Annotated in this window: 206 protein-coding genes, 1 other RNA gene and 2 pseudogenes (1 of these 209 only partly in view); 93 read left to right on the plus strand and 116 right to left on the minus strand. The window is 68.2% G+C overall.

Going from position 1 to position 227,520, the window contains the following annotated elements:
• Positions 1–123: 123 nt before the first annotated feature.
• The 5 genes from R1Z03_RS17035 to R1Z03_RS17055 form a co-directional block, all read right to left on the minus strand.
• Positions 124–1,566 carry an ATP-binding protein gene (locus R1Z03_RS17035; RefSeq protein ID WP_317353149.1) on the minus strand — a complete coding sequence of 481 codons (1,443 nt, stop codon included), beginning with the start codon at positions 1,564–1,566 and terminating at the stop codon, positions 124–126.
• Between the two features lie 59 nt (positions 1,567–1,625).
• Positions 1,626–2,333, minus strand: coding sequence for a response regulator transcription factor (locus R1Z03_RS17040; RefSeq protein WP_317353151.1), 708 nt, complete (start codon positions 2,331–2,333; stop codon positions 1,626–1,628).
• A gap of 85 nt (positions 2,334–2,418) precedes the next feature.
• Entirely contained in the window at positions 2,419–3,312 is an 894-nt protein-coding gene (gene argB / locus R1Z03_RS17045; protein WP_092745378.1) for an acetylglutamate kinase, read from the minus strand.
• Positions 3,313–3,462: 150 nt separating this feature from the next.
• Positions 3,463–4,566 (minus strand): glycosyltransferase family 4 protein, encoded by a 1,104-nt coding sequence (locus tag R1Z03_RS17050; protein ID WP_284404934.1) that lies wholly within the window; start codon positions 4,564–4,566, stop codon positions 3,463–3,465.
• Positions 4,563–5,348: a glycosyltransferase gene (locus R1Z03_RS17055; RefSeq protein ID WP_284429726.1), complete on the minus strand. Its 786-nt coding sequence runs from the start codon at positions 5,346–5,348 to the stop codon at positions 4,563–4,565. Before R1Z03_RS17055 ends, R1Z03_RS17050 begins: the two co-directional genes overlap by 4 nt.
• Before the next feature lie 76 nt (positions 5,349–5,424).
• On the opposite strand from R1Z03_RS17055, the gene R1Z03_RS17060 reads away from it, so the two are divergent.
• Complete coding sequence (locus tag R1Z03_RS17060; RefSeq protein ID WP_317353157.1) at positions 5,425–9,318, plus strand: methyltransferase domain-containing protein; 3,894 nt, start codon at positions 5,425–5,427, stop codon at positions 9,316–9,318.
• A gap of 124 nt (positions 9,319–9,442) precedes the next feature.
• On the opposite strand, the gene R1Z03_RS17065 is transcribed toward R1Z03_RS17060, so the two are convergent.
• The 18 genes from R1Z03_RS17065 to R1Z03_RS17150 all read right to left on the minus strand — a co-directional run bounded on the left by R1Z03_RS17065 (position 9,443) and on the right by R1Z03_RS17150 (position 27,881).
• Positions 9,443–10,300, minus strand: coding sequence for a class I SAM-dependent methyltransferase (locus tag R1Z03_RS17065; RefSeq protein WP_284404928.1), 858 nt, complete (start codon positions 10,298–10,300; stop codon positions 9,443–9,445).
• 86 nt (positions 10,301–10,386) lie between these two features.
• Entirely contained in the window at positions 10,387–11,277 is an 891-nt protein-coding gene (locus R1Z03_RS17070; RefSeq protein WP_284429723.1) for a bifunctional 2-polyprenyl-6-hydroxyphenol methylase/3-demethylubiquinol 3-O-methyltransferase UbiG, read from the minus strand.
• A 182-nt stretch (positions 11,278–11,459) separates the two neighbouring features.
• A complete protein-coding gene (locus tag R1Z03_RS17075) occupies positions 11,460–12,794 on the minus strand; it encodes an ABC transporter ATP-binding protein (protein ID WP_317353161.1) in 1,335 nt (444 codons plus the stop codon).
• On the minus strand, positions 12,791–13,591 hold the full coding sequence (locus tag R1Z03_RS17080; RefSeq protein WP_284398121.1) for an ABC transporter permease: 801 nt from the start codon (positions 13,589–13,591) through the stop codon (positions 12,791–12,793). The genes R1Z03_RS17075 and R1Z03_RS17080 overlap by 4 nt, the downstream gene beginning before the upstream one ends.
• 93 nt (positions 13,592–13,684) lie before the next feature.
• Positions 13,685–14,590: a peptidylprolyl isomerase gene (locus R1Z03_RS17085; protein ID WP_317353165.1), complete on the minus strand. Its 906-nt coding sequence runs from the start codon at positions 14,588–14,590 to the stop codon at positions 13,685–13,687.
• 98 nt (positions 14,591–14,688) lie between these two features.
• Positions 14,689–16,314 carry a cell surface protein gene (locus tag R1Z03_RS17090; RefSeq protein WP_317353168.1) on the minus strand — a complete coding sequence of 542 codons (1,626 nt, stop codon included), beginning with the start codon at positions 16,312–16,314 and terminating at the stop codon, positions 14,689–14,691.
• Positions 16,315–16,511: 197 nt separating this feature from the next.
• Complete coding sequence (locus tag R1Z03_RS17095) at positions 16,512–16,934, minus strand: hypothetical protein (RefSeq protein WP_317353170.1); 423 nt, start codon at positions 16,932–16,934, stop codon at positions 16,512–16,514.
• A 49-nt stretch (positions 16,935–16,983) separates the two neighbouring features.
• Positions 16,984–19,413, minus strand: a complete 2,430-nt coding sequence (gene gspD, locus R1Z03_RS17100; protein WP_317353172.1) for a type II secretion system secretin GspD — start codon at positions 19,411–19,413, stop codon at positions 16,984–16,986.
• A gap of 50 nt (positions 19,414–19,463) precedes the next feature.
• Entirely contained in the window at positions 19,464–20,072 is a 609-nt protein-coding gene (locus R1Z03_RS17105) for a hypothetical protein (RefSeq protein WP_272565169.1), read from the minus strand.
• Positions 20,069–20,629 carry a type II secretion system protein GspM gene (gspM, locus tag R1Z03_RS17110; protein ID WP_284404909.1) on the minus strand — a complete coding sequence of 187 codons (561 nt, stop codon included), beginning with the start codon at positions 20,627–20,629 and terminating at the stop codon, positions 20,069–20,071. The genes R1Z03_RS17105 and gspM overlap by 4 nt, the downstream gene beginning before the upstream one ends.
• Positions 20,626–21,960, minus strand: a complete 1,335-nt coding sequence (locus R1Z03_RS17115) for a PilN domain-containing protein (protein ID WP_317353176.1) — start codon at positions 21,958–21,960, stop codon at positions 20,626–20,628. The genes gspM and R1Z03_RS17115 overlap by 4 nt, the downstream gene beginning before the upstream one ends.
• A 7-nt stretch (positions 21,961–21,967) precedes the next feature.
• Positions 21,968–22,834: a general secretion pathway protein GspK gene (locus tag R1Z03_RS17120; RefSeq protein WP_284429715.1), complete on the minus strand. Its 867-nt coding sequence runs from the start codon at positions 22,832–22,834 to the stop codon at positions 21,968–21,970.
• Entirely contained in the window at positions 22,831–23,514 is a 684-nt protein-coding gene (locus R1Z03_RS17125) for a prepilin-type N-terminal cleavage/methylation domain-containing protein (protein WP_317353180.1), read from the minus strand. Before R1Z03_RS17125 ends, R1Z03_RS17120 begins: the two co-directional genes overlap by 4 nt.
• Positions 23,511–23,918, minus strand: coding sequence for a prepilin-type N-terminal cleavage/methylation domain-containing protein (locus R1Z03_RS17130; RefSeq protein WP_317353181.1), 408 nt, complete (start codon positions 23,916–23,918; stop codon positions 23,511–23,513). Before R1Z03_RS17130 ends, R1Z03_RS17125 begins: the two co-directional genes overlap by 4 nt.
• Positions 23,915–24,361 (minus strand): GspH/FimT family pseudopilin, encoded by a 447-nt coding sequence (locus R1Z03_RS17135; RefSeq protein WP_284413849.1) that lies wholly within the window; start codon positions 24,359–24,361, stop codon positions 23,915–23,917. Before R1Z03_RS17135 ends, R1Z03_RS17130 begins: the two co-directional genes overlap by 4 nt.
• A 26-nt stretch (positions 24,362–24,387) precedes the next feature.
• The gene (gene gspG, locus R1Z03_RS17140) at positions 24,388–24,843 is read right to left on the minus strand and encodes a type II secretion system major pseudopilin GspG (protein ID WP_092745333.1); all 456 of its coding nucleotides are present in this window, start codon (positions 24,841–24,843) and stop codon (positions 24,388–24,390) included.
• A 28-nt stretch (positions 24,844–24,871) separates the two neighbouring features.
• Positions 24,872–26,146, minus strand: coding sequence for a type II secretion system F family protein (locus tag R1Z03_RS17145; RefSeq protein WP_317353184.1), 1,275 nt, complete (start codon positions 26,144–26,146; stop codon positions 24,872–24,874).
• Positions 26,139–27,881: a GspE/PulE family protein gene (locus R1Z03_RS17150; protein WP_284413851.1), complete on the minus strand. Its 1,743-nt coding sequence runs from the start codon at positions 27,879–27,881 to the stop codon at positions 26,139–26,141. The genes R1Z03_RS17145 and R1Z03_RS17150 overlap by 8 nt, the downstream gene beginning before the upstream one ends.
• A 232-nt stretch (positions 27,882–28,113) precedes the next feature.
• Here R1Z03_RS17150 and R1Z03_RS17155 point away from each other — a divergent pair, with 232 nt between their 5' ends.
• Positions 28,114–29,958 (plus strand): hypothetical protein, encoded by a 1,845-nt coding sequence (locus R1Z03_RS17155; protein WP_317353189.1) that lies wholly within the window; start codon positions 28,114–28,116, stop codon positions 29,956–29,958.
• Positions 29,959–30,006: 48 nt separating this feature from the next.
• On the opposite strand, the gene rfbC is transcribed toward R1Z03_RS17155, so the two are convergent.
• The 4 genes from rfbC to rfbB all read right to left on the minus strand — a co-directional run bounded on the left by rfbC (position 30,007) and on the right by rfbB (position 33,565).
• Positions 30,007–30,552: a dTDP-4-dehydrorhamnose 3,5-epimerase gene (gene rfbC / locus R1Z03_RS17160; RefSeq protein WP_284425344.1), complete on the minus strand. Its 546-nt coding sequence runs from the start codon at positions 30,550–30,552 to the stop codon at positions 30,007–30,009.
• A 110-nt stretch (positions 30,553–30,662) separates the two neighbouring features.
• On the minus strand, positions 30,663–31,547 hold the full coding sequence (gene rfbA / locus R1Z03_RS17165; RefSeq protein WP_272565182.1) for a glucose-1-phosphate thymidylyltransferase RfbA: 885 nt from the start codon (positions 31,545–31,547) through the stop codon (positions 30,663–30,665).
• 24 nt (positions 31,548–31,571) lie between these two features.
• Complete coding sequence (gene rfbD, locus R1Z03_RS17170) at positions 31,572–32,462, minus strand: dTDP-4-dehydrorhamnose reductase (RefSeq protein ID WP_317353196.1); 891 nt, start codon at positions 32,460–32,462, stop codon at positions 31,572–31,574.
• Positions 32,459–33,565 carry a dTDP-glucose 4,6-dehydratase gene (gene rfbB, locus R1Z03_RS17175; protein ID WP_317353199.1) on the minus strand — a complete coding sequence of 369 codons (1,107 nt, stop codon included), beginning with the start codon at positions 33,563–33,565 and terminating at the stop codon, positions 32,459–32,461. The genes rfbD and rfbB overlap by 4 nt, the downstream gene beginning before the upstream one ends.
• A 219-nt stretch (positions 33,566–33,784) precedes the next feature.
• Here rfbB and R1Z03_RS17180 point away from each other — a divergent pair, with 219 nt between their 5' ends.
• From R1Z03_RS17180 to R1Z03_RS17190, 3 genes are all read left to right on the plus strand, one after another.
• Complete coding sequence (locus R1Z03_RS17180) at positions 33,785–34,336, plus strand: phasin family protein (protein WP_317353202.1); 552 nt, start codon at positions 33,785–33,787, stop codon at positions 34,334–34,336.
• 150 nt (positions 34,337–34,486) lie between these two features.
• On the plus strand, positions 34,487–35,155 hold the full coding sequence (locus tag R1Z03_RS17185; protein ID WP_284429708.1) for a TetR/AcrR family transcriptional regulator: 669 nt from the start codon (positions 34,487–34,489) through the stop codon (positions 35,153–35,155).
• Positions 35,156–35,186: 31 nt separating this feature from the next.
• Positions 35,187–35,963, plus strand: coding sequence for a hypothetical protein (locus tag R1Z03_RS17190; protein WP_284398069.1), 777 nt, complete (start codon positions 35,187–35,189; stop codon positions 35,961–35,963).
• Positions 35,964–35,973: 10 nt separating this feature from the next.
• Here the strand turns inward: R1Z03_RS17190 and R1Z03_RS17195 are convergent, their stop codons facing one another.
• Complete coding sequence (locus R1Z03_RS17195; protein ID WP_284429707.1) at positions 35,974–36,777, minus strand: type III pantothenate kinase; 804 nt, start codon at positions 36,775–36,777, stop codon at positions 35,974–35,976.
• A gap of 214 nt (positions 36,778–36,991) precedes the next feature.
• Here R1Z03_RS17195 and lysM point away from each other — a divergent pair, with 214 nt between their 5' ends.
• The gene (gene lysM, locus R1Z03_RS17200) at positions 36,992–37,474 is read left to right on the plus strand and encodes a peptidoglycan-binding protein LysM (RefSeq protein ID WP_272565189.1); all 483 of its coding nucleotides are present in this window, start codon (positions 36,992–36,994) and stop codon (positions 37,472–37,474) included.
• 112 nt (positions 37,475–37,586) lie between these two features.
• On the opposite strand, the gene R1Z03_RS17205 is transcribed toward lysM, so the two are convergent.
• From R1Z03_RS17205 to R1Z03_RS17245, 9 genes are all read right to left on the minus strand, one after another.
• Positions 37,587–38,054, minus strand: coding sequence for a rhodanese-like domain-containing protein (locus R1Z03_RS17205; protein WP_317353208.1), 468 nt, complete (start codon positions 38,052–38,054; stop codon positions 37,587–37,589).
• A gap of 76 nt (positions 38,055–38,130) precedes the next feature.
• On the minus strand, positions 38,131–39,135 hold the full coding sequence (locus tag R1Z03_RS17210; RefSeq protein WP_317353211.1) for a SprT family zinc-dependent metalloprotease: 1,005 nt from the start codon (positions 39,133–39,135) through the stop codon (positions 38,131–38,133).
• Positions 39,135–39,881: a 1-acyl-sn-glycerol-3-phosphate acyltransferase gene (locus tag R1Z03_RS17215; RefSeq protein WP_284429704.1), complete on the minus strand. Its 747-nt coding sequence runs from the start codon at positions 39,879–39,881 to the stop codon at positions 39,135–39,137. The genes R1Z03_RS17210 and R1Z03_RS17215 overlap by 1 nt, the downstream gene beginning before the upstream one ends.
• 79 nt (positions 39,882–39,960) lie before the next feature.
• Positions 39,961–40,557 (minus strand): D-glycero-beta-D-manno-heptose 1,7-bisphosphate 7-phosphatase, encoded by a 597-nt coding sequence (gene gmhB, locus R1Z03_RS17220; RefSeq protein ID WP_284429703.1) that lies wholly within the window; start codon positions 40,555–40,557, stop codon positions 39,961–39,963.
• Between the two features lie 58 nt (positions 40,558–40,615).
• Positions 40,616–42,802, minus strand: a complete 2,187-nt coding sequence (glyS, locus tag R1Z03_RS17225) for a glycine--tRNA ligase subunit beta (RefSeq protein WP_317353216.1) — start codon at positions 42,800–42,802, stop codon at positions 40,616–40,618.
• Positions 42,803–42,838: 36 nt separating this feature from the next.
• Positions 42,839–43,783, minus strand: a complete 945-nt coding sequence (gene glyQ / locus R1Z03_RS17230; protein ID WP_284398394.1) for a glycine--tRNA ligase subunit alpha — start codon at positions 43,781–43,783, stop codon at positions 42,839–42,841.
• Positions 43,784–44,004: 221 nt separating this feature from the next.
• Positions 44,005–45,231: a beta-ketoacyl-ACP synthase I gene (gene fabB, locus R1Z03_RS17235; RefSeq protein ID WP_317353219.1), complete on the minus strand. Its 1,227-nt coding sequence runs from the start codon at positions 45,229–45,231 to the stop codon at positions 44,005–44,007.
• Positions 45,228–45,767 (minus strand): 3-hydroxyacyl-[acyl-carrier-protein] dehydratase FabA, encoded by a 540-nt coding sequence (fabA, locus tag R1Z03_RS17240; RefSeq protein WP_272565196.1) that lies wholly within the window; start codon positions 45,765–45,767, stop codon positions 45,228–45,230. The genes fabB and fabA overlap by 4 nt, the downstream gene beginning before the upstream one ends.
• 214 nt (positions 45,768–45,981) lie before the next feature.
• Entirely contained in the window at positions 45,982–47,055 is a 1,074-nt protein-coding gene (locus tag R1Z03_RS17245) for an asparaginase (protein WP_272565197.1), read from the minus strand.
• 144 nt (positions 47,056–47,199) lie between these two features.
• Here R1Z03_RS17245 and R1Z03_RS17250 point away from each other — a divergent pair, with 144 nt between their 5' ends.
• A complete protein-coding gene (locus R1Z03_RS17250; RefSeq protein WP_284398041.1) occupies positions 47,200–48,126 on the plus strand; it encodes a LysR family transcriptional regulator in 927 nt (308 codons plus the stop codon).
• A 36-nt stretch (positions 48,127–48,162) separates the two neighbouring features.
• Here R1Z03_RS17250 and lnt read toward each other — a convergent pair whose 3' ends face one another.
• From lnt to R1Z03_RS17270, 4 genes are all read right to left on the minus strand, one after another.
• Positions 48,163–49,779 carry an apolipoprotein N-acyltransferase gene (gene lnt / locus R1Z03_RS17255; RefSeq protein WP_317353223.1) on the minus strand — a complete coding sequence of 539 codons (1,617 nt, stop codon included), beginning with the start codon at positions 49,777–49,779 and terminating at the stop codon, positions 48,163–48,165.
• Entirely contained in the window at positions 49,779–50,660 is an 882-nt protein-coding gene (locus R1Z03_RS17260) for an HlyC/CorC family transporter (protein WP_272565200.1), read from the minus strand. The genes lnt and R1Z03_RS17260 overlap by 1 nt, the downstream gene beginning before the upstream one ends.
• Before the next feature lie 90 nt (positions 50,661–50,750).
• Positions 50,751–51,476 carry a GNAT family N-acetyltransferase gene (locus R1Z03_RS17265; RefSeq protein ID WP_284413882.1) on the minus strand — a complete coding sequence of 242 codons (726 nt, stop codon included), beginning with the start codon at positions 51,474–51,476 and terminating at the stop codon, positions 50,751–50,753.
• A 146-nt stretch (positions 51,477–51,622) separates the two neighbouring features.
• Positions 51,623–52,105 carry an Lrp/AsnC family transcriptional regulator gene (locus tag R1Z03_RS17270; protein ID WP_092745358.1) on the minus strand — a complete coding sequence of 161 codons (483 nt, stop codon included), beginning with the start codon at positions 52,103–52,105 and terminating at the stop codon, positions 51,623–51,625.
• A 169-nt stretch (positions 52,106–52,274) separates the two neighbouring features.
• Between R1Z03_RS17270 and R1Z03_RS17275 the strand changes: the two genes are divergently transcribed.
• The 6 genes from R1Z03_RS17275 to R1Z03_RS17300 all read left to right on the plus strand — a co-directional run bounded on the left by R1Z03_RS17275 (position 52,275) and on the right by R1Z03_RS17300 (position 59,177).
• A complete protein-coding gene (locus R1Z03_RS17275) occupies positions 52,275–53,216 on the plus strand; it encodes a triacylglycerol lipase (protein ID WP_317353226.1) in 942 nt (313 codons plus the stop codon).
• An 11-nt stretch (positions 53,217–53,227) separates the two neighbouring features.
• Complete coding sequence (locus R1Z03_RS17280; protein ID WP_317353228.1) at positions 53,228–54,205, plus strand: lipase secretion chaperone; 978 nt, start codon at positions 53,228–53,230, stop codon at positions 54,203–54,205.
• A 147-nt stretch (positions 54,206–54,352) separates the two neighbouring features.
• Positions 54,353–55,489, plus strand: coding sequence for a 4-hydroxyphenylpyruvate dioxygenase (gene hppD / locus R1Z03_RS17285; protein ID WP_284429697.1), 1,137 nt, complete (start codon positions 54,353–54,355; stop codon positions 55,487–55,489).
• 125 nt (positions 55,490–55,614) lie between these two features.
• Positions 55,615–56,544, plus strand: a complete 930-nt coding sequence (locus R1Z03_RS17290) for a tripartite tricarboxylate transporter substrate binding protein (protein WP_317360406.1) — start codon at positions 55,615–55,617, stop codon at positions 56,542–56,544.
• A 63-nt stretch (positions 56,545–56,607) separates the two neighbouring features.
• A complete protein-coding gene (gene phhA / locus R1Z03_RS17295; RefSeq protein ID WP_317353231.1) occupies positions 56,608–57,447 on the plus strand; it encodes a phenylalanine 4-monooxygenase in 840 nt (279 codons plus the stop codon).
• 170 nt (positions 57,448–57,617) lie between these two features.
• Positions 57,618–59,177, plus strand: coding sequence for a hypothetical protein (locus R1Z03_RS17300; RefSeq protein ID WP_317353234.1), 1,560 nt, complete (start codon positions 57,618–57,620; stop codon positions 59,175–59,177).
• A gap of 24 nt (positions 59,178–59,201) precedes the next feature.
• On the opposite strand, the gene R1Z03_RS17305 is transcribed toward R1Z03_RS17300, so the two are convergent.
• Complete coding sequence (locus tag R1Z03_RS17305) at positions 59,202–60,125, minus strand: alpha/beta fold hydrolase (RefSeq protein ID WP_317353237.1); 924 nt, start codon at positions 60,123–60,125, stop codon at positions 59,202–59,204.
• Between the two features lie 135 nt (positions 60,126–60,260).
• On the opposite strand from R1Z03_RS17305, the gene R1Z03_RS17310 reads away from it, so the two are divergent.
• The 13 genes from R1Z03_RS17310 (at position 60,261) to R1Z03_RS17370 (ending at position 74,759) form a co-directional block, all read left to right on the plus strand.
• Positions 60,261–61,940 (plus strand): AMP-binding protein, encoded by a 1,680-nt coding sequence (locus R1Z03_RS17310; protein ID WP_317353240.1) that lies wholly within the window; start codon positions 60,261–60,263, stop codon positions 61,938–61,940.
• A gap of 421 nt (positions 61,941–62,361) precedes the next feature.
• On the plus strand, positions 62,362–63,315 hold the full coding sequence (locus tag R1Z03_RS17315; RefSeq protein ID WP_317353243.1) for a sugar ABC transporter substrate-binding protein: 954 nt from the start codon (positions 62,362–62,364) through the stop codon (positions 63,313–63,315).
• A gap of 111 nt (positions 63,316–63,426) precedes the next feature.
• Positions 63,427–65,028, plus strand: coding sequence for a sugar ABC transporter ATP-binding protein (locus tag R1Z03_RS17320; RefSeq protein ID WP_317360408.1), 1,602 nt, complete (start codon positions 63,427–63,429; stop codon positions 65,026–65,028).
• Positions 65,025–66,029 carry an ABC transporter permease gene (locus R1Z03_RS17325; RefSeq protein WP_272565210.1) on the plus strand — a complete coding sequence of 335 codons (1,005 nt, stop codon included), beginning with the start codon at positions 65,025–65,027 and terminating at the stop codon, positions 66,027–66,029. Before R1Z03_RS17320 ends, R1Z03_RS17325 begins: the two co-directional genes overlap by 4 nt.
• A gap of 35 nt (positions 66,030–66,064) precedes the next feature.
• Positions 66,065–67,075: a LacI family DNA-binding transcriptional regulator gene (locus tag R1Z03_RS17330; RefSeq protein ID WP_317353248.1), complete on the plus strand. Its 1,011-nt coding sequence runs from the start codon at positions 66,065–66,067 to the stop codon at positions 67,073–67,075.
• A gap of 44 nt (positions 67,076–67,119) precedes the next feature.
• Positions 67,120–68,070, plus strand: a complete 951-nt coding sequence (gene rbsK / locus R1Z03_RS17335; RefSeq protein ID WP_284404831.1) for a ribokinase — start codon at positions 67,120–67,122, stop codon at positions 68,068–68,070.
• Positions 68,067–68,456, plus strand: coding sequence for a D-ribose pyranase (gene rbsD / locus R1Z03_RS17340; RefSeq protein WP_284404829.1), 390 nt, complete (start codon positions 68,067–68,069; stop codon positions 68,454–68,456). The genes rbsK and rbsD overlap by 4 nt, the downstream gene beginning before the upstream one ends.
• Positions 68,457–68,491: 35 nt before the next feature.
• Positions 68,492–69,433 carry an MBL fold metallo-hydrolase gene (locus tag R1Z03_RS17345; protein ID WP_317353255.1) on the plus strand — a complete coding sequence of 314 codons (942 nt, stop codon included), beginning with the start codon at positions 68,492–68,494 and terminating at the stop codon, positions 69,431–69,433.
• 212 nt (positions 69,434–69,645) lie between these two features.
• The gene (locus R1Z03_RS17350) at positions 69,646–71,967 is read left to right on the plus strand and encodes a TonB-dependent receptor domain-containing protein (RefSeq protein ID WP_317353262.1); all 2,322 of its coding nucleotides are present in this window, start codon (positions 69,646–69,648) and stop codon (positions 71,965–71,967) included.
• 71 nt (positions 71,968–72,038) lie between these two features.
• Positions 72,039–73,199 carry an alpha-hydroxy acid oxidase gene (locus tag R1Z03_RS17355; protein WP_317353265.1) on the plus strand — a complete coding sequence of 387 codons (1,161 nt, stop codon included), beginning with the start codon at positions 72,039–72,041 and terminating at the stop codon, positions 73,197–73,199.
• Entirely contained in the window at positions 73,193–73,876 is a 684-nt protein-coding gene (locus R1Z03_RS17360; RefSeq protein WP_317353268.1) for a Fe2+-dependent dioxygenase, read from the plus strand. Before R1Z03_RS17355 ends, R1Z03_RS17360 begins: the two co-directional genes overlap by 7 nt.
• A 60-nt stretch (positions 73,877–73,936) precedes the next feature.
• Positions 73,937–74,215 (plus strand): PepSY domain-containing protein, encoded by a 279-nt coding sequence (locus tag R1Z03_RS17365; RefSeq protein ID WP_317353271.1) that lies wholly within the window; start codon positions 73,937–73,939, stop codon positions 74,213–74,215.
• Positions 74,202–74,759, plus strand: coding sequence for a cytochrome b/b6 domain-containing protein (locus tag R1Z03_RS17370; RefSeq protein WP_272565220.1), 558 nt, complete (start codon positions 74,202–74,204; stop codon positions 74,757–74,759). Before R1Z03_RS17365 ends, R1Z03_RS17370 begins: the two co-directional genes overlap by 14 nt.
• Positions 74,760–74,793: 34 nt before the next feature.
• Here the strand turns inward: R1Z03_RS17370 and R1Z03_RS17375 are convergent, their stop codons facing one another.
• Together R1Z03_RS17375 and R1Z03_RS17380 are read right to left on the minus strand one after the other, a co-directional pair.
• The gene (locus R1Z03_RS17375) at positions 74,794–75,351 is read right to left on the minus strand and encodes a DUF4124 domain-containing protein (RefSeq protein WP_317353279.1); all 558 of its coding nucleotides are present in this window, start codon (positions 75,349–75,351) and stop codon (positions 74,794–74,796) included.
• Between the two features lie 85 nt (positions 75,352–75,436).
• Complete coding sequence (locus R1Z03_RS17380) at positions 75,437–77,419, minus strand: transglycosylase SLT domain-containing protein (protein WP_317353283.1); 1,983 nt, start codon at positions 77,417–77,419, stop codon at positions 75,437–75,439.
• 15 nt (positions 77,420–77,434) lie between these two features.
• Here R1Z03_RS17380 and R1Z03_RS17385 point away from each other — a divergent pair, with 15 nt between their 5' ends.
• The 4 genes from R1Z03_RS17385 (at position 77,435) to R1Z03_RS17400 (ending at position 80,804) form a co-directional block, all read left to right on the plus strand.
• Positions 77,435–78,007 (plus strand): 5-formyltetrahydrofolate cyclo-ligase, encoded by a 573-nt coding sequence (locus tag R1Z03_RS17385; RefSeq protein ID WP_272565224.1) that lies wholly within the window; start codon positions 77,435–77,437, stop codon positions 78,005–78,007.
• A gap of 120 nt (positions 78,008–78,127) precedes the next feature.
• Positions 78,128–78,820: a glutathione S-transferase family protein gene (locus R1Z03_RS17390; protein WP_317353288.1), complete on the plus strand. Its 693-nt coding sequence runs from the start codon at positions 78,128–78,130 to the stop codon at positions 78,818–78,820.
• A gap of 119 nt (positions 78,821–78,939) precedes the next feature.
• Complete coding sequence (locus tag R1Z03_RS17395; RefSeq protein ID WP_317353291.1) at positions 78,940–79,299, plus strand: hypothetical protein; 360 nt, start codon at positions 78,940–78,942, stop codon at positions 79,297–79,299.
• Positions 79,300–79,493: 194 nt separating this feature from the next.
• Positions 79,494–80,804, plus strand: a complete 1,311-nt coding sequence (locus R1Z03_RS17400) for a multifunctional CCA addition/repair protein (RefSeq protein ID WP_317353294.1) — start codon at positions 79,494–79,496, stop codon at positions 80,802–80,804.
• A 21-nt stretch (positions 80,805–80,825) separates the two neighbouring features.
• On the opposite strand, the gene trxC is transcribed toward R1Z03_RS17400, so the two are convergent.
• The gene (gene trxC / locus R1Z03_RS17405; protein ID WP_317353297.1) at positions 80,826–81,269 is read right to left on the minus strand and encodes a thioredoxin TrxC; all 444 of its coding nucleotides are present in this window, start codon (positions 81,267–81,269) and stop codon (positions 80,826–80,828) included.
• 160 nt (positions 81,270–81,429) lie between these two features.
• Here trxC and otsB point away from each other — a divergent pair, with 160 nt between their 5' ends.
• Genes otsB through otsA form a run of 3 tightly spaced genes read left to right on the plus strand, consistent with a single transcriptional unit; the run spans position 81,430 to position 85,403 of the window.
• Entirely contained in the window at positions 81,430–82,167 is a 738-nt protein-coding gene (gene otsB, locus R1Z03_RS17410) for a trehalose-phosphatase (protein ID WP_284429681.1), read from the plus strand.
• Positions 82,164–83,975 (plus strand): glycoside hydrolase family 15 protein, encoded by a 1,812-nt coding sequence (locus R1Z03_RS17415; RefSeq protein WP_317353303.1) that lies wholly within the window; start codon positions 82,164–82,166, stop codon positions 83,973–83,975. The genes otsB and R1Z03_RS17415 overlap by 4 nt, the downstream gene beginning before the upstream one ends.
• Before the next feature lie 60 nt (positions 83,976–84,035).
• Positions 84,036–85,403 (plus strand): alpha,alpha-trehalose-phosphate synthase (UDP-forming), encoded by a 1,368-nt coding sequence (gene otsA, locus R1Z03_RS17420; protein ID WP_272565231.1) that lies wholly within the window; start codon positions 84,036–84,038, stop codon positions 85,401–85,403.
• A gap of 92 nt (positions 85,404–85,495) precedes the next feature.
• Here the strand turns inward: otsA and R1Z03_RS17425 are convergent, their stop codons facing one another.
• A complete protein-coding gene (locus tag R1Z03_RS17425) occupies positions 85,496–86,386 on the minus strand; it encodes a LysR substrate-binding domain-containing protein (RefSeq protein ID WP_317353313.1) in 891 nt (296 codons plus the stop codon).
• 115 nt (positions 86,387–86,501) lie between these two features.
• Here R1Z03_RS17425 and R1Z03_RS17430 point away from each other — a divergent pair.
• Together R1Z03_RS17430 and dkgB are read left to right on the plus strand one after the other, a co-directional pair.
• Positions 86,502–86,635, plus strand: a pseudogene (locus tag R1Z03_RS17430) (MFS sugar transporter); the annotation flags it as partial.
• 146 nt (positions 86,636–86,781) lie between these two features.
• On the plus strand, positions 86,782–87,606 hold the full coding sequence (gene dkgB / locus R1Z03_RS17435) for a 2,5-didehydrogluconate reductase DkgB (RefSeq protein ID WP_317353314.1): 825 nt from the start codon (positions 86,782–86,784) through the stop codon (positions 87,604–87,606).
• 27 nt (positions 87,607–87,633) lie between these two features.
• On the opposite strand, the gene R1Z03_RS17440 is transcribed toward dkgB, so the two are convergent.
• Both R1Z03_RS17440 and R1Z03_RS17445 read right to left on the minus strand, forming a co-directional pair.
• Positions 87,634–88,617, minus strand: coding sequence for a Bug family tripartite tricarboxylate transporter substrate binding protein (locus tag R1Z03_RS17440; RefSeq protein WP_284425388.1), 984 nt, complete (start codon positions 88,615–88,617; stop codon positions 87,634–87,636).
• A gap of 97 nt (positions 88,618–88,714) precedes the next feature.
• Positions 88,715–89,281 (minus strand): MarR family winged helix-turn-helix transcriptional regulator, encoded by a 567-nt coding sequence (locus R1Z03_RS17445; RefSeq protein ID WP_284429677.1) that lies wholly within the window; start codon positions 89,279–89,281, stop codon positions 88,715–88,717.
• A gap of 59 nt (positions 89,282–89,340) precedes the next feature.
• Between R1Z03_RS17445 and R1Z03_RS17450 the strand changes: the two genes are divergently transcribed.
• From R1Z03_RS17450 to R1Z03_RS17470, 5 genes are all read left to right on the plus strand, one after another.
• Complete coding sequence (locus R1Z03_RS17450) at positions 89,341–90,615, plus strand: flavin-dependent oxidoreductase (protein WP_317353320.1); 1,275 nt, start codon at positions 89,341–89,343, stop codon at positions 90,613–90,615.
• A gap of 104 nt (positions 90,616–90,719) precedes the next feature.
• Positions 90,720–92,414 (plus strand): MBL fold metallo-hydrolase, encoded by a 1,695-nt coding sequence (locus tag R1Z03_RS17455; RefSeq protein WP_317353323.1) that lies wholly within the window; start codon positions 90,720–90,722, stop codon positions 92,412–92,414.
• Positions 92,407–93,228, plus strand: coding sequence for an RNA pseudouridine synthase (locus R1Z03_RS17460; protein ID WP_317353326.1), 822 nt, complete (start codon positions 92,407–92,409; stop codon positions 93,226–93,228). Before R1Z03_RS17455 ends, R1Z03_RS17460 begins: the two co-directional genes overlap by 8 nt.
• Positions 93,229–93,387: 159 nt before the next feature.
• Complete coding sequence (locus R1Z03_RS17465) at positions 93,388–94,620, plus strand: YjgN family protein (RefSeq protein ID WP_372588280.1); 1,233 nt, start codon at positions 93,388–93,390, stop codon at positions 94,618–94,620.
• A gap of 28 nt (positions 94,621–94,648) precedes the next feature.
• Positions 94,649–95,872, plus strand: coding sequence for a M48 family metallopeptidase (locus tag R1Z03_RS17470; protein WP_317353330.1), 1,224 nt, complete (start codon positions 94,649–94,651; stop codon positions 95,870–95,872).
• A gap of 24 nt (positions 95,873–95,896) precedes the next feature.
• Here R1Z03_RS17470 and R1Z03_RS17475 read toward each other — a convergent pair whose 3' ends face one another.
• From R1Z03_RS17475 to rtcR, 11 genes are all read right to left on the minus strand, one after another.
• A complete protein-coding gene (locus R1Z03_RS17475) occupies positions 95,897–98,455 on the minus strand; it encodes a hypothetical protein (protein WP_317353332.1) in 2,559 nt (852 codons plus the stop codon).
• 4 nt (positions 98,456–98,459) lie between these two features.
• Positions 98,460–100,352 carry a hypothetical protein gene (locus tag R1Z03_RS17480; RefSeq protein ID WP_317353335.1) on the minus strand — a complete coding sequence of 631 codons (1,893 nt, stop codon included), beginning with the start codon at positions 100,350–100,352 and terminating at the stop codon, positions 98,460–98,462.
• A 32-nt stretch (positions 100,353–100,384) separates the two neighbouring features.
• Complete coding sequence (locus R1Z03_RS17485; RefSeq protein ID WP_284429670.1) at positions 100,385–101,407, minus strand: polyprenyl synthetase family protein; 1,023 nt, start codon at positions 101,405–101,407, stop codon at positions 100,385–100,387.
• On the minus strand, positions 101,404–102,804 hold the full coding sequence (locus tag R1Z03_RS17490; RefSeq protein WP_284404771.1) for a hypothetical protein: 1,401 nt from the start codon (positions 102,802–102,804) through the stop codon (positions 101,404–101,406). The genes R1Z03_RS17485 and R1Z03_RS17490 overlap by 4 nt, the downstream gene beginning before the upstream one ends.
• Before the next feature lie 63 nt (positions 102,805–102,867).
• Positions 102,868–103,266, minus strand: coding sequence for a hypothetical protein (locus tag R1Z03_RS17495; RefSeq protein WP_272565253.1), 399 nt, complete (start codon positions 103,264–103,266; stop codon positions 102,868–102,870).
• Between the two features lie 13 nt (positions 103,267–103,279).
• Positions 103,280–104,203, minus strand: a complete 924-nt coding sequence (locus R1Z03_RS17500; protein WP_317353342.1) for a hypothetical protein — start codon at positions 104,201–104,203, stop codon at positions 103,280–103,282.
• Positions 104,196–104,825 (minus strand): C39 family peptidase, encoded by a 630-nt coding sequence (locus tag R1Z03_RS17505; protein ID WP_317353345.1) that lies wholly within the window; start codon positions 104,823–104,825, stop codon positions 104,196–104,198. Before R1Z03_RS17505 ends, R1Z03_RS17500 begins: the two co-directional genes overlap by 8 nt.
• Positions 104,822–105,460 carry a hypothetical protein gene (locus tag R1Z03_RS17510; RefSeq protein ID WP_317353348.1) on the minus strand — a complete coding sequence of 213 codons (639 nt, stop codon included), beginning with the start codon at positions 105,458–105,460 and terminating at the stop codon, positions 104,822–104,824. The genes R1Z03_RS17505 and R1Z03_RS17510 overlap by 4 nt, the downstream gene beginning before the upstream one ends.
• Entirely contained in the window at positions 105,450–105,860 is a 411-nt protein-coding gene (locus R1Z03_RS17515; RefSeq protein ID WP_317353351.1) for a hypothetical protein, read from the minus strand. Before R1Z03_RS17515 ends, R1Z03_RS17510 begins: the two co-directional genes overlap by 11 nt.
• 181 nt (positions 105,861–106,041) lie before the next feature.
• Positions 106,042–106,483: RNase P RNA component class A (gene rnpB, locus R1Z03_RS17520), an RNA gene on the minus strand.
• A gap of 10 nt (positions 106,484–106,493) precedes the next feature.
• Complete coding sequence (rtcR, locus tag R1Z03_RS17525) at positions 106,494–108,113, minus strand: RNA repair transcriptional activator RtcR (protein ID WP_317353354.1); 1,620 nt, start codon at positions 108,111–108,113, stop codon at positions 106,494–106,496.
• Between the two features lie 218 nt (positions 108,114–108,331).
• Here rtcR and R1Z03_RS17530 point away from each other — a divergent pair, with 218 nt between their 5' ends.
• The 11 genes from R1Z03_RS17530 to R1Z03_RS17580 all read left to right on the plus strand — a co-directional run bounded on the left by R1Z03_RS17530 (position 108,332) and on the right by R1Z03_RS17580 (position 122,138).
• Positions 108,332–109,885 (plus strand): RNA-binding protein, encoded by a 1,554-nt coding sequence (locus tag R1Z03_RS17530; RefSeq protein WP_317353357.1) that lies wholly within the window; start codon positions 108,332–108,334, stop codon positions 109,883–109,885.
• A gap of 569 nt (positions 109,886–110,454) precedes the next feature.
• Positions 110,455–111,264 carry a hypothetical protein gene (locus R1Z03_RS17535; RefSeq protein ID WP_317353362.1) on the plus strand — a complete coding sequence of 270 codons (810 nt, stop codon included), beginning with the start codon at positions 110,455–110,457 and terminating at the stop codon, positions 111,262–111,264.
• A gap of 48 nt (positions 111,265–111,312) precedes the next feature.
• Positions 111,313–112,530, plus strand: coding sequence for an RtcB family protein (locus tag R1Z03_RS17540; protein ID WP_317353365.1), 1,218 nt, complete (start codon positions 111,313–111,315; stop codon positions 112,528–112,530).
• A 67-nt stretch (positions 112,531–112,597) separates the two neighbouring features.
• Entirely contained in the window at positions 112,598–113,461 is an 864-nt protein-coding gene (locus tag R1Z03_RS17545; protein WP_317353368.1) for a nucleotidyltransferase domain-containing protein, read from the plus strand.
• On the plus strand, positions 113,455–114,510 hold the full coding sequence (rtcA, locus tag R1Z03_RS17550; RefSeq protein ID WP_317353371.1) for an RNA 3'-terminal phosphate cyclase: 1,056 nt from the start codon (positions 113,455–113,457) through the stop codon (positions 114,508–114,510). Before R1Z03_RS17545 ends, rtcA begins: the two co-directional genes overlap by 7 nt.
• Before the next feature lie 77 nt (positions 114,511–114,587).
• Positions 114,588–115,505: a cysteine synthase A gene (gene cysK, locus R1Z03_RS17555; RefSeq protein WP_272550931.1), complete on the plus strand. Its 918-nt coding sequence runs from the start codon at positions 114,588–114,590 to the stop codon at positions 115,503–115,505.
• A 291-nt stretch (positions 115,506–115,796) separates the two neighbouring features.
• Entirely contained in the window at positions 115,797–116,561 is a 765-nt protein-coding gene (locus R1Z03_RS17560) for an endonuclease/exonuclease/phosphatase family protein (protein ID WP_272565266.1), read from the plus strand.
• Positions 116,561–117,793, plus strand: coding sequence for a cardiolipin synthase ClsB (gene clsB / locus R1Z03_RS17565; RefSeq protein WP_317353377.1), 1,233 nt, complete (start codon positions 116,561–116,563; stop codon positions 117,791–117,793). The genes R1Z03_RS17560 and clsB overlap by 1 nt, the downstream gene beginning before the upstream one ends.
• Positions 117,794–117,796: 3 nt before the next feature.
• Complete coding sequence (locus R1Z03_RS17570; RefSeq protein WP_317353379.1) at positions 117,797–118,927, plus strand: YbhN family protein; 1,131 nt, start codon at positions 117,797–117,799, stop codon at positions 118,925–118,927.
• A 274-nt stretch (positions 118,928–119,201) separates the two neighbouring features.
• Positions 119,202–120,104 carry a hypothetical protein gene (locus R1Z03_RS17575; protein WP_317353381.1) on the plus strand — a complete coding sequence of 301 codons (903 nt, stop codon included), beginning with the start codon at positions 119,202–119,204 and terminating at the stop codon, positions 120,102–120,104.
• A gap of 318 nt (positions 120,105–120,422) precedes the next feature.
• Positions 120,423–122,138 (plus strand): NAD(P)/FAD-dependent oxidoreductase, encoded by a 1,716-nt coding sequence (locus R1Z03_RS17580; RefSeq protein WP_317353383.1) that lies wholly within the window; start codon positions 120,423–120,425, stop codon positions 122,136–122,138.
• Between the two features lie 53 nt (positions 122,139–122,191).
• Here the strand turns inward: R1Z03_RS17580 and R1Z03_RS17585 are convergent, their stop codons facing one another.
• From R1Z03_RS17585 to R1Z03_RS17625, 9 genes are all read right to left on the minus strand, one after another.
• Positions 122,192–122,602 (minus strand): hypothetical protein, encoded by a 411-nt coding sequence (locus R1Z03_RS17585; protein ID WP_372588281.1) that lies wholly within the window; start codon positions 122,600–122,602, stop codon positions 122,192–122,194.
• A gap of 143 nt (positions 122,603–122,745) precedes the next feature.
• A complete protein-coding gene (locus R1Z03_RS17590; RefSeq protein ID WP_317353389.1) occupies positions 122,746–124,320 on the minus strand; it encodes a methyl-accepting chemotaxis protein in 1,575 nt (524 codons plus the stop codon).
• A 201-nt stretch (positions 124,321–124,521) separates the two neighbouring features.
• On the minus strand, positions 124,522–125,394 hold the full coding sequence (gene htpX / locus R1Z03_RS17595) for a protease HtpX (protein WP_272565273.1): 873 nt from the start codon (positions 125,392–125,394) through the stop codon (positions 124,522–124,524).
• A gap of 133 nt (positions 125,395–125,527) precedes the next feature.
• Complete coding sequence (locus R1Z03_RS17600) at positions 125,528–126,271, minus strand: DUF3025 domain-containing protein (RefSeq protein WP_372588164.1); 744 nt, start codon at positions 126,269–126,271, stop codon at positions 125,528–125,530.
• Between the two features lie 4 nt (positions 126,272–126,275).
• Positions 126,276–127,169, minus strand: coding sequence for an NYN domain-containing protein (locus R1Z03_RS17605; RefSeq protein WP_317353392.1), 894 nt, complete (start codon positions 127,167–127,169; stop codon positions 126,276–126,278).
• A gap of 70 nt (positions 127,170–127,239) precedes the next feature.
• Positions 127,240–128,289 (minus strand): dihydroorotase, encoded by a 1,050-nt coding sequence (gene pyrC / locus R1Z03_RS17610; protein ID WP_317353395.1) that lies wholly within the window; start codon positions 128,287–128,289, stop codon positions 127,240–127,242.
• 112 nt (positions 128,290–128,401) lie between these two features.
• Entirely contained in the window at positions 128,402–128,902 is a 501-nt protein-coding gene (locus tag R1Z03_RS17615) for a hypothetical protein (protein WP_284397861.1), read from the minus strand.
• A 184-nt stretch (positions 128,903–129,086) separates the two neighbouring features.
• Positions 129,087–130,256: an ATP-binding protein gene (locus R1Z03_RS17620; protein WP_317353399.1), complete on the minus strand. Its 1,170-nt coding sequence runs from the start codon at positions 130,254–130,256 to the stop codon at positions 129,087–129,089.
• Positions 130,257–130,272: 16 nt separating this feature from the next.
• Positions 130,273–131,004 (minus strand): response regulator, encoded by a 732-nt coding sequence (locus R1Z03_RS17625; protein ID WP_317353401.1) that lies wholly within the window; start codon positions 131,002–131,004, stop codon positions 130,273–130,275.
• A 213-nt stretch (positions 131,005–131,217) separates the two neighbouring features.
• Here R1Z03_RS17625 and R1Z03_RS17630 point away from each other — a divergent pair, with 213 nt between their 5' ends.
• The 9 genes from R1Z03_RS17630 (at position 131,218) to R1Z03_RS17670 (ending at position 139,121) form a co-directional block, all read left to right on the plus strand.
• Positions 131,218–132,678, plus strand: coding sequence for an efflux transporter outer membrane subunit (locus tag R1Z03_RS17630; protein WP_317353404.1), 1,461 nt, complete (start codon positions 131,218–131,220; stop codon positions 132,676–132,678).
• Positions 132,675–133,811, plus strand: coding sequence for an ABC transporter permease (locus R1Z03_RS17635; RefSeq protein ID WP_284397849.1), 1,137 nt, complete (start codon positions 132,675–132,677; stop codon positions 133,809–133,811). The genes R1Z03_RS17630 and R1Z03_RS17635 overlap by 4 nt, the downstream gene beginning before the upstream one ends.
• A complete protein-coding gene (locus tag R1Z03_RS17640; protein ID WP_272565281.1) occupies positions 133,808–134,557 on the plus strand; it encodes an ABC transporter ATP-binding protein in 750 nt (249 codons plus the stop codon). The genes R1Z03_RS17635 and R1Z03_RS17640 overlap by 4 nt, the downstream gene beginning before the upstream one ends.
• Complete coding sequence (locus R1Z03_RS17645; RefSeq protein ID WP_317353407.1) at positions 134,554–135,477, plus strand: efflux RND transporter periplasmic adaptor subunit; 924 nt, start codon at positions 134,554–134,556, stop codon at positions 135,475–135,477. Before R1Z03_RS17640 ends, R1Z03_RS17645 begins: the two co-directional genes overlap by 4 nt.
• Positions 135,478–135,547: 70 nt before the next feature.
• Positions 135,548–136,201: an MtnX-like HAD-IB family phosphatase gene (locus R1Z03_RS17650; protein ID WP_317360411.1), complete on the plus strand. Its 654-nt coding sequence runs from the start codon at positions 135,548–135,550 to the stop codon at positions 136,199–136,201.
• Between the two features lie 11 nt (positions 136,202–136,212).
• Positions 136,213–137,106 (plus strand): alpha/beta fold hydrolase, encoded by an 894-nt coding sequence (locus tag R1Z03_RS17655; protein ID WP_317360413.1) that lies wholly within the window; start codon positions 136,213–136,215, stop codon positions 137,104–137,106.
• Positions 137,103–137,492: an EamA family transporter gene (locus tag R1Z03_RS17660; protein WP_284429647.1), complete on the plus strand. Its 390-nt coding sequence runs from the start codon at positions 137,103–137,105 to the stop codon at positions 137,490–137,492. The genes R1Z03_RS17655 and R1Z03_RS17660 overlap by 4 nt, the downstream gene beginning before the upstream one ends.
• The gene (locus tag R1Z03_RS17665) at positions 137,489–137,905 is read left to right on the plus strand and encodes a DMT family transporter (protein WP_317353411.1); all 417 of its coding nucleotides are present in this window, start codon (positions 137,489–137,491) and stop codon (positions 137,903–137,905) included. The genes R1Z03_RS17660 and R1Z03_RS17665 overlap by 4 nt, the downstream gene beginning before the upstream one ends.
• A complete protein-coding gene (locus R1Z03_RS17670) occupies positions 137,895–139,121 on the plus strand; it encodes a DegT/DnrJ/EryC1/StrS family aminotransferase (RefSeq protein ID WP_317353412.1) in 1,227 nt (408 codons plus the stop codon). The genes R1Z03_RS17665 and R1Z03_RS17670 overlap by 11 nt, the downstream gene beginning before the upstream one ends.
• 13 nt (positions 139,122–139,134) lie before the next feature.
• Here the strand turns inward: R1Z03_RS17670 and R1Z03_RS17675 are convergent, their stop codons facing one another.
• From R1Z03_RS17675 to R1Z03_RS17690, 4 genes are all read right to left on the minus strand, one after another.
• The gene (locus R1Z03_RS17675; RefSeq protein ID WP_317353415.1) at positions 139,135–140,046 is read right to left on the minus strand and encodes an arginase family protein; all 912 of its coding nucleotides are present in this window, start codon (positions 140,044–140,046) and stop codon (positions 139,135–139,137) included.
• Entirely contained in the window at positions 140,043–141,110 is a 1,068-nt protein-coding gene (locus R1Z03_RS17680) for a peptidogalycan biosysnthesis protein (RefSeq protein WP_317353418.1), read from the minus strand. The genes R1Z03_RS17675 and R1Z03_RS17680 overlap by 4 nt, the downstream gene beginning before the upstream one ends.
• On the minus strand, positions 141,110–142,486 hold the full coding sequence (locus tag R1Z03_RS17685; RefSeq protein WP_284429642.1) for an aspartate aminotransferase family protein: 1,377 nt from the start codon (positions 142,484–142,486) through the stop codon (positions 141,110–141,112). Before R1Z03_RS17685 ends, R1Z03_RS17680 begins: the two co-directional genes overlap by 1 nt.
• Positions 142,487–142,597: 111 nt before the next feature.
• The gene (locus R1Z03_RS17690) at positions 142,598–143,566 is read right to left on the minus strand and encodes a LysR family transcriptional regulator (protein ID WP_317353423.1); all 969 of its coding nucleotides are present in this window, start codon (positions 143,564–143,566) and stop codon (positions 142,598–142,600) included.
• A gap of 171 nt (positions 143,567–143,737) precedes the next feature.
• Here R1Z03_RS17690 and R1Z03_RS17695 point away from each other — a divergent pair, with 171 nt between their 5' ends.
• Positions 143,738–144,916 carry an MFS transporter gene (locus R1Z03_RS17695; protein ID WP_317353425.1) on the plus strand — a complete coding sequence of 393 codons (1,179 nt, stop codon included), beginning with the start codon at positions 143,738–143,740 and terminating at the stop codon, positions 144,914–144,916.
• 23 nt (positions 144,917–144,939) lie between these two features.
• Here the strand turns inward: R1Z03_RS17695 and uvrA are convergent, their stop codons facing one another.
• Entirely contained in the window at positions 144,940–150,786 is a 5,847-nt protein-coding gene (gene uvrA / locus R1Z03_RS17700; protein WP_317353427.1) for an excinuclease ABC subunit UvrA, read from the minus strand.
• 237 nt (positions 150,787–151,023) lie between these two features.
• Here uvrA and R1Z03_RS17705 point away from each other — a divergent pair, with 237 nt between their 5' ends.
• The gene (locus R1Z03_RS17705; protein ID WP_272569813.1) at positions 151,024–152,124 is read left to right on the plus strand and encodes an ABC transporter substrate-binding protein; all 1,101 of its coding nucleotides are present in this window, start codon (positions 151,024–151,026) and stop codon (positions 152,122–152,124) included.
• Between the two features lie 190 nt (positions 152,125–152,314).
• On the plus strand, positions 152,315–153,424 hold the full coding sequence (locus R1Z03_RS17710; protein ID WP_317353430.1) for an ABC transporter substrate-binding protein: 1,110 nt from the start codon (positions 152,315–152,317) through the stop codon (positions 153,422–153,424).
• 101 nt (positions 153,425–153,525) lie between these two features.
• Here the strand turns inward: R1Z03_RS17710 and R1Z03_RS17715 are convergent, their stop codons facing one another.
• The 12 genes from R1Z03_RS17715 to R1Z03_RS17770 all read right to left on the minus strand — a co-directional run bounded on the left by R1Z03_RS17715 (position 153,526) and on the right by R1Z03_RS17770 (position 165,302).
• On the minus strand, positions 153,526–153,726 hold the full coding sequence (locus R1Z03_RS17715; protein WP_284404718.1) for a hypothetical protein: 201 nt from the start codon (positions 153,724–153,726) through the stop codon (positions 153,526–153,528).
• A gap of 121 nt (positions 153,727–153,847) precedes the next feature.
• Complete coding sequence (locus R1Z03_RS17720) at positions 153,848–154,810, minus strand: porin (protein ID WP_272565303.1); 963 nt, start codon at positions 154,808–154,810, stop codon at positions 153,848–153,850.
• Positions 154,811–155,051: 241 nt separating this feature from the next.
• Positions 155,052–156,710, minus strand: coding sequence for an MFS transporter (locus tag R1Z03_RS17725; RefSeq protein WP_284404716.1), 1,659 nt, complete (start codon positions 156,708–156,710; stop codon positions 155,052–155,054).
• A gap of 387 nt (positions 156,711–157,097) precedes the next feature.
• Positions 157,098–157,748, minus strand: coding sequence for a 2-hydroxychromene-2-carboxylate isomerase (locus R1Z03_RS17730; protein WP_317353437.1), 651 nt, complete (start codon positions 157,746–157,748; stop codon positions 157,098–157,100).
• Positions 157,745–158,020 (minus strand): DUF1289 domain-containing protein, encoded by a 276-nt coding sequence (locus tag R1Z03_RS17735; protein WP_317353439.1) that lies wholly within the window; start codon positions 158,018–158,020, stop codon positions 157,745–157,747. The genes R1Z03_RS17730 and R1Z03_RS17735 overlap by 4 nt, the downstream gene beginning before the upstream one ends.
• Positions 158,017–158,523 (minus strand): YbaK/EbsC family protein, encoded by a 507-nt coding sequence (locus R1Z03_RS17740; protein ID WP_317353441.1) that lies wholly within the window; start codon positions 158,521–158,523, stop codon positions 158,017–158,019. Before R1Z03_RS17740 ends, R1Z03_RS17735 begins: the two co-directional genes overlap by 4 nt.
• Before the next feature lie 81 nt (positions 158,524–158,604).
• Positions 158,605–160,014 (minus strand): M20 family metallopeptidase, encoded by a 1,410-nt coding sequence (locus R1Z03_RS17745; protein ID WP_317353444.1) that lies wholly within the window; start codon positions 160,012–160,014, stop codon positions 158,605–158,607.
• A gap of 54 nt (positions 160,015–160,068) precedes the next feature.
• Entirely contained in the window at positions 160,069–160,920 is an 852-nt protein-coding gene (locus tag R1Z03_RS17750; protein ID WP_284404706.1) for an ATP-binding cassette domain-containing protein, read from the minus strand.
• A complete protein-coding gene (locus R1Z03_RS17755) occupies positions 160,917–161,903 on the minus strand; it encodes an ABC transporter ATP-binding protein (RefSeq protein WP_317353449.1) in 987 nt (328 codons plus the stop codon). Before R1Z03_RS17755 ends, R1Z03_RS17750 begins: the two co-directional genes overlap by 4 nt.
• A gap of 13 nt (positions 161,904–161,916) precedes the next feature.
• Entirely contained in the window at positions 161,917–162,834 is a 918-nt protein-coding gene (locus R1Z03_RS17760; protein WP_272565313.1) for an ABC transporter permease, read from the minus strand.
• A gap of 22 nt (positions 162,835–162,856) precedes the next feature.
• Entirely contained in the window at positions 162,857–163,774 is a 918-nt protein-coding gene (locus tag R1Z03_RS17765) for an ABC transporter permease (protein ID WP_272550879.1), read from the minus strand.
• Positions 163,775–163,820: 46 nt separating this feature from the next.
• Entirely contained in the window at positions 163,821–165,302 is a 1,482-nt protein-coding gene (locus tag R1Z03_RS17770; protein WP_272569814.1) for an ABC transporter substrate-binding protein, read from the minus strand.
• 248 nt (positions 165,303–165,550) lie between these two features.
• On the opposite strand from R1Z03_RS17770, the gene R1Z03_RS17775 reads away from it, so the two are divergent.
• A complete protein-coding gene (locus tag R1Z03_RS17775) occupies positions 165,551–166,480 on the plus strand; it encodes a LysR family transcriptional regulator (protein ID WP_317360416.1) in 930 nt (309 codons plus the stop codon).
• Between the two features lie 30 nt (positions 166,481–166,510).
• Here R1Z03_RS17775 and R1Z03_RS17780 read toward each other — a convergent pair whose 3' ends face one another.
• From R1Z03_RS17780 to R1Z03_RS17815, 8 genes are all read right to left on the minus strand, one after another.
• Positions 166,511–167,425 carry a hydroxymethylglutaryl-CoA lyase gene (locus tag R1Z03_RS17780; protein WP_284404702.1) on the minus strand — a complete coding sequence of 305 codons (915 nt, stop codon included), beginning with the start codon at positions 167,423–167,425 and terminating at the stop codon, positions 166,511–166,513.
• 42 nt (positions 167,426–167,467) lie between these two features.
• Positions 167,468–168,388 (minus strand): glyoxylate/hydroxypyruvate reductase A, encoded by a 921-nt coding sequence (locus tag R1Z03_RS17785; RefSeq protein ID WP_317353455.1) that lies wholly within the window; start codon positions 168,386–168,388, stop codon positions 167,468–167,470.
• A gap of 37 nt (positions 168,389–168,425) precedes the next feature.
• Positions 168,426–170,447, minus strand: a complete 2,022-nt coding sequence (locus R1Z03_RS17790) for an acetyl/propionyl/methylcrotonyl-CoA carboxylase subunit alpha (RefSeq protein ID WP_317353458.1) — start codon at positions 170,445–170,447, stop codon at positions 168,426–168,428.
• Entirely contained in the window at positions 170,448–171,167 is a 720-nt protein-coding gene (locus tag R1Z03_RS17795; RefSeq protein ID WP_284429629.1) for a DUF4126 domain-containing protein, read from the minus strand.
• A gap of 174 nt (positions 171,168–171,341) precedes the next feature.
• Entirely contained in the window at positions 171,342–172,124 is a 783-nt protein-coding gene (locus R1Z03_RS17800) for an enoyl-CoA hydratase/isomerase family protein (RefSeq protein WP_284429628.1), read from the minus strand.
• Positions 172,125–172,203: 79 nt separating this feature from the next.
• Positions 172,204–173,370 (minus strand): CocE/NonD family hydrolase, encoded by a 1,167-nt coding sequence (locus R1Z03_RS17805; RefSeq protein WP_317353463.1) that lies wholly within the window; start codon positions 173,368–173,370, stop codon positions 172,204–172,206.
• A 37-nt stretch (positions 173,371–173,407) separates the two neighbouring features.
• Positions 173,408–175,012, minus strand: a complete 1,605-nt coding sequence (locus R1Z03_RS17810) for a carboxyl transferase domain-containing protein (RefSeq protein ID WP_272565326.1) — start codon at positions 175,010–175,012, stop codon at positions 173,408–173,410.
• Positions 175,009–176,748 (minus strand): AMP-binding protein, encoded by a 1,740-nt coding sequence (locus R1Z03_RS17815; protein WP_284404689.1) that lies wholly within the window; start codon positions 176,746–176,748, stop codon positions 175,009–175,011. The genes R1Z03_RS17810 and R1Z03_RS17815 overlap by 4 nt, the downstream gene beginning before the upstream one ends.
• 141 nt (positions 176,749–176,889) lie before the next feature.
• Here R1Z03_RS17815 and R1Z03_RS17820 point away from each other — a divergent pair, with 141 nt between their 5' ends.
• Entirely contained in the window at positions 176,890–177,966 is a 1,077-nt protein-coding gene (locus R1Z03_RS17820; RefSeq protein WP_284429625.1) for an AraC family transcriptional regulator, read from the plus strand.
• A 1-nt stretch (position 177,967) separates the two neighbouring features.
• Here the strand turns inward: R1Z03_RS17820 and R1Z03_RS17825 are convergent, their stop codons facing one another.
• The 3 genes from R1Z03_RS17825 to R1Z03_RS17835 form a co-directional block, all read right to left on the minus strand.
• Entirely contained in the window at positions 177,968–179,188 is a 1,221-nt protein-coding gene (locus R1Z03_RS17825) for a hypothetical protein (RefSeq protein WP_317353471.1), read from the minus strand.
• Between the two features lie 203 nt (positions 179,189–179,391).
• On the minus strand, positions 179,392–180,075 hold the full coding sequence (locus tag R1Z03_RS17830) for an HAD family phosphatase (protein ID WP_317353474.1): 684 nt from the start codon (positions 180,073–180,075) through the stop codon (positions 179,392–179,394).
• A 152-nt stretch (positions 180,076–180,227) separates the two neighbouring features.
• Positions 180,228–181,298, minus strand: coding sequence for a hypothetical protein (locus tag R1Z03_RS17835; protein ID WP_317353477.1), 1,071 nt, complete (start codon positions 181,296–181,298; stop codon positions 180,228–180,230).
• A 283-nt stretch (positions 181,299–181,581) separates the two neighbouring features.
• Between R1Z03_RS17835 and R1Z03_RS17840 the strand changes: the two genes are divergently transcribed.
• On the plus strand, positions 181,582–182,283 hold the full coding sequence (locus R1Z03_RS17840) for a response regulator transcription factor (protein ID WP_317353480.1): 702 nt from the start codon (positions 181,582–181,584) through the stop codon (positions 182,281–182,283).
• 25 nt (positions 182,284–182,308) lie between these two features.
• Here the strand turns inward: R1Z03_RS17840 and R1Z03_RS17845 are convergent, their stop codons facing one another.
• Genes R1Z03_RS17845 through R1Z03_RS17855 form a run of 3 tightly spaced genes read right to left on the minus strand, consistent with a single transcriptional unit; the run spans position 182,309 to position 185,365 of the window.
• A complete protein-coding gene (locus R1Z03_RS17845; RefSeq protein WP_317353483.1) occupies positions 182,309–184,183 on the minus strand; it encodes a hybrid sensor histidine kinase/response regulator in 1,875 nt (624 codons plus the stop codon).
• Between the two features lie 10 nt (positions 184,184–184,193).
• The gene (locus tag R1Z03_RS17850; protein ID WP_372588165.1) at positions 184,194–184,661 is read right to left on the minus strand and encodes a YchJ family protein; all 468 of its coding nucleotides are present in this window, start codon (positions 184,659–184,661) and stop codon (positions 184,194–184,196) included.
• Complete coding sequence (locus R1Z03_RS17855) at positions 184,658–185,365, minus strand: DUF4197 domain-containing protein (protein ID WP_284427288.1); 708 nt, start codon at positions 185,363–185,365, stop codon at positions 184,658–184,660. Before R1Z03_RS17855 ends, R1Z03_RS17850 begins: the two co-directional genes overlap by 4 nt.
• A 119-nt stretch (positions 185,366–185,484) precedes the next feature.
• Between R1Z03_RS17855 and R1Z03_RS17860 the strand changes: the two genes are divergently transcribed.
• Together R1Z03_RS17860 and pepE are read left to right on the plus strand one after the other, a co-directional pair.
• Positions 185,485–185,964, plus strand: a complete 480-nt coding sequence (locus R1Z03_RS17860; protein ID WP_272565338.1) for a DUF421 domain-containing protein — start codon at positions 185,485–185,487, stop codon at positions 185,962–185,964.
• Between the two features lie 134 nt (positions 185,965–186,098).
• Positions 186,099–186,821 carry a dipeptidase PepE gene (gene pepE, locus R1Z03_RS17865; protein ID WP_317353492.1) on the plus strand — a complete coding sequence of 241 codons (723 nt, stop codon included), beginning with the start codon at positions 186,099–186,101 and terminating at the stop codon, positions 186,819–186,821.
• A 51-nt stretch (positions 186,822–186,872) separates the two neighbouring features.
• Here pepE and R1Z03_RS17870 read toward each other — a convergent pair whose 3' ends face one another.
• The 14 genes from R1Z03_RS17870 to R1Z03_RS17935 all read right to left on the minus strand — a co-directional run bounded on the left by R1Z03_RS17870 (position 186,873) and on the right by R1Z03_RS17935 (position 205,068).
• Positions 186,873–188,399, minus strand: a complete 1,527-nt coding sequence (locus tag R1Z03_RS17870; RefSeq protein WP_317353496.1) for a hypothetical protein — start codon at positions 188,397–188,399, stop codon at positions 186,873–186,875.
• Between the two features lie 276 nt (positions 188,400–188,675).
• On the minus strand, positions 188,676–189,947 hold the full coding sequence (locus R1Z03_RS17875; protein ID WP_317353498.1) for a hypothetical protein: 1,272 nt from the start codon (positions 189,945–189,947) through the stop codon (positions 188,676–188,678).
• Positions 189,948–190,337: 390 nt separating this feature from the next.
• Positions 190,338–190,970, minus strand: a complete 633-nt coding sequence (locus tag R1Z03_RS17880; protein WP_317353501.1) for a hypothetical protein — start codon at positions 190,968–190,970, stop codon at positions 190,338–190,340.
• 16 nt (positions 190,971–190,986) lie between these two features.
• On the minus strand, positions 190,987–192,681 hold the full coding sequence (locus tag R1Z03_RS17885) for a hypothetical protein (protein WP_317353503.1): 1,695 nt from the start codon (positions 192,679–192,681) through the stop codon (positions 190,987–190,989).
• Positions 192,682–192,816: 135 nt separating this feature from the next.
• A complete protein-coding gene (locus R1Z03_RS17890) occupies positions 192,817–194,271 on the minus strand; it encodes a hypothetical protein (RefSeq protein ID WP_317353507.1) in 1,455 nt (484 codons plus the stop codon).
• Between the two features lie 350 nt (positions 194,272–194,621).
• Positions 194,622–196,217 carry a hypothetical protein gene (locus R1Z03_RS17895; protein ID WP_317353510.1) on the minus strand — a complete coding sequence of 532 codons (1,596 nt, stop codon included), beginning with the start codon at positions 196,215–196,217 and terminating at the stop codon, positions 194,622–194,624.
• A 307-nt stretch (positions 196,218–196,524) separates the two neighbouring features.
• Entirely contained in the window at positions 196,525–197,655 is a 1,131-nt protein-coding gene (locus R1Z03_RS17900) for an acyl-CoA dehydrogenase family protein (RefSeq protein WP_272565347.1), read from the minus strand.
• 100 nt (positions 197,656–197,755) lie between these two features.
• Complete coding sequence (locus R1Z03_RS17905) at positions 197,756–198,907, minus strand: acyltransferase (protein WP_317353515.1); 1,152 nt, start codon at positions 198,905–198,907, stop codon at positions 197,756–197,758.
• Positions 198,904–199,575, minus strand: coding sequence for an SDR family oxidoreductase (locus R1Z03_RS17910; protein WP_317353517.1), 672 nt, complete (start codon positions 199,573–199,575; stop codon positions 198,904–198,906). Before R1Z03_RS17910 ends, R1Z03_RS17905 begins: the two co-directional genes overlap by 4 nt.
• A 91-nt stretch (positions 199,576–199,666) precedes the next feature.
• Positions 199,667–200,851, minus strand: coding sequence for an acetyl-CoA C-acyltransferase (locus R1Z03_RS17915; protein ID WP_317353520.1), 1,185 nt, complete (start codon positions 200,849–200,851; stop codon positions 199,667–199,669).
• A gap of 77 nt (positions 200,852–200,928) precedes the next feature.
• Positions 200,929–202,740 carry a bifunctional isocitrate dehydrogenase kinase/phosphatase gene (gene aceK / locus R1Z03_RS17920; RefSeq protein ID WP_317353523.1) on the minus strand — a complete coding sequence of 604 codons (1,812 nt, stop codon included), beginning with the start codon at positions 202,738–202,740 and terminating at the stop codon, positions 200,929–200,931.
• Between the two features lie 28 nt (positions 202,741–202,768).
• Positions 202,769–203,431, minus strand: a complete 663-nt coding sequence (gene can / locus R1Z03_RS17925) for a carbonate dehydratase (protein ID WP_284429607.1) — start codon at positions 203,429–203,431, stop codon at positions 202,769–202,771.
• A gap of 29 nt (positions 203,432–203,460) precedes the next feature.
• The gene (locus tag R1Z03_RS17930) at positions 203,461–204,648 is read right to left on the minus strand and encodes an isovaleryl-CoA dehydrogenase (RefSeq protein WP_317353526.1); all 1,188 of its coding nucleotides are present in this window, start codon (positions 204,646–204,648) and stop codon (positions 203,461–203,463) included.
• A gap of 36 nt (positions 204,649–204,684) precedes the next feature.
• Entirely contained in the window at positions 204,685–205,068 is a 384-nt protein-coding gene (locus R1Z03_RS17935; RefSeq protein WP_372588166.1) for a PaaI family thioesterase, read from the minus strand.
• Between the two features lie 199 nt (positions 205,069–205,267).
• Here R1Z03_RS17935 and R1Z03_RS17940 point away from each other — a divergent pair.
• The 13 genes and pseudogenes from R1Z03_RS17940 to R1Z03_RS18000 form a co-directional block, all read left to right on the plus strand.
• A pseudogene (locus tag R1Z03_RS17940) lies at positions 205,268–205,345 on the plus strand (elongation factor Tu); the annotation flags it as partial.
• 24 nt (positions 205,346–205,369) lie between these two features.
• A complete protein-coding gene (gene rpsJ, locus R1Z03_RS17945) occupies positions 205,370–205,681 on the plus strand; it encodes a 30S ribosomal protein S10 (RefSeq protein ID WP_005796953.1) in 312 nt (103 codons plus the stop codon).
• A 218-nt stretch (positions 205,682–205,899) separates the two neighbouring features.
• Positions 205,900–206,571 carry a 50S ribosomal protein L3 gene (rplC, locus tag R1Z03_RS17950; RefSeq protein WP_272549647.1) on the plus strand — a complete coding sequence of 224 codons (672 nt, stop codon included), beginning with the start codon at positions 205,900–205,902 and terminating at the stop codon, positions 206,569–206,571.
• Positions 206,571–207,191, plus strand: a complete 621-nt coding sequence (rplD, locus tag R1Z03_RS17955; protein WP_092745107.1) for a 50S ribosomal protein L4 — start codon at positions 206,571–206,573, stop codon at positions 207,189–207,191. The genes rplC and rplD overlap by 1 nt, the downstream gene beginning before the upstream one ends.
• Positions 207,188–207,502, plus strand: coding sequence for a 50S ribosomal protein L23 (rplW, locus tag R1Z03_RS17960; protein WP_272549645.1), 315 nt, complete (start codon positions 207,188–207,190; stop codon positions 207,500–207,502). The genes rplD and rplW overlap by 4 nt, the downstream gene beginning before the upstream one ends.
• 2 nt (positions 207,503–207,504) lie before the next feature.
• Positions 207,505–208,329, plus strand: coding sequence for a 50S ribosomal protein L2 (gene rplB, locus R1Z03_RS17965; protein WP_092745109.1), 825 nt, complete (start codon positions 207,505–207,507; stop codon positions 208,327–208,329).
• A gap of 10 nt (positions 208,330–208,339) precedes the next feature.
• A complete protein-coding gene (gene rpsS / locus R1Z03_RS17970; protein ID WP_272565826.1) occupies positions 208,340–208,618 on the plus strand; it encodes a 30S ribosomal protein S19 in 279 nt (92 codons plus the stop codon).
• 9 nt (positions 208,619–208,627) lie between these two features.
• Positions 208,628–208,960 (plus strand): 50S ribosomal protein L22, encoded by a 333-nt coding sequence (gene rplV / locus R1Z03_RS17975; RefSeq protein ID WP_005796970.1) that lies wholly within the window; start codon positions 208,628–208,630, stop codon positions 208,958–208,960.
• Between the two features lie 16 nt (positions 208,961–208,976).
• Positions 208,977–209,861: a 30S ribosomal protein S3 gene (gene rpsC / locus R1Z03_RS17980; protein ID WP_272565825.1), complete on the plus strand. Its 885-nt coding sequence runs from the start codon at positions 208,977–208,979 to the stop codon at positions 209,859–209,861.
• Between the two features lie 2 nt (positions 209,862–209,863).
• Positions 209,864–210,280 carry a 50S ribosomal protein L16 gene (gene rplP, locus R1Z03_RS17985; protein WP_056662458.1) on the plus strand — a complete coding sequence of 139 codons (417 nt, stop codon included), beginning with the start codon at positions 209,864–209,866 and terminating at the stop codon, positions 210,278–210,280.
• Positions 210,281–210,296: 16 nt separating this feature from the next.
• Positions 210,297–210,494, plus strand: coding sequence for a 50S ribosomal protein L29 (gene rpmC / locus R1Z03_RS17990; protein WP_272549639.1), 198 nt, complete (start codon positions 210,297–210,299; stop codon positions 210,492–210,494).
• Positions 210,495–210,503: 9 nt separating this feature from the next.
• Positions 210,504–210,773: a 30S ribosomal protein S17 gene (rpsQ, locus tag R1Z03_RS17995; RefSeq protein ID WP_092745113.1), complete on the plus strand. Its 270-nt coding sequence runs from the start codon at positions 210,504–210,506 to the stop codon at positions 210,771–210,773.
• A gap of 132 nt (positions 210,774–210,905) precedes the next feature.
• Entirely contained in the window at positions 210,906–211,412 is a 507-nt protein-coding gene (locus tag R1Z03_RS18000; RefSeq protein ID WP_272565822.1) for a peroxiredoxin, read from the plus strand.
• 212 nt (positions 211,413–211,624) lie between these two features.
• Here the strand turns inward: R1Z03_RS18000 and R1Z03_RS18005 are convergent, their stop codons facing one another.
• Both R1Z03_RS18005 and R1Z03_RS18010 read right to left on the minus strand, forming a co-directional pair.
• Positions 211,625–212,116 (minus strand): GNAT family N-acetyltransferase, encoded by a 492-nt coding sequence (locus R1Z03_RS18005; protein ID WP_284394511.1) that lies wholly within the window; start codon positions 212,114–212,116, stop codon positions 211,625–211,627.
• 93 nt (positions 212,117–212,209) lie between these two features.
• Positions 212,210–212,713: a TlpA disulfide reductase family protein gene (locus tag R1Z03_RS18010; protein ID WP_272565820.1), complete on the minus strand. Its 504-nt coding sequence runs from the start codon at positions 212,711–212,713 to the stop codon at positions 212,210–212,212.
• Positions 212,714–212,895: 182 nt separating this feature from the next.
• On the opposite strand from R1Z03_RS18010, the gene R1Z03_RS18015 reads away from it, so the two are divergent.
• The 4 genes from R1Z03_RS18015 to ptsP all read left to right on the plus strand — a co-directional run bounded on the left by R1Z03_RS18015 (position 212,896) and on the right by ptsP (position 216,062).
• The gene (locus R1Z03_RS18015) at positions 212,896–213,441 is read left to right on the plus strand and encodes a hypothetical protein (RefSeq protein ID WP_317360417.1); all 546 of its coding nucleotides are present in this window, start codon (positions 212,896–212,898) and stop codon (positions 213,439–213,441) included.
• A 97-nt stretch (positions 213,442–213,538) separates the two neighbouring features.
• Positions 213,539–213,991 carry a PTS sugar transporter subunit IIA gene (locus R1Z03_RS18020; RefSeq protein ID WP_284430960.1) on the plus strand — a complete coding sequence of 151 codons (453 nt, stop codon included), beginning with the start codon at positions 213,539–213,541 and terminating at the stop codon, positions 213,989–213,991.
• Positions 213,960–214,229, plus strand: coding sequence for an HPr family phosphocarrier protein (locus tag R1Z03_RS18025; RefSeq protein WP_272549631.1), 270 nt, complete (start codon positions 213,960–213,962; stop codon positions 214,227–214,229). Before R1Z03_RS18020 ends, R1Z03_RS18025 begins: the two co-directional genes overlap by 32 nt.
• Before the next feature lie 78 nt (positions 214,230–214,307).
• Entirely contained in the window at positions 214,308–216,062 is a 1,755-nt protein-coding gene (gene ptsP, locus R1Z03_RS18030; protein WP_284394498.1) for a phosphoenolpyruvate--protein phosphotransferase, read from the plus strand.
• Positions 216,063–216,159: 97 nt separating this feature from the next.
• On the opposite strand, the gene R1Z03_RS18035 is transcribed toward ptsP, so the two are convergent.
• The gene (locus R1Z03_RS18035; protein WP_317353582.1) at positions 216,160–216,969 is read right to left on the minus strand and encodes a TorF family putative porin; all 810 of its coding nucleotides are present in this window, start codon (positions 216,967–216,969) and stop codon (positions 216,160–216,162) included.
• 312 nt (positions 216,970–217,281) lie between these two features.
• Here R1Z03_RS18035 and kdpF point away from each other — a divergent pair, with 312 nt between their 5' ends.
• The 8 genes from kdpF to R1Z03_RS18075 all read left to right on the plus strand — a co-directional run.
• Positions 217,282–217,380, plus strand: coding sequence for a K(+)-transporting ATPase subunit F (gene kdpF, locus R1Z03_RS18040; RefSeq protein WP_272565812.1), 99 nt, complete (start codon positions 217,282–217,284; stop codon positions 217,378–217,380).
• Position 217,381: 1 nt separating this feature from the next.
• Positions 217,382–219,196, plus strand: coding sequence for a potassium-transporting ATPase subunit KdpA (kdpA, locus tag R1Z03_RS18045; RefSeq protein ID WP_317353585.1), 1,815 nt, complete (start codon positions 217,382–217,384; stop codon positions 219,194–219,196).
• 1 nt (position 219,197) lies between these two features.
• Positions 219,198–221,294, plus strand: coding sequence for a potassium-transporting ATPase subunit KdpB (kdpB, locus tag R1Z03_RS18050; protein WP_317353588.1), 2,097 nt, complete (start codon positions 219,198–219,200; stop codon positions 221,292–221,294).
• Positions 221,295–221,315: 21 nt separating this feature from the next.
• On the plus strand, positions 221,316–221,888 hold the full coding sequence (gene kdpC, locus R1Z03_RS18055; RefSeq protein WP_272565807.1) for a potassium-transporting ATPase subunit KdpC: 573 nt from the start codon (positions 221,316–221,318) through the stop codon (positions 221,886–221,888).
• Positions 221,889–221,956: 68 nt separating this feature from the next.
• A complete protein-coding gene (locus R1Z03_RS18060) occupies positions 221,957–224,719 on the plus strand; it encodes a DUF4118 domain-containing protein (protein ID WP_317353591.1) in 2,763 nt (920 codons plus the stop codon).
• Positions 224,716–225,426, plus strand: a complete 711-nt coding sequence (kdpE, locus tag R1Z03_RS18065) for a two-component system response regulator KdpE (protein WP_272565805.1) — start codon at positions 224,716–224,718, stop codon at positions 225,424–225,426. The genes R1Z03_RS18060 and kdpE overlap by 4 nt, the downstream gene beginning before the upstream one ends.
• A 633-nt stretch (positions 225,427–226,059) precedes the next feature.
• Positions 226,060–227,025: a hypothetical protein gene (locus tag R1Z03_RS18070; protein WP_317353594.1), complete on the plus strand. Its 966-nt coding sequence runs from the start codon at positions 226,060–226,062 to the stop codon at positions 227,023–227,025.
• Positions 227,026–227,131: 106 nt separating this feature from the next.
• Positions 227,132–227,520: the 5' end (the start) of a radical SAM protein gene (locus R1Z03_RS18075; protein ID WP_317353596.1), read on the plus strand. 1,660 nt of this gene lie beyond the right edge of the window; 389 of the gene's 2,049 nt are visible here — the first part of the coding sequence; the start codon lies at positions 227,132–227,134; the stop codon falls past the right edge of the window.

Below are 227,520 nucleotides of genomic sequence, written 5' to 3' on the forward strand. Positions count from 1 at the left end.
GGGCAACAGATGTATGCAATTGATTCTCGCACACGGTCCCGCCGGACTTCGGTGCAGACGTCCCCGCCTTTCCAGCGCCACGCTGCGCCGCCAGGGCGGCGGAACCATCAGCGGCACAGGCGGCTAGCGAACCTTGCGCGTCGGCGCGAAAAACACCGTCACCACCAGCCCCCGGCCGGCCGGCCCGCGCCCCAGGCCCAGCGCCGCGCCGTGCACGCGCGCGATTTCGTCGGCAATGGCCAGCCCCAGTCCGGTGCCCTCCCCCGCAGCCCCCGGCACCCGGTAAAAGCGCTGCAGCACCCTCGCCTGCTCCGCCTCGGGAATGCCCGGTCCGTCGTCCTCGACCTGCAGGAACGCGCCGCCGTTGGCAGCGCCGCCGCAGCGGATGGTCACGGCGCCACCGGCCGGCGTGTATTTGATGGCGTTGTCCACCAGGTTGGTGAGCAGCTCGCGAAGCAGCCAGCCGTGGCCCACGGCGCGGGCCGGCGCGACCTCCAGCCCCAGGTCCAGCCCCTTGGCGGTGGCTGCGTCGAGGAATGCCTCCAGCAGGCTTTCACACAGGTCCTTCAGATCCACGCTCTGCATGGCCTGTGCGTCCAGGCTGCGGGCATCCGCGCGCGACAGGGCCAGCAACTGGTGCGCCAGCTTGGAGGTGCGGCGGGTGGCCTGCCGCAGCTTCTCGATCTGGTCCGCTCCTAAATATATAGCACCATGCCCTAGTACCATTTGCGCTGGAGCCTGTTTTGATCCATGGCCCTCCCGGCCACTGCCCGCCTGCGCGGACAGCGCCCAGGCTTCCACCTGTGCCTGCAGGCTGGCCAGCGGCGTGCGCAGCTGGTGTGCGGCGTCGGCCACGAAGCGGCGCTGACCCTCGGCCTGCTCGTTCACCAGGGCGAACAGCCGGTTCAGCGAGTACACCAGGGGCCGCACCTCCACGGGCGACGCCGCTTCGTCGATGGGGTTCAAGTCCCGGGGCGAGCGCCGGGCGACGGCCTCGGCCAGGTCCACCAGCGGCTTGAACGCGCGGCGCACGGCCCAGTGGATGGCCAGCGCCGCGGCCGCCACCAGCACCAGGTTGGGCAGCAGCACGCGCAGCAGCATCTGCTTGCCCCACTGCTGGCGCGGATCGGAGCCGTCGGCCAGCGCCACCACCAGCTCGCCCGCCCCCGTGCGGCTGCGCTGGACGGCCACGCGGTAGGTGACGCTGTCGTACTCGACGCTGTGGAACTCGGGGTCGTGCGTGGCCGGCACGGCGCTCTGCACCCAGTCCTCGCCCAGCAGCACGCGGCCGGACAGGTCCTGCACGCTGTAGCCGGAAAAGCCGCTGTTCTGGCGCAGGAACTCCTCCACCGGGGGCGCGAGCAGCAGCAGCGGCGGGCCGCCGTCGCTCACGGGCGGGGCCACCACCGAGTCGGCCAGCGCCGGCAGCAGCCGCAGCAGGCGCTGGTCGTGCCGGCTGGCGGCCTCGTCCGCCGAGCGGTAGTCGAGCCACGCGCCCGCCAGCGCCAGGGCGCACAGCGGCAGGATCAGCAGCAGCAGCAGCCGGATGCGCAGCGCGGAGGTCATGGCGGCGGCCGGGGTGGGCGGGTGCAGGGGTGGGCGGGCGCGGAGACGGCGGGGCGCGCTCAGCCGCGCGGGGGCTGCAGCTCCAGCCGGTAGCCGAAGCCCCGGATGGAGCGCAGCGCCACGCCATTGGGCTCCAGCTTGCTGCGCAGGCGGGACACGTACACCTCCACCGCATTGGGCGTGATTTCCTTGTCCCAGCCGGTCAGGGCCTGCAGCAGCTTTTCCTTGCTGGCCGGCTTGGGCGCGTGGATCAGCAGGTATTCCAGCACCGTCCACTCGCGCGGGCCCAGCTCGATGGGCTGGCGCGCATGGGGATCGCTGACGGTGCGGATGCTCACGGTGCGGCCGGCGGTGTCCAGCTCCAGCGGCCCGAAGCTCAGGATGGCCGTGGTCGCGGCCTGAGAGCGCCGCAGCAGGGCCCGCAGCCGCGCCAGCAACTCGGGCAGCTCGTAGGGCTTGACCATGTAGTCGTCGGCGCCCAGGTCGAGCCCCTGCACGCGGTCGTGCAGGGCGTCGCGCGCCGTGAGGATGAGCACCGGCATGGCCGGATGGGCCATCTCGGGGCGGCGCAGGCAGCGCGTGAGTTCCAGGCCGTCCATGCCCGGCAGGCCGATGTCGATGATCGCGGCGTCGAACGATTCGGTGCGCAGCACCTCTTCGGCCCGCTCGCCGCTGCCCACCCAGTCCACCGCATAGCCGGCGTCGGTCAGGCCCAGCTTGATGCCGCTGGCCAGCATGACGTCGTCCTCGACCAGCAGCAGGCGCATCGCCCTGTCACCCGCTCAGGAACGGACCGGCGCGGCCCCGCCGGGGGCGGCGCGCTGCACGGCGGGCAAGGCGCAGACGGGCATCTCAGTGGCTGCGGATCATGGTGCCGTAGGCCTGCTCGGTCAGGATTTCCAGCAGCATGGCGTGCGGCACGCGGCCGTCGATGATGTGCACCGCGTTCACCCCGGCCTTGGCGGCATCGAGGGCGCCGGCGATCTTGGGCAGCATGCCGCCGGAGATGGTGCCATCGGCGAACAGCGTGTCGATCTCGCGGGCGGTAAGGTCGGTGAGCAGTTCGCCCGCCTTGTTCAGCACGCCCGGGATGTTGGTGAGGAGCACGAGCTTTTCGGCCTGCAGCACGGTGGCGAGCTTGCTGGCCACGACGTCGGCGTTGATGTTGTAGCTCTCGTTGTTCTCGCCGAAGCCGATGGGGCTGATGACGGGGATGAACGCATCGTCCTGCAGCGCCTTGACCACGCTCGGGTCGATGGAGACGATGTCGCCCACCTGGCCGATGTCGTGCTCGATGCTCGGGTCCTTGTTGTCCACCATCTTGAGCTTCTGGGCGCGGATCATGCCGCCGTCGCGCCCGGTGAGGCCCACGGCCTTGCCGCCCGCCTGGTTGATCAGGCCCACGATGTCCTGCTGAACTTCGCCCGCCAGCACCCACTCCACGACTTCCATGGTTTCGGCGTCGGTCACCCGCATGCCCTGGATGAACTGGCCCTTCTTGCCCAGGCGGTTGAGCGCGGTCTCGATCTGCGGGCCGCCGCCGTGCACCACCACCGGGTTCATGCCCACCAGCTTGAGCAGCACCACGTCCTCGGCGAAGTCGGCCTGCAGCGCCGGGTCGGTCATGGCGTTGCCGCCATATTTGATGACCATGGTCTTGCCATGGAACTTGCGGATGTAGGGCAGCGCCTGGGCCAGGATTTCGGCCTTGTCGCGCGGAGCAATCGAAAGAAGGTCGGTCGTCATGAAGAGCTCGCGGCTGAAGGAGCGGTTAAGCGATGGAGATGCGCATTGTGCCTTGCCCCGGCCCCCGGACGGCGCTGGGGCGGGACGGGCGCAGGAACGGGCCCGGACGGCACCGGGCGATGCCAATCAGCATCGGCCCGTGGGCGGTCTTCAGTGCCGCAGCCAGCTGGGCACCTTGAAGCGCACGATGGCCAGGTAGGCGGAGACGTAGGCGATCATGAAGAGGGCGCAGAAGATCGCCAGCACGACCGTGTTGCTCCAGAACAGCACCGCGGGCACCACCGTCAGCAGGGTAAAACCCCACAGGTAGGGCGAGGTGCGGTTGTTGCGCATGAGCACCCGGCGGGACTCGTCGTCGTGGAACACCCCGCGCACGATGCGCCGGTAGATGAGCTGATGAAAGTGCAGCGCGTCCGCCACGCCCGGCGAGACCCCGCGCACCAGCTTGCGATAGATGGAGAAGACGGTCTCCCACACCGGGTAGATCAGCAGCAGCATCGGGAACCAGGGCGACACGTCCTGGTTGCGCTGCACGAGCGAGATGCTGCCCAGCGCGATCACCACGCCCCAGATGTAGGAGCCCCCATCGCCGGCGAAGATCATGCCGCGCGGGTAGTTCCACACCAGGAACCCGGCCGTGGCCGCCGCCGTGCAAACGAACAGCGTCGCGAGCGACCGGTCCCCCACCTGCAGGCTGACGTGCGCCAGCGCCAGGCAGACGATGAACGCCACCATGCCCGCCAGGCCGTTGTAGCCGTCGATGATGTTGAAGGCGTGCGGCAGGCCGGCCACCGCCAGCACCACGATCACCATGCCCAGCCAGGGCGTCTGGGCCAGGAAGCCGTCCAGCCAGGGCAGGCCCATGCGCTGCACGTTCAGCTGCAGCACCATCAGCGCCAGCCCGCCCGACAGCGCCGTGAGCAGCAGGCGATAGCGCACGGTCAAGCGCTGCGTCAGGTCTTCCACGATGCCGCCCACCGCCGACGGCAGGAGCGCCACGATCCACCACACCACCCAGGCGCCGAGCCGCAGCGAGCCCGGATCGCCCATCCACGACGTCTGAACCACCCCCAGCATCCAGCTGCAGACCATGCCGGCCAGCAGCGCCGCCCCGCCCAGCCGGGGAATATCCCCCAGGTGGAACCGCTGCGGCATGGTGTCGCCATACACGGACGCGTGGTCGCGCCCCCAACGGACGATGCCCGCAGCCACCAGCGTGGAAACCAGAAACGCAACCAGAGACAACCAGATCATGGAGCGCCGATGGTATGCGGGCCGCGGGGGCCCTCCGGTAACAAAGATCGTGCCTGCCGATACACCGGCGAGCGCCACAGCCGCCACAGGCTGCGCACGTGCCAGGCGAGGTAGGCCATGCGGCGCTGGCTGTCGCGCTGCCCGACATGGCCCACGCGGGCCGCGCCCTTGTGCAGCCGCAGGCCCCTCAGCCGCATGCGCAAGCTCAAATCCACATCCTCGCAATACATGAAATACCCTTCATCGAATCCCTCCAGCGCGTCCCACACCGCCCGCCGCATCACCAGGAACGCCGCGTTCACCCAGTCCACCCGGTGCTCCCGTTGCCCGAGCACGCGGCGGCGCCACAGCGCAGCGGGCGACGGCAGCTCGCGCTCGGAATCCTGCAACTGGCCGCGGCCGTCCACCTGCTCCGGGTAGGCGCAGCCCACGTCCGCCGGCAGGGCGGCCTCGCACAGCGTGGGAAACGGGTTCGCGCCGAGCAGGCTGACGTCGGGGTTGAGCACGCAGACCATCGGTTCGGCCGCCCCGCGCAATGCGCGGTTGTGGTTGGCGCCGAAGCCCAGGGGCGACGCATTGCGGCGAATCTCCAGCACGAAGGGCCAGCCTCCGGCGGGGGCCTGCGGCTCGGCCTCGGGCAGGTTGAGCGTGAGCACCACGCGCGAAACGCTGGCCCCGCACAGGCGCGCCAGATCCTGCAGCAAAACCTGCACCCAGGGCCCGTGGCCGTGGCTGATCAGCGAGACCACCAGGCCCCGTTCCGCATTGAGAGATGACATCATGAACACGCTATTGTCGTCTGCCTCGCACACCGTCCTGCCAAGCGGGCCGCTGCCATGCGCCCGTCATAATCCGGGGATGACCCAAACAATCGAGGATTTGCACGTCTATCTGCGCACCATCAAGCAAGACGAACGCACCTCCCTTTCCGTGCTGGCGAGCCTTGTCCGCGAGGGATCCACGGTGCTCGACCTGGGCTGCGGCAGCGGCGCACTCGGGCAATATCTGGCAGAGACCCGGGGCTGCACCAGCGATGGCGTGACGCTCAGCGAAGCCGAGGCCGAACACGCCCGCCCCCACTACCGGCGCGTGGAAGTGTCCGATCTGGAAACGTGCGATCTGGTTACCCTTTTTACCGGCCAGCGCTACGACTACATCGTGTGTGCCGACGTGCTCGAACACCTGCGCCGCCCGGAGGGCATCCTGGCGCAATGCCGCGAACTGCTGGCAACCGGTGGTCAACTGCTGATTTCGGTGCCCAACGCCGGCTACTGCGGCCTGGTGGCCGAATTACTGCAGGGTGAATTCCGCTACCGGGAGGAAGGCCTGTTGGACCGCACCCACCTTCGCTTCTTCACCCGGCGATCATTGGGGCGGTTCCTGGGCGAGCAGCGCTGGGCCGTCGACCAGATCGACACCGTGCGCCGCGAGGTGCCCGAATCGGAGTTCAAGGCCGCCTTCGACCTGCTGCCACCGGCCGTGTCGCGCCATTTGCTCGGCGCACCCGATGCCATGGCCTACCAGTTCATCGCTGCGGCGCAGCCTGTCGCCCAGGCCATCGCCGAGGACCAGAGCGGCACGCCGGACCCGCAGGAAGCCCATGCCCTGTTCACCGCCCAGCTCTACCTGGGCCAGAACGGCGAATACGCCGAAGACCGCAAGCTGACCGCCACCGGCATCATTGGTCGCGAACGCCAGACGGTGCGCTTCGCACTGCCCGAGACGCCCACGCCCCTCACGAACGTGAGGCTCGACCCGGCAGACCGCCCCGGCTTCATGCACCTGCACGGCATCACCCTGCGCAATGCCCAGGGCGACGCGGTGTGGACGTGGCAGGCCGACACTGCATCGCGCTCGCTGCTGGCCCGCTCGCCCCACCGCCAGATCGTGTGGGAGCAGCCCATGCCGGCCGCCTCCCCCGCCACCTTGCTGCTGCTCACTGGCGACGACCCCTGGCTGGAGCTGCCGATCCCCCAGGATGTGCTGGCCGCCCAGGCCGGCCGCGGGGCCGCGCTGGACATCGACCTGGGATGGCCCATGTCCGCCGACTACCTGACCCTGTCCGGCGCCGTGTTCCCCTTACAGGACCGCATCGCCAAGCTTGAAAAGGACGCGACCCGGGCCCGGCACGAGGCCGAGCGGCGGCTGAACCAGACCCGCGAGGCGCTCGAATTGGAAAAGCGCGCTTTGGGCGAGCAAAAGGAAGTGCTCGAGGGCGACAAGCGCACCCTGGAGTACACCAACCAGGCCTTGCTGGAGCACAACGCCACGCTCAAGAGCAGCACCCAGACGCTGCTGCGCCAGCGGGCCGACCTGCAGCAGGAGTCCGCCCAGTTCCAGCGCAACGCCACCCGACTGCAGCATGAACTGGGCCGCCTGCAACACGACTACGGCGCCCTCGCCCACCACTTGAAAACAATCGAAAACTCCACCGTGTTCCGCGCGACCCGCCCCCTCGTCCACACCAAGATGCGCGTGGACCGCCTTCTGGGCCGTGCGCCCAAGCATGCCGCCGCAGCAGCGGCGGCGCAGGGGCCCGTGCAGGTCACGCCGCCGCAGCACCCCGTGGATGTGATCGTGCCGGTCTACCGGGGCCTGGCCGACACGCAGATGTGCGTCGATTCCGTGCTGGCCAGCCCGTGCGCCACGCCCTACCGCCTCATCGTCATCAACGACGCCAGCCCCGAGCCCGAAGTCACGGCCTGGCTGCGCGAGCGGGCCAAGCAGGACGAGCGCATCGTGCTGCTGGAAAACGAGGAGAACCTCGGCTTCGTCGGCACCGTCAACCGCGGCATGGCCCTGAGCGGCACCAACGACGTGCTGCTGCTCAACAGCGACACGGAGGTCGCCAACGACTGGCTCGACCGCATCCGCAACGCCGCCTACGGCGATGCCAAGGTGGCCTCGGTGACCCCGTTCTCCAACAACGCCACCATCTGCAGCTACCCGCGCTTTTGCAAGGACAACGACCTGCCGCCCGGCTACGACACGGCCCGCCTGGACGCACTGTGCGCCAGGACCCACCCGGGCGCGGTCGTGGACGTGCCCACGGGCGTCGGCTTTTGCATGTACATCCGGCGCGATTGCCTGGTGCAGTTGGGCTTGTTCGATACCGAGCATTTCGGCAAGGGCTACGGCGAGGAAAACGATTTCTGCCAGCGCGCGCACGCGGCCGGCTGGCGCAACCTGCACCTGCTGGACACCTTCGTGCTGCACACCGGCGGGGTCAGCTTCGGCGACAGCAAGAGCCCGCGCGAACTCGCGGCCATGGAAACCCTGCGCCGCCTGCATCCGCGCTATGAGCGCGACGTGCATGCGTTCGTGCAGGCCGATCCGGCGCAGCCCTACCGGCTGGCGCTCGACGTGGCCCGCATCGCCGAGGCCGGCCTGCCGGCCGTGCTCGCCGTGCTGCACGACCGGGCCGGTGGCACGGTCCGGCATGTCCGCGAACTGGCCGCGCACCTGGCGGACCAGGCCACCTTCCTGACCCTCACGCCCGCGCCTGGGCACAGCGTGCGGCTGCGCATGGCGGGGCAGGACGAGGGCTTCGAACTCACCTTCCGCCTGAACGACCAGTACGACGACCTGCTCGGCGTGCTGCGGCAGCTGGGCGTGCGGCAGGTGCACTTTCACCACCTGCTGGGCCACGGCCAGGAAGTTCGCAACATCCCGCACCTGCTGGATGTGCCCTACGACTTCACCGCGCACGACTACTACAGCTACTGCACGCACATCTCGATGACCGACACGACCAACCGGTACGCCGGCGAGATCGGTCCCGGGCAATGCAAGTGCTGCACGCCGGAGATGCATTCCCCCCTGGGCGGCACCGTCGCCGAATGGCGTGGCGCGAATGCGCGCCTGCTCACCGGCGCACGCCGGGTGCTCGCGCCCAGCCACGACACGGCGCGGCGCATCGCCGGCTTCGCGCCGGCGGCGCACGTGCACGCCGTACCGCACACCGATCTGCCCGACAGCGCGGCGCTGCCGCTGCCCGCGCCGCGCACGCTGCAGCCTGGCCAACGGCTGCGGGTGGTGGTGATCGGCGCCCTGAGCGCCATCAAGGGCGCGGACGTGCTGGAAGCCGTGGCCGCCGAGGCGGCCCGCCGCAACGCCCTCGTGGATTTCCACCTGATCGGCTACGGCTACCGCCACCTTCAGACGCAGCCCCGCGCCCGCCTGACCATCCATGGCGAGTATGAAGAGAAGGACCTGCCCGGCCTGCTGCAATGGCTGGAGCCGGACCTGGTCTGGTTCCCCGCCCAATGGCCCGAGACCTACAGCTACACCCTGAGCGCCGCGCTGCTGGCCGGCCTGCCGGTGGTCGTGCCCGACATCGGCGCCTTCGCCGAGCGGCTGGCGGGCCGGCCCTGGAGCTGGGTGCACCCCTGGGATGCCACGCCCGCCCAATGGCTGGCCTGGTTCACCGAGGTCCGCGACCGGCATTTCGCCCGGGGCGAGGCCCCGGCCCTGGCCGAGGCACAGCCGACTGCCCTCTTGCCGCATGAATCGTCCGCGCCGTTCCGCTACGAGACCGACTACCTGGCGGACTCCAGGCCCGTGGCTGCGCTGACCCCCATGACCCTGGCCGACCTGCAGCCCTACCTGCCCCAGGCCACACCCACCGCCGCCGCCAAATCAGGCGTGCTGTCGGCGGTGGTCTATCTGCGCTCGCTGCCGGTGCTGCGTGGCGTTGCACGGCGCATCCCGGCGCAGTGGCAGCGCCGGGTCAAGAACTGGCTGCAAGCCTGAACCGGCTCCGCGCCGCGCGGCGCCGGAATGAAACAGGGCTGCCCTCTCCGGCAGCCCTTTTTTGTTTTTGGAAGACCCGTCTGCGCCCTCGTGCGATGGATGGCGGCGATGGGCGATCCGGGCCCTATTTGCCCAGCAGCAGAAAGATCTCGTTGTTGAGCAGCAACTCGTCCGGATATTGGCCGTGCAGGGCCGCTGGAATGTCCATCTGCACACTGCGCCGCTCCTGGCGAATGACCCGAAAGCCCACCCGGGTCATCAGGGCCACCAGCTCGTCCGCCGTCAGCCGGTTCAATGCCTTGTACTCGTTGAAGACGAACTTCTTGTACCCCTCGACACCGAAGTCGTCGAAGCCGAAATCGCGCTCGGCGCCATCGATCGGCCCTTCGTGCGCCTGGATGATGGCCCACAGCTCGTCATCGCTCACCAGCAGGTGGTGCCAGGGCACCTCGTCATAGCGCCGCAGGTGCGAGCCGAAGGGAGAAAAATACAGCGGCTCGATCTGCAGGAAGAACACGCCCCCGGGATTGAGCGCCGCGTACAGGTCGCGGGCGATGGGTTCGAGCTGGTCCTGGCTCACATGCTCGAACGTGGACCAGCTGAAAATCCCGTCCACCGGCCGCCGTCCAGCCAGCGGGGTGGCGGGTGCGATGGTCTCGAAGCTCAGGGCCTTCGGCACGCGGCGAAGGCCCAGTTGCTCCTTCGCGATGCGCGGCAGCTTGGCGTACTCCTGCCGGATATCGATGCCATGGATCGACGTCGCCCCGTGGCGCAGGACCAGGGCCAGGTCCGTGATGCCGTCGCCACAACCGAAGTTGAGGAGCCGCGCCGTCTTCACATCCAGCGCCGAACCCAGCCAGTGCTGGACCACATCGGCCGCATAGTGGAAGTGCGCCCGGAACCACTCGTCGGAAATGCGCTCGGCATCCCACTGGGGCGGTCCCCAAAATCGTTGCTGGATGCGATCGAACAGAGTGGTCATGGAGGAAAACGCCTGTCGCAGGATTTCAATCAGTCAAAGGGCTCGGAGCCAGGAAGGGGGTCAGTCAGGCCCACCACACCCTGCGCTCAGGGCTTGGCGAGCACATAGGCATCCTGGTGGTTCCAGAAATGCACCAGCGAACGGTGAACGAGCTTGTCCGCGCCCACTGTCTCCGCGATGCGCGCGAGGACGAAGTCCTCGGACGTGAACGCGGTGCCGTATTCCTGCACATCGATGGCCTGGGATTCGCTGGACGGAGCGAAGAAGAAGCCGTCATCGTCCAGCGCAACGCTGTCGTGCGCCGCCGCTTTCAAGCCATGCGTGGAGAACACCAGAACCCCTCCAGGTGCCACGCCGTCGTACAGGCACTGCAGCCAGCGGGCCCAGGTGCGGCGCGGCAGGTGGCTGAACAGCGACAGCACGAACACCACGTCGTACTGCTGATCCCACACCAGGCTTTCCGGCACGGTGGACGACAGCACGCTCCGCACGCCGAAAGTGCGCTGCGCGAACGCCATGGCGTCCGGCACGACGTCGGACACCGTCACCCGGTCCGCGCCCAGCGCCTTCACCAGATGCCGCGTGAAGCGGCCGTGCCCGCTCGCGAACTCCATGAAACGCGGGGTCTTGAGCAAAGGCCGGTCCACGGTCTCCAGCAGCGTCATCAGCTCGGACAGCGTGCGCCAGCCATCCGCGAGATAGTCGCGCAGAGGGTTGGTACTGGAGGGATGGCCCTCGAAGAAGCGAAAGATGTCGTCGGCGCGCGCGATCTCGCAGTTCAGCCCCATCATCTGGGAGAAGGCGCCCGGCAACGTGTGCTGCTCGATGAGCTGGTGGGCGGTGAGGCGCGTTTCGCGGTCCTGCAAGGCATGGCGCAAGGCCTCTGCGGCCAGGACGCGCTCGTCGCGTTCGAGGTGCTGGATTCCGAGGGCCAGCCAGTCGGAGGCCTTTTGAGGAGGGGCGGTCAGATCGTTCATGGGGTCAAGGGCCGGGGGAAGATCCTGCCGAAAGGCGGAAAACCGTCATTGGCAAAAAATGGCTCCGGCGCATATTCTACTAGGGCATTAAGCTATCAAAAATATAGCATCTCGTTGAAGGGAGATCCCGGCCGTCCACGGCGGCAGAACGCAAGCGCCCTGCAGTGGGCCGGCCGGCATGCTCACCCCCAGTGGTGCGGCAATTTCACCAGCCCCGGCATGAGGGTTGCAGCGACCCAGTTGAAGTTCAGGAACTGGAACCACTCGTCGTACACCACCAGGCCGCTCTCGTCGAAGAGGAATGCACTGATCACGTAGTCCCCGCTGTGCAGCGGCAGGCTGGGAAACGTCAGCACCGAGCGCCACAGGCCATCGCCCAGCGACACGGGCGCCGCGCCCTCTTCGTGGGTGGCCAGCGACGTGATGCCGACCCCTTTGGACTGCTCGATCATGAAGCCGACATTGGGCCGCTCGCCCCCCCGGCCGCGCACCGTGATGTGGGCGATCAGGTCTTTGCCGGACAGCCGGCCGTAGCCGCCGTCCTGCGGTTCGCCCAGGTTCTGGATCTCCACCGACAGAATGCGGGCGGAGCCATCGTCGCGGGCCGGGGCATTGCCATTGCGCTGCCGGCGGCCGGTGGCGGAAGCCGCCTCGGCGCCCGAAACCTTGGAGGCGGCTTCGCCGTCGTCCAGCGGAGCGCCGTTGTCGGGCGCGGGTGCATCGCTGGCGCCCTCCTGCCGCGCCGCCGCGTGGTGCTGGCTCTCTGCATTGCGCAGGCGGGAGTGCACGTCATAGGCGCCCAGCACGGGCTCCGTCAGTCCGAACTGCTTGACGCGCCCCCCGTCCAGCCAAAGCGCCAGATCGCACAGATGGCGGATGTGGTATGGGCTGTGCGAGCAGAACAGGATCGTGCAGCCGGCATTGCGGAACGCCATGATGCGGTCCACGCATTTCTTCTGGAAATGCTGATCGCCCACCGCCAGGGCTTCGTCGATGATCAGCACGTCGGGCTGCACCGCGGTCACCAGCGCGAAGGCCAGCCGGACCGACATGCCCGAAGAGTAGGTTTTGACCGGCCGGTCCAGCGCCTCGCCCAGCTCGCAGAACTCGATGATCTCCGGCTCCAGCCGCTCCATCTCTTCGCGGTCAATGCCGATCAGGCTGCCGCCGAAGTACAAGTTGTCGCGGCCGCTGAAGTCGGGGTGGAAACCCGCGCCCAACTCCAGAATGGCAGTGACCCGGCCCACCCGCTCGATCGAGCCCGTGGAGGGCTGGAGCGTGCCGGCCAGCAGCTTGAGCAGCGAACTCTTGCCAGCCCCGTTGTCGCCGATGACGCCGATGCACTGGCCGCGCTGCAATTCGAAGGAGACGCCTTTCAAGGCCCAATGGCTGCGGTGCGCCGATCGCCCGGTGATCAAGGACTTGAGCCGCTGGCGGGGAGAGGCGTAGAGCTTGTACTCCTTGCCAACGTCCTGCACTTTCAGAACGGTCTCGGAGGTGCGTTCGATCATCGTCATAGCCAGTCCACCAACTGATCACGGCTGCGTTTGACCAACGTGTTCAAAGCCAGCGCCAGGACCACAAGCCAGACCACGCCCGCCACCCAGACACCCATCGGCGGCCAATTGCCCTGCAGCAGCACTTGCTGGTAGCCGATCACCAGGGCCGTCATGGGATTTAGCCAAAGCACCCAGCGCCAGTTGGCCGGGAACATCGTCAGGGGAAAAAGAATGGGCGTGAGATAGATGCCCACGGACAGCAGAAAGCCGACGATCTGAACGGTGTCTCTCAGCGCCGCAGCCAGGATGGCCAGCAGGTAACCCAGCAGCACGCAGAGGACCAACTGCAGGGCCATGAGAGGCACCATGGCCAGCATGGCAGGACGGAACCCATGCAGCGGCGTGTATACCAGCGCCACGAGACACAGGAGCGGTCCAAAAATCACCGCGCTCGCCAGCACCGAACGGGTCGTGAAGAGCACTGGGGGCAGCGGGTTTTTCTGCAGCATGCTTCCCGCCTCGATGAGGCTGTTCATGCCGCGCGACACCGCATCGCAGAAAGCCATCCAGGGCAGCGCACCCACGACCAGGAACGTGCCAACGGCATGCGTCGGCGCGCCTTCTCCCAAACGCATGGAAAAGACCACATCGAAGACAAGATAGTAGGCAGCCACCGTCAACAGGGGCTGGAGATAGGGCCACAGCACGCCGACAGCGGTGCCTGCGTGGCGCGCGGCCACCTCGCGTTGCACCAGAACCCACACCAGAGAGCGCGCGCTCCAGATCGCGCGCCATTCATTCCACAAAGTTTGCATGCAGCTTGTTCAGAGGATGGCAGTCGGCCCACCAGAAATAAAAGAAGCAAGTACCCGAAAGGGCACTTGCTTCACCTCCACCAACGTGGAGCTTCAGGGAGCGATCTTAGTGGGCGGAATTTTTGCCGCATAAGACTGAGAGTAAGAAGCGATGGCGGACGCATCAATCTTTGCTTCTTGCTGCATCTTCTGCGCTTCCGCAACACGCGCCTCCTGGCGAACGTTGTTGCGCACTTCGTTCATCAACTCTTCACGGACTTCGCTGAACGAACGGGTGCGTGCGGGGATGCGCTCTTCGAGCTTGAGAATGTGAAACCCGAACTGGGTCTCGACGATATCGCTGAGCTGACCAGGCTTGGTCAACGCAAAAGCGGCTTCATCGAATTGTGCTGCCATGCGGCCGCGTTCGAAAGCGCCTAAATCTCCACCCTTTTCGGCAGAGCCCTTGTCCGCGGAACGCTCTTGGGCCAGCTTGGCGAAGTCAGCACCGGCTTTGAGTTCCTGCATGATCTTTTCGATCTGCGCGCGCGAGTTGGCGTCGGAACCCTCCACCAGAATGTGCCTCACCCGAACTTGTTCCGCCACCTTGAAGCGCTCAGGCTTGGCCTTGTAGATGTCTCGCGCCATGCCTTCGGCAGCGACATCGTTCGGCGTGCTTTGCTTGTCGATTTTTGCGATGTAAGCATCTGACAGCACCTTGTCCCGCGCAATCTTCAGGGCTGCTGCCACCTCGGGGTCCTTCTCTACCCCTTCAGTTTCGGCCCGTGCGGCCATCACCCGGCGTGCGTAAAGATTAGAGGCAATCTGCGTGACGGTCTGAGGACGTGCCAGAACGGTGTCGCGCATCTCGGCAGGCATGCGAAGAGAGTCCGCTTGAATGTCCAGCGTATCGATCGCGACTTTCGGCCCCTGAATCAACACCGGAGCTTGGGCATGGACCGAAAGAGCGGTTGCAGAAAGTGCTGCCAAAGCAAGCAGGCGATAGGTTGAGCGAATCATGTGCAAATCCAACACTCCATCAAAAAAAGCATTAAAAAAAAAGGCGGGGTTGCCCCCGCCTTTTTTGGTTCACATTGCTGTGAAAAGTGCCGTTCAAATTACTGAGCGACAAACGTCGGGAACGTGAAGCGGTGGGGCCACGTGATACCGTAGGTACCGGACGTGCCAGCCGCAGCGCTGGGGTTCGACAGCTTGATGAACGAAGCGCCCAGGATTGGCAGACCCAGCGAGTTGCCAGCCACCGAGTTAGGCACATCCACGCGGCTCCAGCCGTTGGTGAACGAACCGCTCGACAGATCTTGACGTGCCACCGAAGCGCCCAGCACAGAGGTGCCGCCATCACGGAAGCTCAGCACGCTGGTTTCGCCGCAGAAACGGGTCTGCGTGATGGAACCAGGCGAGAACACTGCGCCGGTCGTGGTCGTGGTTTCTTCGCGGTCGAAGAACGCTTGGCCCGTCGAGCTCACGCAGATGGCACCACCGGTGGTAGCCAGCGACGTGTTGCCTGGGTTGAAACGCTCGTCAGCAACACCGTTGCCGGTGGCGATCAGGTCGGAGAAGTAGCGAACTTGAGCAGCGTTGCCACCGGTTTGCGCAGCAGCGTAGTTAGACGCCACGTTGTAACGACGGGTAGGCATGGAGAACACCCAGTCCGTCTTGGCGGAGATGCTCGTGTCGTTAGCGTACTGGTTAGCGATCGAGGTCACAGCCAGGGCGTTCGTCAGCAAGCGAGCTTGCGTCAGAGGAGCCGTTGCGCTAGGAGCCGTCACGTAAGGCGTCGACATGTCGGGCAGGTCATAGTTCGCGGCAGCGATTGCTGGCACGGTCGTAGGAGCCGTCGTACCCGTGGTGAACACGTTCACCGTACGGAACAGCGGGTCAGCCGTGTACGTGTCAGGCGTAGGTGCTGCGCTGGCCGATTGCGGGAAGTGCACGAAGTTAGCAATGGCTTGAGCGCCGTTGTTTTCAGCACGGATTGCAGTAGCGCCACCCGAGAACGTCGTCGTTTGAGCGACGTTGATGATGTACCAGTCGCCCAGCAGGCCGGTCGAAGGCGTGTCGAAACCAGCTGCAGCCACGGCGGCAGGCGTCGTGAAGTTTTGCAGCGTAGCGTTCAGGGTGGAGGACGTGCAAGGTGCAACGCCGTTCACGTGCTTGATAGCCGTGTACAGGGGGTTGACCGTGGTCGTGCCAGCCAGCAGCTGAGGAATGTCAGCCATGTTGAAGATTTCAACGTAGCCTTCACGCGTGTTGTTGGCCTTGTCGGCTTCCGAGATGCCAGGATTCAGACGGTCGGTCACGAAACGTTGGTTCACACCCCGGGCCAGCGTAGGCAACGTGCAGGTGCCGTCAGCGGTCACAATTTGTGCCACGCCATCGGAACCAGCCGTCACGGCAGCGGTCCACACGTCACCAGGCGACATGAAGACTTGGAAGTCAAGAATGTCGTCGGAGTTCAGGGCGCCGCGGAAACGAACCTTCACGGCCTTGCCGTTGGAGGTGTCGGTGTTCACAACGTGCATCACGGTCATGTTGCCGTTTTGTGCGTTGAAGTAAGGAACCAGCAGTGCATGACCCACGCCGCCTTCCGCGAACGACATCGTCGTAGCGGTCGTCGTCTTCAGCGGAGCCGTACCAACGACCACATCAGCAGATGCGGCGCCAGCAAAGCCCAGGCCACCAATCATGGCAGCAATGCTCAGGGCCAGAACATTTTTTCTCATATCAAGAACTCCAGTTAAAAAGTTGGTAAGCGCAACTACCACGATTGATTACGCTAAGGGATGGTAGCACAGCGCTCTGACGTGTTGTACAACGGAACCGCTGTAACAAAACCTGTTGTTGAGGAAATGCAACACCGTATGCGGTGAGGTGAATCTTGCTTCGCAAGACCGCTTGCAAACGCCTTCGAAGATCCCTATCAAAGATCTTGATAGTGCCACCACTGGCCATCTTCAAGCAGCCATGTCTCGTTCAGGTAGCTGTCGATCGTACCAAGCTTTGAACCGATCACGGCAGGCTGAACTCCCAATTTCACCTGAGTGGTGCACTTCTCGCCCTCACAAGTGACTTTCGTGACCTCCACGCTCTTGACGGCAACACCAGCACCAAATTGCATCTTGAATTGGTCGGCTGTCCTGGTTTTGCGGTAAGAAGGCGTGGACAAGGCATAGGCCTTGTCGTACTGACCGGCCACCCTCGCTTTCCAATACTCCGTTGCCCGCTGCTCGACGATCTGTTCTGGAGTGGCAGGCTTGAAGGCGGCGCATCCTGAGAGTGCCATGACGCCTGCAGCCAAGACAATGGCGCCCATCCGGCGACGGAAAGTGGTGTTTTGAACCATGGTTGTGTTGATCTCCTGTTAACGATCTGGTTGAACGACGCTGTTCGACTCAGTTTGGCTGGACTGGTTGCACCGGTGCCTGAGGCGCTTTGAGGGGGTTACGGCTCCCCTGCTCCTTGAGTTCGATGACTCTCAAACCCTTCATTCGGTCACGCAAGTCTTCACTCACTTCCCGAATGTCGATATCAGTTCGCACCACACGCGGCGTGAGAACAACCAGCAGTTCCGTCCGATTGCTGGTGTTGCTATTGGTGCCAAACAAATTTCCGAGGACCGGAATATCCTGTAGCAAAGGAACGCCGACCTTACCAACTGTACTGTTGTCCTTGATCAGGCCACCCAGCACGATGGTTTCACCCGACCGCACAGCGACTTTGCTGCTGATCTGGCGCTGCAAAAATGCAGGCTGATTGTTGGCGTTGCTTCTGACAGCGCCCAAATCGGTCACCGTCTGATCCACCTGCATGTTCACGATGTTGCCAGCGTTCACGGACGGCGTGACAACGAGGTTGACGCCCGTGTCCTTGTATTGAACCGAGCTGGTGGACGCGTTTGCATTGTCCACAAAACTAACTGTCGTCGTGCTGACCGGCTCCTGGTTGCCGACATTGATGGATGCAGTGTGATTGTCCAGCACCATCAGCGATGGGCTGGAGATCACCTTCAAAAGGGATTTGTCAGCCAGGGCATTGAGCACAGCCTGCACGCCCGTTGAACTGCTGAGCACATAGGAGAAACCTTGAGATGCACCTCCCAGCAGGGTATCCCTGCTGACGGTGGTCGGATTGCGCCCGCTGATCAGCCCCTGCCCGGTGTATCCATTTCGACTGTTGTTGAACGACCATTGCAGGCCGTACTGGAGATCATCGTTCAAGGTCACTTCAATGATGCTGGCTTCGATCAGAACCTGTGTGGGGGGAAGATCCAGTCTCTTCAGCGCCGCTTCAATCTTTGAATACTCAGCGCGCGTCCCCCAGATGAGCACTGAATTGTTCAGTTCATCGGCCATCACCCGGACGCTGCCCAGGTTGGCACTCAGGGTGCCCTGCTGTTGCGTACCCTGTGAGTTGGTGTTGCGGTTGCCGAAAGCCCCGGTCCCGGAGCCGCTGGAGAAAGCACTCCCCGTCAGGCCCGAAGAGCGGACGCCGCTGCCGCCCATGTAACTGGACCCGCTGCTGCTGAAAGTGCTGCCAACGCCGCCGAATCCGCTTTGCGTCTGGCCGAAAGAGTTCCCCGTCGCGCTTCCAAATCCGGGTGCCACCCCGCTGTTGGCCACGTTCGATCCACCGGTCTGGCCCCCGAAAATCCCGCTGAGCACGCTCGCAAGGTGCTTGGCATTGACGTTCTGCACCTGGTAGATGAATAGCTGTGGCTCAGACCCGTTGTCGCTGGGCTGGTCCAACTTCTCGATCCAGCGGCGGGCTTCCTCCAAATAGGAAGCGCGTGGCGTGACCACCAGAATGCTGTTGAGCCGCTCGATGGGCATGATGCGCAGAGCGCCGAAGAGAGGATTGCCTTCCCCCAGCATGGCCTGCGCCGCGCTGGCCGCATTCGCCTGCGCAGCACCCGGTGTGCCTGCAGCGACGGCTCCCCCGACATTCGGGGAAGCCGCTGCAGCGCCACCGCCACTGACCAGACGCAGCGCGGTTTCCACTTCCTTGATCGACGCATGCTTCAAGGGGAACACCCCAACCGACATGCCTTTGAGCAGATCGATGTCAAAGGTGTTCACCAGATCGAGCCACCCTTCGGCCTGGGTGCGTGTGCCACTCAGAATCAGCAGATTGCGCACGTTGTCTACCCGCACGACGGCATCGGGGGGCATCATCGGCCGAAGAATGGATGCCATTTCACTCGCACCGATGTATTGCAGCGGCACGATGATGGCGCCCGAGCCCGGGGGCAACGGACCGTTGCCTACCTGGCGAACGGACCCACCAATGCTCCGCAATGCATCAGGCCGTCCGACGTGGTAGGTGCCGCGGGCATCGCGCAACATGGCGAGTCCGTTGGCCTGCAAAGAACTCTCCAGCAGGAAAACCGCCTGATCCGGTGCAATGGGCGTGCGTGTCGCCAAAGTCACCGTCCCGCTCAACGGCGGGTGAAGCACATAGTCCGTCTTGAGGATATCTCCCAAAATGGTACGCACGACCTCTGCCACCGGCGCCTCTTCGAAATTGAAGGACAACGGAGCGCCTTGTACGGCAGCCACCGGCTTGGCCGGGGCGATCACACGATCGTTTCCGATGATGAAACGCGGCTCCGATGCAGGAGGCTCGCCCTCTGCCAAAGGTTTGTTCGCCTTCTTCGACGCGGCATTGGCGGACGAATCAGACGCGGAGCTTGGCACCACTGCACCGCTCGACTCCGTGACGATGTTGCTGCTCCCGGTTGCGGGGGCGGACTGCTGCGACTGGGCTATGGCCAACTGACAAGTGGCCAGCGCAATAGCGGTGAGTGCGTGTCGGTAAGGGGTCATGACTGCTTGCCTGGAAACGGGGAGAAACGAACAGATAGGAAGAACGCTCATTAAGAACGACCGCCAAATGTTGCGCGAGGGGGGGCGGACCGGGCTGGAGGTTGCACCGCCCCTCGTCCGATCGATGTGGGAGCGCTGACCGGTGCAGCTGGAGCCATGCCGGTATACGAAGTAACAGCCGCACGAGGCAGCTGCAGGACACGGCTTTGGTCACCTTTGATGAAGGTGACATTGCGACCGTTGATGGACTGGAGCGTCCACCCTTCGATGTTGTCATTCAGACGTGCACGGCGGTGCTTGCCGGCCACTTCGATGATGATGCCGCCCGCACCATCGCCGACAAAGACGCCTGACAGGCGAGCGGTGCTGAGGTTGTCGACCTGCACTTCCTCGGCGGCCTTGGGCGGCGGAGGCGGTGGAGGCGGCCTGCGCGTGAAAGCAAACAATGGCCGATCCAGCATCGCAATGAACTGCCCGGTATCTGCGTTGGTCACCCCTGGCAAAGCGGGAAGCATGGCAGCGAAATCCGTTCGGTGAGGCGTTGGTTCTTGCCAATGCACATTGCGAACGCTTCCATCCGGCGCAACCCACATCCATGCCAGAAGGATCAGCAACGCTGCATTGGCCAGCAGCAGCAGATGCAAGGCATACCGCTTCATGTGCGCTCCCGCAATACGCTGAGGCCAAACTGCGCCGACAGCCGGGGAGCGACCTTGGGATCCGAGTTGGCATAGCCGCCTTGGAGCTGAATGTCCAGATCATTGATGACGATGATGGGCATTTGACTGGTCAGAACGGCCAGCGCGCTTTGCAGGGCCAGCATTTCGCCCTCGGTCCGCACCGTCAGCGGAATGCGATCAAAGCCCTTCTCGTCCTTGGCAGGCAGCACCTGGCTACTGATCACCTGCAAGCCCGCCGCACTGAAGATATCCCGGATCCGCTGCTGAGCCGCATTGCCAGTCTGGTTGGCATCCTGGGATGCCGGATAGATGTACTGCGTTCTTGCCGCATTGGCCTGCGCAAGCACGGCTTCAATATCCGTCCGCTGCGACTCCAGGCCCAGAAGCCTCGCATAGCGCGGCTCCATTTGCGCCAGTTGAGACTCGGCACCTTGGTGCTTTTCAGCGATGTACCAGCCCAACATGACCAGGGGGAGGATCGCCAGAGCCAGAGTACAGACGAGGATCAGCCCCTCACGGGATGAAATGCGTTTCATGGCTTGGTACGGTTCGCAGGCGAAGAAGCGGGCAATGCAGGTGCAGTGGTGGTACGGCCGCCGAATGTGGCGACCGATCCGCCAAAGGCAGCTCCACCAGCCGATGGAGAGGCACTGGCCGGCGGCGGTGCGACTGCGCTGGAGGATGAATTGGCGGGCAACGAAGCTGGGGCGACAGGCGCTCCGGCCACGCTAGCGCCCGAAGCAGCAGCGCTGGCAACACCCCCCGGGGCAAGGACCGGCATCGCGGCCCCAGTGGAGGCGACTGCGGCCTTGCCTGCGACTGCACTTCCCACCACCCCGAAAAACTGAGGATCCAGCGTGAATTCAATGGCAAACGTTTCCTTGGGGGAATTCCCCATCCGGGTGGCAGCAGATGGGGCACGGACCTCTCGCAACCCCGGCTCATTGCCCAGCACCTGCATCAGGGCGGCCGCATTTCCGGTCATTCCCACAATGGTCACTTTGGCGCCTTGCATGCGAAAACTCTGCAGATAGGTATCGTCCGGCAGCAGCTGGGTCAGTTTGTCCAGCACACGCAAAGGCTCGATGCGCGTGGCAAGCACTTCCGACAGCATTCCGAGCTTCTCTGCCGATTGCATGAGCGCATCCCGCTTGGCGACGACCGGAGCCGTGCGCTTGGCCGCATCCTGATAGCTCTGCGCCGCCTCGATCGCGCGCTCACGCAATTGGAGCGTAGGGGTCACCGCAATGACCATGGCCAGTACGGCCATCGAGAGCAAAAGCCCATAGCCCGCGCGCCTCCATCTCAGTGCATGCGCATGGCGCAAGCCTTCACCATAGCCACCAAGCACGATGGGGCGCTGTTGATTGCTGCGCACCCAGACTTCCGGGTTTGACACGCCGCCAAGGCGAGCGGCCTGGGAGGCGAGGTATTGGGCGACCTGCCTGCGAGACGCCAAGGCCAGCTCGATTCGGGAAGTGCCCGTGGAGCCTTCGATCAAGCGATAGCCCCACACCAGATCCGCCTCAGGAAAGGGACTGATGGCACGCACTTCCAAAGCACCGGCTTTGGCGATGTCCGATTCAGCCATGGGCGGCAAGGTCAGCGTCCTGCGAAGCACGAATTCTTCAGGCAGTTCAACGGCGGTGAAGCTGGCTTTGACCGGGCCCGCCACCTTGGACTGCTTTTCGTCCCCCAGCCAGAAAGAGAGGCCGTCCTCGGGATGGAGCAGCACGACCGGCGCGGACGGCGTCAGCCAGGAGAACAGCGGCCACGCATGCATGCCCTGCCAGGGGCTGCGGACATCACGCCAGAGCGCGTGCAAGTCGATTCCCAGGAAACGGGCATCGGAGGAAATGGAAGGCATGGGTGGCTCAGGAGTTTTTACGTATCACGGGCTCAACGCTTGAACTGGCACGGAAGGTCTGCCACGGCAAACCGCCCTTCGCACGTGCGTTGAAATCGATGCTGCGCGATACGCGCAACCAAACACCGTCCGGCATGGGAACCCTTGCCTGGATTCGCAGCCGCCGAACCGTCGAGTTATCCAAAAATGCGGCCTCCAGGGCCGTGGTATCGATGCCTTCAGCGCCGGCATCCCGGTCCGCTACGATGCGCATGGCGACTGCAGCGTTTCCTCCGGCAAGGACGGTCAGTACTTCCAAGGGCGCAGCCATCGGATTGACCAAGCCTCGCCCTCGAAGATCTGCAGTGATGAGCGGCGAAAGTCTAGCATAGAGGGTGTAGTCCACCCCGGGCACCTTGAGCAGGTCTTCTTCCGATTCAAAACGCTGCGGCACGCCGCGTGGATCGCGCCGCTCACGCATTTCCACTGTGGCTTGAGCGAGCCCCTGGGCCGCCTCTGCCGGCATTTCGCCGGCAACGGAAAAGAGCTTCGCCAGCAAGGCAACAGGCGCACCATTGATGTCGATCAAGCCGTTCAAAGGCATGGCCTGGACCTGCATCGTGACCCCGCGATAGTCGATCTGTGCCTGCCGGGTGCGGGCCAGGGGGGTGTTGCTGGCCACCAGCGCCTGCAATGCCAGTTGAATCGCCGCGTCGCCCAGCGCTTGGGCCTGGACGTTCTGGCGCGACAAGGACATGACGCGCGCCTCTTCCCTGATGGATCGTGTCAGGCCAGACACGATGATGGTGAGGGCTGCGACCATCCAGAGCACGGCCAACAGCGCCATGCCGCGCTGTTTCTTGTTACGGTGCTTACTTGGCTTGCGCTGATTCACGAGCGGCTCCCACCAAAAGTGGCTCCGTCGCTGGCCGGATCGCTGGATGGCAGAACGCGCATCGGAATGACGATGTCCGGCCAAACGCCTGCGGAGGTCCGGATCGCGATCGAAACCCGTTGAGGCAGCCGATCAACCGCCTTCCAGGGAGCGCCCCAGACAGGAGGCTCCTCGTTGGCGTCTTCGTACCGGAGTGAAAAGCCGGTCATCCCATCCACCAGCACGTAGCTGGCGGCCTGGCTCCAATCCGGCGCCACGCCTCCATCGATCCAAGGCAAGTACCGCAATACCAAAGCAGGCCCCGATGCCTGGTCCAGCACGCCCAATCGAAAATGGTAGCGCCCACCCGCACCGTAACGGGCTGGCATCACCCCCACCCAAGCCATCTCTTCGGGCAGCCCGATGAAAAAGTACGGGCTCTCGTCGATGGAGACGACCGCCGCCCGCTTTTGCAGAGACACCCGGCCCAGCACCGAGCGCAGAAACCCGTTGGCCACCCGCAGTTCATCGGTCCGCAGCATCCGGCGATCCACCCTCTCTTCCGTTTGTGCCGTGGTACGCAACGCGGACCCCAGGGCTAGCATCACGAGCGACAGCAAGGTGATGACCACCAGCAGTTCCACCAGCGTGAAGCCGCGCTGGCGCAGCGCCTTCGAGCCTTCAGGCCACCGCTTCATCATCCACGCCCCGGCTCGGGCGGCTTGCGCTGCGGCCGCAAGGTGCTCAGTTCGAAGTTGCGCAGGCGCACACCGTCCGACCAGGAAATGACGATGTTCACCTCGTGCAAAGGCGGAATGGCGGGCCCTTTTAACTCCGTCGCATAGGGCGCCGTGGTGATGCGCCACTGGTAGCCAGCGGACTCCCCCGACTGGTTCAAGCCCTGCTCGGGGATGGCGTCGCGCAGGGAGAGCAACGACTCGGCCAGCACCACCGCGCGTTGATACCGATCCACGTCCGCAACGCTGCGCGCGCTGCTGCCCATGGCGCGGTAAAGCATGCCAAGCGACAACGCCATGATGGCGAAGGCCACCAGTAACTCCAGCAAGGTCAAGCCCCGCTGTCGGCGATGCAAGCCGCGCGTCATCGGGTGAGGGCCTCTTGCGTCACGCGCCCGGACAGCCAGTCCACCCGCAGGCGAGTGCCGACTCCGGGCGCCCTCAGGATTTCGATGCTGCCGCCCGTGGCGCCGCCACCCGGAAGGAAGCGGATGGCCGCCTGGCTCTGCGCATTCAATTCAGTACCGGCCACGATGGCACGCAACTGCAGCGGCTGCGGCAACGGCTTCAAGGCGGAGTCGTTGCCATACATGCGATTCTTCAAGTCCACGGAGAAGCGGACCTCCCGCCCTTCCGCCATGGCGGTGACACGGGCGGCACGCATCTGGCTGATCATCGTGCGGACCGTGTCACGGTACTGCGCCGAATCCCGCAGCCGATCGAAAGCCAGCGGTGCCAAGCCGATCACGAGCGCCAGGATCGCGAACACGACCAGCAACTCGACCAGCGTAAAGCCGCGCTCGCGCCGCATGGCAGGACGCCTGGAGATGCAGGCGATCAGGGCGTGTTGCGGATGTCGGCCGCTTCGCCTTCACCGCCGGGGGCGCCATCGGAGCCAAGCGACAGGATCTCGATGCCGCCGTTCGGGCCCGGGTTGGCATAGCGGTAAGGATGGCCCCAGGGGTCAGAAGGCACGCCGCCTTTGAGGTAAGGGCCTGTCCAGCCGTTCACGGAGCCGGGGCGCTTCACCAGTGCCTCCAGGCCTTCTTCGGTCGAAGGGTAGCGGCCTACGTCGAGCTTGAACAACTCGAGCGACTTGTCCAGGTCGGCGATCTGCACACCGGCCGTCTTGGCCTTGGCGCCGCCCAGTTGGTTCAGCACACGGGGGCCGACCAAGCCGGCGAGCAGCGTCAGGATGGCCAGCACGACCAGCAATTCGATGAGGGTAAAGCCGCGGGCGGATTTGCGTTGCATAGGGGTGCCACAGGAGCGGCCAGCACGGGAATGCGCCATGGAAGAGGACTCCTTGGACAAACAAAAATTATACGGCGAGGTCATTGATGGACAGGATCCCGAGAAGGATGGAAACAATGATGGCGGCAATCAAAATACCCAGCACCAGAATGAGCACCGGCTCCACCAGCGTGAGAAGGCGTTTGATACCGGTTTCGACTTCGCGGTTCAATATATTGGACAGCTCGAGCATCATCTGACCGATGCGGCCGGTTTCCTCGCCCACCCGGATCAGGTTGATCGCCAGCGGTTCGAAGATGCCCGTCGCGGAAACGGCCTGGACAACCTTGCCCCCTTCTTTCACGATGGGAGCAACACGGGACAGGGCCTGCTGCAAGACCGTGTTGCTGACGGTTTCGGTCGCAATGTGCAGGGCCGTCAGCATGGGCACGCCATTGCCGAGCAAGGTGCCCAGGGAGCGCGAGAACAGCGTGAGCTGGTATTTCAGCGCCAGACGCCCCATGAGCGGTAGCTTCAGCAGCCGCGCCTGCCACCATTGGCGCCCGGCGGGAGAGGTCGCCCAGCGGCGCACCATCAACCCCAGGCCCAGCGCCACGATGCCGATGAACAGGCCGTAGCGCGTGAAGGCATGGCCCAGCGCCATGACGATCTGGGTCGGCATCGGGAGCGCATCGCCCATGTCGGTGAACAGCTTCTCGAACTGCGGCACGACGAAACCCAGCATGGCGATGAGCGACAGCACGGCCACGCCCAAAAGGATCGCGGGGTAGATGGTGGCGGAGATGACGCTGTCGCGCAGTGCACGCTGCCGCTCCATGTGCTCCACGAGCCGCTCCAGCACCGACGACATCTGGCCGCTGGCCTCGCCCGAGCGGATCATGTTGATGTAGAAATCGCCGAACAGCTCGCGGTGCTGCGACAAGGCGCGGCTGAGCGGCGTGCCGCCCTTGACCGCGTCCAGAATGCCTTGCAGCAGCTCGGCCATGCTGGGCTTGTAGCTCATGTCGATGAGCACGCGCAACGCGTTGTCCAGGGCCAGTCCGGCCCGCAGCATGATGGACAGCTCGGAGGTGAGCGCGAGCACATCGGCCGCCTTGACCGGCCCCTTGCCGCTGCGCCCCTTGGGCACGGCAGCGGCCCCGATGGCCTCATTGGCGGAGGCGGTGCCCATGGCACTGCTGGCGCCCGGACCGGCCGAAGCACCGATCGAGTCGCTGATGGTCAATGGCGTGAGGCCCTGCGCCCTCAGCTGCTTGAGCGCCTGGGCTTCGTTGATGGCCGTGAGCCGGCCCTCGGCCACCTTGCCCGAAGCGGCGGCGGCCCGCCAGACGTAATCAGGCATCGGCTTGGTCCTGCGTCACGCGGGCGAGCTCATCGAGCGTGGTCATGCCGGCGGCCACCTTGCGCAGCCCGTCCTCGTACAGGTTGAGCATGCCGCCCTGCGCCGCCAGCGCATTGAGCGCGTTGGCATCGCGGCCTTCGATGATGGCGCGGCGCATGGGCTCGTCCAGCACGAACAGTTCATGGATGCCGGTCCGGCCCCGGTAGCCGGAACCTCGGCAGTGCTCGCACCCCACGGCCCGGTAGATGGCCTGGCCGACGCCGCTGAAGCGCGCCAGGCCCGTGCTCTGGCGCACGTCCTCGCCCGGCTCGAAAGGCTCCTTGCACTGGCCGCACAGCGTGCGCACCAGGCGCTGGGCCAGCACGCCGTTGACGGCGGAGGTGATGAGGTAGCCCTCCACACCCATGTCCTTCATCCGGATCACGGCGCCGGCGGCCGTGTTCGTGTGCAGGGTGGAGAGCACCAGGTGCCCCGTGAGCGCCGATTGCACGGCGATCTGGGCGGTTTCGCCGTCCCGCATTTCGCCGATCATGATGATGTCGGGGTCCTGGCGCAGGATGGAGCGCAGCGCGTTGGCGAAGGTCAGGTTGATCTGCGGATGCACCTGGATCTGGTTGATGCCTTCCAGCTGGTACTCGACCGGGTCCTCCACCGTGATGATCTTGTTGGCCCCCGCATCGATCTTCGACAAGGCCGCATACAGCGTGGTCGTCTTGCCCGAACCCGTCGGGCCGGTGACCAGCAAGATGCCGTGGGGCCGTGCGAGCAGGCTGTTGAACCGCTCCAGGGTGTCCTTCTCGAAACCCATGGTTTCCAGCTGCAGGCGCACGCTCGCCCGGTCCAGCACCCGCATTACCACGCTTTCGCCGTGCACGGTGGGCACGGTGGACACCCGCAGATCGAGCTCGCGGCCCTTGACGCGCGTCTTGATGCGGCCGTCCTGCGGCAGGCGGCGCTCGGCAATGTCCAGGTGGGCCAGCAGCTTGACCCGCGAGTTCACGGCGGCGCTCAGGCGCGGCGGCACCAGTTCGCCCGCATGGATCACGCCGTCCACCCGGTAGCGAACGTGCAGTCCGTCGTCGAACGGCTCCAGGTGGATGTCCGAGGCGCGCAGATCGATCACACGGCCGATGATGGCGTTCACCAGGCGGATGACCGGCGCTTCGCTGGCCAGGTCCTTCAGATGCTCGACGAAGTCGCCGCCATCGGAGCCATCGCCGAAACCGTCGTCGGCCTCGTCGTCTTCGGCACCCTGCTCCACCACGGGCTCGGACAGGGCTTTCTCGATGTCGCTGTCCAGCGCCAGGTGCGGAACGATCACATGGCCCGTGGCCAGATGCAGCGCCTTGACGACGAACGCATCCTGCGGAACGGCCATTGCCACGTGCATGCGGCCTTCGCTGACCTGCAGCGGATACACGCTGTTGGCGTGCAGGAATTCCGGCAGCAGCCCCTCGACCTCGGGCATGAGTTCGGGAAACTCGCCAGCCGGCACGATGGATATCCCCAGCTGGCGCGACAGCGACTGGATCACGTCCAGCTCGGACACCAGCCCCAGCCGCACCAGCACGCGGCCCAGCAGTCCGCCCATTTCCTGCTGCGCGGAGAGGGCGCGCTCCAGGTCGCGGGCGCTCAGCTTGCCCGACTGGACAAGCAGCTCTCCCAGCGGAGGACGCGGCGCGGGCGTCGCGTCTGCCAGCGGTTCGATGCGGTCGGGAAGGGTATTCGTCGTCATGGAGGTGTGGGATGGCGCCGCGAGCGGCGTTGCGCGCCCTCGGGCGCGCGCAATGGGGCCCAAGTGTAGCCGCGACGGCCTGGGGCCCACTCCCGCCAAAGCCATGGCCTTTGCACACCCCGCGGGCCAGCCGGGCCTTCGCTTAAAGTCGCGGGCCTCCCCCGATCAATTGATGCGACTGCCCGCCCCGCCCATGCAAAACCCTCCCAGACGGACTGCCCTGCACGTTTCCATGGCCCTCGCGGCCCTGGGTGTTCTTCTGGCCGGTGCGGGCGGCCTGGCGCTGCTCCAGCCGCATGCGCCTGCGCATCCGCTCCGTGCGGATCGCCTGCTGCTGGCCCCGATGGTCAGCGTCATCGAGCCCTGCGTGCTCTCGCCCGAGACCCTGCCGGCCGCGATGCAGGACCTGGCCGAGCGCTGCCAGGGCCCGCAGGGCTCGGCCGCCGCGCTCATCGAATCCACATTGAAAACGCTGCAGCCCACGGAGCCGCCATCACCCCGTGAAGCCCTGGGCTACACCCTGCCCGTGCCGCTGCTGCGTCTTTTCCACCAGACGGCGGACGGGGACTGGCGCATCGACGACGAGAAAGTGGGGCGCCTGGTGCGCACGTTGCGCGACACGCCCCGGCCGGCGATCCTCTACCTGTTCTCCACGCATTTCTCAGCCCAGGCCCCGATCGAGGCCGCGCTGGCCGCCGACCCTGCCAACATGGGCCACACCCGGGATGGGGCATTGGGCACCGACGACTATTACGACTCCAAAGTCTTCAACTGGACGTTCGCCACCACCCGCAACACCCTGACGCAGCGGCGCGCACAGGCCATGCAGGCCGTGCTGGACGCGGCCTGCCAGCTGCCAGCGCAGGACCGCGCCAAGATCCGGGGCATCACGCTGCTGGGGGAACTGCACCACCTGTTTCCCAATTTCCAGGCGGGCATGGGCTTCGATGGCGCCTACCGGGTGACCGACTACAGCGCGGCCTCGGTCGAAGGGTTTAGGCACCACCTGCAGGCCGAATTCGGCCGCATCGAGGCGCTCAACCGTGCCGTGGGCGGCGACTACGCCGCGTTCTCCGAGGTGGAGCCCCCGTCCCGCGACATCCGCACCGAGCCGCTGCGCCGCTACACCGAGCACATCGATGCGTTCGCGCAGGGCAGCCTGCCCATTTCGGGCTGGGCGCATGTGGAAGGCGCCACCCCGGAGCACCCGGCCTGGATCCACATCTACCGCAACGGCCGCCTGGTGGGCAAGACCGCCGTGCGGCTGGGGCGGCAGGACGTGCTGGCGGCCAAGCCGGAGTTCGGAGACGCCAACACCGGCTGGCGCATGGACCTGGATTTCCGGCGCCTGCCGGCCGGGGTGCACCGGTTGGACATCTTCCTGGAAACGCGGCCGGGCGCCCTCACCCACCTGGGCCGCCGCGACGTGGCCATCATGGACCGGCAGCAGAGCACGCCACAGCCGCAGCCCCAGGCAGCGCTGCCGGCCAGCACGCCTGCCGGGCCCGGCGTGCAGGCGCACATCGACACGCCGCGGGACGCGTCCTCGTACTACTACAACCCGCTCGTGCCGCTGTGGCATGCCTTTCGCGCGAAGCAGGTGGTCGACTATCTGCGGTATTTCGATGGCGAGGTGGCACGCTCGTGCCTGGCGGACGTGCCCCGCTACACCCACCAGATCGTGCCGTTCACGAACCCGGGCTGGGACGAGAACAAGTTCGCGATCCAGGCATCGCTGCGGCCGCTGGGCTCCATCCGGCTGGGCGTGAGCCTGTACGGCGAGCCGACCTACGGGCATTCCTACTTCGACTGGCTGGGCCGCAGCGGCCACACCCGCTACGGCATCACCGAGTTCCATCCCTTGAAGGCGATGGACGCGGCCGCCCTGCAGCGCGTGTTCGATGCCCATGCAGAGCGGGGTGCGGACTTTCTCTCGTTCTTCGCCGAGCCGCGCTGGCATGGCACCCTGGTGCCCCGGGGGCACAACATGTTCTCGTTCGATCCGGACAACCCGAAGTTCGGCTCCGACCACCTGTACCGGGCCACGCAGCAGACGCTGGCGCCCAAGGGCCCGTGAGCCGCTGCGGACCGGGCCCTGCCCCGCACAGCCCGCCGCAGGCGTCAGTCAGTCAAACACCTCGGCCTGGTGGAGCGGCAGGCCCTTCATGTCCTTGGCGGACAGGCTGGGCTCGCCGTCGAAGCGCCAGTCGATCGCCAGGGCGGGATCGTTCCAGGCGATGCAGCGCTCATGCTCGGGGGCGTAGTAGTCGGTGGTCTTGTAGAGGAAATCCGCGCTCTCGCTGAGCACCACGAAGCCATGGCCGAAGCCGGGCGGCACCCACATCTGGCGCTGGTTTTCCTCGCTCAGCTCCTCGCCCGTCCATTGGCCGAACGTGGGCGAACTCTTGCGCAGGTCCACCGCCACGTCGAACACCGTGCCGCGCACCACGCGCACGAGCTTGCCCTGGGGCTGGCGCAACTGGTAATGCAGGCCCCGCAGCACGCCGCGGGCGCTGCGGCTGTGGTTGTCCTGCACGAACGCATGGCGCGTGCCGGTGGCCTCGTCGAAGGCACGCTGGTTGAAGCTCTCGAAGAAAAAGCCCCGGGCATCGCCGAACACCTTGGGTTCGAGGACGACGACATCGGGCAGGCGGGTGGGAATGACGTTCATGGAGGAATTGCCAACAACGAAAGAAAGAAGAAAACCGGCGGAAGAACGGGACACGCGCGACGGACGCCAGCCTGGCGCGGCGGCGCGCCGGGCCTGTTGCGATCCTCGCGCTACTCGCGCGGCTCCCGCAGCAGCCGCTGCAGGTACTGGCCGTAGCCGTTCTTGGCCAGGGGCTGCGCCAGCCGAGCCAGCTGGGCATCGTCGATGAAGCCGTTGCGCCAGGCGATTTCCTCGGGGCAGGCGATCTTCAGGCCCTGCCGGTGCTCCAGCGTCGCGATGAACTGCCCGGCTTCCAGCAGGCTTTCATGCGTGCCGGTGTCGAGCCAGGCATAGCCACGGCCCATGATCTCGACGTGCAGCGCGTCCTGCTCCAGGTAGAGGCGGTTCAGGTCGGTGATTTCGAGTTCGCCCCGGGCGGACGGCTTCAGGCGCTTGGCCAGTTCCACCACCTGCGCGTCGTAGAAGTACAGGCCGGTCACGGCATAGCTGGACTTCGGGGCCTTGGGCTTTTCCTCGATGGACAGCACCTTGCCGCGGGCATCGAACTCGGCCACGCCGTAACGCTCGGGGTCCTGCACGTGGTAGGCGAAGACGCTGGCCCCCTCCTCGCGCTGCAGCGCGCTGCGAAGCAGGTCCTCGAAATCGTGCCCGTGGAAGATGTTGTCGCCCAGCACCAGGGCGCTCGGGCTGCCCGCCAGGAATTCCTCGCCGATGAGAAACGCCTGGGCCAGCCCATCGGGGCTGGGCTGCACGGCGTAGCGCAATTGAATGCCCCACTGGCTGCCGTCGCCGAGCAACTGCTCGAAGCGCGGGGTGTCCTGGGGCGTGCTGATGACCAGGATCTCCCGGATGCCCGCCAGCATCAGCGTGCTGAGCGGGTAATAGATCATGGGTTTGTCGTACACCGGCAGCAATTGCTTGCTGATGGCGAGCGTGGCCGGGTGCAGGCGGGTGCCCGAACCTCCGGCGAGGATGATGCCCTTGCGTGCGGTCATGTGGTGCTCTCTCTGCCCTGGGTGCTAAAGGATTTCGGCCAGCATGCGCGAGACGCCCGCCTGCCAATGCGGCAGAACGAGGCCGAACGTGGATTGCAGCCGGCGGGTGTCGAGCCGCGAATTGTGCGGGCGCACGGCCGGCGTGGGAAACGCGCTCGTCGGCACGGCCGCCACGTCGTTAGCTACTATTTTTATAGCATTACCCCCTAGTACCGATTGCGCCAGGACGTATTTTGCATAGGCATGCCAGTTGGTCTCGCCCCCGGCCACCAGGTGGTAGAGCCCGGCATCCTCGGGGCGCCGCTCCAAGTGGCGCAGGGCATGCGCCGTGACGTCGGCGATCAGGTCGGCGCCGGTGGGGGCGCCCCACTGGTCGTCGATGACCGTCAGGCGCTCGCGCTCCTGGGCCAGGCGCAGCATGGTCTTGGCGAAGTTGCCGCCGCGGGCGGCGTAGACCCAGCTGGTGCGCAGGATGAGGTGGCGGGCCCCGCTCTGCTGGATGAGCCGCTCTCCCTCGAGCTTGGTGCGGCCATAGACGGACAGCGGCGCCGGCGTGTCGGTCTCCACCCAGGGGCGGTCGCCACTGCCGTCGAAGACATAGTCGGTGCTGTAGTGCACCAGCCAGGCCCCGCTGCGTGCGGCCTCCTCGGCCAGGACGCCCGGCGTGGTGGCGTTGAGCGTGCGTGCGAACTCCGGCTCGCTCTCGGCCTTGTCCACGGCCGTATGGGCGGCCGCATTCACGATGACGTCCGGGCGCAGCGCGCGCACAGTGTCCACGATGCCGGCGGGATCGGAGAAGTTGCCGCAATGGTCGGTGCTGTCGTGGTCGAGCGCCGTCACGGTGCCCAGCACCGACAGGCTGCGCTGCAGCTCCCAGCCGACCTGGCCACCCTTGCCGAAAAGCAGGATGTTCATGCGCTGGTCGCCATGGCGTTCGGTGCCGCAGCCGCTGCGCCGGGCACGGCCTGGTACTGCGTCTGCACCCATTCGCGGTAGGCGCCGCTGGTCACGGCCGCCACCCACTCGGGGTTTTCGAGGTACCACTGCACCGTCTTGCGGATGCCCGTCTCGAAGGTTTCGGCGGGCTTCCAGCCCAGTTCGCGCTCGATCTTGCGGGCGTCGATGGCATAGCGCCGGTCGTGGCCCGGGCGGTCCTGCACGTAGTGGATCTGCGCGGCGTAGCTCTGGCCGTCGGCGCGCGGGCGCAGTTCGTCGAGCAGGGCGCACACCGTGCGCACGATCTCGATGTTGGGCTTTTCGTTCCAGCCACCCACGTTGTAGGTTTCGCCCAGAGCGCCGCCTTGCAGCACGCGGCGGATGGCGCTGCAGTGGTCCTTGACGTAGAGCCAGTCGCGGATCTGCATGCCGTCGCCGTACACCGGCAGCGGCTTGCCCGCCAGGGCGTTCACGATCATCAGCGGAATGAGCTTTTCCGGAAAGTGGTACGGCCCGTAGTTGTTGCTGCAGTTGGTGGTGAGCACCGGCAGGCCGTAGGTGTGGTGCCAGGCGCGCACTAGGTGGTCGCTGGCGGCCTTGCTGGCCGAATAGGGGCTGTTGGGCTCGTAGGCATCCGTTTCGGCGAAGGCCGGATCGCTGGCCGACAGCGTGCCGTACACCTCGTCGGTGGAGACGTGCAGGAAGCGGAACGCGGCCTTCTCGCCCTCCGGCAACGCCAGCCAGTGGTGCCGTGCGGCCTCCAGCAGGCGGAAGGTGCCGACCACGTTGGTCTGGATGAAGTCCTCCGGCCCGTGGATGGAGCGGTCCACATGCGACTCGGCGGCGAAGTTGACGATGGCGCGGGGCTTGTGCTCGGCCAGCAACCTGGCCAGCAGGGCCGTGTCGCCGATGTCGCCTTGCACGAAGACATGCCGGGGATCGCCCTGCGCGCTCGCCAGGTTCTGCAGGTTGCCTGCGTAGGTGAGCTTGTCCAGGTTGACCACGGGCTCGTCGCCCGAAGCCAGCCAGTCCAGAACGAAGTTGGCGCCGATGAAGCCTGCGCCGCCGGTGACAAGAATCATGGGATGGGGGGTCGCGCGAAGGCGCCGCTGTGTCAAAGCGGCGGATTATCCCATCGCGTGCCGGGGCCCTGTTACGAGCCGCAGCGGGCCCGCCGCGCCGTTTAGGGGGCGCACACTACCCACGGCGCGCGCAGCGCACGTAAAGTCTCGAGCGATGCCGCCGCAAACCACCCGGTCCGCGCGGCGCCGTTGCACCACTTGCCCCAAGGAAAGCCATCCATGTCCCGATCCACCAAAAACCCCGACGCACCGGACGACGCCGACCCGGCCGGCAGCGGCCCGTTTTACGGCAGCAAGGCGCGCGACTCCGCGCAGCAGATCTGGCAGGCGGGCCTGGGCGCATTCGCCAAGGCGCAGCAGGAAGGCAGCAAGGTGTTCGAGGCGCTGGTCAAGGAAGGCGCGGCCATGCAGCGCAAGGGCCAGTCCACCGCCCAGGAGCGCCTGTCCGAAGCGGCCGAACGCATGACCAGCGCGGCCAGCGAATTCGGCACGCGCGCGGCGGGCCAGTGGGACAAGCTGGAAACCATCTTCGAAGACCGCGTGGCCAAGGCGCTCGCCCGGCTGGGCGTGCCCACCGCGCGCGAGGTGCAGGCGCTGCACGAGCGCATCGATGCGCTCACCCGGGCCCTGGAGGCCGCCACCCAGGCACAGGCCGCCCCCCGCCCCGCCGCCAAGCGCGGCGCGGCCAAGCCGCCCACCGGCCGCGCCACGGCCGCCCGCAAGACCGCCGCCGCGGCGCGCCCCAGGGCCCCCAAACCGCCGGCCGACTGACGATCCGGGCGGTGCGGCCGCCCTGCAGGAAGCGGGCATTCCAAAGGATTGCCTATTCCTTGCATGATGCACTGCAACACCGTGCGGACGGACCACCTCGGTTAGAGTGGGTGAAAGAGACAACCACCCACGCACCGGGAGGCCGCCGATATGGTGAAAAAAGCGCCGCGCCGCACTGCCGAGCGCATTCTGGAATCCACGCTGGAGCTGTTCAACCGCTTTGGCGAGCCCAACGTGTCGACGACCGCGATCTCCGCCGAGCTGGGCATCAGCCCGGGCAATCTCTACTACCACTACCCGGCCAAGGACGAGCTGGTCAACGTGCTGTTCTCGCGCTACGAGGCGGCGCTGAACGAGCTTCTGGATGCGGCCGACAGCGTGCGCGACGTGGAAGACGCCTGGTTCTTCCTGCACACGCTGTTCGAGCTGATCTGGCAGTACCGCTTCCTGTACCGCGACCTGAACGACCTGCTGTCCCGCAACCGCCGCCTGGAGACCCACTTCCAGACCCTGCTCGGGCGCAAGACCCAGGCCCTGCGCACGCTGCTGGGCGGCATGGAGCGCACCGGCGCCCTGCACCTGGGCACCCGCGATGCCGGCTCCATGGCCACCAGCATGGTGGTGGTGCTGACCTACTGGCTCAGCTTCGAATACGTGAGCGATCCGCGGCACGCCCTGGAGCCCGAGAGCGCGCAGAGCGCCCTGCTGCGGGGCGCGCACCATGTGCTGGACCTGCTCATGCCCTACCTGGAAGACAGCCAGCGCGAGCACCTGCAGGCGCTGAGCGGCGCCTACAGCACCCAGGCCCTGGCCGCCTGACCGACCCACCCCCACCCCGAGGAGACGCACCGTGAAGCCCTGGACGCCCTTCCCGTACTCCGACGCCTACCCCTTCACCGCCGCTTCGGTGCGCAGCCAATGGAAGCGCCTGCATGCGGGCGATGCCGAGCCCTGTCCGGACGATGCCGCCGTGCTCGACGCCTGGGTGCTCTTTCACCGCGGCGCCTTCGAGGAGGCGGCCCGCGCCGGGCTGGCGGCCGGCGGTGCCGGCATCACCGTGGCCAACAAGGCCACCATCGTCTATGCAAATTACCTGGAGCCGCACGAGGACCGGCGCCTGGCGCTGCTGACCGAGGCGGCCGAGCGGGCCAGCGAGCAGATGCGGGCAGAGCCCACCAACCCCAACGCCTGGTTCTGGCATGCCTACGCCATCGGCCGCTACAGCCAGGGGATCAGCGTGGCCAAGGCCATGGCGCAAGGCCTGGGCAGCCGCGTGCGCAAGACGCTGGAGCAGGCCATCGTGCTGTCGCCCATCCATGCCGATGCGCGGCTGGCGCTGGCCGTGTTCCATGCCGAGATCATCGACAAGGTCGGCGAGATGGTGGGCAGCATGACCTATGGCGCCCGCAAGGCCAGCAGCCTGCGGCTTTTCGAGGAGGCCTTCGCCATCAACCCGGACTCGGTGATCGGCAAGATCGAATACGCCAACGCGCTGCTCATCCTGGAAGGCGACCAGCGCATGGGCGACGCCACGCGCCTGTACGAGGAAGTCGCCACCACCCAGCCCGCCGACGCGCTGGAGCGGCTGGGCGTGGAACTGGCCCAGACCGAACTGGCCGAAGGCTAGCCCCCGCCTTTCAGCGGCGGTCCCGGCCCTCGTCCCGCTCCGCGGCGGTTTTTGCGAAGCGCTGCTCGGCGATGGCCAGCAGGCCGTCGAAGATCAGGTTCTCGACCAGGTCGAACGGCCGGGTCATGCTGGGCGCCATCTTCCAGCCCGCACCGCCGGTCATCATGCAGGCGGGCGCTTCGCCGCAGTGCTGCGTGATGTGCTGCACCATGCGCTCGACCGCGCCGGCGATGGCGTAGGTGCCGCCGCTCGTGAGCGCATCGCTCGTGTTGGTGGGAAACAGGCTCACCTCGCCCGTGGGCACATGCAGGCCCGCCGTGCCGGATTCGAGCGCCCGCAGCATGATCCCGTGGCCGGGCAGGATCAGCCCGCCCAGGAAGCGGCCCTGCGCGTCGATCGCCTCGACCGTCACGGCCGTGCCGACCATCACCACGATCAGCGGGCGCGCCGGGCCCTGCGACAGCAGGCGATGGCGCGCGCCGATCATGGCCACCCAGCGGTCCGAGCCCAGGCGCGTGGGATGGTCGTAGCCATTGACCAGGCCGGCCTCCTGCGCGGACGACACCACCCACTGCGGCAGCACGTCCCACAGCTCCATCTGCTCCATCACGCGGCGGCGCACGGCGTCGCCCGCCACCACGCAGCCCAGCATGCGCTCGGGCACGGGAAGCCCGGCCCACGAGCTTTCCGCCAGCCGTTCGATGTTGTCCAGGAATTCAGCGCCGTGGGCGAGCACTGCGGCGCCCGGCTGGGGAGCGTCGTACATCGCCCATTTGAGGCGGGTGTTGCCGACGTCGATGGCCAGAAAAGTCATGCGGGATTATCACGAGTTTTACAAATCGCCTTGACGCGCATGTTTACCCGCACGCGACACGCGGACTCTGCGGCGCCGGCTCGCGGATATCGCGGCACGCGGCACCGCTGGCGGGAGCCGCCTGGCCCTTCGGGCGGCTGTCCGACACGGGCCGGACTGGCGATGGCGCTACAGTGGCCGGTCCGATCCACAGACCACACCAAGGAGCCAGCACATGGGACTTTTCAGCTTCATCAAGGAAGCCGGCGAAAAACTGTTCGGCGGCAAGGATGCCCAGGCCGCAACGGCGGCAGCCCCCACGCAGGACGAACTGAACGCCAAGGCGGGCAAGGCCATCGAGACCTACATCGCCTCGCAGAACCTCGGCGTGAGCAACGTCCAGGTGGCGTTCGCAGGCCCCGAGGGCAAGGTCACCGTGAAGGGCGAAGCGCCCACGCAGGCCGCCAAGGAGAAGGTGACCCTGTGCTGCGGCAATGTGGCCAGCGTGACCAGCGTGGACAACCAGATGTCCGTCACGAATCCCGAGCCCGAAGCGCAATACCACGACGTGGTGCGCGGCGACACCCTCTCGGCCATCGCCAAGAAGTTCTACGGCGACGCCAACAAGTACCCCAAGATCTTCGAGGCCAACCAGCCCATGCTGACGCACCCCGACAAGATCTACCCCGGCCAGAAGCTGCGCATTCCCGCGCTCTGACCGTCCTTCAAAGCGCGCTGCGGCGCGCGCCTCCCAAACGGGCCCTCACGGGCCCGTTTTCGTTGCGGCAGGCGCGGCAGCGGGCGATGGCAAGGCAGCGAGCCCTTCGCGCTCAGCCCTGGCGCCACGGCAGGCCGCGAAAGCGCCAGCCGCCCTTCAGATTGCGGTGGCCGTTCTCGTCGGGGTCACCCTCGAAGCCTTCCAGAATGTTGTACGCCTTGAGCCCCAGCTCCGTGGCGCGCCGCGCGGCCGCCACCGAGCGCACGCCGCTGCGGCACAGCAGCACGGCCTGGCGACCCGGAGGCACGGCGGCGAGGATGGCGGCGTCGTACTGGGGGTTGGGCGCCATGCCGGGCCAGTGCTTCCAGGGCACGGCAACGGCGCCGGGCACGAAGCCGACCCAGTCGCGCTCGGCATCGGTGCGCACGTCTACCAGCACGGCCTGGCCCGACTGCACCCATTGCCATGCGAGTTGTGGCGACACATCGCCCGCATAGCCTTCGGCCGGCTGCGGACCGCCGTCCGGAACCGTGGAGGGAGCAGCGGGAGCGGAGGAAGAGGAAGAAGCTTTGGAAGTCATGCGCGGCATTTTGTCAGCACCCGCAACCGGGCCGCGCGGGCTTTCAAGCACTGGCGCCAGGGGCTTGGGCGCGGCGTCAATCCCAGGGCGGCGCGGGCTCGTCGCGCAGACGCCCTCGCAGGTCGGCGTAGTCGGGCACGACGCTGCGCACGGTGTCCCAAAAGCGCGGGCTGTGGTCCATCACCCGCAGGTGCGACAGCTCGTGGGCGACCACGTAGTCGATGACCGCGGGGCGGTAGTGCAGCAGCCGCCAATTGAGGCGGATGGAGCCGTCGCTGCGCGCGCTGCCCCAGCGCGTCTGGGCGCTGGACAGGCGCAGGCTGCTCCAGCGCACGCCCAGCAGCGGCGCGAAGTGGTCCAGCCGCGCGGTGAAGCGCTGGCGCGCATCGCGCATGAGCCACGCCTGCACCGCATCGCGCACCTGCGCGGGCGAGGCGGCGCGGGGCAGGCCGATGTGCAGCTGGCGCTGCCCCTCGGGGCCCTCGACCAGCGCGCCGCCCGTGCCGCGAAAGCCATGCGTCGGGTCCAGCACCACGGTGAGCGGCTCGCCCAGGTACGGCAGCACGGCGCCGTCGCCCCAGGCGATGCGGGCGCCGTCCACGCGCTGCTGGCGGTCCTGCGCCTCGCCCAGCTTGCGCAGGATCCAGGCGGACTTTTCCTGCAGCGCCGCATCCACGGCTGCGAGCGACACCCAGCCCGGCGCGCGCACCGCCAGGCCGTCCGCCCCCACCGTGAACCCGATGGTGCGCCGCCGCGCCCGCTGCAGCGCATAGGCCACGACGGCATCGCCCAGCAGCACCTCGCGGCTCGCGCGGGGGTGGCGGAAGATCGCGGGGCTGAGCAGCGTGCCCAGGGGAACGGGCGGCGCTTTCGCCACTGGTGGAGCGGGCGATGGCGATGGCGTGGGCTTGGCAGGGTCTTTTGCTACCAAATTAATAGCATCATCGGCAATCGAACCGCCGGCATCCGCGGCATTCGGCCTGGAATTCCTGGCACGGGGCGCGGAGGCAGGCGCAGTCGGCGGCTCGGCCGGCGCCGCGCCGCCGAACAGATCAAGCGCCAGCTGCACCAGCCGCTGCATCACCGGCCCGGCGCGTAGGCCTCGGGGTCGAGGCGCTGCATTTCGGATTCGATCCAGGCCTCGACCTCGCGCATCAGCTCGTCAGGCTTGCGGCCTTCGGTCGGGATGGGGCGGCCGATGGACACGTCCACCGTGCCCGGCCGCTTGATGAAGGCCTTGCGCGGCCACACCTTGGCCGAGGTGACGGCGATCGGCACCACGGGCACGCCCGCCTCGATGGCCAGCCGCGTGCCGCCGCTCTTGTACTGGCCCTTGCGCCCGCGCTCCACGCGCGTGCCCTCGGGGAACATGATGACCCAGGTGCCCTTGGCCAGCAGCGCGCGGCCCTGCTGCAGCACCTTCACGAAGGCGCGGGCGCGCTGGCCGCGGTCGATGTGGATCATGTCCAGGCTGCCGATCGACCAGCCGAAGAACGGCACGTACAGCAGCTCCTTCTTGAACACGTAGGCCAGGGGGCGCGGCATGATCGCCGGCATCAGGAAGGTCTCGTAGGTGGACTGGTGCTTGACCAGCAGCACCACGCCCTGCGTGGGGTCGGTGGGCAGGTGCTCCATGCCCGTGATGCGCGTGCGGATGCCCATGATGACGCGCGCCGCATCGGTGCTGAGCTTGAGCCACGCCCGCGCGATGCGGTAGCGCGTGCGGCTGCTGGCGCCGAACAGCCGCACCAGCAGGATGAGCAGCGTATAGGGCACCACGGTGATGCCCATCCAGAGCAGGTGGACGATGGAACGGATCAAGGCCATGGCAATCAGGAAAAAATGGGTGTTTTCGGGCTCATGCCCTAGTAATATATGCCGTTTTAGCTATTAAATTAATAGCGCATCAGACGGCGATGTTCAGGCCCGGCGCCGCCACGGCGGATTGCGCGGCCACGTGGTCGGCAAAGTCGGCCAGGCTGGCATGGAACTGCGTGCCTTCGGGCCACGGACTGGGCAGCAGGGCATCGCCCGAGGCGACCAGGGTCGCTTCGGCGGCCTGGGCCGCACCGACCCGATGCAGCTGCGCACCGATGGCCGCGCCGGCCCGCAGGTGCTCCACGCAGTTGCCGGCCACCAGCACCTCGTCACCCTCCACGCCGTAGCGGTCGCGGATCTGCTCCATCAGGCCCGGCGCCGGCTTGCGGCAGGCGCACAGGTCGTCGGGTGCGTGCGGGCAGTAGAACACGGCGTCGATGCGACCGCCCACCGCCGCGAGCTTGCGGTGCAGCTTGGCGTGGATGGCGTTGAGCGCCATCACGTCGAACAGCCCGCGCCCCAGCCCGGGCTGGTTGGTGGCGACGACGACATGCCAGCCGGCATGGTTGAGCCGCGCCACGGCCTCCAGCGCCCCGGGCAGCGGGGTCCACTCGTCGGGCGAAGCGATGAAGCTCTCGCCCGAGGGGTTGAGCGTGCCGTCGCGGTCGAGGATGGCGATTTTCATGGTGTGGGAGCGCCTGGTGAAAGACTGCGCCAGCCTACCACCAGCGCGGCCCCCGGCCTCAGGCCGCCAGCCGGGACAGGTCGGCCACGCGGTTCATGGCCACGTGCAGGCGCTTGAGCAGGCCCTGGCGGTTCAGGCGCAGGTCCAGTTGCTCGGCGTTGACCATCACGTCGTCGAAGAACGCATCCACCGGCGCGCGCAGCACGGCCAGCGTCTGCAGGCTGGCGGTGTAGTCGCCCGCGTCGAACTGCGCATCGGCCTCGGGCACGAAGCGCTGCAGCGCGGCGTAGAGGTTCTTTTCCGCCTCTTCCTGCAGCAGGTCGGGGTTGACGTGCGGGTCCACGGGCCCGGCCACCTCGGCCTTCTTGAGGATGTTGCCCACGCGCTTGTTGGCCGCGGCCAGGGCCGGGCTCTCGGGCAGTTCGGCAAACGCGCGCACGGCGGCGAGCTGCTTTTGCACCAGCGACAGGCGCTGCGGGCGCAGGGCGATGACGGCATCGACTTCCTGCGCGCTGTAGCCCTGCTCGCGCAGGCTGCCGGCGAGGCGGTCGTACATGAAGTCGGCCAGGGGCACCGAGGCGTCTTCGATCTTGTCGCCGAAGGCGGGCACCGCGCTGCGCAGCAGGGTTTCCAGGTCCAGCGGCAACTCCCGCTCGACCAGCATGCGGATCACGCCGAGCGCGTGGCGGCGCAGCGCGAACGGGTCGCGGTCGCCCGTGGGCAGGTTGCCGATGCCGAACATGCCGACCAGCGTTTCCAGCTTGTCCGCCATGGCCACGATGACGCCCACGTTCTCGCGCGGCAGCTCGTCGCCCGCGAAGCGCGGCTTGTAGTGGTCTTCGATGGCGTGGGCCACTTCGTGCGCCAGGCCGTCGTTGGCGGCGTAGTAGCCGCCCATGATGCCCTGCAGCTCGGGGAATTCGCCCACCATGTCGGTCACCAGATCGGCCTTGGACAGCCGCGCGGCGGTGTCCACGCACGACAGCAGATAGTCGCGGGCGATCTCGCCCTCGGCCGAATCCAGGTCCGCGTGGTGCGTGCCGATGCCGGCGAACAGCTGCTCGGCGATCGCCTTGGCTATTGTCCTGACGCGCTCCACCCGCTCGCCCTGCGTGCCCAGCTTGTTGTGATAGACCACCTTGGAGAGGCTCTCCACGCGCGACAGCAGCGTCTTCTTGCGGTCCTGGTCGAAGAAGAACTTGGCGTCGGCCAGGCGCGGGCGCACCACGCGCTCGTTGCCCTGCACCACCGCGCTCGCATCGGCGGGCGTGATGTTGCTCACCACCAGGAATTGGTGCGACAGCCGGCCATCGGCCTGCAGCAGCGGGAAGTACTTCTGGTTGGCCTTCATCGTGAGGATCAGGCACTCCTGCGGCACATCGAGAAACTCTTTTTCGAACTCGCAGATGAGCACGTTGGGGCGCTCGACCAGCGCCGTCACCTCGTCGAGCAGGGCGTCGTCCTCGATGGGGCGCACGCCGCCACCCACGCGCGCAGCCGCGGCCTGCAGCTGGCGCACGATCTCGGCGCGGCGCTCGGCGAAGCTCGCGATCACCGCGCCCTGCTCGGCCAGTTGCTGGGCGTAGCTGTCGGCACTGGTGACGACGACCGGGTCCACGGCCGCCTCGAAGCGGTGGCCGTGCGTGGTGTTGCCGGCGGTCAGGCCCAGCGCCTTCACCGACAGCAGCACCTCGGTGCCGTGCAGGGCCACCAGGCCATGCGCGGGGCGCACGAAGCTCACGCTGGTCCAGCCGGGCTGCTCGCAGCCGGAGGCGAGCTGGTAGCGCATCACCTTCGGGATGGGCAGCTTGGCGATGGATTCCTGCAGGGCCTTCTGCAGGCCCTCGGACAGCGTGGCGCCGCGCACGGTGCTGTCATGGAACAGCACCTCGGCCTTGCCGTCCGGCACGCGGCGCAGCGCGGCCACGGCGGAGGCGTCGGCGCCCAGGGCGGCCAGCTTCTTGAGCAGCGCGGGCGTGGCGTTGCCGGCGGCATCCAGCCCTACGGCGACGGGCATGAGCTTTTGCGAGACAGCCTTGTCGGCGGCCTGGGGCGCCACTTCGGTGATGTGCGCGGCCAGGCGGCGCGGCGAAGCGAAGGCCGTCAGGCGCGAGCCCGGCGCGGCCAGCCCTTGGGCCTGCAGCTGCTCGAACAGCACGGCGGCAAAGGCGTCGCCCAGCTTTTGCAGGGCCTTCGGGGGCAGTTCTTCGACGAACAGTTCAACGAGAAGATTCGGATGGGTCATGGTGGTCTGTGTTCCTTCCTGATGCGCGTGCGTGCCTCAGGCCGCCTTCTTCTGCTGTTGCTGCTGCTGGTCGGCGCGGGCCAGGTCGGCCAGCACTTCGGCGGCCCATTCCTGGGGCGCCATGGGAAAGCCCAGCCGCGCGCGGCTGTCGAGGTAGCTCTTGGCCACGGCGCGCGCCAGGTTGCGGATGCGGCCGATGTAGGCCGCGCGCTCGGTCACGCTGATGGCGCCGCGCGCATCCAGCAGGTTGAAGCTGTGCGCGGCTTTCAGCACCTGCTCGTAGGCCGGCAGGGCGAGCTGCTGCTCCATCAGGTGCTGGGCTTGGCTTTCGTGCGCGCTGAACGCGGTGAACAGGAAGTCGGCATCGGAGTGCTCGAAGTTGTAGGTGGACTGCTCCACCTCGTTCTGCTTGTACACGTCGCCGTAGGAGAGACCGTCGGTCCAGGTCAGGTTGTAGACGTTGTCCACGCCCTGCAGGTACATCGCCAGGCGCTCCAGACCGTAGGTGATCTCGCCGGTGGCGGGCTTGCAGTCGATGCCGCCGACCTGCTGGAAATAGGTGAACTGCGTCACCTCCATGCCGTTGAGCCACACCTCCCAGCCGAGGCCCCAGGCGCCGAGCGTGGGGTTCTCCCAGTCGTCCTCGACGAAGCGGATGTCGTTCTTCTTGAGATCGAAGCCCAGGGCCTCCAGCGACCCCAGGTACAGCTCCAGGATGTTGGCCGGCGCGGGCTTGAGCACGACCTGGAACTGGTAGTAGTGCTGCAGGCGGTTGGGGTTCTCGCCGTAGCGGCCGTCCTTGGGGCGGCGGCTGGGCTGCACGTAGGCGGCCTTCCAGGGCTCGGGGCCCAGCGCGCGCAGGAAGGTGGCGGTGTGCGAGGTGCCGGCGCCCACTTCCATGTCGTAGGGCTGCAGCAGCGCGCAGCCCTGTTCGGCCCAGTACGACTGCAGCTTCAGGATGATTTGCTGGAAGGTCAACATGCGTGTGTCTGGCATGGCGGGGCCATGCGGTTGGTAGAGAGGGTTTGCACGCAGGCGCGCGCAAAAGCGGTCGATTTTACGAGGCGCGCCCGGCGCATCGGCCACGCCCGGCACGGGGCCGCCACGCCCGCATGCAAAAATAGCCGCCACCGCTTATTCATCAAGCGCTGGCAGCTATCATCTTCATAGCGATACACCGCGGTTGCACCGCGGGCGTCCACTCAATCCTGCCAGCGGCGCAGCACCAGGCTGGCGTTGGTGCCGCCGAAGCCGAAGCTGTTGGACAGCACGGTCGTCAGCGATGCATCGCGCGAGGTGCGCACGATGGGCATGCCCTCGGCGGCCGGGTCCAGGTTCTCGATGTGGGCCGAGCCGGCGATGAAGCCGCCCTGCAGCATGTACAGGCAGTAGATCGCCTCCTGCACGCCCGTCGCGCCCTGCGAGTGGCCGGTGAGCGACTTGGTGGAGGAGAACGGGGGCACCGCGTCGCCGAACACCTCGCGCAGCGCGCGCAGCTCGGGCAGGTCGCCCACGGGGGTGGACGTGCCGTGCGTGTTCACGTAGTCGATCGTGCCGCCGCCCGCTTCGGCGATGGCCTGGCGCATGCAGGCGATGGCGCCGTCGCCCGAGGGCGCGACCATGTCTTCGCCGTCCGACGACAGGCCGAAGCCGACGATCTCGGCCAGGATGGTGGCGCCGCGGGCCTGGGCGTGCTCCAGGCTCTCCAGCACCAGCGCACCGCCACCGCCGGCGATCACGAAGCCGTCGCGGTCCACGTCGTAGGGGCGCGAGGCCGTCTCGGGCGTGGCGTTGAATTTGGCCGACATGGCGCCCATGCCGTCGAACAGCGTGGCCAGGCCCCAGGAGAGCTCTTCGCCGCCGCCGGCGAACATCACGTCCTGCAGGCCGAAGGCGATCTGCTGCGCCGCCATGCCCACGCAGTGCGCGGAGGTGCTGCAGGCCGAGGTGATCGAGAAATTGATGCCCTTGATGGCGAACGCCGTGGACAGGTTGGCCGACACGGTGGAGCCCATGCAGCGCGTGACCTGGTAGGGCCCCACGCGGCGGATGCCCTTGGAGCGCAGCGTGTCCGCCGCCTCGATCTGGTTGGCCGGCGAGCCGCCGCCCGAGCCCATGATGAGGCCGGTGCGGGGGTGGGACACTTGGGCGGTCGACAGGCCGGACTGGGCGATGGCGTCCTTCAGCGACAGGTAGGCGTACGCTGCGGCATCGCCCATGAAGCGGCGCTGCTTGCGGTCGATGAGCGCGTCCAGATCGATCTGCGGCGCGCCCGCCACCTGGCTGCGCAGGCCGAGTTCGGCGAACTCGGGCATGGCGCGGATGCCGGACTTGCCTTCGCGCAGCGACGTGGTCACTGCCTGCTGGTCATTGCCGATGCACGAGACGATGCCCGCACCCGTGATGACGACGCGCTTCTTCATGGTCATGCCGTGGCTCCCGCTGCGGGTGCTCCGTCCTTCCCGTCTTCACGCTTGAAAAGGCCCACGCGCAGGTCGTTGGCCACGTAGATCTCCTGGCCGTCGGCCAGCAGGCGGGCATCGCCGATGGCCATGACCAGCTTGCGCTTGATCACGCGCTTGATGTCGATTTCGTAGGTGACGAGCTTCACGTTGGGGCCGACTTCGCCGGTGAACTTGACTTCGCCCGCGCCCAGGGCGCGGCCCCGGCCTGGCAGCTGCAGCCAGGTGAGGTAGAAACCGATGAGCTGCCACATGGCATCCAGCCCCAGGCAGCCCGGCATGACCGGATCGCCCTGGAAGTGGCAGTCGAAAAACCAGAGGTCGGGGCGCACATCGAGTTCGGCCCGGATTTTCCCCAGCCCATGCGCCCCACCATCGCTGTCGATGTGCGTGATGCGGTCAAACATCAGCATGGGCGGCAGCGGCAGTCGTCCGCTGTCAGGGGTGAACAGCTTGCCCTCGCCGGAGGCGATCAGTTGTTCATAGGAAAAGGAATCAGCCATTGTCAGTCGTGCTCCAGATCGGCGGTGCGCCCGCCGGATTTTGATTGCGCGCCACCGAGGTCTTTTCGGTGGCGGGGCATCCATTATCAAGGCACACGGAGGGCCAACTGTGACACAGGGCCAAGGGTGATTCCCTAATTTCATGAAAGCGGACCGCGCCGGACCGCGTCAGCGCAGGCCGCACGGGCGTGCGGCCGCGCGGATCGGGCCCCGGTCAGTACTGCCAGAAGATGCGCTGCAGGTCCTTGCTGGTCTGGGGCTTGGTCAGCGCCACGGCGGCCAGGATGCGGGCCTTCTGGGGGTTCAGGTCGTGGGCGACCACCCAGTCGTACTTGTCGTCGGGCTGCTCGGCGTTGCGCAGCACGAAGCCGTCGGCGATGCGCGAGGAACGGATGATCTGCACGCCCTGGCCGCGCAGTTCCTGCAGCGCAGGCACCACCCGGTCGGCCACCGAGCCGTTGCCGGTGCCGGCATGGATCAGCGCCTTGACGCCCGAGCGGCCCACGGCGTCCACCGTGGAGCGCGGCACGTTGCCGTAGCCGTAGACGATCTCCACGGGGGCGAGCGTCTCGATCTCGTCGATGTTGAACTCCGATTGCGCGGTGTGGCGCTTGACCGGCGCGCGGAACCAGTAGTTGTTGCCCTCCACCACCATGCCCAGCGGGCCCCACTGGCTGCGGAACGCCTGCGTCTTGATGTTGACGCCCTTGACCACGTCGCGGCCGCTCTGGATCTCGTCGCTCATGGTCACGAGGACGCCCTTGCCCGAGGAATCCTTGCTGGCCGCCACCGAGACGGCGCTCAGCAGGTTCAGCGCGCCGTCGGCCGACAGCGAGGTGCCGGGGCGCATGGAGCCCACGACCACGATGGGCTTGTCGGTGCGCACCACCAGGTTCAGGAAGTACGCGGTTTCCTCCAGCGTGTCGGTGCCGTGGGTGATGACGATGCCGTCCACGTCGGCCTGCTTGGCCAAGGCCGACACGCGCTTGCCCAGCTTGAGCAGCTGCTCGTTGGTGAAGCTCTCCGAAGCGATCTGGAAGACCTGCTCACCCTTGACGTTGGCCACATTCGCCAGCTCGGGCAGGCCCGCGATGAGCTTGTCCACCGGCACCTTGGCCGCGGCGTAGGACGCGCTGTTGGTCGCCGAGGCGCCTGCGCCGGCAATGGTGCCGCCCGTGGCCAGGACCACGACATTGGGCTTGGCGGCGGGCTGGGCCGCGGCCACGACGGCCCAGGCTGCGAAGGCGGCGCCGGCCAGCAGGCGCTTCAGTTTCAGAGGGGAAAGCATGTGAGTCTCCGTAATGAATGACACTTTTTGTGCCCGCGGCATTTCCGCGGGTGCCGTATGGTAGGAAGCCGCATGGCGGGCTGTGGGGAATAATCGCCGGCCGGGTGTGACTTCCGGTCATATTCTCGTTTTCCCTCCCCTGCGATGAATCTCCGCCAACTCGAAGTCTTCCAGGCCGTCATGCAGACCGGCAACATGAGCGCGGCTGCCAGGCTGATCAACATCACGCCGTCGGCGGTGAGCAAGACCATCGCGCACGCGGAACTGCAACTGGGCTACGCGCTGTTCAGCCGGGCCCGCGGGGCCCTGCTGCCCACGCCGGAGGCGCAGGCGCTGTTCACCGCCTCCAGCCAGATCCACAGCCAGCTCGACGCGCTGCGCCGCACCGCGCACAACCTGCGCCAGCCCGAGGGCGGCCTGGTGCGGCTGGCGGCGATTCCGTCCGTCACGCACGAATTCCTGCCCGCGGTGCTGGAGCGCCATGCCCAGCAATCGCCCCGGGTGCGCGTGGAAGTGCGCACCCTGCACCAGGACCAGATGGCGCAGGCGCTGCTCACCCGCTCGGTGGATTTCGCGCTGGGCTTCTACGATCACCCGCACCCGCAGCTGGAGAGCAGCATCCTGGTGAGCGGGCCGCTGTTCATCGCCGTGGCGCGGGACATCTGGCTGCGCGCGGTGCGGCTGAACCGGTCCGACCCGATCACGTTCCTGGCCAACACGCCCATGATCCAGTTGCTGGGCGACGAGCCCATGCGCCAGCCCATGGCCGAACTGGCACAGAGCCTGGGCGTGCACACCGAGCTGGGCATCCAGATGCAGACCTCGCAGCTGGCCTTGGCGCTGGTCAAGCGCGGCATGGGGTGGACGGTGGTCGATTTCCTGACCGCGCGCAACCTCGACCCGGCCGCCATCACCGCGGTGCCGCTGCGCGACCTGCCCCCCATGGCGCTGCATGCCTACCACGCCGCCAACCGCCCGCCGGACCGCCATGCCGCCCGCATGCTGGCCCTGCTGTCGGACGTGCTCATGCAAACGATGGCGCGCGCGCCCTCCGAAGCGGCCGCGCTCTGAGCGGGCCCTTCGATCAGCGCCAGGCGCGCGGGGGGTTCAGGTGGTGGCGGCCCTGCGGGCGCGGCGCCGGCGCACCCAGGCCCAGCCTGCCACCAGCGCGCCCAGCGCCCACAGCGGCCACAGGCCCCAGCGCGAGACCCAAGATGCATAGGGCGTGACCGCCCCGCTGCGCCCCAGCACCTCGCCGGTCAGCACGCCGCGCACGTGCGACGGCAGGCGCTGCGTGACCACGCCCCGGTGGTCGATGATGGCGGTGGCCCCCGTGTTGGTGGCCCGCACCATCGGGCGCTCGAACTCCAGCGCGCGCATGCGGCTGATGGCCAGATGCTGGTCGATGGCCACCGAATCGCCGAACCAGCCGATGTTGCTCAGGTTCACGAAGATCGTCGGCGCCTGGGCGGGGTCGGTGAATCGCGCGCCCAGTTCTTCGCCGAACAGATCCTCATAGCAGATGTTGGGCGCGATGCGCTCGCCCGCCCAGAGGAACGGCGCCTGCCCCACGGCGCCCCGGTTGAAGTCGCCCAGCGGGATGTTCATCATCTCGGTGAACCACCGGAAGAACGGCGGGATGAACTCGCCGAAGGGCACGAGGTGGTGCTTGTCGTACTGGTACGGCGCGGCCTGGCCGGGCGCGAAGCCCATCACCGAGTTGGTGTAGCCCAGCGCCATGTCGCCCAGCGGAATGCCCAGCAGCGCCGCCTGCCGGCCGGCGCCCTGCCCAGCCGCAGGGGGCTGGGTGTAGCGCGCGGTGACCGAATCCAGGTAGCCCGGTACCAGTTGCTGCGGCAGCAGCGGGATGGCCGTCTCGGGCGCCACCACCAGCGCGGCCTGGGCGCTGCGCAGCTGCTCGGCATACCAGCGCAGGGCGGTCGGCACCCCGCTGCCGGCCTGGAATTTCTCGTCCTGGGGGATGTTGCCTTGCAGCAGCGCCAGCGACAGCGGCGCGGGGCGCTGCATCGGCGTGTGGCACAGCTCGACGGCGCAGTGGCGCTGCACCGCCAGCCCGGCCCAGGCCAGCACGGCCAGCCCCACCAGGGCCCACGCCTTCAGGCTGCGCAGGTCGCTGCGCCGCCCCTGGGCCGCCAGCATGGCCAGCACGGCCGCGATGCAGCCGATGCCGTACACCCCGACCGACCGGGCCAGCACGGCCAGCGGGCCTTCGACGTGCGCATAGCCGCCGGCGCCCCATGGAAAGCCCGTCCACCACTGGCCGCGCGCCAACTCGGCCAGCAGCCAGAATGCTCCGAAAACGATAGCACCATGCCAGCGATTTGATTGCCCCAGGGCCTTGAAACACCCCGCAGCCACCGCGTAGTAGCTGCCCAGAAACGCCGCCAGCCCCACCACCGCGAGCGCGGCCAGCGGGGCGGCCAGCCCGCCGTAGGTGTGCATGGAAATGAAGAGCCACCAGAAGGTGCCCGTCAGCCAGGCGGTGGCAAAGAGCCATCCCAGCACCGCGGCCTGCCGGGCGCTGCGGCTGGCCAGCAGCAGCCGCGCGAAGCCGCCCAGGGACAGGAGCTGCAGCCACCACACCGGCTCGCCGCCGAAGGGCCAGGCGATCGAGGCGGCCTGCGCCAGGCCCGCCAGCAGCGCGAGCCCCCCTGCCAGCGCCACCGGCCCGAGCGGGCCGCGGCGCGCGCCAGCGGCGCCCATCAGTGCGCAGCCCGGTCGTCTTCGGCGGGAACCGGCGACACCTTGAACCAGCGCACCGCGCCGCCCTTGGTGTGCAGCACGACGAACCGCAGGCCGCCCAGGTCGAGCGTCTCGCCGCGCTTGGGGGCACGGCCCATCTCGTGCGCGATCAGGCCGCCGATGGTGTCGAAGGGCTCGGTCCGGTCGGAGCCCGCGAGCACCGCGCCGAACGCCTCGGCCACCCGCTCGACCGGCGTGTCGCCGCTCACGCGGTAGGTGCGGTCGGCCAGACCGAAGATGTCGCCCTCGTCCTCGGGGATGTCGAACTCGTCCTCGATCTCGCCCACGATCTGCTCCAGCACGTCCTCGATGGTGACCAATCCGGCCACGCGGCCGAACTCGTCGATCACCACCGCCATGTGGATGCGGTTCACGCGGAACTCGCGCAGCAGGTCGTTCAGGCCCTTGCTCTCCGGCACGAAGGCCGCAGGGCGCAACAGCGCGCGGATGTTCAGCTCCGGCGCGCGCTGCAGCTTGAGCAGGTCCTTGGCCATCAGGATGCCGATGATGTTCTCGCGCTCGCCCTGATAGACGGGAAACCGCGAGTGCGCGGTGTCGATCACCTGGTGCAGCAGGGCATCGAACGGCGCCTCGATGTCGATCAGGTCCATGCGCGGGGCGGCCACCATCACGTCGCTGGCCCGCATCTCGGCCATGCGCAGCACGCGCTCGAGCATCACGCGGGCATCGGCGTTGATGATCTGGTTGTCTTCGGCTTCCGCCAGGGTGGCGATCAGCTCGTCGGTCGAATCCGGGCCGGGGTGGATGAACTCGACGAGCCGCTGCAGGAACGTGCGCTTGTCCTCTCGTTCGGACGGGCGCGCGGAATGGGGGTCGGACACGGTCTTGGAATGCAGGACGTGCGGTGGTTGATCAGGCCCCAAGGATAGCGGAAGCGCCGCGCTGGCGGCCCTGCCGGGCGCCCGGGGCCGTCATTCGGCCGACTGGTGGCGCCCGTCGCGCACGCCGCGCCGCACTTCCTGCAGCCCGGCCAGGAGCCGCCAGAACTGGCGGGCCTGCTTCTTGAAGCGGTAGTCCATCTCGGCGAACTGGTGCACCACCATCTGCGCCATGCGGGTGTCCAGGCCGGCGCGCGGCAGTTGCAGGTAGGCCTCGGACTCCGAGCCGTCGCGGCGCACGGTGGCGCCGGCATTGCGCGCGATTTTCAGCATGGCGGTGTTCTCGCTCAGGGCATGGATGAACACCATGCTCACGCCCTGGTTGCGCGCATGCATCACGGCGCGATCGAACAGCCGCGCGCCGAAGCCGCGCCCCCGCGCCTGGCCCAGCACGGACACGCCGAACTCGGCGCAGCTTTGGTGCTCCGGCGAATCGGCGTAGGCGAGGTGGGCGACGGCGATGAGTTCGAGCCGCCGGTTGTAGATGCCGAAGATCTCGTCGCGCACGAAATCCAGCTGGTCCACATAGCGCTGCACCTGTTCGTCGCTGGCGGCGTAGCCGAAGCGCAGGTAGCGGTCCGCAGGCTCCAGCCGCAGCAGGTGGGCGGCGATGCGCTCGCGGTGCCCGGGGCCGAGCGAGCGGATCGGCACCATGACCGGCGAGCTGCCCCGCCGGTGCGGCGGGCGGGGCGCTTCGCTGCGCAGCACAGTGCCGCCTGCATCGGGGGACGCGCGAAGCCAGTCTTGGGTGGGGATCATGATGGCGCGATTTTAGGGTTTTCCCTTATCCCTGGCCAAACTTTTTGTTGCACTGCGGCACAGCAGGCGAAGCCTCTCCGCCCCCGGACGGCGCCACCGACGGGCCCGAGGGCGCGGGCAGCTATGGATTCAAGAGCGCCTGCGCGCTACACCGGCACGGCGGTGGTGGCCTTCACGCGGTCCAGCACGAAGCTCGTCTTGCAATCCTGCACGCTGGGGTGCTTGAGCAGCGTGTCCATGATGAAGCGGCTGTAGTGCGCCATGTCGGCCACCACGACGCGCAAAAGGTAGTCCATCTCGCCCGTGAGCGCGGCGCACTCCACCACCTCGGGCCAGGTCTGCACGCTGGCGCGAAACAGGTCCATGGGGTTGCGCTTGTGGCTCTCGGTGTGCTTTTCGAGGCGCACGTTCAGGTAGGCCGTGAGGCCCAGGCCCACCGACTCGGGCCGGACCAGCGCCACGTAGCGGTCGATCACGCCACTGTCCTCCAGGCGCTTGGCGCGGCGCAGCACGGCGCTGGGCGACAGTCCCACCCGCTCGCCGATTTCGTCGTAGGTCTCGCGTCCGTTCACCTGTAAACAGCGCAAGATGGCGCGGTCGAGCTTGTCGAGTGCGTGGTCAGCGGTCATGGCGCAGGATTCTACGGATCTCGGGCACGGCTGCGAAGGTGGATTCCATCTCCGCCGAATGCACGTATGTCCCGATGTGGAAGGCCGCGCATCGTCGCAGAATCTCCAAAAAAGAACGGTCGTTCTTTTTTATAAGAGAGTGTTTTCACACCACCACCGGAGACAAACCATGTTCGTTGCATTCAGCCGCCTGCTGCGCGGTTTCGCTTTCGTCCTGGCCGCGTTCGCATTGCAGGGCTTGCAGGGCGCCAGCGCCCAGTCCGGCTACGCGCAGACCCGCTACCCCATCGTTTTGGTGCACGGCCTGTTCGGATTCGATTCCGCGCTGGGCGTGGATTACTTCTACCGAATTCCGCAGGCGCTGCAGCGCGATGGCGCCCGCGTGTTCGTGGCGCAGGTGTCGGCGGCCAACAGCACCGAGGTGCGGGGCGAGCAGTTGCTGGCCCAGGTGAAGAACATCCGGGCGCTCACGGGCGCCGAGAAGGTCCACCTGATCGGCCATTCGCATGGCGGCCCGACGGCGCGGTACGTCGCCGGGGTGGCGCCGCAGTGGGTGGCGTCGGTCACCTCCGTGGGCGGCGTCAACCGCGGCTCGCGCGTGGCGGACGTGGTGCGCGGGGTCGCGCCCAAGGGCAGCGTGAGCGAGGCGGTGGCCAGCCAGGCGGCTTCGGCGCTGGTGGCGCTCATCAATCTGTCGTCGGGCGGCAGCGGCCTGCCGCAGATGCCGACCGCGGCGCTGGATTCGCTCACCACCGAGGGTTCGGCGCGCTTCAACCAGCGCTTCGGCGCGGGCGTGCCCACCAGCGGCTGCGGCGACGGGGCCGATCTGGTCAACGGCGTGCGCTACTACTCGTGGACCGGCGTGCGCACGGTCACCAACGTGCTTGATGCCAGCGACGCCCTGCTCGCCACGACCGGGCTGGTGTTCAACGAGGCCAACGACGGCCTGGTGTCGGCTTGCTCGGCACGCCTGGGCAAACACCTGGGCGACTACCGCCAGAACCATCTGGACGAGGTCAACCAGTTGCTCGGCCTGCGGGACTGGCTGTCGGTGGACCCGGTCACGCTGTACCTGGACCAGGCCAACCGCCTCAAGAAAGCGGGCCTGTGACAACCCGAACCATGACGGACCGGCCAGTGACGCGCATCCCCGGCGCGGCACTGGCGGGGTGCGGCATCGCCGCGGCCGCCGCCCTGCTCTGGTGGGCCACGGGCGGCCCGGCGGCGCAGGCGCCCCGCCCGCTCGGCGCCGAGACCGCCCTGGCCCTGGTGGTGGAAACCCGGGGCCGAGGCCCGGCCACGCCGGCGGTGTGGGACGCACCCGCACCGCCCGTGGCCGCCGCCAGCGACGACCCGCTGCTGGGATCCGGCCTGCGCGACACGCTGGAAGCCCTGCTGCACGCGGCGGGCGAAGCGCCGGAGCCCGGCCTTCTCAAGGCACGGCTGGAGGGCCTGATCGGCCAGTTCTTCCCGCCGCAGGTCGCCACCCGGGCCCTGGCGCTGGCCCACCGCTACGTGGACTACCGCGTGGCGCTGGGGCGGCTGCAGGCGCCCGCCGATCTGCGCGATCCCCAGGCCCTGCGCCAGGCCCTGGCCGCACGCCAGAAGGTGCGCATGGCCGCCTTCGAGCCGGACGAGTACCAGGCCCTGTTCGCCGCGGATGCGCAGATGGACGAATACCTGCTCGCTCGCCTGGAGATCGAGCGCGACCCGTCGCTCACGGCCGACCAGAAAAGCGCGGCCCTGCAGCAGGCCGAAAGCGCCCTCGCCCCCGCGTTGCAGGCGCAGCGCAGCGAAGCGGTGGCGCACGTGGGCCTGGCCCGGCAGACCGCGGACTTCGACGCCCAGGGCATGGACGCCACGGCCCGCTTCAATGTGCGCAGCGCGCAATACGGCAGCGAGGCCGCGCAGCGGCTGGCCCAGGTGGACACGCAGGACCGGCAATGGCAGGGCCGGCTCGACCAGTACCAGGCGGCGATGGGCTCAGGGTCTTCTTCGGCCCGGCTGGCGCAACTGCGGTCGGAGCTGTTCACGCCGCAGGAGCAACTGCGCCTGGAGGGCGCCCTGGCGCTGCGGGCGCTGCCCGCACAGGCTCGCTGACCGCCGGACAACCTTCGGCTGCGGCATTGCGGCCATTCATGCAGGTTTCCTGCAAAACGGGCTCGCCGGGGGCACGATTTCGCCCGAATGCTGAGTCTCTACGGCCTAAAGTGGATGGCAGACATTCATCCACGAACGGAGACGCCAATGAACGCAGCCTTGCCCGAGCAAGCCACGCAACAGACCGCCGCCTGGGAGAACCCCATGGGCACCGACGGTTTCGAATTCATCGAATACGCCGCACCCGATCCGCAGGCCATGGGCAAGGTGTTCGAAGGCATGGGCTTCAAGCCCGTGGCGCGGCACCGCCACAAGAACGTCACCCTGTACCGCCAGGGCGAGATCAACTTCATCATCAATGCCGAGCCCGACAGCTTCGCGCAGCGCTTTGCGCGCATGCACGGCCCCAGCGTCTGCGCCATCGCCTTCCGCGTGCACGATGCCAAGGCCGCCTACGAACGCGCCCTGGGGCTGGGCGCCTGGGGCTATGCCGGCACCGCCGGCCCGGGCGAGCTGAACATTCCCGCCATCAAGGGCATCGGCGACAGCCTGATCTATCTCGTGGACCGCTGGCGCGGCAAGGGCGGCGCGCAGCCCGGCGACATCGGCAACATCGGCTTCTTCGACGTGGACTTCGAACCGCTGCCCGGCGTGTCGGCCGAAGAGGCGCTCAACCCCCACGGCCATGGCCTGACCTACATCGACCACCTGACGCACAACGTGCACCGGGGCCGCATGAACGAATGGGCCGGGTTCTACGAGCGCCTGTTCGGCTTCCGCGAGATCAAGTACTTCGACATCGAAGGCCAGGTCACCGGCGTCAAGAGCAAGGCCATGACCAGCCCCTGCGGCAAGATCCGCATCCCGATCAACGAAGAGGGCAAGGAGAAGGCCGGCCAGATCCAGGAATACCTGGACATGTACAACGGCGAAGGCATCCAGCACATCGCCATGGGCTCGGACGACCTGTACGCCACGGTGGACGCACTGCGCGGCGCCGGCGTGCGCCTGCTGGACACCATCGACACCTACTACGAACTGGTGGACAAGCGGATTCCCGGCCACGGCGAGCCGCTGGCCGAACTGCACAAGCGCAAGATCCTCGTGGACGGAAAGAAGGACGCGCTGCTGCTGCAGATCTTCAGCGAGAACCAGCTCGGCCCCATCTTCTTCGAGTTCATCCAGCGCAAGGGCGACGACGGTTTCGGCAACGGCAACTTCAAGGCGCTGTTCGAGAGCATCGAGCTCGACCAGATGCGCCGGGGCGTGCTGAAGTCGGAATAGCACCGCCTGTAACCGAATGCAGCTTCACGGCGACGCATCTCTATACTGCGGCACGTCTTAGAACCGGAGGAGATACCGTGAAGCTATTGAGTGCCAGTGCCTATCTGGGGGGTGCATTGCTGTGCATGGCAGGACTTGCCGCGCACGCGCAGACCCCTTCCGCGCCGCTGAAGATCATCGTGCCCTACCCTGCGGGCGGGCCGGTCGATGCCTCGGCCCACATCGTTGCCGAAGGCGCCAAGGCGGCGCTGGGCAACGTAGCGGTGGAGAACAAGCCCGGCGCGGGCGGCAACGTCGGCGCCGATCTGGTGGCGAAAGCCCCGGCCGGCGGCAACCTGCTGGTGATGGGCGCAGTGGCCACGCATGCGGTGAACCCCTGGCTGTACAAGAACTTTCCGTACGACCCGATCAAGGACTTCAAGCCGATCGCCCTCGTCGCGCGCACGCCCAACGTGCTGGTGATGAGCGCCGAGCAGGCCAAGAGCCTGAACATCGGCAGCACGACCGACCTGGTGCAGTACCTCAAGAAGCACCCGGACCAGCTCAAGTACGGCTCGGGCGGCAACGGCAGCATCGGCCACATCGCGGCCGAGATGTTCAAGTCGCTGACCAACACGCGCATGGCGCACGTGCCGTTCCAGGGTTCGCCCCCGGCGCTCAAGGCCCTGCAGGCGCAGGACGTGAGCCTGGTGTTCGACAACCTGGCTTCGTCGCTGCCGCTCATCAAGGCGGGCAAGCTGAAGGCGCTGGGCGTGACCTCGCTGGGCCGGGACGACGACCTGCCGGACGTGCGCAGCATCAACGACGAGGTGCAAGGCTTCAACGTGGTGACGTGGTTCGGGCTGTTCGCCCCGGTCGCGCTGCCCGATGCCGACGCCCGCCGCTACGCCATGGCCTTCAGCGCGGGCATGAAGTCGCCGGCCAGCACGGAGCGCTTCAAGAAGATGGGCCTCGACCCCGAGGACCTGACGCTGGAGAGCTTCGGCCAGTTCGTGCGCTCGGAGCACAGCAAGTACGGTTTTCTGATCAAGGCCGCAAAGATCAAGATGGATTAGCCGCGGCCGGGGGCAGGACGCCCGGGGCTGCGGCATGGATACAAAAACCCCAAGGAGCCAAGCATGGGACAGCCCCCCGTCGTCTACGGACAATCCGATCGCCCGCCCCGCGGCGACTACGCCCGCGCCAACGCCGACTACACCTGCGCGCAGGACTACGAGGCCTACACCGCGGCCGACCACGACACCTACCGGCGCCTGTACGAACGCCAGTCGGCCCTGCTGCCGGGCCTGGCGAGCGATGCGTTCATCGAGGCCCTGCCCTCGCTCGGCGCGCGCGACCGCATTCCGCGCTTCGAGGAAGTGAACGAGCGCCTGTACCAGGCCACGCGCTGGGAACTGGTGGGCGTGCCGGGGCTGATCCCCGAGGTGCCGTTCTTCACGCTGCTGGCCAACCGCAAGTTCCCGGTGACCGACTGGATCCGCACGCCGCGGGAGTTCGACTACATCGTCGAGCCCGACATCTTCCATGACCTGTTCGGCCATGTGCCGCTGCTGTTCAACCCGGTCTTCGCCGACTACGTGCAGCGCTACGGCCAGGGCGGCCTCAAGGCCCACGGCCTGGGCGCCTGCGAGCTGCTGTCGCGCCTGTACTGGTACACGATCGAGTTCGGCCTGATCCGCCAGGACGATGGCCTGCGGGCCTATGGTGCGGGCATCCTGAGTTCTTCGGGCGAGCTGGCCCATTCGGTGCGCAGCCCCGAGCCGCAGCGCATTCCCCTGCAGCTGGAGCGCACCATGCGCACGCGCTACAAGATCGACACCTACCAGCAGACCTACTTCATCATCGACAGCTTCCAGCAGCTGTTCGACATGACCGCAGCCGACTTCGCCCCGATCTACGAGCGCCTCAAAGGCCAGCCCGAGTTCGCGGCCGACGAGCGCGAGGCCGTGCCGGCCTGACGGCGCGCACCCGGCCGGCCGCCGCTTCTTCGCACGCGGCGGCATGGCTTCGCGCCGGGGGCGGGGCAGCCCCCAGCGACTGCGGATGATCGACTCCGTCATCCGCCGCAAGGTCCAACGGGCGCCCAGCGCGAGGCACATTGGCGGCGGATTCCCCGAGGAATCCATCCATGTCGCGCATTTCTGGCATTTCGTCCCCGCTGCGTCCCGCACCGGGCATCGTCGTCGATCCCTCGCCGGGGCTGATGACGCCCGTCGCGCCCGTGCGGCGCAGGCGCCAACCGCCCTCCGCCGAACCAACGCTGCCCGAGCTGGCCCGGCGCCTGTCCTCCGCACCGTCGATGCCGCCGCGTGCGCCCCTGCACGTGGTGCGGCATTCGCTGCTGCCGCCGCAGTTCCAGTCGCCCCAGCGGCCCGGCACCGAGCCGCCCGAGACCTACCAGCGCCATTCGAAGCTGCCGCCGCAATACCAGTCGCCGCTGCGCCAGAGCTTTCTGCCGCCCCAGGCATACCAGTCGCACTCGGCGATGAACACGTTCCAGTCGCCCTATGCGCCCGCGCCGCAGGGGGCGTTCGGCAGCTCGGTGCTTCCCCCGGCCCCAGTGCCGCAGGACCCCGCCCGGCCGGAGGCTGCCGCACAGCGCCCCCCGCGGGTGTCGGTGCTGCCGCAGGTGCGCCCCTCCATCCTGCAGGGCGCCAGCCCGCGTCCGCAGGCGCCCCGCCCTTCGGTCCTGCCCCAAAGACCGTCCTTCCAGAGCAGCGGCAGCAGCGCAGCCAGCGGCGCGGCCTCCGCCCAGGCGCCCATGGAAACGCGGTACTCGGTGCTGCCGGCCAGGCTGCAGGCGGCGTCGGCGGCCTTCCAGTCCGTGGCCCACGCCGCCGTGGCCATCGGCCTGGAAAGCGCCAACACCGTGCAGATCACCACCGCCGCGCAGGCCCAGGAGGTGCTGGCCCGGGTGCAGCGCCTGGCCACCCAGGCTGCACCGGCCTTGCATGCGCTGTCCGGCGCGCTCCAGCACATGGTGGAGAACAAGACGCGGCTGTCGCAGGAGATCCGCGAAGAACTGGCCGACATCGGCCAGTCGCTGCTGACCACCGGTCAGTCGCTGCAGAAGTTCCTGAACCACACCCTGGGACGGTTCGCCCCGCAAACCATGCCGCCCGCAGAGCCGCCGGCCGAAACCCCGGCGGACGCGGCCGCCGCCGCCGAGACGGCCGCCGTGGCCGAAACCACTGCCAAGGCCGAAGCCGAGGCCGCCGCCGCTCCGCCGCCGCCCCCGCCTCCACCACCCAAGGCGCACCTCAAGCCCCGCCCGCCAAAGCACCCAGCCGCGAAACCGGCGCTGCACCCGGTCTCCGCCACGCCGGCGCCAGCGGCCAAACCGGTGCCGGTCGATGTGATGGCCATCTCCACCGAAGAAGGCCGGGCGGCGCTGCGCGCGGGCTTTGGCACGCCCGAATCCGCCGATGCGGGCCTGCGGGAAATCGCCCTGGCATTCAAGGCCGCGCAAAACGGCTCGACGGACGACAAGCGGGCCTTCCAGCTGGCCTACCAGGACCGGCTCACGCTGCCCGACGATTTCAGCAGCGGCAACGTGGCCGCCGTGAAGCAGCTCAAGCGGCTGCTGGCCGGGGTCAACGTGGCCTATGTGTCGCCGCAGTACGGCAAGGACATGGGCGTGGGATCGGACGACTTCAACGCGCGGCGCTCCGCGGCGGCCGCGGCGTAGAAGCAGGCGGCAATGCCCTGCGGCCTACGGCGCCGCGATGAGGTCCAGGCACTCCCGCACCACCGGCGGATGGAACGCCATCTGCACGTGCGCCAGGCCCTCGCGAAGGCGGTTGTCCGCGCCGTCCAGCGTGGCCGTGGCGGCCGGGTACACCGCGTTGTCGCAGTTGGAATAAAAGCAGGTGAACAGCGCCGCGCGCCCGGGCGGCTCGTCCTGCGCCAGCTGCCGCAGCCATTCGCCCCCGGGCACCATCTGCCGGCCGTTGGCGGACCGGCTGAACCGCGCCGCCCAGGCGCCCTGGTGGGGCGAGCCCAGCGTGATCACGCGGTGCACGCGCGCATCGGCCTGCCGCGCCCGCAGCCACGCCCGCACGGCCAGACCGCCCATGCTGTGCCCCACCACGACCGGCGGGCGGCCCGTGGCGGCGGTGACCCGGCGCACCGCCTCGTCCAGCGTGTCCACATAGTCATCGATGGCGCCGAACGCGGGCTCCATCGTCACCGCCACGAACGGGTGGCCGCGGCTGCGCAGCACCTTCATCCAGGGCGTCCAGAACCCGCGGTTGCAGATGAAGCCGTGCACCAGCACCACGCCGCGCGCGGGCGGCGGGCCGCCGGCGACGGGGGGTGGCAGCCAGTCGGGCACGGCGGTGGAGCGAAACGGCTGCCACCATCCGAACACCACGCTGGCCCAGCGCGCCTCGGCCGACCAGGCGCGCACCATCTGCGCCAGCGACGGCGCCGGCACCCCGTCGGCCCGGCTGGCCCGCCGGTTCACGCGGGCCATGCACACGAACTGCAGCCCCATGAACAGCCGCAGCAGCAGCATCACCGCGGCCAGGCCCGCCACCGCCCGCAGGGGCGAGGCGGGCCATTGCCACACCAGCCAGCCGGCGGCCAGCAGCAGGTTGCACACCACCATTCCGCGTTGCCATCGTGCATTGGTCAAGACCGGCGCTCCTGAAAAAAAACGAGTCTGCATCATGTCACTTGCGGGACGGGCCTAGGACAAGCCCCCTGGACAGGGCGCGAGCCGCTTCCACAATCGTGCCCACCTCCACCCGCGCACGAAAGGGACGACCGCATGGAACGGATCTGGCTGAAAAACTACCCTCCGGGGGTGCCGCACAGCGTGGAGCCCGAGCAGTACCGCTCGCTGCCGCACCTGTTCGAGGAGTCGTTCTGCAAGCATGCCGACCGCCCCTTCTCGGTCTGCATGGACCGGTGGATGACCTACGGCGAACTCGACCGCCTGTCGGCCCAGCTCGGCGCCTGGCTGCAGGGCCAGGGGCTGGAGCCCGGGGCGCGCGTGGCCATCATGCTGCCCAACGTGCCGCAGTTCGGCGTGACCATGGCGGGCGTGCTGCGCGCCGGCTACACCTGCGTGAACGTGAACCCGCTGTACACCGCACGGGAGCTGGAGCACCAGCTCAAGGATTCCGGCGCCACCGCCATCGTGATTCTGGAGAACTTCGCCCACACCCTGGCCGAGGTGATCGACCGCACCGCCGTGCGGCACGTGTGCGTTGCCAGCATGGGCGACCTGCTGGGCGCGGCCTTCGGGCGCTGGATCACGTTCGCCGTGCGCCACCTGGCCAAGATGGTGCCGGCCTACGAGATTCCACTCACCAACGGCCGCCAGGTGGTGCCGTTCAACAAGGCGCTGGCTCTGGGCGAGCGCCGCACGCTGGCGCCCAGCCAGGCCACGCTGGATTCGACCGCCTTCCTCCAGTACACGGGCGGCACCACGGGGCTGTCGAAGGGCGCGGTGCTCACGCACCGCAACATCGTGGCCGCCACGCTGCAGGCCGAGGCATGGTTCACACCCGCGCTGTCCAAGGTGGGCGACGTGCGCCATGCCAACAGCATCGCGGCGCTGCCGCTGTACCACATCTTCGCGCTCACGCTGTGCCTGCTGGCGATCCGCCAGGGCTCGCACCTCACGCTGATCCCCAACCCGCGCGACATTCCGAAATTCGTCGCGGTGCTGAAGAAGCGGCCCTTTCACATGCTGCCGGCGGTCAACACGCTGTTCAACGCGCTGCTGCACCACCCGCAGTTCGCTGCGCTCGATTTTTCGCACCTGTGCGTGTCGCAGGCCGGCGGCATGGCCGCGTCGGAGGGCACGGCGCGCCAGTGGCAGAAGGTGACGGGCAGCACCATGATCGAGGGCTGGGGCATGAGTGAGACCTGCGCCATCGGCACCAACAACCCGGTGAACAACACGCAGTTCACCGGCACCATCGGCCTGCCCCTGCCGGGCATCGACATCGCCATCAAGGACGATGCCGGCGAGAGCCTGCCCATCGGCCAGTCGGGCGAGATCTGCATCCGCGGCCCCAACGTGATGACCGGCTACTACCAGCAGCCCGAGGAGAACGCCAAGGCCTTCACGGCGGACGGTTTCATGCGCACGGGCGACGTCGGCATCATGGACGAGGCTGGATACACCCGCATCATCGACCGCAAGAAGGACATGATCCTGGTGAGCGGCTTCAACGTGTTCCCCAACGAACTGGAGCAGGTGATCTCGATGTGCCCCGGCGTGCTGGAATGCGCGGCCATCGGCGTGCCGGACGAGAAACAGGGCGAGGCCATCAAGGTGTTCGTGGTGAAAAGCGACCCGGCGCTGTCGGAGGAAGACGTGGAGCGCTACTGCCACGAGCACCTCACTGGCTACAAGCGGCCCCGGCACATCGAGTTCCGCGATGCGCTGCCCAAGACGAACGTGGGCAAGATCTTGCGCCGGGAGCTGCGCAGCTGACTGAATCTGGCCGGCGCATGCCGGGCCGTGGCAGCCCGCGGCGGATGACGCGCCGCCCGGCCGGGGTGGCACGCGGAAGTAACAGCTGCATCCGCTGATGTCAGCCCGCCCGGGTCCCCCTGCCGGTCTCCCCCCCGGCCGGCAACCACCCGTTCGCCCTACGTCAGCCGGCCCGCGCCCCTGTGCGCGCACCCATTTCTTTTCCGGCCGCAGCCACCCGCCGGCCCCCTTCCCAATCACCACCGCCCCCTGGGCTCAGGGATAATCCCCACGCGCAAACGTTTGCGCAAACGTTTGCTTTCGCTACCATGGCGGTCCGCGGCGGTTTTTCCGGATGGAGATCGGGGCTCTTTCGACAGCCCCAATCGGGTCCGCAACCGGCGCATTCCGCACCCCGACAACGCCTTTTCCAGGAGACACCATGCCCTTGACCCGCCGCTCCGTTCAAACTGCCGCCGCCCTCGCCGTGCTGGGGGGCCTGCTCGCTTCGCCCGCGTTCGCGCAGGACAAGCCCAAGATCGCGCTGGTGATGAAATCGCTGGCCAACGAGTTCTTCCGCACCATGGAAGACGGCGCCAAGGCGCACCAGAAGGCGCATGCCAGCGAATACACGCTGGTGGCCAACGGCATCAAGAACGAGACGGACACCGCCGCGCAGATCAAGATGATCGAGCAGGCCGTGGCGCAGAAGGTCAACGCCATCGTGCTGGCACCGGCCGATTCCAAGGCGCTGGTGCCGGCCGTCAAGGCGGCGGTGGACAAGGGCATCCTAGTGGTGAACATCGACAACCGCCTGGACACCGATGCACTCAAGGAAAAGAACCTGACCGTGCCCTTCGTCGGCCCCGACAACCGCGCAGGCGCCAAGCTGGTGGGCGACTACCTGGCCAAATCGATCAAGGCGGGCGACAAGGTCGGCATCATCGAAGGCGTGTCGACCACGTTCAACGCCCAGCAGCGCACGCTGGGCTTCCAGGACGCGATGAAGGCCGCCAACATCAAGGTGGTGGGCGTGCAGTCCGGTCAGTGGGAGATCGAGAAGGGCAACACGGTCGCTGCCGGCATGCTGCGCGAGCACCCCGACCTGGTGGCGCTGCTGGCCGGCAACGACAGCATGGCGCTGGGCGCGGTGGCCGCGGTGAAGGCCGCCGGCAAGGCCGGCAAGGTGCAGGTGGTGGGCTACGACAACATCAACGCGATCAAGCCCATGCTGGCCGATGGCCGCGTGCTCGCCACGGCCGACCAGTACGCCGCCAAGCAGGCCGTGTTCGGCATCGAACTGGTGCAGAAGGCCCTGGCCGCCAAGACGCCGCAGGCCCAGCTGCCGGCCGAGGTCAAGACCGAGGTGGTGCTGGTCACCAAGGACAGCAAGTAAGCGCGCCCGCAGCGCCTGCCGACCTCCTCGCCTGCCGCCTTTGACCTGAGGACCGACCCCGTGCCCCCTTTGCCGCCCGCCGCCGCGCCCGCGTCCGCCCCCCTGCTGGAGATGATCGGCGTGGGCAAGGACTACCACGCCACCACGGTGCTCCACACGGTGACGCTGTCGCTGCATGCGGGCGAGGTGCTGGCCCTCACCGGGGAGAACGGCGCGGGCAAGAGCACGCTGTCCAAGATCCTGTGCGGGCTGGAGCCGGCCTCGCGCGGCAGCATGCGGCTCGCGGGCGACCCCTATGCGCCCGCCTCGCGCCGCGACGCCGAGAGCCAGGGCGTGCGCATGGTCATGCAGGAGCTGGGCCTGATTCCCACGCTCACCGTGGCCGAGAACCTGCTGATGGGCCACCTGCCGCACCGCGCGGGCTGGCTGCGCCGCGGCGCGCTGCATGCAGCCGCCCGCACGCAGCTGGCCAAGATCGGCCTGACCGACATCGACCCGGCCACGCCAGTCGCGCGCCTGGGGCTGGGGCAGCAGCAGATGGTGGAGATCGCCCGCAACCTGCACGACGACACGCGCGTGCTGGTGCTGGACGAGCCCACCGCCATGCTCACGCCGCGGGAGACCAACTATTTGTTCGAGCAGATCGCGCGGCTCACGGCGCGCGGGGTGGCGATCGTCTATGTGTCGCACCGGCTGGAGGAACTGCGCCGCATCGCCGACCGCGTGGCCGTGCTGCGCGACGGCGCGCTGGTGGACGCCCGCCCCATGGCCGGACTGAGCGAAGCCGATCTGGTGCAGCGCATGGTGGGCCGCGCGGTGAGCGATCTGGAACACCGCCCACGCCGCCAGGCCGGCCCGGTGGTGTTGCGCACCGAGGGCCTGGGCCGGGGCACGGCGGTGCAGGACGTGAACCTGGAGCTGCGCGCGGGCGAGGTCTTCGGCATCGCGGGCCTGGTGGGCTCGGGCCGCACCGAGCTGCTGCGCCTGCTGTTCGGCGCCGACCGGGCGGACCGGGGCACGGTGGTGCTGTCCGAAGGACATGATCCAAATCGGCCTCTGGCACAATCGGTACTAGGGCATACCGCTACAAATTCAATAGCAAAAGATTCCCACGAGCCGCGCGAACGCCGCATTCCGCGCGGCTTCGCCTCGCCGATGCAGGCCATCGCGGCGGGCATCGGGCTGGTGGCGGAGGACCGCAAGTCGCAGGGCCTGCTGCTCACGCAGCCGATCCGCGTGAACGCCACGCTGTCCGACCTGTCGGCCGTCTCGCGCCTGGGCTGGCTGCGCCGGGCGCACGAAAGCAGCGTGGTGCAGGGTTTCATCCGCACGCTGGGCGTGCGCTGCCGCGGGCCCGAGCAGCCCGTGGGCCAGCTCTCGGGGGGCAACCAGCAGAAGGTGGTGTTCGCCCGCTGGCTGCACCGCGACGGCCGCGTGCTGCTGCTGGACGAGCCCACACGCGGCGTGGACGTGGGCGCGCGCGCCGACCTGTATGCCGAACTCGACCGCATGGCGGACGCCGGGCGCGCGCTGTGCATGGTGTCTTCCGACCTGCGCGAACTGATGGCCATGGCCGACCGCATCGGCGTGATGAGCGCCGGGCGCCTGGTGGCCGTGTTCGAACGCGGCCAGTGGACCGAACAGTCCCTGCTCGCGGCCGCTTTTTCCGAACCCGGTGGCCGCACGGCCGCCCAAAAACCCCTTTCCGCATGAACACCCCCGCACCGGCGCCCCAGGCCGCCGCCCCTTCTTCTTCCGCCGCCACATCCGCCTCCGTCTGGCGCACGCAACTGGGCACCTTCCTGGGGCTGGCGGCCGTGCTGGTCGGCATGGTCGTGCTGTTTTCGTGGATGTCCGAGTACTTCTGGAGCCGCGAAACCTTCGTCACCATCGCCAACGAGATCCCGGCGCTGGCCGTGATGGCGGTGGGCATGACGTTCGTGCTCATCATCGCGGGCATCGACCTGTCGGTGGGCTCGGTGATGGCGCTGTCGGCCGCCACATCGGCCGCCGCCATCCTGCAGTGGAAATGGAGCGTGCCGGCCGCGGCCGCGCTGGCGCTGGCCACCGGCCTGATCTGCGGCACGGTGACCGGTGCGGTGTCGGTGGCCTGGCGCCTGCCCTCGTTCATCGTTTCGCTGGGCATGCTGGAGGCGGTGCGCGGCGGCGCCTACGTGGTGACCGATTCGCGCACGCAATACGTGGGCGACGCGATCTCCTGGCTGTCGGCGCCCGTGGCGGGCGGCGTCTCGGTGGCGTTCGTGCTGGCCCTCGTGCTGGTGGTGGTGGCGCAGCTGGTGCTGTCGCGCACGGTGTTCGGCCGGTGCCTGGTGGGCATCGGCACCAACGAAGAGGCCATGCGCCTGGCGGGCGTGGACCCGCGCCCCATCCGGATCGCGGTGTTCGCGCTCACCGGCCTGCTGGCCGGGCTGGCGGGGCTGATGCAGTCCGCGCGCCTGGAAGCGGCCGACCCCAATGCCGGCACCGGCATGGAGCTGCAGGTGATCGCCGCCGTGGTGATCGGCGGCACCAGCCTGATGGGCGGGCGCGGCTCGGTCATCACCACCGCGTTCGGCGTGCTCATCATCGCGGTGCTGGAGGCGGGCCTGGCGCAGATCGGCGCGAGCGAGCCGAGCAAACGCATCATCACCGGCTGCGTGATCGTGGCCGCCGTGATCGTCGATACCGTGCGCCAGCGCCGGGCAGCCGTTTAATCCCCGGGCCGCCCCGCACCTGCACCCCTGATCCCATGGCCACCATCAAGGACGTCGCCCGCCGTGCCGAAGTGTCGGTGACCACCGTGTCGCACGTGGTCAACGGCACGCGCCACGTGAGTGCCGAGGGCCGCGCGCGCGTGGAGGCCGCGATCCGCGAGCTGGGCTACGTGCCCAGCGCCATCGCGCGCAGCCTCAAGCGCAACCACACGCGCACCCTGGGCATGCTGATCCCCAACAGCTCCAACCCGTACTTCGCCGAGGTGGTGCACAGCGTGGAAGACCGCTGCTTCGGCGCGGGCTACAACCTCATCCTGTGCAACACCAACGACGAGGCGCAGCGCCAGGCCTCCTACCTGCAGGTGCTGGCCGAGCGGCGCATCGACGGGCTGATTGTGGTCTCGACCGGGCACGACGCCACGCTGGCGCGGCAGCTGGAAGGCCTGTCGATCCCCACCGTGCTCGTGGACCGCGAGATCGAGGTGCCCCAGCCGCCCTGCGACCTGGTGGAGACCGCGCACGCCCAGGGCGGGCGGCTGGCCACCCGCCACCTGCTGGACCTGGGGCACCGCCGCATCGCCTGCATCGGCGGGCCGCAGGGGCTGGCGCCCAGCGAGCAGCGCATCGCGGGCTGGCGCGAGGCGCTGGCCGAGGCCGGCGCGTCCTCCGAGGGCATGCTGTCGCACGGCAACTTCACCAGCCAGGGCGGCTACGAGGCGATGCAGGCGCTGTTCCGTGCTCCTTCCGCACCAAGCGCCGTCTTCGTGTGCAACGACCTCATGGCCATGGGCGCGCTGTGCGCCGCGAACGAGCGGCAGCTGCGCATTCCCGATGCCCTGTCGGTCGTCGGCTTCGACGACATCGAACTGGCCGCCTTCACCAGCCCGCCGCTCACCACCGTCGCCCAGCCCAAGCTGCGCATCGGCACGCTGGCGGTGGACATGCTGCTCGAACGCATCGACGGCAAGCGGCAGGAGCCGCGCCAGATGCTGCTGCAACCCGAACTGCGCGTGCGGGCTTCCACGGCCCGGTACCTTTTTTCCTGACCCTGCCGGGCTTCTTTCCCTTTTTTGTCCCTTCTTTCCCGCGCATGAACGCCGCCTCTCCCTCCCGCCCCCGCATTGCCGTCGTCGGCAGCCTCAACATGGACCTGGTGTTGCGCGTGCCCCAGGCGCCCGGCGCCGGCGAAACCGTCATGGCGCACTCGCTGAACCACATTCCCGGCGGCAAGGGCGGCAACCAGGCCGTGGCGTGCGCCCGCCTGGGCGCGGACGTGCACCTGTTCGGGCGCGTGGGCGCCGACGGCAACGGCCAGGCGCTGCGGGCAGCGCTTGACGCCGACGGCATCGACCACTCGGGTGTGCAGACCGACGACAGCGCCCCGACCGGTCTGGCCGCCATCGTGGTGGACGACGCGGCGCAAAACCGCATCGTCGTGGCCGCTGGGGCCAACCTGCAGTTCGTGCTGGACCCCGCCACCCTGGCACCCGCGGTGCAGGGAGCAGCCTGCCTGGTCGCCCAGTTCGAAGTGCCGCTGCCCCAGGTGCTGGCCGCGGCCGCCCAGGCGCACGCCGCCAGCTGCCGCGTGGTGCTGAACCCCTCGCCCATGCAACCCCTGCCCGATGCGCTGTGGCCGCTGGTGGACACGCTGGTCGTGAACGAGGTCGAGGCCGCCGCCCTGGTGGGTGGTGCTGTCCAGACCCCGGACGAGGCGGCGCACGCCGCCCGGCGGCTGCGCGCGCGCGGCCCGGCGCGCGTCGTGGTCACGCTCGGCGCCGCCGGCGCCGTGGCGGCCGATGCCTATGGCTGCCGCCACCACCCCGGCATGGCCGTGAAGGCCGTGGACACCACCGCCGCCGGAGACACCTTCCTGGGGGCGCTCGCCGTCGCGCTCGGACGGGGCGAGGCGCTCGACCCCGCCGTGCAGGGCGGCATCCGTGCCGCGGCGCTGTGCGTGACCCGGCCCGGCGCCCAGCCCTCCATCCCCACGCGCGACGCCGTCGCCGCCAGCCCCCGCCCACCCGACTGGAGATTGCTATGAAACGCCGCGCTTTGCTGCACGCCGAACTCTCGCATGCCATCGCCTGCATGGGCCACGGCGACATGCTGGTCATCGGGGACGCGGGCCTGCCCATTCCCCCCGGGCCACGCCGCATCGACCTGGCCGTCACGGCCGGCATCCCCGCCGTGGACGAGGTGCTGTGCGCCGTCCTCTCCGAACTGCAGGTGGAGCGCGCCATCGTCGCCACCGAAGCTGTCGAACGCGCCGAAGGCCAGTTGCCGGACTGGTGCCTGCTGCCCGTGGCGCCCGAGACCGTGCCGCACGAGGAATTCAAACGGCTGTGCCAGCAGGCGCGGGTGATGGTGCGCACCGGCGAATGCACGCCCTATGCGAATGTCATACTCATCGCCGGCGTGACGTTCTAGACGGCCCGGGGCGGCGCGCCATGAAAGCCACCGCCATGCCACCCCTCTCAACGCCCTCCGGCCCCGCGCCCCTGCCCCCCGGCATGACCGTGCTGGAGCGCGGCTGGCTGTCGGCCAACAACATCGTGTTCATCGGCGCCGGGCACACGGCGGTGGTGGACACCGGCTACTGCACCCATGCCGCGCAGACCGTCGCGCTGCTGCAGGGCGCACTGCAGGGCCGCGCGCTGGACCGTGTGCTCAACACCCACCTGCACAGCGACCACTGCGGCGGCAACGCCGCGCTGCAGGCGGCCTGGCCCGCCCTCGGCACCTTCATCCCCCCGGGCCAGGCGGCCCATGTGCGCCAGTGGGACGCCAACGCCCTGAGCTACACGCCCACGGGCCAGGACTGCCCGCCGTTTCGCATGGACGGCGTGCTGCAGCCGGGCACTGAAGTGATGCTCGGCGACCGGGCCTGGCAGGTGCATGCGGCCCCCGGTCACGACCCGCATTCGATCGTGCTGTTCGAGCCGGTCGACGCCGTGCTGATCTCGGCCGACGCGCTGTGGGAGAACGGCTTCGGCGTGGTCTTTCCCGAGCTGGAGGGCGACAGCGCCTTCGCCGACGTGGCGGCTACGCTCGACCTGATCGAGTCGCTGGCGCCGCACACCCTCGTTCCCGGGCATGGCCGCGTCTTCACCGGCCTCGCCCCGGCGCTGGACACCGCCCGGCGGCGGCTGGACGGCTTCGCGCAGGCGCCCGAAAAGCACGCGCGCTACGCCGCCAAGGTGCTCGTCAAGTACAAGCTGCTGGAGTGGCAGCAGGCCGAGGCGCAGCGGCTCTGGGCCTGGGCCGCCGCGACGCCGTACTTCGCGCTGCTGCACGCGCGCTACTTCGCCGACCAGCCGCTGCAGGCCTGGATGGAGGGCACGGTGCAGGACCTCGTGCGCTCGGGCGCGGCCGCCCTCCAGGGCACGCAGATCCACAACCGGTAGGGCAGAGGGCGCGGCCCCCGGCCTTGCTGGCGCGGCACGCCCGTGCCGGGGCCGTTTGCACATGCCATTCCTCGCCCGGCGCACCTCCCGTGCGGAATTTGTGGCGGAAATCTTACAGATTGTCAGATTCCACGCCACGCCCCTGTCAGACAACACCTTAACGAGAGTGATTCGTATCAATAATCGCGGCTGTTTTTGGTTCTGACAACAAAATGAAACACTCCAACCCCGTCAAGAAACCCCGCAGCCTCCGCCTGGCCGAGGGCGTTGCCGCCAGCCTCTCCACCGCCGTGCTGCTGCCCTGGGCCGCCATGGCCCAGACCGCACCGCCGCAGGACGCCACCGTCCTGCCGACCGTGACGGTGCAGGACCAGGCCATCGATCCCAACCCCAACGCCGAAGTGGGCGCGCCCTACAAGGCCAAGACCTCGGCCGACGTGCGCCACACGCGGCCCCTGGCGGAAACGCCCCAGACCATCTCGGTGGTGACCAAGGCCGCGATCGACGACTCCGGCTTCACCGACCTCAAGCAGATCCTCGCGGCCCAGCCCGGCATCACCCTGGGCACGGGCGAGAACGGCAACGCCTTCGGCGACCGCTACATCATCCGCGGCCAGGAAGCCCGCAGCGACGTGTTCGTGGACGGCCTGCGCGACCCCGGCATGACGACGCGCGAGAGCTTCGCCATCGAGCAGCTCGAAATCACCAAGGGCCCGAACTCGACCTTTGCCGGCCGCGGCTCGGCCGGTGGCGCGATCAACGCCATCACCAAGCAGGCCACGCTGGACTACGACTTCTCGCGCATCTCCGTGGGCGCGGGCAGCGACGGCTACCGCCGCGCCACGCTGGATGCCAACAAGGGCTTCTCGGACCAGTTCGCGCTGCGCGCCAACGCGCTGTACAGCACCGAAGGCGTGCCGGACCGCGACCCGTCCAAGCGCCGCCGCGAGGGTCTGGCGCTGTCGGGCCTGTGGGAAGCCAATGCCAACCTGTCGGTCACGCTGGACTACTACGGCCTGCGCGCCAGGGACAAGTACCCCGACCTGGGCAGCTACCTGCTCGGCACGGTGCCCAACCGCGTGCCCGCCACCGGCGTGCCCGTGTACGCGCAGAGCCAGGACTTCCTGAACTCCGACGTGGACGCCCTGACGGCGCGCGTCAAGTGGCGCATCGCGCCCGACAAGACCCTCACCAGCCTGACGCGCTACGGCACGTCCGACAACGGCTACGTGGTCACCGGCGCCTCGGGCGGCACGCGCTACAGCAACGGCACGCCGTTCACCAGCGCCTCGCTGAGCACGCACAACGGCTGGCAGGAAGTGAAGTACTTCGCGCACCAGACCAACCTGCGCTGGGACACCGAGATCGCCGGCAAGAAGAACGAACTCATCTTCGGCCTCGAATACACGGACCACCAGGTGACGCGCGGCAACTACGCCGTCACCAACACCGGCGCATTCAACTGCCGCACGCAGGCGGGCACGGGCGCCAACACGGCCTATTGCCTCTCGGGCCCCTCGGGCGCCGTCACGCCGGGCCTGAACTCCATCATGGGCCGGCAGATCGCCCAGACGCCCTGGGCCAACGACTGGCAGGTCAAGAGCTTCGCGCTCAGCGCCATGGACACGGTGGACTTGACCGACCAATGGACGGTGTTCGGCGGCGTGCGCGCCGACTACACCGACTTCAGCCTCGTCACGCGCAACGCCACCACGGCCGCGCAGACGGGCAACTACAGCTACACCGACACCCTGCTCAACGGCCACCTGGGCGTGTCGTACAAGATCAACCCCATGGGCATCGTGTACGCCAGCTACGGCTCGGCCCAGGACATCAACGGCGGCGAATCCGACACCGGCACCAGCAGCGGCTACGGTGGCCTGGTGGTCTACAACGGCAGCGCCGCCGGCGCCAAGCCCGAGACCTCGCGCAATCTGGAAATCGGCACCAAGTGGAACCTGCTGGACAACAAGCTGCTGTTCACGGCCGCGGCGTTCCAGACCACCAAGTCCGACGTGATGGAGGGCGCCAACTACGACTCGCTGGGCACCTTCAACACCGGCAAGAACCGCGTGCGCGGCGTCGAATTCGGCCTGGTGGGCAACGTGACCTCCCAGTTCACGGTGCAGGCCGGCGTGGCGTTCATGAAGTCCAAGGTGCTCAAGTCAGCCACGGCGGCCAACGTGGGCCTGCCGCTGTCGAACTTCGCCGACCGCTCGTTCTCGGTGCAGGGCAAGTACCAGCTGACGCCCGCGCTGTCTGTGGGCGCCACGGCGCGGCACGAAAGCGACCGCTGCGGCGGCCAGCCCGACACCGGCGCGAGCTACACCAACGGCACCTGCGCGCAGCCCGTGCCCTCGTTCACCCTGTACGACCTGTTCGCCTCGTACCGCCTGAACAAGCACGCCGACATCCGCGTCAACGTGCTCAACGCCGGCGACAAGGACTACTACACGGCGGTGTACCGCTCGGGCTCGTTCCTGTACAAGGGCGACGGGCGGGCGGTGCGCGTCACGCTCGACTACGAGTTCTGATCGGCGCGCTGGCAACGGCGCCCCGGGTCTGATCCAATGCCGGGCTCTGCCCGGCATTGCCGCTTTCAACGATGACCCCAGCCCTTCCCTTCACCGCACCGCCTCCGCCGCCGGACCGCATTCCGCCCGGCGTGCACGGCGCGCTCGACTACGCCCTGCTCGCGCCCAAGCACATGGATGCCGCGCACCACGCCTACGTGGCGGGCGGCAGCGGCCTGGGCACGTCGGCACAGGCCAACCGGCGCGCCTTCGACGGCTGGGCCGTGCTGCCCCGGCTGCTGCGCGACGTGCGCCACGGCCATGTGCGGGCGGTGGTGGGCGGCGAGGCCTGGGAGCACCCGCTGGCCCTCGCACCGGTGGCGTTCCAGGCCCTGGCACACCCGCACGGCGAGATCGCCACCGCGCGCGCGGCCGAGGCCACCGGCACCTGCCTGGTCGCCAGCACCCTGTCGTCCCGCACGCTCGAATCGATCGCGCAGGCCAGCGGCCCGGCGCGCTGGTTCCAGCTGTACTTCCAGCCACGGCGGGAGGACACGCTGCAGTTGGTTCGCCGCGCCGAGGCGGCCGGCTACCGCGCGATCGTCGTCACGCTGGACGCGGCCCTGCAGACCGCCGGCCGCCAGGCACTGGCGGCGGGCTTTCGCATGCCGCCGACCTGCGTGGCCGAGAACCTGCGCGGCCAGGCGCCGGTGGAGCCGCCCGCCCCGCAGCCGGGCCAGGGCCGGGTCTTCCATGCCATGCACTTCGCGCCCACCTGGGCCGACCTGGACTGGCTGATGGCGCAAACGCACCTGCCCGTCTGGGTCAAGGGCGTGCTGCACCCCGAAGACGCCACCGCCTTGCAGGCCCGGGGCGTGGCGGGCATCGTCGTCTCCAACCACGGTGGGCGCGGGCTGGACGGCGCCCCCGCCAGCCTGCAGATGCTGCCCGCCGTGCGAGCGGCGGTGGGCCCCGGCTGGCCCGTGCTGTTCGATGGCGGCATCCGGAGCGGCACCGACGTGTTCAAGGCGCTGGCGCTCGGCGCCGATGCCGTGCTGATCGGCCGGCTGCAGGTCTATGCGCTGGCGGTGGCCGGCGCGCTGGGCGTGGCCCACCTGCTGCGCCTGCTGATCGAAGAACTGCAGGCCTGCATGGCGCTGGCCGGCTGCGCCACGCTGGCCGACATCGGCCCGGGCGCGCTCGTGGCCCAGCCGCCGGCCTTTCCCTCCCTGTCCGAAGAAATGCCATGCTGATCACCCTCGAACACGTTCTGGACGCGGACGAAGTCGGCCACTTCCGCCAGCGCCTGGATGGCGCCGACTGGCGCAGCGGCAGCGCCACCGCCGGCACGCTGGCGCGGTCGGTCAAGCGCAACGAACAGCTCGACGACGCCAGCGAGGTGGCGGTGGAACTGGGCCAGCACCTGCTGCGGGTGCTGGGCCGCCACCCCACCTTCATCGCGGCCGCCCTGCCACGCAGGATCCACCCGCCGAAGTTCAACCGCTACGCCGACGGCGGCACCTATGGCGCGCACGTGGACAGCGCCGTCATGCAGTGGCCCGGCACGCAGCAGTCGATGCGCACCGACGTGTCGGCCACGCTGTTCCTCGCCGATCCGCACGAATACGACGGCGGGGAGTTGGAGATCGAAGGCCCGTTCGGCGTGCAGGGCGTCAAGCTCGAAGCCGGCGACCTGGTGCTCTACCCTTCCAGCAGCCTGCACCGCGTGACGCCGGTCACGCGCGGCGCGCGCATCGCCTCGTTCTTCTGGATCGAAAGCCTGGTGCAGGACGAGGGCGACCGCACGCTGCTCTTCGACCTGGACCAGACCATCCAGCGCCTGACCCCCTCGCTGGACGCCGCCGACCCGCGGCTGCTGCAGCTCACGGGCGTGTACCACAATCTCCTGCGCCGCTGGGCGCAGACCTGACACGCTGCGCTGTCCGAAACCGTTCCGTCCTCCCATTCCCTTTCTTTGCAGGAGCCTCCCATGAATTCCACCCCCTTTCACCGTGCCGCCATCGCCCTGGCCCTGACCGTGGCCGCCGGCGGCGCCTGGGCGCACGGCGACGTGCAGTGCCCCGCCCATCCCGCTTCGGAATGGCGCCCCCACACCGAGCTGCAGGAAAAGCTGGTCAAGGAAGGCTGGACCGTGCGCCGCATGGAAAAGACCTCCACCTGCTACGAGGTGTACGGCAAGGACCCGCAGGGCAAGCGCGTGGAAGCGTTCTTCGACCCCAAGACGCTGGAACGCGTTGAAGAAAAGTAACCCGCCCCACCCGCCCGTTCCCGTGTGGGACGCGGCGGTGCGGCTCCTGCACTGGTCGCTGGTGGCCTCTGTCGCCGCGGCCTGGATCACCCGCCACCGGCTGGGGCCCCTGCACGAGAACCTGGGCTACGCCGCCCTGGCCATCGCCTGCGCACGCGTGGCCTGGGGCTTCGCGGGCCGGCACCACGCGCGCTTCGCGCAGTTCGTGCGCGGGCCGGCCGCCACCTGGGCCTACGCGCGGGCCGTGGGCGCGGGACGCGCGCCGCGCCACCTGGGCCACAACCCGCTGGGCGGCTGGATGGTGGTGGCGCTGCTGGGCTGCATCGGTCTGCTGGGGTTCACCGGCTGGCTCTACACCACCGACTTGTTCTGGGGCTACGGCTGGCTCGCCAACCTGCACGAGGGCCTGGGCTGGACCCTGCTGGGCCTGGTCGCCCTGCACGTGGGCGGCGTTCTGTTCACCGGGTACAAGCACCGTGAGAACCTCGTGCGGGCCATGGTCACCGGGCGCAAGGCCCCGCCCACGGGGGACGACGTGCCCTGAGCGCCGGCAGGCCGGCGGATCGGCCGGTGGGGCTTCAGAAGCGGTGCTGCTGCGCGCACCCCATCACGTGGTTGCGGTCGTTGGAAATGCACTGGTAGAAGTCGCGCTTGACGCCCGTGGAAGACTCGCAGTCGCCGACCGTGATGTGGCTGCGCGTGGCGCGGATCTTGCCCGCCGTGGCTTCGTATTGCTCGCGCGACAGGTAGCCGTCGCGTGCGTTCTTGTCGCCGGTCTCCAGCATGGTGTCCAGGCCCGAGGTCGCGTTGCTCACCGCCCTGCCGCAGGACAGCGGCACCTTGCCCGGCTGCGTCTTGGTCAAACCCTGCGCCAGGCCATTCACCTGGTCCTGCACGTCCCGGGGCAGCTTGCGCGGCGCTGCGGCGGAACCGGTCCCACCGCTGCTGCCGAACGGCACCGTGTTGTGCAACTGCGGCTGCTCGGCCGTGGACAGGTCTGGCGGCTGCTGGCCATACTGCGTGCGGCCCTGCGCATCCACCCACTTGTAGACCGGCTGCGCCGAAACGGCCCCGCACAGCAACCCGGCTGCCACGGCGATGGCCGCAGCGGCCCCGATTCTCTTCTTGTTGGACATGGTTTTTTTCGTATGAAACGGCCGCCCTCCGCGGCCGGGTGAAACCGCAGTGCCGGGCGCCCTCGCACCCGGCACCGCGCAGGAATCAGGGCAGGTCCTTGTTCGGCTCCGGCACCGCGGCATCGCGCGGCCCCACGCTGCCCAGCCGCCCCTTGAGCGACTGCGGCTGGCCGCTCAGGATCGCGGCGTACAGCGTCGTGTTGGCCAGCACCTTCTTCACGTAGTCGCGCGTTTCGCTGAAAGGCACGTTCTCCGCCCAGATGGCCGCCTCCAGCAGCGGGCCGTTGCGCCAGTTGCGCGGGCGGCCCGGACCGGCGTTGTAGGCCGCAGCGGCCAGGGGCATGGAGCCGTCGAAATCGTCCAGCGCCAGCTTGAGGTAGGCGGTGCCGATGGTGATGTTGGTCTCGCGGTCGTTGATCTGGTCGGGCGTGAAATTCGCCATGCCGATCTTGCGGGCCGTCCAGCGGGCCGTGGCCGGCATCACCTGCATGAGGCCGGAGGCCCCCACGCCCGAGCGTGCGTCCATGACGAAGCGGCTTTCCTGGCGGATGAGCCCGTACACGTAGGCCGGGTCGAGCCCGATGGCCTGCGACCGCGCCACCACCGTGCTGCGAAACGGCATGGGAAAGCGTTGCGATGCGTCGAACGCCGCCTTGGTGCGCTCGCTGGTGTTGATGCAGCGGTCCCACACCTCGCGCTGGCAGGCGAACTCGGCGGCGGCCAGCAACTCGCGGTCGGCCATGCCGCCCGGGCTGTGCAGGTTGGTGGCGTAGTTCCATTCGCGCACGCCTTCGCCGCGAAGCCCCAGCAAGATGGCGTACAGCCCGCGGTTGAGCGACGGGTTGGCGCGCACGGCGGCCTTTTCCTCGGGCGTCGGCGGCAGGGGCGCGGCCGGCAGCACCACGCGCTGTCCCAGCTCTTCCAGGGCCAGCATTTCATAGAAGCCGTTGGTGCCCGCGATGCGTTCGAGCAGCTCGCGGGCGCGGGCCTTGTCTTCGTCGCCTGGGCGGTTGGACAGCCAGGCGCGGGCACGCCAGTAGGTCCAGGTGCTGTCCTGGCGGGCGGTGGGCGACATGGCGTCGATGGCGCGCGCCACCTGCTTCCACTGCCCGGCCCGCAGAGCGGCGCGCACCTTCCAGCCCAGGGTGTCGTCGGACAGGTCGGCGTCCTTGGACACGTTGCCGAAGTAGCCCATGGCGTCCGGCGACAGCGCGATCGCCGTCTGCTTGCCGATCACGCCCCAGACCCAGTTGCGCTCCTCGGACGACAGCTGCACGCCCCACTTGGCATCCAGCAGCCGCGCCGCGGCGCCAGGGTCGGCCATGGCCATCTTGATGAGCCCGAGCACGACCAGCTCCTGGCGCACGCGCCCGGCGGCCGTGGCGCGGCCAGCCAGGAACTTGACGGGCGAATCGAATACCTCGCGCAGCTGCGGCAGCGCCTCGGGCGCCACGATCTCGACCGCGTTGCGCGTGGCGCGGGCGCGGTTGGCCTCGGCCGACAGGCGCGCCTTGCGCCAGATGTCCATGGCCGTGACCTTCTTGTCGGCATAGAACTCGGCCACCGCGTGCGTGCAGCCGTCGTCGGCCTCGCGCTGGCCGTACCAGTTGCGCAGCACCTCCTCGATGGCGCCGGCCGGCGCCGTGCCCTTGATCTGCTCGATCAGCAGCGCGTAGCAGCGCACCTCGCGGTCGTCTCCCATGCGGAACTGCGGATGCAGCTCGGAAAACTGCACCCAGTCGCGGCGCTGGCCCACCAGCAGCAGCCAGTCGTTGCGCAGGCGGTCTTCCTGGTAGGTGCCGGCGTAGCGCTGCAGGAAGGCGCCCACCTCCTGCGGCAGAGCCTCGCCGAGGCGGGCCCGCAACTCCCAGTAGGCGGCCCAGGGCTCGAGCACGTGGCCACGGGCACTCGGCAGCAGCTGGGTGAGCCGTTGCCGGTCGCCCTTGCGGAAGGCCTGCTGCATCTCCAGCAGGGTATCGTCACCCCGGTTTTGCGCGACCGCAAGGGTCGCGCCACCGGCGAGCAAGGCGCCCGCGACGAGCGGTGTCAGAATCTTGAGCAATTGCATTGGGGGAATTATGTGATGGACAAAGCAGCCCTGCGCCGCGCACTGGTAGAAGAACGCCTGAACCTCCCCGACCGCCTACAGCGGGCGGACCTGCTTCAGCGCGTCATGCGAATCTGGCTGGTGGACCGGCCCGACACCGTCATCGGGGCCTACTGGCCCATCAAGGGCGAGTTCGACCCGCTCCCGGCGCTGCACCGCTGGAAGGAAGACGGCGAACTGCTCGACGAGCCCCAGCGGCGCCGCATCGGCCTGCCGGTGGTGGACAAGGTGCACAAGACCCTCACCTTCCATGCCTGGTACCCCGGCTGCCCGATGGAGGAGGACGCCTACGGCATTCCCAAGCCCAAGGACACCGAGGTGATCGTGCCTTCCCTGCTGTTCGTGCCCTGCGTGGGCTACGGCCCCGGCGGCTACCGGCTGGGCTACGGCGGCGGGTTCTACGACCGCACGCTGGCCACGCTGCAGCCGGTGCCCACCACGGTGGGCCTGGGCTTCACGCACGGCTACATCGACGACTTCGAGCCCGAGGCCCACGACCTGCCACTGAACGCTATCCTGAACGACAACGGAGTGGTCTGGCCGATCTGACCGGCCAGGGCCGCCAGGCACCGCTGATGCGCGGCGCGCATCAGTCGCGCGGCGAAAAGGCATCGAAAGGCTGCTCGACGGCGTCGTAGGATGCACCTCCCGTTTTCCGAGGTGAATCCCATGTTCCAGCTCTACATCGGCAACAAGAACTACTCCTCCTGGTCCATGCGCCCCTGGGTGCTGCTGCGCCAGGCCGGCATCGCGTTCGAGGAAGTTCCGCTGCGTTTCGACAGCTTCGACGAAGGCTCGCAGTTCAAGCAGAAGATCCAGGCGGTCACGCCCACCGGCAAGGTGCCCGTGCTGGTCGACGGCGACCTGGCCGTGTGGGACACCCTGGCCATCGCCGAATACGTGGCGGAAAAGCACCCGGACAAGGCGCTGTGGCCCGCCGACGCGGCCGCCCGCGCACGGGCCCGCAGCGTGTGCGCCGAGATGCACAGCGGCTTCGCCGCGCTGCGCGGCGCCTGCCCCATGAACATCGAGGCCCGCCTGCCCGACACCGGCGCCCTGCTGTGGCGCGACCGCCCCGCCGTGCGCGCCGACGTGGCGCGGCTGATCGAGATGTGGACGGCGCTGCTGCAGGCGCACGGCGGCCCGCTGCTGTTCGGCGGATTCACCATCGCCGATGCCTTCTTCGCCCCCGTGTGTTCGCGCCTGACCACTTACGCCCTGCCGCTGCCGACGCACATCGCGGGCTATGTGGAGCGCGTGCTGGCGCTGCCCGGCGTGCAGGACTGGGTGCGCGGGGCCGAGGCCGAAGCGGACTTTCTCGACTTCGAAGAGCCCTACCGGATGAGCCGCACGGCGCGCTGATCGGTGACGCGCCCGCGAGGGGGCGTTTCGCAAAATGGAACATCGCTTCCGGCCTGCGGCAGGGGCGTGGCGGGAGCGGCGGCACGCTGTGAACGCAGCCACTCCAGGACCAGCGTTCCATGCGTTCCACCTACTTCAGCACCCCGCCCGATCCGTCCCTGATGGGGGTGGACCGCCCCGGCCGCCCGCCCACGCGGTTCGCCATTCCACCCCCTCCGTTCACGCCGGGCCACGGCACCCTGCCGGACAGCGATTTCGGTCAGAGGGCAGACGGCAGCCTCTCGTTCGACCGGGCCGTGGCCGCGCGCCACCACCCCGAACTGCTGGCCTGCCTCGACCGGCTGCAGGGCGATTTCGAGGCGCGCGCCATCTCGGGACCGCACGGCATCAAGACCCTGCGCTACAGCCATTCCTACGAGGCCCAGCGCATCGAGGTGATCCGGGGGGCGCTCGCGCGGCTGACGGCCGACAAGCGCTGAGCAGCGCGAGGGCGGCGACGCCCAGCAGCCCCCCCCCTGGCGCCAGCCACCGCCAACTGTCTTTTGCTATATTTTCAATAGCAAACCAGGCATGAAATCCGCCGGCATGGCACCTGTTTGGCCTTGAATCGATCGCGCGGACCGTTGGGCAGATGCCAACCGGGTCCGCAACGCCGCGCCGTACACTGCCGCCCATGCAAATCTACATGGTGGGCGGCGCGGTGCGCGACAGGCTGCTGGGCCGCCCGGTCAACGACAGGGACTGGGTCGTCGTCGGCGCCACGCCCGACGAAATGGCGGCGCAGGGCTACCTGCCCGTGGGGCGCGACTTCCCGGTGTTCCTGCATCCCCAGACGCACGAGGAATACGCCCTCGCGCGCACCGAGCGCAAGAGCGGGCGCGGCTACCGCGGCTTTGCGGTGCAGGCCTCGCCCGAGGTCACGCTGGAGGAAGACCTCTCGCGCCGCGACCTCACGATCAACGCCATCGCGCAGCCGGCCGATGCGGCCGGTGCCTCTGCCTCCGACCCCTCGGCAACGCATGGCCTGTGCGACCCCTACGGCGGCGTGCGCGACCTGCAGGCGCGCGTGCTGCGCCACGTGACCGACGCCTTCCGCGAAGACCCCGTGCGCATCCTGCGCGTGGCCCGCTTCGCCGCGCGCTTCACCGACTTCACCGTGGCCCCCGAGACCCTGGCGCTCATGCGGGAGATGGTCGAGGCCGGCGAGGTGGATCACCTGGTGGCCGAGCGTGTCTGGCAGGAACTGGCCCGCGGCCTGATGGAGCCCGCGCCCTCGCGCATGTTCGAAGTGCTGCGCGCCTGCGGGGCGCTGGCCGTGCTGCTGCCGGAGCTCGACCGCCTGTGGGGCGTGCCCCAGCGCGCGGAGTACCACCCCGAGGTCGACACCGGCGTGCACGTGATGATGGTGCTGGACATGGCCGCGCGGCTGCAGGCGCCCCTGGCGGTGCGCTTTGCCTGCCTGGTGCACGACCTGGGCAAGGGCACCACCGCGGCCGACGTGCTGCCGCGCCACATCGGCCACGAAACCCGCAGCGCCGAACTGCTGCGCGACGTGTGCGAGCGCCTGCGCGTGCCGGTGGACTGCCGCGAAACCGCGGACGTGGTGGCGCGCGAGCACGGCCACATCCACCGCAGCGCGGACCTCAACGCCGCCGCCCTGGTGCGGCTCCTGGAGCGTTGCGACGCCCTGCGCAAGCCGGCGCGCTTTGCCGAGGTGCTGCTGGCCTGCGAATGCGACGCGCGGGGCCGGCTCGGCTTCGAAGAGACGCCCTACCCCCAGCGCCCCCGGCTGGCGGCCATCCTCGCGGCAGCGCAGTCGGTGGTGACGGCGGAGATCGCCGCCCGCGCCGCGGCGGCCGGCGCCGCGGGCCCGCAGGTGGGCGAATGGATCCGCAAGGCGCGGGTGAGCGCGGTGGCCGACTGGCTGGCCGCACAGGGCGGATGCCCTTCCTCTGCCCCGGGGCGCCCGCCAGCGGACCGTTGAAAGCGATCGCCCGCTGAACAGTCAGCGGGTCGCGGTGCGCACCCAGCGCACGATGTCCGCCGCGCCCAACGCGCCGGAAATGCGCGCGGACTCGCGGCCGTTCTGGAACAGGATCATCGTCGGGATGCTGCGGATCTGATGGCGCGCCGCCAGCGCCGGATGGGCCTCGGTGTCCAGCTTGGCCAGGCGCACCTGCGGCTCCAGCTCGCGCGCGGCCTGCGCGAACGCCGGGGCCATCGCACGGCAGGGGCCGCACCAGGGCGCCCAGAAATCCACCAGCACCGGAATGTGGCTGCGCTGCACGTGGCGCTCGAAACCATCGGCGTCCAGCGCCAGAGGGGCGCCGGCGAAGAGCGGCTGATGGCACTGCCCGCAGTCGGGCGCGCTCGCCAGCTGGTCCGTCCGCACGCGATTGGTGGTGTGGCAATGGGGGCAGACGATGTGGAGGGGCGAGGTGTCGTTCATGGAAGGCCGCAATGAGGAAGGGTGGTGGCCCAGGCTGGCACAGGGCACCGGGGCAGGCCCATCGCACATGGGCGCTGCGGCGGGCGTTTTCAACCCGCCTACAGCCGCCCTGCCTTGGCGCCTACAGCCCGCGCGAAGGCTTCTGGTAAGGTGGCTGGCAATGCAAAATCTACCGCTACTGACTGCGAGATACGCACTTTTCCTCGATTTTGACGGCACACTCGCCGATATTGCGTCCCACCCCGATGCGGTGCAGGTGCCCCCGGGCATCGTGCCGGCGCTGCAGGCGCTGCACGAGCGGCTGGGCGGTGCCCTGGCCATCGCGACGGGCCGCACGCAAGCCGACATCGACCGCTTCCTGTCCCCCCTTCAGCTGCCGCTGGCCTGCGAGCATGGCGCCCAGTACCGCCTGAACAGCGGGCTCGTGGGGGCCGTGCCGGCCATGGATCTGACGGCGGTCATCCGCACCATCGAGGCACTGCGCGACCGCTATCCCGCCCTGGTCCTGGAACGCAAGAGCGCCGGCGTCGCGCTGCACTACCGGCAGGCGCAGGAACTCGAAGCGCTGTGCCGATCGACGCTGGAGCATGCGCTGAAGCACGCGCCCGGGCTCGAACTGATGCAGGGCAAGTGCGTGCTGGAGATCAAGCCCTCGGGACCCAGCAAGGGACGGGCGATCACCGACTTCATGCAGCACCCGCCCTTCCAGGGCCGCATCCCCGTATTCGCGGGCGACGACGTGACGGACGAGAACGGCTTCGTTGCCACCCAGGCCCTGGGCGGCATCGGCATCAAGGTGGGCCCGGGCGAGACGCAGGCGACGGTGCGCTGCGACGACACCACCGTCCTGCGCGAATGGCTCTACCAGATGGCGGCGCCGGAAAGGCCCGCCGCATGAAGACCGGTTCCCATTTCGGCCCGCCCGCCGAGCCCTCGCTCGCCCTGGGCCTGATCGGCAATTGCGCCATCAGCGCCCTGGTGGATGCGCAGGCGCACATCGTGTGGTGCTGCCTGCCCCGCTTCGACGGCGATCCGGTGTTCAACGCCCTGCTGCAGCCGGGCGACGAAGGCAGCCGCTTCGCCATCGAAATCGAAGACCTCGCCACCACCGAGCAGTGGTACGAGCCCAATACCGCGGTGCTGCGCACGCGGCTCACCGACCGTTCGGGCAACAGCATCGAGATCACGGATTTCGCCCCGCGCTTCTACGCCCGGTCGCGCTACTTCCGGCCCATGATGCTGGTGCGCCGCGTGCGGCGGCTGGAGGGCGCACCGCGCATCCGCGTGACGGTGGACGTGCGCTACGGCTGGGGCAAGGACGCGCCCGAGATCACGCAGGGCAGCAACCACATCCGCTACGTGGGCGAGGAGCTGACGCTGCGGCTGAACACCGACGTGCCCATCTCCCACGTGCTGTCGGGCCAGCCCTTCGTGATGGCGCGCGAGCACAACTTCCTTCTGGGCGCCGACGAGTCGCTGCCCGCCGGCATTGCCGACACGGCGCGCCACTACGAGCAGGAAACCGTGTGGTACTGGCGCCATTGGACGCAGCGCCTGGCCGTGCCGCTCGAATGGCAGGACGCGGTGATCCGCGCGGCCCTCACGCTCAAGCTCTCGCTGTTCGAGGACACCGGCGCCATCGTGGCGGCCATGACCACGAGCATCCCCGAGTCGGCCGACAGCGGCCGCAACTGGGACTACCGCTACTGCTGGCTGCGCGATGCGTTCTTCGTCGTGCGGGCGCTCAACAGCCTATCCGAGACGGCGACGATGGAGGACTACCTGCGCTGGCTCAGCAACGTGGTGGCCGAGGCCAGCGACGGCCACATCCAGCCGCTGTACGGCATCGGCCTGGAGCACGACCTGCCCGAGGCCTTCGTGCCGCACCTGGCCGGCTACCGGGGCATGGGCCCGGTGCGGGTGGGCAACCAGGCGGCCGAGCATTTCCAGCACGACGTGTACGGCAACATCATCCTGGGCGCGGCCCAGGCCTTCCACGACCAGCGGCTGCTGCACCCGGCGGGCGCGACCGAGTTCTCGCGCATGGAGCAGATCGGCGAGCTGGCCGTGCGCGTGTACGGCCAGCCCGACGCCGGCATGTGGGAGCTGCGCACCCGCGCCCGCGTGCACACCTCATCGGCGCTGATGAGCTGGGCCGCCTGTGACCGCCTGGCCAAGATCGCCCACTCGCTGCAGCTGCCGGAACGCGCCGACTACTGGAGCGCGCACGCCCGGTCGATGCGCGACGAGATCCTGGAGAAATCCTGGAGCGAGGAGCGCCAGGCCTTTGCCGAGAGCTTCGGCGGCAACGAACTGGACGCCAGCGTGCTGCTGATGGCCGAGGTGGGCCTGATCGACCCGATGGACCCGCGCTTCGTCTCGACGGTGGACGCCATGGAGGCGTCGCTCTGCGACGGCCCCTACATGCGCCGCTATGAGGCCGCCGACGACTTCGGCAAGCCCGACACCGCCTTCAACATCTGCGCGTTCTGGCGCATCGACGCGCTGGCCCGCATCGGCCGAAAGGCGCAGGCGCGCGAGATCTTCGAGGCCCTGCTGGCCACGCGCAACCCGCTCGGACTGCTGTCCGAGGACACGCACGCGCAGACCGGAGAGATGTGGGGCAACTTCCCGCAGACCTATTCCATGGTCGGCATCATCAATGCCGCCGTCCGGCTGTCCGACCCCTGGGACAGCGTGATCTGAAAGGCGCCGCATCCGCCACGCCCACCCCGACTGCCCGTTCGCACCGCAAGGAAATTTCCCATGAGCCGCCTCGTCGTCATCTCCAACCGCATCGCCGATCCCCGCAAGCCCGCCGCCGGAGGCCTTGCGGTCGCACTGGGCGAGACGCTGAGCCGCACCGGAGGCCTGTGGTTCGGCTGGAGCGGCAATATCTCCGAAGACGGCCTGCCCGGTGAAGGCAAGCTGCAGACGCGCCAGGCGGGCACCGTCACCCTGGCCACCGTGGATTTGTGCCAGGAAGACCACGACAGCTACTACAGCGGCTACAGCAACAGCGTGCTGTGGCCCGTGTTCCATTACCGGCTGGACCTGGCGGATTTCAACGCCAGCTACATTGCCGGCTACCGCCGCGTGAACCAGATGTTCGCCCGCAAGCTGCTGCCGCTGCTCAAGGAAGACGACACCATCTGGGTGCACGACTACCACCTGATCCCGCTCGCCGCCGAGCTGCGGGCGCTGGGCTGCCGCCAGCGCATCGGGTTCTTCCTGCACATCCCGGTGCCCCCGCCGCTCATCATGGCCGCCATCCCGCAGCACGAATGGCTCATGCGCTCCCTGTTCGCCTACGACCTCGTGGGCCTGCAGAGCGAGGCCGACGTGTCGCACTTCACGCGCTACCTGAGCAACGAAGCCAATGCGGAAACCGTGGGCCCGCAGCACCTGCGCGCCTTCGGCGCCACGGTGCAGGTGGGGGCCTTCCCCATCGGCATTGACGTGGACGAATTCACCCGCCTGGCCGCCGCGCCCGAGGCCGTGCAGACCTTCACCGCCATGCGCGACGAGTATTCGCGCCGGCGCCTGCTGCTGGGCATCGACCGGCTGGACTACTCCAAGGGCATCCCGCAGCGCGTGCGCGCCTTCCGCGAGCTGCTGGCGCGCTACCCCGAGAACCACCACAGCGCCACGCTGGTGATGATCGCCTCGCCCACCCGCGACAGCGTGGACGCCTATGCCGACCTGCGCCAGGAACTGGAAGGTCTGTGCGGCGCTATCAACGGCGACTACGGCGAACTCGACTGGATGCCGCTGCGCTACATCCACCGCACCGTGGCCCGCAAGCGCGTGCCGGGCCTGTGCCGCGCCGCCGCCGTGGGCCTGGTGACGCCGCTGCGCGACGGCATGAACCTCGTCGCCAAGGAATACATCGCCGCCCAGGACCCGGACGACCCCGGCGTGCTGGTGCTGTCGCGCTTCGCCGGCGCGGCCGAGCAGATGAAGGAAGCGCTGCTGGTCAACCCCTACGACACGCAGGGCATGGCCGACACCATCCAGACCGCGCTGCAGATGCCGCTCAAGGAACGCCAGCGGCGCCACCAGGCGCTGATGGAGCGCATCCGGGAGCACGACATCCACTGGTGGCGCAAGACGTTCCTGGAGACGCTGGGCTGAGGGGCTGCAACCGGATGGGCCGGCTCGGAAATGCCGGCAAGACCGCCTGGGCCGCCACGACCACGGCGCGCGCCTGAATCGCCCGCCCCCCCTCAGAACGCCTTCAGCCGCTCCTGCAGAAAATCCAGAAAGCACGCGATGCGCGCGGCCAGCTGCGTGTTGCGGTAGTACACCGCGCTGATCGGCTGGCGCACGTCGGCCGTGTCCTTCGCTAGGATCTGCACCAGATCGCCCCGCTCGCGGTCGGCGGCGGTCATGAAGTCGGACAGGCACACGATGCCCGCACCCCGCAATGCCAGCTGGCGCAGCGTTTCGCCGCTGGAGGCGGTGATGTCCGGCGTGATGGGCCATTCGTCGCCATGCGCGCCGCGCAGCGGCCAGCGGTTGAGCGATTCGACCTGTGAAAACCCCAGCAGCGTGTGGCGGCCGAGGGCCGCCGCGGTCCTGGGCCGGCCGTGTTCGGCGAGATAGGCCGGACTCGCCAGCACCCGGATGCGGCTCGTGGCCAGCGGCCGGGCGTGCAGCGTGGAGTCGCGCAGCGGGCCGATGCGGATCGCCACGTCGGTGCGGCGCGCCAGCAGGTCGATGTTCAGCTCGTCGGTGTCCAGCTCCAGCGTGATCTGCGGGTAGGCGCGGCGGAACTCGGGCACCAGCGGAACGACGGCGTGCAGCATGAACGGCGTGGCGGCGTTCACGCGCAGTCGGCCGGCGGGCTGGAGCCGGCGTGCGGCCATGTGCTCCTCGGCGTCGTCCAGCGCGGCGAGGATCGCGCGGGTGCGGGCCAGGAAGGCCTGGCCCTCTTCGGTGAGTTCGATGCGGCGCGTGGTGCGGCGCAGCAGGGTGGTCTCGAGCTTCTTCTCCAGCCGCGCCAGCGCCCGGCTGATGCCGGAGACGGTCTGGCCCAAGTGCTCGGCGGCGGCCGTGATGGAGCCGCCGTCCACCACGGCGGCAAAGGCCTGGAGTTCTTCGAGCGTGGTCTTCATGGCGCGCAGTCCAGCCGTTTCATTATTGATTCCAGGGCAAGTATCTATGGAGCGAAACCGGGTGTTTCTGCAAAGGATAAACCCGCAGACTCGGCGCATCTTCAGGAGTGCTTCCATGCCCATTGCCTTGTTCGCGCTGACGCTCAGCGCTTTCGCCATCGGAGCGACTTCGTGATCGTCAGCCTGCTGCCCACGGCGGCGGCGGATGTTTCCATCGGCCTGCCCTCGGCCGGCCTGCTGGTGTCGCTGGCCCTCACGCACTACAGCGCGGTGCTGGACCGCCGCAGCCGCTTCGCGGTGCGCACGGGCAGTCCGGCCGTCGCGGCCCATTGATCCGGCCGCTTTGCATGGCCAACCTTTTTCCGTTCACCCCTTCATTTCCATCGGAGACTTTCATGACCACACCCGTTGCCTCCCCCACCGTGCCTGCATTCGGCCTGGGTACCTTCCGCCTGAAGGACCAGATCGTCATCGACTCGGTGAAAACCGCGCTGGCGCTGGGCTACCGCCACATCGACACCGCGCAGATCTACGGCAACGAGTCCGAGGTCGGCCAGGCCATCGCCGAGAGCGGCGTGCCGCGCGACGAACTGTTCATCACCACCAAGGTCTGGACCGACCACCTGGCGGCCGACCGGCTCGTTCCCAGCCTGAAGGAAAGCCTCGCCAGGCTGCGCACCGACCGGGTGGACCTCACGCTGATCCACTGGCCGTCGCCCGGCGGCGCGGTGCCGGTGGGAGAGTCGCTGGGCGCACTGGCCGAGGCCCAGGCGCAGGGACTGACGCGGGCCTTCGGCGTATCGAACTTCAACACCGCCCTGCTGCGCGAAGCCATCGCTGCCGTGGGCGCGGACCGCATCGCCACGCACCAGATCGAGCTGCACCCCTACCTGCAGAACCGCGCGGTGGTGGACTTCGCGCGCAGCCAGGGCATCCACACCACGTCGTACATGACGCTGGCCTACGGCCAGGTGCTGCAGGACCCGGTGATCCAGGCCATCGCGGCGGAACTGGCGGCCACGCCGGCGCAGGTGGCCCTCGCCTGGGCCATGCAACTGGGCCATGCGGTGATTCCCTCGTCCACGCAGCACGCCCACCTGCAAAGCAATCTGAAAGCACCGCAGCTGCGCCTGACGGACGGGCAGATGCAGCGCATCGCCTCCCTGGAGCGCGGCGGCCGGCTGGTCGATCCGCAAGGCCTGGCACCGGCCTGGGACTGACCCGGCCCGCCCCGTGCCCGGCGGCGGCTATTCCTCGGACGAAAAGCCCGACGCCGCCACCACGGGTGCCCAGCGCTCGCGCTCCTGCGCCAGTTGCCGCGCGAACTCTTCGGGGGTGCTGCTGACGGGCTCGAAGCCCAGCTTGGCCAGCGACTCCACCACGGCCGGATCGCGGATCGCCTGTTGCGCCAGCGCCAGCAGCCGGTCGACCTGCGCGGCGGGCGTCTTGGCGGGCAGGTACAGCCCATAGCTTTCCACGCCATGGATGCCGGCGAAGCCCTGCTCTTCGAACGTGGCGACATCGGGCAGGAAGCGCGAGCGCCGCGTGTCGGTCACGCCCAGCACGCGCACCCGGCCGGTGGGCAGATGCGGCAGGCAGTCGCCCACGCTGAAGCAGCCGGAGGCGACCTGCCCGCCCATCAGGTCCTGCAGGCCCGGGGCCGCGCCACGGTAGGGCACGTGCGTGAGCTGGATGCCGGCCGCGCGGGCGAACTGGGTGCCCAGAAAGTGCGGCATGGCACCGGCCGCGGGCGAGGCGTAGCCCTCGGGCTCGGTCCGCGCCTTCGTCCAGTCGGCGAACTGGCGCAGGGTCTTGACCGACTCGGGCACCTTCGGCCCGACCATGAAGCCGCAGGTGGACAGGGCCACCGGCGTCACGGCGATGAAGTCCGTGGCCGGCCGGTACTGCAGGCGCTTGTAGACGTGCGGGTAGATGGTCAGCATGGACGAGGGGCTGAGCACCAGGGTGAGCCCATCGGGCGGCGCGTCCTTGAGCGTGGCCAGGGCAATGCGCCCGCCCGCGCCCACCTTCTGCTCGACCACCGTGGTGGTGCCGGTGCGGCCACGCCACTGCTCGGCCAGGCGGCGGGCCACCACGTCGATCGATCCCCCGGCGGGAAACCCCACCAGGATGCGGGGCACGCCCTGCTGCGCCCGTGCGGGCGCTCCCAGGCCAGCGGCGGCCAGCCCTGCCAGCGCCAGGCCGGCCTGGCGTCGGTTCATCTTCGTCATGCATTGACTCCTTGTGTGGGTTCTGTTGGGGCAAGGCTGGAAAGCATGCCAGACGACCGTGCCGGCCGGAGCCATGGGGCCATCCAGGGGGCGGGGATCAAGGGAGGGGCGCGGACGACGCCGCTGCCGCCGCCGTTGCCAAGCGCTCCAGCAGCGGATGCAGTTGCCCGCCGCCCTCGCCCACCGCCTGCACCAGCGCCGCATCGTGCGCCAGCACCGCCTCGCTCAGCCGCTGCAGCGCGGCGCGGCCCGCGGGCGTGGGGTGCAGGGTCCAGCCCCGGCCATCCAGCGGATCGGCGGCGCGCCGCACCCAGCCCTGGGCGTGCAGCCAGTCCACCAGGCGCATGCCGCCGCTGCGGTGCAGCCCCATCGCATCGGCCAGCACGCCCTGGCGCAGGCCCGGGTTGCCCGCCACCAGCACGAGCGCGGCGAAGCGCTGCGGGCTCACGTCGGCCTGCGCGGCGACGGCCCGCTGAAAGTGCAGGTACAGCGCGTTCTGCGCGCGCCGCAGCGCATAGCCCATGAGCTGGTCGAGCACGCCGTAGTCCAGGCCCGGCAGGGGGCGCAGCTCGCCCTCGGGCGCATCCGGGGCGCGCGCCGGCGCCGCAGGCTTGGCCGGCGCATGGGAGGGCAGGGTTTTCGCGCGTGCCGATTTTTGTTGCATGGCGCAACAATAGGCGGCGCCATCGCATGGCGTCAAGCAGGACAACCCGGAGACACACCATGCCCTCTGCACCGCTCCACATCGTCGTCGCCGGCGGCGGCATCGGCGGCCTCACGGCCGCGCTGGCCCTGGCGGCGCAAGGCCACCGCATCACCGTGTGCGAGGCGTCCGCGCACCTGAAGCCGCTCGGCGTCGGCATCAACCTGCTGCCGCACGCCGTGGCGGTGCTCGATGGCCTGGGGCTGCTGCCCGCGCTGCGCACGATGGGGGTGGAGACCGCGGCGCTGGTCTTCGCCAACCGCCACGGCCAGCCGATCTACGAAGACCGGCGCGGCGTGGCCGCGGGCTACAGCCATCCGCAGCTGAGCGTGCACCGCGGGCAGCTGCAGATGTTCCTGTGGGACGAGGCGGCGCGGCGCCTCGGCGCGGCGGCGATGCGCAGCGGCGCCCGCATCACCGGCAGCACGCAGGACGACGCCGGCGCCACCGCCCACATCGCCCATGCCGATGGCCGCACCGAGGCGCTGCCCTGCGACCTGCTGATCGGCGCGGACGGCATCCATTCGGCGCTGCGGCGCCAGTTTTTCCCCGATGAAGGCGCGCCGTGCTGGAACGGCATGATGATGTGGCGCGGCACCACGGTCGCGCGGCCTTTCCTGGACGGGCGCACCATGGTGCAGGCCGGCCACCGCCGGGCGAAGTTCGTGGTCTACCCGATCGCGCCGCCCGCGGCGGACGGCACGCAGCTCATCAACTGGGTGGCCGACCGCCGCCTGCGCGAGGACGGCTTCGGCGGCGGGCTCCGGGCGCCCGACCGCGCCGACTGGAGCCGGCCCGGCGCGGTGGACGACCTGCTGCCCACCTTCGGCGCGTGGCGCTTCGACTGGCTGGACGTGCCCGGCGTGATCCGCGCGGCCACGCAGATCCTGGAGTGGCCCATGGTGGACCGCGACCCCCTGCCCCGCTGGCGCCACGGCCGCGTCACCTTGCTGGGCGATGCCGCGCACCCCATGTACCCCATCGGCTCCAACGGCGCCACGCAGGCCATCCTGGACGCCCGCGCGCTGGCCGATGCGCTGCACGCGCAGCCCGACCCTGTCGCCGCGCTGGAACACTACGAGGCCGCGCGCCGCCCCGCCACCGCCCGCATCGTGGCCCTGAACCGGCAGGAGGGCCTGGACGCCATCCTCGACATGGTGGAAGAACGCGCCCCCGAGGGCTTCGCGCGCATCGAGGACGTGATGGACCCGGCCGTGCTGGCGCGCTGGGTGCAGGAATACAAGGCCGCGGCCGGCCACCGGCAGGTCGAAGCAAAATCGGCCTCCAGCACATGATTGACTAGGGCATAATGCTATTATTTTTATAGCAATCGGCCATCTAGCTCCCCAACGGGGCGCGGGCGCGCGGCGCCCCGGCGCCCACTGCCGATAATCGCCCGATGCCCCGCACCTCCCAACAACTCCATCCCCACCGCGAACCGGTGGCCACGCGCGCCGCGGCCACCGTGCTGCTGCTGCGCGACGCGCCGGCAGCCGGCGGCGGCACCGGGCTCGAAGTGCTGATGACGCGCCGCTCGCCCAACGCCAGCTTCGCGCCCGACGCCTACGTGTTCCCGGGCGGCGGCATCGACGCGCTGGACGCCGCGCCCGCCTCGCACGCCGCCGCGGACCGGCGCGCCACGCAGAACGACCTGCGCGTGACCCAGGCCATCGCCGCCATCCGCGAGAGCTTCGAGGAACTGGGCGTGCTGCTGGCGCGCCATGCCGATGGCCGCTTCGCCGGTGCCGCGGACATCGCCGCGCTCGACCGCCACGCGCCGTTCGTGGCGCAGTGCCAGGCGCGCGGGCTGCGGCTGGCGGCCGATGCCGTGTTCCTGCTCGCCCACTGGACGGCCGACCGCGACCTTCCGCGCCGCTTCGACGTGCCCTTTCTCGTGGCGCGCATGCCCGAGGGCCAGGAACCCGTGGCCGACGAGGCCGAGCAGTTCGAGCCGGTGTGGGTGCGCCCGGCCGATGCGCTGGAGCGCCATGCCGCAGGGCGCTTCTTCATGATTTACCCCACCATTCGCACGCTGGAGCGCCTGGCGCGGTTCGACGGTGTGGACGCCGTGCTGGCCGCCGTGGCGCACGAGGCGCCGCTGTGGACCAGCTGCCCGCGCGCCGGCCTGCTGGCGGGCCGGGAGTCGCGCCACATGGAGCACGAGCCACCCTTCGGCGAACTGGCGCTGGTGTGCCCCGACGGCCAGATCGTGCACCCGCTCGACTGGCAGAGCGACCGCCCGGTGCCGCTGCTGCGCAATGTGCAGCGCCTGACCGCGCCCAACCCCGGCGTGATGACCGGCCCCGGAACCAACAGCTACCTGGTGGGCGACCCGGCCACGGGGTTCATCGCCATTGACCCCGGCCCGCAGGATGCCGAGCACCTGGAGCGCCTGTGGCGCGCGGCCGGCGGCGACATCCGCATGATCGTGTGCACGCATTCGCACCCCGACCATTCCCCCGGCGCGCTGCCGCTGCAGGCCCGGGTGGCCGCCCATGGCCGCGCGGCGCCGCCCATCCTGGGCCTGCCGTCGGCGCCCACCGCGCGCGCGGCCAGCCACTTCGTGCCCGAGCGCGCACTGGCGCAGGGCGAGCGGCTCGTGCTGGCCGGCCCGTCGCCCGAGGGCGAAGTCACGCACACGCTGGAGGTGGTGCACACCCCCGGCCACGCGGCCAACCACCTGTGCCTGCTGCTGGTCGAAGACGGCCTGCTTTTCAGCGGCGACCACATCCTGAACGGCAGCACCACGGTGGTGGACCCGCCGGACGGCAACATGGCCGACTACCTCGATTCGCTCGACCGGCTCGATGCGGTGTGCGAGCGGCACGGCGTGCAGTTCATCCTGCCCGCGCACGGCTACGTGTTGGGCGATGCGCGCGGCGCCATCGCCGGCCTCAAGGCCCACCGCTTGGCGCGCGAGGCCAAGGTGCTGGCCGCGATGCGGGCCTTTCCCGATGGCAGCCCGGACGACTGGGTGCGCCACGCCTACGGCGATGTGCCCGAGCGCATGTGGCCGGTGGCCCGGCGCTCGCTGCTGGCCCATGTCGAGCGCATCCGCGCACTGAACCTTTCCCTGGAGCCCGGCCATGTCTGATCCCAACCGCGAACACATCCGCCTCGCCAAGCGCGTAGCCGAACAACTGGGCTGCTCGCGCAGCACGGCCGAGCAATACATCGAGGGCGGCTGGGTCCGCGTGGACGGCCGCGTGGTCGAGGCGCCCGGCGCCCGCGTCTCGCCGCACCAGGCGGTGGCCATGGACCAGGACGCCAACCTGATGGAGTTGACCCCGGTGACCCTGCTGCTGCACAAGCCCGTGGGCTACGAAGCGGGACTGGGCAGCCCGGGCACACCGCAGGGCCCGGTCGGCGCGGCGCCGGCAGGCCCAGGCCGCCATGGAAGCCACGGCAGCCGCAGCCAGGGCGAGCCCTCGGCGCTCACCCTGCTCGGCGCGGCCTCGCATGCGGCCGACGACGCCAGCGGCACGCGCGTGCTGCAGCGGCACTTCCGGGCGCTCGAATGCTTCACCCCGCTGCCCACGCCCGCGAGCGGCCTGGTTGTCTACACGCAGGATGCGCGCATCGCCCGCAAGCTGGCCGAGGACATCGAATCGCTGGAGCAGGAATGCATCGTCGAGGTGCAGGGTACGCTGTCCGACAGCGGCCTGAAAAAGCTCTGCCACGGCCTGAGCTTCAACGGCCGACCGCTGCCGCCCATCAAGGTGAGCTGGCAGAACGAGACGCGCCTGCGCTTTGCGCTCAAGGGCATCCGCCCCGGGCAGATCCCGGCCATGTGCGAGGCCGTGGGCCTGTCAGTCGTGGCCATCAAGCGCATCCGCCTGGGCCGCGTGCCGCTGGCCAAGGTGCCCGAGGGCCAGTGGCGCTACCTGCAGCCGTGGGAAAAGTTCTGACGCCGGCGGGCGCCCCGCCGCGCGCAGCGCCACCGCAAACGCTACAAAATCAGTAGCTGCCACCGCAAGTTGGTATTGCGCTACAGGCCGATGGACAGGCCACCGATGCCCCAGGGGCTGCGCTACACTCCGCGGCACCGAGGAGAGCAGCCCATGGACATGACCCCACCACCCGCAGACAGGGTGTCTTCCACCTTCACATCGCACGGCATCGAACCGCATGCCTTGGTCTTCACCGGCAGCGGGGGCGAATACTTCCGGGTGTGGATCGTGAACGTGCTGCTGGGCATCCTCACGCTCGGCCTGTACACGCCCTGGGCCCGCCGGCGCACCGCGCAGTACTTCTACGGCCATACCCTGGTGGCCGGCAGCCCCCTCGAATTCACCGCGCAGCAGCGCCGCATGGTCTTCGGCTTCGTCGTGCTGCTGGGCCTCACCGCCGCCTACCAGATCGCCGTGCGCACGGGGCAGGACGCCACCGTGGGCCTGTTCCTGATCGGCGGCGCCCTCCTCGCCCCGCTGATCTGGGGCAGCGCCATGCGCTTTCGCCTGGCCAACACGCGCTGGAAGGGGCTGCGCCTGCAGTTCAACGCCAACTGGCGCGAGGTCTACCAGGCCAGCTGGCCGGTGTTCGCCATCGCCCTGGTGGGCCTGGCGGTGTTCTTCGGTCTGCAGGCCCTGGCGCCCGAGGCGCAGTTGCCGGCCGGCGGGCGCAAGCTGCCGAAGGTGACGGGGCCCATGTGGGGCCTGCTGGCCGTGGGCCTGGTGCTCATCGTGCTGTGCTTCATCCGCCTCGAATACAACTACCGCAGCCTGCTCGTGCTGCGCTCGCAGATCGGCGCCGAGCCCGGCCGCTGGAAGCCGGAGTACGTGGACTTCGTCAAGGTCTGGGTCGCCACCGTGCTGGTGTTCCTCCTGTCGTCGGCCGTGCTGGGCGCCGTCATCGCCGCGGCGCTGAAGGGCTCGTGGGCGCTGCTGGCCAACTCCACGCAGCGCATGGGGATGTGGCTGTTCGTGTTCATCGTGCTGGGCTTCATTCTGTTCTTCGTGGTGTTCCTGCTCGCATCGGCCCCCGCGCGCGCCTTCCGCGAAGCGCGCATGTTCCAGCTCATGTGGAACAACATCGGCGTGAGCCACATGGCCCGCTTCAAGTGCGACTTGCGCGCGGGCCGCTACGTGGGGCTGCGGCTCAAGAACATCCTGCTCACCGTGGTCACGCTCGGGTTCTACCGCCCGTTTGCCCGCGTGAGCGAATACCGCATGAAGCTCGAATCGGTCACCCTGCACATCAAGGGCGGCGTGGACCAGGTGGCCGGGCAGCTCGTGCGCCAGCAGCAGGGCGGCGTGGGCGATGCGCTGGCCGACGCGGCCGGCCTCGACCTGATCGGCTGACGCTTCGCCGTTGCCGCACCGCGACCGCATGGCCGACCCTTCCGCGCCCCCGGCCGCTTCGCCCCCCCACCCTGGGGCGCCGGCGCTGGTGCCCGCGCGCTGGTACGACGGGCGCAGCAGCAAGGCGCAGCCAGCGCTCGTGGGCCTGTCGGCCGGCGCGCGCGGGCCCACGCTCACGCTGCACCCCCTCGCCCCCGGCGCCCCGCCCAGGGTGTTCGGCTTTCGCGAGGTCGATTGGCCCGAGGCCTGGAGCGAGAACCGCCCGCCACCGCGCATCGTGGTGGACCTGCGCGACCACGGCAGCCTGGAGATCAAAGCGGTCAGCGCCTGGCAGGCCGCCATGCACGCGGCCGGCCACCGCCCCGGCATCGCGCAGCGCATGCAGACCCGATGGACCGTGCTGGCCGCCACCGTGCTGGCCTCGGTGCTCGCGCTGGTGCTGTTCTACCGCTACGGCACGCCCTGGGCCGCCACGCAGCTCACGCGCCACGTGCCGATCGCCTGGGAGGCCGCATTGGCGGACCGCGCCATGCAGCAGATGGACCACGGCACACTCAAGGCCAGCACCCTGCCCGCGGCGCGCCAGACCCAGTTGCGCGAGCGCTTCGATGCGCTGGCGGCGCAGGCGCGCACCCTGCCGCCGCGCTATGGCGGCTACACGCCGCGCCTGCAGCTGGAGTTCCGCCAGGGCATGGGCGCCAACGCCTTCGCCTTGCCCGGCGGGCGCGTGGTGATGACCGACGGGCTGGCCCAGGCGGCCGCGAAGAACGGCCTGAGCGACGACGCGCTGGTCGGCGTGCTCGCCCACGAAATCGGCCATGTCGTGCACCGCCACACCACGCGCACCGTGGTCGAGCAAGGCGTGCTCAACATCGGCCTGGGACTGGCGTTGGGGGATGTGTCGGGCCTGCTGTCCACCGGCGGCGCACTGCTCACCGGCCTGGCCTACAGCCGCGACCACGAGCGCGAGGCCGACTGCTACGCCATCGCGCTCATGGGCCAGGCCCGCCTGCCCACGGCGCCCATGGCCGACTTGCTGCTGGCCATTGCGCACGACGAGGAAAAGAAGCACCCCGGCGCCCCGGCGGGCAAGCCCCAGGAAAGCAAGGGCCAGAGCGATCCGCCAAAACAACGCTCACCGGGCGTCGAGCCCGGCGGCGAGGGCCTGCTGTCGCTGTTGAGCAGCCACCCGGGCACCGTGCAGCGCGCGACCGAGCTGCGCGAGGGCCGGGCACCGCACTGCGCCCGCTGAGCCGGGCGACGGCCTTGGCCGCCATCAAGGCAGCGCATTGGACCCGTGGCTGATCGGGCAACCGAACAGGTCGCCCAGCCAGTCCGCCACCTTCTCCAGCTCATAGCCCAGCGCGACCATGGCCTGCTGCACTTCGGCCGCCAGGGCGCCGAGGCTTTGCAGCACCGAGGCGAGGTCCTTGCCCAGTTGCTTGAACTGGTCCTGCAGGATCTGGCCGACAAGCTGCAGGCCGTTGACGAAGTTGCGCCACTGGTCCTTGACCCAGGCCACGAAGCTGCTCAGGCCGGACAGCACCGCCTGGATCAGGGCCGAGGCCTCCTGCTTCAACGCGGTGAGCAGGTGGCCCGCCACGTCCTTGAGCTGAGCGATGACGCCGGCCACGTTCACGTTCAGCAGGGTGTAGGGGCTGGCCTCGTCGCCCAGGTGCAGGTCGAGTCCGAACAGGCTGAAGTCGAAATACCCGGTCACCACCAGCGCCTGCATCGAGGCCGAGAAGCCCAGGCCGGCCGCCACGCTGAAATCGGGCAGCTGGATTTTGGGCACCAGCGTCACGCCCCAGAGGGTGATGCCGTCCCACTCGATGTCGTGCCAGCCGAAGTTGAAGCCGAACGAAGCGCTGAGCTGCTTGGCCTGCGGATTGAGCATGAACGTGATGCGGTCGCCGGCCCACGCGCCGCATCCCCCCGTCGGCTGGCCGTTCTGCACCGCATAGTCCAGCTGGAACTGGTTGTCGGTGGTGGCGAGTGCGTAGAGGTGGTCTTCCACCACGTCCAGGAACTTCAGGTACAGCGACGAATAGAAGCGTACCGGATTGCCGCCATTGATCTGCGGCACCACGATGCCATCCGGCGTGGCGGCGATCGCCAGCATCGGACCCTGGCCGTTCGGCTTGCTGGTGGTGGGGTCCCAGCCGGACAGCGCAAACACACTGCCCCAGGCAATCGCTTTCTGCACCAGGATGTAGCCGGAAAAGCCGGCCTTGGCATCGGCCGATTCGGCCAGCGTGGCCGTCACCTGCACATCGTCCTGGTCCAGTAGGCTGAACTCGGCCTGCAGCCCGAAGCCGGCCGGGAACGGGCCTCGGTCGCCGATCTTCTGCAGCTGCGCCCCTTCCACGAACCAGAAGGTGAACTGCTTGATGCTGATGATCTCGTCGAGAAAGCGCACCACGTCGGCGATCTCGGGCTCGTGGTCGTTGTCCAGCGTCTGCGGGGAGAAGTCGAGCGCGAAGGCGGCGTTGAACACATTGGACAGCTGCATCGGCTGCTGGTCGGCCTGCGTCCAGACCGCGATGCCGTTGGGCACCTCGAAATCCACCACCTCCACTTCGAAACCCACGTCGAACTCGTACTGCGGCGCTTTGGGGTTTTGCAGCTTGAGGTCACCGCCCGCGCTCAGCGTCACGCCAGCGGCCTCGGCACCCACCGTCACCGTGCCCTGCAGCTCGACGATGTCCACGGTCTGCAGGCCGAAGGGCTGATTCCAGTTCTGCAACGTGAGGGTGATGCTCAGATCTCCCTGCGACGGAACGATGCTGCCCGTCAGGCCCAGCGCGATCTCGGTGCTGGCATCGGGCCGGAAGACACCGGACGCACTGGCGCTCGCGCTGCTGCTGCCCTGGCCCGGGTCTTCCCATTCGAGCTTGAAGCCGTGGAACTCGAACACCCCGTTGCCCTGGGCACTGAACGTGTTCTTCAGCACCGCCTTGAGCGTCTTGTCGCCGCCGTCCTTGGCATAGGTGGCGAACAAGGCCAGCTGCGACACGTCGCCCATGAAGTTGGCGATCGCCTTCAGGGAGTCGGTGAGTTGCAACGACGAAAACAGCACGAAGCCGGGGGCGATATCGAAATCGGCCGCGATCGCGGGCACATCGTCCGCGCTCAGCAGGCCGAGCGAGGCCAGGCTGCCGGACTGGCCCGCGATGGTAGAAACGACCACCCCGCTGTCGTTAAAGGTCAGTGCCGACAAGGGCGTCCACAGCGACCCCGGCGACCACTGCTGGACCACCGCGCCGAACATGACGCCCGCGCCCTGGTCGGTGCGCTGCACGCTGAGCGCGGCATTCATGAAGGGCTGGTCGGAGTACAGCAGGCTGCCTTGCCCGTTGAACTGGATGGACGGGCCCGTGGCGTAACTCAGCGTCAACTGCCCCTGGGAAAAGGCGATCTGGTTGGCCGGCGTCCAGTCCAGTTCCGCAGGCCACAGGCTTTGCAGCGGCCATTGCAGGCTCGCGCCCATGGTGGCGCTCAGCGCCATCTCCACGCCGCTGTCGCCGCGGCTGAACGTCAGCACCACCTGCGCATCGGTGTACTGCTTGCTGGTGAGCGTCAGCGTGGCGCCGCTCGGGGTCGCCTGCAGATCGAGATCGGCGCCGTCGAGCTGCGCCTGCAGCTGCAGTTGCTTGCTGGACGGATCGACCGCCAGGCTGGCGGACGGGCCGAGCTGCAGCGTGATGCCGTTCAGGTAGTAGCCGAGCGCCGTCTGGATCGGGCCGGGAAACTGGCTTTGGGCCAGTTGCAGAACCTTGCTGGCCGCGTCGGTCTTCAGGACGCCCTGGAGGGTGGTGTAGATGTCGTTGCTCATGGCGTCACTGCCCCAGGTTCTTGAAGGCCGAGCGGGCGAACTGGGTCGCCGCGTCGCTGATCTGCTGGAGGGTGTCGGCAATAGCGTCGTTCAGGGCTGACACCACCTGCTCGATCAACTGCGACTGGCTGAGGAAGGCATTGATGAACATCGCATAGGCACTCTCGTCGTCCGGCAGCGAGATGGTGAGCAGCACATCCTGGTCGCCCGCCACCAGCCGGATCTGGCTGTAGGTCAGCTCCAGGTCGTCCGGCGTATCGCCCGACGCGGTCAGCGCGGTCTGGATGCCCAGCGTGTTGCTGTTGTTCTGGAGGCTGAGATTCAGGGTGCCGCTCAGCGGGATGGGGGCGTTCTGGTTGACCTGCACGTTCAGGGTGAATGGCGTGCTGGCGGTGGCCGGCGGCGAGGGCACCGTGCGGGGGGCACCCTTCACTTTCACCGTCGGCCCGGGGTTCATGGTGCCCAGCAGCAGCGTGGCGCTGGCCTGCGGATTGGTGGGATCGCCCCCAAAGACGATATTGTTCGGAGGCGCCACCACGTTCGACAGCCCCTGGACCGCCAGGCTCTGGAGCACGATGTCCGACAGCGCGATGTTCTGCCCCATGATCGACGTCTTGAAAGGGCCGGGAATGCTCAGGTTGACGGCGGTGTAGGGCTCCAGTACCGGCGATGTCGATCCCAGCACCAGGGTCGGCAGATAGACGTAGCTGCTCGGGTCGTTGAGCGCGCCGCGCGCCCGGTCGAACAGGTATTTGTCCACCGCGTTGGCATCGGTGTCCACGGTGCTGCCTGCCACCTGGGTGCTGCCGAAGATGTCGTCGAAGGCGCTCTTCAACTGCTGGTTGAGCAGCTTCCCGACCTGGGTCCGGTTGCCCGAGTCCATCAGCGCGTTGTTGACCTGGGTGCTCAGCAGTTGGGCCGCATCCCCGGTGGACAGCACCTGCTTGAAGAACTGGCTCCACGGCGCATAGAAGACGCTGGTGTTGATGTAGGCGGGAAAGGGCACCGGCGAGATGCTCTGGTACTGCAGGTTCTGCAGCGTGAACGTGGGCGTGGTGCCTTGCACCGCGACGAGCTGGACGGTGTTCAGGTCGATCTGCAGCGCCGCGCTGTTGCCGGTGCCGTCCACGGCGACGGTCGTTCCCGAAACCACCTTCGCGTTCGACAGGGTCAGCAGCGCGATGCCCGTGGCCAGGCACTCGAAGCCGTTCGCATGGTCGGACGAGAGCGTGAGCCCCAGTGTCGGCGGCGGGGCAACGATGTTCATCTGCTTGTCGACGAAGCACAGGCACTGCTTGAGCGTGAACCCCAGCCCGTCGAAGGCAGTGGGGGGGCTGGTCGTGCTGTCCGTTCCCTTTTCAGGGCCTGCCAGCGCCAGCGGCTGGTTCCAGTCCTGCCCTGTGGAGGCGTAGGCATTGAGGTCCAGCGTGATCTCAGCGGTATAGCCGGCGTTGCTGGTGGTGACCGCCGGGGGCTCTCCACTGACCTGGATGTTCGCCAGCCCCTGGATCTCGATGCTGCTCACGTCCAGATCCGGCCCCACGCCGGGATACGGAATCACGTTCAGGTGCTGCGACATGATGTAGGTCACGGCGGCCTTGGCGTCATCGACCATCTGCTGCGTGACGGGGGGCGTGGGGTTGGTCTGCAGGCTCAGCTGGCCGATCAGCGGAAACAGGGCCTGGAACCAGGACGTGGCCATGTCGGCCGAGATGTCCTGCGCGCCGCCGATGTTGTCCAGGTTCCATTGATTGCCCTTCAGCGGCAGATACTTGTTGCCGCTCCCATCCGTCATGCCGGACAGCGCGACCGGCAGGAAAAGGCTGTTGTCAGGCGCGTTGTCGTTGGCCTTCTGCATCAGCGTGTCGTACACGAAATGGAATAGCTGCAAGCCCATGGCGGCATCCTCTCGAAAATATTGGCGGTCAGTCAGTAGGGTCGGTCCACGACATGCAACGTGATGTCGTGCAATGCCTTCAGGTGCGGGCCGTGGGGCAGGTTCTGCAGGTACTGCACAGCCTGCAGCGCGGTACCCCGCGCCTGGGCATAGGCCAGCGCGAAGGCGTCGGAGCGGCGGATCTCATCGACCCAGGCGTTGATCTGCTCGGGCGGCGGCGTCTGCGTGTCGCGCAGATAGCGCACCATGGGGTGCGCATCGCCGAACAGCTTCATCGCATGGATGATGGGCAGGGTGATGCGCCGCTGGTGCAGGTCGATGCCCCTGCACTTGCCGGCTTCCGCATCGGAATGCGCGAGGTCGAAGATGTCGTCCATCATCTGGAACGCACGGCCCATGTAGCGACCGAAAGAGCCGAGGCGGCGCAACTCCGAGGTGCGCGCGCGCATGAGCGCGGCGCCGGCCTCGCAGGCCAGGCCGAACAGCACGGCGGTCTTGCGGTCCACCGTGGTGAGGTAGCGGCTCATCAGCGAGTCCGGATGCCAGTACGGCTGCGTGGTCATCTCGTCGATCTCGCCGCGGCAGATGTCGAAGGCCGAGTCCAGCACCCATTTCACGAGCTGCATGTCGTTCGCGTCCTCGATCGCATCGACGAAGCAGCGCACGGCCTGCAGGAACTGCATGTCGCCGATCATGATCGCCATCTCGGTGCCGCGCGCGGCGTTGACGCTGGCGTGGCCCCGCCGCAGCGAGGCGTGGTCAATGATGTCGTCGTGGATCAGGCTCGCCACATGCAGCATCTCCAGCGACGCGGAGGCGCGCAGCACCTTGTTCGGCAGCTCGCCGTCGGGCTGGAAAAGCCGCGCGGTCAGCAGCAGCATCAGCGGGCGCAGCTTCTTGCCCCCCTGGTAGAGCGACATCTCCGCATCGGTCAGATAGCCCTGCTGCGGCTGCAGCGCCTGGTCCAATTTCCCCTTGAAGCCCTGCATGTCCGCCGCCATCAGCCCCTGCAGGATGGCGTGGACCGGGTCCGGCGCAGCGGCGCCAATCCTCACGGCTGCGAATCCAGCAGGGCCCTGGCGAGCGGCTGGACCAGCGCGCGCTCCAGTGCATCGGCAATGCGGTCGTGCACCAGGCTTTTGATGAAGCGCGCCTCGGACAAGGCATCGCGCGCGGCCTGCGCCGGGCCGTCGCCCAGGGCACCGTTCCACGCGCCATCGTCGAAGTGCAGGTCGAAGCCGTCCAGCTCGACACGCCCGTCAATCAGGGTCGGTACGCCCTGGTCGCCCTGCGCACCGAACTGCAGATACACATGGCATGCAAGGCGCGCGTGCAGCGCCCCCGTCACCAGGGCCACCGGCTTTTGCGCGGCCACCCGCGCGGCATGCTCGGCGATGTCTGCCTGGAGCTTGCGCACGAACGCGCGCTCGTCCTCGCTGAGCGACCACGTCCAGCTGTTGCCCTGCGCATCGCGGCCGCCGATCGGGCTGCCATTCAGGAAGTTATGCACGTCATCCACCGAAGGCATTGGCGCCGGCGTGCCGTTCTGCACCAATTCGTAGACGCCGTCTTTCTGCAATGGGGGCAAGTCTTCGATCTTGGTCACATTGGGGTTCGTCACCTTGACGTTCTGCACGATGCTCGAGCCAAAGCCCATGGTCGCAGCGGCCGCCTGGTTGTAGGGGTTGGTGGGGTCCGTGGGATTGTTGGGGTCTGCGCCCTTGGCCATGGCGGTCAGGGTGGTGAGCAGGCCCAGCTTCTGGTTCTGGGCATGGCCGTTGTAGTTGGTGGTGATTCCCGTGCTCGAGTTGTAGTAGGTCTTGACGGGATCGTTGACCACCCCCCCCTCGGTCAACGCCGTATTGGTGTCGTCGGCCATTTCGGAGACGGCGGAGTTGCCCCAGCCTTGCTGGAACGCGTACGCCTGGAAATTCTGCTCATTGAACACGTCGTTGAAGGCCGCCCGGTGATTGGAGTAGGTGGTCAGCAGCGTCTGTCCATTGCCGCCGGGCACGTTCTGCAGCAACCCGCGCTGGTCGTTCGCGGTCTGGATCCAGGTGGGATGCGCGTTGTCGTCCCCACTGCCGCCGCGCCGCCGGGCCCCGATGGGCATGGCCGTGCCGGCGCCATCCAGTCCGGTCTCCCAGATCTGCGTGCCTTTCAGGGCGTGCGTGCCTTGCAGTTCAATGCCCTGCAGGCGCACGGCGAGCACGCAGCGGCCTTGCGCATCGCTGCTGCATTCGACCGCGAGCGGCCCGTCGCCGGCCAGCACCAGTTGCATGCCCGACAGGTCGATGCCCAGCGAGCCGCGCGCGAACCCGGCCTGCGCGGGCATGTCGAGCGCGCGCGACAGCGGCAGCATTGGGATGTCCCCGAGCCCGATATGGCGGGGCAAGGCGGCGTTCAGGGTGGCAGCTGGCTGATTCTTCCAGCCGGCTTGAAAAGCTTGCATTCCAGCGCTCATGAAAATTCTCCTCGTGCGATGTGACCGGGTCCGGTGGGCGGGGACGACAGGTCAGGAAACATTGACGGTGGCCGTGATCAGCAGGTGGTCCGCATCCGCGGCGGAAATGTTCAGATTCGACGCCGTCAGACTCAGACTGATGCCTTCGAACGTGATGGGGATGGGCGGCACCGGGAACGAGGCTTTGTCGTTCAGATAGGCCTGCGCCTTGCTCTGGATGGTGGATGTGATGAAGGGCGTGGCAACGCCGATGATGGTGGTCGCCACGTGCTTGAGCAGCCCCGCGTTGAACTTCTCCCACCCGCTGCCGTCTTCGGCGTAGGTGATCGTGAAGCTCGGCAGCGGCTGCAGCTGCAGCTGGACGGTGTTCGACCCCGACACCACGGGGGCGACGGTGAAAGTCAGCGGCGTGGGGCTGGTGGCGAAATCGGCTTTGGCAAAGTCAACCATGGTGTGGCTCCAATCAGGGCAGCAGGTTCGAGGCGGCTTCCAGGGCGCAGGCGGCTGGCACCAGCCACCATGAAACGCCCACCGAGGCGGTGGCGGCGAAGGTGGCGGTGATGTTGATGTTGGGCAGCGTGGATGCCACCGCGATGGAGGCGTTGCTGATCCCGCCGTCGAGCGAGTAGCTTCCTGTCCAGTTGCTGTCGCTGGCATTGACCTGCGCGGCATCCATCTTCTGCACGATCGCACCGCTGTACTGGGCCACCAGCGCGGTCAGCAGCTTGCGGCCGACGAGCACACCCAGCGCCTGCTGCGGCCACTGCACGCCGCTGATATCCGGCGTGCCGTTGGCCACCAGGTTGCTTGCCAGCACCAGGTGCGATCCGGTGACGGTCATGACCGGCGGGGTGAAGCTCTGCCCTTCCACCGTGATGCTGGGTGGGATCTGGTAGCCCTGCAGCAGGGCCTGGACCTTGGTGTAGACGATCCCGCAGATCACCTGGAGCATGAACTCCGTAGCGCCGGTCGGATTGACCGGCAGCACCGCCACCGATCCCAGCTGGATCTGGTTGCCGGACACGGTCACCTGCGCAAACAGGGTGAACGAGAACGTCAGCGGGGATGGCGGCCCGCTCTGCATGTTGAACGTGGTGGACACCGACGCCAGCTGCACCTGGAACATCTGGTCGGTCGGATCTTTCGGCTTCGTCTGGCCCGACGGCACGAACGTGTTCTTGTCGTTCCACTGCGTGAGGGTCGGTGGCGCCAGCACGAACTGGGGCACCGCATCGATGCTCCAGTTGACGGAGGTGATGCCCATCTGGCCCACGTCCTGAACGCCCTGGAACAGCTTCTGCTTGGCCTGGGCATTGGCATACAGCTGGGTCATGCCCTGGTTGAGGGTGCCGGCATCCAGCACCAGCGCGACGTCGTAGCTACTCATATTCCACCTCTCCTTTGCGTGTCGGGTTGGCCGATCGGGGGTTGTGTGTCCAGTAGGTTTCCATCCACTCGCCGCCATGGCGGTAGTGCAACGGAAAATCATCGAAATCGACCGTGGCGCGGCCGCATTGAGGGTCGGCGACCGAGACCGTGCGCTTCGTTCGGCAGTAGCCGTCCACCAGCACGTAATGCTGCGGCCCCGCATGCCAGCGGATCGCCACCGCGACCGGCCGGCCATCGTCTAGCTCGCGCATCAGGCGGCGAAACGGCGGTCGTCCACTGCTCCATCCGGCCAGGCAGTTCACGTAGCGCAGGGTGCGCTCCATCGCGGCTTGCTGGTCGTAGCGGGGCTCCAGGAGAAGCGCGAGTGGCGGCAGGCAGTTGGGAAGCACGTCGTCCGGCGCGAGAATGCGCCAGGCCAGCGTGTCCTGCCGCCAGGAGGTATCGCCGTAGTGCGCGGCGACCGCACAGGTCACCGCGGCCCAGCACCAGTTGGTGCGCAGCTGCGGCTCCAGCGGCAGGTTCAGCGCCTGCCCCGTGCTCGCCCCGGCCTCCTGCCAGGCGGGAAACATCGGGCCGATGCGCTGCGTCGTGCGGGCCAGCGGCTCGATCCTCACCCTCATGGAAAAGGCACGCACTGGGGCAGCGCCTGGTTCAGTTCCCGACTGACGATGCTGTTGATCTGCGATGAGATGAGCCCGCTGATGGCGCCCTTGGCCGCATCCAGAATCAGGTTCTCCACGGGCTGCAGCAGGTAGTTGAGCGGCCCCAGGCCATCGATCCAGACCGAGGCGTTGCCGTAGTTGAAGTTCGCATTCATGCCCGACAGCTGGTTCAGGCAGAGCTTGCCGCCGGCCGTGCCGGCCTGGAACTGCGCCGTGCCGGAGATGCTGGGGTTGTCGATCCGGATGCTGCCGGAGATGCCCGGATCGACGAACAGCACCTTCACGCTGCCACCGGCCTGCGCGCTCAAGGAACTGTTCAGGACCGCATGGAAATTCACCGTACCGGAAATACTGGCACCGGACGAAGTGACGTTGCCAACCACCATGTCCTGGATCTGCAGGGACGAGATGCCCGTGAGATTGGAGACGGAATAAGAAGCCGTGCCCACTCCGATGCTGGCGGACCCCGAGGCGACGTTGGGATACGGGTCATAACCGGCGCCCCGGATGGCCCCACCGATTTCCCCATTGAACTGCGTGACGAGTCCCTGCAGGATTTCGTTGAGGATCTGGGTGAATGGATCACTGCTCATGTCTACATCCTTTGAGGAAAGAAAAAATCACCATCGGGCAAATCAATTCAAGAGCGGGAGCGGTGCATCCGCGCAATGCTTTCTTGTCAAGGCCACGGCGCAACACGTTCCCGTTTTCGTTCAGGCATGGCGAAAAAGGCATCGCCATCAAGGCTTCGATCAGGCCGCGCAAAGGCGCTTTCGACAGCGCCCCTGCCAGAAGTTTCTGAAGAGTGGCTGTGAATATTCTGGTGGGATTGGACGGGTCGCGGCATGAAAGCCGGGCCAATCCTGCTGAAGACTTCTGAAGCGTTCTGAAGACCGCCCCAAGGCATGCACCGGGTGGATGAACGACACAGGCGGTGGCCGCGGCCAAGCGCGGTTTGACCGCGTCCTCAGCGACGCCTGGGAAGAAAGACACCGCGGGGTACCCGCATTTTTTAGGAAAGCAAGACAGGGCCGATCACCCGCCTGTACCGAGGCGGCATGCGCCCATGAACCCCTGCTGCAGCGGCATGGCCGATGCATCGCAGGATGCCAGCGCAGTGGCATGCCAGACCATCCTGGCGCGTGCCAGGCCAGATGCCTGCGTGGAAAGAAAAGTGTGAAGCGCGCCGATAAGCCGGATTCTGTGCACCGCAGTTGCCTGCGGCGTGACCGCCATTACTCTGGGCCGGGTGTCGCCACCACGGCTCGATGCTACCTACCCGCCAGCTCTGCGGAACCACATCAACGCTGGCCTACTTGGTATTGCTGCGCGTAGAGATTGCCCGTTTCACCCGAAGCAGGCGCCGCCCGCTTCGGGTGGCTATGGTCTTTGCGGCTTTCGCCACACACCGCCTGGCTTGCGCCAGCCGTACCCGCTTGCGCGGGTGACCGATAGAACACCTTCGGTGGCTTGCCGCCTGCTTGCGACTCGTCTCTGTTGCTCTGATCCTCACCTCACGGTGGGCAGCCGTTAGCTGCTACGCTGTCCTGTGCAGTCCGGACGTTCCTCCAGTGCCTGGTTTCCCAGATTGCACCAGCGGCGGTCTGGCGCGCTTCACAGGGGCGATTATCGTCCACCGCTGCGCACCCGCTCCCAGTCCAGGCCGAATCGCGACAGGTATTTGCGCAGCCGGTCCGCATCGTTGACCACCGCGCGCTGCGCGCGCGAGGCCTGGAACAACTGCCGCCCCGCGTCAGACAGCGTGCGCGCCCCGCGGCACACCTGCAACACGGCCGCCAACTGCAACCGGTCGAAGAGGTCCATGGCCTGCACCTGTGGCTCGCCCAGCAGTGCGGCCAGATCCACTGCATCGCCATCCTGGCTGCGGCCTGACGAACCGAGGGGTTGCCACAGCCACTGCAGGCGCGCGATCTCCGCCTCCACCAGCGGCAGGCCGATGCGCCCGCCCTCGGCCAGCGTGGCCAGGCGGGTGGCGCTGGCCGACAGGTCGCGGAAGTTGCCGCTCCACAGCGCCTCGGGGGACTGCGCATAGCGCAGGTACACCGACCGCGCCTCGGCCGACAGGCGCACCGTGCGGCCCAGTTCCACGCCGCATCGCGCCAGCAGGTGGTCCACATTGGGCTCGATGTCCTCGGGCCGCTGGGCCAGGCCCGGCAACTGGTAGCTCCACAGGTTGATGCGCGCGTACAGGTCTTCGCGAAAGCGCCCGGCCGCCACCTCGGCCCGCAGGTCGCGGTTGGTGCCGGCGATCAGTTCGAAATCGCTGGCCACCTCGCGGTCGCTGCCCATGGGATAAAACCGCTTTTCCTCCACGGCCTTGAGCAGCATGGCCTGCTCGTCCAGGCCCAACTCACCGATCTCGTCGAGAAACAGCACGCCTTTGTGCGCCGTGCGCAGCAGGCCCGCACGGTCGGCCGCCGCACCGGTGAAGGCGCCTTTCTTGTGCCCGAACAGCGTGGACGCGGCGCCGTCGCCCTGCAGCGTGGCGCAGTTCACCTCCACGAATTCGCCCCCCACCTGGTGGCGGGCTTTCTTCAACTCGAACATGCGCCGCGCCAGATGCGACTTGCCCGCACCGGTCGGCCCGGTAAAGAGGATGGGCGCGCGCGATCGCACCGCCACCCGCTCCACCTCTTCGATCAGCGCGTTGAAACGGGCATTGCGCGTGGCAATGCCGCTCTTGAGGAAATCCACCGCATCGCGCTGCTCGGCGCCGAAGCGCTGGGCGATCACGTCGTAGCGCGACAGGTCCAGATCGATCAGCGCGTAGCTGCCGGGATCGCCCGCCTGCTGGCGCTTTGGGGGCGACGTCTGCACGAGCACGCCCGGAATGCGTCGCGACTCCACCAGCAGGAAAAGGCAGATCTGCGCCACGTGCGTGCCGGTGGTGATGTGCGTCCAATACTCCTCGCGCTCGGTGTCGAAAGCGTAGCCCTGCGTCCAGTCGAAGAGCTTGGCGTAGACCTCGCCGAAGTCCCAGGGGTCGGCAACGGCGAGCGGCACCAGCGCCACCGTGGTTTCGGGCGAGGCCGCCTGGATATCGGTGCGCACCCGCTCGGCCAGTTCCTGGTGGGAAGCTGTGTAGAACAACTCCATCCGCGCGATGACCACGTCGTCGTGCTGCACCAGCGAAAGCGTCGGGCGCCACTTCTCCCAACGCCCTGCCCCCTTGCCCGAGTCGAGTTGGGTGCCCAGAAAGCCGATCACCACGTTTTTCTTCTTCATCTTTTGGATAAAAAACCAGCTAATTTTATAAAAATTAAAGCATTCTACGCTCCATGCAGTGCCGCAGAAATGGCAAGAGAATTAAAAAATATCGAATCAAATCATTGACTTAAGAGATTTTCCATCCATTCAAAACCACAGTTGGCACACCGGTTGCAGTGAAAAAGGAAAGTCGAAAAGACAAATCCACCGAGAACCAAAGAACGGAGCAAAAGCACATGACCAACCACCAACTCTTCCAGACGCTGCGCGGCACCCTGCTCCCCGCTGCCACCGTGCGCAACCAGGCCGGTGGTGTGGCTTATGCCCTGTCGCCCAAGCACCAACTGGCGCAGTTGGCCGCCACCGGCTGCCTCCACAGCACCTTCTATGCCCAGGCGCAGGACCAGCTCGACGCCGTCCAAGCCCTGGCCCGCGAAGTCGATCCGGTGTTCTTGGCGAAGACGGCCCTGTATGTGCGCCGTGCCGGCTCCATGAAAGACATGCCGGCCCTGCTGGCGGCCACGCTGGCGGTTCGCGATGTGGCCCTGCTGGCCCAGGTGTTCGGCCGCGTGATCGACAACGGCAAGATGCTGCGCAATTTCGTGCAGATGCTGCGCTCCGGCGCGGTAGGCCGCAAATCGCTCGGCACGCGTCCGAAAAAGCTGGTGCAGCAATGGCTGCTCGACGCCACCGAGGCGCAACTGCTGAACGCCGCCGTGGGCAACACGCCGTCGCTGGCCGACGTGGTGAAGATGGTGCACCCCAAGCCCACGGAAGCCTGGCGCGCCGCGTGGTTCGCCTGGCTGATCGGTCGCCCTTATGCGCAGGAGGCGCTGCCTCCACTGACGCAGGCCTTCGAACGCTTCAAGCAAGACCGCACGCAGCCCGTGCCCGACGTGCCTTTCCAGATGCTGACCGCGCTGGAGCTGGACGCATCGGCCTGGGCCACGATTGCACAGCGCGGCTCGTGGCAGATGGTGCGCCAGAACCTGAACACCTTTGCCCGGCATGGCGTGTTCGCGCTGCCAGGCCTGGCCGATGCCGTGGCCGCCAAGCTGCGTGACCCGCAGGCCGTGGCCAAGGCCCGCGTGCTGCCGTACCAGTTGATGGCGGCGTACACCGCCTGCGGCGCCGACGTGCCGACGGTGGTGAAGGAAGCGCTGCAGGATGCGATGGAACTCGCGCTGGCCAATGTGCCGCAGTTCGAAGGCCGCGTGGTGGTTTGCCCCGATGTGTCGGGCTCGATGGGCTCGCCGGTGACGGGCCACCGGGGCTCAGCGACCTCCGCGGTGCGGTGCATCGACGTGGCCGCCCTGGTGGCCGCTGCCGTGCTGCGCCGCAATGCGGATGCGCGTGTGCTGCCCTTCGAAACGAAGGTGGTGCCGCTGCCACTGAATCCCCGCGATTCGGTCATGACCAATGCGGCCAAGCTGGCCGCGGTGGGCGGCGGCGGAACGTCGTGCAGCGCACCGCTGGCCCTGCTGAACCGCGAGAAGGCGCAGGCCGAGCTGGTGGTGCTGGTGTCCGACAACGAATCGTGGGCCGACCGTGCACGGGGCCGGGGCACCGCGACCATGCAGGAGTGGGCGGCGTTCAAGCAGCGCAACCCGACGGCCCGGCTGGTGTGCATCGACATCCAGCCTTGCGCAACGACGCAGGCGCAGGAGCAGCCCGATGTGCTGAACATCGGCGGCTTCAGCGACGAAGTGTTCAAGCTGCTGGCGGTGTATGCCGCAGGGGGCATGGTCGCGGCGCATTGGGTCGGAGTGATCGAGGACACCCCGATCTGACGATCGGCGAGAAGGTGCCATGAATGCCAATTCAGGGCACCCGATCGTGGGAATGACGGCTGTCGTTCGGCGAATGCAGGTGTGACTACATCCCGGTCGCACCGCCTGTTTGTCGCCGAACGGGAAGGCCATCGATGAATGAATGTGCGAATGCAGGCAGGACTACATCTGGAGGGACCGGGGTTCGAATCCCAGCGCCGCACCGCGGCGTGGTCCATGTCTTGCCACCCTTGTCGCACTGCTTTTTTTGCAGCGAATGCTGACGGAACTACAGACTTCTACTCTCGTGGTCGCGGGTTCGAATCCCGCCGGTCGAAAGCCGTAGCTCAGTGGTAGAGCACGACGTTTCGTCGATCCTTGTCGCTGCTTTTTTTGTGTGTTTGCGAGGTGAATGCAGACGGGTTTACAGGTAGAGCGTCGGGGCCCTCGGGCTCTGAAGGTTCCGGGTTCAATCCCCGGTCTGCTTCGGCAGGTAGCTCAATGGCGCAACCCGACACCCCTTGTCACCTCTTTTTTTGAATGCGCCGGAAGGGCTGAGCCCCATGGCGGACCCAACAGGAAAGAAACCGATGAAAACGAACGCCCCCGCGGCGCAGGCCGCCATGCTGCCGCCCGCCCTGCGCGAGGCAGTGGATGCCGTCTATGCCGCCTTCCAGCGCCATGGCGCTCCGACACAGAAGCTGGATGTGTGCACGGCCTGCTGCATGGACGAGGCCATGGAACGCGAGATGCGGCGCCTGCCGCTGCGCCGCATAACGACCCGCCACTTCTACGAATACAACAGCTCTGCCAAGGGCAGCGAGCAGCCGGCCGAGGAACTGCTCTACTTCCTGCCCCGCATGCTGGAACTGATGGCCCTGGGCGAGGAGCTGCACCACTCGACCGAGCTGTACCTGGACCGCCTGGGCAACTGCCCGGCCAATGCCCTGTCGCCCCAGGAGCGCGCCGCCGTGGACGCTTACGCCCTGGCCTTCTTCCACGAAGGCCTGGGGCACGCCGGGCGCGAGCCCAGCCCGTTCAACGGCGCGAACGCCTTCGACATCCTGTTGATGTTCCACAAGGGCGGAGTGGACGTGCAACCGCTGCTGGCGCACTGGCTGAACGACGAGCGCCAAAGCGCCGTGCTGCGGTACGCCGAGGCGAGCTACTGGGACTTCTGGGGAAAGAACGAAATCCAGAACGCCTTTGCCGAAGACCAGCCGCAATTCCGCGAGGCGATGAAAGCCTGGATGCTCGACCCCGGTAACCGCCAGCGCTTTGCACAGAAGATCCTGGCGCTGGACACCAGCGCCATGGCACAACCCGCGCACTGCACCTGTGGCAACTGCACGGGCCCGCGACAGATCGTGGAAGCGGTGTTCGACCGGGTCAGTGAATGAGCACCCGAAAATAAGACAGACAGACAAACGACAAGAAAGAAGAACGCAATGAACTACCTGCAACGCAATGTGGAAAACGGCGTCCCCATCAAGATGTGGACCCAGGGCGTACCCGTGGAGGACGAGGCCCAGAAGCAACTGGAGAACGCGGCGCGCCTGCCCATCGTGTTCAAGCACGTGGCCGCCATGCCCGATGTGCACTACGGCATCGGGGCCACGGTGGGATCGGTGATCCCCACCTTCAAGGCCATCATCCCGGCAGCCGTGGGCGTGGACATCGGCTGCGGAATGATGGCGTGCAAGACCACGCTGCACGCCAACGACCTGCCGGACAACCTGGGCCCGCTGCGCTTCGCGATCGAGAAGGCCGTGCCGCACGGCAGCAACCCGCGCCGCATGGGCCGCGACAAGGGCGCGTGGGAAACGCCGCCCGATGAGAGCGATGCGGCCTGGGCCTCGCTGAAGGGCGAGTTCGACGCGATCTGCGAGGACTACCCGCGCTTTGCCAGCACCAACCACCACAAGCACCTGGGAACGCTGGGCACCGGCAACCACTTCATCGAGGTGTGCCTGGACGAACACGGTGGCGTGTGGTTCATGCTGCATTCGGGCTCGCGCGGAGTGGGCAACGCCATCGGCACGCACTTCATCGAGCTGGCCAAGAAGGATGCCGAGCTGCACCAGCGCAACCTGCCCGACCAGGACCTGGCCTACTTCGAGGAAGGCGCCCGGTATTTCGGCGACTACGTGCGCGCCGTGGGCTGGGCGCAGAAGTTCGCGCGCGCCAACCGCGAGGTGATGATGCAGCGCGTGATCGCGGCCGCCCGCAAGGTGATCGCCAAGCCCTTCGAGGCCCATGTGGAAGCGGTGAACTGCCACCACAACTACGTGAGCCGCGAAACGCACTTCGGCGAAGACGTGTTCATCACCCGCAAGGGCGCCGTGAGCGCCAAGGCCGGCGAACTGGGCATCATTCCCGGCAGCATGGGCGCCAAGAGCTTCATCGTGCGCGGCAAGGGCAACCCGGAGAGCTTCATGAGCTGCAGCCACGGCGCGGGCCGCAAGATGAGCCGCACCAAGGCCAAGAAGCTCTACACCGTTGCCGACCAGATCGCCGCCACCGAAGGGGTGGAATGCCGCAAGGACGCCGATGTGATCGACGAGATCCCGATGGCCTACAAGGACATCGACGCCGTGATGGCGGCGCAGGAAGACCTGGTGGAAGTGGTGTACACGCTCAAGCAGGTGGTGTGCGTGAAGGGATAGCGAGCGCACCACGGCCCACCATCGGATCAAGACCAACGCACGAGGAGCGTGCGCTGAAAGCATGGACATGCAAAAGACAGAACCCCGAGAACTGCTTCATTCCGCCCATCCGATCGAGCCCGCCATGCGCGGGCAGATCATGGATGCGCTGCGTGACATCGAGGCGCAGCACGCCGTCACCATCCTGTTCGCCTGCGAATCGGGCAGCCGCGGCTGGGGCTTCGCCTCGCCCGACAGCGACTACGACGTGCGCTTTCTCTACGTGCACCGCCTGCCCTGGTACCTCACGGTCTCGCCCGGGCGCGACGTGATCGAGGTGCCGATCAGCGGGGACCTGGACATCAACGGCTGGGACCTGCGCAAGGCGCTCGGGCTGATGCGCGAATCGAACCCCACGCTGCTGGAGTGGCTGCGCTCGCCCGTCGTCTACCGCGAGGCGGCGGACACGATGGCCCAGGTGCGCGCCCTGGCGGCGCAGGTGTTCTCCAACGCCAAGGCCTGGCACCACTACGCCTCCATGGCCAAGAAGAACTTCCGCGAGCACCTGCAGGCCGACGTGGTGCGCTACAAGAAATACCTGTACGTGCTGCGCCCGCTGCTGGCAGCGCGATGGATCCGCACGCGCCCCGGAGTGCCGCCCATGCGCTTCGCCGAACTGGCCCAGCACACGCTGGATGCGCAACGCGATGCGGCGCTCATCGAAGAGATCAACGCCCTGCTGGCGGTGAAGATGCGTGCGAACGAGTCGGCCACCAGCCCACGCTGGCCCGGCATACACGCATTCATCGAGGCCGAGCTGGCCGCCAATGCGGCGCAGCCGGTGCAGCCCCTGCCCATTGCCGGGCATGCCGGGCTGGACGCCCTGCTGCACGACACGGTGCTGCGCTTCGATCCTGCCCATGGCGGCGCCGAAGGGTCCGTGCCATGCTGACCCTGGACGGCTCCCACGGCGAAGGCGGCGGACAGATCCTGCGCACCGGCCTGGCGCTGTCCATGGTGACCGGCCAGCCGCTGCGCATCGACCGCATCCGCGCGGGCCGGCCCAAGCCAGGACTGATGCGCCAGCACCTGGCCTGCGTGCAGGCCGCAGTGCAAGTCTGCGGCGGGCAGGCGGAAGGGGCGGAGCTGGGATCGCAGGCGCTGCAGTTCACGCCCGGCCCGGTGCAGGCGGGCGACTACGCCTTCGCGATCGCCGGAGCCGGCAGTTGCCTGCTGGTGCTGCAGACCGTGCTGCCCGCGCTGATGCTGGCTGGCGGGCCCAGCCGGGTGCAGCTTTCGGGCGGCACGCACAACTCCATGGCGCCCCCGTTCGACTTCCTGCAGCGGGCCTTCGCGCCGCTGGTGCGGCGCCTGGGCGTGGGACTGGAGCTCACGCTGCGGCGCCGGGGCTTTTATCCCGCAGGCGGCGGCGAGGTGCATGCGGCCATCGCGCCCGCGGCTGGCCCGCTGGCGCCGTTCGATCTGCTGGACCGCGGCGCGCGCCGCAGCGCCTGGGCCGAGGCCCTGGTGCCGGGCCTGGCCCGCAGCATCGCGGTGCGCGAGCTGGCGGCGCTGCGCCAGCAACTGGACTGGAGCGAAGGCGACGACCCGTGGCGCATCCCGCCCGCACGGCAGAACGAAGGCCCGGGCAACGCCCTGCTGGCGGTGCTGGAGCATGCCGAGGTGACCGAGGTGTTCTGCGCGCTGGGAGAGCGCGGCATGCCGGCCGAACAGGTGGCGCGCCAGCTGGCCGGCGAGGTGCGCTCGTTCGAGCACAGCCGGGGCGCTGTCGGTCCGCACCTGGCGGACCAGTGGATCCTGCCGCTGGCTCTCGCCGTCTGGCGCAGCGGCCAGCGGGCGAGCTACACGGCCGAGGCGATCACCCCGCATGCCAGCACGAATGCGCAGGTCATCGCGCAGTGCCTGCCGGTGCGCATCGCCATGGCGCCCTGCGCGGGTGCCACGCGCATCGACATCGAGAAAGCCGCATCGCCGGCATAACCATATGCGCGGAGTGTCGTAGGCATGGGCCAAAATGTTTTCTTGCCTGTCCCGTACCTGTCCAACCTGGAGACGCCATGAAAGTCGAGAACATCCTGCAAACCATCGGCAACACGCCCCATGTGCGCATCAACCGCCTGTTCGGCGCGGGTGCCAACGTCTGGGTCAAGTCCGAGCGCAGCAACCCCGGCGGTTCGATCAAGGACCGCATCGCCCTGTCGATGGTGGAGGACGCGGAACGCACCGGCGCGCTGCAGCCCGGCGGCACGATCATCGAGCCCACGTCGGGCAACACGGGGATCGGCCTGGCCCTGGTGGCGGCGGTGAAGGGCTACCGGCTCATTCTGGTGATGCCCGACAGCATGAGCATCGAGCGCCGCCGCCTCATGCTGGCCTACGGTGCGCAGTTCGACCTCACCCCGCGCGAAAAAGGCATGAAGGGCGCCATCGCCCGCGCCGAGGAATTGCGCGCGCAGACTCCCGGCGCCTGGGTGCCGCAGCAGTTTGAAAACCCCGCCAACATCGACGTGCACGTGCGCACCACGGCGCAGGAAGTGCTGGCGGACTTTCCTGATGGCCTGGACGCGCTGATCACCGGCGTGGGCACGGGCGGCCACCTGACGGGTGTGGGTCGCGTGCTGAAGGCGAAGTTTCCGGCCCTCAAGATCTTCGCGGTGGAGCCCGTGGCCTCGCCCGTGATCTCCGGCGGCCAGCCGGCCCCGCACCCGATCCAGGGCATCGGCGCGGGCTTCGTGCCCAAGAACCTCGACACCAGCCTGCTTGACGGCGTGATCCAGGTCGATGCCGAGCCCGCGCGGGAATACGCCCGCCGCGCCGCGCGCGAGGAAGGCCTGCTGGTGGGCATTTCCTCCGGCGCCACGCTGGCCGCCATCGCACAGAAGCTGCCCGAGCTGCCCGCCGGCGCCAAGGTGCTGGGCTTCAACTACGACACGGGCGAGCGCTACCTGTCGGTCGAGGGCTTCCTGCCCTCCTGAGGCGCTTTCTGAAACCGCGCGCTGCCCCGGGCCAGGGCAGTGTGCGCAGTCCACCCACCCCACGCCCATGGGCGGGGCCTTTTTCGGGCTGGGGCAGGCCCCTGCCCCGGCCCGGGAGCCGGGCTGCCGGCGGCCCTCAGGCCCGGCCGCCATCGGGTCACAAGCGTTCGGCCAGCCGTCCTACAGCCCAGCCGGACCGCCATCGAAACAATCAAAGCCCATGCGGGGCCCGCCTGAAACCGGGCTTTTCGGCCCGGTTCCCGCCCCTCCCCCGCGCTCACTGATTGCCCCATGGAACCATCCACCGCCTCTCCCGTTGCCTTCAAGGTGCTGACCGTGAACGTGCACAAGGGCTTCACCACCTTCAACCGCCGCTTCATGCTGCACGAGCTGCGCGAAGCCGTGCGTGGCGTGTCGGCCGATCTGGTCTTCCTGCAGGAAGTGCTCGGCACGCACCAGCGGCACGCCGGGCGCGTGGCCAATTTTCCTCAGGAGCCGCACTACGAATTCCTGGCCGACACCATCTGGGGCCAATACGCCTATGGCCGCAATGCGGTGTACGACAACGGCCACCACGGCAACGCGCTGCTGTCCAAGTTCCCCATCGTCCACTACGAAAACCACGACATCTCCGTGAGCGGACCCGAGCGGCGCGGCATGCTGCACTGCGTGCTGCAGCCCCCGGGCCACGCCCGGCAGGTGCATGCCATCTGTGTTCACCTGGGCCTGCAGGAGGCGCACCGCCAGCGCCAGCTCAAGCGCGTGTGCGAGCTGGTGGCCACGTTTCCGCCCGAAGACCCGGTGGTGGTGGCGGGCGACTTCAACGACTGGCGCGGCCGTGCGCACGACGTGCTGCGCGCCGGCGCCGGCCTGCACGAGGTGTTCATGCATGCGCGGGGCAAGGCCGTGCGCACCTTCCCGGCCTCCATGCCGCTGCTGGCGCTGGACCGCATCTACGTGCGCAATGCCTCGGTGCACGCGCCGGTGGTGCTGCCGCGCAAGCCCTGGCACAAGCTGTCGGACCACGCGCCCCTGGCCGCGGAGATTTCACTGTGATGCACCGCTCCCGCCCCTCGCGCTGGGTGCCCGGCAACCATTTCACGCTGCTGGAGAACGGCGAGGCGTTCTTCCCTCGCGTGTTCGAGGCCATCGCGCAGGCACGGCGCGAGGTGATCCTGGAAACCTTCATCCTCTTCGACGACAAGATCGGCCGGGGGCTGCACGCGGCGCTGCTGCAGGCCGCGCGCAACGGCGCCGAGGTGCATGTGCTGGTGGACGGCTTCGGCTCGCCCGATCTACCGGAAGACTTCATCGGCGAACTGGTGAACGCCGGCGTGCGCTTTCGCATCTTCGACCCAGGCCGCAGGCTGTTCGGCCAGCGGCTGAACGTGCTGCGCCGCATGCACCGCAAGATCGTGGTGGTGGACGGGGAGATCGGCTTCATCGGCGGCATCAACTACTCGGCCGACCACGTGGCCGACTACGGCCCCGAGGCCAAGCAGGACTACTCGGTCGAGGTGCGCGGCCCCATCGTCGCCCACATGCTGGGCTTCGCGCGCGATGCCGTCATGCCCCCACGCACACGGCGGCGCCGCCAGGGGGCTAACGCCGTGCCGCCGCTGCCCCATGCGGGCACGGCGGACGCGATCTTCGTCACGCGCGACAACCACAACCACACCAACGACATCGAGCGCCACTACCGCGTGGCCCTGCGCGCCGCGCGCGAGCGCGTGGTGATCGCCAATGCCTACTTCTTTCCCGGCTACCGCTTCATCCGTGAAATGCGCCGCGCGGCGCGGCGCGGGGTGGACGTGCGGCTCATCCTGCAGGGCCAGCCCGACATGCCCATCGTGCGCACGGCGGCCAGCATGCTCTACGACCACCTGCTGCGCGCGGGCGTGCGCATCTACGAATACTGCGACCGGCCGCTGCACGGCAAGGTCGCGCTGGTGGACGGCGAATGGTCCACCGTGGGCTCCAGCAACCTCGACCCCTTGAGCCTGTCGCTCAACCTCGAGGCGAACGTGGTGATCCGCGACAAGGATTTCAACGCGACGCTGCACGAACGGCTGGACCACCTGATGCAGCACAGCTGCCGCCAGGTCGAGGCCACGCCACCCTCGCGCTGGGATGGCCTGCGCCTGCTGCGCAGCTATTTCCTGTTCCACGTCATGCGCTGGTTCCCCTCCTGGGCGGGTTGGCTGCCGCGCCACGAGCCCGAGATCTCGCTGGTCCGCGCCCAGGAGCCCCCGGCCCACGACACCAGTCACCGGCCTTCGGCCACCTGAGCCATGGCGGCAGCGGCGCCCTCCCCGGCCCTGTCCTCCCTGGACCCGGCCAAGCCTGGGCATGACCCCGCCCGGCCCCAGGCCGGGGCCCCCAGGGACCGCGCTGCGCCGCCCACACGCCCCGACAGCCGCTGGAAGCGCCTGACCGCCCACCGCTGGTGGCCCTGGGCCGTGACCCTCGCCAGCGGCGCCTTCGTCCTCTTCGTCGTCTCGCTGCTGGTGCGCCAGGCACGCACGGTGGACTGGCCCGCGGTCTGGGCGTCGTTCCTGGCCTTGCCGGTGCCGGTGCTGCTGCTGGGCGGCGCGCTGGCGCTGGCCAGCCACCTGCTGTACAGCACCTTCGACCTGTTCGGGCGCCATTACACGCGGCACGGGCTGTCGGCCGGGCGCACGGTGGGCATCACGCTCATCGCCTATCCGTTCACGCTGAACCTGGGATCGATCATCGGCGGGGTGACCGTGCGCTATCGCCTGTACTCGCAGCAGGGCGTATCGGTGGCAGCCATCGGGCAGGTGATCGGGATGAGCATCCTCACCAACTGGCTGGGCTATTTCTTCCTGGCGGGCGCGGTGTTCTGGCTGTGGTCGCCGCAGCTGCCCGACAACTGGCACGTCGGCCCCCAGCACCTGCGCTGGATGGGCGCCGCCCTGACGGCGGCGAGCCTGCTGTACGTTGCCGCCTGCGCACTGCGCCATGGCCGGCCCGTGCACCTGCGCGGGCACCGCATCGCCATGCCGCGCTGGCCCGTGGGCATGCTGCAGGTGGCGCTGTCGGCCGCCAACTGGATGGTGATGGGCGCGGCGCTGTGGGTGCTGACCGGGCAGCGCGCACCGTATGCGGCCGCGCTGGCGACGGTGCTGCTGGGCGCCGTGGCCGGGCTCATCTCGCGCATCCCCGCCGGGCTGGGCGTGCTGGAAGCCGTGGGCGTGGCGGTGCTGTCGGCCTACCTGCCCGCACCGCAGGCACTGGCCTCGGTGCTGGCCTACCGCATGCTGTATTTCTTCCTGCCCCTGGGGCTGGCTGCACTGGCGTTCGGCGGGGTGGAGTTGCTGGGCCGCCGCCGGCCCGGCATGGCAGGAGAATCCACCGCCCAGGCCGAGCATCAAAAAGCCCGCCAGCGCAATCAATACTAGGGCATAGTGCTATTAATTAAATAGCAAACGGGCTGAGAGCCGCAAGACCCAAGGCTGCGCCTGGAGGCCCTTTCCGTGGAATGCCGGGACAGGGATGGTGGCAACCCGGTGCGGCCCCGCGCGACCGGACACCCGCGCCCGGTCTGTCAGCCTGTATCCTTCACACGGGTTCCCCCCCTTGAGCTCCTAGCACCGTCCACGAAAGAATCCGGAGCCAGTCGCAGGCCCATGGCAACAGCGCCGATGCGCCGCCCCCACCTCCAACAACCGAACCATGAAACCAGCCGACCCCGTCGATGCCGAACTCATCCGGCGCCTGCAGAAAACCTCGCGGCATTTCCTTTTGCACGCTCTGGAACACGCGCTGGCGGATGAGCGCAACGAGACCAACGCGCTGCAGACACTCGCCAACATTCAGGCCGCACTCGAACTGCTCACCAAGCTGCGCATCGTCAGGACCGTCGGTTGGCAAGGCATCGCGGTGGCCAGCCTGCACACCAAGACGCAAGCCGAGCTACTGCAGTCCATCCACGACGGACAGTTCAAGTCCATCGCTTTCTGGGAGAGCCGAAAAAAGGCCTCGTCCACTCTGCTTCTCAACGCCCAGGACCTCCAGCTTCTCGACGATTTTCAGAACCGAAGGAATCAACTGATGCACCTCGGCCTGGACATGGACCCCGAAACGGTATTGGACGAGTCCATCTGGTTGCTGGTGCGGGTCATCACCCAGCTCGACTGGAAGGTCAATCTCCGGGCACAAGACCAATACCTGTCCAACAGCCTGAAGCAGTTCATCGGCCTGGACCTGTATCAGAAGCTCATCGAAAAGACATCCTACGTGGACGAGGCCATTGACCGTGCGTACGACGATTTCGATCGCTTCGGCCCAGTCCGCTGCTGCCTGGCCTGTGGCAGCGATGCGATGGTGGAAAGCGAGCATGGCGATCTACGCTGCCTGGTGTGCCATTTCGAAGCCGGGCCCTTCACCATGGGGTTTCTCGACTGCCCAGCGTGCGGCCGAAAGGAAGGCGTGATCTATGACGTGCTCAACGTGGGCGACAACCCGTCCGTCCCCGGCAAATGCGGCTCCTGCAGGACGATGATGGACGTCTCGCGGTGCACCGCGTGCAAGGGCGACCACCTGACATCGGCGGGTTGCCAGTTCTGCGCGGACTAGCCCTTCTCCGGCATCGGCCCGGCGCCAGGCGCGACCTTGACGTGCGCCCTGCGCCGTCGCGTGTTCGCTGCCATTCGGTCGGTCCGATCTCATGCACTTCGGAGCAGTGCAGGCCCTGCACGCCGGCAACAAGGAAAAAGGCCTCCAGCGCAATCGGTACTAGGGCATATTGCTATTAATTTAATAGCAATATGCCCTGGTACTGACTGCACATCGGCTGGGCTTGCCGCACCCGGTCTGCCCGGCATCGCGGGCCTCCTTTATCATGCCGGTCCCCACGACATTGCCCTTCGCCCGATCGACACGGGCCCGCAAGCCATGATCCGCCTGTCCGAAATCAAGCTGCCGCTCAGCGCGGCCGAAGCCCCCGAGCCCGCCCTGCGCGCCGCCGCCTGCCGCATCCTGGCGCTGCCGCCCGAAGGCATCGCCCATGTCCACGTCTTCAAGCGCAGTTTCGATGCGCGCAAGGCCGAACTGCTGGCGGTGTACATCATCGACATCACCCTGGCCGATCCGTCGCAGGAGGCCGCGCTGCTGGCGGGCCACGCCGGCCAGCCCCACATCCAGCCCACGCCCGACATGGTCTGGCGGCCGGTGGGCCGGGCGCCAGAGGGGTTGGCGCACCGGCCCGTGGTGGTGGGCTTCGGGCCCTGCGGCATCTTCGCGGCGCTGGTGCTGGCGCAGATGGGGTTCCGGCCCATCGTGCTGGAACGCGGCCGCGCGGTACGCGAGCGCACGCAGGACACCTGGGGCCTGTGGCGGCGGCGCGAGCTGCAGGCGGAGTCGAACGTGCAGTTCGGCGAGGGTGGCGCCGGCACGTTCAGCGACGGCAAGCTCTACAGCCAGATCAAGGACCCGCGCCACCTGGGCCGCAAGGTCATGGAGGAATTCGTGCAGGCCGGCGCGCCGCCCGAGATCCTCTCGGTGGCGCACCCGCACATCGGCACGTTCAAGCTCGTCAAGGTGGTGGAGACGCTGCGCGAGCAGATCATCGCGCTGGGCGGCGAGGTGCGGTTCCAGCAGCGCGTGACCGACGTGGTGGTCGAGCAGGACGCCGCCGGCCAGCGCCACCTGCGCGGCCTGCAGGTGCTCGACCAGGCCACGGGCCAGACCCATGCGCTGCGCGCCGACCACGTGGTGATGGCGCTGGGCCACAGCTCGCGCGACACCTTCGCCATGCTGTACGAGCGCGGCGTGCACATGGAGGCCAAGCCCTTCTCGGTGGGCTTTCGCATCGAGCACCCGCAAGGGCTCATCGACCGCGCGCGCTGGGGCCGGCACGCCGGGCACCCGCTGCTGGGCGCGGCCGACTACAAGCTGGTGCACCACGCGGGCAACGGCCGCGCGGTGTACAGCTTCTGCATGTGCCCGGGCGGCACGGTGGTGGCCGCCACCAGCGAGCCGCACCGCGTGGTCACCAACGGCATGAGCCAGTATTCGCGCAACGAGCGCAATGCCAATGCGGGCATGGTGGTCGCCATCGATCCCAACGACTATCCGCACGACCCCGCGGCATTCGAGGCGGCGCTGGGCGGCCCCTATGGCGTGCAGGCGCTGGTGGCCGGCGCGACGCCGCATCCGCTGGCGGGCATCGTGCTGCAGCGCCAGCTGGAGTCGAACGCCTACGTGCTGGGCGGCAGCAACTACAACGCGCCCGCGCAGCTGGTGGGCGATTTCCTCGCACGGCGAGCGTCGACGGCGCTGGGCTCCGTGGAGCCCTCGTACAAGCCCGGCGTCACGCTGACCGACCTCGATGCCGCCCTGCCTGGCTACGCCACCGAGGCCCTGCGCGAGGCGCTGCCGGCCTTCGGCAGGAAGATCAAGGGTTTCGACATGCACGACGCGGTGCTGACCGGGGTGGAAACGCGCACCTCGTCGCCCCTCAAGATCGGGCGCAACGAGGCCTTCCAGAGCCTGAACACCGCCGGCCTGTACCCGGCCGGCGAAGGCGCGAGCTACGCGGGCGGGATTCTTTCGGCCGGGGTGGACGGCATCAAGGTGGGCGAAGCCGTGGCGCGCGCGCTGCTCGCCTGACGCGCATGCCCGGCCCGTCGCCCAGCGCCTTCAGCGCACAGGCGGCACTGGCCTCAGCGGGGCGCCCAGTGCCCGGGCCGCATGTGCCAGCCGCCCGGGCCCGGCTCCCAATGGTGGGGCACCCACACCGCGCCGGGGCGCGGCGGCGTGGTCCAGTGGCCCGGCCGCCAGACGTAGCGGCCGCCGCCCCACTCCCAGAATCCACCGACCCACACATGCACGGGCGAAGGCGCCACGGTGATCGTCTCGACATAGGGTGCGGGCGGCGCGGTGGGCGCGACGACCACCACGGGGGCGGGCTCGACCATCACGGCACGGGCGGGCGGCGGCTCCACCACCACGGTGCGTGGACGGGGCGGCGGGGCGACGACGCAGCCCGAGAGAACCGTGGCGGCTACCAGGGCCGCCGCCAGGCCGCCGAATGCGGGCCTGGAGGAAGAAGTGACGACAGGGGAAGAAAGCATCATGGGCACCGGTCCGGGAAAGTGACTGATGCGTGCTCAACGCCTGCGCCAGCGGGCCCTGTTGACGCGCTGGCGTAAATCCCCGGTAAAGCGTGGGCCTGCCGCCGAGGCCGCCCCCGCCCGGCGCACCGCGGCTCGGGCGGTCAGCGCACCGCGAGCGCCGAACCCGCTGGCAGCCGGAAGGCCTCCACCAGCTGGGCCAATTGCTCGGCCTGCACGCGCAGCCCCTGGGCGGCGGCGGAGGATTCCTCCACCAGCGCGGCGTTCTGCTGCGTCATCTGGTCGAGCTGGTTCACCGCCTCGCCCACCTGCCCCAGGCCCGTGCTCTGCTCGCGTGTGGCGGTGCCGATCTCGCCGATGATGGTCGCCACCTGCTGCACCGAGTCGACGATCTCGCCCATGGTCCCGCCAGCCGCATGCACCAGTTGCGAGCCTTCCGCCACCTGGCGCACGCTGTCGCCGATGAGCCCGCCGATCTCCTTGGCGGCCGTGGCCGAGCGCTGCGCGAGGCTGCGCACCTCGCTGGCCACCACGGCAAAACCCCGGCCCTGCTCGCCGGCGCGGGCCGCTTCCACGGCGGCGTTCAGCGCCAGGATGTTGGTCTGGAAGGCGATGCCGTCGATCACGCTGGTGATGTCGGCGACGCGGCGCGAGGACTGGGCGATGCCGTCCATGGTGCCCACCACCCGCTCCACCGCGTCGCGCCCGCGCCGTGCCACGTCGCTGGCCGACACCGCCAGGTGGGTGGCCTGCTGGGCCGCATCCGCGCTGTGGCGCACGGTGGACAGCAACTCTTCCATGCTGGCTGCGATTTCCTCCAGGTTGGAGGCCGTCTGCTCGGTGCGCGCCGACAGGTCCGAGTTGCCGGCCGCGATCTCGGCGCTGGCGCCGGCCACCGACGTGCTGGCCTGCCGCATGCCGATCACCAGGCCGGTCAGGCGCGCCTGCATGCCGTCCAGGCGTGCCAGCATGGCCCGCACCTCGTCACGGTTGCCGGCGCCGATGGCCGGCACGGTGGAGGTCAGGTCGCCTTCGGCGATGCGGTCCGCCACCGTGGACGCATGCGACAGCGGCCGCAGGATGGAACGCGACAGCACCACGGCGCACACCAGCGCCAGCAGCAGCCCCAGCACCGAGCCGCCCACCAGCAGCGCGATGCCCTGGCGTTCGCTGGCGGCGGCGGCGGCCCGGTCTTCCTCCACCTGCTTGCGCTGGTAATCGGCCATGTCGTTCACCGCCGCGGCATAGCGGTCGGCCGCGGGGCGCAGCAGTTTGCCCACCGCATCCGGCGGCAGGGTTTCGCCGGCCTTGCGCCGCTTGACCAGATCGTCGCGCGCCCCCCGGAAAGCGTTGCCCGCGGTGTCGATGGCCTCGAAGATGCGCTTGGATTCGCTGTCCGTCGCCAGCTCTTCGAGCCGCTTGCGCACCTCGGTCGATCGGGCGGAAGTGGCCTTGCGGTCGGCATCGATGCGCGCGGCATAGGCGGGGTTGTCGATTTCCAGCAGGGTTTCGGCGCGCGAGGAACTCAGCACCACGATCGCGTGCAGTTCGCGTGCCAGCAAGGCCCGCTCCGCCGCCGGTCCGCCCAGGCCATCGGCGATGTCCTGCAGTTCCATGAGCCGCCAGATGCCCACGGCAGCGGCAAGGGACATGACCAGGCAGATGACCCCGAAAGCCAGGGCAAGGCGCAGGGAAAGGCGGGCGTTGTTCAGGGTCATGTCAGATACCGGTGAGAAAGGCCGCAGGCGGGAAAGAGCGGCCGGCGGTGCGCCAGGCGCATGGGGTGGGGTCCATGGTAAGTATCGGCACCGGTTCTGACAACTTGATACAAGCGCAAAAAAAGAGCGGCTGGATCGCTCCGGCCGCTCTTTCGCGGGGCAGGCGGCATGGAAGGCCGCCCGCTCAATTCATAAGCCCCTTCAGGCGTTCGTCTGCAGCGCGGCAATGCGCTCTTCGATCGGCGGGTGGGTGCTGAACAGCTTGCCGATGCCACCGGCGATGCCCAGGGCGGCCATGTTCTTGGGCAGTTCGGCCGGGTGGGCGCCGCCCAGGCGGGCCAGCGCGTTGATCATGGGCTGCTTGCGGCCCATCAGTTGCGCCGCGCCAGCGTCGGCACGGAATTCGCGCTGGCGGCTGAACCAGGCCACGATCATCGACGCCAGGAAGCCCAGCAGGATGTCGAGCACGATGGTTGTGGCGTAGTAGCCGATGCCGGGGCCGGAGCTGTTCTCGTCGTTCTTGCGCAGGAAGCTGTCCACCGCATAGCCGATCACGCGGGACAGGAACACCACGAAGGTGTTCATCACGCCCTGGATCAGCGTCATGGTCACCATGTCGCCATTGGCGATGTGGGCCACCTCGTGGCCGATCACCGCCTCGACCTCCTCGCGCGTCATGCCCTGCAGCAGCCCGGTGGACACCGCCACGAGGGCATTGTTCTTGAACGCGCCGGTGGCGAACGCGTTGGGGTCGCCGGGGAAGATGCCGACCTCGGGCATGCCGATGCCGGCCTTGTCGGCGAACTTGCGCACGGTCTCGACGATCCAGGCCTCATCGGCCGACCCGGTGCCGTCGATGATCTGCACGCCCGCGCTCCACTTGGCGACGGGCTTGCTGATCAGCAGCGAGATGATGGCGCCGCCGAAGCCCATGATGAAGGCAAAGCCCAGCAGTGCCCCCAGGTTCAGGCCATTGGCGGTCAGGAAGCGGTTGACGCCCAGCAGGCTGGCGACGATGCCCAGCACCACCACGACGGCGACGTTGGTCAACAAGAAAAGCGCGATTCGTTTCATCGAAGGGTTCTCCACGGAGGGATACGGGGGTGTGACCAGCGGCAGGAACGCGCTGTCACAAACCGGAAAATGGGGATGGTGCGCAGGCGTTCAAGCCGTGTTCGCAGCGTTGCGATGGCCCTGGTGTGGTTTGTTATGCGGGGCGCGCGCTGCGGAATACGAGGGAGTCATCATAGAAGCAAAAGTTCTCGTTCTCGGGCCACCAGCCGGGCACTCCGAGCACCGGCAGCGGCAGAAAAGGCTTGGTGGCCAGGTGCGCCGCATCGAGCGCGCCGGCCAGCCAGGCATCCACATCCGCTACCGAATCCATAGCACCCTGCGCTTGATATACATGCGCCGTGATCGGTTTTCTTGGCGCCTCGAGTTTTTCCAGCAAGGCATGGCCGACCAGCACCAGCACCAGCTGCGCCTGCCGCCACAGCGGCCGCAGATCGACGAACAACCGCCGCCAGTCGCGCGCCGCCAGCGCCTGCCACAGCGGCGCGGGGGCGAACAGCACGGCGCCGTTTTCATCGAACAGCGTGATCGCATCGCGCAGCGGCCCGCGCACCGCGCCCACCCCGGTCTGGGCGATGGCCTGGGCCTGCAGGGCATTCAGCCGGCGCTTGGCCTGCGGGTACCGCAGCCAGACCAGGCCATTGAAGAAATCGTGCAGGTTGTCGCGGGTGGGGACGGTGCCGGTGTCGAAGATGAACGCCTCATAGGCCTGGCCCGCCGGCAGCGCCGAGTGCGCCACGAAGCGCACGGCGGCGCCCGGCATCCGGTTCAGGGCGTCCGGCAGGGGCGTGCCGGACTGCCACGCCGCCCGGACCGCGGGGCCCAGATGTTGGAACGGCTGCAGCCAGGGCGGTACCGCGCCGAGCGCGCCAGGGCCCACGGATTCAGCGCGCCTCAGGGAGGTAGCGGACCGCGTTGGGCTGCGTCTGGGGCTTCAGCTCGAACTGGTCGGGGAATTTCTTGAACAGCTTGGTCGATGCCGTGTTCTTGCCCAGCAGCTTGGCGTCGTGCAGCAGTTTCACGATGTCGCCCAGCGGCTGCCACTGCCCGGCCTTCAGGGCAGGGGCATGGTCCAGGATGTGGCGGACGCTCACGGCCTCGCCCGCACCCGAGGCCGACCGCGCCCGCCGGCCACCCGCCCCAGCGTCATCCGCCGCCTTGGCCGCCGTGGTGGAAGCCACCTTCCTGGCGGCGGCTTTCTTCGCCGGCGCCTTCCTGGACGGTGCGGCCTGCACCGCCGGCTTGGGCGCAGCGGCCTTGCGGGGGGTGGTTTTGCGCGCGGGCGTTTTCTTGGCCGCGGGGCTTCGCGGGGCCGGTGGTGCGGCATCCTGCACCGCGGCGGGGGCCTCGGTCACCGCATCGGCCTCCTGCCCGACCAGGAAGACCTGATCGTAGGCATTGACAGCCTCGGGCGCCATCTTGCCGCGGTCGGAAAGGCACACCATCCGGAACCCGCGCTCGCGCAGCCGCAGCACCAGCGGCACGAAGTCGGCATCGCCCGAACCGATCGCGATGGTGGACGGATGCGACGGCGCATAGGACAGCTCCATCACATCGACCGCCAGGGCCACGTCCGTCGTGTTCTTGGTCAGCGACAGGTTCATGTAGGGCCGGATCATGCGGGTGCGCAGCACCTCCCCGAGCCCCTTGAGCTTGTCGGCACTGCCGTAAGCGCGGCGCAGGGACACGCTGCCCTCGTGCTGCTCCAGGGTGCGAAAGGCCTCCTCCACCCAGGCGGGCGCACACAGGTTGTCGGCGTCGATGAAAAAAGCGGTCATGGGTGGCCTCGCAGGGACTGTCGGAGCACGGCCGCCAAGGCGGGCAGGCACGCTGGGTGCGTGGTGGCGTTCACCCCACGACCCGCCACGGCAGCGCCTCGCCCGAGCGCAGCGGCTTGAGCTCGGCCTCGCCGAAGGCGAAGCTGCCCGGCGGCGTCCAAGATTCGCGGCGCAGGGTGATCGTGCCCTGGTTGCGCGGCAGGCCGTAGAACGCGGGGCCGTGGAAGCTGGCGAAGCCTTCGAGCTGGTGCAGCGCACCGGCATGGTCGAATGCCTCGGCATACATCTCGATCGCTGCATGGGCGGTGTAGCAGCCGGCGCAGCCGCTCGCATGCTCCTTGAGGTGGGCCGGGTGCGGCGCGCTGTCGGTGCCCAGGAAGAATTTGTCGCTGCCACTGGTGGCCGCCTCCACCAGCGCCACCCGGTGCGTTTCACGCTTGAGCACGGGCAGGCAGTAGTAATGGGGGCGGATGCCGCCGGTGAAGATCGCGTTGCGGTTGTAGAGCAGGTGGTGCGCCGTGATGGTGGCCGCGGTGAAACGGTCGGACTGCTGCACGTACTGCGCCGCATCCCGGGTGGTGATGTGCTCGAAGACGATCTTCAGTTCCGGGAAGTCGCGGCGCAGCGGAATGAGCTGCTGCTCGATGAACACGGCCTCGCGGTCGAACAGGTCGATGTCGCTGCTGGTCACCTCGCCGTGCACGAGCAGCAGCAGGCCGGCCTTCTGCATGGCCTCCAGGGTGCGGTAGGTCTTGCGCAGATCGGTCACGCCGGCATCGCTGTTGGTGGTGGCGCCGGCGGGATAGAGCTTGAGGGCGACCACACCCGCCGCCTTGGCGCGCACGATCTCCTCGGGTGCCAGGTTGTCGGTGAGGTACAGCGTCATCAGCGGCTCGAAGGCGACGCCAGGCGGCACGGCCGCCTGGATGCGCTCCTTGTACGCCGTGGCCAGGGCCGCCGTGGTCACGGGCGGACGCAGGTTGGGCATGATGACGGCGCGCCCGAACTGGGCGGCCGTGTGCGGCACGACGGTGAGCAGCGCTTCGCCGTCGCGCACGTGCAGGTGCCAGTCGTCCGGGCGGGTGATCGTGAGGGTGTCGGGGGAGTGGGCAGCGGTCATGGGCGCCATTGTCCCATCGCGCCAGCCCATGAAAAAACCCTGCCCACCCGGAGGGATGGACAGGGTAAACCCCAAATCAATGGGGCGAGGGGGTTGCAGGTTGGTGTTCTGATCAGCAGCCGGAGGGGCGGTTGCCGCGCATGGGAACGATGCCCGAGACGGTGATGCGGTCACCCGAGCCGTCGGTGGCCGTGAGCGTCTTGCTCAGGAGGCGCACCTGGTTGGAATCGCGGGACACGGTGGTGTCGCTCCAGTCGGTGGCGCTGAACTCGCGCTGCGAGAACGTGAGGAAGGCGATGTACAGGTTGCCGGCATTGGGCTGGTAGCGCACGTCGCCGGAGGCCTGGTCGCTGGAGCCGACCTTTTTGGCGCCGTCGAAACGGAAGGTGCAGACTTCGGGCGACGAACCTACCGGGTTCTTCTTTTCCACGTCGGTCAGGTTGATGGTGCCGTCGCCGTACACGCCGTTCAGGCCGGAGACCGTGGCATTGCTCACCGTGAGCACGCCGGGCTGATCGCTCGGGGTGGGATCGTCATCGTTGCCGCCGCCACAGGCAGTGAGCAGCAAGGCGGTGCAGGCGGCAGCGGAAAAGGTCTTGAGAAAAGCGTTCATGGGTCAGTCAGGATCGGTCGGTGGGAAGCCGCAGGATCGGGTGGCATGCCCCCGTTCTCGCAACAAGCCCGATCCTAGAAATGGCCCCTCAGCCCCCCTGTGGGCCTTTGGCAGCGGAGCCCGTAGGACAGATTCCCGCACCGCCCGTGCCCGCCGGGCGCAGCGCAGGCGGGGAGGCAACCCTTCAGGCCAACGCCTGGGGCGCCACCGCCGGAAACCGCACGGTGAAACAAGAGCCCCCTTCCGGGCGGTTTTCCACCTCGACCGTGCCGCCCTGGCGGACCACCAGGGCATGGACGATCGACAGCCCCAGGCCCGAGCCCTCGCCCCCGTGCCCGGGCGCGTGCGGAAAGCGGCGAAACGGCCGCGACAGCATCTCGGGCGGCAGCCCGGCCCCGGCATCGCTCACGCGCAGCGCCACGCCGGCAGCCGTCACCTCGACCGCCACGCCCAGCCAGCCGCCGTCGCCCGCGTGGCGCAGCGCGTTTTCGACCAGGTTGAAGAGCACCTGCCGCAGGCGGTCGGGGTCGGCATTCACCAGCGCCGCGCGTGGCGCCTGCGGCACCTGCAAATCGAGCGCCACGCCATGTTCGGCGATGCGGCTGGCATGGCTGGCCAGCGCCTCGCGCACCAGTTCCGCCAGGTCCTGCGGCGCCATCTTGAGCGACAGCTGGCCGGCTTCGGCCATCGACAGGGTGTGCAGATCACCGACCAGGCGCCCGAGGTACTCGACCTGCTCCAGCAGGGCGCGCGACTCGGCAGCGTCGGCCTCGATGACGCCGTCGCAGATCGCGTGCAGGCGGGCGCGCAGCACGGTCAGCGGCGTGCGCAACTCGTGCGAGATGGAGGCGGCGGTGGCGCGGCGCTCGCGCGCCATGTCCTCCAGCGCATCGGTCATCTGGTTGAAGTGGCCCACCATCTCGGCCATCTCGCCCTTGTAGCGGCCCGGCTGCGCCCGCACGGTGAAGTCGCCCATGGCCACGCGCGTGGCGGCCTCGGCCATCGAGGCCACGGGCTGCGTGACCAGGCGCGACACCCAGAACCCCACTGCCAGCCCGAAAGGCAGGCACACCACCAGCCCGACGACCAGCGACCACTTCTCGCCGAACAGCAGGTCGCCGCGCCAGTACTGCCCATAGATCGCCATCGCCTGGGGGCTGTCCTCCTGGTCGTGGTCGTTGAGCTCGTCCAGTTCGTGCTGCACGGTGGCGGGCAGGCTGCGGTAGAAATCGCGGTACTGCATTTCGGAGAACACGACCACGCTGGCCGCCAGCAGGCCCATGGTGGCGAGCAGCGTTCCGGCGATGTACAGCCCGAAGCGGACCCAGATGCGATCGAGGATGGAGCCTTGCATGGCGCGGCGGCTCGGGTCAGCCCTCGGCGGACTCGCCGGGCCACAGGCGATAGCCGATGCCGCGCACCGTCTCGATCAGCTCGCCCTGCCCGGCCTGCTGCAGCTTGCGCCGCAGCTTGGACAGGTGGGAGTCGATCACCCGGTCGAGCGCGTCGCTCTCGGGCAGGCAATGCTCGATCAGGTGGCCGCGCGAGAAGCAGCGCTTGGGCTGCGCCGCCAGGCAGGCCAGCAGCCGGAATTCGGTCAACGTGAGCGGCAGCGGCACGGCACGCCCGTCCTCGCCATAGGCCAGGGCGGCATGGGCCTGCTGGTCGATCTCGATCCGGCCCACGCGGATCGGCGTGGTGGCGAGCGCTTCCTGCGACCGCGTGCGGCGCAGCACGGCGCGCACGCGGGCCACCACCTCGGGCGGGCTGAAGGGCTTGACCACGTAGTCGTCGGCCCCCAGTCGCAGGCCGAGCAGCTTGTCGATGTCGTCCGCCAGCGCGGTGACCATGATGACCGGGGTCTGCCCCTCTTCGCGGATGGCGCGCAGCACGTCCAGGCCGTCCATGCCGGGCAGGTGGATGTCCAGCAGCACCATGTCGGGCCGCAGCTGGCGAAACAGCCGCAGGGCGTCCAGGCCGTTGCCGGCCTGCTGCGCCCGCAGTCCGTCGCGCTGCAGGTAGGCCGTGAGGATGCTGGCGATCCCGGGTTCGTCCTCGACCACGAGGACAAGCGGACCAGGCAGGGGGGCAGGACTGTTCATGGCACCAGGGGCTAGGGCAGCGGCCACGGGGCCCGGGGAGGGTCCGAGGGCGGCACACCGCCGGCCGATTATCCATGGGCCGCCCTCCGCACCGGCCCCGGCGCGTCTCCACGTTTTCTCCACACGGTATTCACGGCTGCGCGAATTTTGGCGGGCCCAATGCCCGCTGAAAACCCTCCCCGAATGCCCTTTCCCCCTCCAGGTCCTGTCCGCGTGAACCGATCCCTTCACCTCCTGCCGTGCGCCGCGCTGTCCGTCCTGGTGGCCGGGTGCGCCGCGCTCGGGGGGGCCGATGCCCCCTCGGTGCAGGGCGTGGCCCCGGTGCCAGCGGCCTGGAGCCAGCCGGCGCCCGCCGGTGCGACGGCAGCCGACCTGCGGTCCTGGTGGAAGGCCTTCAACGACCCTGCGCTGGATGCCCTCGTGCAGGAAGCGCTGGCCAGCAACCTCGACCTGGCGCAGGCCGCCAGCCGGCTCCGCGAGGCGCGGCTGCAATCGGGCCGCGCGGCCCTGCAGTTCCGGCCGTCGCTGGGCGCCAGCGCCCGTTCGCTGCAGGACATCTCGGCCACCGACACCTACTTTCACGCCAGCCTGGACATGGTGTGGGAGCTGGGCCTCTTCGGCGCCGGCGAAAGCACGCGCCAGGCCGGCGAAGCCGAACTGGATGCGGCCGGGGCCGATGCCCAGGGCGTTCGGGTGGCGGTCGTGGCCGATGTGGTGCGCAACTACCTCGACCTGCGCGCCGCGCGCCGCCAGGCCCAGCGGCTGGCGCAGATGGCCGCCCTGGACGAACGCAGCGCCGCCTTGGCCGAGGTGCGGCTGCGCACCCGCCTGGGGCCGGCGGACGAGATCGTGCAGGCCCGCGTGCGGGCGTCGCAGGCCCGCGCTGCGCAGGCGCCCCTGGCCGAAGCCAGTGCCCGTGCCGCGCAGGCCCTGGCCGTGTTGGTGGGCCGCACCACCCCCGATCCGGCCTGGAGCGCCGAGGTGCCCGGCAGCGCGCCTCCCACGCTGGCGCCGTTCGCCCTGGTCGAACTGCCCGCCGATCTGCTGCGCACCCGCCCCGATGTGCACGCCGCCGAGGCCGAGGTGAACAAGGCGGCCGCAGCGCTGGGGCTGGCGCGCTCCGAGCTGTACCCGCGCATTTCGCTCATGGGTTCGCTGCTCTATTCGTACAACATCACCCAGCATTTCCGCACACGCAGCGAAAACGCCCCCGCGCTCGGGCCCGTCATCGACGTTCCGCTGTTCGACTGGGGCCGTCGGCAGATGCAGGTGCAGGCCCGGCAGGAAGCGGTGAACGCCGCGCTCCTCGGCTACCGAAAGGCCGTGAACAACGGCGTGGCCGAGGTGGAGGGCGCCCTCGCGGCCCTGGGGGCACAGCAGGCCCGCGCGGACGCGCTCGCCCAGGCCCTGGGCCTGCTGCGCCAGCGGACGGCGGCCGGGCAGGCGCAGATCCGCCTCGGGCTGGCCAGCGAATACGACGGCCTGCCGCAGCGGCGCGCCGAACTGCAGGCCGCCGCGGAATGGGACACCGCGCAGGACGCCCGCGCCCTCGCCTTCGTGGCCCTTTACAAAGCCCTGGGCGGCGCGCCACTGCCGCCGGCCGAGCCCAAAGTGGGAGCGGCCGCGCCCGAGGCCACGCGCATCGCGGAGCACATCGCGGGGACCGCGCCATGATTCCACTGGCCCGCAAGACCCTGGTGCACGAATGGCGCCGGTTCGTGCCAGCGGTGTTCGCCGTGGGGTTCTCCGGCCTGCTGCTGATGGTGCAGGCCGCGCTGGTGCTGGGCATCTTCGGCAGCGCCGCCGTCTACGTGCGGGCCTCGACGGCCGATCTCTGGGCCGGCTACCCAGGCACGCAGAGCGTGAACTTCGGCCGCGCCATCGGCCGCGACGTGGAAAGCCGGATGCGCATGGACCCCGCCGTGACCGCCGTCGAGCCCTACCTCTGGGTCGATGGCGACTGGCGCAGCGCCCAGGCGGGCGCGGGCGGCATCTCGGTCTATGTCTCGGGCATCCGCAGCGCGCCCGACGGCATGCTGTTCGCACGCCTCATCGCCCCGTGGCAGCGCGATGCGCTGCGCGAGCCGGGCGCGGTGATCGTGGACCGGGCCGATCTGGACACGCTGGGCGTGCGGGTCGGCCAGACCGCGTGGATCAACAGCCACCCGGTGCGCGTGGCCGCGGCCGTGGACGGCCTGCGCGGCCTGGGTGGGGTGAACGTGCTGGCCTCGCTGGACACCGCGCGCGAGATCGCCGGTGCCGAAGCCGGCTCCGGCAGCACCTATGTGGTGGCACGCACCCGCAGCCCGGCAGACGCCGCGGCCGCCCAGGCCCGGCTGTCGCAGGGCGGCCCGGGCTTCGGCCCGTTCGAGGTGTGGACGGCCCGGCAGTTCTCGCGCCGGTCGCAGCTGTACTGGATGTTCGACACCGGCGCGGGCGTGGCCGTGCTGTTCATGGTGATCGTCGTGTGCCTCGTCGGCACCGTGGTCACCAGCCAGTCGCTCATGGGCGTGGTGGCCGGCACGGCGCGCGAATACGCCGTGCTCAACGCCCTGGGTGCCAGCCGCGGCGCTTTGGGCCGGCTCGTGATCGAGCAGGCCTGCTGGATCGGCGGGCTGGGCCTGCTGGTCGCCGGCGCCACCAGCGCCGCGCTGCTGGGGGTGGCCGCCGCCTATGGCGTGCCGGTCGCCATGACGCCACGGGTGGCGGCCGCCTGCGCCGTGCTGGTCGGGATCGTGGCCCTGTTCTCGGGTTTCTTCGCCATCCGTGGCCTGCTGCGGGCCGACCCGGCCCTGCTCCTGCGATGAACCACGGCACCGCTCCCGAAGCCCCCCGCCTCACGCCCAGCCTGCAGGCGGTGCAGGTGCACAAGTCCTTCGTGTCGGGCGTCGTGCGCGTGCAGGTCATCGAAGGCCTCACGCTGTCCATCTACCCGGCTGAGCTCACGCTCATCTCCGGCCCCTCCGGTTGCGGCAAGAGCACGCTGCTGTCGCTGCTGTCCGGCCTGCAGCGGGCGGACGCGGGCCATTCCATCGCCCTGGGCGAGAACCTGGGCGCGCTCAGCGTGCGCGCGCTCGAGCGCTTTCGGCTGCACCACACGGGGTTCGTGTTCCAGGGCTTCAACCTGTTTCCCGCCCTGACGGCGCTGGAACAGGTGCAGCTGCCGCTGGGCTACCTGGGCCTGAGCGACCGCGAGAGCGAAAAGCGCGCCCGCCGCGCCCTGGACGAGGTGGACCTGTCGCACCGCGCCAGCATGCGGCCCGCGCAGCTGTCCGGCGGAGAAAAGCAGCGCGTGGCCATCGCGCGGGCCATCGCCAAGGAACCGCAACTGCTGTTCGCCGACGAGCCCACCAGCGCGCTGGATGCCGACAGCGGCCAGCGTGTCATCGACATCCTTCACCGCATCGCCCACGCGCACGGCACCACAGTGCTGTGCGTGAGCCACGACCCCCGGCTGGTGCGCCATGCCGACCGGGTGCTGGGCATGGAGGACGGCGCCATCCGCAGCGACTGGCGCCAACCCGACGCGCCCCTGACCACGAACACCCCATGACCCGCCTGCCCCTTACGCCCCCGTCGCTGCTCGGCCTGATCCCGGCGCTCCTCGCCACGGCCGTGCTGCTGGTCGCCTGCAACGAAAAGCCCCTGCCCTCGGCCGTCGCGGCCGAGCCCCCGCCCCCGGCCCAGGTGGCCGTGGCGCGCGGCAAGATCGAAGTGCCGGGCGGCCTGCTCGAACTGTCGCCCGCGCAGGAAGGGCTGGTGCAGGCCGTCGCCGTGCAGGAAGGGCAGACCGTGCAGCGCGGCCAGTTGCTGCTGCGCCTGGCGGGCGATGCCGCGGGCAGCGAAGCCGCGGTCGCCCAGTCCGAGCTGCACCTGGCCCAGGCCCGCCACCAGGCACGCGCCCAGCGCCTGCCGGCCCTGCGCCGCACGGCGGCTCGGCTGTCCGAGGCAGTGACTGCGGGCGCCGCCGAACCCCAGCGTGCCGACGAAGCCCTGCAGGCCGTGCGCGATGCCGAAGCCGATCTCGCCGTCTCGCAGGCCGAGGCCGAAGTGGCGCGCAGCCGCCTGGCCCAGGTGCAGGCGCAGCGCGCACGGCTGGAGCTGCACGCGCCAGAAGACGGCACCGTGGTCCGCGTGGGCACGCAGGCCGGCCAGCGTGCGCCGGCGTCGGGCAGCGCAGCGGCCATCACGCTGCTGCCGCGCCGCCCGCTCGTGGTGCGGGCCGAGCTGAACGAAAGCTACGCGGCCCAGGTGCACGTGGGCCAGCGCGCCACCGTCACCACCGATGGCGACACCGCCGCTGCGGCGATGCCGCCGGCGCATGTGGTGCGCATCAGCCCCGTGCTCGGCACCGGGCGGCTGCAGGACGACGTCCAGCGCGGCCCCGTGCGCATCGTCGAATGTGTGTTGGAGTTCGATCAGGCGCCCACCGCGCGGGTCGGACAGAACGTGAGAGTGAGCTTCCATGATTGACGCCAGAACCCACCGCATCGCCCTGGTCGATGCACGCCATGTCTCCCAGCCCGCGACCGGCTCGGGCTGGATGGTGCAATGCGACTTCGACGGCACCATCAGCACCGAAGACGTGACCGACTCGCTGCTGCAGCGCTTCGGCCGCGACGGCTGGGAGGCGCTGGAGGCCGCCTGGGAGCGCGGCGAGATCGGCTCGCGCGAATGCATGAAGGGCCAGGTGGCCCTGCTCGACATGGACCGCGCCGAGCTGGACGCGCACCTGGCCACCATCGCGGTGGACCCGCACTTCGGCGCCTTCGTGCGCACAGCCCGCGAGCGGGGCATGCCGGTGCAGGTGGTGAGCGACGGCATCGACTACGCCATCCATGCCGTGCTGGAACGCCATGGCCTGGGCGACCTGCCGGTGATCGCCAACCGGCTGGTGCAGACCGGGCCGCGCAGCTGGCAGCTGCAATCGCCCTGGGCCAGCGCCGCCTGCGCCCGCGCCAGCGGCAACTGCAAATGCGAGCGCCTGGCCGAGCAGCGCGAGCGGCATGGCCGCGTGCTGTACGTGGGCGACAGCACCTCGGACTTCTGCGTGTCCGGCCGAGCCGACTTCGTGCTGGCCAAGTACAAGCTCATCCAGCACTGCGTGGACCACGGCATCGCCCATGCCGCATTCACCGATTTCTCGCAGGCGCTCGCCCTGCTGCCGCAACCCGTGGCAATGGAACTGGCGGCATGAACGCCGCCGTGATGTCCCGCGAAACCGCCCTCCCCCTGGGCGACGCGGCGGCCCGCCCCGGCGATGCCGACACGCAGCACGAATACCTGCTGCGTGGGCACGGCCCGAACGCCGGCACCGGCGTGCTGCTGATCCACGGGCTGACGGGCACGCCTAACGAAATGCGCCTGCTGGCCAAGGGCCTGCACCGCGCCGGCTTCACCGTGCTGGCCGTGCAGCTGGCCGGCCACTGCGGCACGCAGGACGATCTGGTGGCCACGCGCTGGCAGGACTGGCACGCCAGCGTGCAGCGCGGCGCCGACCGGCTGGCGATGGTGACCGGCGGCCGGCTCGTGGCGTGCGGCCTCTCGATGGGCGCCGTGCTGGCGCTGGCGCTGGCCGCCGATCGCCCGGCCCAGGTGGCCGGCGTGGTGGCGCTGTCGCCCACCTTCCGCTACGACGGCTGGAGCATGCCAGCGTACACGCGGCTGTCGTTCCTGCTGCCGCTGTTTCGCATGCTTGGCATCGGGCGCCGCCGCGTCTTCATGGAGCAGCCGCCCTACGGCATCAAGGACGCGGCGCTGCGCGAGCGCGTGGTGGCGCAGATGCAATCGGGCGACAGCGCGGCGGCCGGCCTGCCGGGCAACCCGTGGTGGTCGGTGATCGAGATGCGCGCACTGGCGGCCCACGTGCGCCGGCGCCTGGATGCCGTGCGCTCGCCCTGCCTCGTGCTGCATGCGCGCCACGACGACATCGCCTCGGCCGCCAACGCCCAGGCCATCGTGCAGGGCGTGCGGTACGCGCCGGTGGAACTGGTGCTGCTGGACGACAGCTACCACATGATCACCATCGACCGGGAGCGCCGCGCCGTCGTGGCGCGCACCGTCGCGTTCGCGGAGCACGTCGCCCGCGGGGGCACGCCGTGAACCCGGCCGGTGCCGAGGGCGGCATCACGCCGCTGGTGGCAGCGCTCTGGGCGCTGAACCTGCTGGTGGACACGGGCGGTCAGCTGGCGTTCAAGGCGGCGGCCACGGCCGACCCGCGCGCCGGCAGTGGCCTGGCCCGCTGGGCCTTCATGGCGCGCCGGCCGTGGCTGTGGATCGGCGTGGGCTGCTACGTCGCCGAGTTCCTGGTGTGGCTGGCGTTCCTCTCGCTCGTGCCGCTGTCGGACGGCGTGCTGCTGGGCTCCATCAACATCGTGGCCGTCATGGTGGCCGGCCGGTTCCTGTTCCGCGAGAAGCTGTCGCGCATGCGTGTGGCCGGCATCCTCCTGGTGTCGGCCGGCGTGGCCGTCGTGGGGCTGCACGGATGAAGCGCTTCTACGCCCTCGGGTTCCTCGCGCTGGTGGCGTTCGACACACTGGCGCAGATCAGCTTCAAGCTCGCGGGCGAGCACGCGCTGCCGCTGGAGCTGTCCGCCGACTGGCTGGTGCGGGTCTTCGGGCACCCGTGGATCTACGGGGCCTTCATCGGCTACCTGGGCGCGTTCTTCACCTGGATGACGCTGCTGGAGCATGCCCCGATCGGCCCGGCGTTCGCCGCTTCGCACCTGGAAGTCGTCTCGGTGCTGGCCATCTCGGCCGTGTGGTTCAACGAGCCCATCGGCTGGCCGCAGGTGGCGGGCGCGGTGCTCATCCTGGGCGGCATCGCCTGCCTGGCGCGCAGCGAGGCCGATGCCGATGCCGAGCCCGGGTCCGGGCACGCCCCGTCGCACCATGGCGCGTGAAGCCCCGCCCACCGCGGGCCTTCCGCTGCGAATGGCCGACCTGCTGCCCGGCGGCGATGCCGACCTGGGCGGTGCGCTCGCGCGCTTCCTGGGCGTGCCTGCCGTGCAGGTGGAGTGCTCCGGCACCGCCGCGCTGGTGGTCGCCCTCACGGCACTGCGCACGCTGGCGCCCGACCGCGACGAAGTCGTGGTGCCGGCCTATACCTGCCCGCTGGTGGCCATGGCGGTGGCGCACTGCGGCCTGAAGCTGCGGCTGTGCGACCTCGGCCCCGGCACGCTCGACCTGGACCTGGCGGAGCTCGATCCGCTGTGCGGCCACCGCACGCTGGCGGTGCTGCCCACGCACCTGGCCGGCCGCGTGGTGGACACGGCCAACGTGCGCAGCCTGGCGCGGGCCGCGGGCGCCTGGGTCATCGAGGACGCGGCGCAGGCCCTGGGTGCGCGCGTGGCCGGCGCGAGCGTGGGGGCCGGCAGCGACCTCGCTTTCTTCAGCCTGGCGGTGGGCAAGGGACTGACCCTTTTCGAGGGCGGCGCGCTCATCGCGGCCGACCCGCAGCTGCGCACCGCATGCCTGCACGCCAGCCGCAGCACCGTGCCGCGCCGCATCCTCTGGGAACTGCGCCGCAGCGCCGAATTGCTGGCCTACGCCGCGCTCTACCGCCCAGCCACCCTGCCGATGGCCTACGGCGCGCCGCTGCGCCGGGCGCTCGCCCGGGGCGACCGCGTGGGCGCCGCGGGGGACGATTTCTCGCCGCGCATTCCGCTGCACCGCGTGGGCCGCTGGCGGCAGGCGGTGGGCGTGCGGGCGCTCGCGCGGCTGCCCGACTGGCTGGCCGCGGCGCAGGCGCGCGCCGCACCGCGGGTCGCACGGCTGCGCGGCATCGCCGGGCTGCAGGTGCTGGAGGACAGCGTGGCCGCCGGCGGTGCGCAGGGCACCTGGCCCACCCTGCTGGTGCTGCTGCCCCACGCGGCGGCCCGCGAGGCCGCGCTGGAGTCCCTGTGGGGTGCCGGCCTGGGCGTGGGCGTGCCTTTCGTGCACGTGCTGCCCGACTACGGGCGCTACGCCCACCTCGTTTCGGCGGAGGACCGCGCGGCAGGGCTGCCCCAGGCCCGGCGATTCGCCACGCAGGTGCTGTCCATCAGCAACAGCCCCTGGCTGGACGACGCGGGCTTCGAGCGGGTCTGCGCCACGCTGGCGCAGGCGGTGCGGACTTAGCCTCGCGCGCCGTTCAATCCGCCGCCATCGCCAGCTGCCCCAGCAGCACCCGATTGAACGCCGCCTGCTGCGCCTGCCACTGCGGCAGCGCCGCGTCGGCCTGGGCCGTGTCCTGCCCGTCGCCCGCACTGAGCCACCGCTTCCACGCCGTGCGGTAGCGGTGCACGGACACCTCGCCCGTCACGTCGCTGCCCACGAGCTGCCCGCGCAGCGCGGAGATCAGGGCGGCGCCGTGGTGGGCGCCCAGGACGCCCTGGTCCCAGTTGGTGCGCACGACCGAGGGCGAGAACGCGTCCTTGTCGATGCTGAGGTAGGTGGGCTGGCGGTGGGCCGAGAGCACGCGGTACAGCGTGGCGGCGAGCGTGTCGGCATCGGGCAGGCTGCGAAACCGCGCCTGCAGGCCCAGCCAGCGCGCCCAGCGCGTATCCACCCCCACGCTCCAGTAGGTGAGCCGGCCGGCACGCAACGGCGCGAGGTAGTTCTCCCACGCGTGGCGCAGGCCGATGTCGCCCGAGGTGATGCCGACCACGTGCACGTGCGACACCTGTGGCAGCATCGCCACGCGGCGCACCCACGAGCCGCAGTGCACGCCGAACGGAAAGCGCATGTTGTCCGGGTGGTTGTCCAGCACCACCACGCGCAGAGGCCGCGCGGCGGTGTGCCCGCGCGCGGCGATGCAGCGGGCGATCAGCGGCCAGCTCAGGTGGTGGAAATCGCCACTGCCCATGAAGACCGGGCCGTGGCGGTCGAAGGCCGGCAGCCGGGCGTCGAGCAGGCCGCCGAAGGCCCGGATGCGGGCCAGGCCGCAGCCGAACCGCAGCGCCTCGTGCCAGTCCTGCGCCAGATCGATGCGCCGCTCGTCCGGCAGCGCCCCGACGGCGCCGTCGAGGTCGAGCACGACCGGTGGCCAGTCGGCCGGTCTCATGCGGCCTCCGCGCGGTCGCGCCACTGCCGGTCGCTCTCGAAGCGCCCGGCGAACCGCCGCGCCAGGGCGCGCAGCACGGGCTGGCGCACGTACACCGCGTGGCGCGTGAAGGTGAAGCGCGCGCCCAGGCTGCGCTTGACCTCCGGGTCCGTCCAGCCGGCGACATAGTGCGTGAGGCCGTGCGCCAGCGCGTATTCGAGGTTTTCCATCCAGCTCACGAAGTACAGGTTGGCCTCTCGCGCGGCCGGGTAGGCCAGCCCGATGTACTTGTCCACCAGGCGGCCGCCATGCACGTAGCACAGGTTCCAGCCCAGCAGCTCGCCCGTGGCGGCGTGGCGGTATTCGAAAGCGATGCCGCCGCTGGACGCATCGCGCAGCACGGCGGCGAAGAAACCGCGCGTGAGCCGGTCGAAGTGCACCTCGCTCTGCGCGTACACGGCCTCGTACAGCGCGTAGTAGGCATCCACCACGGCGTCATCGGCAAAGGCCTCGCCCGTGGCGATGTGGCGCACCGCCAGCCCCGCGCGGCTGCGCAGCTTGCGGCGCAGGTTCTGGCGCCGGCTGGCGGACAGGCGGCCCAGGTAGTCGGCGATGCTCGCGAAGTCGATGGGCACATAGGCCAGCGCCTGCCCTTCGACCAGCACGAAGCCCTGGCGCTCGCAGGCGTGCGCCAGGGTGGCCGCGTAGGCGTTGTCGGCGTCGGACAGCAGGGGCGACTGCTGCGGCAGGTCCTTGATGATGGCCAGCGCGAAGCGCCGCCCCGGCCCCGCGCGCACGGCCTGCGCCAGGGCTTCGGGCGCGGTGCCATCCGCGGGCAGCGGCGCGTATTCGGTCACCGTGGTGCCCACGAACCCCGTGGCCACCCGCAGCCAGCGGGACCAGCGCGCGAACAGCGGCAGTGCCCGCACCCGGGCCTTGAGCGCATCGTCCGCCGTGGTGAGCAGGTCCAGCGGCGCCGCGAAGGCCGGCGCCGGCAGGCCCTGCAGCACCGTGAAGCCTTGCGGCGGGTGCGCCGCGAAGTGCCCGGCCAGCGCCTGCGGCTCGAGCGCGTTGCGCCAGGGCATCAGCTGCGCTTGGCGCGCGTCAGGAGCTGCTCCAGCAGCACCAGGGCCTCGTCGATCTCGGGGCGCGTGATCATGAGCGACGGCGCCAGCGTGATGACGTTCTTGTAGTAGCCGCCCACGTCCAGCACCAGGCCGCGCTTCTGGCCTTGGTATTCGAGATTGCCTTCCAGGCCGATGTCCACCATCTTGTCCAGCAGCGCGCGGTTGGGCGTGAAGCCGTCCTCGGTGCAGATCTCGGCCCGCAGCGCCAGCCCCAGGCCGTCGACGTCGCCGATCTCCTTGTGGCGCTTTTGCAGGTCCTTGAGGCCTTCCAGGAAGTAGGCGCCGCTGTCGCGCACCTGGGCGCCGAAGTCCATCTCGTGCGTCATCTTCATCACCTCCAGGCCCAGCGCCGTGCCCAGCGGGTTGGAGGCGAAGGTGGAGTGCGTCGAGCCCGGCGGGAAGATCGTGGGGTTGATCAGTTCCTCGCGCGCCCAGAGGCCAGACAGCGCGTTCAGGCCGTTGGTCAGCGCCTTGGCGAACACCAGCACGTCGGGCTTCACGCCGAAGTTCTCGACCGACCACAGCGTGCCGGTGCGCCAGAAACCCATCTGGATCTCGTCCACCACCAGCAGCACGCCATGCTCGTCCAGCACCTTCTTGAGGCCCTTGAAGAAATTGGCCGGGGGCACCACGTAGCCGCCCGTGCCCTGGATGGGCTCGACGTAGAAGGCCGCGTATTCGCACTGGCGCGTCTTGGGGTCCCACACGGCGTGGTATTCGTTCTCGAACTTGCGCGCGAACTCCTGCACCAGCGATTCGGAGTATTCCTCGGCCGTCATGCCCTTGGGGCGGCGGAAGGGATAGGGAAACGGCAGGAACTGCGCGCGGTCGCCGAAGTGGCCGAAGCGGCGGCGGTAGCGGTAGCTGGAGGTGATGCTGGAGGCGCCCAGCGTGCGGCCGTGGTAGCCACCCTCGAAGGCGAACATCAGGCTCTTGCCGCCGCTGGCGTTGCGCACCACCTTGAGCGAATCCTCGATGGCCTGCGCGCCGCCCACGTTGAAGTGCACGCGGCCCGCGTTGCCCCACTTGGCTTCGGCGTCCTGGGCGATGAACTTCGCCAGCTCGATCTTCGTGGGGTGCAGGTACTGGCTGGCCACCTGCGGCAGGGTCTGCAGCTGGCGGATCATGACCTCTTCCAGCCGCTTGTTCTTGTAGCCGAAGTTCACGGCCGAGTACCACATCTGCAGGTCGAGGTAGGGCGTTCCCTCGGCGTCGTACATGTAGCTGCCGTCGCAGCCGTCGAAGATCTTGGGCGGGTTGACGTAGTGAACGGTGTCGCCGAAGGAGCAGTACTTGGCTTCGTCCGCGAGGAGCTGGGCAGCGTCGATGGTCATGAAAGAAAGACTCCGGAAAAAAGATTTCGGCGAAGTCTGCGCAGCCAACCTTGATCGACTATCGAGCTTTTGTGCGCACTTTGTGCAGACGGCAGGAAAACGCCGCCACGCTCAGGCCGTGCCGCCCGGCGGCAGCGCCGCCTCGGCGTGCCGCAGGTCCACGTTCGCCTGCAGGAAATCCAGCACGGCGCGCGTGCGCGGGGGCAGCCGGTCGGGACGGCCGATGTAGACGGCGTGGATGGGCTCCAGGTCGCCGGCATTGAACGCCTCCAGCACGGGCACCAGGCGCCCGCTCGCCACATCGTCCCAGGCGTGGTAGAGCGACAGCCGGGCCAGCCCCGCGCCCTCCAGTGCCAGTCGGCGCATCACGTCGCCGTCGTTGACGCGGATCGCATGGCCGATGTCCACGGCCACGCGCTGGCCGTCCACCATGAAGGGCCAGTGCGGAATGGCGCGCGGGTAGTTCCAGCCCAGGCGCACGTGCCGATGCAGGTCGTCAGGATGGCGGGGCTCGCCGTGGCGCGCGAGGTATTGCGGCGCGGCCACGACGATCTGGCGCGTGTGGCCCAGCAGGCGCGCCACCATGTCCGAGGCGGGCAGCGCGCCCCAGCGGATCGCGATGTCGATGCCCGCGTCCGCCAGATCCACCACGTGGTCGGTGAAGTACAGGTCCAGGCTGAGACCGGGGTGCAGCGCCCGCAGGCGCGGCACCAGCGGCAGCAGCAGCACGGCGCCCGTGGACGTGCTGGCGCCGATGCGCACCGTGCCCCGCGGCGCGCTGCGGGCCGCCACGTCGGCCTCCAGATCGTTCAGGTCGGCCAGCAGGCGCTTGGCCCCCTGGTACAGCTGCGTGCCCTCCGGCGTGAGCAGCACGCGCCGCGTGCTGCGCTGGAGCAATTGCACGCCCAGCCGCGCTTCCAGCCGCGACATCGCCTTGCTGATGGCCGAGGGCGACACGCCCAGTTGCCGCGCCGCAGCGGACAGGCTGCCGCGCTCGGCCACCAGCACCAGCACCTCCAGTTCACCGGACCGGTGGGTTTCGACCGTGGTGCTGTCGGGCTGGGGCTGGGATCGAGGCATCGGAGGCACCGGACGATGGGGTTCGGGAGGTGGGAAAAAGAAAGCCAAAAGGCCGCCGATTTGTGCCCATGAGGCACAAAGGCCTTTCCATTATTCCCGCTACACAAAAGCCCTTGGGGCCGTCACATTCCAGGCATCGACCCATCTTCGTCCCTGCGGACGCTTTTTTCCATGCCTCTCTCCCTCCTCGCCCTGGCGGCCGGTGCCTTCGGCATCGGCACCACGGAATTCATCATCATGGGCTTGCTCACGCAAGTGAGCCAAGACCTGCACATCTCCATTCCCACCGCCGGCACGCTGATCTCGGGCTACGCCATCGGCGTGGCCGTGGGCGCGCCGGTGCTGACGCTGCTCACGCGGCAGTGGCCGCGCAAGCGCCTGCTGCTGGCCCTGATGCTGATCTTCATCGCCGGCAACGCGGCGGCCGTGGTGGCCCCCGGCTATGGCTGGCTGCTGGCGGCACGCGTGCTGACGGCGCTCACGCACGGCACCTTCTTCGGCGTCGGAGCGGTGGTCGCCACCGGGCTGGTGCCGCAGGAGAAGAAAGCCTCGGCCATTGCGCTCATGTTCTCGGGCCTCACCCTGGCCACCCTGCTGGGCGTGCCGGCGGGCGCCTGGATCGGCCAGCACTTCGGCTGGCGCATGGCCTTCGCCGCCGTGGCGGTCGTGGGGGTGGCGGCCCTCGCGATCCTGGCGGCCTTCGTGCCGCGCGATACGGGCCGGCCGGCCGCCACGCCCCTGCGGCAGGAGCTGGCCGTGCTCGCCCGCGCCCAGGTGTGGCTGGGCCTGGGCATCACGGTGTTCGGCTTCGCCGGCGTGTTCGCGCTCTACACCTATGTGGAGCCGCTGCTCACCCAGGTGACGCACATGGACGGCGCGTGGGTGGCCCTCACGCTGCTGCTGTTCGGCGCGGGCCTGGCGGCCGGCAACCTGCTGGGCGGCAAACTGGCCGACCGGGGCGTGATGCGGGCGCTGGCGATGTCCATCGGCGCCCTGATGCTGGTGCTGGTGGCCGGCCGCTGGGCGTTCGGCCATGCCGGCGTCGCCATGGCCTACGTGGTGGTGCTGGGCACCGCCGCCTTCGCCACCGTGGCGCCCATGCAGATGCGCGTGCTGCAGCAGGCGGGGCCCGAAGGCGCCACGCTGGCCTCCAGCCTCAACATCTCGGCCTTCAACCTGGGCAACGCCATCGGCGCGTGGCTGGGCGGGCTGGCGATCGCCCAGGGCCTGGGCCTGCTCTCGGTGACCTGGGTGGCCGCCGCCCTCGCGGCGCTGGGGCTGGCGCTGGTGGGCGCGAGCACCCGCCGCGACGGACGCGCCCCACCGAAGGACGCCCCGGCCCGCGCCTGAGAGCGCTCGCAGCGGTCCCGGCGCTACCGCGCCAGCACCGGCCCCAGGGCCTTGCCCGTGTGCGTGCCCAGCCGCACCACCTCTTCCGGCGCGGCCGCCGCGACGATGCGCCCCCCTTCCCGGCCGCCTTCCGGCCCCAGGTCGAGGATCCAGTCGGCCTCGGCGATCACGTCCAGGTCGTGCTCGATGACCACCACGCTGTGCCCGCCGTCCACCAGCCGGTGCAGCACCTGGATGAGCTTGTGCACGTCGGCCATGTGCAGGCCCACCGTGGGCTCGTCCAGCACGTAGAGCGTGTGCGGCGCCTTCTGGCCGCGGCGGCCGACCTCGTCGCGCACCTTGGTCAGCTCGGTCACCAGCTTGATGCGCTGCGCCTCGCCGCCCGACAGCGTGGGGCTGGGCTGGCCCAGCGTGAGGTAGCCCAGGCCCACGTCCTTGAGCAGTTGCAGGGGGTGCGCGATGCTGGGCATGCTGGCGAAGAACTCCACCGCCTCGTCCACCTCCATCTGCAGCACGTCGCCGATGCTCTTGCCGCGCCAGGTGACGGCCAGCGTCTCGGGGTTGAAGCGCGCGCCGTGGCAGGTCTCGCAGGGCACCTTCACGTCGGGCAGGAAGCTCATGGCGATGGTGCGGATGCCCTGGCCTTCGCAGCTGGGGCAGCGCCCTTCGCCGGTGTTGAAGCTGAACCGGCCGGCCGCATAGCCGCGCGCCTTGGCCTCCAGCGTTTCGGCGAACAGCTTGCGGATGGTGTCCCAGAAGCCGATGTACGTGGCGGGGCAGCTGCGCGGCGTCTTGCCGATGGGGGTCTGGTCCACCTCCAGCACGCGGTCCACCGTCTCGAAGCCCGACAGGCCACTGCAGCCCACGAGGGGCGGCGCCTTGCCGGCGTCCATCGCATCGCGCCCGGCCTTGGTGGAGCGCTGCTGCACCCAGGCCTGCACATTGGCCAGCAGCACGTCGCGCGCCAGGGTCGATTTGCCCGAGCCGCTCACGCCGGTCACGGCCACCAGGCGGTTCAGCGGCACGCTGGCGGTCACGCGCTGCAGGTTGTGCAGGTGCGCGCCGCGCACGGTCAGCCAGTGCTCCGGCTGGGCAGTTTCAGCCTCTTTTTGGCCGGATGCCTTAGTACTTTCTGCCTTGCTAGCTATCAAAATAGTAGCATCCGAGCGGGCGATGTGCACGGGCGGCACCACCGGGCGACGGGCTTTGAGCGGGTGCCGCATGGCATGCAGCAGGTAGCGGCCGGTCTGCGAATCCTCGGCGGCCTGCACGTCGGCCACGCTGCCCTGCGCCACCAGGCGCCCGCCGCGCTTGCCGGCGCTCGGGCCGATGTCGATGATGTGGTCGGCGCGGCGGATGGTGTCCTCGTCGTGCTCCACCACCACCAGCGTGTTGCCCTTGTCGCCCAGCTTGTGCAGCGCGTTCAGCAGGATCTGGTTGTCTCGCGCGTGCAGCCCGATGGTGGGCTCGTCCAGCACGTAGCACACGCCCTGCAGGTTGCTGCCCAGCTGCGCCGCCAGGCGGATGCGCTGCGCCTCTCCGCCCGAGAGCGTGGGCGCGCCCCGGTCCAGCGTGAGGTAGCCCAGGCCCACCTCTTCCAGGAATTCGAGCCGGCTCTGGATCTCGGGGATCAGGTCGCGCGCGATGTCGGCCTCGCGCTGGCTCAAGGCCGCGCCCTGCTGCAGCGCCTCGATCCACTGCCGGATGTCGGTGACCGACAGCGCGGCGATGTCGGCGATGCCCACGCCCGCACGGCCAGCGGCGGCGTTCTCGCCGAAGCGCACGGCGCGGGCCGTGGCGTTCAGCCGCGTGCCCTGGCAGGTGGGGCAGGCCACGTCGGCCACGTCCTCGGCTTCGGGCTCGGCGAAGGTCTGCTCACGGCCCTTTTCCTTGTCGTCCTGCACCGAGTCGTCGAACACCTTGCGCTGCTCGCGGGTGAGCTTGACGCCCGTGCCCACGCAGTCCGGGCACCAGCCGTGCTTGCTGTTGTAGGAGAACAGGCGCGGGTCCAGCTCGGCATAGCTGGTGGCGCACACGGGGCAGGCGCGCTTGGTGGAGAACGCCTGCAGCGCCCCGATGTGCGCGGTGGCGGTGCCGGCCACCATGGCGTCCTTCAGGCCATCGAGCTGGCTCAGAACGTGGACCACGCCCTTGCCCAGTTCCAGCGCGCGCGCCAGCGACGAGCGCAGCAGCCCCTCGTTCTCGGGTGACACGTCCAGGCTGGCCACGGGCAGCTCGATGGTGTGCTCCTTGAAGCGGTCGATGCGCGGAAAGCCCGTGGTGGGCAGGAAATGCCCGTCCACCCGCAGGTGGGTGTAGCCGCGCGGGCGCGCCCAGTCGGCCAGCTCGGTGTAGACGCCCTTGCGGTTCATCACCAGCGGCGCCAGCAGGCCGATGTGCTGGCCCTTGAAGTGGCGCAGCAGCTGCGCGGCGATGCTGTCGGGCGTCTGCGGCTGCACGGCGGCGCCGTCGTGGATGCAGTGCTGCACGCCCAGCTTGACGTACAGCAGGCGCAGGAAATGCCACACCTCGGTGGTGGTGCCCACCGTGCTCTTGCGCCCGCCGCGCGACAGGCGCTGCTCGATCGCCACCGTGGGCGGAATGCCGTACACCGCATCCACCTCGGGCCGGCCCGCCGGCTGCACGATGGAGCGCGCATAGGCGTTCAGCGATTCGAGGTAGCGGCGCTGCCCTTCGTTGAACAAAATGTCGAACGCCAGCGTCGACTTGCCCGAGCCCGACACACCGGTGATCACGTTGAACTGGCCGCGCGGAATGTCCACGCTCAGGTTCTTGAGGTTGTGCTCCTTGGCGTTGACGATTTCGATGGCGTTTTTGGCCGCCGGCGCATGTTCCGCTAGGGCACGCCGCTTCTCTTTTCGTAGCACCGCAGCCTTCTCGTGCACCGAGTGGCCGCCCGCGCCCAGGGCCTGCTCGTACTCGCGCAGCGCGGCGCCCGTGTGCGAGGTGGGGTGCTGGCGCACGTCCTCGGGCGTGCCCTCGGCCACCAGCAGGCCGCCGCCGTCGCCGCCCTCGGGGCCGAGGTCGATGAGCCAGTCGCTGGCACGGATCACGTCCAGGTTGTGCTCGATCACCACCAGCGAATGCCCGGCGTCCAGCAGCTTGCGCAGCGCCCGCATGAGCTTGGCGATGTCGTCGAAATGCAGGCCCGTGGTGGGCTCGTCGAACAGGAACAGCGTGCCCTTGCGCGCCAGCGGCTGGCGCGATTTGCTTTCCACGCGTGCCGCTTCCGCGAGGAAACCCGCCAGCTTCAGGCGCTGGGCCTCGCCGCCCGACAGCGTGGGCACGGGCTGGCCCAGCTTCACGTATTCCAGCCCCACGTCCACGATGGGCTGCAGCGCGCGGATCACGTCGCGGTCGGCAGCGAACAGGGCGGCCGCCTCGCTCACCGTGAGGTCGAGCACGTCGGCCACGTTGAAGGAGCGGCCACCGCGCTCGATGGTCACCTCCAGGATCTCCGGCCGGTAGCGCTTGCCGTCGCAGTCGGGGCAGCGCAGGTACACGTCCGACAGGAACTGCATCTCCACGTGCTCGAACCCCGAGCCGCCGCAGGTCGGGCAGCGCCCGTCGCCCGAATTGAAGCTGAACTTGGCCGCGGTATAGCTGCGCTGGCGCGACAGCGGCGCCACGGAGAACAGCTCGCGGATCGCGTCCCACGCGCCCACGTAGCTCACCGGGTTGGAGCGCGCGGTCTTGCCGATGGGCGACTGGTCCACGAACACGACCTCGCCCAGGTGGTCCGCGCCCAGCAGGCGGTCGTGCGCGCCGGGCGTCTCCGTCGCCTTGCCGAAGTGGCGCAGCAGCGCGGGGGCCAGCACGTCCTGGATCAGGCTCGACTTGCCCGAGCCGCTCACGCCGGTCACGGTGACCAGGCGCTGCAGCGGGAACTCCACCGACACGTTCTGCAGGTTGTGCTCGCGCGCACCTTCCAGGATCAGGCGCGGCGTGGCCTCCGTCACGCGGCGCTGGTAGCCCATGCCGATCTGCTTGGTGCCGGCCAGGTACTGGCCGGTGAGCGTGTCGGCGCGGCGCAGCTCGCCCGTGGTGCCGTCGAACACGATGGAGCCGCCGCGCTCGCCCGGGCCGGGGCCCATGTCGATCACGCGGTCGGCCGCCAGCATGACGGCCGGGTCGTGCTCCACCACCACCAGCGTATTGCCCGCATCGCGCAGGCGCAGCATGGCCTCGGTGATGCGGTGCATGTCGCGCGGGTGCAGGCCGATGCTGGGTTCGTCCAGCACGAACAGCGTGTTCACCAGCGAGGTGCCCAGCGCCGTGGTCAGGTTGATGCGCTGCACCTCGCCGCCGCTGAGCGTGCGGCTTTGCCGGTCCAGCGTGAGGTAGCCGATGCCCACGTCGCACAGGTATTTGAGGCGCGTGGTGATCTCTTCATGCAGCAGTTTGAGCGCCTGCGCGTCGCCCCCGGCCGCAGCATCGCCCTCGGGCAGCTCCATGCGGTCGAAGAAGCGCCGCAGCCGGTCGATGGGCAGCAGCATCAGGTCGTGCAGGCACAGGCCGGGCAGCGCTTCGAGCTGCGCGCGGCTCCACTGCACGCCCTGGGGCATGAAGCGGCGGGCCGGGTCGATCGCGATGTCGGCGTCCTCCTTGCTGCCCACGCGCCACAGCAGGCTCTCGGTCTTCAAGCGCGCGCCGCCGCAGGTGGGGCACGGCGTATAGCTGCGGTACTTGGACAGCAGCACGCGGATGTGCATCTTGTAGGCCTTGCTCTCCAGGTACTCGAAGAAGCGCTTGATGCCGTACCACTGCTTGTTCCACTGCCCGTCCTTGTAGCCGGGCGCGCCGCCGATGACCCATTGCTTCTGGTCCTCGGTGAGCTTGTACCAGGGCGTGTCGCGCGGGATGCCGGCGGTCTCGGCATGCCGCATGAGGTCGTCCTGCGCCTCCTTCCACGCCGGCGTCTGGATGGTCTTGATCGCGCCCGCGCGCAGCGTGAGCTTCTCGTTGGGGATCACGAGCCCGTAGTCCACGCCGATCACGCGGCCGAAGCCGCGGCAGGTGTCGCACGCGCCCACGGCGGAGTTGAACGAGAACATCGACGGAATCGGCTCGCTGTAGCGCAGGTCGCTGTCGGGGCAGTGCAGCCCGGTGGAGAACCGCCACAGTTCCGGCTCGCCGTCGTCCACCAGCCGGTACACGTTCAGCCGCCCGGTGCCGCGCTTGATCGCCACCTCGATGGCCTCTACCACCCGCGCCTTCTCGGCATTGCCCAGGCGGAACCGGTCGGCCACCACATCGAGCAGCTTGCGGGGCCCGGTGGGCGTCGCGACCTCGCGCTCGGCCTGCACCTTGGTGAAGCCGCTGGCGGACAGCCACTGCTCGACCTGCTCGGGCGAGGTGTTGGCGGGCAGCTCGACGGGGAAGGTCAGCACCACGCGCGGGTCGCCGGCCTCGGCGCAGCGGCGCTGCAGCTCGGCGTAGATGGTCTCGGGCGAATCGTGGCGCACCGGCTGCGCGGTCTGCCGGTCGAACAGCTGGCCGGCGCGGGCGAAGAGCAGCTTCAGGTGGTCGTTCAGCTCGGTCATCGTGCCGACCGTGGAGCGGCTGGAACGCACCGGATTGGTCTGGTCGATGGCGATGGCGGGCGGCACGCCCTCCACCTTGTCCACGGCGGGCTTGTCCATGCGGTCGAGGAACTGGCGCGCGTAGGCGCTGAAGGTTTCCACGTAGCGGCGCTGGCCCTCGGCGTAGAGGGTGTCGAACACCAGGCTGGATTTGCCCGAACCGCTGGGGCCCGTCACCACCGTCAACTCACCCGTGCGGATGTCCAGATCGAGGTTTTTGAGGTTGTGCTGGCGTGCACCGTGGATGCGGATCAATCCCTGGGTCATCGGGGGTCTTTCGGGTAGGGGAGGCGGAGCATTCTAGGGACGGCTTCCGCACGCGGAAGGTAGGGCGTTTTCCCATATCGGGGCGAGGCCGCCGTTGGCAACCGCCCGCGGCATGGAAAAGGCCTTCGACCCAGGGTGTTACCTATTGTCACGAATCGCCAACTTCGGCAAGGTGGCACCCAGGCAGAGGGCTTTCCTCGGCAACCCCTCACGGATTGGAGACACACCATGGCATTCATGCGCAACACCGGCGCCGCACTGGTCCTGGCCGCCTTGCTGTCGGCGGCCCAGGCACAGATTCTCATCGGCCAGACCGCCGGATTCTCGGGCGCGGTGGCCTCGGGCGTGCAGGAGACGACCGAGGGCGCCAAGCTGTATTTGGACGCCGTCAACGGCCGGGGCGGGGTCCACGGGCAGAAGGTGGAGCTGGTCTCGCTGGACGACAAGTTCGATCCGCAACTGTCCGTCGCCAATGCCCGCAAGCTGATCGAGGAGCAGAACGTCTCCGCCCTCTTCCTCACGCGCGGCACGCCCCACACCGAGGCCATCATTCCGCTGCTGGACAAGCACGGCGTGGCCCTGGTCGGCCCCTCCACCGGCGCCATGGTGCTGCACAAGCCGGTGCGCAAGAACGTCTTCAACGTGCGCGCCACCTACCAGCGCGAAGCCGAAAAGGCGATCTCCCACCTGGTGTCCATGGGCATCACCCGGATCGCCGTGGTGCAGGCGGACGACAGCTTCGGGGCCGACGGCATGGTCGGCGCGCAAAAGGGGCTGGAAGCCGCCAAGCTCAAAGCCGTGCTGCAGGAAAAGTTCGACCGCTCCAAGCCGGACTTTGCGCCCATTGCGCCCAAGATCGTGCAGTCGCAGGCCCAGGCCGTGCTGATGATCGCCTCGGGCACCGCCGTGGCCGAAGGCTATGCGGCATTTCGCGCCGCCGGATCGGGCGCGCAGATGGTCACGCTGTCCAACAACGCCTCCGCCGGCTTTGCCAAAAGCCTGGGCGCCAACGCCCGCGGTGTGATCGTCACCCAGGTGTTCCCCAACGAACGGGCCATGAACTTCCCCCTGGTGCGCGAGGCACAGGACCTCGCCAAGGCCCAGGGCAAGGAAATCAGCCCCGCCATGCTGGAAGGCTATGCCGCCGCGAAGGTCCTGGTGGAAGGCCTGCGCCGCGCCGGCCCCAAGCCCTCCCGCGACCGCATCCAGGCGGCCCTGGAAGGGCTGCAGAAGTTCGACCTGGGCGGGCTGGAGGTCAGCTACAGCCCCGAGGACCACACCGGCCTGGACTTCGCCGACCTGTCTATCATCGGAACCGACGGAAAATTCCGCCGCTGAAGGCCCGGGCAGCATGCCCGGGCGGCCGCAGTGGCCCGGCCCATCCGGGGGATATGAGGGAAGCCGCGGCCATCGCCTCGGTACGATCCTCGTACCTTTGGGTTACGTTCTTTCCTGAGAAGCGCTATCGCTGGACATGCCGGGGCCGGAGCGAGTCCGGCACGCCCCTCCATCCTTTGACCAGAGAGCTATGAGAACCCTCCAGAAAATCAGTGCGGGCGTGGCCTTGACGGCGCTGCTGTCGGCCGCGCAGGCGCAGATCCTCATCGGACAGACTGCCGGTTTTTCCGGCACGGTGGCCGCAGGGGTGCAGGAAACCACCGACGGCGCCAAGCTGTACCTGGACGCCATCAATGCGCGGGGTGGCATCCACGGGCAGAAAATCCAGCTCATCTCGCTGGACGACCAACTCGACCCCCAACTGGCCGCGGCCAATGCCCGCAAGCTGATCGAAGAGCAGAACGTCTCCGCTCTCTTTCTCACGCGCGGCACGCCGCCCACCGAGGCCGTCATCCCGCTGCTGGACAAATACGGCGTGGCGCTGGTCGGCCCCTCCACCGGTGCCATGGTGCTGCACCGGCCCGTGCGCCGGAACGTCTTCAACGTGCGGGCGCCCTACCAGCGCGAAGCCGAGAAGGCCATCGCGCACCTGGCATCCACCGGCATCACCAAGATCGCCGTGGTCCATGCGGACGACAGCTTCGGCGCGGACGGCCTGGTCGGCGCGCAAAAGGGGCTGGACACCGCCAAGCTCAAAGCCGTGCTGCTGGAGAAAGTCGACCGCACCAAGCCCGATTTCGGAGCCCTCGTGCCCAAGATCGCGCAGTCGCAGGCCCAGGCCGTGCTGATGATCGCCTCCAGCACCGCCGTGGCCGAAGGCTACGCGGCCCTGCGCGCCGCAGGATCCACGGCGCAGGTGGCCACGCTGTCCAACAATGCCTCCGCGGGTTTCGCCAAAAGCCTGGGAGCCAACGCCCGCGGTGTGATCGTCACCCAGGTGTTCCCCAATGAGCGCGCCGTGAACGTGCCGCTCGTGAGCGAAGCGCAGGGCCTCGCCAAGAGCCGGGGCAAGGAAGTCAGCCCCGCCATGCTGGAAGGTTTCGCGGCCGCCAAGGTGCTGGTCGAAGGCCTGCGCCGCGCCGGCCCCAAGCCCACCCGGGAGCGGATCCATGCCGCGCTGGAAGGCTTGCAGAAAGTCGATCTGGGCGGCCTGGAGGTGAGCTACGGCCCCGACGACCACACCGGGCTGGACTTTGCCGAACTGTCCATCCTCGGCGCGGACGGAAAATTCCGCCGCTGAGGGGCTGAAAACCTCGCTTTCGCCCACCCGACGGTCTGCGCTCGGCAAAAAAGCCCGCATCAGCGGGCTTCTTCACGTCTGCATCGGGCAGCCGCCTGTTTTCAGGAAGCGCTGCTGGCTCCCGAGGCGGGCACCGCGGGCGCCGATGCGGGGCTGCTGGCTGCGGGGGCCGCCGTTTCAGGCACATGCACGGCATCGGCCCCGTGCTTTTCACCGCTCATGTCCACTTTGTCTCCGGCTTTCATGATGACGAAGAGCGACAGCGCTGCGAACAGAACGAAGCCCACGACAATTTTCCACATACCTATCTCCTTTTTAGTGAAACGAACGGCTGAAAAAAAGCCCCACACCCCTTTCGGGATGTGAGGCTCGGATCGTCTGGAACACGGGTTGGCAGCCGGGGCCGCCGACCCGCGTCAACCATCAGAATGCGTGGCGAACGCCCACGGCCACGGAGCTGAAGTCAGCGCCAGCGATGCCCGTCATGTAAGCGGCGTTGCGGCTGTTGTTCACCTTCGTGTAGTAGCCGTACACCTTGGTGCGCTTGCTCAGGTTGTAGTTGTAGCCCAGCGTGTATTGCGTAGCGGCGCTGTCAGCCACGTTCTTGTACTTGCCGGCACGGCCCACGTTCACGTGGAATTCCGAAGCGCCCATCAGGTAGGCACCCGACAGACGGAACGTGTTGCGCTTGCCGCCATTCAGGACGTATGCGTCTTCGTCACGTTGGTAGTAACCGCCGAACATGAACGAACCCATCGTGTACAGGCCGCGCAGTGCGAACTGGTTCACGTCGCCTTGCTTGCTGTAGCCAGCGCCCAGGGCCAGAGCGCCCAGGTTGTAGTTGGCAGCCAGGTCATAGGCGTTCTTCACGCCGACAGCTTGCTCGTGCAGCGCCACGGCGCCTTCGACGGTCAGGCCGCCGAAATCGGGCGTGCGGTAGGAAATCTTGTTGGCATCGGGCATCACGTAGGCGTAGAACGCATCGGACGACGAACCGGTGTCGTGGTTGTGCAGGCTGACGTAGTCGGCCGTGGCGTAGTAGGACTCAGCCGTGAAGCGGCCCAGGCGCAGGGCGCCGAAACCACCCGACAGGTTCACTTCGCTTTGACGGGCGAAGAAGCCACGTGCATCGGAAGAACCGGTGTCGGAAGCGAAGCCGCTTTCCAGTTGGAAGCCAGCCTTCAGGCCACCGCCGAGGTCTTCCACGCCCTTGAAGCCGAAACGCGAAGCGTTGTTGAACAGACCGGTGGTCTTGGTGTCGCCCACTTCTTGGCGTTCCACCGTGGTGTTCACACGGCCATACAGCGTGACGCTGCTTTGGGCGAAGGCAGCGGTGCTACCCAGGAGAGCCAGCACAGCCAGTGCCAAACGATTCGTCTTTTGCATGTGATTTCCTTGAATGCTTTTATCCGTCAGATGGTGTGGTAGGCACTGCAGAGCGGGTGGCCGCCGGGCGTTGGTGCAACTACTTACGAAATTCTAGGGGGTGGCGCCTCAATACCACCCCCAAAAGTCATTTTCATAACAGCCTTGATGCATCGCCACCACACTTTGGCGTTTTTTGCCAACACATGCAGCCCTTTTCCATGCTGCGGGCCCCGGATTCCCGGGCGCCCGCGCGGTTCCATCAGTCGTTGGCGTAGATGTCCACGTCCTTGGTTTCGCGGATGAACAGCGTGCCGATCACCGCCGTGGCGCCCGCGATGATGATGGGATACCACAGGCCGTTGTACATGTTGCCGGTCTGCGCCACGATGGCGAACGAGGTGGTGGGCAGCAGGCCACCGAACCAGCCATTGCCGATGTGGTAGGGCAGGCTCATCGACGTGTAGCGGATGCGGGTGGGGAACATTTCCACCAGCATGGCGGCGATGGGGCCGTACACCATGGTCACCAGCAGCACGAGGTAGGTCAGCAGGGCGACCATCATCCCCTTGTTCATCTTGGCGGGGTCGGCCTTCGTGGGGTAGCCATCGGCCTTGAGCGTATCGGCCACCGTTTTCTTGAACTCCGCATCCTTGGCCTTGACCTGGTCGGCGGGCAGGCCCTTGGCGCTGTAGCTCGCGATGGTGGTGGCACCGATCTTGATCACGGCAGGCGTGCCTGCTGGCGCGACTTCATTGTCATAACTCACCGAACCGGCGGCCAGCACCTGTTTGGCGATGTCGCACGAACTCGTGAACTTGGACGTGCCCGTGGGGTTGAACTGGAACGAGCACTCGGCAGGATCGGCAACGATCACCACCTTGTTCTTGGCCTGCGCGGCGGCGAGGTCGGGATTGGCCGCTTCGGTCAGGGCCTTGAACACCGGGAAGTACGTCAGCACGGCGAGCACGCAGCCCAGCATGATGATGGGCTTGCGGCCGATCTTGTCCGACAGCGAACCGAACACGATGAAAAACGGTGTGCCGATCAGCAGCGCGGCAGCGATCATCAGGTTGGCCGTGACGGCGTCCACCTTCAGCTGCTGCGTGAGGAAGAACAGCGCATAGAACTGCCCCGTGTACCAGACCACGGCCTGGCCGGCGGTCAGGCCGATCAGCGCGAGGATCACGATCTTGAGGTTCTTCCACTCGCCAAACGACTCCGACAAAGGCGCCTTGGAGGTCTTGCCTTCGGCCTTCATCTTCTGGAAGGCGGGCGATTCCGACAGCGACAACCGGATCCACACCGAAATGCCCAGCAGCAGGATGGACACCAGGAACGGAATGCGCCAGCCCCAATCACCGAACTGCTGCTCGCCCATCACGGTGCGGGTGCCCAGAATGACCAGCAACGACAGGAACAGGCCCAGCGTGGCGGTGGTCTGGATCCACGAGGTGTAGGCGCCGCGCTTGCCCTGGGGCGCGTGCTCGGCCACATAGGTGGCGGCCCCGCCGTACTCGCCACCGAGGGCCAGGCCCTGCAGCATGCGCAGCGCGATCAGGATCACCGGCGCGGCCACGCCGATGCTGGCGTAGGTCGGCAGGATGCCCACGATGAACGTGGACAGGCCCATGATCAGAATGGTGACGAGAAAGGTGTACTTGCGCCCGATCATGTCGCCCAGGCGGCCGAACACCAGTGCGCCGAAAGGCCGCACGATGAACCCGGCCGCGAAGGCCAGCAGCGCGAAGATGAAGGCCGAGCCCGCATCCAGACCGCTGAAGAACTGCTTGGCGATGATGGCCGCAAGCGAGCCGTACAGGTAGAAGTCATACCACTCGAACACGGTGCCCAGCGACGAGGCGAAGATGACTTTTCTCTCTTCCGGCGACATGGGCCGGGATGCAACATTGGTAGCCATGGTGCTTGTCTCCATTGGTGGTCGGATGGATGCGGAAATGCACGGTGCGATGGGGTTTCCGGGCACTCGTCGCAGCCTGGGTCGCAATATCGGACGTGCATCTGACCAAACACTGACAAGCGCCGTTGGCTTGCCGGCGTCCTGGACTGACTGCCAACTGACAAACTCCGGGCCAACCCTGTATCCGCATTTCTCGATGCGGTAAATCGGGGGTAAAACAGCGGTGCAGCCCATCGAACGGGCCACGGAGGCCACCACGACGCACCGCCGCGCCGCGGGAAAACCCTGCCGAGGACTAACCCTGAAAGGACGGGAACGCCAGCGAAATCAGCCGCGTCAGCGCAATAGCGTGAGTCAGCTTGGCGCCTGCCGCCGGGTTCGGTGGGATCAGGCGGCGGCTGGCGGCAAGCTGGAGGGCAGCGCCTCGGCACGGCCCCACGCGGGGCCGTCGAACCAGGGATCGCCGCTCAGGCAGGCCCGCAGCATGGGCAGGCTGTCCAGCCCCCAGAACAGGCGGCCTTCCACCTCGAACGCCGGCACGCCGAACACGCCACGCTGCGCCGCCGCGTCGGTGTTGGCGCGCAGCAGGGCCTTGGCGGTGGCGCCTGCGGGATCCGGGCGCACCTGCTGCGTGAGTGTCTCGGCCAGCGCCTGCAGCCGCGCGGGGTCGTTGGCATCGTGCCCGCCCAGCCACACGTGGCGCAGCACCGTGCCGGCCACGAAACGGTTGATGGCGCCGTCCTCGCTGCAGGCCAGCGACTGGCGCAGCAGCGGCAATGGGTTGAACGGGTGCTGGGCCGGCATGGCCAGGCCCGTGCCGAGCGAATGGCCCAGCCATTCGGCATGGCGGTAGGTCCACAGCCGCTTGGCCGGAATGCCCGCCGGGCCGGGGTTGCCGTGGCGCTGCAGCAGCGCGCCCAGCAGCACGGGCCGGTACTCGACGCTGTAGCTCAGTCCTTCCAGGGCCTTCGGCAACTGCTCGAACGCCAGCCAGGCATAGGGCGAGACGAAGTCCAGGTAGAAGGTGATGTGCTTCACGGCAGGTCCGGGAAAGGGGATGGCGGGGGAAACTCGAAACCCGCGCGCTGCGCGAGGCGGGCCCAGATCGCGCGGCGTTCAGCATCATCCGCGCCCGACCATGCGCGGATCTCGTCCAGCGTGCGAAAGCAGCCGTCGCAGTAGGTGCCATCGGCGGACAGGCGGCACACCGAGATGCACGGCGAGGGCACGCCGTCCGTGCTGGCCTCGTCGAAATAGCCTCCCGCGCTCAACAGCATTGCGCGGTTAGCTATTGATTCAATATCACTCATGATTCGGTCGGCGCTTGCACCACATCGACCACCGGCGCGCTGGTGAGCTTTTCCAGATCCTGCGGGCGCAGCGCGAACACGCTGTGCGGGTGGCCGGCCGCGGCCCAGATCTCCTCGAAGCGGAACAGCTCGCGGTCGATCAGCGTGACCGGCGGCGTGGCGTGGCCCACGGGGGACACCCCGCCGATCGAGAAGCCCGTGCGCGCCTTGACGAACTCGGCATCGGCCCGGCCGATCTTGCCGACGTGGGCCTCGACCTTCTTCTCATCCACGCGCCGGTCGCCCGAGGTGACGACCAGCACGGCCGCATCGTCGCTCTTGCGCCGGAAGATGATGCTCTTGGCCACCTGGCCGACCAGGATGCCCAGGCCGTCGGCCGCCTGCTGGGCGGTGCGCGCCGCGTCGTCGAGCATGCGCGGCATGTGCGGATGGCCCAGCGACTGCAGCGTGGTGGCGACGCGCTGGACGCCTTCGGGAAGGGGAATGAGTTCGGCTGCGCACATGGGTGTCTCAAGGCCGGAAGGCCGGTGGTCCAAAGCCGTGAATCTTAGCGATGGCCGCCGGCGCGCGCAGCCCTTCGGCGTTCAAGCCGCCGCGCGCTCCTGGTGCACCCCGGGCCCCTGCTCCGCCAGATCCCAGAACAGGCCGGCCATGATCTGCAGCGATTCGCGCGTGACGTCCGCCAGGATGTGCTCGTTGGGCGCGTGCTGCGAGCACGCCGGATACGAGTGCGGCACCCACAGCGTGGGCAGGCCCAGCGTTTCGGAGAACACGTCGTTGGGCAGCGAGCCGCCCAGGTTGGGCAGCAGCGCCGGCCGCTGGCCGGTGGAGCGCTCGATGGAGGCCAGGCCCCAGCGCACCCAGGCGTCGTCCGGGTCCAGCCGGGTGGCGGCCATGTGCACGTCGGTGCCGCGCACTTCCACGTCGGTGAAGCCTCGGGCCCGCAGGTGCTCGCGGATGTGGTCCAGGAACGCCGTGGGGTCGGAGCCCACCACGTAGCGCATGTGGCAGTGCGCGCGCGCCTCGGCGGGAATGGCATGCACCGGCATGGCCGGGTTGCCGGTGGTGAAGGCCAGCACCTCCAGGCTGTTCCAGCCGATCACGCGCTCGGACGGAGTCAGGCCGGGCTCGCCCCAGTCCGGGTCGATCTCGGGGTCGTCCGGGCCACCGCCCACGTCGATGTCGCGCAGCGCCTCGCGCACGCTGGCGGGCAGCTCGGTGGGGCGCAGGCCCGGCACCTGGATGCGGCCGCGCTCGTCCACCAGGCTGGCGATGGCATGCGCCAGCCGGATGCCCGGGTTGCGCAGCAGGCCGCCCCAGTTGCCCGAGTGGTGGCCACCGTCGCGCAGCTTCACGTGCAGGTCGAAATTGAAGACGCCGCGCGACCCCAGGAACAGGGTGGCGCGCGAGGCGGACACCCGGGGCCCGTCGGAGGCGATGAACAGGTCGGCCGCGAGCGCATCGCGCTCGTTCGCGCACACCGCGTTCAGGCCTGGCGAGCCGTCCTCCTCGCCCATCTCCAGGATGATCTTGACGTTGTAGCCCAGGCGGCCGCCCCGCACCGCCAGCACCTGCTCCAGCGCGGTGAGGTTGATGGTGTGCTGGCCCTTGTTGTCGGCCGTGCCGCGGCCATACCAGCGGTTGCCCTCCACCACGATGTCCCACGGCTGGAGGCCCGCGCGCCATTGCGCGTCGTAGCCGCGCACCACATCGCCGTGGCCGTAGGTCAGCAGCGTGAAGGCCGCGCCCTCCTCGGCGCGCTCGGCCAACAGGAAGGGGCTCTTGCCCGGCACCGGGTTGTCCACCACACGGCAGGCAAAGCCCAGCGCCTGCAGCTGCGGCACCATTTCCTCGGTCAGGTAGGCGTGCAGGATGGGGCCGCTGGCGGCGTCCTGGCTTTCGGTGCGGAAGGCGACCCGGCGCGCCAGCGTCTGCTGAAAGCGCCCGTCATCGAAGCAGGCCAGCGTCTGGGCAATGGCTTGGTCACGGCTCATGGGAAAGGTCCTCGGGTGGGGTGGGTGGAGTGAATGGAAGGTGCGTATGGCCGCTCAGGCCACGGCCGCACGTTCGATGTCGGGAATGCCCAGGCCCGGCTCGGGCGTGAGCGCGGAGGCCAGCAGCCGGCGGGTGTAGGCGTGTTCGGGCCGGGCGAAGATCTGCTCGCGCGTGCCCAGTTCCACGATGGCGCCGCGGTACATCACGGCCACGCGGTCCACCAGGTGCTCGACCACGCCCAGGTCGTGGCTGATGAACAGGTAGGTCAGGCCGAACTCGGCCTTGAGGTCGAGCAGCAGGTTCAGGATCTGCGCCTGCACCGACACGTCGAGCGCCGAGGTCGGTTCGTCGCAGATCAGGATGTCGGGCCGCAGCACCAGCGCCCGCGCGATGGCCACGCGCTGGCGCTGCCCGCCCGACAGCTGGTTGGGGTACTGCGCATGGGTGCGCTCGGGCATGCCGACCAGATCGAGCATCTCGCGCACGCGCCGGCGCTGCTCCACGGCCGTGCCCACCTGGTGCAGGCGCAGCGGCACGCCGACGATGTCGGCCACGGTGCGGCGCGGGTTGAGCGATGAGTACGGGTCCTGGAAGATGGGCTGGATGCGCCGCGCCAGCGCGCGGCGCTGACGCGGATCGATCTCCTTGCCATCGACCAGCACGCTGCCCGAGCTGGGCGGCAGCAGGCCCAGCAGCATCTTGGCGAGCGTGCTCTTGCCGCAGCCGGATTCGCCGACCAGGCCCAACGTTTCGCCCTTGCGAACGCGCAGCGAGACGTCATTCACCGCGTGGATCTCGCCGGGCGCGCGGAACAGTCCGCGCTTCAGGCGGAAGCTGCGGTGCAGCGCGCACAGCTCCAGCGCGATGTCGCTGCCGGGTGCCGGGGGTAGGGGCTTGGGGGTCATGCGGCCTCCGCCAGGGGATGGGCCTGCACGCAGCGGACCGCGTGGTGGGCATCCACCGCCACATAGGGCGGCGTATGCGCGCAGGCCGGTTGCGCGTGCGCGCAGCGGTTGGAAAAAGCGCAGCCCTGGACGGTGCCGACCAGGCTGGGCACCACGCCGGGAATGGCCTGCAGCCGGCTGCCCGGCAGCGTCTTGCCGCGCACGGGAATGCAGTTGAGCAGGCCCTGCGTGTAGGGGTGCGTGGGCCGCGCGAACAACTCGCCCACCGGCGCGGTCTCGATCACCTCGCCCGCATACATCACCGCCACGCGGTCGGCGATGCGCGCCACCACGCCCAGATCGTGGGTGATGAACACCACGGCCGTGCCGAACTCCTGCTGCAGCTCGCGCAGCAGCCGCAGGATCTGCGCCTGGATGGTCACGTCCAGCGCGGTCGTGGGCTCGTCGGCAATGATGAGGTCGGGCTCGCACATCAGCGCCATGGCGATCATCACGCGCTGGCGCAGGCCGCCCGAGAGCTGGTGCGGGTACTGGCGCAGGCGCTCGGGCGCCTGCGGCACGCCCGCCCGCTCCAGCAGGTACACGGCCCGCTCGCGCGCCTGGGCCATGCTCACCTTGCGGTGCGCGCGCAGCGCCTCGCACAGCTGGTCGCCCAGCGTGTACGACGGGTTGAGCGAGGTCATCGGCTCCTGGAAGATCATCGCCATGCGGGCGCCGCGCAGCGCCGCCATGCCGCGCTCGGGCAGGCTCTGCAGCTCGGCACCGTCGAAACGGATGTGGTCGGCCGTGCGCACCGCCTTGCGCGGCAGCAGGCCCATGAGCGCGAGCGAGGTCATCGACTTGCCGCAGCCCGATTCGCCCACCAGGCAGAGCAGTTCGCCGCGGTTCACATGGAAGTCGATGCCGCGCACCGCGTGCAGCATGCCGCGCTCGGTGGGCAGGTCCACGCGCAGGTTCTTCACGTCCAGCAAAGGGGTGGTCATGGGTCTTTGCCTTTCAGTTCCGGCCATCGGGGGCCGTGAGATCGCGGATGCCGTCGCCCACCAGGTTGATGGCCAGCACCAGCACGGCCAGCACCACGCCGGGGATCAGGATCACCCAGGGCTGGAAGAACATGTAGGCCTTGCCCTCGGCCACCATCAGGCCCCACGACGGCGTGGGCGGCTGCACGCCCAGGCCCAGGAACGACAGGGTCGATTCGAGCAGGATGGCGTGTGCCATCTCCAGCGTGGCGACCACGGTGAGAGCGCTCATCAGGTTGGGCAGCAGCTCGCGCACCAGGATGTACGGCGTGGATGCGCCCAGCGCCTTGGCCGCCGCGATGAACTCGGCATCGCGCAGCTGCTGCGTGGCAGAGCGGGTCACGATGGCGAAGCGGTCCCACAGCAAAAGGCCCAGCAGCACGATCACCACCTGCAGCGAGCCGCCCACGAGCGAGGCCATGGCCAGCGCCACCAGCACCACCGGCATGGCCAGGCGCGTGGTGATGATGTAGCTGATGACCGCATCCACCCGGCCGCCGAAGTAGCCGGCCAGCACGCCCAGCGTGGTACCGATGGCCCCGGCGATGAGCGCCGTGACCACACCGATCAGCAGCGACACGCGGGCGCCGTAGATGAGGCGGCTCAGGTAGTCGCGGCCGAGCTTGTCGGTGCCCAGCACGTGCTCCCAGCTGCCCTTGGCATGCCAGACGGGCGGAATGAGGCGCTGGGTCACATCCTGCGCATAGGGGTCGTGCGGGCTGATCCAGGGGGCGAGCAGCGCGGCCACCAGGGCCAGCACGAGCACGATGGCGCCGAGCACCAGGCCGCGCTGGCCCAGCACGCGGCGCAGCCAGCGGCGCCAGGCCGGTGGCGACGGCAGGGCCAGGGTGGCCGCCGCGCCGGGGGAGGAAAGGGTGGTGGAAGCGTTCATGGCAGTCTCCGGTGCGGTGGCGTCAGCGGGTGCGCATGCGCGGGTCGAGCGCGGCGTTGAGCACGTCGGCCAGGAAGGTGAGCGCGATGTAGAACACCGCGATGATCAGCACCACGGCCTGCACCACGGGGTAGTCGTTGCGCGCGATGGAGTCCCACGCGAGCTGCCCCAGCCCCTGCATGGAATACACCGACTCGATCACCACCGAGCCGCCGAGCATGAAGCCCAGCTCCACCGCGGCCAGCGCCACCACCGGAATGATGGCGTTGCGCAGCGCGTGCTTGAACACCACGCGCGAGCGGCTCAGGCCCTTGGCGCGCGCGGTGCGGATGTAGTCCGCGCCCAGCACGTCCAGCATGCCGGCCCGCGTGAGCCGCATCATGGCCGGCATGGCGTAGTAGCCGAGCGCCACCGCCGGCAGCACGAAATGCTGCCAGCTCGTGTTGCCCGCCACGGGCAGCCACTTCAGGCCCACAGCGAACAGCAGCACCAGCGTGAGCGCGAACCAGAAGGTCGGCATGGCCTGGCCCACCACCGCCACCATCAAGGCCAGGCGGTCGATCCACGTGTCGCGGTAGAGCGCGGCCAGCACGCCCAATGGAATGGCCACGGCCACGGCCAGCAGCAGCGCCACGCCACCGAGCTTGAGCGTGATGGGCAGGCGCTCGCCGACCAGCTCCATGACGGTGTTCTGGAAATAGAACGACCGCCCGAAATCCAGCCGCGCCGCCGCACCCAGCCAGTCGAAGAACTGCTCCACGATGGGGCGGTCCAGCCCGTACTGCACGCGGATCTTCTCCACGTCGGCAGCGCTCGATTCCGGGCCCGCGATCGCGGTGGCCAGGTCGCCCGACAGGTGCAGCAGCATGAAGCTGACGACCGCCACGGTCAGCATGACGCTCAGCGCCACCAGCAGGCGGCGAAAGATGTAGATCAGCATGGCAGGGGCCCGCGAGGGTGTGGGAGGGACACGAACGCCGGGGCCGTCACTTCCAGCTGGCCTGGAAGAAGCGCGGCAGCTCGTCGGGCTGGGCCTCGAACTTCAGGTCCGAGGTGAACGCGTAGTTGGTCGAGTACGAAAACAGCGGCGCCCACATGGCCTGGGTGGAGATGCGCTGCAGCGCCTGGGCGTACTTGGCCTTGCGCTCGGCCTTGTCCACCGTGGCGTCGGCCGTCTGCATCAGCGCGATGACCTGCGGGTCCTTGGCGGTGTCGTCGGGGCCGCCCTTGAAGAAGTTGCCCACGAAGGCCGAAGCGTCGTTGATCGAGAACGATCCCCAGGCCTGGAACGTGAGCGGCGCACGGCCGGCGCGCAGCTCGGTGCGCAGCGCCGGGTACTGCACGAAGTGCAGCCGCGCGCGGATGCCGACCTTGCGCAGGTCGCCGATCATCGCCTCGGCGTACTCGCGCTCGCGGTAGGCCCACAGCGCGGTGTCGAAACCGTTCGGGTAGCCTGCCTCGGCCAGCAGCGCCTTGGCCTTGGCCGGGTTGTATTCGTACTGCTGCACCTTGCTGGTGTCGCAGCCGAACTGCGTGCGAAAGCACGGCGCATACACCGGCTGGCTGCCGCCGCGCACCAGGCTGTCGGCCAGCCCCTTGCGGTTGATGGCGTAGTTGAGCGCCTGGCGCACGCGGGGGTCCTTGAAGGGCGCGGCCTCGGGGGTCGTGCCGTTGTTGTTGATGGAGATGAAGCCCACACGCATGGTCTCGCCGCTCAGCACCGAGAGGTTGGGCGCCGCCTTCAGCGAATCGGCCTGGTCGGCCGGCACGCGCCAGATCCAGTCCACCGCGCCGGTCATCAACTGGGCCATGCGGGCTTCAGGGTCGCGGATCACGGTGAACTTCACGGTGCCGATCTTGGGCTGGCCCGCAGGGCTGTCCTTGAAGTAGGCGGTGTTCTTCACCATCGTCACGCCCTGCCCCGGCACCACGCTGGTGATCTTGTAGGGGCCGCTGCCCACCGGCGCCTTGCTGAACCCTTCCAGCCCCACCTTGGTGAAATAGGCTGCGGGGTAGATGGGCGTGGGGCCGGCCAGGTATTCCAGCGCCGCGGGGAACGGCGTCTTGAGGTGGATGCGCACCTCGTAGTCGCTCACCTTGTCCACGCCCTTGATCCAGTCGGTGTTCTGGCGCGTGGCGATCTTGGCGTCGGGGCCGGTCACCACGTTGAAGGTGTAGGCCACATCGTCGGCGGTGAACTTGTCGCCGTTGTGGAAGGTGACGCCCTGGCGCAGCGTGACCAGCAGCGCGGTGGGCGACTCCCACTTCCAGGCGGTGGCGAGCTGCGGCTTGAGCTCGCCCGTCTTCGTGTCGCGGTAGAGCAGCGTGTCCCACGCCATGGCCGCGAGCACGACGCCCTCGCGCATGTTGTTGTGGTACGGGCTCACGTTCTCGACCTCGTTGTCCGACGCATAGGTCAGCGTGTCGTTGGCCTTGCCGGCGTGCGCGCCGGCCCCGAAAACCATCATGCCCAGTGCCAGACAGCCCCGGCGCACCCAGTGGGTGAATAAATGCCCCATTGCGAACTCCTTCATCGTGATGAAACAGGAAACACAGTGAACGGGAGCAAGAATGGGACCTCGGAGACGTTTCCGCCATTACCGAATATCGCGGCGAGCGATCTCAAAAAGGCAATGCTCCCGCCGCATTGCGCCTATGCTTGTGGGATTGCCGCAGTGCACCACGCCCCCCGCCCACCGCCATGAAACGCTCGCAGATCGTCGCCCGCCAATTGCAGGACACGGCCCTGCGCTACTTCCTGGAGGTGGTGCGCTGCGGCTCGATCAGCGAGGCCTCGCAGCGGCTGAACGTGGCGGCCTCGGCCATCAGCCGACACATCGCGCATCTGGAAGACATCCTGGGAGCGACGCTGTTCGACCGCCACGCGCGCGGCATGGTGCCGAGCGCGGCGGGCGAGCTGCTGGCGGTGCATGCGCAGAAGTCCGCGCACGACGCGGAGCGCGTGGTGCACGAAATGCAGGCGCTGCAGGGCATGGAGCGCGGGCGGGTGCGCCTTGCCTCGTCGGAGGGCTTCGCGCTGGAATTCCTGCCCCGGCTCATCAGCGATTTCCGGCGGCGGCACCCGGGCATCCAGTTCCACCTGGGGGTGTTTCCGCCGGCCGAAAGCACGCGGCGCGTGCTGCTGGGCGATGCGGACATCGGCATCACCATGAGCCGCAGCGCCGAAAAGGACATCCGCATCGAGCTGTTGCAGCCCTCGCCCGTGCTGGCCGTGGTGCAGCGCGGCCATCCGCTGACGCGCTTTCAGCAGGTCAGCCTGTCGCAGCTGCAGAACTACCCCGTGGCGCTGCCCGAAATGGACACCACCGTGCGGCAGCTGTTCGACATCGCGTGCAGCCGCCAGAAGGTGCAGATCGACCCCGTGCTCACCAGCAACTACATCGCCAGCCTGTTCGGGTTCGTCAAGCACGAGCCCGAGGGCGTGTCCATCTCGGGCGAGATCACCATGCGCTACCAGATCGAGCGCGAGGAGATGGCCTGCGTGCGCCTGCGCGACCGGGGGCTGGACCTGCGCAACATCGAGGTGCAGACGCTGATGGGCCGCACGCTGTCACGCGCGGCGCAATCGTTTCTCGCGCACCTCAAGGAGCAACTGCAGAGCGTGGCCGCGCCGCCCGGCGGCTGACCGCACCCAGCGCCCAGGCCCTGCGCGGCCTCAGCCCAGGCGCTTGGTCAGCAACGCCTTGGCGGCGCGCGAGTTGGACGGCCGGCCCAGGAAATCGCTGATGTACGCGCCCGCATCGATGAGCGCGTCCAGATCGATGCCCGTGTCGATGCCCATGCCGTGCAGCATGTAGACCACGTCTTCGGTCGCCACGTTGCCCGTGGCGCCCTTGGCATAGGGGCACCCGCCCAGGCCCGCCACCGACGTGTCGTACTGCCACACGCCCATCTCCAGCGAAGCCAGCGTGTTGGCCAGCGCCTGCCCGTAGGTGTCGTGGAAGTGGCCCGACACCGCGTCGACGCCGTAGTGCTGCAAGGTGGCCTCCATGGCGCGCTGCACCTTGCGCGGCGTGCCCACGCCGATGGTGTCGGCCACGCCGACGTGCTGCACGCCGATCTGCTTCATCAGGCCCGCCAGGTACGCCACGCGCTCGGGCGCCACCTCGCCCTCGTAGGGGCAGCCCACGGTGCAGCTCATGGCGCCCCGCACGGCAATGCCCGCCGCGCGCGCCGCCTCGACCACGGGCGCGAAGCGCTCGATGCTCTCGGCGATGCTGCAGTTGATATTCTTCTGGCTGAAGGCCTCGCTGGCCGAACCGAAGACGACGATCTCGTCGGGCCGCGTGGGCACGGCGGCCTCGTAGCCCTTGAGGTTGGGCGTGAGCACCGAATAGCGCACGCCGGGCTGGCGCTCGATGCCCGCCATCACCTCCACGTTGTCCGCCATCTGGGGCACCCACTTGGGCGAGACGAAGCTGGTGACCTCGATCTCCGTCAGCCCGGCCGCCTGCAGGCGGTGCACGAGACCGATCTTGACCTCGGCGGGCACGGGCGATTTTTCGTTCTGAAGGCCGTCGCGCGGGCCGACATCGACGAGTTTGACGCGGGAAGGAATGCTGCTGCTCATGGGGAAATCCTGCGGTAAAGAATGCGGGGCGGTGCCCGAGGCCTAGTAGCCGCGCCGGGGGTCCACGATGCCGGCCACCGGCTCGCCGCGCTGCATGGCGGCGATCTTGCGCGCGATCTGGGCGATGCTTTCTTCGCGCAGCGTGCGGGCGGAGGTGTGGGGCGTGGTCGTGATGCGGGGGTGCGTGCGCAGCGGGTGGTCGGCGGGCAACGGCTCGGTGCGGAACACGTCGAGCGTGGCCCCGGCCAGGTGGCCGGCGTCGATGAGGGCGATCAGGTCGTCTTCGACCAGGTGCGCGCCGCGCGCCACATTGACGACATAGCCGCCGGGCTGCAGGCGCGAGAGCGTGTCGCGGTTCATGATGTCCTGCGTGTCGGGCGTGAGCGGCAGCAGGTTCACCAGCACGCGGCTGGCAGCCAGGAAGCCGTCGAAACCCTCCGCGCCATGAAAGGCCCGCACGCCTTCCACGGCCTTGGGCGAGCGGCTCCAGCCGTTCACCGGGAACTCGAAGTGCGCCAGCGCCTTCGCCACCCGCTCGCCCAGCACTCCCAGGCCCATGACGCCGACGGAGAAGTCGCTGCGCAGGCGCGGCCGGCGGTAGGCCCAGCCCCCGGCGCGCATGTCGGCCTCATAGGCCTCGAACTCGCGGAAGTGGCGCACCACCGCGTGGCACACGTACTCGGCCATCTGCACGGCCATGCCGGCATCGTCCAGCCGCACCACCTTCGCGCCGGGCGGCAGGCGCAGGGCCAGCAGCGCATCCACGCCCGCGCCGATGTTGAAGAGCGCCTGGATGCCGGCCTGCTCGTCCATGAACTGCTGGGGCGGCGCCCAGACCACGGCGAAATCGGCCGGGGGGGCGCCCGGTTGCCAGACGGTGATGTGCGCCCCGGGCAGCGCGGCCTGCAGGCCCTGCAGCCAGGGCTCGGCCTTGGTGTGCGTACAGCAGAAGGTGATGTTCATGGCGCAAGAGCGTATCGCGGCTGCGGATTGCGCGCTGTCACGCGGGCGAGAGCTTGAGCAGCTCGGCGCCTTCGGTCACCTGGTCGCCGGGCGCATAGAGCAGCTCCTGCACCGTGCCGTCCACGGGCGCGGCGATGGTGTGCTCCATCTTCATGGCCTCCATCACGGCCAGGGCCTGGCCCTTGGTCACGGCATCGCCCGCTTTCACGGCGAACGACACCACCTTGCCGGGCATGGGCGCGGTCAGGCGTCCGCCTTCGGACTGCGCCTCGCCCGCATGGGCCAGCAGGTCGATGGCGACGATCTGCGTGGCGCCGCGCGGCGTGAAGACGTGGTCGGTCTCGCCCTGGGAATGCACCACGGCGCGCGTGCGCTGGCCGGCGAAGTGCAGGTCCAGGCCCTCGCCATCGGCGGTGAAGGCCAGCGGCCCGGCCACGGCCGCATCGCCCTCGCCCACCGCCAGTTCCATCGCGCCGCCCGCGGCGTAGGTGAGCCAGGCGTTGGCAGGCTGGCCGCCGAACTCGAACGCGAACCGGCGGCGCGTCACGCCGTGCGATTGCCAGCCGTCGCGGCGGCTGAACGGGTCGGCCCCCTCGGTGGCGCGCTCGCGCTGCAGCGTCCGCGCCACCGCTGCCGCCGCGGCCAGCGGCAGGCCCACCGGCTCCTGGTGGAACAGCACGGCCTGCTCGCGCGGGATCAGCGCCGTGTCCAGATCAGCCTGCACGAACGAGTCGGTGCGGGCCACGCGGCGCAGGAACTGCACGTTGGTGGACAGGCCCACGATGCGGGTCTGCGCCAGCGCCTCGTCGAGCCGGGCCAGGGCTTGCTCACGCGTGTCGCCGTGCACGATGAGCTTGGCGATCATCGAGTCGTAGAAGGGGCTGATGGCATCGCCCTCGCGCACGCCGTCATCGATGCGCACACCGCCGCTGCCCAGGGGCGCGCGCTCGAAGCTGGTGGCCGCGGGCTTGCGGTACACCTGCAGCGTGCCGGTGGCGGGCAGGAACTGGTTGTCGGGGTTCTCGGCGCAGATGCGCGCCTCGATGGCATGGCCGCCGATGCGCAACTGGTCCTGCGCCAGCGGCAACGGCTCGCCGCAGGCCACGCGCAATTGCCACTCCACCAGGTCCTGGCCGGTGATGGCCTCGGTCACCGGGTGCTCCACCTGCAGGCGGGTGTTCATCTCCATGAAGAAGAAGTCCATGGACCCATCGGCCCGCTGCTCCACGATGAATTCCACCGTGCCCGCGCCCACGTAGTTCACCGCGCGCGCAGCGGCCACCGCGGCGTTGCCCATCTCGGCGCGCATGGCCGGGGTCATGCCGGGGGCCGGGGCCTCTTCCAGCACCTTCTGGTGGCGCCGCTGCACCGAACAATCGCGCTCGAACAGGTACACGCAGTTGCCCAGGGTGTCGCCGAACACCTGGATTTCGATGTGGCGCGGGCGCTGCACGTATTTCTCGATGAGTACCGCGTCGTCGCCGAAGCTGTTGATGGCCTCGCGCTGGCACGACGCCAGGGCGGCGGCGAAGTCTTCCGACCGGTCCACCGCGCGCATGCCCTTGCCGCCGCCCCCCGCGCTGGCCTTGATGAGCACGGGGTAGCCGATGCGGTCGGCCTCGCGCTGCAGCAGCGCGGGGTCCTGGTCGGCGCCGTGGTAGCCCGGCACCAGGGGCACGCCGGCCTTTTCCATGAGCTGCTTGGACTCGGCCTTCAGGCCCATGGCCTGGATGGCGGACGGGGGCGGGCCGATGAACACCAGCCCGGCATCCGCACAGGCCTGGGCGAATTCCTCGTTCTCCGACAGGAAGCCGTAGCCGGGGTGCACCGCCTGCGCGCCCGTGGCCCGGGCCGCGTCGATGATGCGCTGCCACTGCAGGTAGCTTTCCTTGGGCGAGCTGCCGCCGATGTGCACCGCCTCGTCGCATGCGGCGACGTGCTTGGCACCGGCGTCGGCATCGGAGTACACGGCCACGGTCTTCACGCCGAGCCGGCGGGCGGTCGCGGCCACACGGCAGGCGATTTCACCGCGGTTGGCAATCAGGATTTTGGAGAACATTCAAACCACCTTCGCAGGACCGGAAAAAAGGGACGACACGCGCCGCAGCACGGCACGCAGGAATTTGAAAAGCACGATCAGCAGCAGCGCCGACAGCACCAGCATCACCACCAACGCGATGCCGAACAGCACCGGGTGCTGCGTGGCCATCCACACGACGGCCACCACCAGGCCGTCCTCGAAGAACGACAGCAGCCAGTTGGAGAACGGCTCGGGCGAGGTGTTGGCCGCGGCGCGCGTGGTCATCTTGGTGGCCAGGGCCGTGGCCGAGAGCGAGCCGCCCAGCAGCCCCGCGACGAGGCCCATGGTGGCGTTGTCGGCGCCGAACACGCCCGCGGCCAGCAGCGCGCCGCCGGGAATGCGGATGACGGTGTGCACCGCATCCCAGGCGCTGTCCAGCCAGGGCACCTTGTCGGCGAAGAACTCCACGCACAGCAGCAGCCCGCTCACGGTGAGGACGGCCGGGTGCTGCAACGCGTGCAGCCCGGCAGGCAGTGGCAGCCAACCGCCCGCGCCCATGAGCCCCACGATGAAGACCACCGCATAGAGCCGGAACCCGCTGGCCCAGCCGAGCGCAGCGGCCAGCGCCAGCAGGCCCGGCAGGTCCATCGCCGAAGTGGCCTGGGCCGCGCCGGCCGCCACGTCGCGGGCGGTGCCGGGGTCCACGTGCAGCCCTGCGGCGTGGAGCCACTGAACGATGTGCAGCCAGAGCGCTTCCATCTCAGCGCACCCGCAGATGATGGACCACCCGCAGCGCGGGGACCTGGCACGGCGTCACCTGCCCGATGGCCGCAGAGCAGGCCGCGCCAGCAGACGCCGTGGAACTGGCTTTGCCAGGCCACTGGCGGCGTCCCCCGGGGGGGAAGGCGCCGAAGGCGACACAGGGGGGATATCTCATGATTCCAGCCACGAGGGCTTGCGCTTTTGCAGGAAGGCCTGCACGCCCTCGCGGCCCTCGTCGCTGGCGCGGATGTCGGCAATGCCCTGCACCGTGGCGGCGATGAGCGCGGCATCGATGTCGCGGCCCGCCACGTCCTGCACCAGCCGCTTGCAGGCGCGCACCGCTGCCGGGCTGGCGCTGGTGAGCGCCTTGAGCCAGGCATCCACCGTGTCGTCGAGCTGCTCGAACTCCACCACCGCGTGCACGAAGCCCAGGTGCAGCGCCTCGGCCGCGCCGAAGCGCTCGGCGGTCAGGAAATAGCGGTGGGCGGCGCGCGCGCCCATGGCACGGATCACATAGGGGCTGATGGTCGCCGGGATGAGCCCCAGCTTCACCTCCGACAGGCAAAAGCCCGCCGTGTCGACGGCCACCGCCATGTCGCAGGCCGCCACCAGGCCCATGCCGCCGGCATACACGTCGCCCTGCACGCGGGCGATGGTGGGCTTGGGGCATTCGTAGATCGTGCGCAGCATCTCGGCCAGCGCGCCGGCGTCGGCCACGTTTTCCTCGCGCGTGTAGTCGGCCATGCGGCGCATCCAGTTCAGGTCGGCGCCGGCACAAAAGGCCGTGCCCTGCGCGGCCAGGACCACGGCACGCACGCCGTCGCGGCTGCCTGCCTGCGCGAAGGCGTCGGTGAGCGCGGCAATGGTTTCGTCATTGAAGGCGTTGCGCAGATCGGGCTGCGCCAGCGTGATGCGCGCCACGGCGCCGTCATAGGCCGTCTGGACGGAATTCATGGGTTGGGTCCTCGGTGCTCTGGAGAAAAAGCCGGGCGCGGATGCGGCCGGATGCGTGCGGCGGACCAATGCCGGGGCCTCATGGCGCTTCCCACACGACGTGGTCGTCCACGGCATACAGGTGGCAGGTCGCCGCCTTGGCGTTTTCGTTGCAGCGGGCCACCGCCGCGGCCATGGCATCGGCCCGGCCGTAGTAGTAGGCCCAGGCGCCGCTGGGGGCGATGGCGTAGGCCCGGGGCCACGGCGCCGCGAGAAACTTGCGGTAGCCCTCGCGCGCCGCATCGCGCACGTAGGGGATGGCCGACGCATCGGCGACGGGGTAGGCGTCGGTGGCCCGGGGCACGGCGCTGTCGTGCGGCATCATCGGAATGTGCGTCACCGGCCGGGACGGCAGGCCCAGGCCGGCCAGGAAGCGCTCCACCTCCGGCAGCCAGATCGGCACGCCGCTTTGCGAGGCGAACAGCCGGTGCGAATCGGTTCCGAACCGGCCATACGCCACCAGCTGCGCCCGCCCACCGGCGGCCACGTAGCGCGCGTACATGTCGCGGTACAGCGAGGTGGGCCAGTACGAATCGTTGTCGCCGTAGAACCACAGCGACGGCAGGCGCGTGCCCTGGCCGTAGGCACCGAAGGCGCTGGCCAGGTTGTTTTCCCAGCCGGGGCATTGCTCCTGCCGCAGCCCGCCGGCGAAATTGATGAGGCCGCGCACGCCGGGCGGGTTCAGCGTGCCCAGCGCCAGGGTGGTCAGGCCGCCGTGCGACTGGCCGACGACCACGATGCGCTGGCTGTCCGCATCGGGCAGGCGGCGCACGTAGGCCAGCGCGGCCTGCACGTCCTCGGCCTGGTTGCGGCCATTGCCTTCCACGTTGCAGCCGCTGCCCAGGTAGGCGCCCGTGGACCGCGAGAAGCCCTGGCGCATCGGGATCACCACGAGGTAGCCGCGCTCCACGAACACGCGGGCGGCCGCCAGGTAGCGCGCACGCTCCTGCAGGCGCGGATTGCCGTTGGCCTTGCCGTGGTTGATCACGACGACGGGAAACGGCCCCGTGCCCGCCGGGCGGTACACGGTGGTTTCCAGCTCGGTGGCCAGCAGCCCTTCGCCCTTGGGCACCATCACGATCTGCTCGCGCAGCGTGGCATCCAGCGTGGGCGGTGTGGACGGCGCCAGCTGCGCCAGGGCGGGCAAGGCGCCCAGCAGCAGCGCGCAGCGCAGCAGCCAGGCCAGGGCGTGTCGGCGAAGGGTCATGGCGGGATCTGCGTCGGAGTCTTCGGCAGGCTGGCGGTCACATGCGGAACAGGCCGAACTTCGTGTCTTCGATGGGCGCATTGCGCGTGGCCGACAGGCCCAGCGCCAGCACGCGGCGCGTGTCGGCGGGGTCGATCACGCCGTCGTCCCACAGCCGCGCGGTGGCGTAGTAGGGGTGGCCCTGGCTCTCGTACTGCTGGCGGATGGGGGCCTTGAAGGCCTCTTCTTCCTCGGCACTCCACTGGCCGCCCTTGCCCTCGATGCCGTCGCGCTTGACGGTGGCGAGCACGCTCGCGGCCTGGTCGCCGCCCATGACGGAGATGCGCGCGTTGGGCCACATCCACAGGAAGCGCGGCGAATACGCCCGCCCGCACATGCCGTAGTTGCCCGCGCCGAACGAGCCGCCGATGACGATGGTGAACTTGGGCACGGCGGCGGTGGCCACGGCGGTGACCATCTTGGCGCCGTTGCGCGCGATGCCCTCGTTCTCGTACTTGCGGCCCACCATGAAGCCGGTGATGTTCTGCAGGAACACCAGCGGGATCTTGCGCTGGCAGCACAGCTCGATGAAGTGCGCGCCCTTGAGGGCGGACTCGCTGAACAGGATGCCGTTGTTGGCGATGATGCCCACGGGCATGCCCTCGATGCGCGCGAAGCCCGTGACCAGCGTGGTGCCGTAGCGCGCCTTGAACTCGTCGAACTCGCTGCCGTCGACGATGCGGGCGATGATCTCGCGCACGTCGAAGGGCTTGCGCGTGTCCACCGGAATCACGCCGTACAGCTCATCCGCTATGAATTTAGGAGCAACAGAGGCATGCAATTCCCCGGCATGGGCCTTGTTTCTATTCAAATTGCGCACCGCGTTGCGGGCCAGCTGCAGCGCGTGCAGGTCGTTTTGCGCCAGGTGGTCAGCCACGCCGGACAGGCGCGTGTGCACGTCGCCGCCCCCTAAGTCCTCGGCCGTCACGACCTCGCCCGTGGCCGCCTTCACCAGCGGCGGGCCGCCCAGGAAGATGGTGCCCTGGTTCTTGACGATGATGGATTCGTCGCTCATGGCCGGCACGTAGGCGCCCCCGGCGGTGCACGAGCCCATCACGACGGCGATCTGCGCGATGCCCTGCGCGCTCATGTGCGCCTGGTTGTAGAAGATGCGGCCGAAGTGGTCGCGGTCGGGAAACACCTCATCCTGGTTGGGCAGGTTGGCGCCGCCCGAGTCCACCAGGTAGATGCACGGCAGGTGGTTCTGCGCGGCCACCTCCTGCGCGCGCAGGTGCTTCTTCACCGTCATGGGGTAGTAGGTGCCGCCCTTCACCGTGGCGTCGTTGCACACCACCATGCAGTCCACGCCGCTCACGCGGCCGATGCCGGCGATCAGGCCGGCACCGGGCGCGTCGTTGTTGTACATGTTGAGCGCGGCCAGGGGCGCCAGTTCGAGGAACGGCGTGCCGGGGTCCAGCAGCATCTGCACGCGTTCGCGCGGCAGCAGCTTGCCGCGGGCCGTGTGCTTGGCGCGGGCGGCTTCGCCGCCGCCCTGGGCCACCTGGGCGGTGCGGGCGCGCAGGTCATCGACCAGGGCGCGCATGGCGGCGGCATTGGCCAGGAAGTCGGCCGAGCGGGCATTGAGTTGGGATTCGAGGATCATGCGGTGGTGCTTTCCTGCAGGCCGAGCTGTTCTTTCATGGCGTCGCGGATCTTGAATTTCTGGATCTTGCCGGTCACCGTCATCGGGAACTCGGCGACGAATCGGATGTAGCGCGGCACTTTGTAGTGCGCGATCTGCCCCTTGCAGAACGCGCGGATGTCGTCCTCGGTGGGCGCGGCCGTGCCGGGCTTGGGAATGATCCAGGCGCACAGCTCTTCGCCGTAGCGGGCATCGGGCACGCCCACCACCTGCACGTCCTGCACCTGCGGGTGGCGGTAGAGAAACTCCTCGATCTCGCGCGGGTACACGTTCTCGCCGCCGCGGATCACCATGTCCTTGATGCGGCCGACGATGTTCACGTAGCCCTCGGCGTCCATGGTGGCCAGGTCGCCGGTGTGCATCCAGCCCGCATCGTCGATGGCCTCGCGGGTCCTGGCCGGGTCGTCCCAGTAGCCGTGCATGACCGAGTAGCCGCGCGTGCACAGCTCGCCGCGCTCGCCCACGGGCACCACGGCGCCGGATTCGGGGTCGATGATCTGGATCTCCAGGTGCGGCTGCACCTGGCCCACGGTGGACACGCGCTTGTCCAGCGGCGTCTCGGTGCTGCTCTGGCAGCTGACCGGGCTGGTTTCGGTCATGCCGTAGGCGATGGTGATCTCCGACAGGTGCATGTCGCTCACCACGCGCTTCATCACCTCGATGGGGCACGGCGAGCCGGCCATGATGCCGGTGCGCAGCGTGGACAGGTCGAACTCGGCGAAGCGCGGGTGGTCCAGCTCGGCGATGAACATCGTGGGCACGCCGTGCAGGCCGGTGCAGCGCTCGGCCTGCACCGTCTCCAGCACCTTGAGCGGATCGAAGCCGTCGCTCGGGTACACGATGGCCGCGCCGTGCGTGAGACAGGCCAGGTTGCCCAGCACCATGCCGAAGCAGTGGTATAGCGGCACGGGAATGCACAGCCGGTCCTCGGGGGTGAGCCGCATGCACTCGCCGATGAAGAACCCGTTGTTCAGGATGTTGCGGTGCGTGAGCGTGGCGCCCTTCGGAAAGCCCGTGGTGCCGCTCGTGAACTGGATGTTGATGGGGTCGTTGGCGTCCAGCGTGGCGGCCACGGCATCGATGCGCGCATCCTGCGCGTCGCCGCGCGCCATCAGTTCGGAAAACCGCAGCAGGCCGGGCGAGTCGTCGCCGCCCGCCGCGTCTCCCGGCGCGCCGTCGATCCACACCACCGTGCGCAGCTGCGGCAGCCGGTCGGACTGCAGTGCGCCAGGCGTGCCGGCGGCCCACTGCGGCGCCAGTTCGCGCAGCATGCCCAGGTAGTCGCTGGTCTTGAAGCGCGCCATGGTCACCAGCGCCTTGCAGCCGACCTTGTTGAGCGCGTATTCCACCTCTGAGGTGCGGTAGGCGGGGTTGATGTTGACCAGCACCAGGCCCACCTGCGCGGTGGCCAGCTGCATGAGCACCCATTCGGCGTTGTTGTGCGACCAGATGCCCACCCGGTCGCCCGGGTTCAGGTCCAGCCCCAGCAGCGCGCTGGCCAGGCGGCGCACCTCGGTGTGCAGCTGGCCGTAGGTGTAGCGCAGGCCCTGGTGCACGCTCACCAGCGCCTCGCGGTCCGGCTGGCGCTGCGCCATGTCGCTGAAGAAGGCGCCGATCGTCTGCTCGATCAGGGGCACCGCCGTGCTGCCGCGTGCAAAGGCGGAAGTCAACGGGGCGGTCGGGCTCACTGGGTCCATGGCAATGTCTCCTCGTGTGGCACGCCCCCGGCCCGGCCGGGAACGGCGATGGGCCGCAGCATACGCCCGCCCGGGCCCGGACCGCATGACAGATGGGGTCACAAAGGTTGCAATATGCGCCACACAAGGCAAACTCCCCCCATGCCCGAACCCGCCACCGCCCTGCCCCGCACCGCCCCCCACGCGCCCACCGCTGCCACGCCCATGGCCTTCGTGCGGGCCATCGTGCAGGCCTACACCCAGCGCGGCATGGACGCCTCGGCCGTGCTGCGGCAGGCACAAATCACGCCATCGGACATCGCGCATCCGCACGGGCGCATCACGGCGCTGCAGATGGAGCAGCTCTCCGACGGCGCCATGCGCGAACTGGACGACGAGGCCCTGGGCTGGTTTGGCCGGCGCCTGCCCTGGGGCAGCTACGGCATGCTGGCGCGGGCCTCGATCAGCGCGCCGCACCTGGGCCTGGCCCTGCAGCGCTGGTGCCGCCACCACGGCCTGCTGACCGACGACATCGCCCTGCACCTGACCAGCGACGGCGCCACCGCCACGCTGGCGATCACCGAACACCGCGACCTGGGCACGCTGCGCGAGTTCTGCCTGGTCTCGATGCTGCGCAACGCGCTGGGGCTGGCCTGCTGGCTCATCGATTCGCGCCTGCCGCTGCAGGGCGCGGATTTTCCTTTCGCGCCACCGCCGCACCAGGCGGCCTATCCGCTGCTGTTCGCCGGCCCCATCGCCTTCCGCGCGCCGCATGCCGCGCTGCGCTTCGATGCGCGCTATCTGGCGATGCCGCTGCAGCGCGACGAGAACGCGCTGCGCACCATGCTGCAGCGCGCGCTGCCCCTGACCGTGCGCCAGTACCGGCGCGACCGCCTGCTGGTGCAGCGCGTGCGGCAGGCGCTGGCAGCCGACACTGGCACGCTGCAGGGCGCGGACGCGCTGGCCGAGCGGCTGCACCTGTCGCCGCGCACGCTGCACCGCCAGCTCAAGGAAGAAGGCGCGTCGCTGCAGGCGCTGAAAGACGAGGTGCGCCAGCACCGCGCCATCGAATGGCTGCACCGCACCGACCGGCCAATCAAGCAGGTAGCGCAGGCCGCGGGCTTTCTCAACGAAAAGAGCTTCATCCGCGCGTTTCGGGGCTGGACGGGGCAGTCCCCCGCCGCGTTCCGCCGCGCCGCCCGGCTGGCGGGCGGGGGTGGATTCGGCCAGGGCGTGTGACCTAAGCCTTGCCGGCGGCGGCCTCGTCAGGAATGGGGCGCACGAACAGCTTGGCATAGCTGCGCAAGGTGCCCGATTGCGACAGGTCGTCGGTGATGAACGCCTGGTACTTGGCGCTCAATGCATCGCCCGACGCGCCGCTGCCATGGTTGACCTGATCGAGAAAATCCTGCCGCATCTGCTGCAGTTGCGCGTGCGACATCCCACGGTCCTTCAGCGCCTGGAACGCCGCCTCCCGCTTCATCCCGGCGAGGGCGATGGGCTTGGCTCCTGCGGCCGCGGGCACCGCCGCCGGCGCTTGCTGCACCTTGGCGGAGAACTTCGGCGCCTCCTGCCGCCCGGCGCCCGCATTCGGCCGGGGACCTGCATTCGGCTTGGGCTCCGCGTTCGGCCGGGGCCCGGCATCGGCCTGGGGACCGGTGTCTGGCTTGGGGCCGGCATCCGCCTTGGCACCTCCGGCGCCCGCTTTCGGCGGAGGCGGCAAAGCCGTCAGAAAATCCACCACACCGGCGGTGTCGTTCAACAGCAACTGCTTCAGCTCCGGCTCGGTGAAGTTCTCGCGCAGCCGCTGCCAGTTCTCGGCACGGACCTCGGGGCCCTTGCCCGGGGCATGGCCGCCCAGGATCGCCACGAGATCCTTCAGCCTCGGTGGGTCCATGCGATCGATTTCATGCAGCTGGAAAACGGCCAGCACCTGGGCCGCAGGCGATTTCGGCAGTGCCGGCGTTGTCAGGAACTTCATCACGGCGGCAGTCTTCTTCAGCAGCAACTGCTGCAGTTCAGGCCCTTTGAACTGGCTGCGCAGCAGCTTCCAGTTCCGGACCAGCAGCGCCGGGTCCACGCCCAGGGTGCGCCCGCCCAGGAGCTTCGTGAACTGCTTGACCTGCATCGGGGTCATGCGGTCGACTTCATGCAGCGGGATGCTGGACAGCACCTGCGCGACCGTCGGCTTCACCGGAACGATCGGTGGCGCGCCCGGCCGCCGGGCATGGGCGCTGGCGTGTCCCGCGAACTTCTGCGGCGCAGGCCCCCGGCGGTCGGTGGCGGTGGCGCTGTCGGCCGGGTGGCCCGCCGCCCTGCGCTGCGGCATCGGCCCCGTGCCCGCACCGGGCTTGGAGCGGCCCTGCCGCGCGGGCTCCCGGTACTCCGGAACGGCATTGGCACCGCGTTCGGAGGCGCTGTTGAAACGGGAAGAAGGGCTCTTGGGAATGTGAATCGACATGGGCGGCTCCTGAGAGAGGGCAGGAAGCGGTGCCACGCACCACGCCCCATCCCACCGCACCGGATCGTGGGCGCGAAAGCCCCGGACCGGCCGCGGCGGAGCGAACCCATGCCCCGCGCTGCGAAGGCGCGTCGGCATGGCCGCCCCGGTCACCCGCCCCGACGGCACCGGCAGACCGTGGCCGCCGTGCCGCCGCCTCTCCGTCAACCCAGCAGTTCGGGCAACTCGGCCATGTGGACCATCACGTGCACCGCCCCGGCGGCGCGCAGCGCCTGGGCCGACCCGTGTCCCACGGGCGCCGGGCTGTAGCCGACCACCGTGGCGCCCGCCGCCACGCCGGCCTGCACGCCCGTGACCGAATCCTCCACCACCAGGCAGCGCGCCGGGGCCACGCCCAGCGCGGCGGCCGCGGCCAGGTACACATCGGGCGCGGGCTTGGTGCGGGGCATTTCGTGGCCGCTGAAGACGCGGCCCTGGAAGAACGGCGTCAGCCCCACCTTGGCCAGTTGCAGCTCCACCTTGAAGCGGTCGGCACCCGACGCGCAGGCGATGCGCCCCCCGAGCCGCGCATGCACGTCACGCACGGCATCGGGGGCGCCGGGAATGGGGCCCAGCTCGGCCTGCAGGGCGGCATTGCGGCAGGCGTAGAAATCGGCCATCCAGGCGTCGGTCAGCGGCTGGCCGGTTTCGGCCTCGATGCGCGCCGCCTCGCTGCGCACGGCCTTGCCCAGAAAGATGGCCAGGCATTCCTCGGGCGTGAGCGACCAGCCCGAGGCTTCGAGCCGGTCGCGCAGCACGCGGTGGGTGATGGGTTCGCTGTCCACGAGCACGCCGTCGCAGTCAAACAGCACGGCGTCGTAGGAAGAAGGCAGGACGGATGGGGGCATGGCAGGGTCGGGGCGGGAGCGCGCAGGATCGGCGCGAGGGGCAGGCAGCACAGGCACTGCGTGCGATGCATCCGGCGGCGCCGAAGCCGGCGCCGCTGGAAACCAGCCCGGAATCTACCGCATGCCTGCGGCGGCCCGGACGCTGCCGGCCTTCACGGGTAGGTGATGCCCGCCAAGGGGTTGCGCATCGCGAGCGCGCCGCCGACCGAGACCGAGAACCGCGCACTCTGGCTGGTGCCGAGATCGGTGACACCCACGTCGCTGTAATAGAACAGGCCCTGGGCCGCCCGCGCATTGAACTGGGACTGCAGCTGCGCCAGGCTCTGCGCACCGCTCGACGGCTCCACGCTGTAGCGGATGGCACCGCTCTGGGCCGCGCTCTTTTCGAAGATGCTCGCGCTCGCGCCCGCCTGCAGCACGAAGTCCCCGATCCACAGGCGGCCTTGCCCGCCCTGCTCGTCCAGCCGCTGGCGCAATGCGTCGCCGTAGGTGGCCGGGGACGACGGCAAGCCGTCCAGGCCCACGTAGGCATAGGTATTGGCCGACGAATCCTTCATGTAAAGGTTGAAGGATTCACTGCCTGCCACCATCGGCCCCACCAGGCGAAAACCGCGCGCGCCCTGCGCGTTGAGCTGGGCCACGAAGCCGTCGCGCGACAGTGCGGACGACATCGGCTGCCGCTCATAGGTGTAGGTGAGGGACTTGGATGTGTCCTTCACGAAGAGACCCTGGATGCCTGATGCCGAGCCGAACGACAAAGGCGCCTTGTACGCGAAACCGCCCGCGCCCTGCTGGTTGAGCAGCGCCAGCAGCGCGTCCGCCGTGGCGGGCTGCGCGATGGCCGCGTATTGCAGGCGCGATCCGGCATGGGCCGTGTCCTGCAGGTAGAAGTCGCCCGATGCCTGCGCGCTGCCACCGGCATCGGCCACGAAGGTGGACACGAACGCGTAGCCCTGGGCGCCCTGGGCGTTCATGGCCGCCAGGGCGGCCTCCATCGACGTGGCCGCGCTTTCCTGGCGGTATTGGCCGGTCACGCTGGCGGGGGCCGGAGCGGGCGAAGGCGCCGGAGCGGGCGTGGTCGGCTCGGGCGAGGGGGCGGGTGCGGGCGTTCCCGGGGCGGTCGGCGCCGTGGGGTCGCCACTGCCGTCGCTTCCGCCGCAGGCGGCCAGCAGGGAGACGATCAAGGCCGCAGCCGTTCGGCGGGTCAGGTCCGCAGTGTTCATGGTGTGTTTCCTGAAAAGGGGTTGAACAGGTGCCCTCCCGGAAGGGAGAACACCCACGATCGCAGCGGACGCCCGTGGTCCGGCCACAAAGGCGCCGGCACGTCCCTGCGTCGGGGTGACTGGCATCAAAGCAACGGACGCGGACGATATCCACCCGGTTCGGTGCAAGGAGCGGGTGATTTTCAGTACATTGCATCCCATGCCCTCCCCCCTTTCGGGGGGTATTTGTTACGCGGTGCACCGGTTCCGAGGGCGGGCAGCCTGCACCGGCACGGAAGTTTCCTTGAGCTTTTCTGAACCCCTGCGCCTTGGCGGCGACTCTTACGGGCTGGTCGTGGACGACCACCCTCTCGTCGCACACGGCATGGCCGCGTTCCTGCGGTTACACAAGAAACTGGACGATGCGGTGAGCGCGGGCAGCCCGGCCGAAGCCCTGCGCACCATCGCCCAGCGCGGTGCCCCAGCCATCGCACTGGTGGATTTCTGGCTGGCCGACGGGGCCACCGACCTGTTCGTGCGCGACGTGCTGGCGCTCGCGCCGGCCACCCGCGTGCTCATGGTCAGCGGCGACAGCCATCCGGCCATCTTGCTCAAGGCGCGGGCCAGTGGCGCCCATGGCTTCGTTCACAAGCAGGAGGCGCCCGAGGCGTTCGCCGCCGCGGTGAGCGCGGTGCTGGACGGTGGCACCTGGTTCGACGCGGCGCCGGACGGCTCCCCGCCCGTGGCCGACACGCCGCTGGCGCGTGAGGTGCCGCTGGCCCCCGCCGACCTGGGGCTGACGCCGCGCCAGGGCGAGATCCTCGCCTTGCTGCTGCAGGGCCTGCCCAACAAGCCCATCGCCGCCGCGCTGAACGTGTCCGAGCACACCGTCAAGGAGCATGTGACGGCCATCCTGCACAAGCTGCAGGCGCGCAACCGGGTGGAGGCCATCGCCAAGCTGCGCGGCGTGCGGCTGGAAGTGCCGCCAGCGCACTACCCGCGCTGAGCCCGCGGCCGAGCCGCCTGCCCGGTCACGCCGGGTCCGTGCGCGCCAGCCAGCGCGACAGCACCGCGTGCAGCGCCTGCGGCGCCAGCGGCTTGCGGAACACGAGGTAGCCGTCGTCCTCGGCCTGCACCAGCGCCGGGGCGTCGTGCTCGCCGCTCACCATGGCGCCGTGCGCATGGCCGCAGCGCGCCAGCAGCGCCTGCAGCACGGCCAGGCCGCTCTCGCCCGCGCCCAGCCGGTGGTCGCACAGCACGGCATCGGGCACGAAGCCGCCGTCCACCCGGGCCATGGCCCGCGCCCCGGTGGCCGCCCATTGCACCTGCAGCCCCCACGACTGCAGCAGTTGGGACAGCGAAGCGGCGATCTGCGGATCGTCCTCCACCAGCAGGCAACGCCCCTGCAGCGAGGCCATGCGTTCGGCCCAGAGCGCCGCCGGCTGCAGCAAAGGCTCGGCCGGCAACGGGCCGCCGGGCTGCGCCGCCGGCAACTCCAGCCAGAAGCACGAGCCCCGGCCCGGCGTGGATTCGAACCCGTGCCCGGCGCCGATCAGCCCCGCCGAGCGGGCCACCACCGACAGCCCCAGGCCGTGCCCTTCGGCCTGCTGCACCTGGGCCTGATCGCTGCGGTAGAACGGTGCATAGATGCGGTGGCGGTCCTTGGGGGCCACGCCCGCACCGGTGTCCCAGACCTCGATGCGCCAGCGGCCACCCCGCGCCCGCGCCCCCAGCAACACCCCGCCCGAGGCGGTGTAGCGCAGCGCGTTCTGCGCCAGGTTGAACACCATCTGGCGCAGCAGCGCCGGGTCGCCGCGCACCGCCGCCTCGCGCCGGCGCGGCAGGCGCAGGCGCAGGTGCAGGCCGCGCAGTTCGGCGTCGGGCGCGAACACGGCGGCCACGTCGTCGAACAGGGCGCGCAGGGACACGGTCTCCTCGCGCACCGTGAAGGTGCCCGCCTCGATGCGCGACAGGTCCAGCAGCGCGTTGAACATGAAGTTCAGCGATCGCACGCAGCTCTGGACGTCCTGCAGCACGGCGTTCAGGCGAACGTCGCCGTTGCGCTGCAGGGCCGTTTCCAGCAGCAGGCCCATGGCGTGCAGCGGCTGGCGCAGGTCGTGGCTGGCGGTGGCGATGAACCGGTTCTTTTCCTCCAGCGCGCGCTCGGCGGCCTCCTTGGCGGCGCGGTACTGCTCTGCCAGCCGCGCGCGCTGGCGCTCCATCTCCACCTGCTGCACCACGAAGCGGCGCGATCCCCAGGCATGGCGGCACAGCACGGCGCCGTACAGCAGCATCAGCGGCAGCAGGTAGTGCCAGCGCTGCGGGAAGTACCAGTAGATCGCCAGCGTGGGCGGCAGGTAGCTGGCCGCGAAATAGCGCCAGAAGATGACCGGCACCGGGGCGAGGAACGTCGTGGCCGACGCGATGACCGCGCACAGCACCATGTACAGGAAGAGCCGGAATTCGAGCGGGGCCGCGGACATCGTGAGAAAGACAGGCAGCGTCCACATCAGCCCCGTCCCCAGGGACAGCCACTGGAAGATGCGCTCCCATTTGGGCACGGCCACCGCATCGGGCAGCGCGGCGTCGCGCTGCAGGCCGCGGCGCAGCCGCAGCAGCCCCAGGGCCACGACCCCGAAGAGCACCCACCAGACGATCAGCGGACCGGGCGGCGCGAAGCGGCCGTAGAACCCCACCAGCACGCCGGGGATGACCACCGCGGCGATCTCCGAGGAGCCTCGCGAGGCCAGCGACTGCAGCAGCCGGCGGCGCACGGCCAGGTCCAGCGCCTGCCCGCCGGCCTCCTCGATCCCGCCGGCCCGGGATGCCGGCGGGCCCAGCACATCGGGGACTGCGGATACGGATGCGGAAACGGGCGTCACCGCGCCGCCGGAGGGATCGGGCATGCGGCAGCGCCTAGCGGAGGTCGCCGTCCACGTAGAACCAGCGTCCGTCCTGCCGCACGAAGCGGCTCAGTTCATGCAGGCGGTGGGCACGGCCGCCGGGCATGCGCTGGCGGGCGACGAACTCGACCTCGGCGCGCTCGCCATCCAGGCGGCGGTGCGCACGCACTTCCAGGCCCAGCCAGCGCACGCCCGGATCGAACGCCACCTGCGCGGGCCGATGCGCCACCTCCCAGGTGGCGAGCAGGTAGGGCGCCTGCTCGCGCACGAAGGCGGTGTAGCGCGAGCGCATGAGGCTTTCCGCATCGGGCGCGGGGGTGGTGTCGAAGTGGTCGATGTAGCGGCCGCAGCACCCGGCGTAAGGCAAGGGCCGGCGCTGCGGCGAGGGGCCGCAGGAACGGCCGCAGGGGCACGCGGCAAGGCCATCGGGCGGGGCGGGCGATCGTGGGGTGGCCGGGCTCACCGTCTCGCCCCCTGTCATTTCAGCGCCCCGAACACCTTGCGCAGGATGGCGCTGCCCGAGCCGACCGGGTCCTGGCGGATCTTCTTTTCCTCCTCGCCGATCATGAGGTACAGGCCGTCCAGGGTCTTGCCCGTGACGTACTGCGACAGGTTGGCATCTTCCTGCCGGATCAGGCCGAACCCCGCGGCCTTGCTGGCGAAGGCGTTGTACTGCTGCGTGAGCCCCACCTGCTCGATGGCGCGGTTCACCACGGGCAGGAAGCGCTCGCCCAGTGGCACCCGGGTCCTGCGCGCGAAGAACTCGGTCACCGAGGTTTCGCCACCGGCCAGGATGCCCTTGGCATCGGCCACGGTCATCGTCTGCACCGCGCCCACCAGCAGGTCGCGTCCCATCGGCACGGCCTGCTCGGCTGCGCGGTTCATGGAAGTCACCAGTTCGTCGATGCGGCGGCCCTGCCCGAAGCGGCGCATCAGCTCCGCGGCTTTTTCCAGGCGCGCCGGCAGCGCGATGCGCACCTGCGGGTTGCCCAGAAAGCCGTCGGGCCGCCCGAGCAGGGACACGGCGGCCTGCGCGCCCTGCGCCAGCGCGGCTTTCACGCCGCTGGCGGCATCGGCGCCGGACAGGTCGCCCAGCGACAACGCCAGCGCTTGGCCGCGGGCGGCCAGCAGCCCCAGGGCCAGGGCCCCGGCGCACGCGCGGTGGTGGAAGGTGCGACGCTGCATGGCGGTCCTTTGCTGCAAAAACGGAAAGCAAGAAAGCGGCCCGGCTCGGGCCCGAGGGGCGCATTCTTGCAGATGGCACACTGCACCCCGCCCATGTCGGGCGCAACTGGAGAATGGCCATGTTGGCAATGAGCGTGCCGTGGTGGGAATTCATCGTTCGCGGGGTGATCGTGTACCTCTTCCTGCTGGTCTTCCTGCGCCTGACCGGCAAGCGCCAGACCGGGCAGACCGCGCCGTTCGACCTGGTGCTGCTGCTGATCCTGTCGAACGCAGTGCAGAACTCGATGAACGCGGGCGACAACTCCCTGGTGGGCGGGCTCATCTCGGCCCTGACCCTCATCGCCTGCCATGTGCTGCTGGCCCAGCTGACCTTCCACTTCCCGCGCCTGGCGCACCTGGTGGACGGCAAGCCGGAGGTGCTGGTGCAGGGCGGCCAGGTGAACGCCGCACTCATGCGCAAGGAACTGATCTCCACCGAGGACCTCGCCGCCGCGCTGCGCGCCGGGGGCAGCCTGCACCTGCACGAGGTGGAGCGGGCCACCATCGAGACCAACGGCCAGATCACCGTGGTGCTGCGCGAGCGGGGCACGGGATCATGACAGAATAGGCCTCCAGCGCAATACCTTCTAGGGCATATAGCTACAAATTTAATAGCAAAATATGACCCAGGTCATTGCCCCCTTCTTCGTTTCCCACCACTCCACACTTCTCTGGATCCCATCGGAACACCCCCATGAATCTTCTGCTCCTGAGCAACTCCAGCAGCGACGCAGGCTATCTCACCCATGCGCTGGACTGGGTCCGCGACTGGGCCGCGCTGCCCTCCGGTCCGGGCGGCGCGGACGCCGGCGAGGCGCTCTTCATTCCGTTCGCCGGCGTCACGCGCGGCTGGGACGACTACGAGGCCCTGGTGGCGCAGGCCCTACGGCCGCTGGGCCTGAACATGCGGTCGGTGCACCACGCGGTCGATCCGCTGGCCGCCGTGCAGGGCGCGCGCCGCATCGTGGTGGGCGGAGGCAACACCTTCGCGTTGCTGGGCCACCTGCGCCGCCAGGGCCTGCTGCCCGCGATCGCCGCCCGGGTGCGCGCCGGCGATGCGTCGTACCTGGGGTGGAGCGCGGGCTCCAACATCGCCTGCCCCACCATCCGCACCACCAACGACATGCCCATCACCGATCCCGGCGGGCTGGAGGCGATGGGCCTGGTGCCGTGGCAGATCAACGCGCACTACACCGAGGCCCACCCGCCCGGCCACCGCGGCGAGACGCGGCAGGAGCGCCTGCAGGAGTTCTGCGCGCTCAACCCCGGCACCCCGGTGCTGGGCCTGCCCGAAGGCACGGGCGTGCGGGTGCGGGGCGATGCGCGCACCCTGGTGGGCGACGTGCCCGCCCGGCTGTTCCATGGCGCGGCCACGCCCCGGCTGCTGAATGCGGGACCGTTGCCGGCCAACCTCTGAACCAGCGGCGGCGTTTGCGCCGGGCGCCAAACCGGTGCGCCAGGTGGAGGACTAGAAGACCTGGTGCGTGGTGCGCTCGCGGCCGATATAGCTGTTTTGCGCGGTGAAGCGCGCCTGTATCGCCGTATCAGCCCATTGGCCGGGCTCGATGACCAGGCCCTGACCTCTCAGCTGATCGACGTGAAGCCTGAGGCCCTGCAGGCGAGAGCCCGTGGCTTCGACCTCGTCGTCGCTCAGTTGGTTGTCCAGCATCGCGTGCAGTTCATCGTCCACCAGATCATCGATCATGGCCGCCATCGTGGTATCGATCACGGGGGGCAGCGCCGTTCCATAGAACGGCAGGCCACTGCGCGGCCGGATATCGGATGGCCTGCGCAGGTCCTTGCCGAAGCACTGATCGTTGTCGATGCCCGTGACCTTGACATCCCCGTTCGGTCCGACGTCGATGAAGTAGTTGTTGTCATGGCGATCGACCTGGCCCGTCAGGTGGTCCAGCAACTGCAGCTTGGTGACCTCCGCGAAGACCGCCGGATTTTTGAACCAGTCGGCATCGGCGTTGCTCGCCTGCTTGCCGGGTGCGCGCTCCATGAGCAGGCCGAGATCGGGGTCCAACGGGCCCCGTCCGGTGTCGATCAGTGCCAACCGGGTGTCCGCGATCACATCCAGGCCGAGCTTCTTCGCGCAGGACAGGGTCGCGATGTTGCGGATGGCCACTTGCGGATCGTCCATGGGAATGCCGGAAGCACTGCCCACCCAGCCTTTTTCCGTTGCCTTCAGCGGCTTGAACACACTGTCTTGCGCAACGCCATCGGCGTTCTGGACCTTGAGCGCGAAGACGGAAGCGAAGCTGCCCGACGTGAGGTGCTTGGGCTTTTCCAGCACCTGCGCGTCCGTGTAGGCCAACCGAGTGTCGGGCGTGATCTTCAGGTTCAGCTGCCGGTAGAGATGATCGGCCGGGTCTGCCAGCTGGCACAGGACCTCCAGCAGCAATTCACGGTCTTCCTTCAAGACGTTCTGGCCCAAGGTGCCATCCTCGACCGCCATGCGGATCCTGTCCACCGCAACGCGGGCATCGAGCTGACCGGCTTTGGCCACCGCCATCGCATCGGCACGCACCCGCGCCACGAACGCCTCTCTGCGCCGGCCCTCCATGGGCTTTGGTGGCCCATTCAGGCGCGCGCGCCATTTGTCGGCCATCGTGACGGGGGTTTCTCGGCCCGCTCGTTCCTTCAGCCGCTTCATCGCCCGGCCGCCATGGGGCAAGGCCAAATGCAAGAGCTGGTTGCGTTCGGTTCTTTCTTGCTGCCGCGCCTGCTCGAACAGCGCACCCAATGTGGAACGGGGCACGGGGCGGGTGGCTGGCTCTGGCTGGATCTCGCTGCTGGAATGCCTCGAATGGATGGCGGGCGAGGACGGCGCCGTGACAAAAGGCGTCAGGGAAGGCGACACGGAAGGCGATGCCGCGCCGGCCGGGTCAGCGGCTGCGGGCGGTTTTTCAGCCATGGCCTTGGGCAACGCACTGCGCAAGGGCGAAAGTTGCCCGGCCAGCCCCGAGGGCCGCGTGGGCGCGCTGCTCACCAATCCAGCAGGTCCCTGCAGCGCACCGCGGGAAGGCGAAGCGGGCGTGGAGGGCACGGCGTCGAGGTCGACGCGCGGCGCGCCGGGGCTGGAACCCCGGGTGATACGGAACGGGCTTTCTGGCAAGGCGACTCTCTCTGCCACCCCAAATCACAGGATGGCACCCGGAAGTGTGCGGATGAGCCGGCGCTGAAGGCCGCCGGGTTGCGAAGCCCCAGCACAGGGGGCGAAGCGGGCCGCTACGCCGGCGCCAGCCCACGTCCTGCACGACAACTCTCACCAGCTGCTTTGCAGGCCCGCGGCATAGAACGGCACCCACTGGCGCTCGCGCCCGATGTAGCTGTTGTGCTCGGTCAGCAGCTCCTTCACGCCGGGCTCTCCCCAATGTCCGGGGTCGATCACCCGGCCGATCTCGCGCAGTTGGGCAATGTGCGCCTTGACGCCCTGGTGGCGCTGTATCGCCGCGCTGATTTCAGCCTCGTTCAACTTGTCTTCGAGCATCGAACGGATATCGCCCTCCGTGAGCGCCTGGATCGAACGCTCCATGTCGGTATCCACGACTGGAGGCAGCCCCACACCCCGGAACCGGGCTTGGGCGGTGCCATCCGCCCCGGGCCGGATATCAGCGGGATCGGTGAGCTTTTGGCCAAAGCACTGGTCGTTGTCGATCCCTGTGACCTTGACCCGCCCGTCCGGCCCGATATCGATGAAATAGTTTTCATGGTAGCGGTCGGTTTGCCCCGTGAGGTGGTCGAGCAGTTGGAGCTTGGTCACCTCCGCACACACGTCCGCGCGGTCCAGCGTCTGCACGTCGGTGTACAAGGCTGGCTTGCCGGGGGCACGCTCCATGACCAACCCCAACTGGAGGTTGGAAACCGAAGGGGCTTGCCGGGTGTCGATCAACGCCACTTGCGTGTCCACGATCACGTCCATACCGAGTTTTCTGGCATAGGCAAGCGTCGCGATGTTGCGCATCGCGGTCTGCGGATCGCTCTCTGGAATGCCGGTGCCTGCGGTCGTCGGATTGTTCTTCTCCGTGGCCTTGAGGGGCTTGAAGATGCCATCGAACACCGAACCGTCCAGCTTCGCGAGACGGACCCCGAACACGGTGTGAAAGCTCCCTGATTTGAAAGCCCTGGGTGGTTCCAGGACCTGGATGTTGGTGAAGGCGGGCGACGTCTCGGGCGTGACCTTCAGGTTGATTTTTTGGTAGAGGCGGTGGATGGACAACTGGTCCAGCGCGGCCAGCAGCGCCTGCCGGTCCGTAGGCAGGATGCCTTGGCCCAGCATGCCCTCCTCTATCGCGGCGCCCAGCGCGTCGGCGGCCAACGAGGGCTCCATCGCGCCGGCCTTGGCAATCGCCATCACGTCCGCGCGCACCAATGCAGCGAATGCCGCATCGCTGTGCACATCCAAGGCTTCGGGTGCGCCTTTGAGTTGTGCATTCAATCGCTCGGCCAGCGTGGCCGGGTGCTGCCTGGCCGCGCGTTCCTTCAAAAGCTTCAGGGTTCCACCACCGCTTGGCAGGGCCGATTCGAGCAAGCGCATTCGGCCGGCTCTGTCTGGCGTGTGCAGGCCGGGTGGCGATCGTCTGGTGCTTGCTGGCGAAGGGCCCGTCAGTGGGCGGGGTGCCGAATTGCGCACAGGCGAAAGCGGCCCTGCCACGGCCTGATGCCGCCGAGGTGCCAGGCCCGGTCCCAAGGGTCCCTCCAGTGCGCGGGACGAAGAGGCAACCGGCCTGGCTGGCAAGGTGCCGGGCTCGATGCGCGACGGGCCGGGGTTTTGGCTCCGGGTGACCCGAAACGGACTGTCTGGCAAGGCAACTCCCTCCGCCGTTCAAAACGCACGGCACCGGGCAGTGTGTCGGCCAACGGCACTCGCGATCCAGCCTGTGGCGAAACGGCAGCCCAGCAGCCGAAGGAAGGCAGCGCCCAGCGACTAAGTCATCGGCCCCTGCGGAGTCGACCCACCCGCCAATGCCCGGCCAGTGATCACCGCCTCAAGCTCCTGAAGCACGGCCGCTCTCATGCCGCCGGCCGGGTTCCACGGCGTCTCGGCCGCGTTCTGCCCTGCGGCCACCCAGCGCCAACCCGCGTAATCAAAACGGCTCGCCGCCACGTGCAGCCGCATGCCCGGCGGTATCTTGCCGGCCGATTCGGCACGTTGCAGGTGCGACAGCAAGGCAGCGGCCCAGTCGAACACTTCAGTGATGTGCGCGCGGGCGGGCTCGGGCTCCAGGTAGGCCCCACCCCAGGGAAGCTTGATGAAAAGCGCCAACCCCTGGCCGACCAGGTAGAAATGCACCGCCCAGCTGTTGGTGCCATGGCCGTCGAAACCCACCACGGCGTAGTCCGCCACATCGGGTTGCGTTTCGACTTCATCCAGGAAGTGATGGAAATCGTAAGGGGACGAGGCCACGGGACGCGTGGCGAACCATGCCCGCCCCTGGACCTGCAATGCGCTCGCCAGCGCTGTCGGTACGGGAGGAAACGGCAGTCCTTCATCAGCGAAGAGGGTCAGGGCTGAGGACGCGCCGGTATCGCGTTCGGCTTCGTTGGCAGAGAGGTTCATGTGGGTCGTTCAATGTCTATGGTTGGCTGGCAACCCAGGCAAGTTCGCGATCGCGGCCCAGGTAGCTGTTTTCCGGGGTGAAGAGTTCCTGGATGTCGGATCGGCCCCATTCGTGCGGCGCGATGACGCGCCCCGCCTCGCGCAATTCGACCACGTGCTGCCTGACGCCTCGGTACCGCTGGATGGCGGCATCGACCTCGGCATCGTTCAGCTTGTCTTCCAGGATCGAAACAATGCCTTCCTCCGTGAGTGCAAGGACTGCGCTTTCCATGTCCGTGTCCACCACAGGGGGGAGCGCCGTGCCGCGGAGCCCCAGGCGCGACGGATCGATCGCGACGCCTTTCGGGTTGGTCCGCGGCGCTTTGGCGCCGGCTGGATCAGTCAGTGCTGCGCCGAAGCTGGTGTCGTTATCGATGCCCATGACCTTGGCCCGGCCATCGGAGCCGAGCTCGACAAAATAGTTTTTGTCGTAGCGATCCGCCTCCCCCGTCAGATGGTCAAGCAACTGGAGCTTCGTCACTTCCGCGCACACGGAGCCCTCCTTGAACACTTCCGCATCGACCTCTTCAGCCGGTTCACCACGGGCGCGTTCCATGATCAGCCCCAAGGCAGGGTTGAACGGGTCATCTCCGATGTCGATCAACGCCACGCGCGTGTCGGTAACCACATGAAAACCAATCATCTTCGCGTAGGCGACGGTTGCGAGGTTGCGCATCGCCGTCTGCGGATCTTCTCTCGATATGCCCGCCAGTCTGGCAGCCGCACTCCACTCCTCCACGTCGGGCACCTCGGAGTTCAGCGGCTTGAAAACGGCATCCAGTTCAGAGCCATCGGTGTCCTCAAGCTTGACTGCGTAAACCTTGCTGATTCGCCCCTCCCCCAGTTCCACAGGCGCCTCCAGCACCTGCGCGTTGGTGAACGCGGGCATGGTGTCGTCCGTCATTTTCAGGTTCAGCCGCGTGTACAAACGGTCGATGGCCAAGTCGTCCAGCACTTGCGTCAGCAATTCAAGATCGCTCTTCAAAATACCTTGGCCGAGTATCCCCTCATCCAAAGCCTCGGCCATCTTGTCGACCGCCACCAAAGGATCGACCCCACCAGCCATGGCCATGGCCCACAGGTCGTCACGCACCAGCGCCTCGAACGCCGTTTTCCGGGGGCCTTCCATCGGCTTGGGGGTTCCATGGCGGATCAGAAGCAACCTGTCGGCCAAAGTGGCCGGGTGCTCTCTGGCCGCGCGCGCCTTCAATCGTTTCATGGCCTGACCGCCATCCGGCAATGCCGAGTGCACCCATTGCGCCAGCGCAGCACGGCGGGCCTGTTTGGCTTGCCGGGCCTGCTCCGCCTTTTCGGCTTTTTCTTCTCGCAGGGCCTCGTCCAGCAGTTGGCGCAGCGTCTGGCGTCGTACCGGCTGAGAAGGCGAAGTCTCGTGCGTCGGCGAGGTATGGCCGTCGGAGACATGGGGCTGGATCTCTGTCTGCGAGCGGCCGATGACCGGTTGGCGGTTCAGTGCGGACGGTGGCAACGGACTGCGCACGGGGGAAGACTGCTCACCAGCGCCCTGCAATCGCTTTGGCGCGCCCATGAGACCTTCAGGCCCCTTCAGCGCCACCGGAGTATGCGGCGTACGCGCGGGAGGCACGCCGCCAGACTCGACGCGCGGCGCATTGGGCACGGAACTGCGAGCGGTCCGAAACAGGTGATCCAGCAAAACGACTCTCTCTCTGCCGTCAAAGGGAACGGTGCAAATGAGTGTGCCGGCCAAGGGCCCCGGACGAACTCGCTGCAGCGAAGCGCGAGGTCGGCACGCGAAATGTCATGACCTTCCGCCGCAGAGCCCCGTGGCTCAAACGCCTGCCACTCGTTGAAGATCGCGTGCCAGATAGCTGTTCTGCGGAGTCATGAGCGCCTGCACCTGCGGCGTCTCCCAATCTTTCGGATCGATGACCCAGTTCTGCTCCCGCAACTGAACGATGTGCGCTTTCAAGCCTCGGTACCGCTGAAGCGCGGCGGCAATTTCCGCGGTGTTCAATTTGTTGCCGAGCATGGCATGGATGTCGTCCTCCGTCATCGCCTCAATAGCGCGCTCCATGTCGGTATCCACCACGGGAGGCAGCCCGACTCCCCGCAAGAACCTGTGCTGCGAGTCATCGGCGCATCGGGCACCGGCGGGATCGGTCAACTTCTCGCCAAAGCACTGGTCGTTGTCGATGCCCATGACCGTGGGCCGATCGTCCGCGTCGATATGGATGAAGTAATTGAAACCATGGCGGTCCCCCTCCCCCGTCAGGTGGTCGAGCAGCTGGAGCTTGGTCACTTCCGCGCGAACATCTGCCCGGGCCAAAACGCTCGCAGGCGTGCGCTCGGCCGGCTCGCCCGGGGCCAGCTCCATGAGCAGGCCCACGGAGGGATCAAACGGTTTTTTATCGACGTCGATCAGTGCCACGCGGGTATCCGGAATCACATGAAACCCGAGCTTCCTGGCGTAATCGACGGTGGCGAGATTGCGCATCACGGTCTGCGGGTCATATCTCGGAATGCCGGTCGCCCAACCGGCATAAGACCAATCCTCTCTCGGAATCGGCTTGAAGAGGGCATTCAGCACCGCGCCGTCGGTTTCCTTGAGCTTGACTTCATAGACGTGGGTGAATTCTCCAGCGCCGAACGGTTTAGGCACTTGCAGAAGGTCTGCGTCGGTAAAGGCAGGCTTGGTGTCGTCTGTCATTGCCAGATTCCACCGCCGGTAGAGACCTTCCAAGGACAGGTCACCCAATATTTCCAGCAAAAGCGCTCGATCCCTTTTGAGGATGCCTTGGCCGAAGATGCCTTCGCCGAGCGCCTCGGTCAATTGGTCGACCGCAGCCCTGGGTGCAATCTGGCCAGTGGATGCCAGCGCCCGCAGATCAGCGCGCACCAACGTTTCGAAAGCCGACCTGCGCTGGTCCTTCATGGTTTTGGGCATTCCGGTCTGGATCGAATGCCATATCTGGGCCGCCGTCTTCGGGTGCTTTCTGACTGTGCGCTCCTTGAGCCGTTTCATGGCCTGCCCCCCGTCGGGCAGCGCCGAATGCACCAATTGCTCCAGTGCGGCACGCCGTTGCTGACGGTCTTGCTCGGCCTTTTCGGCTTGATCAATTTTTTCCTGCCGAAGCTCCTGCTTCAAAAGTTCGCCCAGTCTCGGACGGCCAACCTTCTGCGATGGCGGAGCCGCATCCGGCCCTTGCGATGGATTGGCGCCAGAAGACAACTCTTGAATCTCACTTTGCAGTCGAATGCTGGGCTGCCTGTTCAGGGAGGGCAACGGGCTGCGAAGGGGTGAGAGCTGCTCCAACGATCCTTGGGGCCGTTTGGGCGCATGCCGGAGTCCCGCAGGACTTTCCGAAGCGAGGGGCGAAGGCGTCTCAGGAGGCTTCGGTACATCGGCGGAGGTGCGGGGCTTATTGTGTATAAGGCCTCGGGCAAGCCGGGAAGCGATATTCGACAACATGGCTTTCTTTCTGCCGCCAGGATGGTTCGGCCCGAGCGACTATGCCGAACAACAACACGGGCCTGCACGCTGCTGCGAAGCCCACGGCCGAAAGGCGAAAAAACGAAGAGCGATTGGCAATGAGCCACTCGCAATTCGATGGCCATGCGTTGGCGATCAATGCCTCACCAGGTGGTGATCGACAGCGCATGGTCACGCTCGCGCCCCACGTAGCTGTTTTGGCTGTTCAGGAGTTGCTGCACGCCCGCATCGCCCCACTCGGCCGGATCGATCACGCGGTTGGTGGAACGCAGTTGCGCAATATGCAGCTTGACGCCTTCGTGCCGCTGGACCGCCGCGTCGATCTCGGCCTCACTCAACTTGTCTCCCAGCATCGAACGGATGTCGGTTTCAGTGAGCGCGCCAATCGATCGCTCCATTTCGGTATCCACCACCGGAGGCAGCCCCGTCCCGTGGAACCCTTCACGCGAGGGATCATTCCGGATTCTTGCGATTCCGGCCGGGTCCGTCATCTTGTGTCCGAAGCATTGATCGTTATCGATCCCCGTCACCTTGGCACGACCGTCCGGTTCGATGTTGATGAAATAGTTGCCGGCATGGCGATCGCCTTGCCCCGTGAGGTGATCCAGCAGCTGCAGCTTGGTCACTTCCGCGCATACGTTCGCTTGCCTGAAAAGTTTTGGATCAGTGTCGGCGGCCGACTTGCCGCGGGCCCGCTCCATCACCATACCCAGTTGACGGCCTTGTCCGGTATCGATCAACGCGACGCGTGTATCGGCCACCACGCGCATGCCGAGCTTTCTCACATAGGCAACCGTGGCCACGTTGCGCATTGCGATCTGTGGATCGTCAGGCGGAATACCGGTTTCCATGGCCACCCATCCACGCTCCTCCGTGCGGAGCGGCTTGAAAATGGCGTCGATCGGAACGCCATCCGGGCCCGTCAGCTTGACCGAAAACACCGTATTGAACGTTCCCGATCCCAGCTTCTCGGGCTTTTCAAGAACCTGGTCGTCGGTAAAGGTCAGCCGCGTATAGGGAGTGATTTTCAGGTTCAGCTCATCGTATCGGCAGTTGACGGCCCATCCTTCAAGCACTTCCAACAGCATCTGCCGGTCTTGCTCCAGGATGGAAGGGCCTGCGGTGCCATTTTTCAACGCGTTGATCATCTCGTCGATCGCGCGTGAGTTTTCGAGATTGCCAGCCTCGCCAAGCGCCACGACGTCCGCCCAAATCAGATCCTCGAACGCCTCTTTGCGTTTCCCCTCCATGGGTTTGGGCTTTCCATTCAAGATGGCGTGCCATCGCTGGTCCATCGTGGACGGATGCATCCTGGCCGCGCGGTCCTTCAACCGCTTCAGTGCGCCACCGGCATTGAACAGTGCCAATCGCGCCTGCTCGGCCTCCTCCCGGCGCTCCTGAGCCAGCAATTGCCCCAGTGTCGTTCGGGGCACACGCGCGGATCGCTGGGTGCCTGCAGCGCGCTGCAGGGGATCAGACTCGCCACGGACGCCGGCGTGTGGCTGGACGAAGGCCGTATGGCGTACCACCGCAGGCAGAGGCAACGCCGATGCTGCGGCAGACGCCTTGGTGCTTGCCTGCGCCTTGCCTAACAGCGACTGTGGCAACGGGCTGCGCACGGGAGAGCCATGCTCTTGGGCGCCCGGTGGGCGCCTGGCAGCGCTGCGCAGTCCGGCTGGCGCATCCAGCACTGACGGAGAGGGCGATGCCGACCGGGATGGCTCCACGTCGGTGTGCATGCGCTGCGATCCCAGGCCGGGGTTTCGATCTATCCGAAATGAGTTCTCCGGCAACATGGCTCTCTTTCTGCCGCCAAGACCTGCCGGCATCTCAGAGCATCCGATATCTGCGCGCGCGCCAACCCATCATGGCGAAGCACTGGGCAAACCAGCGAAAAATGCAGGCCGTCCTTCTAGACCTTGAAGGAATAGCACGCCCGGACCACTCGCCCCTCACAGCGCCGGAAACCCATCCCCCGCCGCGCCTGACGGCGCGGTCAGCCCATGCGAGGATGTCCGCACCCGCACCACCACCGCGCCATCAAACTCAGGCCAGCGCGCGCTGGATGATGATCTTCTGCACGTCGCTCGTGCCTTCGTAGATCTGGCACACGCGCACATCGCGGTAGATGCGCTCCACGGGAAAGTCGTTCACCACGCCGTAGCCGCCCAGCGTCTGGATCGCCGCGCTGCACACGCGCTCGGCCATCTCGCTGGCGAAGAGCTTGGCCATGGCGGCCTCTTTCAAACACGGCCGGCCGGCATCGCGCAGCGCCGCCGCGTGCCAGATGAGCTGGCGCGCCGCCTCGATCTGCGTGGCGCAGTCGGCCAGCCGAAATCCCACCGCCTGGTGGTTGAAGATGGGCGTGCCGAAGCTCTCGCGCTCCTTCGAATACGCCAGCGCGGCCTCGAACGCGCTGCGTGCCATGCCCACGCTCTGCGCGGCGATGCCGATGCGCCCGCCCTCCAGCGCGCCGAGCGCGATCTTGTAGCCCTCGCCCTCCGCACCGATCAAGTTCTCGGCCGGCACGCGGCATTGGTCGAACTGGATCTGTGCCGTGTCGCTGCTGTGCTGACCAAGCTTGTCCTCCAGCCGCGCGACGGTGTAGCCCGGCGAGTCGGTGGGCACCAGGAAGGCGCTCATGCCCTTCTTGCCCGCGCCCTTGTCGGTGACCGCGATGACGATGGCCACGTGGCCGTTCTTGCCGCTGGTGATGAACTGCTTGACGCCGTTGATCACGTAGCCGTCGCCGTCCTTCACCGCCGTCGTGCGCAGGGCCGAAGCGTCCGAGCCCACATGCGGCTCGGTCAGGCAGAACGCGCCCAGCATCCGGCCCTGCGCCAGCGGCGCGAGCCAGGCCTTCTTCTGCGCGGCATTGCCGTAGCGCATGAGGATGGCGTTCACCGGGCAGTTGGTCACGCTGATGGCCGTGCTGGTGCCGCCGTCGCCGGCCGCGATCTCCTCCAGCACCAGCGCGAGCGTCAGGTAGTCGAGCCCCGCGCCGCCGTCCTCTTCAGGCACGCAGATGCCGTAGGCGCCCAACGCGGCCAGGCCCTGGTGGGCCTCGCGGGGAAAGTGGTGCTCGCGGTCCCAGCGGGCGGCGTGCGGCCACAGCTCGCGCTGGGCGAAGTCGCGCACCGCGTCGCGGATCATTTCCTGGTCTTGATTCAACAGCATGCTTTTTGTCTCCGTCGTCGAAAGAAATGGCTCTGAAGGGGCCTTGAAAATTCGTTTGCCGAACCCGGCGCATCCGCCTCACGGTGCCGGCCAGCGCCGGCTACACCGGCGTGCCGTGCATGCGCAGGCCGCGGCGGCGCGACCAATGCTCCACCACGCGCCGCCCATAGCGCACTCCAGGCTTTTCGATGCAGAACCACGAGAACGCCGCCATGGCCAGCGTCAGCGCGAGCGACACCGCGATGCACACCGCTAGGCTCCAGCCGCGCCTGAGGCTGATTTCCGTCACGGCCTGCTGGATCGGAAAGGCGTAGATGTAGACGCCATAGGACAGGTCCTCGCGCAGCCAGCCGCCCGAGCGGCCACCGCCCACGTGCGCGGCCCAGAAAATGCCGGCCGCCACCAGGGCCCACACGCCGATCTGCACGCTCCACGCCTGCGGCGTGAACCACGCCAAGGCGCCGCCCAGCACGGCCACCGCCAGCAGCCACGGGCCGCTGCGCACGCGGTAGGCTGCGAAGGTGCAGCCGAGCAGGAACGCCACGCCGAACCCGGACACCTCCGCCCAGTGGAACAGGTGGAAGAGCGCCGTGAGCCACCGCGGCCCGGCATCGACCCAGGCATCCCAGCCGGCCTCCCGCGCCCACTGCCAGGACACCGCCATGAGCAGCGCAGCGACGGGATACACCCAGCGCCGCCGCGTCCATCCCGCCACGCCCGCCATCGACAGCAGCAGGTACATCAACAGCTCGTAGCGGATCGTCCACAGCGAGCCGTTCACCGACCGGGCGAAAGGGTTGTTCTCAAACACGCCCGGAAGCACCTGCACGACGGCCAGCCCCACGGCGTTGTTGAGGAAATGGATCCACGTGCGGGCATCGGACCAGTACTGCGCCGTCGGCAGCTGCGTCATGGCCCAGCCCAGCACGAACACCGAGAACGCGGTCGCCACCACCAGCCCGGGAAAGATGCGCGCCACGCGCTTGGCCCAGAACACGCCGATGTCCGGCTCGCGCTCCCAGCTCTGGCACACGAGGTAACCGCTGATGAAGAAAAAGCAGTACACCGCCAGCGAGCCGAGGCTGTGTCCGGAGAAGGGCACGGGCATGCTCAAGCGGTAGAGGAATTCGCCATGGGACAGCAGCACGGCGATCGCCGCCGCCAGACGCAGCAGGTTGAAATGGTTCGCGCCATGTGCGGTCGGCGCGATCACCGCCGCCCCGCGCGGGGCTTCCAGCGCTGCGGCGCTCACCAGTGCGCGGCCCGGCGGCCGTCGTGGTGCAGCAGCCGGCCCCGGTCGGCCGAGGTGACGCCCGCCAGCACCGCGCGCATGCCGCGCACGCTCGCCTCGGGCGTGAGCGCCGCGCTCTCGCCCCCCATGTCGGTTTGCACCCAGCCCGGGTCGAGCGTGATGAGCGTGGCCTCCGGATAGTCGTGCTGCGCAGCGGCCACCGCCATGTTGAGCGCGGCCTTGCTCGTGCGGTACAGCCACGAATCGCTGCCCGGCACGCTGCCGATCAGCGACATGGCGGACGACAGGAACGCCAGGGTGCCGCCCGCCATCGCCACATGGGGCGCGACCTGTGGCAGCGCCTGCATGGCGCCGAGCACGTTGGTGCGCATGACGGCGTCGAAATCCTCGCGCGTGGGCGGGGTGAGCGCCGAGGGCCGGCGGATCACGCCCGCCACGTAGAGCGCCACGTCGAGCTTTTCGCCGTCCAAAAGCCAGGCCAGGCCGCTGACGCTGGCCGGGTCGGCCACATCCACGCGCATCGGCTCGGCCCCCAGGGACTGTACGCGCTCGCGGCCGGCGTCGTCGCGCACGGTGGCGATCACGCGCCAGCCGGCCTTGCGGTATTGCCGCACGAATTCGAGCCCGATGCCGCGCGATGCGCCGATAACGAGAACGGTCTGGGTCACTGCCTGAATCCTTGTATCCAATCGGCTTCCACCGCAATCAATTCTAGGGCGTATTGCTATATATTTAATAGCAATACGCCACGGACCTCGATCAGATCAGCTCCAGCGCGACGGCCGTGCCTTCGCCCCCGCCGATGCACAGCGTGGCCAGGCCGCGCTTCTTGCCGCGCGCCTTCAGCGCATGGATCAGCGTGACCATGATGCGGGCACCGCTGGCACCGATGGGGTGGCCCAGGGCGCAGGCGCCACCGTTCACGTTCACGATGTCGTGCGACACGTTCAGCTCCTTCATGAGCGCCATGGGCACGACGGCAAAGGCCTCATTCACTTCCCACAGGTCCACGTCCAGCACGCTCCAGCCGGCCTTGTTCAAGGCTTTCTGGGTGGCGCCGACCGGCGCGGTGGTGAACCATTCCGGAGCCTGGGCGTGCATGGCATGGGCCACGATGCGGGCGATGGGCTGGCGGCCGAGCTTGAGGGCGGTGGACTCGCGCATCATCACGAGCGCGGCCGCGCCGTCGTTGATGCTGGAGCTGGAGGCGGCGGTGATGGTGCCGTCCTTCTTGAACGCGGGCTTGAGCTGGGGAATCTTGTCCAGCTTGACCTTGCCCGGGCCTTCGTCCACCGACACCACGGTCTCGCCCGCGCGGGTCTTGACCGTGACCGATGCGATCTCGTCGGCGAACGCGCCGGAGTCGCTGGCCGCCTTGGCGCGCTGCACGCTGGCCACGGCGAAGGCATCCTGCTGCTCGCGCGTGAACTGGTACTTGGCGGCGCAATCCTCGCCGAAGGTACCCATCGAGCGGCCGGGCTCGTAGGCGTCCTCCAGGCCGTCGAGCATCATGTGGTCGAAGATGCGGTCATGGCCCAGGCGGTAGCCGCCGCGGCCCTTTTGCAGCAGGTACGGCGCGTTGGTCATGCTCTCCATGCCGCCGGCGACGATCACATCGTGCGTGCCGGCCAGCAGCAGGTCGTGCGCGAACATCGCGGCCTTCATGCCCGAGCCGCACATCTTGCTCAGCGTCACGGCGCCGGCGCTCTGCGGCAGCCCGCCCTTGAAGCCTGCCTGGCGCGCGGGCGCCTGGCCCTGGCCGGCCATCAGGCAATTGCCGAACAGCACCTCTTCGACCGACTCCGGCGCGATGCCAGCGCGCTCGACGGCGGCGCGAATGGCCACGCCGCCCAGGTCGTGCGCCGCCAGGCTGGAGAAATCGCCCTGGAAGGCGCCCATGGGGGTGCGCGCGGCACCGACGATGACGATGGAATCACTGCTCATGCTGTTGCTCCTGCAAAAAGAGGGGGGAAGGGGTTAAAAAGCCGAAGGGATGGGCCAGGGTGCGGCCACGGCGGCGCTCAGGAAGGCGGTGCAGTCCCGGACGAGAATCGCCGTTCGTTGTCATAGGGAAAGACGTCGTACACATGGCCCGCCTGGATGCGCTCCTTGTGCGACTGCCAGAAGTCCGCATCCAGCAGATCGGCGTGGTAGCGCATGAACACATCGCGCACCGCGTCGTTGCCGAGCAAAAAGGGGGCGAAGGTTTCCGGGAATACGTCGCGCGGACCCACGGCATACCAGACCTCGCAGCTCATCTCGTCCTCTTCGTTGCGCGCCGCGGGCACGCGGCGGAACTGGCAATCGGTGAGGTATTCGATCTCATCGTAGTCGTAGAACACCACCTTGCCGTTGCGCGTGACGCCGAAGTTCTTCCACAGCATGTCGCCGGGAAAGATGTTGGCGGCCACCAGATCCTTGATCGCATTGCCGTATTCGACCACGCTGCGCTCCATCTGCTGGCGCGCGCGCGGATCGTGCAGGCCGGCCTCGAAGGCCTCCTGCAGGTAGATGTTGAGCGGAATCATCCGCCGCTCGATGTACAGGTGCTTGATGATGACTTCGATCTGGCCGTCGCCGTCGCGGTCGCTGATCTCCAGCTGGCTCGGGGCGAATTTCTCGATCTCGGCGATCAGCCCGTCTTCGAATCGCTCGCGCGGAAAGGCCACCTCGCTGTATTCGAGCGTATCGGCCATGCGGCCCACGCGGTCGTGCTGCTTGACCAGCAGGTACTTGGATTGGATCTGCTCGCGCGTCGTGTCCTTCGGCGGCGGGTAGTAGTCCTTGATGAGCTTGAACACGAATGGGAAGCTGGGCAGATCGAACACCAGCATCACCATCCCCTTGATGCCCGGCGCGATGCGAAAGCGGTCGCTGGAATAACGCAGGTGGTGCAGGAAGTCGCGGTAGAAAAGCGTCTTGCCTTGCTTGGCCAGGCCCAGCGCGTTGTACAGCTCGGCCCGGGGCTTGCGCGGCATCAGGCTGCGCAGGAACTGCACGTAGGCGCTCGGGATTTCCATGTCCACCATGAAATACGCCCGCGCGAAGCTGAACAGCATCTGCAGGTCGTCCTCGCCGAACAGGGCCGCATCGATCACCAGGCGGCCCGCGCTGCCGTGCAGGATCGGCAAGGCAAACGCCAGTTCGTTGAAGCCGTTGATCACCTTCCCCACCAGGTAGGCGCCCTTGTTCCGATAGAACAGGCCCGACAGCACCTGCACCTGGAAATTGGCGCGCAGCTTGGTATGTGGCCCCAGGCGCTGCTGGAGGGCTGCCAGCACATGGCGGGTATCGCGGTCGAGGTCTTCGAACTCGCGCTGCAGCTGGAAGTTGTCCACGATGCGGACCAACGTCTCGTGCAGTGTGTCCGGCGACGGGTAATAGGCGCGGTACGTCGGCCGGGCGGCCGGCTCCTCGTTTTCGATGTACTCCGTGCTCACGGCCGGCCGCACGAAGATGAAGTTGTTGTGGAAATGCGTGCGGTGCAGGATCTTCGTCGTGACCGAGTTGAAGAACGTCTCGGCCAGCTCGGGCTGGTGGTGGTCCACGAGCAGGCCGATGTAATGCAGCTTGACCTGGTGCCACACGTCCATGGGCTGCTCGCCCGCGTTGAACTCCTTGTCCAGCCGTCGCACGCATTCCTTCACGCGCAGATCGTAGAACTCGATCCGCTCGCGCTGGGCCCGTTGCTGCCCGAGCCAGTCGGCCGTCTCGAAACGGTGCTTGGCGCGCGCGGACTCCGTGCGGAACAGCTGATAGTGGCGGTTGAAGCCATCCATCATTGCCTTGGCGATCGCGTAGGCGTGGGGGGAATCCAGTCGCTGGGGAAACATGGGCCGCGTCCTGCGAAGGAGAGCGAGCTTACTCGCGGCGGGTGGCCGCAATGCCGGCAACGGCCGCCTGATAAAGCGCGTCGAGGCCTTCGGTGCCGGAGACCTCCAGGTTCAGGTTCTTGATCAACCCATCCTTGAGGCCGTAGCACCAGGCATGCAGGGTGACGTTCTGGCCGCTCGCCCAGGCATCGAGCATCACGGTGGTCTGCGCAACGTTCATCACCTGCTCGATGGCGTTGAGTTCGCACAGCACGTCGTGGCGCCACGCCTGCGGCGTCGCGGCGATGAGCTCGCGGTGGCGGTCGCGCACATCCTTCACGTGGCGGATCCAGTTGTCCGCCAGGCCCACACGCACATCCTGCAGCGCGGCCAGCACGCCGCCGCACCCGTAATGGCCGACCACCATCAGGTGTTCGACCCGCAGTTGGTCAACCGCATACTGGATGGTGGAGAGACAGTTCAGATCGGTGGGCACCACCACATTGGCCACGTTGCGGTGCACGAACACCTCTCCGGGCTCCAATCCGGTGATCTGGTTGGCTGGCACGCGGCTGTCGGAACAGCCGACCCACATGTATTTGGGCTTTTGCTGTGCCATGAGGCCCGTGAAAAACCCGGGACGTTCCCGCTCCATCTGCGCTGCCCACGCACGGTTGTGGACGAAAAGTTGTTCGATGTCGGGAACGGCCATGTCAGTTCTTTCGAAGATTGTTCAACAAATCAGCATGTTTCCGCGAACAATTCGCGGCCGATTAGCATACGGCGAATTTCGCTGGTGCCGGCGCCGATCTCGTAGAGTTTTGCATCTCTCCACAACCGGCCCAACGGGTATTCGTTGATGTAACCGTTTCCGCCAAAAATCTGAACACCCTCGCCGGCCATCCAGGTGGCTTTTTCGGCGCACCACAGGATGACGGACGCGCAGTCCTTGCGCACCTGGCGCACATGGTCGGTCCCCAGCATGTCGAGGTTCTTCGCCACCGTGTAGGCAAACGAGCGGCCCGCCTGCAGCACCGTGTACATGTCGGCCACCTTGCCCTGGATCAGCTGGAACTCGCCGATGCTCTGGCCGAACTGCTTGCGGTCGTGGATGTAGGGCACCACGTTGTCCATGACCGCCTGCATGATCCCCAACGGCCCGCCGGTCAACACCGCCCGTTCGTAGTCGAGCCCGCTCATGAGAACCTTGGCACCACCGTTGACGGTGCCCAGGATCTGGCTCGCTGGAACTTCGACATTCTCGAACACCAACTCACCCGTGTGGCTTCCCCGCATGCCAAGCTTGTCGAGCTTTTGCGCAATGCTGAAGCCCTTCATTCCCTTTTCGATCAGGAAAGCCGTGACACCGCGTGCCCCCAGTTCGGGCTCCGTCTTGGCGTAAACCACCAGCGTGTCGGCGTCCGGGCCGTTGGTGATCCACATCTTGGTGCCGTTGAGCAGGTAATAGCCGCCTTTGTCTTCGGCCTTGAGCTTCATGCTGATCACATCGGAGCCGGCGCCCGGCTCGCTCATGGCCAGCGCGCCCACATGCTCGCCACTGATCAGGCCGGGCAGGTACTTGCGCTTTTGCTCTTCGGAACCGTTCCGGTTGATCTGGTTCACGCACAGATTGCTGTGGGCGCCGTAGGACAGGCCCACCGATGCGCTGGCCCGCGAAATTTCCTCCATCGCCACCATGTGCGCGAGATACCCCATATGCGCACCTCCGTACGCCTCCGGCACGGTGATGCCGAGCACGCCCAACTCGCCCATCTTGCGCCACAAGTCCATGGGGAACTGGTCGGTGCGATCGATCTCCGCCGCACGCGGTGCGATCTCGGCTTGCGCGAAATCGCGCACAGCATCGCGCAAGGCATCAATGTCTTCGCCCAGTTGGAAATTCAGGCCGGGAAGGCTGGCGAGGGTCATGGAGTCTCCTATTTTGGGAATTAATGAAGAAGAAGTTCAGCCGGCAATGCCATCGCGCCCGATGACGGACATGAGCGTGCAGCCCATGGTGGCGATCAGTTTTTCCTGGCTGCCGTCAACACCGTAGGCCCGGCCTTCGCACACCGTGATGGTCCGGCCCGGCTTGACGACACGGCCTTCCATGCGAAAGCGGGGCCCGCGCGCCGGCGCCAACAGGTTGATCTTGAATTCGATTGTCAACACCGCGGCCTCGTCAGGCATCAGGGTAAAGGCCGCGTATCCGCAGGCGGAATCCAGCGCGGCGGACACCATTCCCGCATGTAAAAAACCATGCTGTTGTGTCAGCGACGCGGCCCAGTCCAATTCGATGTCCACCTCGCCCGGGGCAATGTGCCCCAGCTGCGCGCCCAAAGTGCGCATGGCGCCCTGAAGGGCAAAACTCTGAGAAACGCGGTGCACATGGTCGGGATGGGCAGGTCAGACAGCGTGATCGGCATGGCTTGGCTGAGTTACGTTTACGTAAACGTCAATTATGGCCTATTTTGATGTTGCCCCCGTATTCCCGGCCCCGTCCTATTCGCAATAAAGCGCCTGATCCACCGATGGCTCCAGTCGCACGCAAGAAGGCCTGCGCTTCGCCATCCGTGAAGGCGGCCGTACCGTCGGCGCCGGCGTCGTGGCCAAGATCATTGCTTAAGCCTCAGGCACAAAGGAACTTGCCATGTCCAAGCAAAAAATCCGCATCCGCCTGAAGGCGTTTGATTACAAGCTGATCGACCAGTCCGCTGCCGAGATCGTTGATACCGCCAAGCGCACCGGCGCCATCGTCAAGGGCCCCGTGCCCCTGCCGACGCGCATGAAGCGTTTCGACATCCTGCGTTCGCCGCACGTCAACAAGACCAGCCGCGACCAGCTCGAAATCCGCACGCACCAGCGCCTGATGGACATCGTCGATCCGACGGACAAGACGGTGGACGCGCTGATGAAGCTCGACCTGCCGGCTGGCGTGGACGTCGAAATCAAGCTGCAGTAATTTAGCGGCTCTGGGGCGCGGCGGTTGCTGCGCGCCAACACATAACGCGGACTTGCTTGCAAAAGCAGCCCGCGTTATACTTTGCGGCTTCGCCTTTTTTGCGCTTTGCGTGACGGCGGCGGAGTTTTATCAACCTTCTTTCGCGCACGGCGGTGCAAACGTTGTGCAAACGCTTTGGCCAATTGAAGTCGAGGCGGTGAAAGTTTTGGAGAAAATCAATGAGTCAAAGCAACTCCCAAGGGTTGCTGGGCCGCAAGGTGGGCATGATGCGTCTGTTCACCGATGACGGGGACGCAGTGCCCGTCACGGTGGTGGATGTGTCCAACAACCGCGTGACCCAGGTTAAAACCCAAGAGAACGATGGCTACGTGGCCTTGCAGGTCACGTTTGGTTCGCGCAAGGCATCGCGTGTGACCAAGCCCGCAGCGGGCCATCTGGCAAAGGCCGGCGTCGAAGCCGGTGAAGTGATCCGCGAATTCCGCGTGACCGCTGACGTCGCCGCCCAGTACGCCGTCGGTTCCACCGTCCCCGTGACGCTGTTCACCGTGGGCCAGAAGGTGGACGTGCAAGGCACGTCGATCGGCAAGGGTTACGCTGGCACGATCAAGCGCCACAACATGGCCTCGCAGCGCGCATCGCACGGTAACAGCCGTTCGCACAATGTGCCTGGCTCCATCGGTATGGCACAAGACCCCGGTCGCGTGTTCCCCGGTAAGCGCATGACCGGCCACCTGGGCGATGTCACCAAGACCACGCAAAACCTCGATGTCATCCGCATCGACGAAGCGCGTCAACTGCTCTTGATCAAGGGCGCCATTCCGGGCTCCAAGGGCGGGTTCGTGACGGTGCGTCCGGCAGTCAAGGCCAAAGCTTCCAAGGGAGCGAACTAATGCAGCTCGAACTCCTGAATGACCAAGGCCAGGCCGCATCGAAGTTCGATGCGCCCGAAACCGTGTTCGGTCGCGAATACAACGAAGATCTGGTTCACCAGATCGTGGTGGCTTACCAGGCCAATGCCCGCCAGGGCACGCGTGCTCAAAAAGACCGCGAGCAGGTCAAGCACTCCACCAAGAAGCCCTTCAAGCAAAAAGGCACCGGCCGCGCTCGCGCTGGTATGACCTCCTCGCCTCTGTGGCGTGGGGGCGGTCGCATCTTCCCGAATCTGCCTGAAGAAAACTTCACGCAGAAGATCAACAAGAAGATGTACCGCGCTGGTATGGCTGCGATCTTTTCGCAGCTGGCCCGTGAAGGCCGTCTGGCCGTGGTGGACTCGCTGACGCTGGAAAGCCCCAAGACCAAGGTGCTCGCCGACAAGTTCAAGGCGATGAACCTGCAGTCGGTGATGGTGATCGCCGACGAAGTGGACGAAAACCTGTACCTTGCTTCGCGCAATCTGAAGAACGTGTTCATCGTTGAACCCCGTTACGCAGACCCCGTGTCGCTGGTGCACTACAAGAAAGTGCTCGTCACCAAGGGCGCGATCGACAAACTCAAGGAGATGTTCGCATGAGCACGCCCAAGTTTGACGAAGGTCGTCTGATGCAAGTGCTGGTCGCTCCCATCGTGTCCGAAAAGGCCACCATGGTTGCCGAGAAGTCCAATGCTGTGACGTTCAAGGTGCTGCAGAACGCAACCAAGCCAGAAATCAAGGCCGCTGTGGAATTGATGTTCAAGGTCGAGGTCAAGGGCGTCTCTGTGGTGAACACCAAAGGCAAGGCCAAGCGTTTTGGCAAGACCATGGGCCGCCGCGACAACGTGCGCAAGGCTTATGTCACGCTGCAACCAGGTCAAGAGCTGAACCTGTCCGGGGAGGCCGCGTAATCATGGCCGTCATCAAAATGAAACCCACTTCGCCCGGCCAACGCGCTGTGGTGAAGGTTACCCGTGACCACCTGTACAAGGGTGAAGCGTATGCACCGCTGCTGGAGCCTCAGTTCCAGAAGGCCGGTCGCAACAACAACGGTCACATCACGACCCGCCACAAGGGCGGCGGTCACAAGCACCACTACCGCGTGGTGGATTTCGTCCGCAACAAGGATGGCATCCCCGCTAAGGTCGAGCGCATTGAATACGATCCGAACCGTACGGCCCACATCGCTCTGGTGTGCTATGCCGACGGCGAGCGCCGTTACATCATTGCCCCCCGTGGTCTGGAAGTCGGCAGCACGCTCCTGAGCGGCTCCGAAGCCCCGATCCGTGCAGGCAACACGCTGCCGATCCGCAACATCCCCGTGGGTTCGACCATCCACTGCATCGAGCTCAAGCCCGGTGCCGGTGCGCAGATCGCACGCTCGGCAGGTGCTTCCGCAACGCTGCTGGCCCGTGAAGGCACGTACGCCCAGGTGCGCATGCGCTCTGGCGAAGTGCGCAAGATCCACATCGAGTGCCGTGCAACCATCGGCGAAGTCGCCAACGAAGAGCACAGCCTGCGCCAACTCGGCAAGGCCGGTGTGAAGCGCTGGATGGGTATTCGCCCAACGGTTCGTGGCGTGGCCATGAACCCGGTGGATCACCCGCACGGTGGTGGCGAAGGCCGCACCGGCGAAGGCCGCCATGCAGTCGATCCTTGGGGCAATCTGACCAAGGGTTATCGCACCCGCAACAACAAGCGCACACAAGTGATGATTGTGTCGCGTCGCAAGAAGTAAGGGATAACAAATGACTCGCTCTCTCAAAAAGGGTCCGTTTGTTGACCACCACTTGATGGCAAAGGTCGAAAAGGCCATTGCGACCAAGGACAAGAAACCAGTCAAGACTTGGTCGCGTCGCTCCATGGTTCTGCCCGATTTCATCGGTCTGACCATTGCCGTGCACAACGGCAAGCAGCACGTACCGGTGTATGTCACCGACCAGATGGTGGGCCACAAGCTGGGCGAATTCGCCCTGACGCGCACCTTCAAGGGTCACCCCGCGGACAAGAAAGTCCAGAAGAAGTAAGGAACGACCATGTCTGAAACACGTGCAGTCCTCCGGGGCGTCCGTCTGTCGGTCGACAAGGGCCGTCTGGTCGCTGATCTGATCCGCGGCAAGAAGGTCGACCAGGCTCTGAACATCCTGACGTTCACGCAGAAAAAAGCTGCAGGAATCGTCAAGAAGGTGCTGGAGTCCGCCATCGCCAACGCTGAGCACAACGACGGCGCCGACATCGACGAACTGAAGGTCAAGACCATCTACGTCGAACAAGGCACCACGCTCAAGCGTTTCACCGCGCGCGCCAAAGGCCGCGGCAATCGCATCAGCAAGCCCACGTGCCATGTGTACGTGACGGTTGGCAACTGAAGGCCCGAGGAAGACTATGGGACAGAAAATCCATCCTACCGGCTTCCGCCTGGCGGTCAGCCGCAACTGGGCCAGCCGTTGGTACGCGAGCAACCGTGACTTCGCCGGCATGCTGGCCGAAGACATCAAGGTGCGCGAATACCTGAAGGCCAAGCTGAAGAACGCTGCCGTCTCGCGCATCCTGATCGAGCGCCCCGCCAAGAATGCCCGCATCACCATCTACTCGGCACGTCCGGGCGTGGTGATCGGCAAGAAGGGCGAAGACATCGAGAACCTGAAGAAGGAACTCGCTACGCGTCTGGGCGTGCCGGTTGCAGTGAACATCGAAGAAGTGCGCAAGCCCGAAATCGATGCCAAGCTGATCGCCGACAGCATCACGCAACAGCTGGAAAAGCGGATCATGTTCCGCCGCGCCATGAAGCGCGCCATGCAAAACGCCATGCGTCTGGGTGCCCAGGGCATCAAGATCATGTCGTCCGGCCGTCTGAACGGGATTGAAATCGCCCGTTGCGAGTGGTACCGCGAAGGTCGCGTGCCGCTTCACACCCTGCGCGCTGACATCGACTACGGCACGTCCGAAGCCAAGACCACCTACGGCGTCATCGGCGTCAAGGTCTGGGTCTATAAGGGCGATACGCTGGGCCGCAACGATCTGCCCGCAGTGGAAACACCGCGTCCAGAAGAAGAGCGTCGTCCCCGTGGCCCGCGTCGCGATGGCCGCCCAGGTGGCGATCGTCCGGGTGCAGGCCGTGGTGGTCCACGCCGTCCAGCCGGTGCCAATGCGGCACCTGCAGACGGTAGCGACAAGCCCGCCGGTGCCGGTGGCGCCGATAACACCGCCGTTAAGCGCGTTCGCAAGGTTGACGCGCCCGCTACAGCAGCGGACGGCAAAGGAGAATAAAGATGCTGCAACCCGCTCGCCGCAAGTACCGCAAAGAGCAGAAGGGCCGTAACACCGGCGTTGCCACCCGTGGCAATTCGGTGGCCTTCGGTGACTTCGGCCTGAAGTGCACGGACCGTGGTCGCCTGACGGCCCGCCAGATCGAGGCCGCACGCCGTGCGATCTCCCGTCACGTGAAGCGTGGCGGCCGTATCTGGATCCGCGTGTTCCCCGACAAGCCGATCTCTACCAAGCCCGCCGAAGTTCGGATGGGTAACGGTAAGGGCAACCCCGAGTATTACGTGGCTGAAATTCAGCCCGGCAAGGTGGTGTTCGAGATCGTCGGTGTGCCTGAAGAACTGGCCCGTGAAGCGTTCCGCCTGGCTGCTGCCAAGCTGCCGCTGCGCACCACGTTCGTGGCTCGTCAAATTGGCGCTTAAATTCAGGAGAATCGAAATGACGAAAGCTGCTGAACTGCGCCAAAAAGACGTCGCTGGCATCGAAACCGAAATCAAGTCCTTGCAAAAGGCCCACTTCGGTCTGCGCATGCAGAAGGCCACGCAACAACTGGCAAACACCAATACGCTGCGTATCACCCGTCGGGATATCGCTCGTGCCAAGACCATTCTTGCTGAAAAGCAAGCCGCCAAGTAAGGAGCCCACATGACGGAAGCTAAAAAATCCCTCAAGCGCACCTTGATTGGCAAGGTGGTCAGCGACAAGCGTACGAAAACCGTGACCGTGCTGGTCGAGCGCCGTGTGAAGCACGAGCTCTACGGCAAGATCGTGGCGAAATCCAGCAAGTACCACGCCCATGACGAAAAGGGCGAATACAAGTTGGGTGACACCATCGAGATCACGGAAAGCCGTCCGATCTCCAAGACCAAGAACTGGGTTGCCACCCGTCTGGTCCAGAAGGCCGCACTGGTCTGATTGGCAGATCCTTACAAGCCCTACGGGCTTGTTGGCTGCAAAGCCGCTCAAAACGACCCACAATGCTGGGTCGTTTTGTTTTTTGGGGCCCGCGTTCTGCAGGTCCCTCATTCCACCCCCTAGGAGCCCAGCATGATCAAAGTCGGTGAAACCCTGCCCGCCATCACCTTGATGGAGTATTCCGAAGTCGAAGGCGACGGTTGCAGCCTCGGCCCCAACCCTGTCGCGGTGGACCAGGCCACCACCGGCAAGACCATCGCGCTGTTTGCCGTGCCAGGTGCCTTCACGCCAACCTGTTCCGCCAAGCATGTTCCCGGATATGTGGAGCAGGCCGAGGCTTTCAAGGCCGCGGGTGTGGACGAGATCTGGTGCCTAAGCGTGAATGACGCGTTCGTGATGGGTGCCTGGGCGCGCGATCAGAAGACGCAGGGCAAGGTACGCATGCTGGCGGACGGCGATGCCGCTTTTGCCAAGGCCACGGGCCTGACGCTGGATTTGAACGGCAAGGGCCTGGGCCTGCGCAGCAATCGCTATTCGATGCTGGTGAAAGATGGCAAGGTGGCATCACTGAACATCGAAGCGCCCGGCAAGTTCGAAGTGAGCGACGCGGCAACGCTACTGGCACAGGCCAAGGGCTGAACGCACAAGGTGCCGCTGGCTGGGGATGGGAGAGGAGATTTCCCATCCCGCGTCCAGCGCCATGCGGTTTGCTGGGTGACCTCACAGCAGGCGTTGTGTGGTGATGGCAGCACGGTCCCCAGAGGCGGAGCACTGCCCTTTGTGCCCAGCCAACACGCTGGTCATGGCGGCCCGGCATCGGGTGCTCCGTCCCGGCGCCTGCTCGCCGTGCATTAATCGATATCCGCCTTGAGGTAGTGCGAGCCTGCGATGGGGTTGTGATAGTAGGGCGGGATTTCTTCGAAGCCCAAGTCGGCATACAGCGCACGGGCCGATTCCATGCCATCGAGCGTATCGAGCAGCACGCAGGCATATCCCGCTTGCCGCGCGGCATCGAGAATGGCCTCTGCCAGTTGCCGGCCGAGGCCGAAACCGCGGAATGCCTTGCGCACATACAGGCGCTTCATTTCGCTGGCGTTGGGGTAATCGGCGTTGTCCATGGGGCGCAGGGCACAGCAGCCCGCGATGGCACCGTCCACTTCCGCCAGCAGGATCTGGCCACGCGGCGGTGCATAGTCCGCCGGCAGGGTGGCCAGTTCGGCCTCGAAGTTCTGGAAATACAGGTCGATGCCCAAGCTGTCGGCATATTCCCGGAAGATGTCGCGCACAGCGTCCATCTCGGCAGGAAGGGTCGGCGTCAGCAGGGCCACGGAGGGCTGGTCCACAGGCGGTTGCTAGGAACGAAGGAGTTGCCAGTGTAGCGGGCTCTGCCCGGCCCCTTCAAGCGGCGGTTGGCCGCCCAAGCCGTGTAGCGAGGGTCAGGTCTCTGCCAGCAGGCGCTCGATGAGCCGATGGAGCTCGGGGAAGTCGGGAGCCCCGACATAGGTCTTGACGATCTCGCCGCGCTTGTTGACGATGAAGGTGGACGGGGTGAGCTTGACGTCACCCCAGGCCTGGGCCACCGCGCCGGTGTTGTCGATGGCAACCTTGAACGGCAGTTGGCGGGTTTCGGCGAAATTCACCACATAGCTCGGTGGGTCGTAGCTCATGGCGACGGCCAAGGTGTCGAAGCCCTGTGCCCGGTACTTCTGGTAGGTCGCCACGACCTCGGGCATCTCGGCCACGCAGGTGACGCAACTGGTGGCCCAGAAGTTGACCAGGGTGACCTGGCCGTGCAGATCGGCGGTGGTCTTCTTGGAGCCGTCCAGCAGCACAAAGGTCGACTGCGGTGCCTGGGACGTGCCGGCGCCCAGGAACACGAAGGCGCCGATGCCTGCGAATGCCGCCACTGCCGCGGCGCCCAACCAATGCTTGATGCCCATTGCGCTCTTTCCACCTGTGTCTGCACGGTGCGTGCAGCTGTCTGTCGACATTTTGCCGGACGGTCCGGATCTTGGGGGTGATGGAGCGCAAGGCCCTGCGAAAGTTCGCTGATCCTGCGAAGCCGAAGCCCCGGACCGGCTTGCCACGGCAGGCCTATTGCGGCACTCCGGATAATGCGCGGATGCATTGCCCAATTGGTATCGCCTCTGCGCTGGCCCTGCTGCTCGCCGGCTGCAGCCCCGCGCTGAACTGGCGCAGCGTGCCACTCGAAAGCGCCGGCCTCACGGTGCTGCTGCCTTGCAAGCCGGATCATGCGACACGTTCGGTGGATCTGGGTGGGCGGCCCGCGGATCTGGCCATGGTGGGCTGCGAGGCCGATGGCGCGACGTTTGCCGTTTCGCACATGGTGGTCGAAGACCCCTCGCAGGCGGGCGCTGTCCTCGCGCAGTGGCGGGCGGCGGTGCTGGCACGCATGCAGGCGCCGGCGGCAGGGGATGCCGAGGCCGGTGCTGTTGCCTTCGTGCCGGCCGGTGCCCTGGCCCTGCCGCAGTCGGTGCGGCTGCAAGCCCAGGGGCGGCGCAGCGACGGCGGTGCGGTGATCGCGCAAGCCGTCTGGTTTGCCCGCATGGAAGGGCGGCAGGCGCGCCTGTACCATGCGGTGGTCTATACGGACGCCCCGCGCATGGCGGTCGCGGACACGTTCTTTGCCGGACTGGCGCTGCCATGATCGGGGTCGCCTCTGCTTCCTCAGGCCTTGCGCGCGGGCTGCGAATGCCCAGCGAAGGTTGCACGCGGCGCCATAATGCGGTTCACTCCATCGCCCCATGAGCACGCGCATCCTCATCATTGCCCACTCCCCGCTGGCCCATGCGCTGCGCGAGTGCGCTCTCCATGTTTTCCCCGACTGCGGCGACGAGGTACTCGCGTTCGACGTGCATCCCCACACGCCGCCCGAAGAGACCCTGGCCACCGCCCGCATCCTGCTGGCTTCGCACGACGGCGATTCGCCCACTCTGGTGCTGACCGACGTGTTCGGCGCCACCCCATGCAATGTCGCGCAGCGCCTGGTGGATGGCGAGCACTCACGGCTGGTCACCGGCGTGAATCTGCCCATGCTGCTGCGCACCGTGAGCTACCGGCATGAACCGCTGGAGGCGCTCGTTTCGCGCGCGGTGGTTGGCGGCACCCAGGGCGTGATGCAGGTGGCGATCTCGGCCCCGCAGAACCAGATACGACGTTCCCACCATGATCAAGACGACCATCACCATCAGCAATAAGCTGGGCCTGCACGCCCGGGCGTCCGCCAAGCTCACGAAGCTGGCAGGCAGTTTTCCGTGCGATGTCTGGCTGGCCAAGGGCGAGCGGCGCATCAATGCCAAGAGCATCATGGGCGTCATGATGCTGGCCGCCGGGCTGGGCTCGACGGTCGAGTTGGAGACCAACGGCGCGCAGGAGCAGGAAGCCATGGATGCGCTTCGGGCCTTGATCGACGGCAAGTTCGGCGAAGGGGAGTGATGTGCGGGCCGCGCTGATCGCCTGCCGCGCCGCCTGCCAGCCTGCGCATGCCGCGGACAGGTCCGGAGCGCCAGCGCCATGACGTTCGCCGTCCACGGTCTGGCGGTCGCCCGCGGCATTGCCATCGGGCGCGCCGTGCTGGTCGCATCGAGCCGCGTGGACGTGGCGCACTATTTCATCGAGGCGGACCAGGTCGGCGCGGAGATCGTGCGCGTGCGCAACGGCCGCAACGCGGTGGTGGAGGAACTGCAGCGCCTGCAGGCCGAGATGCCGCACGATGCGCCCCCCGAGTTGGCGGCGCTGCTCGACGTGCACATGATGCTGCTGCAGGACGAGGCGCTGGTGAGCGGCGTCAAGCATTGGATCACCGACCGCCTCTACAACGCCGAATGGGCGCTGACCACCCAGCTGGAGGTCATCGCGCGGCAGTTCGACGAGATGGAGGACGAGTACCTGCGTGAGCGCAAGGCCGATCTGGAGCAGGTGGTGGAGCGCGTCCTGCGCCACATGAAAGGCGTGGCCAGCCCGGTGGCGCCGCCGCCCAGCAGCCCCCGCCGCAGCAACCAGCAGGACCTGCTGCTGGACGACACGGTGGACGTGCCTCTCGTGCTGGTGGCCCACGACCTGTCGCCAGCCGACATGCTGCAGTTCAAGAAGAGCGTGTTTGCCGGTTTCGTGACGGACGTGGGCGGCAAGACCTCGCACACGGCCATCGTGGCGCGCAGCATGGACATCCCCGCGGTGGTGGGCGCGCGGGCCGCCAGCCAGCTGGTGCGGCAGGACGACTGGGTCATCATCGACGGCGATGCCGGCGTGATGATCGTGGACCCGTCGCCCATCATCCTGGCCGAATACGGTTTTCGCCAGCGCCAGACCACGCTGGAGCGCGAGCGCCTGTCGCGCCTGCGCCATACGCCAGCGGTCACGCTGGATGGGCAGAAGATCGAGCTGCTGGCCAACATCGAGCAGCCTGCCGACGCGGCCGCTGCGCTGCGCGGCGGCGCTGCGGGCGTGGGCCTGTTCCGCAGCGAATTCATGTTCATGGGACGCAACGGTAACCTGCCTGGCGAGGAGGAGCAGTACCAGGCCTACCGCGAGGCGGTACAGGGCATGAACGGCATGCCCGTCACGCTGCGCACCATCGACGTGGGGGCCGACAAGCCGCTCGACAAAGGCTACAAGGACAGCTACCTGAACCCCGCGCTCGGCCTGCGTGCCATCCGCTGGAGCCTGGCCGATCCGGCCATGTTCCGCACGCAGCTGCGCGCCGTGCTGCGTGCGGCCGTGCATGGCCCGGTGAACCTGCTGTTCCCGATGCTCGCGCACGTGAGTGAGATCCAGCAGACCCTCGCCCAGGTGGAAATGGCCCGCGCCGAGCTGGAGGCGCGCGGCGTGCCGCATGGGCCGGTGCAACTGGGGGCGATGATCGAGGTGCCGGCCGCCGCGCTCATGGTGCGCAGCTTCCTGAAGTATTTCGACTTCCTGTCGATCGGCACCAACGACCTGATCCAGTACACCCTGGCCATCGACCGCGCCGACGAGGCCGTGGCCCACCTCTACGATCCCCTGCACCCCGCCGTGCTGCAGCTGGTGGCCCAGGTGATTGCCGAGGGCGAGCGCCAGGGCAAGAGCGTGTGCGTGTGCGGCGAGACGGCGGGTGACGTCTCCATGACGCGGCTGCTACTGGGCCTGGGCCTGCGCAGCTTTTCCATGCACCCGGCGCAGATCCTCGCGGTCAAGCAGGAGGTGCTGCGCGCCGACACCCGCAAGCTCGGGCCGTGGGCGCAGGGCGTGCTTGCCTCGGACGACCCGGCCGCGCTGCTGGCCGAATAATTTGCTATAAATTTAATAGCTAAAGAGGCAATGAATCTCCTGGCGTCGGCCTGTTTGACCAGATGCCGCTGCGCCAGCCTTGCCGGCGGCGCTTCCGTCAGAAAACCTGGGCCAGCGTGACGATGAGGCGCCCTTTGTTGGGCGAGTAGCGCGCGGCATCCGCTGCCGGGCCGGTAGCGGCCGCATAGGCGGCCTGCCGGTTGGCCCCCTGCAATGCCCCGGTGAGCGAGAGCCCGCCGCCGAAGTCGTAGGCCGCACCGACCTGGTAATCGACGTAGCTGGGCCATCCCAGGCGGCGGATGTCTCCGGCCATTCGCGTATAGCCGATGGCGGCCTTCAAGCTGAGCTGCGCGCCCAGCGCGTGGCTGTACGCCAGGTTCACATAGCCCGTGTTGCGCCCCGACAGGCCCGAGCCCGTCCGGGCGCCCGCATAGCCGAAATAGTCGTCCGACACGGTGTGCGAGTACTTGAGCGTGAACGTGCCCAGGGCTTCGTCGGCATGGGTGGCGCTGGCATACAGCTCGGTGGTGTTGCCGCTGCGGTTGCCGGGGTAGAGGTAGGCGAGGGCGCCCACGTCGAGATCGGTGGCACCGGCCTTCCATTTGTAGCCGCCGTAGAGGTCGCTCTCCAGGCGGTTGCCGCGCAGCCAGTTCACGCTGGCGTTCCAGCTGCCGATGTACCAGCCACTGTCGCCGAAGGCGTAGTCGACGCCGCCCTGCACCGCCGGCTTGAAGGCGCCGGTCTTGGCGAACTGGTTCGAACGGAGCATGTCCTGGTCCTGCCCGCGGAACTTGTAGTTCGAGGTGAGGGCGAGGTTGCCCGTGAACTGGGCGTGGGCCAGCAGCGGCAGGGCCGCGCACAGGGCGGCGGCCAGGGGAAGGGCTCTGAAAACGGGGAAAGGGGTCATGGCTTCACGCGGTCGTTGGAAAAGCGCAAAGCGTAGGCAGGCACCCGTAAAAACGGTGTCAAAAGCATGGCACCGCCCATCAAGAATCGGTAACGGCACCCCGCCGCCACGCATTTTTACGGCGCGTTTACGCCCCGTGCCCCAGTCTGTGCACCCTTTTTACGGGCACCTTCCGAGAATCGATTCCATCGTTTTGATGCAGGAGTGAGAGATGGACATCGTGTGGATTGCAGCGCTGGTGGCGCTGTGGGTGGCCATGGCGGAGGCCGTGGTGCTGCTGGGCCGGTTCGACGGCCCCAAGGGGGCATCGCGGTGATCGCGCTCGACGTGCTCTACGGCTTCGGCGCCATCGTGGCCGTCGTCCTGTTCGCGTACCTGGTGTTCGCGCTCATCTGCGCCGAGGAGTTCTGATATGGACGCGTCCGCCTGGGGCCTGCTGGCCCTGTTCCTCCTCGTGCTCCTCGTGCTGGCCTGGCCCCTGGGCCGATGGTTGGCCGCGATCTGCGATGGCCGGCTGCCGCAATGGATGCACCGCGCCGAGTCATCGCTGTACCGCGTGGCCGGCGTGCGGCCCGAAGAGAGCATGCACTGGCGGCACTACGCGCTGGCCTTGCTGGCGTTCAATGCCATCGGTGCCGTGTTCGTGTACGGCCTGCAGCGCCTGCAGGCCTGGCTGCCGCTCAACCCGCAGGGCATGCCTGCCGTATCGCCCGACTCGGCTTTCAACACGGCGGTGAGCTTCGTCTCCAACACTAACTGGCAGGGCTATGCGGGCGAGGGCACCATGGGCTACCTGACGCAGATGCTGGGACTGTCGGTGCAGAACTTCCTGTCGGCGGCCACGGGCATCGCCGTCGCGTTCGCGCTGGCCCGGGGCTTTGCCGCGCGCCGCACGGACGGCCAGGGGCTGGTGGGCAACTTCTGGGCCGACATGGTGCGCATCAACGCCTGGGTTCTGGTGCCGGTGTCTCTGGTAATCGCCGTGTTTCTGGTGGGGCAGGGCGTGATCCAGAACTTCTCTCCCTCCAAGGAAGTTGCCACGCTGGAGGCCACGGCCTACCAGAACCCGAAGCTGACGGCCGACGGGCAGCCCGAGAAAGACGCGGCCGGCAACCCGGTGACGGAGAGCGCGAGCACCGCCACGCAAACGCTGGCCATGGGGCCGGTGGCATCGCAGGAGGCCATCAAGATGCTGGGCACCAATGGCGGGGGCTTCTTCAATGCCAACTCGGCCCATCCGTACGAGAACCCCACGCCGCTGACCAACTTCGTGCAGATGCTGGCGATCTTCCTGATCCCCGCCGCCCTGTGCTTCACGTTCGGCCGGGTGGTGGGCGACCAGCGCCAGGGGCTGGCGATCCTGGCGGCCATGACCTTGATGTTCGCCGTGGCGGTGGCCGTGGTCATTCCCGCCGAGCAGGCCGGCAACCCGCGCATCGCCGCCCTGGGGGTGGACCAGGCCATGACGGCGCTGCAGTCCGGCGGCAACATGGAGGGCAAGGAAGTGCGCTTCGGCATCACCGCATCGGCACTCTTCGCCGCCGTGACGACGGCCGCCTCGTGCGGCGCGGTGAACGCGATGCACGACTCGTTCACCCCGCTGGGCGGGCTGGTGCCGATGGTGCTGATGCAATTGGGCGAGGTGGTCTTCGGCGGCGTGGGCACGGGCCTGTACGGCATGCTGGTGTTCGCCATCCTCGCAGTGTTCATGGCGGGGCTGATGATCGGCCGCACGCCGGAGTACCTGGGCAAGAAGATCGAAGTGCGCGAGATGAAGCTCACTTCGGTGGCCATCCTGGTCACGCCCATCCTCGTGCTGGTGGGCGCAGCGGTCGCCGTGATCGCGCAGGCGGGCCAGGCCGGCATCGCCAACCCGGGCGCCCATGGCTTTTCAGAGATCCTCTACGCCCTCACGTCGGCGGGCAACAACAACGGCAGCGCCTTCGCGGGACTGTCGGCCAACACGCCGTTCTACAACGTGCTGCTGGGGCTGGCCATGTGGTTCGGTCGCTTCGGCGTGATCGTGCCGGTGCTGGCCATCGCGGGCTCGCTCGCCGCCAAGAAGCGGCTGCCCGCCACCGCCGGCACGCTGCCCACGCACGGGCCGCTGTTCGTGGCCCTGCTGGTCGCCACCGTGCTGCTGGTGGGCCTGCTCAATTACGTTCCTTCCCTGGCGCTGGGCCCCGTCGTGGAACACCTGATGCTGTGGACCCCAGTGAGGCCCTGACATGACAACCCCCAAGACATCCCTTTCCCTTTCGCTGTTCGATGCGGCGCTGGTCAAGCCCGCGCTGTGGCAATCGTTCGCCAAGCTCGATCCCCGCGTGCAGTGGCGCAATCCGGTGATGTTCATCGTGTTCATCGGCAGCCTGTTCACCACGCTGCTCTGGCTGCATGCGCTCACGGTGCCGCAGGACACGGGCATGCGCCCGGCCTTCGTGCTGGCGATCGCCGTCTGGCTGTGGTTCACCGTGCTGTTCGCCAATTTCGCCGAGGCGCTGGCAGAGGGGCGCAGCAAGGCGCAGGCCGCATCGCTGCGCGGCCTGCGCAAGGACACCTGGGCCAAGAAGCTCGCCGAGCCGCGCCATGGCGCGACCTTCCTGCCCGAGCAGGCCACCAACCTGCGCCGCGGCGACGTGGTGCAGGTGGATGCGGGCGACGTGATTCCGCTGGACGGCGAGGTCATCGAGGGCGTGGCCTCGGTGGACGAGAGCGCCATCACCGGCGAATCCGCACCGGTGGTGCGCGAGTCGGGCGGGGACTTCTCGGCCGTCACGGGCGGCACCCGGGTGCTGTCGGACTGGCTGGTGGTGCGCGTGACGGTGAACCCCGGCGAGTCGTTCCTGGACCGCATGATCGGCATGGTCGAGGCCGCCAAGCGCCAGAAGACACCCAACGAGGTGGCGCTCACCATCCTGCTGGTGGCGCTCACCATCGTGTTCCTCGTGGTCACCGTGACACTGCTGCCGTTCTCGATCTTCAGCGTGGGTGCGTCAGGGGCGGGCACGGTCGTGTCGCTCACCGCGCTGGTGGCGCTCCTCGTGTGCCTGATTCCCACCACCATCGGCGGCCTGCTGTCGGCCGTGGGCGTGGCGGGCATGAGCCGCATGATGCAGGCCAACGTGATCGCCACCTCCGGACGCGCGGTGGAGGCCGCGGGCGACGTGGATGTGCTGCTGCTGGACAAGACCGGCACCATCACGCACGGCAACCGCCAGGCGAGCGCGTTCCTGCCCGCCCCGGGCATCCCCAAGGAGCGCCTGGCCCGCGCTGCCATGCTGGCGTCGCTGGCCGATGAAACGCCCGAGGGACGCAGCATCGTCGAGCTGGCGCGCCGCAGCGGCGTGCCCGACGAGGCCGCGGCGCCCGGCGTGCGCCTGGTGCCCTTCACGGCGCAGACGCGCATGAGCGGCGTGGACCTGCCAGCCACGGCCGGTGCGCCCGAGGTGGCGTTGCGCAAGGGCGCGGTGCAGGCCATGGTGCGTCACATCCAGGCGCTGGGCGGCAGCGTGCCGGCCGAGGTGGTGCGCGCGGCCGACGACGTGGCGCGGCGCGGCAGCACGCCCCTGGCGGTGGCCGAGGGCGCCCAGGTGCTGGGCATCGTCGAGCTCAAGGACATCGTCAAGACCGGCATCAAGGAGCGCTTCGCCGAACTGCGGCGCATGGGCATCAAGACGGTGATGATCACGGGCGACAACAAGTTGACCGCCGCCGCCATCGCTGCCGAGGCGGGGGTGGACGACTTCCTGGCCGAGGCCACGCCCGAGGACAAGCTGGCGCTGATCCGCCAGTACCAGGCCGAGGGCCGCCTGGTGGCCATGACCGGCGACGGCACCAACGATGCACCGGCACTGGCCCAGGCCGACGTGGCCGTGGCCATGGGCAGCGGCACGCAGGCTGCCAAGGAGGCCGGCAACATGGTGGACCTGGACTCCAACCCCACCAAGCTGCTGGAGGTGGTGGAGACCGGCAAGGCCCTGCTGATGACGCGCGGCTCGCTCACCACGTTCTCCATCGCCAACGACGTGGCCAAGTATTTCGCCATCATTCCGGCGATCTTCGTGTCCACCTACCCGCAGCTGGCCGCGCTCAACGTGATGCGGCTGGCGAGTCCCTCCTCGGCCATTTTGTCGGCGGTGGTGTTCAACGCGCTGGTGATCGTGTTCCTGATCCCGCTGGCGCTCAAGGGCGTGCGCTATCGCCCGGTCGGCGCCGCCGCGCTGCTGCGCCGCAACCTGGCGATCTATGGCCTGGGCGGGCTGGTGGTGCCGTTCATCGGCATCAAGCTCATCGACTGGGTGCTGGTGGCCGTGGGCCTCGTTTGAACTGTGCAAGGAAGCATCGACATGACCAAAATCCTCCGTCCCGCGCTGACCCTTTTCGTGCTGCTGAGCGTGATCACGGGCGTTGTCTATCCGCTCATCGTCACGGGCGTGGCGCAGGCCGCGTTTCCGCAGCAGGCCGCGGGCAGCTTGGTGCTGCGCGGCGGGCAGGCCGTGGGCTCGTCCCTGATCGGGCAGAACTTCACCGACCCGAAGCACTTCTGGGGCCGCCCCTCGGCCACCGCGCCCATGCCCTACAACGCCAGCGCGTCGGGCGGCTCCAACCTGGGACCGCTGAATCCCGCCCTCACGGAAGCCGTCACCGCGCGCGTCCAGGCGCTGCGCGAGGCCGATCCCGGCAATGCCGCGCCCGTGCCCGTGGACTTGGTCACGGCCTCCGCCAGCGGGCTCGACCCGCACATCAGCCCCGCCGCCGCGCGCTACCAGGCCAGTCGCGTGGCCAAGGCGCGGGGCTGGCCGGTGGAGCGCGTGCAGGCCCTGATCGACGCGCACACCGATGCCCCGTTCCTGGGGCTCCTCGGTGACCCGGGCGTGAACGTGCTCGCCCTGAATCTCGCGCTCGATGCCGAGCGGTGAGCCCCATGGCGCGTGCGCCGATCCCGGCGCAACGCCCGCCACAATAGGGTCCGCACGTTCCTTCGCCCATGCCTGACATCGCCCGCCCGGACCCCGACGCGCTCATCGCCCAGATGCGCGCGGAGGAAGAGCGCACCCAGCGCGGCAAGCTGCGCATCTATTTCGGTGCCAACGCGGGCGTGGGCAAGACCTGGTCGATGCTGAGCGCGGCGCAGCGTGAGCGCAGGGCGGGGCGCGACGTGCTCATCGGGGTGGTCGAGACCCATGGCCGCAGCGAGACCGCCGCGCTGGTCGAGGGCCTGCCCGTGCTGCCGCTGCGCAGCCTGGACTACCGGGGCCGCCAGCGCACCGAGTTCGACCTCGACGGTGCGCTGGCGCGCCAGCCGGCCGTGCTGCTCGTGGACGAACTGGCGCACTCCAATGCGCCCGGGTCCCGGCATGCCAAGCGGTGGCAGGACGTGCAGGAGCTGCTCGCCGCCGGGATCGAGGTGTGGACCGCGCTCAACGTCCAGCACCTGGAAAGCCTGAACGGCACCGTGGGCGCCATCACCGGCGTGCGCGTGCACGAGACCGTGCCCGACACGGTGCTGGACGAGGCCGACGAGGTGGTGCTGGTCGATGCCACACCGGACGAACTGGCCGCGCGCCTGGCCGCCGGCAAGGTCTACCTGCCGCAGCAGGCCGAGCGGGCGGCGCAGAACTTCTTTCGCAAGGGCAACCTGATCGCGCTGCGCGAGATCGCGCTGCGGCGCACGGCCGAGCATGTCGAGGACGACGTGCGCGGCTGGCGCGTGGAGCAGTCCGGCGCGGGCGGCGACCGCGTGCCACCGGCCTGGAACACCTCCGGCGCCTTGCTGGCCTGCGTGGGGCCCGGCGAGGATGCCGCCCAGACGGTGCGCACCGCGGCGCGGCTGGCCGGCCAACTCAATGTGCGCTGGCACGCGGCCTATGTGGAAACGCCGCGTCTGCAGCGGCTCGATGCCCGGCGCCGCGACCGCGTGCTGGCCGTGCTCCAACTGGCGGAGGGCCTGGGCGCGGAAACCGCGGTGCTGACCGGTGGCGAGGTCGCTCCGGTGCTGGCGGAGCATGCGCACCGGCTCAACTGCGCCACGCTCGTGGTGGGTCGCCCGGCACAGGCTGCCGGCTGGCGGCGCTGGTGGGCCGCACGGCCCGTGGCGCAGGCCCTCGCCGCTGCGGCCCCGGCCCTCGACATCGTGGAGGCCGGGCGCGCCGGCAGTTCGCGGCGCCTGGCGCAGGCGGACTGGGGGCGGGCCGGCACCGATGCGCTCGACAGCGAGGAGCGCCAGCCGGCCCGCTGGCCGGGCTTCGTGTGGTCGCTGGCCGTGAGCGTGGCCGTCACCCTGCTCACCCACCTGCTGTCCGGGGTGTTCGAACTGGCCAACATTGTCATGCTGTACCTGCTCGGGGTGGTGGGCGTGGCCATGCGGTTCGGCCGGGCGCCTGCGGCTCTCGCGGCGCTGGTCAACGTACTGGCGTTCGATTTCTTCTTCGTTTCGCCGCGCATGTCGTTCGCCGTGAGCGACGTGCAGTACCTCGTCACCTTCGGGGTCATGCTCATGGTGGGGCTGCTGGTGGGGCAGCTCACCGCGGGGCTGCGCTTCGCGGCGGGCGTGTCGGCGAGCCGCGAGCGGCGCGCGCAGTCGTTGTTCGACCTCACGCGCGAACTGTCCGCAGCGCTGCAGGTGGAGCAGATCACCGCCATCGGTGCTGCCGCGGTGCAAAAGCATTTCGGAGGGCGTGCGGCGGTGATCGCGCTGGATGAGAGCGACCGCCTGGCCATGCCCGAGGGGCTGCCGCCCGGATTCGACGCGAACGTGGCCGACTGGACACTGCGCCAGGGCCAGAGCGCCGGCCTGGCCACGGCCACGCTGGCCGCGCAGACCTGGCGCTACGTGCCGCTCACCGCGCCCATGCGCGTGCGGGGCGTGCTGGCGCTGGAGCCTGCACAGCCGCGCTGGCTGCTGATTCCCGAGCAGGCACAGCAGCTCGATACGCTGGCCCGGCAGATCGCCATCGCCCTGGAGCGGGTGCACTACGTGGACGTGGCGCAGCGCGCGGTGGTGGACATGGAGTCGGAGCGCCTGCGCAATGCCCTGCTGGGCGCCATTTCGCACGACGTGCGCACCCCGCTCACCGCGCTGATCGCGCTGGCGGAGTCGCTGCCCGCGCAGTCGGCCGAAAACCAGGCCGAGGCCGGCCGCGCCATCGTGGCGCAGGCCCATCAGCTGCACGCGCTGGTGAGCAACCTGCTTGACATGGCACGGCTGGAGAGCGGCATTGCCGGCGGCAGCGTGAACCTGCGGCGCGACTGGCAGTCGGTCGAGGAGGTGGTGGGCACAGCGATTCGGGCGGCACGCCCTGCGCTGGGGCGCTTGCCGGTGGTCACGCACCTGCCGGCGGACCTCCCTTTGGTGGAATTCGATGCCGTGCTCATCGAGCGGGTGCTGGTCAACCTGCTGGAAAACGCCGCCAAATACGGTGCGCCGCCCATCGAGGTGTCCGCCGGCACCACGCCCACCACGCTGCGGCTGGCCGTGCGCGACCATGGGCCGGGCCTGCCGGTGGCGCTGCGGGGGCAGGAGCACACATTGTTCGAGAAATTCACCCGTGGCCAGTCGGAGTCGGCCACGCCCGGCGTGGGCCTGGGATTGGCCATCTGCAAGGCAGTGGTGCAGGCGCATGGCGGCGACATCTCCGCCGCCAGCGCCGAGCGCGGTGGGGCGGAGTTCACCGTGACCCTGCCGCGACGCGACGAGCCCCCCCTTCCCCTGGATGAACCCTTGGAGCCCGGCGCGCCGGAAACGCCATGACCTTGGCCTTGCGAACGGTGATCGTGATCGAGGACGAGCCGCAGATCCGCCGCTTCGTGCGCAGTGCGCTCGAAGCCGAGGGTTGGCAGGTGCATGAGGCGGCCACGCTGCGCGAGGGGCTGTCGGCCGCCGGCACGCGGCAGCCGGACCTGCTGGTGCTCGATCTGGGGCTGCCCGATGGCGATGGCGTGGGCCTGATCCGCGATGTGCGCAGCTGGTCGGCGGTGCCCATCATCGTGCTGTCGGCCCGCACCGACGAGGCCGACAAGATCGCGGCCCTGGATGCGGGCGCCGACGACTACCTCACCAAGCCGTTCGGCACCGGCGAACTGCTGGCGCGTGTGCGCGCCAACCTGCGCCGCCCGCGCGCCGCCAGCGGCAACGGGCTCACCCCGGTGGCCGAGGAGCCCGTGTTCCGCTTCGGCGACATCGAGGTGGACCGGAACGCTCGGGTGGTTCGGCGCGGCCATGCCGAGGTGCACCTCACGCCCACCGAGTACCGCATGCTGTCTGTGCTGGTGGCCAATGCGGGCCGCGTGATCACGCAGCGGCAGCTGCTGCGCGAGGTGTGGGGCCCCATGCGTTCGGACCAGAACCACTACCTGCGCATCTACATGGGCCACCTGCGCCAGAAGCTGGAGGCCGACCCGGCCCAGCCGCGCCATCTGTTGACCGAGACCGGCGTGGGGTATCGGCTCGCGGTGTGATTGACCGGCGACAGTAGCATTGGCAACGGCAGTGTTGCATTTTGTCTCGGTATTTACAACCATGTGTTGCGGGCTTCAGGGTGGGCAATCACTGCTATATTCATCGCAGATTTATAAAAATAGAAACGGATCAAAGGCGGATGCAAAGGCAGATCCAGTGGGGTCTTCTTTAACGACATACCGCCTGTCCGATAGGGAGGGATTTTGATGAATGCAGGTCAAAAGCTGCCGTGGCCTTTCATGGAATCGTGCGCCGCGCGACTCCATGGTCCCCCCATGGCACCCATGTAGCCGTCTGCCAAGCCGGGGCATGGAGGCCAATACCGTTCTTCTGCAACTCCGTTGATTTTTCGCTTTCCGTGCATGGGCATGGAGGCCTGTCTCGGTAATTTTTCCGTGGATTGATAATCGTGCGGCATGTATGTTCAATATGCATGCCAGGCATGGTGCGTGGGTGCGTCTGCATATTGAATGCGCATCCATTTCTTTCATCGCTGAAAAATATCGAATCGGAAATCCAGCGGCTGCATCTGACGGCGCCACCCCTGCGTTACCCCGGTAAACGCACCCGACGCAAGTTCCATGTCAGCGATTTGCCAATGGGTAACAACAATTCAACCAAGGGAGTGAACCATGTCTGAAACCATCCAGTTGCCACCGGATCTCGCATCCAGCCTGACCGTCGCCATCAATACCGCGATCCAGTCGCCTGCGGCGCAGAACTACACATTTGAGATCGCCCAGGGGTGCACGCCATCCGTGCTGAACAACATGTACTTCTGCAACGCGGCAAGCGTGACAGAAACCTATGGCTCCAGCTCCACCATTCCCCATGCGGATTCGACAGGGGCGCATGTCGACACCAACGATCACGTGGACACGAACAACCATGTCGATTCCAAGCTCGTGCACGACGATATCCCTGGCTACAAGCCCTTGGGCATACCGCACACCGACACCACGCCGCACGACGATACGTCCACGCCACACGACGATACCTCGCTGCCGCACGACGATACGTCCGCACATTACGACACCCCGGCGACCACGGTGGGCGGCATCATCTGTACAGCCAAGCTCAGTCAACTGACCGGCTGCGGTTCTCTGGTAATCAGCAACCTGGTGATTCCTTCATCGGTGGACATTCCCATGCCCCCCGCGACAGGGTATTCATTTCCCTTCTCGGCCGACGTTTCTTTCGGCTCTGCCTTGACGCCATCGTTCGATATCAGCGTGCAGGCTCCGCCGCTTCCAGCCGCCACGGACCATTCCAGCGTGGCGGTGAAAGGGACGACGGGGACCATGGCCGGCTCCATCTCGCTCTACTGCACCGGCAATACTGAGAACAAGGCCCCCGGTTACTACGCATCGATCAACAGCATCACGGTCACGCTGCCGACGAATGTCAGCAGCTATAGCAACTGGAGTGGTATTGCGGGTGCGCTGATCTCGGTGGGTCTCAGTGATGCCGATGCACTCAATCTGGGGAATGCGTTGCTCAAGACGGTGACTGCTTTGGTCAATGGCTTCATCGCCTCGGAGACCGAGGATGCCATCAACGGAGCCATTCCGGCGCCGTTCCTTGCCTGCCAGTGCTGACCGCTGCGCGGGGCGCTGTGCGCCAGCCTGCTCAGCCTGACGGTGTCCATGCATCCATGGATGCCGCGTTCCGTCCACCAGAAGATGACCACTGGAGATCCAGGCAATGACCATCGAACTTCGCCCGCTGGGCGTGGCATGCAATCTGGCGTGCAGCTACTGCTATCAGCAGCCGCAGCGGGACGCCGGCAATCACCGCACGCCCTACGACCTGGAAAAGATCAAAGCGGAGGCCGAGCGCATCGGCGGACCCTTCACGTTGTTCGGCGGAGAGCCCCTGCTGATGAAGTTCGACGACTTGGAGCACCTGTTTGCATGGGGGCTTGAGCGGTTTGGGGCCAATACCATCCAGACCAACGGCGTGCTGATTGAAGGCCGGCATATCGACCTGTTCCGTCGATACAAGGTGAGCGTGGGCATCTCGATTGACGGACCGGGGCCGATGAATGATGCCCGCTGGAACGGCAGCCTGGAAAAGACACGCCAGGCCACTGC

This window comes from Acidovorax sp. BLS4, from assembly GCF_032929295.1.
Taxonomy (GTDB): domain Bacteria; phylum Pseudomonadota; class Gammaproteobacteria; order Burkholderiales; family Burkholderiaceae_C; genus Paracidovorax.

Bases quoted from the DNA above. Each gene is read 5' to 3' on its own strand.
- R1Z03_RS17535 (WP_317353362.1), top strand. From the start codon at position 110,455: ATGAAAACGAACGCCCCCGCGGCGCAGGCCGCCATGCTGCCGCCCGCC.
- R1Z03_RS18010 (WP_272565820.1), bottom strand. From the start codon at position 212,713: ATGGGCATCAAGCATTGGTTGGGCGCCGCGGCAGTGGCGGCATTCGCA.
- R1Z03_RS17640 (WP_272565281.1), top strand. From the start codon at position 133,808: ATGAACCACGGCACCGCTCCCGAAGCCCCCCGCCTCACGCCCAGCCTG.
- R1Z03_RS17675 (WP_317353415.1), bottom strand. From the start codon at position 140,046: ATGAGACCGGCCGACTGGCCACCGGTCGTGCTCGACCTCGACGGCGCC.
- ptsP (WP_284394498.1), top strand. From the start codon at position 214,308: ATGACGTTCGCCGTCCACGGTCTGGCGGTCGCCCGCGGCATTGCCATC.
- R1Z03_RS17895 (WP_317353510.1), bottom strand. From the start codon at position 196,217: ATGCACACCGACGTGGAGCCATCCCGGTCGGCATCGCCCTCTCCGTCA.
- R1Z03_RS17195 (WP_284429707.1), bottom strand. From the start codon at position 36,777: ATGACTTTTCTGGCCATCGACGTCGGCAACACCCGCCTCAAATGGGCG.
- R1Z03_RS17855 (WP_284427288.1), bottom strand. From the start codon at position 185,365: ATGCAGCGTCGCACCTTCCACCACCGCGCGTGCGCCGGGGCCCTGGCC.
- R1Z03_RS17850 (WP_372588165.1), bottom strand. From the start codon at position 184,661: ATGACAGGGGGCGAGACGGTGAGCCCGGCCACCCCACGATCGCCCGCC.
- R1Z03_RS17275 (WP_317353226.1), top strand. From the start codon at position 52,275: ATGTTCGTTGCATTCAGCCGCCTGCTGCGCGGTTTCGCTTTCGTCCTG.
- R1Z03_RS17145 (WP_317353184.1), bottom strand. From the start codon at position 26,146: ATGCCTGATTACGTCTGGCGGGCCGCCGCCGCTTCGGGCAAGGTGGCC.
- R1Z03_RS17310 (WP_317353240.1), top strand. From the start codon at position 60,261: ATGGAACGGATCTGGCTGAAAAACTACCCTCCGGGGGTGCCGCACAGC.
- lysM (WP_272565189.1), top strand. From the start codon at position 36,992: ATGGGACTTTTCAGCTTCATCAAGGAAGCCGGCGAAAAACTGTTCGGC.
- rplC (WP_272549647.1), top strand. From the start codon at position 205,900: ATGAGTCAAAGCAACTCCCAAGGGTTGCTGGGCCGCAAGGTGGGCATG.
- dkgB (WP_317353314.1), top strand. From the start codon at position 86,782: ATGACCACACCCGTTGCCTCCCCCACCGTGCCTGCATTCGGCCTGGGT.
- R1Z03_RS17540 (WP_317353365.1), top strand. From the start codon at position 111,313: ATGAACTACCTGCAACGCAATGTGGAAAACGGCGTCCCCATCAAGATG.
- R1Z03_RS18060 (WP_317353591.1), top strand. From the start codon at position 221,957: ATGCCTGACATCGCCCGCCCGGACCCCGACGCGCTCATCGCCCAGATG.
- R1Z03_RS17560 (WP_272565266.1), top strand. From the start codon at position 115,797: ATGGAACCATCCACCGCCTCTCCCGTTGCCTTCAAGGTGCTGACCGTG.
- R1Z03_RS17930 (WP_317353526.1), bottom strand. From the start codon at position 204,648: ATGACCCTCGCCAGCCTTCCCGGCCTGAATTTCCAACTGGGCGAAGAC.
- R1Z03_RS17150 (WP_284413851.1), bottom strand. From the start codon at position 27,881: ATGACGACGAATACCCTTCCCGACCGCATCGAACCGCTGGCAGACGCG.
- R1Z03_RS17695 (WP_317353425.1), top strand. From the start codon at position 143,738: ATGCCTCTCTCCCTCCTCGCCCTGGCGGCCGGTGCCTTCGGCATCGGC.
- R1Z03_RS17085 (WP_317353165.1), bottom strand. From the start codon at position 14,590: ATGATTCGCTCAACCTATCGCCTGCTTGCTTTGGCAGCACTTTCTGCA.
- R1Z03_RS17830 (WP_317353474.1), bottom strand. From the start codon at position 180,075: ATGCCCCCATCCGTCCTGCCTTCTTCCTACGACGCCGTGCTGTTTGAC.
- R1Z03_RS17505 (WP_317353345.1), bottom strand. From the start codon at position 104,825: ATGAGGGTGAGGATCGAGCCGCTGGCCCGCACGACGCAGCGCATCGGC.
- R1Z03_RS17080 (WP_284398121.1), bottom strand. From the start codon at position 13,591: ATGCAAACTTTGTGGAATGAATGGCGCGCGATCTGGAGCGCGCGCTCT.
- R1Z03_RS17425 (WP_317353313.1), bottom strand. From the start codon at position 86,386: ATGAAGACCACGCTCGAAGAACTCCAGGCCTTTGCCGCCGTGGTGGAC.
- rfbB (WP_317353199.1), bottom strand. From the start codon at position 33,565: ATGATTCTTGTCACCGGCGGCGCAGGCTTCATCGGCGCCAACTTCGTT.
- R1Z03_RS17445 (WP_284429677.1), bottom strand. From the start codon at position 89,281: ATGCAACAAAAATCGGCACGCGCGAAAACCCTGCCCTCCCATGCGCCG.
- R1Z03_RS17745 (WP_317353444.1), bottom strand. From the start codon at position 160,014: ATGAGCCGTGACCAAGCCATTGCCCAGACGCTGGCCTGCTTCGATGAC.
- R1Z03_RS17350 (WP_317353262.1), top strand. From the start codon at position 69,646: ATGAAACACTCCAACCCCGTCAAGAAACCCCGCAGCCTCCGCCTGGCC.
- otsB (WP_284429681.1), top strand. From the start codon at position 81,430: ATGCAAAATCTACCGCTACTGACTGCGAGATACGCACTTTTCCTCGAT.
- R1Z03_RS18020 (WP_284430960.1), top strand. From the start codon at position 213,539: ATGAGCACGCGCATCCTCATCATTGCCCACTCCCCGCTGGCCCATGCG.
- phhA (WP_317353231.1), top strand. From the start codon at position 56,608: ATGGGACAGCCCCCCGTCGTCTACGGACAATCCGATCGCCCGCCCCGC.
- rplD (WP_092745107.1), top strand. From the start codon at position 206,571: ATGCAGCTCGAACTCCTGAATGACCAAGGCCAGGCCGCATCGAAGTTC.
- R1Z03_RS17805 (WP_317353463.1), bottom strand. From the start codon at position 173,370: ATGACCCTTCGCCGACACGCCCTGGCCTGGCTGCTGCGCTGCGCGCTG.
- R1Z03_RS17915 (WP_317353520.1), bottom strand. From the start codon at position 200,851: ATGAGCAGTGATTCCATCGTCATCGTCGGTGCCGCGCGCACCCCCATG.
- rpsQ (WP_092745113.1), top strand. From the start codon at position 210,504: ATGACGGAAGCTAAAAAATCCCTCAAGCGCACCTTGATTGGCAAGGTG.
- R1Z03_RS17135 (WP_284413849.1), bottom strand. From the start codon at position 24,361: ATGCGGCGCGAGCGCGGCTTTACGCTGGTCGAGTTGCTGGTCGTGTTC.
- R1Z03_RS17050 (WP_284404934.1), bottom strand. From the start codon at position 4,566: ATGATCTGGTTGTCTCTGGTTGCGTTTCTGGTTTCCACGCTGGTGGCT.
- R1Z03_RS17325 (WP_272565210.1), top strand. From the start codon at position 65,025: ATGAACACCCCCGCACCGGCGCCCCAGGCCGCCGCCCCTTCTTCTTCC.
- R1Z03_RS17385 (WP_272565224.1), top strand. From the start codon at position 77,435: ATGGACAAAGCAGCCCTGCGCCGCGCACTGGTAGAAGAACGCCTGAAC.
- R1Z03_RS18035 (WP_317353582.1), bottom strand. From the start codon at position 216,969: ATGACCCCTTTCCCCGTTTTCAGAGCCCTTCCCCTGGCCGCCGCCCTG.
- htpX (WP_272565273.1), bottom strand. From the start codon at position 125,394: ATGAAACGAATCGCGCTTTTCTTGTTGACCAACGTCGCCGTCGTGGTG.
- glyQ (WP_284398394.1), bottom strand. From the start codon at position 43,783: ATGTTGACCTTCCAGCAAATCATCCTGAAGCTGCAGTCGTACTGGGCC.
- R1Z03_RS17495 (WP_272565253.1), bottom strand. From the start codon at position 103,266: ATGGTTGACTTTGCCAAAGCCGATTTCGCCACCAGCCCCACGCCGCTG.
- R1Z03_RS17105 (WP_272565169.1), bottom strand. From the start codon at position 20,072: ATGAAGCGGTATGCCTTGCATCTGCTGCTGCTGGCCAATGCAGCGTTG.
- R1Z03_RS17345 (WP_317353255.1), top strand. From the start codon at position 68,492: ATGCCACCCCTCTCAACGCCCTCCGGCCCCGCGCCCCTGCCCCCCGGC.
- R1Z03_RS17115 (WP_317353176.1), bottom strand. From the start codon at position 21,960: ATGCCTTCCATTTCCTCCGATGCCCGTTTCCTGGGAATCGACTTGCAC.
- R1Z03_RS17480 (WP_317353335.1), bottom strand. From the start codon at position 100,352: ATGGGCTTGCAGCTATTCCATTTCGTGTACGACACGCTGATGCAGAAG.
- rplB (WP_092745109.1), top strand. From the start codon at position 207,505: ATGGCCGTCATCAAAATGAAACCCACTTCGCCCGGCCAACGCGCTGTG.
- R1Z03_RS17655 (WP_317360413.1), top strand. From the start codon at position 136,213: ATGTCCCGCGAAACCGCCCTCCCCCTGGGCGACGCGGCGGCCCGCCCC.
- rfbA (WP_272565182.1), bottom strand. From the start codon at position 31,547: ATGACCGCACGCAAGGGCATCATCCTCGCCGGAGGTTCGGGCACCCGC.
- R1Z03_RS17380 (WP_317353283.1), bottom strand. From the start codon at position 77,419: ATGCAATTGCTCAAGATTCTGACACCGCTCGTCGCGGGCGCCTTGCTC.
- rtcA (WP_317353371.1), top strand. From the start codon at position 113,455: ATGCTGACCCTGGACGGCTCCCACGGCGAAGGCGGCGGACAGATCCTG.
- R1Z03_RS17125 (WP_317353180.1), bottom strand. From the start codon at position 23,514: ATGATGAAGCGGTGGCCTGAAGGCTCGAAGGCGCTGCGCCAGCGCGGC.
- R1Z03_RS17665 (WP_317353411.1), top strand. From the start codon at position 137,489: ATGAAGCGCTTCTACGCCCTCGGGTTCCTCGCGCTGGTGGCGTTCGAC.
- R1Z03_RS17455 (WP_317353323.1), top strand. From the start codon at position 90,720: ATGCCCCGCACCTCCCAACAACTCCATCCCCACCGCGAACCGGTGGCC.
- R1Z03_RS17155 (WP_317353189.1), top strand. From the start codon at position 28,114: ATGGCCCTCGCGGCCCTGGGTGTTCTTCTGGCCGGTGCGGGCGGCCTG.
- rbsK (WP_284404831.1), top strand. From the start codon at position 67,120: ATGAACGCCGCCTCTCCCTCCCGCCCCCGCATTGCCGTCGTCGGCAGC.
- fabB (WP_317353219.1), bottom strand. From the start codon at position 45,231: ATGACCATGAAGAAGCGCGTCGTCATCACGGGTGCGGGCATCGTCTCG.
- R1Z03_RS17755 (WP_317353449.1), bottom strand. From the start codon at position 161,903: ATGACCACCCCTTTGCTGGACGTGAAGAACCTGCGCGTGGACCTGCCC.
- R1Z03_RS17685 (WP_284429642.1), bottom strand. From the start codon at position 142,486: ATGACCATCGACGCTGCCCAGCTCCTCGCGGACGAAGCCAAGTACTGC.
- R1Z03_RS17780 (WP_284404702.1), bottom strand. From the start codon at position 167,425: ATGAGCAGCAGCATTCCTTCCCGCGTCAAACTCGTCGATGTCGGCCCG.
- R1Z03_RS17530 (WP_317353357.1), top strand. From the start codon at position 108,332: ATGACCAACCACCAACTCTTCCAGACGCTGCGCGGCACCCTGCTCCCC.
- R1Z03_RS17450 (WP_317353320.1), top strand. From the start codon at position 89,341: ATGCCCTCTGCACCGCTCCACATCGTCGTCGCCGGCGGCGGCATCGGC.
- R1Z03_RS17705 (WP_272569813.1), top strand. From the start codon at position 151,024: ATGCGCAACACCGGCGCCGCACTGGTCCTGGCCGCCTTGCTGTCGGCG.
- R1Z03_RS17835 (WP_317353477.1), bottom strand. From the start codon at position 181,298: ATGAACACTGCGGACCTGACCCGCCGAACGGCTGCGGCCTTGATCGTC.
- R1Z03_RS17250 (WP_284398041.1), top strand. From the start codon at position 47,200: ATGAATCTCCGCCAACTCGAAGTCTTCCAGGCCGTCATGCAGACCGGC.
- R1Z03_RS17040 (WP_317353151.1), bottom strand. From the start codon at position 2,333: ATGCGCCTGCTGCTGGTCGAGGACGACGTCATGCTGGCCAGCGGCATC.
- R1Z03_RS17575 (WP_317353381.1), top strand. From the start codon at position 119,202: ATGAAACCAGCCGACCCCGTCGATGCCGAACTCATCCGGCGCCTGCAG.
- gmhB (WP_284429703.1), bottom strand. From the start codon at position 40,557: ATGAAAATCGCCATCCTCGACCGCGACGGCACGCTCAACCCCTCGGGC.
- rpsC (WP_272565825.1), top strand. From the start codon at position 208,977: ATGGGACAGAAAATCCATCCTACCGGCTTCCGCCTGGCGGTCAGCCGC.
- rpsJ (WP_005796953.1), top strand. From the start codon at position 205,370: ATGTCCAAGCAAAAAATCCGCATCCGCCTGAAGGCGTTTGATTACAAG.
- R1Z03_RS17820 (WP_284429625.1), top strand. From the start codon at position 176,890: ATGCCCGAACCCGCCACCGCCCTGCCCCGCACCGCCCCCCACGCGCCC.
- kdpB (WP_317353588.1), top strand. From the start codon at position 219,198: ATGACAACCCCCAAGACATCCCTTTCCCTTTCGCTGTTCGATGCGGCG.
- R1Z03_RS17360 (WP_317353268.1), top strand. From the start codon at position 73,193: ATGCTGATCACCCTCGAACACGTTCTGGACGCGGACGAAGTCGGCCAC.
- R1Z03_RS17270 (WP_092745358.1), bottom strand. From the start codon at position 52,105: ATGACCGCTGACCACGCACTCGACAAGCTCGACCGCGCCATCTTGCGC.
- R1Z03_RS17330 (WP_317353248.1), top strand. From the start codon at position 66,065: ATGGCCACCATCAAGGACGTCGCCCGCCGTGCCGAAGTGTCGGTGACC.
- pepE (WP_317353492.1), top strand. From the start codon at position 186,099: ATGAATCTTCTGCTCCTGAGCAACTCCAGCAGCGACGCAGGCTATCTC.
- R1Z03_RS17465 (WP_372588280.1), top strand. From the start codon at position 93,388: ATGACCCCACCACCCGCAGACAGGGTGTCTTCCACCTTCACATCGCAC.
- R1Z03_RS17090 (WP_317353168.1), bottom strand. From the start codon at position 16,314: ATGAGAAAAAATGTTCTGGCCCTGAGCATTGCTGCCATGATTGGTGGC.
- glyS (WP_317353216.1), bottom strand. From the start codon at position 42,802: ATGACCCATCCGAATCTTCTCGTTGAACTGTTCGTCGAAGAACTGCCC.
- R1Z03_RS17580 (WP_317353383.1), top strand. From the start codon at position 120,423: ATGATCCGCCTGTCCGAAATCAAGCTGCCGCTCAGCGCGGCCGAAGCC.
- R1Z03_RS17475 (WP_317353332.1), bottom strand. From the start codon at position 98,455: ATGAGCAACGACATCTACACCACCCTCCAGGGCGTCCTGAAGACCGAC.
- rplW (WP_272549645.1), top strand. From the start codon at position 207,188: ATGAGCACGCCCAAGTTTGACGAAGGTCGTCTGATGCAAGTGCTGGTC.
- cysK (WP_272550931.1), top strand. From the start codon at position 114,588: ATGAAAGTCGAGAACATCCTGCAAACCATCGGCAACACGCCCCATGTG.
- uvrA (WP_317353427.1), bottom strand. From the start codon at position 150,786: ATGACCCAGGGATTGATCCGCATCCACGGTGCACGCCAGCACAACCTC.
- R1Z03_RS17280 (WP_317353228.1), top strand. From the start codon at position 53,228: ATGACGGACCGGCCAGTGACGCGCATCCCCGGCGCGGCACTGGCGGGG.
- R1Z03_RS17735 (WP_317353439.1), bottom strand. From the start codon at position 158,020: ATGAGTGATATTGAATCAATAGCTAACCGCGCAATGCTGTTGAGCGCG.
- R1Z03_RS18025 (WP_272549631.1), top strand. From the start codon at position 213,960: ATGATCAAGACGACCATCACCATCAGCAATAAGCTGGGCCTGCACGCC.
- R1Z03_RS17880 (WP_317353501.1), bottom strand. From the start codon at position 190,970: ATGAACCTCTCTGCCAACGAAGCCGAACGCGATACCGGCGCGTCCTCA.
- R1Z03_RS18070 (WP_317353594.1), top strand. From the start codon at position 226,060: ATGTCTGAAACCATCCAGTTGCCACCGGATCTCGCATCCAGCCTGACC.
- R1Z03_RS17740 (WP_317353441.1), bottom strand. From the start codon at position 158,523: ATGTGCGCAGCCGAACTCATTCCCCTTCCCGAAGGCGTCCAGCGCGTC.
- rtcR (WP_317353354.1), bottom strand. From the start codon at position 108,113: ATGAAGAAGAAAAACGTGGTGATCGGCTTTCTGGGCACCCAACTCGAC.
- R1Z03_RS17800 (WP_284429628.1), bottom strand. From the start codon at position 172,124: ATGAATTCCGTCCAGACGGCCTATGACGGCGCCGTGGCGCGCATCACG.
- R1Z03_RS17400 (WP_317353294.1), top strand. From the start codon at position 79,494: ATGCAAATCTACATGGTGGGCGGCGCGGTGCGCGACAGGCTGCTGGGC.
- rplV (WP_005796970.1), top strand. From the start codon at position 208,628: ATGTCTGAAACACGTGCAGTCCTCCGGGGCGTCCGTCTGTCGGTCGAC.
- pyrC (WP_317353395.1), bottom strand. From the start codon at position 128,289: ATGACCGCTGCCCACTCCCCCGACACCCTCACGATCACCCGCCCGGAC.
- kdpC (WP_272565807.1), top strand. From the start codon at position 221,316: ATGACCAAAATCCTCCGTCCCGCGCTGACCCTTTTCGTGCTGCTGAGC.
- R1Z03_RS17130 (WP_317353181.1), bottom strand. From the start codon at position 23,918: ATGACGCGCGGCTTGCATCGCCGACAGCGGGGCTTGACCTTGCTGGAG.
- R1Z03_RS17810 (WP_272565326.1), bottom strand. From the start codon at position 175,012: ATGATCCTCGAATCCCAACTCAATGCCCGCTCGGCCGACTTCCTGGCC.
- R1Z03_RS17670 (WP_317353412.1), top strand. From the start codon at position 137,895: ATGGCGCGTGAAGCCCCGCCCACCGCGGGCCTTCCGCTGCGAATGGCC.
- R1Z03_RS17570 (WP_317353379.1), top strand. From the start codon at position 117,797: ATGGCGGCAGCGGCGCCCTCCCCGGCCCTGTCCTCCCTGGACCCGGCC.
- R1Z03_RS17290 (WP_317360406.1), top strand. From the start codon at position 55,615: ATGGCAGGACTTGCCGCGCACGCGCAGACCCCTTCCGCGCCGCTGAAG.
- R1Z03_RS17390 (WP_317353288.1), top strand. From the start codon at position 78,128: ATGTTCCAGCTCTACATCGGCAACAAGAACTACTCCTCCTGGTCCATG.
- R1Z03_RS17180 (WP_317353202.1), top strand. From the start codon at position 33,785: ATGTCCCGATCCACCAAAAACCCCGACGCACCGGACGACGCCGACCCG.
- R1Z03_RS17720 (WP_272565303.1), bottom strand. From the start codon at position 154,810: ATGCAAAAGACGAATCGTTTGGCACTGGCTGTGCTGGCTCTCCTGGGT.
- R1Z03_RS17245 (WP_272565197.1), bottom strand. From the start codon at position 47,055: ATGCTTTCCCCTCTGAAACTGAAGCGCCTGCTGGCCGGCGCCGCCTTC.
- trxC (WP_317353297.1), bottom strand. From the start codon at position 81,269: ATGAACGACACCTCGCCCCTCCACATCGTCTGCCCCCATTGCCACACC.
- R1Z03_RS17815 (WP_284404689.1), bottom strand. From the start codon at position 176,748: ATGGACCCAGTGAGCCCGACCGCCCCGTTGACTTCCGCCTTTGCACGC.
- R1Z03_RS17650 (WP_317360411.1), top strand. From the start codon at position 135,548: ATGGTGCAATGCGACTTCGACGGCACCATCAGCACCGAAGACGTGACC.
- R1Z03_RS17500 (WP_317353342.1), bottom strand. From the start codon at position 104,203: ATGAGTAGCTACGACGTCGCGCTGGTGCTGGATGCCGGCACCCTCAAC.
- R1Z03_RS17900 (WP_272565347.1), bottom strand. From the start codon at position 197,655: ATGCTGTTGAATCAAGACCAGGAAATGATCCGCGACGCGGTGCGCGAC.
- R1Z03_RS17825 (WP_317353471.1), bottom strand. From the start codon at position 179,188: ATGTCGATTCACATTCCCAAGAGCCCTTCTTCCCGTTTCAACAGCGCC.
- fabA (WP_272565196.1), bottom strand. From the start codon at position 45,767: ATGGCTGATTCCTTTTCCTATGAACAACTGATCGCCTCCGGCGAGGGC.
- otsA (WP_272565231.1), top strand. From the start codon at position 84,036: ATGAGCCGCCTCGTCGTCATCTCCAACCGCATCGCCGATCCCCGCAAG.
- R1Z03_RS17315 (WP_317353243.1), top strand. From the start codon at position 62,362: ATGCCCTTGACCCGCCGCTCCGTTCAAACTGCCGCCGCCCTCGCCGTG.
- R1Z03_RS18015 (WP_317360417.1), top strand. From the start codon at position 212,896: ATGCATTGCCCAATTGGTATCGCCTCTGCGCTGGCCCTGCTGCTCGCC.
- kdpA (WP_317353585.1), top strand. From the start codon at position 217,382: ATGGACGCGTCCGCCTGGGGCCTGCTGGCCCTGTTCCTCCTCGTGCTC.
- R1Z03_RS17075 (WP_317353161.1), bottom strand. From the start codon at position 12,794: ATGACGATGATCGAACGCACCTCCGAGACCGTTCTGAAAGTGCAGGAC.
- R1Z03_RS17710 (WP_317353430.1), top strand. From the start codon at position 152,315: ATGAGAACCCTCCAGAAAATCAGTGCGGGCGTGGCCTTGACGGCGCTG.
- R1Z03_RS17845 (WP_317353483.1), bottom strand. From the start codon at position 184,183: ATGCCCGATCCCTCCGGCGGCGCGGTGACGCCCGTTTCCGCATCCGTA.
- R1Z03_RS17395 (WP_317353291.1), top strand. From the start codon at position 78,940: ATGCGTTCCACCTACTTCAGCACCCCGCCCGATCCGTCCCTGATGGGG.
- R1Z03_RS17790 (WP_317353458.1), bottom strand. From the start codon at position 170,447: ATGTTCTCCAAAATCCTGATTGCCAACCGCGGTGAAATCGCCTGCCGT.
- R1Z03_RS17205 (WP_317353208.1), bottom strand. From the start codon at position 38,054: ATGACTTCCAAAGCTTCTTCCTCTTCCTCCGCTCCCGCTGCTCCCTCC.
- R1Z03_RS17300 (WP_317353234.1), top strand. From the start codon at position 57,618: ATGTCGCGCATTTCTGGCATTTCGTCCCCGCTGCGTCCCGCACCGGGC.
- rfbC (WP_284425344.1), bottom strand. From the start codon at position 30,552: ATGAACGTCATTCCCACCCGCCTGCCCGATGTCGTCGTCCTCGAACCC.
- R1Z03_RS17320 (WP_317360408.1), top strand. From the start codon at position 63,427: ATGATCGGCGTGGGCAAGGACTACCACGCCACCACGGTGCTCCACACG.
- R1Z03_RS17460 (WP_317353326.1), top strand. From the start codon at position 92,407: ATGTCTGATCCCAACCGCGAACACATCCGCCTCGCCAAGCGCGTAGCC.
- R1Z03_RS17620 (WP_317353399.1), bottom strand. From the start codon at position 130,256: ATGCAAGGCTCCATCCTCGATCGCATCTGGGTCCGCTTCGGGCTGTAC.
- R1Z03_RS17615 (WP_284397861.1), bottom strand. From the start codon at position 128,902: ATGAACGCTTTTCTCAAGACCTTTTCCGCTGCCGCCTGCACCGCCTTG.
- hppD (WP_284429697.1), top strand. From the start codon at position 54,353: ATGAACGCAGCCTTGCCCGAGCAAGCCACGCAACAGACCGCCGCCTGG.
- R1Z03_RS18000 (WP_272565822.1), top strand. From the start codon at position 210,906: ATGATCAAAGTCGGTGAAACCCTGCCCGCCATCACCTTGATGGAGTAT.
- rpmC (WP_272549639.1), top strand. From the start codon at position 210,297: ATGACGAAAGCTGCTGAACTGCGCCAAAAAGACGTCGCTGGCATCGAA.
- R1Z03_RS17060 (WP_317353157.1), top strand. From the start codon at position 5,425: ATGACCCAAACAATCGAGGATTTGCACGTCTATCTGCGCACCATCAAG.
- R1Z03_RS17355 (WP_317353265.1), top strand. From the start codon at position 72,039: ATGACCCCAGCCCTTCCCTTCACCGCACCGCCTCCGCCGCCGGACCGC.
- R1Z03_RS17095 (WP_317353170.1), bottom strand. From the start codon at position 16,934: ATGGTTCAAAACACCACTTTCCGTCGCCGGATGGGCGCCATTGTCTTG.
- R1Z03_RS17210 (WP_317353211.1), bottom strand. From the start codon at position 39,135: ATGCAGCGGCTGGTGCAGCTGGCGCTTGATCTGTTCGGCGGCGCGGCG.
- R1Z03_RS17605 (WP_317353392.1), bottom strand. From the start codon at position 127,169: ATGACCGCTTTTTTCATCGACGCCGACAACCTGTGTGCGCCCGCCTGG.
- R1Z03_RS17415 (WP_317353303.1), top strand. From the start codon at position 82,164: ATGAAGACCGGTTCCCATTTCGGCCCGCCCGCCGAGCCCTCGCTCGCC.
- rpsS (WP_272565826.1), top strand. From the start codon at position 208,340: ATGACTCGCTCTCTCAAAAAGGGTCCGTTTGTTGACCACCACTTGATG.
- R1Z03_RS17590 (WP_317353389.1), bottom strand. From the start codon at position 124,320: ATGACCCTGAACAACGCCCGCCTTTCCCTGCGCCTTGCCCTGGCTTTC.
- R1Z03_RS17715 (WP_284404718.1), bottom strand. From the start codon at position 153,726: ATGTGGAAAATTGTCGTGGGCTTCGTTCTGTTCGCAGCGCTGTCGCTC.
- kdpE (WP_272565805.1), top strand. From the start codon at position 224,716: ATGACCTTGGCCTTGCGAACGGTGATCGTGATCGAGGACGAGCCGCAG.
- rfbD (WP_317353196.1), bottom strand. From the start codon at position 32,462: ATGAACATCCTGCTTTTCGGCAAGGGTGGCCAGGTCGGCTGGGAGCTG.
- R1Z03_RS17185 (WP_284429708.1), top strand. From the start codon at position 34,487: ATGGTGAAAAAAGCGCCGCGCCGCACTGCCGAGCGCATTCTGGAATCC.
- aceK (WP_317353523.1), bottom strand. From the start codon at position 202,740: ATGTTTCCCCAGCGACTGGATTCCCCCCACGCCTACGCGATCGCCAAG.
- R1Z03_RS17215 (WP_284429704.1), bottom strand. From the start codon at position 39,881: ATGGCCTTGATCCGTTCCATCGTCCACCTGCTCTGGATGGGCATCACC.
- can (WP_284429607.1), bottom strand. From the start codon at position 203,431: ATGGCCGTTCCCGACATCGAACAACTTTTCGTCCACAACCGTGCGTGG.
- R1Z03_RS17490 (WP_284404771.1), bottom strand. From the start codon at position 102,804: ATGCAAGCTTTTCAAGCCGGCTGGAAGAATCAGCCAGCTGCCACCCTG.
- R1Z03_RS17875 (WP_317353498.1), bottom strand. From the start codon at position 189,947: ATGCGCTTGCTCGAATCGGCCCTGCCAAGCGGTGGTGGAACCCTGAAG.
- R1Z03_RS17070 (WP_284429723.1), bottom strand. From the start codon at position 11,277: ATGAACGATCTGACCGCCCCTCCTCAAAAGGCCTCCGACTGGCTGGCC.
- R1Z03_RS17725 (WP_284404716.1), bottom strand. From the start codon at position 156,710: ATGGCTACCAATGTTGCATCCCGGCCCATGTCGCCGGAAGAGAGAAAA.
- lnt (WP_317353223.1), bottom strand. From the start codon at position 49,779: ATGGGCGCCGCTGGCGCGCGCCGCGGCCCGCTCGGGCCGGTGGCGCTG.
- R1Z03_RS17265 (WP_284413882.1), bottom strand. From the start codon at position 51,476: ATGATCCCCACCCAAGACTGGCTTCGCGCGTCCCCCGATGCAGGCGGC.
- R1Z03_RS17035 (WP_317353149.1), bottom strand. From the start codon at position 1,566: ATGACCTCCGCGCTGCGCATCCGGCTGCTGCTGCTGCTGATCCTGCCG.
- R1Z03_RS17065 (WP_284404928.1), bottom strand. From the start codon at position 10,300: ATGACCACTCTGTTCGATCGCATCCAGCAACGATTTTGGGGACCGCCC.
- R1Z03_RS17770 (WP_272569814.1), bottom strand. From the start codon at position 165,302: ATGATGGTTTTCGGGGCCGGCGCGCACGCCGGCAAGGCCAACGACACG.
- R1Z03_RS17365 (WP_317353271.1), top strand. From the start codon at position 73,937: ATGAATTCCACCCCCTTTCACCGTGCCGCCATCGCCCTGGCCCTGACC.
- R1Z03_RS17375 (WP_317353279.1), bottom strand. From the start codon at position 75,351: ATGTCCAACAAGAAGAGAATCGGGGCCGCTGCGGCCATCGCCGTGGCA.
- R1Z03_RS17680 (WP_317353418.1), bottom strand. From the start codon at position 141,110: ATGCCCTGGCGCAACGCGCTCGAGCCGCAGGCGCTGGCCGGGCACTTC.
- R1Z03_RS17690 (WP_317353423.1), bottom strand. From the start codon at position 143,566: ATGCCTCGATCCCAGCCCCAGCCCGACAGCACCACGGTCGAAACCCAC.
- R1Z03_RS17645 (WP_317353407.1), top strand. From the start codon at position 134,554: ATGACCCGCCTGCCCCTTACGCCCCCGTCGCTGCTCGGCCTGATCCCG.
- R1Z03_RS17750 (WP_284404706.1), bottom strand. From the start codon at position 160,920: ATGACCCCCAAGCCCCTACCCCCGGCACCCGGCAGCGACATCGCGCTG.
- R1Z03_RS17795 (WP_284429629.1), bottom strand. From the start codon at position 171,167: ATGGAAGCGCTCTGGCTGCACATCGTTCAGTGGCTCCACGCCGCAGGG.
- argB (WP_092745378.1), bottom strand. From the start codon at position 3,312: ATGACGACCGACCTTCTTTCGATTGCTCCGCGCGACAAGGCCGAAATC.
- R1Z03_RS17625 (WP_317353401.1), bottom strand. From the start codon at position 131,004: ATGAACAGTCCTGCCCCCCTGCCTGGTCCGCTTGTCCTCGTGGTCGAG.
- R1Z03_RS17470 (WP_317353330.1), top strand. From the start codon at position 94,649: ATGGCCGACCCTTCCGCGCCCCCGGCCGCTTCGCCCCCCCACCCTGGG.
- gspG (WP_092745333.1), bottom strand. From the start codon at position 24,843: ATGGCGCATTCCCGTGCTGGCCGCTCCTGTGGCACCCCTATGCAACGC.
- R1Z03_RS17760 (WP_272565313.1), bottom strand. From the start codon at position 162,834: ATGAACGCTTCCACCACCCTTTCCTCCCCCGGCGCGGCGGCCACCCTG.
- R1Z03_RS17635 (WP_284397849.1), top strand. From the start codon at position 132,675: ATGATTCCACTGGCCCGCAAGACCCTGGTGCACGAATGGCGCCGGTTC.
- clsB (WP_317353377.1), top strand. From the start codon at position 116,561: ATGCACCGCTCCCGCCCCTCGCGCTGGGTGCCCGGCAACCATTTCACG.
- rplP (WP_056662458.1), top strand. From the start codon at position 209,864: ATGCTGCAACCCGCTCGCCGCAAGTACCGCAAAGAGCAGAAGGGCCGT.
- R1Z03_RS17935 (WP_372588166.1), bottom strand. From the start codon at position 205,068: ATGCGCACTTTGGGCGCGCAGCTGGGGCACATTGCCCCGGGCGAGGTG.
- R1Z03_RS17510 (WP_317353348.1), bottom strand. From the start codon at position 105,460: ATGAGCAGTGATCCATTCACCCAGATCCTCAACGAAATCCTGCAGGGA.
- rbsD (WP_284404829.1), top strand. From the start codon at position 68,067: ATGAAACGCCGCGCTTTGCTGCACGCCGAACTCTCGCATGCCATCGCC.
- R1Z03_RS17860 (WP_272565338.1), top strand. From the start codon at position 185,485: ATGTTGGCAATGAGCGTGCCGTGGTGGGAATTCATCGTTCGCGGGGTG.
- R1Z03_RS17585 (WP_372588281.1), bottom strand. From the start codon at position 122,602: ATGCTTTCTTCCCCTGTCGTCACTTCTTCCTCCAGGCCCGCATTCGGC.
- gspM (WP_284404909.1), bottom strand. From the start codon at position 20,629: ATGAAACGCATTTCATCCCGTGAGGGGCTGATCCTCGTCTGTACTCTG.
- R1Z03_RS17055 (WP_284429726.1), bottom strand. From the start codon at position 5,348: ATGATGTCATCTCTCAATGCGGAACGGGGCCTGGTGGTCTCGCTGATC.
- gspD (WP_317353172.1), bottom strand. From the start codon at position 19,413: ATGACCCCTTACCGACACGCACTCACCGCTATTGCGCTGGCCACTTGT.
- R1Z03_RS17545 (WP_317353368.1), top strand. From the start codon at position 112,598: ATGCAAAAGACAGAACCCCGAGAACTGCTTCATTCCGCCCATCCGATC.
- R1Z03_RS17785 (WP_317353455.1), bottom strand. From the start codon at position 168,388: ATGAACATCACCTTCTGCTGTACGCACACCAAGGCCGAGCCCTGGCTG.
- R1Z03_RS17440 (WP_284425388.1), bottom strand. From the start codon at position 88,617: ATGACGAAGATGAACCGACGCCAGGCCGGCCTGGCGCTGGCAGGGCTG.
- R1Z03_RS17765 (WP_272550879.1), bottom strand. From the start codon at position 163,774: ATGCTGATCTACATCTTTCGCCGCCTGCTGGTGGCGCTGAGCGTCATG.